A 230,686-nucleotide genomic window follows, 5' to 3' on the forward strand; every position below is an offset into this window, starting at 1 on the left:
AGATCTACAACGCCCTCCACGTCGAGGTCGCCGACCCGGCCGAGGACGGCGCCCGCAAGACGCTGACCCTGGAAGTCGCCCAGCACCTGGGCGACGGCGTGGTCCGCGCGATCTCGATGCAGCCCACCGACGGTCTGGTCCGCCAGGCCCCGGTGACCGACACGGGCATGGGCATCACCGTCCCCGTCGGTGACGTGACCAAGGGCAAGGTCTTCAACACCCTCGGTCAGATCCTGAACGACCCCGAGGCCGAGTCGCAGATCACCGAGCGCTGGCCGATCCACCGCAAGGCCCCGGCCTTCGACCAGCTCGAGTCGAAGACCGAGATGTTCGAGACCGGCCTGAAGGTCGTCGACCTCCTCACCCCGTACGTCAAGGGTGGAAAGATCGGTCTCTTCGGTGGTGCGGGCGTCGGCAAGACGGTCCTCATCCAGGAAATGATCATGCGTGTGGCGAAGCTGCACGACGGTGTGTCGGTGTTCGCCGGTGTCGGTGAGCGCACCCGTGAGGGCAACGACCTCATCGACGAGATGACCGACTCGGGCGTCCTGGACAAGACCGCGCTCGTCTTCGGCCAGATGGACGAGCCGCCGGGGACGCGTCTGCGCGTGGCCCTGTCCGCCCTGACCATGGCGGAGTACTTCCGCGATGTGCAGAAGCAGGACGTGCTGCTCTTCATCGACAACATCTTCCGCTTCACGCAGGCCGGCTCCGAGGTCTCCACGCTGCTCGGCCGCATGCCGTCCGCGGTGGGTTACCAGCCGACCCTGGCCGACGAGATGGGTGTGCTCCAGGAGCGCATCACCTCGACGCGTGGTCACTCGATCACCTCGATGCAGGCGATCTACGTCCCCGCGGACGACCTGACCGACCCGGCCCCGGCCACCACGTTCGCCCACCTCGACGCGACGACGGTTCTCTCCCGTCCGATCTCCGAGAAGGGCATCTACCCGGCCGTGGACCCGCTGGACTCGACGTCCCGCATCCTGGACCCGCGCTACATCTCCCAGGACCACTACAACGCGGCCAGCCGCGTCAAGGGGATCCTGCAGAAGTACAAGGACCTCCAGGACATCATCGCGATCCTCGGTATCGACGAGCTGGGCGAGGAGGACAAGCTCGTTGTCCACCGTGCCCGTCGCGTCGAGCGCTTCCTGTCGCAGAACACCCACGCCGCCAAGCAGTTCACCGGCCTGGACGGTTCGGACGTCCCGCTCGACGAGTCGATCGCCGCGTTCAACGCGATCTGCGACGGGGACTACGACCACTTCCCCGAGCAGGCGTTCTTCATGTGCGGTGGCCTGGACGACCTCAAGGCCAAGGCCAAGGAGCTCGGCGTCTCCTGAGCCTCCGGCTCACCGAGGGGGGTGGGTGTGTCCCGCCCCCCTCACCACGCCCCGTAGAATTGACCCAACACCCGGCCGGGCGGCCGGGTGGTGACCCGAGGAGCCACCCTTGGCTGCTGAGCTGCATGTCGAGCTGGTCGCCGCGGACCGAAGTGTCTGGTCCGGCGAGGCCACCCTGGTCGTCGCGCGTACCACGTCCGGCGACATCGGCGTCATGCCCGGTCACCAGCCGCTTCTCGGTGTGCTGGAATCGGGCCCGGTGACGATCCGCACGAGCGAGGGCGGCACCGTCGTCGCCGCCGTGCACGGTGGATTCATCTCGTTCGCGGACGACAAGCTGTCGCTGCTGGCCGAGATCGCCGAGCTGGCCGACGAGATCGATGTCGAGCGCGCCGAGCGGGCGCTGGAGCTCGCGAAGTCGGACGCGGACGCCGCCGCCCAGCGGCGCGCCGATGTCCGACTGCGCGCGGTGGCGGTGCGCTAGCACCCCCGCTGACAGGTGTTTTTACTCAGCCGCGGCCCGAGCTGGAGCGATCCAGCCGTGTCGCGGCTGAGGCGATGCAGGTGCAATACGGTTTCGGTGTTCGTTACTCGACGATGCGAGGAGGTCGGTGGAGATGGTCCTCGCATTGTGGGTGGGCTTGTCCGTCGTCGTCATGGTCCTGCTGGGACTGTTCGTCTTCGGTCTGCGCCGGCGGCTGATCCAGCGCTCCGGAGGGACGTTCGACTGCAGTCTGCGCTGGGATGTGTCCGAGGAACCGGACTCCCTCGGCAAAGGCTGGGTGTACGGGGTCGCCCGCTACAGCGGTGACCGCGTCGACTGGTTCCGGGTCTTCTCCTACGCTCCTCGCCCCCGCCGGGGCCTGGAGCGTTCTGCGATCGAGGTGATCGCCCGCCGCATGCCGGAGGGCGAGGAGGAGCTCGCGCTGCTGTCCGACTCCGTCGTGCTCGGCTGTCTCCACCGGGGGACGCGCCTGGAGCTGGCGATGAGCGAGGACGCCCTCACCGGCTTCCTGGCCTGGCTGGAGGCGGCACCGCCCGGCCAGAGGGTGAACGTGGCGTAGCGGAGCGCGTACGGGGCCGTACACAGCGGAAAACCGGGGAGACGGGGGGCGGACCCGTCTCCCCGGTGCTTTTTCCGGGGTGGTGTTGTGAGCTGCGCTACGGCGTGGGGATTACTTCAGGCCGTTGTTGATCGCGCTCACGAGTTCACCGTTGCTGGTGTCACCGGAGAACTCCCAGAAGAACGCGCCTCCCAGGTTCTGGTTCTTGGCCCAGGTCATCTTCGAGCCGATGGTGGCCGGGGTGTCGTAGCTCCACCAGTTGGTGCCGCAGTGGGCGTAGGCGGTGCCGGCGATGGTGCCGGTCGCCGGGCAGGAACTCTTGAGGACCTTGTAGTCCTCGATGCCCGCCTCGTACGTGCCCGAGGCCGCGCCGGTCGCCGTGCCGCCGGGGGCGGACTGGGTGACGCCGGTCCAGCCGCGGCCGTAGAAGCCGATGCCGAGAAGCAGCTTCTTGGCCGGGACGCCCTTCGCCTTCAGCTTGGCGATGGCGTCGGCGGAGGTGAAGCCCTGCTGGGGGATGCCGGCGTACGAGGTCAGCGGGGAGTGCGGGGCCGTCGGGCCCTTGGCCGCCCAGGCGCCGAAGAAGTCGTACGTCATCACGTTGTACCAGTCGAAGGACTGGGCGGCGCCCCCGTAGTCGGCGGCGTCGATCTTGCCGCCGCTGGAGCCGTCCGCGGTGATGGCGGCGGTGACCAGGTTGTTCGGGCCGAACTTGGCCCGCATCGCGTCGGCCATGGTCTTGATCGCGGCCGGGCCGCTGGTGTCACAGGTCAGACCGCAGGCGTTGGGGTACTCCCAGTCCAGGTCGATGCCGTCGAAGACATCGGCCCAGCGGGGGTCCTCGACCAGGTCGTAGCAGGACTGGGCGAAGGCGGCGGGGTTCTGCACGGCCTGGGGGAAGCCGCCGGACCAGGTCCAGCCGCCGAACGACCAGAGGACCTTGATGTGCGGGTACTTGGCCTTCAGCTTGCGCAGCTGGTTGAAGTTGCCGCGCAGCGGCTGGTCCCAGGTGTCCGCGACGCCGTCGACGGACTGGTCGGCGGTGTACGCCTTGTCGTAGTCGGCGTAGGCGTCGCCGATGGTGCACTTGCCGTTCTGCACGTTGCCGAAGGCGTAGTTGATGTGCGTGATCTTCGCGGCCGAGCCCGACGTCACCAGGTTCTTGACGTGGTAGTTGCGCCCGTAGACGCCCCAGTTGGTGAAGTAGCCCAGGTTGATCTTGTCGCCCCCGGGCTGTTCGCCGCCGCCACCGGTGGTGCGCACGGAGACGGAGCCGGAGACCGGGCCGGTCTGGTCGGCGGTGTCCCGGGCCTGCACGGCGTAGGAGTAGTCGGTGCCCGCGGTCAGACCGGTGTTGGTGTACGTCGTGCCGGTGACCGTGGCGACCTTCGCGCCGTCGCGCAGCACGTCGTAGTTCTTGACGCCCTTGTCGTCGGTGGCGGCGCTCCAGCTGAGCTTCACCGAGGTGTCGGTGACCTCGCTGGTGGTCGGGGTGGAGGGGGCCGAGGGCGGGTTGTCACCGGGGACGGAGCCGCCGTCACAGGAGGCGCCGTTCAGCTTGCAGCCCGTGGGGGAGCCGGAGCCGGTGCCGTTGAACCCGAAGCTGACGCTGGCGCCGGGTGCGACGGTCCCGTTCCAGGAGAGGTTCTTGGCGGTGTAGTGGTTGCCGCTCTTGGTGAGGTTGGCGTCCCAGGCGGAGCCCGCCGCGGTGCCCGAGGGGAAGTCCCACTCGATGGTCCAGGAGGAGAGCGCGGTGGTACCGGTGTTCTTCACCGTCCACTGGCCCTCGAAGCCGCTGCCCCAGTCCGACTTCTTGGTGTACGTGGCGGTGGCCGACGCGGCTGCCGAGGCGGGGGTGGCCAGCCCCACCATCGCGGCCAGCGGCACGACCAGCGCGGTCAGGCCCGCGACGATCTTCGATCTGCCGCTGACTGCGGGTATCCATCTGAATCTGGAACGGCGTTGGGGGGTTTCAGTGCTCAACGGTGCTCCTCGGGTGAGGTCCAACAAACGGGGGTGATTCGTGGACTGCAAACCCTGCGCCGCCCTGAGTACGGGTGCTCTCGTACTCACCGCAGTGTGTGTTCGGTGACAGTAGAAAGGTCTGGACCAACCGTCAAGAGGTCTGGACCAAAGATCGAGCCCCCGGGTCAGATCCCCAACTCCTGTGCCAACACCGCCGCCTGAACCCTGCTGCGCAGCTTCAACTTGCCCAGCAATCTGCTGACATGGGTCTTCACCGTGGCCTCGGCCATCGACAGGCGCACCGCGATGTCCGCGTTGGACAGCCCCTCGCCCAGGCACCCCAGCACCTCGCGCTCACGCCGGGTGAGCGCCTCCAGCCCCTCCAGCACCGTGGGATCCGCCGTGCTCCGCTCGCGTACGGCGCCGCCTTCCGCGCCCGCGAACTCGGCGATCAGCCGACGCGTCACCGCCGGGGCGATCAGCCCCTCACCGCGCGCCACCGTCCTTACCGCCTCCAGCAGTTCGCGGGCGTCGGTGTTCTTCAGCAGAAAACCGGAGGCGCCCGCGCGCAGCGCCCCGAAGACGTACTCGTCCAGATCGAACGTGGTCAGCACGAGGACGTCCGCCAGTTCCTGGGCCACCACCTGCCTCGTCGCCGACACCCCGTCCAGCCGTGGCATCTGCACATCCATCAGGACGAGATCCGGCCGGAGTTCACGTGCCAGGCGCACCGCCGCCTCGCCGTCCGCCGCCTCCCCGACGACCTCGATGTCCGGTGCGCTCGACAGGATCAGCACGAGCCCCGCACGCACCGCCGCCTGGTCCTCGGCCACCAGCACCCGGATCGTCATTCCCGCATCTCCCTTTCCCGTAGCGGCAGTTCGGCCCGCACCCGCCAGATCTTCGCGCCGTCGCCGCCCGGTTCGGCCCCCGCCCCGAACGTCCCGCCGAGCAGCGCCACCCGTTCCCGCATCCCCACAAGACCCGCTCCCGAGCCGGGCGCCGTGGGCCCGGTCCGGGTGCCGAACGCACTGGTCACCTCGACCGTCAGCAGCTCCCCGGCCCGGCCGAGCCGCACCACCACCGGGCCCGGCGCCGCGTGCTTGAGGGCGTTGGTCAGGGACTCCTGCACGATCCGGTACGCGGCCAGCTCGACCGGTGTAGGCAGCGCCTGGGCCCCCGGGGCCCGGGTGTCCTCCAGGGTGCAGACGAGCCCGCCGGACGCCCCACCGGCGTTCGTCTGCTCGACCAGGGTGTCCAGAGCCGCCAGCGTGGGTGCGGGGGCCGGGGCGTCGTCCTTGCCGCCCTCCCGCAGCAGCCCGATCAGCCGGCGCATCTCCGCGAGCCCCTCGACGCTGTTCTCCCGGATCACCTTCAGCGCGTTCCGCGAGGTCTCCGGGTCGTCGATGGACAGGGCCGCCGTGGAGTGGATCGCCACGGCGGACAGGTGGCCCGCCACCATGTCGTGCAGCTCCCGGGCCATCCGGGCCCGCTCGGCGATCACCGCCTGTGTCCGGTCCATCTCCGCGAGCCGCGCGGTCTGGGCGGCGGCCAGCCGGGCCGCGTCGGCTGCGGCGCGATGGCTGCGCACACTGACCCCGGTGAGGGCGGGGATGAAGGAGACCAGCCCGATGACCAGGCCGATGAGCAGCGCCTCGGGTTTGCGGAACCAGGCCAGGAAGCCCGTCGTCGACGCCACGGTGATCAGCAGCGTGGCCACCGGGAGGCGGCGGGCGGCGGCCGGGGTTCCGTACAGCACGGCCGCGTACATGACGTCCGTGAACATCAGGACGGTGGCGAGGCTGCCACGGGTGAACTGGTCCGCCACCAGCGCGAGCGTGCCGATGGTCAGCGCCGTGCGCGGGGCGTCGCGGCGCAGCAGCTCGGCCGTGGTCATGACGCTCAGCGGCAGGAGGGTGATCCAGGGCGCGGAGAAGGGGTGGCCGCCCTGGGTATGGAGGCCCAGCAGCCACAGGAGCAGCCCCCCGAGCAGCCCTGAGGCGGCGAGGGCCGCCGCGTCGCGGTCGGGGCGGATCGAGGTGAGCACGCCTCCATCCAACACGCACCGGTGCACCTGGACCTCCCTTCGCGGGCCGATCCGCGACTACATCGAAGGATGCAGTCCGGTTTCGTCACCGCCGACGACGTCACCGCGCCCGGCGGCCGGGAGGCTGGAGGGGAACGGGAGGAGAGAGTCGTGATCGCCCTACTGGTCGTGGCCTGCGAGGTCGCATTCTGGGTACTGCTGGCCGCCGGACTCGCCCTGCGGTACGTCGCGAGGAAGCCGAAGCTCGGCGCGGTCCTGCTGCTGTGCGAGCCGCTGCTGGAGGTGGTGCTGCTCGTGGTGACGGCCGTCGACCTGAAGAACGGCGCCGAGCCGGACTGGAAGCACGGCCTGGCCGCCGTCTACATCGGTTTCACGGTGGGCCTCGGCCACCACACCGTCAAGAAGGTGGACGCCTGGGTCGCCCACCGCTGGTTCGGCGGCCCGCCGCCGGTCAAGCCGCCGAAGTACGGCGCGGCCCGCGCGATCCACGAGTGGCGCACGGCCGCCCGCTGGATCCTCGCCGCGGTGGTCGCCCTGGCCCTGCTCCAGGCGGCGGTCTGGTACGTCGGCCCGGACGGGGCGATCAGCTCGCTGCGGTCCTGGCAGCAGAAGATGGGCATCGTGATCGGGATCAACCTGATCATCGCCGGAAGCTACACGGTCTTCCCGAAGCAGGCTCCCAAGGACGCGGTGACGGACCGCGAGCCCGCCGACCGGTTCTAGGGTCCCGGGCCTACCGCTCGCCGCCCGGCACCCACAGCACGTCCCCGACCTCCTTGTTCGCGCTCCGCGCCAGGATGAACAGGAGGTCGGAGAGCCGGTTGAGGTAGGTGGCGGTGAGGGCGTTCATCGTCTCCCCGTGCACCTCCAGGGCCGCCCAGGTGGACCGCTCGGCCCGCCGGACCACCGTGCACGCCTGGTGCAGCAGCGCCGCCCCCGGCGTACCGCCCGGCAGGATGAAGCTGCGGAGCTTCTCCAGCTCCTCCAGGAAGCGGTCGCAGTCCGCCTCCAGCTTGTCGATGTAGGACTGCTCGACCCGCAGCGGCGGGTACTTCGGGTCCTCGACCACCGGGGTGCTGAGGTCGGCGCCCACGTCGAACAGGTCGTTCTGGACGCGGACGAGGACCTTCACCACGTCCTCGGGCAGCTGCCCGAGCGCGATGGCGGTCCCGATCACCGCGTTGGCCTCGTTGGCGTCCGCGTACGCCGAGATCCGCAGATCGGTCTTGGCGGTGCGGCTCATGTCGCCGAGGGCCGTCGTGCCCTGGTCGCCGGTCCGGGTGTAGATGCGCGTCAGATTGACCATGGGGTCAGCGTAGTTAGGCTCCGGCCCGTCGGAAGACCCGTGTGCCCACCGTCACGGCCGCGGCGGCGAAACCCGCGGCGACCAGGACCCCGTAGAGCATGTGCGTCGTGGCGTACGAGCCCGTGTAGGCGTCCCGCACCGCGTCCACCAGATAGCGGAACGGCGTGAAGTGCGAGAGCACGTCCAGCCAGCCGGGGCCGAGCGTGATGGGCAGCATCAGACCGGAGAGCAGCATGGCCGGCATCGTCACCGCGTTGATCACCGGCCCGAACTCCTGCGGAGTGGCGACGCGCATCACCAGGGCGTACGAGAGCGAGGCCAGCGACAGCGCCAGCACCCCGGTGAACGCGAAACCGATGAGGACGCCCGCCAGTGGGGCGCGCAATCCCATGAGCAGCGCGGCGAGCACCAGCAGGACGGCCTGGAAGGTGAAGAGCAGGGCGTCGCGCAGCACCCGCCCCAGCAGCAGCGCGAGCCGGCTGACCGGGGTGACCCGCATCCGCTCGACCACGCCCGTCGACTTCTCGACGATGATCGCGAAACCGGCGAACGACGCTCCGAAGAGGCTGAGTTGGAGGAGCAGGCCCGGAACCAGGATCTGCCAGGAGTCGGCGGGGGAGCCGAGCGGCAGGTCCTGGAGCAGCGGACCGAAGAAGAGCAGATAGAGCAGCGGCATCAGCATCCCGAAGAAGATCTGGAAACGGGAGCGCAGGGTCTGCCGGGCGTACCGCCCGAAGATGACCGCGGTGTCGTGGACGAGCATCGTCGGGGGTCCTATACGGCTGCGGGGGCGGGGTCGGCGGGGGTGGCGGGGCGGCCGGTGGCGGCCAGGAACGCGTCCTGGAGGGAGGCGCCGGGGGAGTCGGCGTACCGGGTCTTCAGCTCGGCCGGAGTGCCCTCGGCGACCACCGTGCCGCCGTCGACGATGATCAGCCGGTCGGCGAGCGCGTCGGCCTCGTCGAGGTAGTGCGTGGTCAGGACGACGGTGGTGCCGTCCCTGTCGCGCAGGCCCCGCACCAGGTCCCACAGGTCGGCCCGGCTGCCGGGGTCCAGGCCCGTGGTCGGCTCGTCGAGGAAGAGCACGGCCGGGCGGTGGGTGAGGCCCATGGCGATGTCGAGCCGCCGCCGCTGGCCCCCGGAGAGGCTCCCCGCCTTCCGGTCGAGCAGTCCGTCGAGACCGAGCGCGGCGGCCAGCTCCTCGGCGCGCTCCGCCGCCTCCGCCCGGCTCAGCCGGTACAGCCTGCCCTGGGTGACCAGCTCCTCCCGGACGGTCAGGAACGGGTCGACGCCGCCGGACTGGGCGACGTACCCGCAGACGGCGCGGACGGCCGCCGGGTCGGCGAGCAGGTCGTGGCCGGCCACGGTGGCGGCCCCGCCCGTCGGGGTGAGCAACGTGGTGAGCATGCGCAGGGTGGTCGTCTTGCCCGCGCCGTTGGGGCCGAGGAGGGCGACGATCTCTCCCGCGCGGATGGTCAGGTCGACGCAGCGGACGGCTTCCACCGGGCCGTTCGGGGTCGTGAAGGTCCGGGCCAGCCCGGAGGTGCTGATGACGGTCATGGGGCCAGAAAAACAGAGCAAGGCCAAAATTGCAATGACACCAAAAATTCAGAGACTCCATGACGGTGTGGCGCGTCCTACGATGGAGGCATGGCTGAGGGACTCAGGGAACGCAAGAAGCGCCAGGCCAAGCAGCGCATCTCGGACATGGCGACCGGGCTGTTCCTCGAACACGGATTCGTGACGGTGACCGTCGCCGAGATCGCCGAACTGGCCGACGTCTCCGTCAACACCGTCTATAACTACTTCCCGGCCAAGGAGGACCTCTTCCTCGACCGGATGAAGCACGTCACCCAGCGCGTCGCCCGGTACGTCCGCGCCCGCGACCAGGGAGAGTCGGCCGCCGAAGCCGTCCTGCGCGAGATACGCGCCGCCGTCGTCGCCGTCTCCCCGGATTTCGGGCTCATGGACGGCTTCGCCGACTTCATGCGCGTCATCGAGGACGCCCCCACCCTCAAGGCCCGTCTCTGGTACCTCCAGCAGGAGGTGCTCCAGGCAGTCGTCGCCGCCCTCCGCGAGGACACCGGCGCGAGCGAGGACGACCCGCTGCCGCTCCTCGTCGGCGGCCAGATCGCCTGGATCGAAGGCGCCCTGGTCGGCTACGTCAGCCAGGAGATGATGAAGGGCCGCAAGGCCGTCGACGTCTCCCGCGACGCCCTCGGGGTCCTCGACGAGATCGAGGGGCTGCTCGGCGATCAGGTCCTCAACTACGCGCGGCGCGGAGCCGAATGACGCCTCCCGGTGTGATGTCCGTCATCTGAGACGTGACGCGCATCTCTTCACCGCCCCAGCGCGCCCGACGAGTACTAACCTCCGCCGGAGAGTATGTGAACCCCCGTGAACTCAAGCGCACGGGCGAACAGAAACCAAGGGGTGCGAACGTGGCCAGGAAGCTCGCCGTCATCGGTGCCGGACTGATGGGATCCGGGATCGCGCAGGTCTCCGCCCAGGCGGGCTGGGACGTCGTGCTGCGGGACGTCACCGACGCCGCGCTGACCCGGGGCCGCGACGGGATCAAGGCTTCGTACGACAAGTTCGTCGCCAAGGGCAAGGTGGAGGCGGCCGACGCCGAGGCCGCGCTCGCCCGCATCACCACGACCACCGACCTCGACGCCGTGGCCGACGCGGACATCGTCGTGGAGGCCGTCTTCGAGAAGCTCGAAGTCAAGCACGAGATCTTCCGTGCCCTCGACAAGGTCGTCGGCGAGCACACCGTCCTCGCCTCCAACACCTCCGCCATCCCGATCACCAAGATCGCGGCCGTGACCGAGCGTCCGGAGCGCGTCGTCGGCGTGCACTTCTTCTCGCCGGTCCCGATGATGCAGCTCTGCGAGCTGGTGCGCGGCTACAAGACCAGCGACGAAACCCTCGCCACCGCAAGGGAGTTCGCCGAGTCGGTCGGCAAGACCTGCATTGTCGTCAACCGCGACGTGGCGGGCTTCGTCACCACCCGGCTCATCTCGGCGCTCGTCGTCGAGGCCGCCAAGCTGTACGAGTCGGGCGTCGCGACCGCCGAGGACATCGACATCGCCTGCAAGCTCGGCTTCGGCCACGCCATGGGCCCGCTCGCCACCGCGGACCTGACCGGCGTCGACATCCTGCTGCACGCCACGAGCAACATCTACACCGAGTCGCAGGACGAGAAGTTCGCCGCCCCCGAGCTGATGCGCCGGATGGTCGACGCAGGTGACATCGGGCGCAAGAGCGGGCAGGGCTTCTACACCTACTGATCGGGATCCCGCACGGATCCCGATCGGATCAGCCCCCTCCGCCCGGCCGGCCCACCGCCGTCCGGGTCGGCGGAGCCGGGGATCCTCCCCGGCGGAGACCGGAAGCCGACGAACCGGAGTCACTCCACCGAGTGAATTCGGTATCGGTTCGCTTACAGACGGCAACTTCCCCGTCGCCGCGGCAGTCAGTGGTGGCAGAGGCACGGCCGGCGGCGGCGGCGGACCAGACGGACAGACAGACCGACGGACCTACTACGGAGCATGACCGGGGAGCGCATATGCACATCAGGGGCGACCACGCCGAGCTGGTCGTCGGGGGCCGCCTCGACGTCCGAAGCGCGGCGGACGCCCGTACGGTCCTGCACTCCGCCGTGGACGACGGAGTCGGCGACCTCGTGCTGGACCTGACCGAGCTGGACTCCTGGGACGCCACCGGGCTCGGCGTCATCATGGGGGCCCACCGCCGGGCCGGACGGGCCGGCCGCCGCCTCGTGCTGCGCGGCGTGCCGCCGCAGATGCAGCGCCTCCTGGTGGCCACCCGGCTGCACCGCATCCTGGCCATCGAGGGCGGCATCGCCGCGGAGTCGCTGCCGCGCGTCTGAGGGGCGCCCGGCGGACGGGCACGGGCATCAGGCGCGGAAGTCACGCAATCCTCACCGGAACGTGACGTCCTGGACGGCGTGGCACCCCGGCGCTTTATGCATACTGTGCCAAGGTCTAGGGTTCGGCCGTCCGCCGAATGACAACGAACCCATGGCGGACACCGGACCGGAAGCGACAGCGGGGCGCGTGTGAGGCCGGGAGGGGCAACCGCGCACGACGCGTCTGGGGGACTTTGCGATGGACCCGACACACCGGGCACCCGATGAGTACGGGCAGGGACACGACGGCTGCGGTGGCCGGCCCGGCCACCGCCGGCCGTCCCGCGACTCCGGCGGCGCCGACTTCGGCCCGCAGACACCCCAGCAGGTCCGCGTCGTCCAGGTGACCGCGGGCGACCTGCTGCTCACGGTCAACCCCGTCGACGGCAGCGAGGTCGAGGCGATTCCGCCCGGCTCCGGCCCCGACGCCCCGGTCCGCCGCACCGCCGCCGAACGCGCCGACCACGAACGCGCCGGCGCGCCCCCCGTGCCCGCCGGCCCGCCCGCCCCGCAGCTGCCGCTCCTGGAGCGCCAGGAGGAGCGCGAGCGCCTGGTCCGCCTGCTGGCGCGCGGCCGCAGCGTCCGCCTCACCGGCCAGCCCGGCTCCGGCCGCACCGCCCTGCTCGACGCCGTCGCCTCCGACTGCGCCGACCTGGCCCCCGACGGGGTCGTCCGCCTCAACGGCCGCGGCCGCACCGGCGCCGACCTGCTGCACGCCCTCTTCGACGCCGTCTACAAGGCCCCCGGCCACCGCCCCGACCGCGACGAACTGCTCGCGCTCGTCCGCTCGATCGGCGCCGTCGTCACCATCGACGACCTGGAGATCGGCGGAGCGGCCCTCGACGAAGTGCTCGCCGCCACCCCCGAGTGCGCCTTCCTGCTCGCCGCCACCACCGACACCACCCCCGGCGTCGACGCCCACCTGGAGGAGGTACTCCTCGCCGGCCTCGGCCGCGGCGCCTCGCTCACCCTGCTGGAGAAGGTCGTCGAGCGCCCCCTCACCGAGGAGGAGCGGAACTGGGCGGGCGACCTCTGGTTCGAGTCCGAGGGCCTGCCGCTCCGCTTCGTCCAGGCCGGATCCCTCCTCGTCCAGCGCGACCGGCTGCGCGCCGCCCCCGAGGAAGCCTTCGACGAGTACGACTACTTCGAGCCACGCGCGGACGACGCGCCCCCGCCCCCCGCCGCACCGTCCGCCGACGCCCTCGACGTCCCCCTGCCGAGCCTCGGCGAGGGCGCCGCCCCCGCCGAGCTGCTCGCCTCCCGGCTCAGCGAGGCGGCCCGCGCCACCCTGCGCTTCGCCGTCGCCCTCGGCGGCGAGGTGCCCCACCAGGCCCATCTGCCGGCCCTCGTGGGCGACACCCACGCGGACGCCGCGCTCGGCGAACTGGCGGGCTGCCATCTGCTCTCACCGGCCGGCCCGCGCTACCGCCTCGCCGCCGGCGTCCTCGCCCAACTCGTGGCCGCCGGGTACGAGGACGACGCCGCCACCCACGCCCGTACCGCCGCCCAGCACTACGCCTGGTGGACCTCGCACCCCTCGGTCACCCCGCAGCGGGCCGTCGCCGAGGCCGACGCGATCGTCGCCTCCCTGGCCCGGCTGGTCCCGGGCGACGAGGCGGGGGCGGCCAGCGCGGCCGTCCTGCTGGCCCGCAGCGCCTCCCCGGCCTTCGCCGCGGGTCTGGGCTGGGGAGCCTGGGAGCGGGCGCTCAGGATCGGCCAGGAGGCCGCCAGGATCGCCGGTGAGGTCGCCGAAGAGGCGTACTTCCACCACGAGTTGGGTGTCCTCGCGCTCTGCACCGGCAACCCGGACCGGGCCCGGACCGAGCTGGAGACCTCGATCGGGATGCGTGGCGCGCTCGCCGACAGGTCCGGGGCCGTGGCCGGACGCCGCGCCCTCGCCCTGGTCGCGGACCGCTCCGGCGACTTCGCCCCCCTCGGCGGGACCCCCTCGGGCGACGAGGCGACCGCCGTACGCCAGGACCTTCCGGGTACGCCGCCGGGCGGGATACCCGGGGCGCCGCTGTTCCTCCGCAACACCGCCGAGGAGGAGTCCACGGTCATCTCCCCGCTGCCGCCCGGCCCCGCCGCGCGCAAGGTCTCCGGCCGTGCCGTCCTGGGCGGCGCCCGGCGCAACCTGGCCGCCGCGGGCGCGGGCGCCCTGCTGATCGCGGTGCTCGGCACCGTCGTCACCCTCGGCGTCACCTCGGACGGCGACGAGCCGGACAGCCGCAACGTCACCACCGAGCAGACGGCCACCGAGGACCCGGCCGACGACGGCCTGCCCGCCGACGAGACGGACGACGGCTCGTCCCCGGCCGGGGCGTCCACCGGCGAGACGTCCGCGACCCCGAGCGCCTCGGACTCCGCGAGCCCCAGCACCTCCGGATCGCCCTCCCCGAGCGCCTCATCGTCGAGCGGTACGCCACCGACGGGCGAGCCGACGGACGGGGAGAGCAGCACGCCGGGAGAGCCGACGCCGACCGGGAAGCCGACCAAGCCGCCGACGACTCCGCCCACCACCCCGCCGACGACCCCGCCCACCGAGACGCCGACGACCCCGCCGACCGAGCCGCCCACCGACGGGCCGGAGCCGCCTCCGGCGGAGGGCTCCTCCTCGGCGAGCGGGCCGGTGGAATCCGCCTCCGCCCCCGTCGAGTCCGCGAGCGCACCGGAGTCCGGCCCGACGGCCTGAGCGGGCCGGACAGCAGAGAGCCGGGTGGTTCACGCGGAAGCGTGAACCACCCGGCTCTCGTCCGTACCGAATCCCCACCGACGTCAGAGGTGCCGGGCGGTCAGAACAGGCGCAGCTTGTCGTCCTCGATGCCGCGCATCGCGTCGTAGTCCAGGACCAGACAGCCGATGCCCCGGTCCGTCGCCAGCACCCGGGCCTGCGGCTTGATCTCCTGCGCGGCGAAGACGCCCCGCACCGGCGCCAGGTGCGGGTCGCGGTTCAGCAGCTCCAGATAGCGCGTCAGCTGCTCCACGCCGTCGATGTCACCGCGCCGCTTCAGCTCCACGGCCACCGTCTGCCCGTTCGCGTCCCGGCACAGGATGTCCACCGGGCCGATCGCGGTGGGGTACTCACGGCGGATCAGGGTGTGTCCCTCGCCGAGGATCTCGATCCGGTCCGCGAGCAGCTCCTGGAGGTGCGCCTCCACACCGTCCTTGATGAGCCCCGGGTCGACGCCCAGCTCGTACGAGGAGTCGTGGAGGACTTCCTCCATCGTGATGATCAGTTTTTCGCCCGCCTTGTTCACCACGGTCCAGACGCCTTCCTCACCGTCGGCGCCCTCCTTCAGGGTGCACGGCGGGGACATCCAGTTGAGCGGTTTGTACGCCCGGTCGTCGGCGTGGATGGAGACGCTCCCGTCCGCCTTCACCAGGATCAGTCGGGGGGCGGAGGGCAGGTGGGCTGTGAGCCGGCCCGCGTAGTCCACGGAGCAACGGGCGATGACGAGACGCATGGTGGGCAACGCTACTCGACGACAGTGGCCCGACGCGATTTCCCCACCCGTCACCTCCCGTCACTCGGTGCACGCCGCACGGGGGACGGCGCGGGCTTGCCCCTCTTTGCGCCCCTTCGTTGTTGGCCGGTTGTGTTCCCAATCTCCTGGTGCGGCCCCGACTGCGCGCTTACCGTGGAAGCAGGAGGTCGCCGCCCGTGCACGCTGCGTCGTCGCCCCCCTTCCCTGCCCGTAAGGCCCCGGCCACTCTCCGGGGTCGCGAGAGGAGAACCCATGTCGCTCGACGTCTCACCGGCGCTGTTGGAACAGGCCGAGCGAGGCGAGGTCGACGAAGCCGACTTCGTCGACTGCGTCCGGACCTCCCTGCCCTTCGCATGGGAGATGATCAGCTCGTTGGTGGCTCAGCTGAAGGTCGACGGCGGAGAGTTCGCCGACAACCAGACGCCGCCGCCGGACGAGCAGGCTCGTGGTCAGCTGCTGCGCGCGCTCGCGAGTGATGCGATACGCGGCGCGCTGCAGCGGCACTTCGGAGTGCGTCTCGCATTCCAGAACTGCCACCGCGTCGCGGTGTTCCCGCTGGACGCCTCGGTCGACGACCGACTGGCCAAGTTCACCTCGGTGAGGGGCCAGTTGCTCAACCAGTCGCCCGAACTACGGGACTGCTGAACGCTTCTGCTGCCGTCCCGGGCCGCGGGAGGTGCAACTGGCTCCGGGGCGGCAGCTCCCGTACCACCGCACCACAGGTCCCACGCGAGGTCCTTGTCCATGCGCAGGCACAGGTCAGGTGAGCAGCGGCAGCACATCGGCGCCCAGCCGCCGCACGTTCTCCTCGGTCGCGGCGAGATCGCCCGACCCCTCCACCAGCAGCGCGAACCGTGTGATCCCGGTCCGCTCGGCGGTGGCCGCGAGCCGGTCCGCGGCCAGCCGTGGCGTCCCCACCGGGTGCAGCCCGCACAGCAGTTCCGTGTACGCGACCGGGTCCCGCATCACGCGGTGCCTGCCGTCGACCGTGACATGGGCGTCGAGCCCCTGCCGCAGCCAGCCCGGCATCGTCTTCACCAGCATCTCCGTGGCGTCCCCGGCCTCGTCCGCGATCTGGGCCACCCCGGCGGACACATGTGCGGCCTCCTCCACCACCTCGCGCGGATGCCCGGCCTCCCGCGCGGCCGTACGCCACAGGGCGACCATCTCCGCCTTCTCCTCGTCCCCGCAGTGCATGCCCAGCAGCATCGGCAGCGCCCGCGCCGCCGCGAGCCGCACGGTCGTGGGGGAGGTGCACGCCACGACGACCTCGGGCCCGGCGCCCGGTCCCATGGCGTCCGGTCCCCCCTCCGCCGGTCCCTCCAGCAGCTCGTCCGCGCGCGGCACCACCGCCACCTCGCGGAAGCCGAACCGCTCGCCGCGCCCCGCGACACGCGGCTCCCGCAGCCAGTCGAGCACCAGGTCCAGCGCCTCGGGGAAGCCGTTCTCGTACGCGTCGAGACCGCCGCCGAACACCTCCAGGTCCACCCACGGACCGCCCCGGCCCACGCCGAGCGAGAAGCGCCCGCCGCTGGTCAGATGCAGCAGCGCGGCCTGCTCGGCGAGGGCGACCGGGTGGTGGTTGGGCAGCACGCTGACCGCCGTGCCGACCCGGATGCTGCGGGTGCGGCCCAGCAGCAGCGCGGCCAGCGTCGTCGCCGAGGGGCAGACCCCGTACGGCACGAAGTGGTGCTCGGCCAGCCAGACCGAGTCGAGCCCGCTCTCCTCCGCGGCCTCGGTGGACCGGACGGCCCGGTGCAGGGCCTCACCCGGCCCCTGTCCCGGGAACTGGGCTGCCAGAACGAACGTTCCGATGCGCATCGTCTCTTGCCTCCTTGCGGCCCGACGCGTTTCTCCCCCACCGGCAACAACGTCTGACACGTGCCAAAGGCACGGTCCGGACGGAAGTTGTTGCGATTTTCCGCTAACTCACCCCACTGCCGGACCGGGAGCGGCGGGCTGACCGACGGCTGCCCCGAACTCCAGGCTCTAGGCTTGGTCGGACCAGCCCGATCCGCTTCCGTGAGGTGTCCTGTGTCCCCGCGCCGCAACCGCCCCCGTGGCGGCGAGAGTCCCGACGAACGCCCCGGTACGGCGCCCGGCAGGTACGGCGGGGGAGGGGCCACCGAGAGCTGGCAGGGCGAGGAGTGGTCGGTGCGCCCGGTCAGCGGCGCCGGCGCCCAGGGCAAGCGGTACCGCTGCCCCGGCTGCGACCAGGAGATCCCCTCCGGGCTCCCGCATCTGGTGACCTGGCCGGAGTACGGCGGCATCGACGACCGCAGGCACTGGCACAAGGCCTGCTGGAACGCGAAGGACCGCCGCACCACGAAGGTGCAGCGGTCCCGGAACGCGCCGCGCTACTGAGGCCTGCCTCAGACGTCGCGCCGGTTCAGCAGCGCGACCGCCCCGCCCAGCGCCACGGCGACCAGGCCCAGCATCACCAGCAGCGGTTCCCAGGCGGACGGGCCGGAACCGGTCATCGTCGTGCCGTAGAGCGCGCTGAGCTGGTTGGGGATCGAGTACTCGATCAGGAAGCGCTGAAGGCCCCGCAGGGCATCGGCGAACATGAACAGCGCGAGGACCAGCGGCAGCAGCACCACGCCGATCATGATGGTGATCGCGCCCGCCGAGTGCCGCACGATCGCGCCGATCCCGAGCGACAGCAGGCCGAGGCCCGCGATGTAGAGCCCGACGCCGACCGTCGAGAGCGCCCAGGCGCTGGCCGAGGCGGCGACCGTACCGCTCAGGATCAGGGTCTGGAGCACCGCGACCACCGCGGCGGTCACCGTCGTGATGACGAAGGTCAGCGAGAAGAAGACGATCGCCTTCGCCGCGAGCACCCGGGCCCGGCTCGGGCACGCCGTCAGCGTCGTACGGATCATGCCGGTGCTGTACTCGGAGCCGATGGTCAGCACCCCGAGCGTGATCACGCAGATCGAACCCAGCAGCACTCCGAAGAAACCGAGGGCCAGAGCGGGCTCGCCCGCCAGGTTGGCGTCGTTCGCCGCGAGCAGCAGCGCGGTGCCCACCCCGAGCGTCAGCATCAGCGTGACCATCACGCCGAGCGTCCAGACCGTGGCGCGTACGGAACGGAGCTTGGTCCACTCCGAGGCGATCGCGTCGCCCAGGGTGGCGGGCCGGATCGGGATCGGCGACTCGTAGAAGCTCAGCAGGCCCGCCTCCGGCGCCTGCCGGCGGTCCTGCGGGGTGGCCGGGGACGTCATCTCAGGTCCTTGCTGGTCTGCTCTCCGGCCGGGGCGGCGGAAGAGGGCGCGGGGGCCGGGGACGGCACTGCGGCGGGGGCGGGTGCGGAGGCCGGGCGGTGGCCGGGCGGCGGCGGGGCGTACCAGCCCTCCTGCGGCACCTCCACCGGCGCGACGGGCACATCGGCGGGGCCGCCGACCGGATAGCCGTACGCGTCCAGGGGCGGCGGCTCCGCGAGGCCCGCCTTGGCGTCGTCCGTCGAGCGGTAGTCCACCAGGCCCTGCGTCAGCCGCATGTAGGCCTCCTCCAGCGACGCCTGGTGCGGGGACAGCTCCCAGAGCCGTACGTCGCAGCCGTGGGCCAGTTCGCTGATCCTCGGCAGCGGCAGCCCGGTGACCCGCAGGGCCCCGCCCGGCTCCGACATGACCCGGCCGCCCGCCTCGATGAGCGTGGCGGTCAGCTTCTGCCGGTCCTCGGGGCCGTCCTCGGGCACCCGCACCCGGGCGAAGTCGGCGGAGTTGGCGGAGATGAAGTCCGTGACGCTCATGTCGGAGAGCAGCCGGCCGCGCCCGATCACGATCAGATGGTCGGCGGTGAGGGCCATCTCGCTCATCAGGTGGGACGAGACGAAGACCGTGCGCCCCTCGGCGGCGAGCGACTTCATCAGATTGCGGACCCAGTGGATGCCCTCCGGGTCGAGACCGTTGACCGGCTCGTCGAACAGCAGGACCTGCGGATCCCCGAGCAGCGCCGCCGCGATCCCGAGCCGCTGCCCCATCCCGAGCGAGAAGCCGCTGGAGCGCCGCTTGGCGACGTCCTGGAGGCCGACGACGCCGAGGACCTCGTCGACCCGGGCCGCCGGGATACCGGCCAGCTGGGCCAGGGACAGCAGATGGTTGCGGGCGGTGCGGCCGCCGTGCACGCCCTTGGCGTCCAGCAGCGCGCCGACCTGGCGCGGCGCGTTCGGCAGGCTGCGGTAGGGGTGGCCGCCGATGGTGACGTGACCCGCGGTGGGGCGGTCCAGGCCGAGGATCATGCGCATCGTCGTGGACTTGCCCGACCCGTTGGGACCGAGGAATCCGGTGACGGCCCCCGGCCGCACCTGGAAGGAAAGGTCGTCCACGGCCGTCTTCGCGCCGTAGCGCTTGGTCAGGCCGACTGCCTCGATCATGCTCCAGCCCCATCGACTCACTCTGTCGGTCGGGGCTCGGGCCACCCGGCCGCACACCCCCGTAAGAGTTAGGAGGATAACCAGGCGCTGTCGGTTCCGGCCAAGTTGCGCACAGCGTGCGAGCGGTCCGTTACGCGTCCCGCTTCTTCAGGACCAGGAAGCCGCCGAGCACCGCCGCCAGCACCCAGAGCACCATGATCCCGAGCCCTCCCCAGGGACCGTACGGGGCGGGATCGGTGTTCATCGCGTCCGGGACGACCTGCATGATCTTCGAACCGGCCTGGTCGGGGAAGTACCGGGCGACGTCCTTGGCCCCCGGCACCGCCGCGAGGATCTGCGAGACCAGGAAGAAGAACGGCATCAGGATGCCGAGCGACAGCATGGAGCTGCGCAGCATCGCGGCCACCCCCATCGAGAAGATCGCGATCAGCCCCATGTAGAGCCCGCCGCCGACGACCGCGCGCAGCACGTTCTCCGCGCCGATGTCGGTGCCCCGGTCGCCGAGCATGGCCTGGCTCAGGAAGAACGAGACGAAGCTGGTGAGCAGCCCCACGACGAGGGCCAGCACCCCGGCCACGGCGATCTTGCTGAAGAGGAACGTCGCGCGCTGGGGCACCGCCGCCAGCGAGGTGCGGATCATGCCGGAGCTGTACTCCGTGCCGACCACGAGCACCCCGAACACCACCATCGCGAGCTGGCCGAGAATCGTCCCGGAGAAGCTGACGAACGTCGGGTCGAACGTGGCCTGCTCGGCCTCGGAGAGGTCGTCGAACGTGGCGTTCAGCAGGGCGCTCAGGGCCGCGCCCATCACCACCGTGACGGCGAACGCCGAGATGAGGGTCCAGGTGGTCGAGGAGACCGACCGGATCTTGGTCCATTCCGAGGTGAGAACCGCGGGTACCGATGCCATGGTCGTCACGCCCCCTTGCCGTCGGTGCCGCCGGGCTTGTTCCAGTGATCGCCCCAGCCGGCCCCCACCGCGGGAGGTTCGGCCGCCGGATCCCGGTCCGAATGGGCGTGATACTCCACCGAGCCGGCGGTCATCTGCATGAACGCCTCCTCCAGCGAGGCCCGCTGGGAGCTCAGCTCGTGCAGCACCACCTGGTGCCGGGCCGCCAGCTCGCCCAGCTCCTCGGTCGTGGCGCCGTCGATCTCCAGGACGCCGCCCGTCGTCTCGACGGCGGTGAAGCCCTCCTGGTGCAGCACGTCCCGCAGCCGTTCGTGCTGCGGTGAGCGCAGCCGCGTGTAGCTGCGGGAGTTCTCGTGGATGAAGTCCGCCATCGAGGTGTCGGCGAGCAGTCTGCCCTGGCCGATCACGATCAAGTGGTCGGCGGTCAGCGCCATTTCGCTCATCAGATGCGAGGAGACGAAGATCGTCCGGCCCTCCGACGCGAGCGCCTTCATCAGATTGCGGATCCAGTGGATGCCCTCCGGGTCCAGTCCGTTGACCGGCTCGTCGAACATCAGGATCTCGGGATCGCCCAGCAACGCGGAGGCGATTCCGAGCCGCTGGCCCATGCCGAGGGAGAACCCCTTGGACTTCTTCTTCGCGACCGCGCTCAGCCCGACCATGTCGAGCACCTCGTCGACCCGGCTGCTCGGGATGCGGTTGCTCTGCGCCAGGCACAGCAGGTTGTTGTACGCGCTGCGACCGCCGTGCATCGCCTTGGCGTCGAGGAGCGCCCCGATGTACTTCAGCGGTTCCTGGAGGTCGCGGTAGTGCTTGCCGTCGATGCGCACCGTACCGCTGGTGGGATTGTCGAGATCGAGCATCATCCGCATCGTGGTGGACTTGCCCGCCCCGTTGGGGCCGAGAAAGCCGGTCACGATGCCCGGTCTGACCTGAAACGACAGATGATCGACGGCGACCTTGCTGCCGAACCGTTTGGTGAGTCCCTCGAGCTCGATCATGCGCACACGCTAGAACGCCGGAGCGCCCGGCGCCACCACAAAGGCGGAACCGGGCGCACACGGGGGTACGGCGCTCCTGCGGGGATCAGCGGCTCTGCTGGGCCGGGACACCGCGCGTCGCGGGCTCGTCCTCCACCGGGGAGCCGGCCGCGGCCACGGCGGCGCCGGTCAGCGTCGCGAGCATCTCGCGGACGTTGGTCAGCTGCGCGTTGATCGAGTCGCGGCGGTTGGTGAGCGCCGCCAGCTCGCGCTCCGATTCGCTGCGGATCCGGTCGGCCTTGGCGTTGGCGTCGGCGACGATGTCCTCGGCCTGACGCTGGGCGGTCTCCACCGTCTGGCGGGCCCGGCGCTCGGCGTCCGTGCGGAGCTTCTCGGCCTCCAGGCGGAGTTGCTCGGCGCGGTGCTCGATCTCGGCGAGACGCTTCTCGGCCTTGGCCTGACGGGACGCGAGGTCGCGCTCCGACTGCTCGCGGCGCTTGGCGAGGTTGGTCTCGAAGTCGGCTGCGGCCTGGGCGGCCTTGGCGCGGGTCTCCTCGAAGAGGGCGTCGGCCTCCTCACGCTTCTGCTGGGCGTCCTTCTGGGCGTCGGAGCGGAGCGTGTTCGCCTCGCCCTGGGCCTTCTCGACGATGCGGACGCCTTCGTCCTCGGCCTTCGCCTTGCGCTCGGCGGCGAACGACTCCGCGTCGTTGCGCACCTGCTGGGCCGCCGACTCGGCGAGCTCGCGGTGCTGCTCGGCGGCCCGGCGGGCCTCCTCGCGCAGGTCCTTCGCCTCCTCCTCGGCGAGGCGGAGAATCTTCTCGACGCGGGCACCGAGCCCGGCGTACGACGGCTCGGCGTCGTTTACCTGGGCCTGGGCGTTCTGCGTTTCGAGGTGCAGTTCCTCGATGCGCTTTTCCAGAGAGGTGATTCGGGCCAGGGCACTGTCACGGTCCGCGATGAGCTTGGCGATGCGGTCGTCCACCTGACCGCGGTCGTAGCCACGGCGCACGTGCTCGAAGCCGAAGGGGGAGGAAGGGTCACTCATGGGGTTCCTGTCGAATGAGACCGGTGAGGTGATAGAGGGAATCCTAGGGGCCATTGCGGCGTGTCAGCGTGAAGATGCCGGTTTGATCTGGAGAATGACACCCCTTTTGAGTGGCTGACCCCCGGAGTGCTTGCCACTCGAAGGCTTGAATGTCCATGACGAAGCACGGCGCAGCGCGGGCCGGCGGTCACCGCTCGGACGACTTGCCCCCCGACCGTGTGCCCGCCGCCGCCGGAGCCTTGGCGCTTCCCGCGGAACCGCCGGCCGGTTTCCCGCCCCCGCCCGGAGTCTCGAAAGACTCCAACGCTTCCAGCACGTCCTGGACACGGGAGATCTCCGCATTGATGTCCTCGCGTCTGCGCACCAGGACATCCAGCTCGCGCCTGCCCTCGTCGACCGTCGCCTCCGCCTCGGCCTGGGCCTCGGCCCGCAGTTTCTCCGCCTCGCGGATCAGCTCGGCCTTCTTGGTCTCGGCCTCCTTCAGCAGCGACTCGGCCCGTTTCACCGCGGCGATACGGACCTTGCTCGCCTCCGAATTGGCCTCCGCCAACAGCTCCTTGGCCTTGGCCTCGGCCTCGTCGCGCTGCTCGGTCGCCGCCTTCATCAGGTTGTCGACGCGCTCCCCGGCGGTCTTCATCTGCTCGGACGTCTCCCGGCGGGCCCGCTCGTGCAGCTCCTCGATCTCACTCTCCAGCCGGGCCCGCAGCTCCTCGGCCCGTTCGCGGATCTGCGTCGCGTCACGCCGCGCGCCGACCAGCAGTTCGTCGGCGTCGGCACGGGCGCGCTCCACCAGGGTGTTGCCCTCGACGGTCGCTTCCGAGGTGATCCGCTGGGCCTCCTTGCGGGCCGCGCCGACCATCGTGTCGGACTGCGTCTCGGCCTCGGTGGCCGTACGCAGCGCCTCTTCCCGTGCCTTGTTGATGAGCTGGTCCGCCTGCTCGGCCGCGTCCGCCCGGCGCTTGGCCGCCGCCTCGCGCGCCTCGTCCAGCACCCGGTCCGCCTCCTGACGGGCCGACGAGCGCAGCTCCTCCGCCGCCGACTCCGCCTCGTCGCGCAGCCGTTCGGCCTCCTCGTGGGCGCGGGCCGCGTGCTCCTGCGCGGAGCCGAGCCGCTCGGCCGCCTCCGCGCGCAGCCGCTCGGACTCGGCGGTCGCCTCGGCCAGCATCCGGTCCGCCTTCTCGGTGGACTCGCTGCGGCGGCGGTTGGCCTCCGTGGTGGCCTCGACGACGAGCTGCTCGGAGGCCTGGGCGGCCTCGGTGCGGATGCGTTCGCTCTCGGTGGTCGCCTCGCCGATCAGCCGGTCCGACTGGGCCGCCGCCTCGGAACGGATCCGGTTGGCGTCCTGCCGGGCCTCGGCACGGGCGCGCGAGGCGTCCTGCTCCGCCGACGCCAGCGCGTCGGACGCCTCGGTGCGCATCCGCTGGCTGTACTCGGAGGCGTCCGCCCGCAACCGCTCCGACTCGGTGATCGCCTCGGAGACCGTCCGCTCGGCCAGCGCCTTCGCGGCCTCGGTCTCCTCGCGCGCCTCCTGCCGGAGCCGGCCCGACTCCTCGTTCGCCTCCCGGCGCAGCCGGATCGCGTCCTCCGAGGCCCGCTCCCGCTCCGCGTGCGCGTCGGCGCGGACCCGGTCCGCCTCCTCCTGCGCCTCGGTACGGGTGCGCTCCGCGGCGTGCTCCGCGGCCGAACGCAGGCCGGTGATCTCCTCCTCGGCCTGCTCGTGCAGGCCCGAGACGGAGTCCCGTACCTGCTGGGCGGTCTGCTCGGCCGCCGAGACCAGCTCGGTCGCCCGGGCGTCCGCCTCCTCGACCAGCCGGCGCGCCTCGGCCTCCGCCTCCTCGACCCGCTTGCGGGCGGAGGCGAGCAGCTCCTCGCTCTGCTCGCGGGCCCGCTCACGCTCCTGCTCCGCCTCCAACCGGGCGGCGCCGAGGGTCTCCTCGGCCTCCCGGCGGCGGCGCGTCGCCTCCTCCTGGGCGGCGGCCAGCGCCTCGGCGGCCTCGGCCCCGACCCGCTCGGCGGCGGCCGCGGCCTCCGCGCGCACCCGGTCGGCGCTCTCCTGCGCCTCGGACTTGAGCCGCTCCGCCTCGGCGGCCGCCTCGCTCCGCAGCCGTACGGCGACGTTCTCGCCCTCGGCCCGGGACTGGGCGGCGTCCGCGGCGGCCTCGTCGCGCAGCCGCTCGGCCTCGGTCTCGGCCTGCTCGGTCAGCGCCCGCAGCCGCTCGGCCGCCTCCGCGCGCAGCCGCTCCGACTCCTCGTTCGTCTCGCGGCGGATCCGCTCGGCGTCGGTGCGGGCCTCACTCAGCGCCTCCTCGGCGGCGGCGAGCCGGGACTCGGCCTCGGTGTGCAGTCGGGCCAGCTCGTCGGCGGCCTCGGCCTGCCGGGCGGCCACGCCGCGCTCGGTCTCCTCGCGCAGCTCGGCCGCTGCCGCCTCCGCGGCCGCCGTGACGGCCGCCGCCTGCTCCTCGGCCTCGGCCCGCAGCGCGTCGGCCTCGGTCCGGGTGCGCTCCAGCGTCTCCTCGGCCTGCTTGCGCAGGGTCGCGGCCCGCTCGGCGGCCTCGGCGCGGACGCGCTCGCTCTCGCCGTTCGCCTTGGCGCGCAACTCGTCGGCGTCGGAGCGGGCCTTGGTCAGCAGCTCCTCGGCGGTGCGGGCGCCCTCCTCCAGTTGCTGGACCGCCTCACGGCGGGCCTCGCCCCGGATCCGCTCGCCCTCGGCGACCGCCTCGGAGCGCAGCTGCTCGGCCTCGCCGCGCAGCCTGCGGGCCTCCTCCTGGAGCTCGACCGTCCTGGCCCGGTACTCCTTGGTGTCGTCCTTGGCCGCGCCCTTCAGCTCGTCGGCCTGCTCGGCCGCCTCGCCGCGCAGCCGGTCCGCCTCGGCCTCCGCCTCGCGGCGGATCCGCTCGGCCTCCTCGCGCGCCGCCTTCGTCGTCGACTGCGCGTCCTCGGATGCCTTGGTGAGCACCTCCTCGGCGCTGCGGGCCGCCTTGGCCAGCTGGGCGGCGGCGTCCTCGGCGGCGGCCGTGTTGGCCTTCTCGGCCGCTTCCGCGACCAGCCGCTCCGCCTCCGCACGGGCGTCGGCGAGGGCCTGCTCGGCCTCTTCCTTGAGGGTGTCGGCGCTCTTGGTGGCCTCGCCGACCAGCCGGGCGATCTCCGACTTGGCCGTACGGGTGCGCTGTTCGTTCTGCGACTCGGCCGCGGCCAGCTGCTTGCCGGCGGCCTCCTTCGCCTCGGCGAGGACCTTCTCGGCCTCCAGGCGGGATTCGCGCAGCCGGGTCTCCGCCTCCGCGAGACGCTGCTCGGCGGCGCGGTTCAGCTCGGCGGTCTGCTGGCGGGCCTGGTCGGTCTCCGCGGTCGTGCTGGAGCGCAGCTGCTCCGCGTGGCTGGTGGCCTCCTGCGCCTGGGCGGAGGCGGCCCCGAGCAGCCGCTCGGCGTCCTTGCGGGCGCGCAGCAGGATCGCTTCCGCTTCGGCCCGGGCGGCCTCGGCCTCGGAGCCGGCCCGCCGACGGGTCTCCTCCGCCAGCCGGGCCGCCTCGTCGCGGGCGGCGGCCAGCGCCTGTTCGGCCTCGGCGCGGGACTCCTCCAGCAGCCGGCGGGCCTGCGACTCGGTGCGGGCGCGGAGCTGTTCGGCCCAGGCGACGTTCTCGTTGACATGCGATTCGACGGTCTGGCGGCGCTCCGCCAGCTCCTGGTCGAGCCGCTGCCTGCGCTGGACGGCCTCGGTGTGCAACTCGGCCTGGAGGCGGGCCTGGTGCTCGGCGTGCTCCTGGAGGATCCGCTGCGTCTGGGCCCGCGCCTCGCGCAGCTCGCGCTCGGCGTCGCTGCGCATCTGCTCGGCCTGGGCCTGCGCGTTCCGCAGCATCTGCTCGGCCTGGTAGCCGATGTCCGCGCTGTCGTAGGCGGGACGGGCCGCGAGATTGCGCCGGGCCTCGTGCAGTTTGGCACGCAAGACCTCGACCTGGTAACCGAGGTCCTCGGCGTGCTGGACGGCCTTCTCCCGGTCGGTCTTCAGCCGGTCCATCTCGGCTTCGAACCGCGAGAGATGGTCGTCTTCAGCTCGGTGGCTCTCCTGGCGTTCGTAGCCCCGCACTGCGCGGTCCCATCCTTCCCCGAGCTCTCAACTTCTTCGAGCAGGGGAGACCCCAACCCTGGTCGCAACTCTGCACACGGGGGCTCGCCGACGAGCGGTCCCCCGGGGAATGGTGACAGACAAACGACGAGGACGCGGTACGGCCCCGACCCGGCCCCGGCCCGGAACCGCCCACTCTACCGGGCCGGGTATGCGGCGGTCAGTGGTCCGCCCGGCTCGTGACCAGTTCGGTGAGGACACCGTGGCAGTCCTTGGGGTGCAGGAACGTGATCCGGGACCCCATCGACCCCGTCCTGGGCTCGTCGTACAGCACCCGGACGCCCTTCTCGCGGATGTCCGCGGCGTCCCCGTCCACATCCTCCGTGCCGAAGGCGATGTGGTGCACGCCTTCCCCGTTCTTCGCCAGCCACTTGCCCACGGCGGAGTCCTCGCGGGTGGGCTCCAGCAGCTGGAGGTACGAGGCCCCGCCGTCCGAGGTCTCGTTGATCTTGAGCATGGCCTCGCGGACCCCCTGCTCCTCGTTGACCTCGGAGTGGAACACCTCGAACCCGTACGTGGCACGGTAGAACTCGACCGTCTTTTCCAGGTCGAAACAGGCGATCCCGATGTGATCGATTCGCGTCAGCATGGATTCAGCATGGATCGACCGGGGCGCTCCCGCCATGGTTACGCAACGTGCGCGCCGTCACACCGGTAGCCGGATGACGGGCGCGGAAGGGCTCAGTACATTCAGGTAAACCCTCGTTCACATCCGATCCCAAGGGGCCGTGCCCATGCCAGCAACGACCGGTACCACCACCTCAGTGATCGTCGCGGGCGCCCGGACGCCCATGGGCCGTCTCCTCGGCTCCCTGAAGAGCTTCTCCGCGGCCGACCTCGGCGGCGTCGCGATCAAGGCGGCCCTGGACCGGGCCGGCATCGGCGGTGACCAGGTCCAGTACGTGATCATGGGCCAGGTGCTCCAGGCGGGCGCGGGCCAGATCCCCGCCCGGCAGGCCGCGATCAAGGCCGGCATCCCCATGAACGTCCCCGCGCTCACCGTCAACAAGGTGTGCCTGTCCGGGCTCGACGCCATCGCGCTGGCCGACCAGCTCATCCGCGCCGGGGAGTTCGACGTGGTGGTCGCGGGCGGCCAGGAGTCCATGACCAACGCCCCGCACCTGCTCCCCAAGTCCCGTGAGGGCTACAAGTACGGCGCGATCGAGATGCTGGACTCGATGGCGTACGACGGTCTCACCGACGCCTACGAGAACATCCCCATGGGCGAGTCCACCGAGAAGCACAACGGCCGCCTCGGCCTGGACCGCGCCGCCCAGGACGAGATCGGCGCCCTGTCCCACCAGCGGGCCGCCGCCGCCCAGAAGAACGGCCTCTTCGAGGCGGAGATCACCCCGGTCGAGATCCCGCAGCGCAAGGGCGACCCGGTCCTCTTCTCCCAGGACGAGGGCATCCGCGCCGAGACGACGGTGGAGACCCTCGGCAAGCTGCGCCCCGCCTTCGCCAAGGACGGCACGATCACCGCGGGCACCTCCTCGCAGATCTCCGACGGCGCCGCCGCGGTCGTCGTGATGAGCAAGGCCAGGGCCGAGGAGCTGGGTCTCGACTGGATCGCCGAGATCGGCGCCCACGGAAACGTCGCGGGCCCGGACAACTCCCTCCAGTCGCAGCCCTCCAACGCGATCCGGCACGCCCTGAAGAAGGACGGCCTCACCGTCGACGACCTCGACCTGATCGAGATCAACGAGGCGTTCGCGGCCGTCGCCGTCCAGTCCATGAAGGACCTGGGCGTCACCTCGGACAAGGTCAACGTCAACGGCGGCGCCATCGCGCTCGGCCACCCCATCGGGATGTCCGGCGCGCGGGTCGTCCTGCACCTGGCCCTGGAGCTGAAGCGGCGCGGCGGCGGCACGGGCGCGGCGGCGCTGTGCGGCGGCGGCGGTCAGGGCGACGCGCTGATCATCCGCGTTCCGGGCAAGTAGTAGGCATACGGATCCGAGGCGAGGCGAACGGAGCGGTGAACGTGGACGTGGACGTCCCCACGCTGGTCGAGCAGGCGCGAGCAGGCAGGCCGCGTGCGGTGGCCCGGCTGATCTCGCTGGTGGAGGGGGCGTCCCCGCAGCTCCGTGAGGTGATGGCGGCACTGGCCCCGCTGGCGGGCCATGCCTACGTCGTCGGCCTGACGGGCTCGCCGGGCGTGGGCAAGTCCACCTCCACCTCCGCCCTGGTCTCCGCCTACCGCCGGGCGGGCAAGCGGGTCGGCGTGCTCGCCGTCGACCCGTCCTCGCCGTTCTCCGGCGGGGCGCTGCTGGGCGACCGGGTCCGGATGTCGGACCATGCCTCGGACCCCGGCGTCTACATCCGCTCCATGGCGACCCGGGGCCACCTCGGGGGCCTCGCCTGGGCCGCCCCGCAGGCGATCCGCGTCCTCGACGCGGCCGGTTGCGACGTGGTCCTCGTCGAGACGGTCGGCGTCGGCCAGTCCGAGGTGGAGATCGCCTCCCAGGCCGACACCTCCGTCGTGCTGCTCGCCCCCGGCATGGGCGACGGCATCCAGGCGGCGAAGGCCGGAATCCTGGAGATCGGCGATGTGTACGTGGTCAACAAGGCCGACCGCGACGGCGCCGACGCCACCGCCCGCGAGCTGAACCACATGCTGGGCCTGGGGGAGTCCCGGGGCCCCGGCGACTGGCGCCCCCCGATCGTGAAGACGGTCGCGGCCCGGGGCCAGGGCACGGACGAGGTCGTCGAGGCTCTGGAGAAGCACCGGGCCTGGATGGAGGAGCACGGCGTCCTGGCCGAACGCCGCACGGCTCGCGCCGCCCACGAGGTCGAGTCGATCGCGGTCACCGCGCTCCGCGAGAGGATCGCCGACCTCCGCGGCGACCGCCGGCTGCGCGCCCTGGCCGAGCGCATCGTGGCGGGGAGCCTGGACCCGTACGCGGCGGCGGACGAGCTGGTGGCGGGGCTGACGGAGGGCTCCTGAGCGCCTGAGCGTGCGGGGAAGGCCCCCTGAGCGGATGTGCGCCGCTCAGGGGGCCTTCTCGCGTACGGGGCCGGGTACGGGCGTCCGTCAGTCGTCGTCGTCGTCGCCGTCGCGGTCGTCGCCGTGGTCGTCCTGGTCGCCGTTCCGGTCGTCCGCGCGGTCGTTGTCGTCGTCGCGGTCCACGGTGGCCTTGCCGGTCCTGGCGTCCACACGCAGTTCGTGCTGCTTGCCGTCCTTGCCCGCGATGTCGACGTCCCAGCGCAGGACGTCGCTCCGGCTGCCACTGTCGTCGTCACCGTCGTCGTCCAGGTCGATCGACGTGACGGCGCCCGGCGCGGTCTTCAGGGCCGCTGCCGCCGCCTCGTTCAGGGTGACGGCCGAGGAGCGGGGCGCGTGGCGGTCGCGGTCGTCGTTGTCGTCGCCGCGGGTCTTGAGGACCTTGCCGTTGCCGGCGTCCACCGTGACGTCGTGCCACTTCTTGTCGGAGCCGCGGACGTCCAGCTCCCAGACGGCCCGGCCGTCGTGGTCGTCGTCGTCCTCGTCCAGCTCGGCCTCGGTGACCGTGCCCGGCACGCTCTTCAGCGCGGCGGCGACGGCCTCGTCGAGGGAGATCCGGGCGCCCTTCGCGGCGGCCGGGGCCCGGTCGTCCGACCGGTCGTCGGAAGCGTCGTCCGTACGGTCGTCCGTGGCGTCGGAGTCCGCGAGGCTCACCGTGCTCGCGCTCCTGGTGGACGTCCGGTCGCGGTCCCCGTCGCTGTCCGCGAAGGCGACGGTGGCGGCGGTGGTGCCGCCGATCAGAACGGCCGCGGTGATCGCTGCGATGGTGACGTTGCGCTTCATGAGGTTCCTCCCCGAGAGCTGCTGTGCTGTTCGACGGGTTCCACACTGCCGACCCGATGCTGAACGCAGCCTGAAGCCACCTGAAGCCTTCTTCAGGTGGAGTTTGCGAGGCTGTGCGCATGCGCCTGTTGATCGTGGAGGACGAGAAGCGTCTCGCGGTGTCCCTGGCCAGGGGACTCACCGCCGAGGGCTTCGCCGTGGATGTCGTGCACGACGGCCTGGAGGGGCTGCACCGGGCGAGCGAGGGCGGCTACGACCTGGTCATCCTCGACATCATGCTGCCCGGCATGAACGGCTACCGCGTCTGCTCGAACCTGCGCGCCGCCGGACACGAGGTGCCCATCCTCATGCTCACCGCCAAGGACGGCGAGTACGACGAGGCCGAGGGACTGGACACCGGAGCCGACGACTATCTGACCAAGCCCTTCAGCTACGTCGTCCTCGTCGCCCGGGTGCGGGCCCTGCTGCGCCGGCGCGGGTCCGGAACCGCCGCGCCCGTCCTGACCGTCGGCTCCCTGCGCGTCGACACCGCCGCCCGCCGGGTGATCCGCGGTGAGGACGAGATCACCCTCACCGCCAAGGAGTTCGCCGTACTGGAGCAACTCGCCCTGCGCGCCGGGCAGGTGGTGAGCAAGGCGGAGATCCTGGAGCACGTCTGGGACTTCGCCTACGACGGCGACCCGAACATCGTCGAGGTCTACATCTCCACCCTGCGCCGCAAGCTGGGCGCCGCCGCCATCCGTACCGTACGCGGTGCCGGCTACCGGCTGGAGGCGAAGTGAGGTCCGTCCGGGCCAGGGCCGCCCTCGGGGCCACCCTGGTCGTCGCCGTCGCCCTGATCGGGGCCGGTCTCGCCGTGCTCATGGTCCTGCGGGCCAACCTGATCGACCAGGCGGACCTCCAGGCCGAGGTGGCCGCCCGTGAGGTGGCCGGACAGCTCGCCACGGGCACCCCGTACGACGAGGTGGAGCTGGACGACGAGGAGGACCACCCGGTCCAGGTGATCGACGAGGAGGAGCGGGTCGTCCTCGTCTCCAAGGACCTGCGGGCCGTCACCGGCACCGGCACGACGGGCGTCACCCCCGCGCCCTCGGCCTCGGCGGGGGCCACCCCGTCGCCCGACGGCGACGACGACGGCGATGACGACGACGGGGGCGGCGACAGCCGCCGCCCGGACTCGGGCGAGGTCTCCTCCGACGACCCGGAGTTCTCCGACGGCACCGCGACCGTCGACCGCACCACCGCCGACTACCGCTTCGCCGCCGTCGAGGCGACCACCCGGGAGGGGGTCACCCTGACCGTGTACGCGGGCGCCCCGCTCGCCGCCGAGCAGGAGGCGGTCGACACCGTGCGCGGGGCCATGCTGACCGGGCTGCCGGTGCTGCTGGTCGTCGTCGCCGGGGTGACCTGGCTGGTGACCCGGCGCGCACTGCGGCCCGTCGAGGGCATCCGCCGCGAGATGGCCGCCATCACCGCCTCCGAGGACCTGGCCCGCCGGGTGCCCGAGCCCGATTCGCGGGACGAGATCGCGGCGCTGGCCCGGACGACGAACGAGACGCTCACCGTGCTGGAGGCGTCCGTGGAGCGGCAGCGGCGGTTCGTCGCGGACGCCTCGCACGAGCTGCGTTCCCCGATCGCCTCGCTCCGCACCCAGCTGGAGGTGGCCGAGGCCCACCCGGAGCTGCTGGACCTCCCGGGCGCGGTCGCCGACACCGTACGGCTCCAGGTGCTGGCGGCGGATCTGCTGCTGTTGGCCCGGCTGGACGCGGGGGAGAAGCCCGGCGGCGGGACGGTGGAGCTGGGCGCGCTGGTCCGCGAGGAGGTCTCGCAGCGGACCGGGGACCGGATCGCGGTGGCGGTGGAGGTCCCGGAGGGCGGCGCGTTCGAGGTGAACGGGTCGCGCGGGCAGCTGTCCCGGGTGATCGGCAATCTGCTGGACAACGCCCAGCGGCACGCCGAGGGGAGCGTCTCGGTGGCGGTGGCGCCCGACGGCCGCGGCGTGCGGGTCGAGGTCCGGGACGACGGGGCGGGCGTGCCCGAGGAGGAGCGGGAGCGGATCTTCGAACGGTTCGTCCGGCTCGACGACGCCCGCAGCCGGGACGACGGCGGTGCCGGCCTGGGCCTCGCCATCGCCCGGGACGTCGCCGCCCGCCACGGCGGAACGCTGACGGTGCACCGGGCGGACGAGGGCGGTGCGGCCTTCCGGCTGTGGCTGCCGCACCCGGCCTGAGGCGGCGGTTGCGGGGCCCTGGCGGGCCCTGCCCCGCCTCTCCGCTACAGCTTGCCGCGCTTGCCGCGCAGATGTTCCGCGATCGGGGTCAGCGCCGCGTGCAGATCGGTCAGCGCCTCGGGGGACAGCAGGTCCATGAAGTGCTGCCGCACCGAGGCGACATGGTGCGGAGCGACCTTCCGCATGGTCTCCGCGCCGTGCTCGGTGAGGACCGCGAAGAGTCCGCGCCGGTCCGATTCGCAGTGCGTACGCCGCACCAGACCGGCGGTCTCCATGCGGGTGATCTGGTGCGAGAGCCGGCTCTTGGACTGCAGGGTGGCGGCGGCGAGGTCGCTCATCCGCATCCGCAGGTCGTCCGACTCGGAGAGGTTGACCAGGATCTCGTAGTCGTTCATGGTCAGGCCGAACGGCTGGAGGTCCTTCTCCAGCTGGTGCATCAGCAGCCTGCTGACGTCCAGGTGGGTGCGCCAGGCGCACTGCTCCGCGTCGCTCAGCCAGCGGGTGGCCGTCTCGGTCTCCATATATGGATTCTACCTAAGAAGTTGAAAGCCGGACGAAATGAGGAGGGCTGGGGAGTGTGACAATCGGCGCAGACGTTCGATGTCACACTCCGCAGACTACCGCTCACAAGCCGAAGCGACGCTGGAGGTCCCCCAGCTGGCCGGGCATGCGCGGGGCGGAGCCGTGTTGAGCTCCGCCGGCCGGGACGCCCGGCTCGTTCGGCACGACGCCCGTCGCCTGCTCCGCCATCAGCGCCTCGGACGACTGGAGCAGCACCGTGCCCGCCCCGACGAACTCGAACTGGTGCTCCTCGCCCGACGTCCCCCCGATCCCCGTCAGTGACCGGATCCCGCCCATCACGCCCGTCATGTACCCGTGGTCGTAGTGGTGGCAGGGGGAGGGGCAGTCGGCCCACCCCACCAGCGCCTGCGGGTCCACCCGCAGCGGCGGCTCCATGAAGACCACCGGACCGTTGGACGCGGCCACGAACTTCCCCGTGCCGATCAGCGTCACGAACCCCGGCACGATCGACTGCTTCAGCGCGAGCGACGGCTCGTACGCCAGCAGGTTCCCGGACCGGATCGTCAGGTTCCCGTCGTCCAGGTCGAAGGAGTTCACATCGAAGGCCCGGTCGGCCAGCAGCAGCTTTCCGCTGCCCTCGGCCACCACCCAGTCGCTCGCGTGCAGCGGCGAATGGAAGCTGGAGCGCACCAGCCGCTCGAAGCGGCCGTGCCCGATCCCGTCGAAGTTGATCTGCCCGTAGTAGGCGATCATCTTGCCCTTCTGCAGGAACCACCGGCTCCCCTTGAGCTCCACGCAGAAGGTGTAGGAGTTGACGTTGTCGTCCGACGGCAGCGTCATCGGATCGAAGACCACGGGCGTACTCACAGCTTCTCCTCCGACGCCTGGACGTAGACCGCGCCGTTCCCGCTCAGCTCCAGCTGGAACGCCTCGCCGGAGCCCCGCCCTACCATGTCCCGCCAGCCGACCGCCGTGGACAGCTTGTTGCGGACCTCCCCGTGGTGGGCGACATATGCCTGCGGGTCCACATGGACGTCCCGGCCGGGGGTGATCGGCAGCTCGATCACCCCGCCGTGCGCCATCACCGCGACCGCGCCGTGCCCCTTGAGCGTGGTGGTGAACAGGCCCTGGCCGGAGACCTGGCCGCGCACCATGCCCACCACCCCGCCCTGCGAGCCCATGAACATCGTGCCCTGCTGGAGCGTCCCGTCGAAGGCGAGGAGCCGGTCGGCCTCCACGTACAGGGTGTCGCCGGACAGGTTGATCACCTGGATGTGGTGGCCGCCGTGGCCGAACATCACCGTGCCCGACCCCTCGACCGTCATCAGCGGCGTCGCCTCGCCCGCCACCCGGCGGCCGATCATCGACGCGAAGCCGTTCTGGCCGCCCTGGATGTTCGGGGTGAAGGAGACCTCGCCCCGGTACGCCAGCATCGCGCCGCGCTGGCTGAACAGCTTCTGGCCCGGGGCGAGCGTGGCCTCGACCATCTTGGAGTTGATCTCGCGGAACGGCATCAGACATCGCCCCCGACGGTGTTGCGCTCGCTGGGCTGGACGTAGACGAGTCCGTCGCCCTCGAAGCGGATCTGGAACGCCTCGCCTGAGCCCTCGCCCATCAGCGTCCGGAAGTTCACGCCCGACTGGAAGCTCTGCTGGAGCCGGCCCTGGTGGGCGATGTAGGCGCCCGGGTCGACCATCAGCGGATACTGCGGCGACACCCGCAGCAGCACCGCCGCCCCGTCCGACATGATCGCCGCCTGCCCGGTGCCCTCCACCGTCGTGGTGAACAGGCCGTTGCCGCTCGCCCCGCCGCGCAGCCCGGTGAACGTGGTGCCCGTGCGCAGCCCGGCATCGGTGGCCAGCAGGTTGCTCGCCTCCACATACAGGGTGTCGCCGTGCAGCGAGACCAGATTGATCTCACTCGCCCGGTCGGCGAAGTAGCAGGTGCCCTGCCCGGACACCTCCATCACCGTCATCTGCTCGCCGGTCAGCCGACGGGTCACCATGCCGCGCAGCCCCTCACCGCCGCCGGACATCTTCTTGAAGGTCATCCGGCCGTCGTACGCGACCATCGAGCCGTTCTTCGCCTTGACGGCGTCGCCGGTCAGATCGACGGCGAGCGTCTTGCTGCCTTGGAGTCGGAACATCGCCACGCCCCGAAGGTAGCCCGCCATCCCGCGCCCGTACCAGGTCCTACGGAACCGTTACGCCCCCGATGCTCCCCTGATGCGCACCCGGACCGGCCCTGATATGCGGTGATACGCGCGGCCGTGCCCCGCGGCGGCCCCCGGCTCGGGGGAGGTGCCGACGCGATGCCACAATGGGGGCGGCTTGTGCCCGCGTTCACAAGCCCGCATGCCCCCTCCCACCGAAGGTGCCCTCGTGGACATCAAGACCGCTTCCGCCCTGCACCGGCTGCGCCTCATCTCGCTTCCCGAGGCGCTCTCCTTCCCGGCGCTCCTCATTTTCGGCTCGCTGCTCATGCGCGTCTCGGACATCGACTTCCTGATGCCGCCCCTCGGCATGATCCACGGCGTCCTGTTCACGATCTACGTCGTGTTCCTGCTGGACGTCTGGGTCAAGGCCAAGTGGCCGCTCAAGCGTGTCGCGCTCTTCTTCCTCCTCGCCGTCATCCCCTTCGGCGGGCTCTACGGCGACAAGCTCCTCAAGAAGTACGAGGCCGACGGCGTCATCGCCGCCCGCGCCCGCCGCGAGGGCACGGTCAGCGCATGATCGTCGCGTTCTCGGTCTCACCGCTCGGCGTCGGCGAGGACGTCGGGGAGTACGTCGCCGACGCCGTACGGGTCGTGCGGGAATCCGGGCTCCCCAACCGCACCGACGCGATGTTCACCTCCATCGAGGGCGAGTGGGACGAGGTCATGGACGTCGTCAAGCGCGCCGTGGCCGCCGTCGAGGCCCGCGCGGGTCGCGTCTCCCTGGTGCTGAAGGCCGACATCCGGCACGGCGTCACCGACGGTCTGACCTCGAAGGTCGAGACCGTGGAGCGGTATCTCGGGGGCGCCTGACCCTCTGACACGCCGTCCGCGCGGCACGTCGCGCGTTCACCCGAAAAGCCCCCGGCGCCACACGGCCGGGGGCCTTTCGGGTCCCGGACCGAAAACCGCTCACTCGGACCTGCCAAGTCGACACACCGTTGGCCGTCCCCTTCTGTAGGGGTATCAACCCGTTCGACAGTGGGAGGCACGGTGCGGTCGGAGGGCTACGACTACGACACCTACAGCCGGCTCGCGGGTCCGCTCACGGAGCCGGAGCCGACGGGGTACCGGGTGCGGTACAAGAGCCTGCTCTCGACGGAGAAGCACCGAATAAGAGCCGTCCTGCTGATGACGCTCGCCCCGGTGCTCACCGGCATCCTCCTGCTCTACCTGGTCTGGCCCACGCACTGGACCGAGCGGGAGAACGGGGAGCGCTGGCTGGTCGTCGCCGACGCCGTGATGCTGGTGTCGATCGCCCTGATCGAGCTGTTCATGCTGGTCAACGTGGTCTCCATCGCGCACGCCACGCTCGTCGCGCGGGACCCGGTCCCGGTGACGCCCGAGCCCGGCACCCGGGTCGCCTTCCTGACCACGTACGTCCCCGGCAAGGAACCGCTCTCCATGGTCCGCGCCACCCTCAAGGGCGCCGTACGGATGGAGCACCCCGGCCCGCTGGACGTCTGGCTCCTCGACGAGGGCGACGACCCCGGGGCCCGGATGCTCTGCGCGGAGCTCGGCGTCCACCACTTCACCCGGCGCGGCGTCCCCGAGTGGAACCGCGACAAGGGCGTCCACAAGGCGAAGACCAAGCACGGCAACTACAACGCCTGGATCGCCCTGCACGGCGGCGACTACGACTTCTTCGCCTCCGTCGACACCGACCACGTGCCCATGCCCAACTTCCTGGAACGGATGATGGGCTACTTCCGCGACCCGGACGTCGCCTTCGTCGTCGGACCGCAGGTCTACGGGAACTACGACTCGGCCGTCACCAAGGCCGCCGAGTCGCAGCAGTTCCTCTTCCACGCCCTGATCCAGCGCGCGGGCAACCGCTACGGCGCCCCCATGTTCGTCGGCACCAACAACGTCGTGCGCATCGCCGCGCTGCGCCAGGTCGGCGGCCTGTACGACTCGATCACCGAGGACATGGCGACCGGCTTCGAGATCCACCGCCGCCGCAACCCGCGCACCGGGCACTACTGGCGTTCCGTCTACACCCCCGACGTGCTCGCCGTGGGTGAGGGGCCCGCCTCCTGGACGGACTTCTTCACCCAGCAGCTGCGCTGGTCGAGGGGGACGTACGAGACGCTGTTCAAGCAGTACGGCAAGGCGCTCTTCCGGGTGCCCCCCGGGCGCCTCTTCAGCTACACGCTGATGCTCGTCTACTACCCGATGACCGCCGTGAACTGGCTGCTCGGGGTTCTCAGTTGTGTGCTGTTCCTCTGGTTCGGCGCGTCCGGCACCCAGGTCGCCGCCTCCATCTGGCTGATGCTCTACAGCGACGCCGCCGCCCTCCAGATCGGGCTCTACCTCTGGAACCGCCGCCACAACGTCTCACCCCACGAGCCCGAGGGCTCCGGCGGCCTGGCGGGCATGGCCATGTCCGCGCTCTCCGCGCCGGTCTACCTGAAGTCGCTGGGCTCGGCCGTGCTGCGCACCGACGGCCGCTTCGTCGTCACGCCCAAGGGCGGCCAGGCATCCCCGGACCGGCTGCTCACCTTCCGTATCCACCTCTTCTGGGCGGCGGTCCTGCTGTCCTCGCTCGCCGCCTCGGTGTACCTCGACCACACCCATGCCGCGATGCGCACCTGGGCGGCGCTGGGCCTCGCGATATCCCTCTCCCCGGTCGTCGTGTGGGCCTGGACCGTCCGGCAGGACAAGCGCGCCGCGGCCGCACGCGCCCTCCCCGTCCCGGCGCCCCCGCCGGCCGAACCGGCGTACGTCACCACGCCGACGGCCCCCGCCCCGTCGGCGACCACCGCGGCGAGCGCCGGCACCACCGCCACCACCACCGCAGGAGGGAACTGAGCCATGGCCTACCGGCCCTCGAAGAAGACGAGGAAGACGCTCCTGGGCGGCGGCGCGGTGGTGCTGCTCGCCGGGCTGAACGCTCCCGCCGCGCTGTCCTTCGCCGAGGACAGGTACCACGCGTACAAGATCGACCAGCCGGCGTACAAGGCGGAGTACGGCTCCTGGGAGCAGGTGGACATCCCGAAGGAGTACCGCACCAACGCGATCCACGCGGCGCTCCTGCACACCGGCAAGGTGCTGATCGTCGCGGGCTCCGGCAACGACGAGCAGCACTTCGACGAGGGCACCTTCGACACCGTGCTGTGGGATCCGGCCGAGAACACCTTCCAGAAGATCCCCACCCCGGAGGACTTCTTCTGCGGCGGCCACGCCCAGCTCCCCGACGGCCGCCTCCTGATCGCGGGCGGCACCGCCCGCTACGAGGTGCTCGACGACAAGGTGAAGCGGGCCGCCGGCGGCATGCGGGTCAAGAACGAGAACCCGGACAAGCCGCTGAAACTGAAGAAGGGCACGGTCTTCCGCTCGCCGTCGGGTGTCGAGTACCGGGCCAGGTTCGACGTCACCGTGCCCAAGGCGAAGCGCGAGTTCGAGGTCGACTACTTCGAGAGCGGCCAGATGAAGCCGTGGAAGACCAAGGTGACCGCCGCCGAGCAGCGGGTCTTCGTCGAGGCGGTGAACGAAGGGCCGGACGCGGTGGCGACGGATGCCGCCCAGTACGAGATCGTCGGGCTCAAGGGCAAGGAGGCCGACAACGCGTACGGCCTCGCCGAGAAGATCACCATGGACAAGCAGGACTTCCAGGGGATCCGGGCCGCCTACGAGTTCGACCCGACGGCGGAGAAGTACATCAGGGTCGACCCCATGAAGGAGGCCCGCTGGTACCCGACGCTCGTCGGTCTTGAGGACGGCCGGGTGCTCTCCGTCTCCGGTCTCGACGACGTCGGCGCGATCCTGCCGGGCGACAACGAGATCTACGACCCGAAGACCAAGAAGTGGGGCAAGGGCCCCTTCCACTACTTCCCGACCTACCCGGCGCTGTTCCTCACCAAGGGCGGCAAGCTCTTCTACCCGGGTGCCAACGCCGGTTACGGCCCGGCGGACAAGGGGCGCGAGCCCGGGATCTGGGACCTGAAGAAGAACACCTTCACCAAGGTGCCCGGCCTCACCGACACCGACCAGCTGGAGACGGCGGCCTCGCTGATGCTGCCGCCCGTGCAGGACCAGAAGGTGATGGTGCTGGGCGGCGGCGGGGTCGGCGAGTCCAAGAAGTCCACGGCCCGCACGGCCGTCATCGACCTCAAACAGGACAACCCGGCCTTCGAGGCGGGCCCCGACCTGCCGCAGGGCACGCGCTATCTGAACAGCGTGATCATGCCCGACGACACCGTCTTCACCAGCGGCGGATCCGAGGACTACCGGGGCCGCGGGGACAGCAACATCCTGAAGGCGCAGTCCTACGACCCGAAGACCAACACCTTCAAGGAAGCCGCCGAGCCGACGGTGGGCCGCAACTACCACTCCGAGGCGCTGCTGCTGCCCGACGGCCGGGTGGCGACCTTCGGCTCCGACTCCCTCTACGGCGACAAGGACAACACCAAGCTCGGCAAGTTCGAGCAGCGCATGGAGGTCTACACCCCGCCCGCCCTGCACCGCGGCAAGGACAAGCGCCCGGTGATCGGCAACGGCCCCGAGAACGCCGAGCGCGGCACGACGGTCACCTACGAGAGCGCCGACGCGGACCGCGTCGCCACCGCCCGGCTGATGCGGCCGAGCGCCGTCACCCACACCACCGACGTGGAACAGCGCTCCATCGAGCTGGGCCTGAAGAAGGCCGGCGGCAAGCTGAGCGTCACGGTCCCGGACGACCCCACGCTCGTGCCGCCCGGCTGGTACATGCTCTTCGTCACCGACACCGACGGCGTTCCCTCCGAAGCGAAATGGGTCAAGATCGCCTGAGGAGGCACAGCGGGGGAGCGCCCGGTGCGCGTCAGTACGGTCAGGGAGGGCAGGGGGCCCGCCGGGAAGAGGGGAGCCGGTCTCCGCCCGCAGCCGAGAGCACCCCGCGGGCTCAGGAGGCGGCGCGGCGGGCGAGGCCGAGGGCGTACTCCGGCCACCACTCGCCGGCCGGCGGGCCGCCCCGGCAGGTGCCGTCGGAGTCGCCGGGCCGCTTGATCCACAGGTAGGCGTCGAGCCGGTCGTCGCCGGTGTCGGTGGTGGGGGGCGTGCCGAGCCCCCGGCCCGGCGGATTGCACCAGGCTTCCTCACGGCCCCCGGACAGGGGGCCGTTGCCGTTGCGACTGGTGTCGATCACGAAGTGCGAGCCGCCCACGGCGTCGGAGAGCTCTCCCGCGTACGTCTTCACGCCGGCGTTCGACTGGAAGTTGGAGACGTTCAGCGAGAAGCCGTCGGCCCGGTCGACGCCCGCCTGCCGCAGCGGTTGCGCCATCTTGGCCGGCTCGTCGATCCAGTCCGGGTTGCCCGCGTCCAGGTAGACCTTGGTGTTCGGGAGGGCCCCCAGCGTGTCCACCGCCTCGGAGAGGAGCTGGTAGCGCTCGGCGTGGTGCTCGGGCGGGGTGCAGCCGTCCGCGATGTGGGGGAGGGCGTCCGGCTCCAGGATCACGGTCGCGGGCGCGTCCCCGACGGCGTCGGCGAACTCCCCGATCCAGGAACGGTAGGCGTCCGCGTCCTTCGCGCCGCCCGCGGAGTACAGCCCGCAGTCGCGGTGCGGGATGTTGTACGCCACGAGCACGACGGTCTTCTTCGTGCGGGCGGCGGACCGCACGGCGGCCCGGATCCCCGGGGCGGGGTCGTCCCACGCGGGCCAGTCGGCCACCGGCCGCTCGGAGATCCGCCGCAGGATCTTCGCCTCCGCGTCGCGCCCCTCCTTCTCCCAGGCGCGCACCTGGCGGGCCGCGTCGCTGTTCGGGTCGACCCAGAACGGGGAGGCCGCGCTCGGGGCGGGTTCCCCCCGGACGAGTCCGTCCCCCTCCTCGGCGGCCCCGGTGACGCGCGGCTCCGGGGCCGCCGAGCACCCCGCGGTGAGGGCGGTGGCCAGGGCGAGGACGGATAGGACACGGACGGTACGGGGGAGAGCGCGCGGGACGGTGCTGCGGCCGGACATCCAGACCCCTCGGGCGGCGGTGGCTCACGGACTCGGGAAAACAGGGGCAATCGTGACATAGCGGTTACAGCGAGTGGTGGTACGACACCGTCCGTGACGCGTCTGTCCGTACGCCGACGGGCGCGCCGTCACTCCGAGGCGGCCAGCGCGATCCCCAGCGGCGTGCGCTCGTACAGCACTTGGTGCCCGTAACGCCGCGAGGTCAGCAGCCCCGCCCCGCGCAGCACGGAGAGATGGGCCGACACGGACGAGGCGGCCAGGCCCAGCCGGTGCGCCAGCGTGCTCGTCCCGGCCGGTTCGTCCAGCGCGCACAGCACATCGGCCCGGACCCGGCCCAGCAGCCGGGCGAGGGTCTCCGGCGTCCGCTCCCCGGCCTCGCTCCACAGCCCGCCGATCCCGCGCGCCGGGTAGATCAGCCCGGGCTGCCAGGGTTCCAGGTGGCCGCCCACCACCTCGGGCCAGACGAAGACGCTCGGCATCAGCACCAGCCCCTGGCCGCCCAGCACCTGTTCGTGGTCGCCCCGCGTCCCCTTCACGGTGAGCGTCGAACCGTTCCAGCTCAGCTGGGTGCTCACCTCGCCCAGCAGCCCTTCCAGGCCGCTGTCGGCCAGGCGGCGGGAGTGGTAGGCGATGTCGGCCTCCAGCAGAGCCCGCAACCGGGGCCAGTGCGGCTCGATCAGGGTCCGCCAGGCCTGCTCCAGCAGATCGGCCAGCTCGTGCACGGCCCGTGCCGGATCGGCCAGCAGGCGCCGGCCCGTCGCGGATTCCCGGGCGCGGGGCCGTTCCGCCAGCGCCAGCGCCATGTCCGCCCGCGCCACCTCCGGGTCGACCGCCCGGACGCCCGCGATCTCCTCGTCGAAGGTGGCGAACGGGCCGATCGGCGGCGGGCAGATGAAGTCCGGGTTGTGGCCGCCGTCCGGCATCAGCAGCCACAGCGGTTCGAGGTCGAGGGAGGCGGCCGCCGTACGGATCCGCCGGAGCCAGGGCAGGTGGTAGCCGTGCCGGTGACGACGGGCCAGGGTGCGCACGGCCTCCTGGGTCTCGAAGAGCGGCGACAGGGCGAACCGGCAGCGCAACAGGTCGCTCTCCCCGAAGTGCAGCTGGAACGGCACGGCTCCCCCTCCGCGGGTCTCAACATTCGCGCTCAGCCGAAAGTCTACGGAGGGCGGGGGTCCGGGCCCCAGTCTCGTCCCATGCCGACCGACAGCCCCGCCCCGGCGGACACACCCCGTACCCCGTCCGCCCCGGCGGCGCACGTCCCGGCTCCGTTCCCGGAGCGTGGCGCCCTCCCCGACCCGGGCCCCGCGCCCACGCTCCGGGACCCCGTCGCGCCGCGACCCGCCCCGGCCCCGGGCCCCGGTGGCGCGGCTCCCGCCATCCCGCGCGGCTACCGCGCGGTCTTCGCCGTGGCCGAGTTCCGGGCCGTCTTCGCCGCGCATCTGCTCTCGCTGCTCGGCGTCGTCGTCAGCGAGCTCGCGCTCACCGTCCTCGTCTACGACCTCACCGGCTCGCCGCTGCTCAGCGCGCTGACGTTCGCGCTGGGGCTCCTCCCGTACATCGTCGGCGGAACGCTCTTCGCCGGGGTCGCCGACCGCTACCCGGCCCGCCGCGTCCTGGTCGTCTGCGATCTGCTCTGCGCGGCCTGCGTCGCCGTGATGCTCGTGCCCGCCACCCCGGTCGCCGGGCTCCTCGCGCTGCGCTGCCTGGTCGCCGCGATCGCGCCCGTCTTCACCGGAACCCGGATGGCGGCCCTCACCGACATCCTCGGCGAGGGCGACCTCTATGTGCTGGGCCGCTCCCTCCTGCGGATCGTCTCGCAGAGCGCGATGCTCATCGGGTTCGGCGCCGGCGGGGTCCTGCTCACCGTGCTGTCCCCGCGCGGCGCGATCACCGTCACCGTGGTGACGTTCCTCTGCTCGGCCGCCATCCTGCGCTTCGGAACCCGCGACCGCCCCGCCCGCGCCACCACCGGCGGCGGCGCGGGCGGGACGCTCCTCAAGGAGTCGCTCTCGGGCGCCCGCCTGGTCCTGGGCGACCGCCGCATCCGCGCCCTGATGCTGCTGTTCTGGCTGCCCGCGATGTTCGTCGTGGCCCCCGAGGCGCTCGCCGCCCCCTACGCCGACGCGATCGGGGCATCGCCCGCCGCGCTCGGGCTGCTGCTCTGCGCGATGGCCGTCGGCCACATCGGGGCCGAACTGTTCGTGGGGTCCGCGCTCAGCCCCCGCAACCGCTCCCGGATCGTCCTGCCGGTCGCCGCCGCCGGCCTGCTGCCGCTGCTCGTGTACGCGGTCCGGCCGGGGCTGCCGCTCGCTCTGGCCGCCCTCGCGCTGGCCGGGGCGGGGGCCGCGTACGTCATCGGGCTCGACCAGTGGTTCGTCGACGCCGTGCCCCAGGAGCTGCGCGGCCGGGCCATGACGCTGCTCACCGCCGGGCTGATGACCGTCCAGGGCCTCGGGATGGCGCTGGCGGGGCTCGCGGCCGAGTTCCTCCCGGTCCACCAGGTGGTCGCCGGATCCGGAATCATCGGTACCATCTGCGCGCTCCTGCTCGTGGCCGAGGTCCGCCGGACGGACCCCGGGCGGAGGGCCGGTACCGAAGGACGAGACGGGGCTGACCGGCATGTGACCAGTCGGTAAGGTCGGTGCCGTGCCGAAGCCGCTCAGCCTTCCCTTCGATCCGATCGCCCGCGCCGACGAGCTCTGGCAGCAGCGCTGGGGACCCGTGCCGTCGATGGGGGCGATCACCTCGATCATGCGGGCCCAGCAGATCCTGCTCGCCGAGGTCGACGCCGTCGTCAAGCCGTACGGGCTGACCTTCGCCCGGTACGAGGCGCTGGTGCTGCTCACCTTCTCCAAGGCCGGGGAGCTGCCGATGTCCAAGATCGGCGAGCGGCTGATGGTGCACCCCACCTCGGTCACCAACACCGTGGACCGGCTGGTGAGGTCCGGTCTGGTCGACAAGCGGCCCAACCCCAACGACGGCCGCGGCACCCTCGCCTCCATCACGGACCAGGGCCGCGACGTCGTCGAGGCGGCCACCCGGGACCTGGTCGCGGTCGACTTCGGGCTCGGGGTCTACGACTCCGAGGAGTGCGCCGAGATCTTCGCCATGCTGCGCCCGCTGCGGGTGGCGGCCAAGGACTTCGAGGAGAAGTGAGCACGGGTCTTCCGTGAAGGGGAAGCCCTCCGGTCGGAGGGGCCGCGCGAAGATCGCCCCGACGCCCGGTTAGGCTCGATGCCATGAAACAGAACGTGCTCACCCGCTACCGGGTGATGGCCTACGTCACCGCCGTCTGGCTGCTCGTCTTCACCGTGGCGATCATCGCGAAGTACGGCTTCGAGACCGGCGACACCATGCTGATCTCCCAGATCCACGGCGTGCTGTTCATCGTCTACGTCGTCTTCGCCTTCGATCTCGGCTCCAAGGCGAAGTGGCCCTTCGGCAAGCTCCTGTGGGTGCTGGCCGCGGGCTGCATCCCCTTCGCCTCGTTCTTCGTCGAACCGAAGGTCAGCCGGGAGGCCCGCGCCCTGGTCACCGACCCGGCCCCGGCCCCCGCGAAGGTCTGACCCGGCACCCCCGGCGCCCCGCGAACCGCCCCGCGCGCAAAGCACCGGGCGGTTTGCCATCGACATTTACTAGGACGTCCTAGTAAATTCGAGGGTATGGACGCTGACGCGATCGAGGAAGGCCGCCTCCGCTGGCAGGCCCGTTACGACAAGGCCCGCAAGCGTGACGCGGACTTCACCACGCTCTCCGGTGACCCGGTCGAGCCCGCGTACGGGCCCCGCCCCGGTGACACGTACGAGGGATTCGAGCGGATCGGCTGGCCGGGGGAGTACCCCTTCACCCGCGGACTGCACCCCACCGGCTACCGGGGCCGTACGTGGACGATCCGCCAGTTCGCCGGCTTCGGCAACGCCCGGCAGACCAACGAGCGCTACAAGATGATCCTCGCGGCGGGCGGCGGCGGCCTCAGTGTCGCCTTCGACATGCCGACACTGATGGGCCGCGACTCCGACGACCCGCGCTCGCTCGGCGAGGTCGGACACTGCGGGGTCGCCATCGACTCCGCCGCCGACATGGAGGTCCTCTTCGGCGACATCCCCCTGGGCGACGTCACCACCTCCATGACGATCAGCGGCCCGGCCGTCCCCGTCTTCTGCATGTACCTGGTCGCCGCCGAGCGCCAGGGCGTCGACCCGGGCGTGCTCAACGGCACGCTCCAGACCGACATCTTCAAGGAGTACATCGCGCAGAAGGAGTGGCTCTTCCAGCCCGAGCCCCACCTGCGCCTCATCGGCGACCTGATGGAGCACTGCGCCGCCTCCATCCCCGCCTACAAGCCGCTCTCCGTCTCCGGCTACCACATCCGCGAGGCCGGAGCCACGGCCGCACAGGAGCTGGCCTACACGCTGGCCGACGGCTTCGGCTATGTGGAGCTGGGGCTCTCGCGCGGTCTCGACGTCGACACCTTCGCGCCCGGCCTCTCCTTCTTCTTCGACGCCCACCTGGACTTCTTCGAGGAGATCGCCAAGTTCCGCGCCGCCCGCCGCATCTGGGCCCGCTGGATGAAGGAGACGTACGGAGCCAGGACCGACAAGGCCCAGTGGCTGCGTTTCCACACCCAGACCGCCGGGGTCTCCCTCACCGCGCAGCAGCCGTACAACAACGTCGTCCGCACCGCCGTGGAGGCGCTCTCCGCCGTCCTCGGCGGCACGAACTCGCTCCACACCAACGCCCTCGACGAGACCCTCGCGCTCCCCTCCGAGCAGGCCGCCGAGATCGCCCTGCGCACCCAGCAGGTGCTGATGGAGGAGACCGGCGTCGCCAACGTGGCCGACCCGCTCGGCGGCTCCTGGTACGTGGAGCAGCTCACCGACCGGATCGAGGCCGAGGCCGAGAAGATCTTCGACCAGATCAGGGAGCGCGGCACCCGGGCCCACCCCGACGGGCAGCACCCCATCGGGCCGATGACCTCCGGCATCCTGCGCGGTATCGAGGACGGCTGGTTCACCGGCGAGATCGCCGAGTCCGCGTTCCAGTACCAGCGCGCCCTGGAGAAGGGCGACAAGCGGGTCGTCGGCGTCAACGTCCACCACGGCTCGGTCACCGGCGACCTGGAGATCCTCCGCGTCAGCCACGAGGTCGAGCGCGACCAGGTCAGCCAGCTCGCCGACCGCAAGGCCGCCCGCGACGACGCCAAGGTCACCGCCGCGCTGGACGCGATGCTCGCCGCCGCCCGTGACGGCTCGAACATGATCGCGCCGATGCTCGACGCCGTACGGGCCGAGGCCACGCTCGGCGAGATCTGCGGCGTGCTGCGCGACGAGTGGGGCGTCTACACGGAACCGCCGGGCTTCTGAGGCCCTGTTCAGGCCTCGTCCTGGGCGGCGGAGCATCTGCACCTCTCCGCACCGGGGCGCTACCGGGTCTGAGCGGGCCCTAGGCCGCCTGGGCGCCGGCCAGCCCCAGCAGCAGCAGCGAGGTGAAGCCGCTCGCCCACTCGGCGTCCACCGGCTCCGCGCTCACCAGGGCCCGGTGCACCACCGCTCCGGCGATCACGTCGAAGATCAGGTCCGCGTTGCGGGCCGCGGCCGAGGCGTCGTCCTCGTACCGCAGCTCGCCGCGGGCCTGGGCGCGCTCCCGGCCCAGCAGCACCAGCCGTTTCTGCCGGTCCACGATGGCCGTCCGGATCCGGTGGCGCAGCGAGTCGTCGCGGGTGGACTCGGCGACCACCGCCATCAGCGCCGTACGGGCCTCCGGCCGCTCCAGCAGCGCGGCGAACTGGAGCACGACGCACTGCACATCGGCGGCCAGGCTGCCCCGGTCGGGCAGCTCCAGCTCGTCGAAGAGGACCGCGACCGCGTCCACGACCAGCTCGTTCTTGCCCGCCCAGCGCCGGTAGAGGGTCGTCTTGGCGACCCCGGCCCGGGTGGCCACATCGCTCATCGTCAGCTTCGACCAGCCGAGATCGACCAGGGACGCCCGCGTCGCCTCCAGGATCGCGGTATCGGCGGCGGCGCTGCGCGGACGTCCTGTTCGGGTGGCTTTGGGGTCGGTGTCGCTCATGATGCGGCGACCATACCGGTCGGTAGGGAGAACGGTTGCGCCCCGGTGCCCGTGAGACAGATCACCGGGATCACCTGTTCCGGCGGGCCGATCGGCAGTTACGCTACGGGTCGTAGCGTAAGGAAGGCGGCCAGGTCGCCCCGGACGCCACGGAACACATGAGCGACAGCCACCGGGGCCTTCAGTCGGGCCCCAGGCGCCGGGTGGGGACCCGGAGCCGCCCGGACCGGCCCGGATGGGGATCCGGCAGGTCCACCAGGGTCTTTCAGGGGCCCGCGACCGTTCCGGTCCGTCCGCCCTCGCATGCCAGCGGGGGCCCCGGGCCGGGCCGGTTCTCGCGCCCGCTTTTCGCAGCGGCGCGCTGTCGGGGGAGGATGTGCGTATGCAGCCTAGGAACATGTCCATGAGCGGCGTTGTCGACCTCGCCGCGGTCAAGGCGGCCGGAGAGGCCAAGGCCAAGGCGGAGCAGGCCCGCGCGGAGGCCGCCCGCACCGGGGGCGCCGGCGCCGTGCCGCCCGCCGCCCTGGTGATCGACGTCGATGAAGCCGGTTTCGAGCGCGATGTCCTCCAGCGCTCCGCCGAGGTCCCCGTCGTCATCGACTTCTGGGCCGAATGGTGCGAGCCGTGCAAGCAGCTGGGGCCCCTGCTGGAGCGCCTGGCCGTCGAGTACAACGGCCGCTTCCTGCTGGCCAAGGTCGATGTCGACGCCAACCAGATGCTGATGCAGCAGTTCGGCATCCAGGGCATTCCGGCCGTTTTCGCCGTCGTCGCCGGCCAGGCCCTCCCGCTCTTCCAGGGCGCCGCCCCCGAGGCCCAGATCCGCGAGACGCTGGACCAGCTGATCCAGGTCGGTGAGGAGCGCTTCGGCCTCACCGGGATCGCCGTCGACCCGGACGCCGGGGGGCCGGGCGCGGCTCCGGCCGAGGTGCCGGCCGGTCCGTACGACGCGCTGCTGGAGGCCGCCGCGTCCGCGCTCGACGCCAATGACTTCCCCGGCGCGATCCAGGCGTACAAGAACGTCCTCGTGGACGACCCGGGCAACCCGGAGGCAAAGCTCGGCCTCGCCCAGGCGGAGCTGCTCGGCCGCGTCCAGAGCATGGACCCGCAGGCGGTCCGCAAGGAGGCGGCGGACAACCCGGGCGATGTGGACGCCCAGATCGCCGCCGCCGATCTCGACCTGGTCGGCGGTCATGTCGAGGACGCCTTCGGCCGGCTCGTCGAGGCGGTCCGCCGTACGGCCGGCGACGAGCGGAACACCGCGCGGCTGCGGCTGCTGGAGCTGTTCGAGGTGATCGGTCCGGAGGACCCCAGGGTCACCGCCGCACGCACCGCGCTGGCCCGCGTTCTGTTCTGACCCGGCCCCCGGTCCCCTCCGGACGCGCCCGATTGTGCCGATGTGACAAGGCGGCCGCACTGCCCACCGGGCGGAGCGGCCGTTTTGCCGTTCCGGCGCCGAAGAGAGGGCGCCGTAAGCCCTCGCTTTACCAAAACTTGACAAAGATGCGAGCTGTTACTCGCAGTAAGCCGGGTGGACTGTTCTGTCCTGTTTCCAGGATGTTTCCCGCCATTCCGTTGTCCCTTTCGTGCCACCCTGTGTCGCCGCTCGATGCCGCCCTGTCGTCCTGTGGTTATCGGCCCGTTACTAGCCAGTAACGATCCCCCTTGTGCCGGGGCCGTGAATGCACCACGATCGGCCACGCTCGGTCCAATACCTTCAGCCCGGTCTCCAGCCGGTGCCCGAGGGGCTGTTGGTCCCCACCGAGTGGGTCGGCGGCAGAGGCGCCGACCGTGGACAGGGGGGTTCCCGCTCACTGGCGGGGCCTGTCCGACCGGCCGCGCGGACAGCGCGGCCAGTGGTTGTCGCTCGGGGGTGAACGCCGGTGGATCGGATGCGGGACACGTCTCCGATACGGGCGCTCTCCTTCCCGAGGACGTAGCACTTCTCCCATCCCAGGACGGGCACGATGCCCGGCCGGAGATGTACGTCCGAGAAGAAGGAGCAAGTATGGGTTCCCAGGTTCGCGGTGGGACGAGATGGAAGCGGTTCGCTCTGGTCATGGTGCCGAGCGTCGCCGCGACGGCCGCGGTGGGCATAGGCCTGGCCCAGGGTGCGCTGGCGGCTTCGTTCAGCGTTTCCGGCCAGGAGTTCAAGGTCAAGGCCAAGGAGCTGGAGGGCTGGGACTTCGTCCAGTACGGCAGCGTGGCGTCGGGCAAGACGCTGGACGGCAAGGCGCAGCATGCGCCCGTCGCGGTGTCCGGCTTCAGCAAGGCCTACATCACCAACATGTGCCAGTCGGTGGTGACGCCGAACCTGCCGTTCGGGCTGGGTAACGTCACCCTCCAGCTGACGGCCGGCACCGGCGACGAGAAGGTCTACGCCAAGGACCTCTACCTGGATGTCTCGGAGCTGGGCGCGGACGCCACGTTCAAGAACATCGACATCGGCGTCGCGGCGGGCTCGCTGCCCAAGGACGACACCAAGCCCGGCATCCAGCCGGGAACGCAGGCCAACCCGAACGGCTTCTCCCAGCGCGCGGACAAGGCACTGCTGACGAATGTCGAGCAGAAGGCATGGGCGACGACGGCGGGTACGTTCAAGCTCCCCGACCTGTCGCTGAAGCTGGTCTCCGGCGTCAAGGAGTGCTACTAGCACTCGCCCGGGCGGTCGGGGCTTCAAGGCGTCCGGCCGCCCACCCTTTCTTCTTCTCCTTCAGCAGTACCGGTTCCAGGGAGCTGTTTTCCATGAGCCCCGAGTCCACAGGGCAGAACGAGCACCACATCCGCGTCTATCGGCGACGCTTCCGCGCCTGGCGGGGTGACCGGCCGTTCTGGGCCGGACTGTTCACCATGGTCGGTGGCGTTCCCATCGCCTACTTCCCGTACGCCAACATGCACCTCGGCAACGTGACGCTGGCCATGTCCACCACGGCCGGAGCCGGATCCCTGATCATCGGGGTCCTGCTGGTCACGCTGGGCCTGACGATGTGGTTCCACAGCATCGTGCGGGTGTTCGCCGGCGTCGCGGCGATTCTGCTCGCGCTGATCTCCATACCCGTCGCCAACATCGGCGGCTTCATCGTCGGATTCCTCTTCTCCCTCATCGGCGGAGCCCTGTCCATTTCCTGGGCGCCGGGAGACCAGAAGAGCGTCGAGGAGGCCCCGCGCCCGGACCAGCCGTACGAGGGGCGCCCCGAGGGGGAGCTCCAGGGCGCGGCTGCCGTACCGCAGCAGCAGGTCACCGCGTTCGACACGCAGGCGGAGGCCGAGGGCGGGAGGCATCGTGCGGGGTGACGACGGACAGCGGGCGGACGCCCGCCTCAACGACGGACTACCCGAGCGCAGGGGCCCCCGTCACGCGGCCCCCCGGAAGTCGCTGCTGACCAAGCTCCACCTCCCCAGCGGCAAGAAGGCGCTGGCGCTCGCGGCGATGCCGACGGCGGTCTTCGTGGGCATGGGGCTGACCCCCAAGCTCGCCCTGGCCGACGACCACGGCGACATCCCCTTCGCGCCGGGACCGTGCGTCACCCGGTCCGACGAGCCGAGCGAGAGCGAGTCGCCGAAGCCGACCCCGTCCCCCTCGGCCACCGAGGAGGACGACGCCTCCGGCGAGGACGACGCCGCGACGCCGAAGCCCTCGGCGAGCGGTTCCGCATCCGCCCCGGGCAAGGACCCGGCGGCCGACGACGCGAAGCCGGACGCCGACACGTCGGCGCAGTCCGCCGCCGAGAAGCCCGCCGCCGAGGAGCCCTCCGCGGCCCCGACGCCCACCAGGTCGAAGAACCCCCTCGACCCGCTCGGCCTCGGGGACGCACTCAAGGACCTCTTCGACGGCCCGGACGACGACGCCGCGGAGGAGCCGGCCGACCCGTCCCCGAGCCCCACCACCGAGGCCCCCAGGCCGTCCGACGAGCCGGAGGACACGGCGAAGGAGCAGCCGAAGGACCCGGTCGAGGACGCGGCCGACCAGGCGGAGGAGACGTCCGACGAGACGGCGGACGCCATCCGCGAGGCGGCCGAGAAGGCCGGCAAGGACGTCGAGGAGCTCGACGAGGACGCCAAGGGACTCGACCCCAAGAAGGACGAGGACATCCCCGACGGCGCCAAGCCCCGCTTCCCCTGCCCCGAGGCCGACCCGGAGGCGCTCGCCGCGGCCGAGCTGGAGCCCGGCATCCCGCTGCTCCCGGCCGACCCCTGGACGCTGGAGTCGACGCTGCTCACGCTCAACGGCCTCGACTACCACGGCATCGTCGAGGTGAAGAAGGCGGACGGCAGCATCAAGAAGGTGCTGAAGTTCACCGCCGGCTCCATCGACATCAAGGACCTGCACCAGCTGACCGTCGGCCCCGCGGGCACGACGGGCCATGTGAAGTCGCGGCCCGGATCCACGTCGACGATCCGCGACGGCGAGGTGACGATGTACACGGAGGAGCTGAAGGGCAATCTCTTCGGCCTCATCCCGATCACCTTCAGCCCACAGACCCCGCCGCCGCTGAACGTCCCCTTCGCCTTCTTCACCAAGGTGAAGGTCACCCAGGCCGGCCAGTTCGGCGGCACGCTCACCGTTCCCGGACTGAAGAACTACCTGGAGGGCGGCAAGGGCTAGCCGCCCCCGCCCGCCTCCCCGAGCCCGTCCGGAAGCCGCACAACGCCGTGGGCCGTACTCCCCACCAGGAGTACGGCCCACGGCGTTGTGTGCGGGGTGCGGGTCAGTCCCGCTCGCCGCCGCCCAGGTGGTGCACCCGGACCATGTTGGTGGTGCCGGGGATGCCGGGGGGCGAACCGGCCGTGATGATCATCGTGTCGCCGTTGTTGTAGCGGTTCAGCTTGAGCAGCTCCGCGTCGACCAGGTCGACCATCGCGTCGGTGTTGTCCGCGTGCGGGACGACGTGCGACTCGACGCCCCAGCTCAGGGCAAGCTGGTTGCGGGTGTTCTCGTCCGTGGTGAAGGCCAGGATCGGCTGGGCCGTGCGATAGCGGGAGAGGCGCCGGGCGGTGTCGCCGGACTGGGTGAAGGCGACCAGGGCCTTGCCGTCGAGGAAGTCCGCGATCTCGCAGGCCGCACGGGCCACCGAACCGCCCTGCGTACGCGGCTTCTTGCCCTGGACCAGCGGCTGGAGGCCCTTGGCGAGCAGCTCCTCCTCGGCGGCGCAGACGATCTTCGACATCGTCTTGACCGTCTCGATCGGATACGCGCCCACCGAGGACTCGGCGGACAGCATGACCGCGTCCGCGCCGTCCAGGATCGCGTTGGCGACGTCGGACGCCTCGGCGCGGGTCGGCCGCGAGTTGGTGATCATCGACTCCATCATCTGGGTCGCCACGATCACCGGCTTGGCGTTGCGGCGGCACAGCTCGATGAGGCGCTTCTGCACCATCGGGACCTTCTCCAGCGGGTACTCGACCGCCAGGTCGCCACGGGCCACCATCACACCGTCGAACGCCATGACGACGCCCTCCATGTGCTCGACCGCCTGCGGCTTCTCCACCTTGGCGATGACGGGGACCCGGCGGCCCTCCTCGTCCATCACCTTGTGCACGTCCTTGACGTCGTTCGCGTCCCGGACGAAGGAGAGGGCGACCAGGTCGCAGCCCATCCGCAGGGCGAAGCGCAGATCGTCGACGTCCTTCTCGGACAGGGCCGGGACGTTGACCGCCGCACCGGGCAGGTTGATGCCCTTGTGGTCGGAGATGACGCCGCCCTCGATGACGATGGTCTTCACCCGGGGGCCCTCGACCGCGACGACCTTCAGCTCGACGTTGCCGTCGTTGATCAGGATCGGGTCGCCCTTGACGACGTCGCCGGGCAGACCCTTGTAGGTCGTGCCGCAGATCGACTTGTCGCCGGGGACGTCCTCGGAGGTGATGGTGAACTCGTCCCCGCGGACCAGCTCGACCGGGCCCTCGGCGAACTTCGCCAGCCGGATCTTCGGGCCCTGGAGGTCGGCGAGCACGCCCACCGCGCGGCCGGTCTCGGCGGCCGCCTTGCGGACACGGTCGTAACGGCCCTGGTGTTCCTCGTGGGAGCCGTGGCTGAAGTTGAAACGGGCCACGCTCATGCCGGCCTCGATCAGAGCGACGAGCTGCTCGTGCGAGTCGACGGCGGGACCGAGGGTACAGACGATTTTGGAACGGCGCATGAGGCGGATCCTATCGGTTTGTTTCGTTGCGGAATATTCCGTCTGGTGGAAGATACAAAGGGGCGCGGGGGTGCTCAGTTGTCGCTGTGTGCCGGGCGAGTGGCGCCACCCCGGCTGACCAGCGCGAACGTCTGCTCGGCGATCTCCAGCTCCTCGTCCGTGGGCACCACGGCGACCGCCACCCGGGCGTACTCCGGCGAGATCAACCGCGGCTGGGACGACCGTACGGAGTTGAGCGAGGCGTCCACCGCCATGCCCAGCTCCTCCAGGCCCGCGATGGCAGCTTCCCGCACCGGAGCCGCGTTCTCCCCGATCCCCGCCGTGAACGCCACCGCGTCCACCCGCCCGAGCACCGCCGTGTAGGCGCCGATGTACTTCTTCAGCCGGTGGATGTAGATGTCGAAGGCCAGCGCCGCCCGCTCGTCGCCCTCGTCGATCCGGCGGCGGATCACCCGCATGTCGTTGTCGCCGCACAGGCCGACCAGCCCGCTCCTCTTGTTCAGCAGGACGTCGATCTCGTCGGCCGACATGCCCGCCACCCGCTTCAGGTGGAAGGTGACCGCCGGATCGATGTCCCCGGAGCGCGTACCCATCACGAGCCCTTCCAAAGGCGTCAGCCCCATCGAGGTCTCCACGCACCGCCCGCCCGCGACCGCCGAGGCCGACGCCCCGTTGCCCAGGTGCAGCACGATGACGTTCACCTCCTCGGGGGCCTTGCCCAGCAGCTCGGCCGTCTTCCGCGAGACGTACGCGTGCGAGGTGCCGTGGAAGCCGTAGCGGCGGATGCGGTGCGCGTCGGCGGTCTCCACGTCGATCGCGTACCGCGCGGCCGCCTCCGGCATCGTCGTGTGGAACGCCGTGTCGAACACCGCCACCTGCGGCAGGTCGGGCCGCAGCGCCTGCGCGGTGCGGATACCGGTGATGTTCGCCGGGTTGTGCAGCGGGGCGACCGGGACCAGCCGCTCGATCTCCTTCAGCACCTCGTCGGTGACCACCGTCGGCGCGCTGAACCGCAGCCCGCCGTGCACCACCCGGTGCCCGATCGCGGCGAGTTCGGGGGAGTCCAGGCCGAGTCCGTCCGCCGCCAGCTCCTCGGCCGCCGCCTTCAGCGCCTCTTCGTGGTCCGCGATCTTGCCCGTACGCTCCCGGGGCTCGGCGCCGCCGGTCAGCGGCGTGTGCACCAGACGCGAGGTCTCCTCGCCGATCCGCTCGACCAGGCCCGAGGCGAGCCGCGAGCGGTCGCGCGCGTCGAGGAGCTGGTACTTCACCGACGAGGAGCCGGAGTTGAGGACGAGGACGCGGTGCGGTTCCACAGGGGCTGCCGTGCTTTCGTGATCGGGGGAGGGGGTCGTCGTCATGCGGGGCGCTCCTCGCTCTGCGCCTGGATCGCCGTGATCGCCACCGTGTTGACGATGTCCTGGACGAGCGCGCCGCGCGAGAGGTCGTTGACGGGCTTGCGCAGCCCCTGGAGGACCGGGCCGACCGCCACCGCGCCCGCCGAGCGCTGCACGGCCTTGTACGTGTTGTTGCCGGTGTTCAGGTCCGGGAAGATCAGCACGGTCGCCTGGCCCGCCACGTCGGAGCCCGGGAGCTTCGTCGCCGCGACGGACGGCTCGACCGCCGCGTCGTACTGGATCGGCCCCTCCACCCGCAGGTCGGGCCGCTCCGCCCGCACCCGCTCGGTCGCCTCGCGCACCTTGTCCACGTCCGCGCCGGAGCCGGAGGTCCCGGTGGAGTACGACAGCATCGCCACGCGCGGCTCCACGCCGAAGCGGGCCGCCGTCACCGCCGACTGCACCGCGATGTCCGCGAGCTGCTCGGCGTTCGGGTCCGGGTTGACCGCGCAGTCCCCGTACACGAGGACCTTGTCGGCCAGGCACATGAAGAAGACGGAGGAGACGATCGACGCGTCCGGCTTGGTCTTGATGATCTCGAACGCCGGGCGGATCGTGGCCGCCGTGGAGTGCACCGAGCCGGACACCATCCCGTCGGCCAGCCCTTCCTGCACCATCAGCGTGCCGAAGTAGTTCACGTCCGCCACCACGTCGTACGCCAGCTCCACCGTCACCCCGCGGTGCGCGCGCAGAAGCGCGTACCGCTCGGCGAAGGTCTGCCGCAGCTCCGAGGTGTGCGGGTCGATCAGCTGGGTCTCCGCGAGGTCGATGCCGAGGTCGGCGGCCTTCTTGCGGATCAGGTCCACATCGCCGAGGAGCGTGAGGTCGCAGACGTCCCGGCGCAGCAGCACGTCGGCGGCGCGCAGCACCCGCTCCTCGGCGCCCTCCGGCAGCACCACGCGCTTGCGGTCGGAGCGGGCCTGCTCCAGCAGCTCGTGCTCGAACATCATCGGCGTGACCCGGCCGCTGCGGGCCACGGAGATCCGCTCCAGCAGCGCGGCGGTGTCGACGTGGCGCTCGAACAGACCGAGGGCGGTCTCCGCCTTGCGCGGGGTCGCCGCGTTCAATTTGCCTTCGAGGGTGAAGAGTTCGGCGGCGGTGGGGAAGGATCCGCCGGCCACCGAGACGACCGGGGTCCCCGGTGCGAGCCGGGCGGCCAGCGTGAGTATCTCCTCGCCGGGGCGCTCGTCCAGGGTCAGCAGTACGCCCGCGATGGGCGGGGTGCCCGCGCTGTGCGCGGCCAGCGAGCCCACCACCAGGTCCGCCCGGTCCCCGGGGGTGACCACCAGGCAGCCGGGCGTCAGCGCGTTCAGGAGGTTCGGCAGCATGGCCCCGCCGAAGACGAAGTCCAGCGCGTCGCGTGCCAGCCCGGAGTCGTCGCCGAGCAGCACCGTGCCGTCCAGCGCCGCGGTGATCTGGGCGACGGTGGGGGCCGAGAGCGCCGGGTCGTCCGGCAGTACGGAGACGGGGACGGGCAGCCGGGCCGCCAGCCGCTCCGCTATCGCCGCGCGGTCCTCGGCGGCGACCCGGTTCACCACCATGGCCAGCACGTCGCAGCCCAGACCGGCGTAGGCGCGGTAGGCGTTACGGGTCTCGGCGCGCACGGACTCCGCGCTCTGCCCCTTGCCGCCGACCACCGCGATCACGGAGGCCCCGAACTCGTTGGCCAACCGGGCGTTCAGCGCCAGCTCGTCGGGGAGCTGGGTGGCCGCGAAGTCGCTGCCCAGCACGAGGACCGCCTCGTACTCCCTGGCCACCTGGTGGAACCGGTCGACGAGCCGCGAGACCAGCTCGTCGGTGCCCTTCTCCGCCTGCACGGCGGAGGCCTCGTGGTAGTCCAGGCCGTAGACGGTGGCCGGGCTCTGGGAGAGCCGGTAGCGGGCCCGCAGCAGCTCGTAGAGCCGGTCGGGGCCGTCATGGACCAGGGGGCGGAAGACCCCGACCCGGTCCACCTGACGCGTCAGAAGCTCCATGACTCCCAGCTCGACGACCTGGCGGCCGTCCCCCCGGTCGATCCCGGTCACGTACACGCTCCGCGCCACGCGTGCTCTCCCGTCCATGTTCGGTGCCGCTACCCGCGGGGCGTCCGGACGGGCGGTGCTGCCCCCGTGCCCGCCCGGTGTTCCGCCGGGTGCGGCATTGGCCTGCATTGCCTCTTGACGATACCTGCGGGGGCCGCTATACCGCCCGCCGGAGGTCCCGGCCCTCCACGGCCGGAGGTTCCGTCCTCCGGATTCCTCCTACCCACGAAAGGACCGTCCGGCCCGGCCGAGAGCGCGGGGTCCGCGCCCGGCGTGGGACAATCGTCGCGGTTCAGGGCAGGGAGGCCGCCACCGTCGGCCTCCCGGAAAAGCGCGACTAGCGAGCAGGAGACATACCTCGATGCGCATCGGCATTCTCACCGCGGGCGGCGACTGCCCCGGCCTGAACGCAGTGATCCGGTCGGTCGTCCACCGGGCCGTCGTCGGCCACGGCGACGAGGTCATCGGCTTCGAGGACGGCTTCAAGGGGCTGCTCGACGGCCACGTCCGCCCCCTCGACCTCAACGCGGTCAGCGGCATCCTGGCCCGCGGCGGCACCATCCTCGGCTCGGCCCGCCTGGAGCGCGACCGGCTGCGCGAGGCCGCGGAGAACTGCGAGGAGCTGACCCGCCGTTACGGCATCGACGCGCTCATCCCGATCGGCGGCGAGGGCACGCTCACCGCGGCCCGCATGCTCGCCGACGCCGGAATGCCGGTCGTCGGCGTCCCGAAGACCATCGACAACGACATCTCCTCCACCGACCGCACGTTCGGGTTCGACACGGCGGTGGGCGTCGCGACCGAGGCCATAGACCGTCTGAAGACCACCGCCGAGTCCCACCAGCGGGTGATGGTCGTCGAGGTCATGGGCCGGCACGCCGGCTGGATCGCGCTGGAGTCCGGGATGGCCGGCGGCGCCCACGGCATCTGCCTGCCCGAGCGCCCCTTCCAGGTCGACGACCTGGTCAAGATGGTCGAGGAACGGTTCGCGCGCGGCAAGAAGTTCGCCGTCATCTGCGTCGCCGAGGGCGCCCACCCGGCCGAGGGCTCCATGCCGTACGCCAAGGGCGAGATCGACCAGTACGGCCACGAGCGTTTCCAGGGCATCGGCAACCGCCTCGCCATCGAGCTGGAGACCCGGCTCGGCAAGGAGGCCCGGCCGGTCATTCTCGGCCATGTCCAGCGCGGCGGCACGCCGACCGCGTACGACCGGGTGCTGGCCACCCGCTTCGGCTGGCACGCCGTGGAGGCCGTGCACCGCGGCGACTTCGGCCGGATGACCGCCCTGCGCGGCAACGACATCGCCATGGTCCCGCTCGCCGAGGCCGTCACCCAGCTGAAGCGGGTGCCCGCCGAGCGGATGTACGAGGCCGAGTCGGTCTTCTAGGACCTCCCGATCGCCTCGAACCGCGCGGGCCGCACGGGCGGCCCGCGCGGAGTCACACCCGGGCGGTCCGCCAGAACTGCTCCACCACCCGGGCCAGGAACGCCCGTCCCGCGTCGCCCGTCGACCCGGAGCGTTCCCGGCCGGTGCTGCTCCAGCTCAGCGTCGAGACCATCAGGGCCTGGTAGTCGGTGTGCAGTTGCTCCAGCACGTCCTGGATCAGCGCCCGGTCCAGCGGGACGACCTTCGCCACCGGCCGGACGTACGCCTGCCAGCGCGTGGTGACCGCGCTGCTCAGCAACTCCGCCAGCTCCTCGTCGCGACCCGTCGCCGTCAGGAACTGCGCCGCCGTCAGACCCAGCGCCCGGCACAGCGCCGCCGACTGCTTCTCGTTGCCCCGCCAGCGACCCGACTCCTCCATCCGCAGATACGAGGCCCCGGTCATCCCCAGCTGCCGGGCCAGCTCGTCCACGGTCAGGTCCCGGGTCATCCGGTGCTCGCGCAGGGTGGCCGCGGCGGCCAGCAACTCCCCGGGCGCGCACCACAGGACGCCGGCGAGGGCGGTCAGCTCGCGTTCCCCGGGGGTCGCGATGCCGCGCTCCCAGGCGACGACGGTCTCTGCGCTGATCCGGAGTCCGTACTGGGCGGCGAGCCCGTAGGCGACATGGCCGGGAGCCATCCCCAGTGCCTCGCGGAGACGGCGCGCGGCGGGGGCGTTGAAGGGCGGGGTGGGGTGCACGGGGCCCACCGTAGAAGTCCATGTCCGCCCTGGCTACGGTACGTTCCCCACAGAACACGCTTCGTAGGAACCTCCAGCCGCGAACCGGGCGGGCGGTATGGGAAACCCGCCCCACCAGCGCTTTCTTTTCCCGCCCCGAGAAGGTCCTCCCGGTCCCGAAAACCGACCGGCAAGCGCTTGTCGGCCCGGCGGACGCCGACCGGTCAGCGCCCCGCGGCCAGCCAGCTGTAGTGCAACTCCGGTCGGCCGACCTGCCCATAATGTGGACGCCTCGCGGCGCTGTTGACGGTCACCAGGTGCTCCAGATACCGCCGGGCCGTGATCCGGGAGATGCCGAGACGCTCCCCGGCGGCGGCCGCCGTCACCCCTTCCGGGGACTCCTTCAGCACCCGGGTGACCGCCTCCAGCGTCGGTCCGCTGAGTCCCTTGGGCAGAGTCGCCGGATGCGCGACCCGCAGCGCGCCCAGCGCCCGGTCCACCTCCTCCTGGCCGCTCGCCTCCCCGGCGACGCCCCGGAACTCCGCGTACCGCACCAGCCGGTCCCGCAGCGTGGGGTAGGTGAACGGCTTCAGCACGTACTGCACGACGCCGAGCGACACCCCCTCCCGCACCACCGCGAGATCCCGGGCCGAGGTCACCGCGATCACATCGGCGCCGTGGCCGGAGGCGCGCAGCGAGCGCAGCAGCCCGAGCCCGTGCCCGTCGGGCAGATAGAGGTCGAGCAGCAGCAGGTCCACCGGGGTCCGCTCCAGCGCGCGCACCGCCGCCGCCCGGGTGTGCGCCACCGCGGTCACGGTGAAGCCCTCCACCCGCTCCACGTACATCTGGTGGGCGTCGGCGGCCACCGGATCGTCCTCCACCACCAGGACTCTGATCATGCCGTGACCTCCGTCTCCCGGGCCCCCGCCGCCGGCCTCGCCGTACGGTCGGCGAGCGGCAGCCGTACGGTGAACCGCGCGCCGCCGTCCGGACCCGCGTCCAGCTCCACCGTGCCCCCGTTGCGGTGCGCCGCCTGCCGCACCAGGGCCAGGCCGAGCCCGCGCCCCGCCCCGTGCGTCGACCAGCCCCGCCGGAACACCTCGTCCGCCGCCTCCGGACCGATGCCCGCCCCCGTGTCCGCGACCCGCAGCAGCAGCTCCCGCTCGTCCGCGAGCGCCGTCACCGTGACCCGCGCCCGACCCGCCGGGCCCCCGGCCGCCCGGGGTGCGGGCACCGCGGCTGCGGACTCCTCCGCACCTTGGGGGCCCTCCGACGCGGCGTCCACCGCGTTGTCGATCAGATTGCCCAGGATCGTCACCAGATCCCGCTGGGCCAGGGAGGGGGGCAGCGCCCCGTCGTCGATCAGGCTGTCCTCCGCGAGCACCAGCTCCACGCCCCGCTCGTTCGCCTGGGCCGCCTTGCCGAGCAGCAGTGCGGCCAGCACCGGTTCCTCCACCGCCCCCACCACCCGGTCGGTCAGCACCTGGGCCAGCTCCAGTTCCGCCGTCGCGAAGTCCACGGCCTCCTCCACCCGGCCCAGCTCGATCAGCGACACCACGGTGTGCAGCCGGTTCGCCGCCTCGTGGGCCTGGGAACGCAGCGCCTGCGTGAACCCGCGCTCGGAGTCCAGCTCCCCGGTCAGCGCCTGCAGCTCGGTGTGGTCCCGCAGGGTCACCACCGTGCCCCGCCGCTCGCCGCCCACCACCGGACGGGTGTTGACCACGATCACCCGGTCCGCCGTCAGGTGCAGCTCGTCCACCCGCGCCTCCGACGCCAGCAGCGCCCCGGTCAGCGGCGCGGGCAGGGCCAGCTCGTCGACCGTGCGGCCGACCGCCTCCGTATCCGGCTCCAGGCCCAGCAGCTCCCGCCCGGCGTCGTTGATCAGCGCGATCCGCCGCCGCCCGTCCAGCATCAGCAGCCCCTCGCGCACCGCGTGCAGGGTGGCCTGGTGGTAGTCGTGCAGCCGGCTCAGCTCGGCCGCGTTCATCCCGTGCGTGTGCCGCCGCAGCCGGGCGTTGATCACGTACGTGCCGATCCCGCCGAGCGCCAGGGCCCCGCCCGCCGCCAGCGCGAGGGCGCCGAGCTGCTCCCGTACCTGCGAGGAGACCCGGTCCACGGTGATGCCCGCGCTGACCAGGCCCACGATCCTGCCCTCGTCGCGGACCGGGGTCACCACCCGTATCGAGGGGCCCAGCGTGCCGGTGTAGGTCTCGGTGAAGGTCTGCCCGCGCAGCGCCTTCGCGGTGTTCCCGAGGAAGGTGTCACCGATCTGGCTGGTGTCCGGATGCGTCCAGCGCACCCGCTCGGTGTCCATGATCGTGACGAAGGCGATCCCGGTGTCCTCGCGCACCCGCTCCGCGTACGGCTGGAGTACGGCGGACGGATCCGGGGTACGGATGGCCTCCCGTACGGAAGGGGAATCGGCCACGGCGAGGGCCGCCACCCGTACCTGCCGGGCGGCCGTCTCCTCGGCCTGCGCGCTGCCGGAGACGTACGCGAACACGGCGCACCCGGCCACCACGGCGGCGATGAGGACGACCTGCATCGCGAAGAGCTGGCCCGCCAGGCTGCGGGGGCGGGTACGGGGAAGGCGCATACCCCACAGTCTGCCTGGCCCGGCCGGACCTTCCCCGGATGGCCGGAAAGCGACCGTGAACGATATGAACGCAAGGGTGACCGGGGTCACAGGCCGGTGGATAGTCACCGAAGCCCCCAGGGACGGGGGCACGAGTTGTGACCGAGCCGAGGAGCCCCACCATGGCTGTGGCAGCCAAACAACGGGACCGCACCCACTACCTGTACATCGCCGTGATCGCCGCCGTGGCGCTCGGCATCCTGGTGGGCTTCGCGGCCCCCGGGGTGGCCGTCGAGCTGAAACCCATCGGCGCCGGATTCGTGAACCTGATCAAGATGATGATCTCGCCGATCATCTTCTGCACGATCGTCCTGGGCGTCGGCTCGGTCCGCAAGGCCGCCAAGGTCGGCGCGGTCGGCGGTCTGGCGCTGGGCTACTTCCTGGTCATGTCGACCGTGGCCCTCGCCATCGGCCTGCTGGTCGGCAACTTCCTGGAGCCCGGCTCCACCCTCCACATCACCGAGGCCGCCCGCGAGGCGGGCGCTGAGCAGGCCGGGGGCGCCGGCGAGTCCACCGCGGACTTCCTGCTGGGCATCATCCCGACCACGATCGTCTCCGCCTTCACCGAGGGCGAGGTCCTCCAGACCCTCCTCGTCGCGCTCCTCGCGGGCTTCGCGCTCCAGGCGATGGGCAGGACCGGTGAGCCGATCATCCGCGGCATCACCCACATCCAGCGACTCGTCTTCCGCATCCTCGCCATGATCATGTGGGCCGCCCCGGTCGGCGCGTTCGGCGCGATCGCCGCGGTGGTCGGCGAAACCGGCCTCGACGCCCTGAAGTCCCTGGCGATCATCATGATCGGCTTCTACGTCACCTGTGCGCTGTTCGTCTTCGTGGTGCTCGGCGCACTCCTGCGGCTGATCGCCGGGGTGAACCTGTTCGCGCTGCTGAAGTACCTGGGCCGCGAGTTCCTGCTGATCCTCTCCACCTCCTCCTCCGAGTCGGCGCTGCCGCGGCTGATCGCGAAGATGGAGCACATGGGCGTCAGCAAGCCCGTCGTCGGCATCACCGTGCCGACCGGATACTCCTTCAACCTCGACGGCACCGCGATCTACCTCACGATGTCCTCGCTCTTCATCGCCAACGCGATGGGCGACCCGCTGAGCGCGGGCGAGCAGATCTCGCTGCTGGTCTTCATGGTCATCGCCTCGAAGGGCGCGGCCGGTGTGACCGGCGCGGGCCTGGCGACCCTGGCCGGCGGCCTCCAGTCGCACCGCCCCGAACTCGTCGACGGCGTCGGCCTGATCGTCGGCATCGACCGCTTCATGAGCGAGGCCCGCGCCCTGACCAACTTCGCGGGCAACGCGGTCGCCACGGTGCTGGTCGGCCACTGGACCAAGGAGATCGACAAGGACCGGGTGGGCGAGGTGCTGGCCGGGCGGATCCCGTTCGACGAGAAGACCCTCGTCGACGACGGCCACGGACCGGCCCCCTCCGACGAGGTCCCCGAGCAGCGGGACGCCGCGCCCGCCGAGCAGCCCGCCAAGGTCTGACCCGCGCCACTCATCGGGCCCCGCGCCACCCACCGGGCCCGCCGCGGCAGCCCCCCGGCCGCTGCGGCCCCCGAGGACACCCGTATCCCCCGGTACGGGTGTCCTCGCGTCGGCCGCGGGTACCGGTGCCCTGTGCCGGTGGCCGGTACCCGTCCCTTGTGTCCGTGTTCTGTCACGACCGGTCCGGCCGGGACAACCCTGCCCGGCCGGCACCGGTCCTGAGAGGTGAAGGACCGCAGTCAGCCCCCGTGCGCCCCACGACCGAAGGACTTCCATGCGTATCGCCCCTTCCCGCAGCCGTATCCTGCGCGGCGGGACCGCCGCCGTGGCCGCCGCAGCGCTGGTGGCGCTGGGTGCCGTACCGGCGCTCGCCGCCGACCCGGAGCCCGACCTCGGTGTCGGAACGATCGCGCCGGTCAAGGGGCTCCAGCCCGAAAGCTCCTTCTCGACCCCGCTGACCTTCCTCAACAAGGGGGAGGCGGAGGTCCCCGAGGTCTGGGTGACGTACGCGGTGTCCCCGGGCCTGAAGGCGGACGAGACGTACAAGAACTGCACGTACTACACCGTCACCTCCCACGACGAGATGCCCGCGTCGAACGTCGCCTCCTGCAAGATCGGCCAGCCGCTGAAGCCGGGCGTCGTCTACGGCACGGCGAAACCCGTCTCGCTCAAGGCGCTCGACTCCGCGTTCCGCGACGACCTGCGGGTGACGGTCGGCGTCGACGAGCCCGGCCCGGGCGACGGCGGCTCCACCGAGCCGGTGCCCGGCACGGGCGACCCGCTCACCCTGGTGGAGAAGGGCCCGGCCTCCGACGCCGACCGGACGAACCACCCGGAGCCGTACGCCGGGGCCGACGTCACCGCCGCGAACACCGCGGACTTCGCCCTGACCGGCGACGAGCGGAAGGGGAAGGTCGGGGCGGAGGTCACCGCGACGGTGAAGTTCGCCAACAAGGGCCCCGCCCGCGTCCAGGGAGCCCGCGACCGGAGCGTGACCACCGTCGACATCCGCATCCCCGAGGGCACGTCCGTCGTCAAGCCGCACGGATTCTGCGACGCGGTCACCAGGACCCACTACCGCTGCGGGACCTCCCAGTCCTGGGTGGACGTGAACGGCGGCGAGAGCTACCCCTTCGTCCTACGCGTCGACAAGGCGGTCGGCCGCACCACCGGCGAGGTCTCCTTCACCGGCCAGGAGCGCCCCTTCGACCGGAACGCCGAGAACGACACCGCGCAGATCGTGATCGACACCGGCAAGGACGAGGACACCTCCGGCTCCTCCGGCGGTACGGGCGGCTCCTCGTCCACCGGCGGCTCCGGCACCGCCGGTTCCACGGGCACCACCGGCTCCACGGGCACTACCGGCACCACCGGCTCCTCCGGCGGCTCGGCCGGCACGGGCGGCTCGACGACCGGTGGCGCCACCCCGCAGACCGGCGGCAACCTCGCGGCGACCGGCTCGGACTCCACCGGCCCGCTCATCGGCATGGCGGCCGCGGCGGTGGCCGCGGGCGGCGGCATCCTGTGGGCCGTGCGCCGGCGGTCGGCGGCCCACGGCAGCTGACGACCGGACCGACACGACCGGCGGGCCTCACGGGATCCCCCCGGTCGGCCGTTGAGCTGCGCCCTTTCCCGAAAGTGCGTATCTGACAGTCAAGTGGGTTCTGGCCAGACCCTGTTCGCCCGCCCAGCATGGTCCCCATGACGCAAGCGCACACGACCACCGCCTCCGCCTCCGCCCCCGTCACCGTTCTCGGCCTCGGTGACATGGGCCGCTCCCTGGCCCGCGCCTTCGTGGCCGCGGGCCACCCCACCACCGTCTGGAACCGTTCGCCCGGGAAGGGCGAGGACGTCGTCGCCCTGGGCGCGGTACGGGCCGCCTCCGCCGAGGAGGCCGTACGGGCGAGCGGACTCGTCGTCGTCTGCCTCGTCGACTACGACGCCTCCGACGCGGTCCTGGAGCCGCTGGCCGGAGTGCTGGAGGGGCGGGTCCTGGTCAACCTGACCTCGGACACCCCGGCCCGTTCGCGGCAGGCCGCCGCCTGGGCCGCGAAGCACTCCCTGGCCTACCTCGCCGGGGCGATCATGGTGCCGGTCGACGTGGTCGGCTCGGCGGACGCCCTGGTCTTCCACTCCGGCGACCGCGCCGCGTTCGCCGCGCACGAGGACACCCTCAAGGCACTCGGCGAGCCCGCCACCTACCTCGGCGAGGACCACGGCCTGGCCGCCGCCTACGACATGGCGATGCTGGACTTCTTCTACGGTGCCATGGGCGGCCTCGTCCACGCCTTCGCGCTGGCCCGCGCCGAGGGCATCGACGGTGCGTCGCTCGCCCCGTACCTCCACACGATCGCGGGCATCCTGCCGCCGATCGCCGAGCTCACCGCGGCCGACGTCGACACCCGTACGTACGCGGGCGACGGCGGCAACCTCGCCATGATGGCGGCCGGCGTCGACCACATCCTGCACACCGCGAAGGGCCACCGCCTGGACGTCTCGCAGCTGGCCGGGCTCAAGTCCGTCACCGACCGGGCCATCGCCGAGGGCCACGGCACCTCCTCCTGGTCGAGCATCATCGAGGTGATCGCCGCCGACCGCTGAGCCGCCGGAAACCGGGGAGGGGCCGGTACCGCGTCGCGTGGACGCGGTACCGGCCCCGGCCGTTCACGGGCCCGTACGGCTACGCCGGGCGGAACCACACGGTCGCCAGCGGCGGCAGCGTCAGCGAGATGCTGGCCGGCCGGCCGTGCGCGGGCACCGCCTCCGCCTTCAGCGGCTCCTCGTTGCGCACATCGCCGCCGCCGTACCGGGCCGCATCGGTGTTGAGGACCTCCACCCATCCCTCCGCGCCGGTCTCCGGCACCCCCAGGCGGTAGTCGTTGCGGACCGCCGGGGAGAAGTGCGAGACCGCGAGCAGCGGCGAGCCGTCCGCGTCGTAGCGCAGGAACGCGAACACGTTGTCCTCGGCCGCCCCGCCGTCCACCCAGCTGAACCCATCCGGTGAGGTGTCCCGCTGCCAGAGCGCGGGCACCGCCCCGTACACCGCGTTCAGATCGCCCACCAGGGTCCGCACCCCGCGGTGGTCGCCGGACGCCTCGTAGGACGGGTCCAGCAGCCACCAGTCCGGGCCGTGGCCCTCCGACCACTCAGCGCCCTGGGCGAACTCCTGCCCCATGAAGAGGAGTTGCTTGCCGGGGTGGGCCCACATGAAGCCCAGATAGGCGCGGTGGTTGGCGCGCTGCTGCCACCAGTCGCCGGGCATCTTCGTGACCAGCGCCTGCTTGCCGTGCACCACCTCGTCGTGCGAGATCGGCAGCACGTAGTTCTCGCTGTACGCGTACACCATCGAGAACGTCATCTCGTTGTGGTGGTACTTGCGGTGGACCGGCTCCTTCGCCATGTACTGGAGCGAGTCGTGCATCCAGCCCATGTTCCACTTCAGCCCGAAGCCCAGGCCCCCGCTGTCGGTGGGGCGGGTGACGCCGTCCCAGGCGGTGGACTCCTCGGCGATGGTGACGACGCCCGGGTTGCGGCGGTAGACGGTCGCGTTCATCTCCTGGAGGAAGGCGACCGCGTCCAGGTTCTCCCGGCCGCCGAACTCGTTGGGCGACCACTGGCCGTCCTCGCGGGAGTAGTCGAGGTAGAGCATCGAGGCCACCGCGTCCACCCGCAGCCCGTCGATGTGGAACTCCTCGCACCAGTACGTGGCGTTGGCGACCAGGAAGTTCCGGACCTCGGTGCGGCCGTAGTCGAACTCCAGCGTCCCCCAGTCCGGGTGCGCCGCGCGCTGCGGGTCGGCGTGCTCGTACAGCGGACGCCCGTCGAATTCGGCCAACGCCCAGTCGTCGCGCGGGAAATGGGCCGGGACCCAGTCCATGATGACGCCGATGCCCGCCCGGTGCAGAGCGTCGACGAGGAAGCGGAAGTCGTCCGGGGTGCCCAGCCGCGAGGTCGGCGCGTAGAACCCCGTGACCTGATAGCCCCAGGAGCCGCCGAAGGGATGCTCGGAGACCGGCATCAGCTCGACGTGCGTGAACCCGAGGTCCTTGACGTACGCGGGCAGCTGTTCCGCGAGTTGACGGTAGGTCAGGCCGGGGCGCCAGGAGGCGAGATGCACCTCGTACACCGAGAACGGGGACTCGTGAACCGGCCGGTCGCCCCGGTGGGCCATCCAGTCCGCGTCCTGCCACTCGTGGTGCTGGGCGGTGACGATCGACGCCGTCGCGGGCGGGACCTCGGTGCGCCGGGCCATCGGGTCGGCCCGCACCGTGTGCGAACCGTCCGGTCGGCAGATGTCGAACTTGTACAGCGCGCCTTCGCCGACCCCCGGCAGGAACAGCTCCCACACCCCGGTCGAGCCGAGCGACCGCATCGGGAAGCCCGTGCCGCTCCAGTAGTTGAAGTCACCGGTGATCCGCACACCGCGCGCGTTCGGCGCCCACAGGGTGAACCGGGTCCCGGCCACCCCCTGGTGCTCCATCGGCTCCGCGCCGAGCGCCCGCCACAGCTCCTCGTGGCGGCCCTCGCCGATCAGATGCAGATCGAGCTCGCCGATCGCGGGCCAGAAGCGGTACGGGTCCTCGACCTCGATGGTGTTGTCGTCGTACGCCACTTCCAGCCGGTACGCGGGTACCTGCGGCACCGGCAGCACACCGGAGAAGAAGCCGTCCCCGTCGTCGTGCAGTTCGGCCCGCAGCCCCGTCGCCAGCACGGTGACGGCCCGGGCGAACGGCCGCAGCGCCCGGACGAGCACCCCGCCGGGGATCGGGTGGGCGCCGAGCACGTCGTGGGGCGCGTGGTGGTCGCCGGCCAGCAGGCGGCCCCGGTCCGCACCGTCCAGAGCCGGTGCGGGACGGGCCCCCTGGCCGTCACCGGCCTGCCGGGGGCGCGGCGGGCCGGCGTCCGCCCGCCCCGGGCGGGCGCGCTTGGCCGGCGCGGCCCTGGTGGCGGTGGCGCCGGGCGCCGGCGCGGGTGCGGCCGGCGCGTCGGGCGCGGTCTCGGCCGGGGCCGTGGCGGCGGGTTCGGCGGCGGTCTCGACAGCCGCCTCGGCCGGGACCTCGGCGGGGAGCTGGGTGGACTTGCGGGATGCCTTGCGGGACGGCTTGCGGGCGGTCACAGGGACTGCCTCCTCGGGGAGTGAAGGGGGAGAAGCACGGGTGGAGGGGAACACAGGGAGCGACGCGGGAGACGCGGGGCGGGGAGTCCAGGAGCGGCAAAGAGAGCCGGAAAGCGGGGACGCGGCCCGGGCTCAGGCCGCCGCCGACCGGGCCAGCCGCTGGATGGCGGCCATCGGGACCGGCAGCCAGTCGGGGCGGTGCCGGGCCTCGTACACCACTTCGTACACGGCCTTGTCGGTCTCGTGGGCGCGCAGCAGCTCCGGTTCGCCGCGCGGATCGCTGCCCGAGGCCTGCGCGTACCCCTCGCAGTAGGCGGCACGGCAGCGGGCCGCCCACTCCGGGTTCCACGGGCGGTGCGAGCGGGCCGCGTAGTCGAAGGACCGCAGCATGCCCGCGACATCCCGCACCGGGGGTGCGGGCATGCGGCGCTCGGGCAGCGGGCGGGCCGGTTCGCCCTCGAAGTCGATCAGCGACCAGAAGCCGTCGGCGGAGCGCAGCGTCTGCCCGAGGTGGAGATCGCCGTGCACCCGTTGCTGGGCCCAGCCGCTGCCCCGGACCCCGAGATCCGTCACCGCGTCGAACGCGGCGCGCAGCCCGGGGACGTACGGCACGAGCGCCGGGACCGCCTGGGCGGCCGCCTCCAGCCGCTGGGTCATCCGGGCGACGAGCTGCCGGGTCTGGGTGCCGCGCAGCGCCGGGGTCGGCAGTGCGGCGGCGAGCGCGGTGTGCACCTCGGCGGTGGCCCGGCCCAGCGCCCGTGCCTCGGGCAGGAAGTCGCGGCCCGCGGCGAGCGCGGCCAGCGCGAGCTGCCAGCCGTCGCGGGCCCCCTGCAGGAAGGGCTGGAGGACGCCGAGGGTGAGCGGTTCGGCGCCGGGGACCTCGAACCAGGCGACCGGGGCGGGCACCCGTTCGCACCCCTCGCCGGTGAGGGCGAGAGGCAGCTCCAGGTCCGGGTTGGTGCCCGGGAAGACCCGCCGGAAGATCTTGAGGATGAACGCGTCCCCGTAGACCAGCGAGGAGTTGGACTGCTCGGCGTCCAGCACCCGGGGCGCGAGGCCGGACGGGATCTCGGCGGTCCGCTCGAAGAGCAGCGAGCCGAGGCTGCCGGGGCGGCGGAACCGTTCCAGCAGTACATCGGCCAGCCGGGGGTCGTGCAGCGCGTCGTACACGGTCCGCCCGGCGAGCGGCCCCCGCTCCACGCGGCCGACCAGCGCTCCGGCGAGCAGTGGCGGCAGGGACGTCCGTACGCCCAGGAGCAGCTGGTAGCAGTCGTCGGCCGGCCGGACCGACCGGGAGGGCTGTTCGACCCGCAGCAGCAGATGCAGGAGCCCGGGGCCCGCCGTGCCGTCCAGCGGCACCATCTCGGTGGCCGAGACCAGCCGGAAGCCGGTGACCGGTCGGCCCTTGCCGGCGAACCAGCGCTGCCGGGGCAGCCATTCATGGAGCAGTGGAGCGAGGGACGGGAGCAGGGCCCCGTCCGTCGTACTGCCGGTAGTTGCGCTGTTCCTCGTGCTCTTCGCCAGGGCGACGTGAGTGGATGCAGCCTCCGACATGGCATCGCGTCCTTTCCCCGGGCACACAGGATGCGAAGAGTGTCCCGGATTGCGGCAACGGCTGTCCGGCTGTGCGGGACGTGTCGGGAGAGGAAGGTGCTTACGGACTCGAACGGCGGAACCGCGAAGGCCCGAGGCGTGGGTCCGAAGAGGCCCAGGGCCTTCGTTTCGCTCAGAGTGCCCCGTGCGGGGCGGTGGAAACCGCCCCGCACGCAACAGTCGCCTTCTCAGGCCGGCGGCGCGTCCTTGCGCAGCCGGAACCAGTAGAAGCCGTGTCCGGCAAGGGTCAGCAGGTAGGGCCACTGACCGATGGCCGGGAAGCGTACCCCGCCGATCAATTCCACCGGATGACGTCCGCTGAACGATCGGAGGTCCAGTTCCGTCGGCTGCGCGAACCGCGAGAAGTTGTGCACGCACAGGACGAGGTCGTCCTTGTACTCGCGGGTGAACGCCAGCACCGCCGGGTTGGAGGACGGGAGTTCGGTGTACTCGCCGAGACCGAAGGCCGGATTCTGCTTCCGGATCTCGATCATCCGGCGGGTCCAGTGCAGCAGCGAGGACGGCGAGGCCATCGAGGCCTCGACGTTGGTGACCTGGTAGCCGTAGACCGGGTCCATGATCGTGGGGAGGTAGAGCCGCCCCGGGTCGCTGGAGGAGAACCCGGCGTTGCGGTCGGGCGTCCACTGCATCGGGGTGCGCACCGCGTCCCGGTCGCCCAGCCAGATGTTGTCGCCCATCCCGATCTCGTCCCCGTAGTAGAGGATCGGGGAGCCCGGCAGCGACAGCAGCAGCGCGGTGAACAGCTCGATCTGGTTGCGGTCGTTGTCCAGCAGCGGGGCGAGCCGCCTGCGGATGCCGATGTTGGCGCGCATCCGCGGGTCCTTGGCGTACTCCGCGTACATGTAGTCGCGCTCTTCGTCCGTGACCATTTCGAGCGTGAGCTCGTCGTGGTTGCGCAGGAAGATGCCCCACTGGCAGTTCTTCGGGATCTCCGGGGTCTTGGCCAGGATTTCGGAGACCGGGTAGCGGCTCTCCCGGCGCACCGCCATGAAGATCCGCGGCATCACGGGGAAGTGGAACGCCATATGGCATTCGTCGCCGCCCGCCTCGTAGTCGCCGAAGTAGTCGACGACGTCCTCCGGCCACTGGTTGGCCTCGGCGAGGAGCACGGTGTCCGGGTAGTTGGCGTCGATCTCCTTGCGGACCCGCTTGAGGAAGTGGTGGGTCTCGGGGAGGTTCTCGCAGTTGGTGCCCTCGCGCTGGTAGAGGTAGGGCACCGCGTCGACCCGGAAGCCGTCGATGCCCAGGTCCAGCCAGAACCGCAGGGCCGCCAGGATCTCCTCCTGGACCGCCGGGTTCTCGTAGTTGAGGTCCGGCTGGTGCGAGAAGAAGCGGTGCCAGTAGTACTGCTTGCGCACCGGGTCGAAGGTCCAGTTCGACGTCTCGGTGTCGACGAAGATGATCCGGGCGTCCTGGAACTGCTTGTCGTCGTCCGCCCAGACGTAGTAGTCGCCGTACGGTCCGTCGGGGTCGGTGCGGGACTGCTGGAACCACTCGTGCTGATCGCTCGTGTGGTTCATGACGAAGTCGATGATGACGCGCATGCCGCGCTGGTGCGCGGCGTCCACGAACTCCACGAAGTCGGCGAGATCGCCGAACTCCGGGAGCACGGCGGTGTAGTCGGAGACGTCGTAGCCCCCGTCGCGCAGCGGCGACTTGAAGAACGGCGGCAGCCAGAGGCAGTCGACACCGAGCCACTGGAGATAGTCCAGCTTTGCGGTGATGCCCTTGAGGTCGCCGATTCCGTCGCCGTTGGAGTCCTGGAAGGACCGGACGAGCACCTCGTAGAAGACGGCTCGTTTGAACCAGTCGGGATCGCGATCCTTGGCGGGGGTGTCCTCGAACGTGTCGGGGACAGGCTCATTGACGATCATGGTGTGGGTGACCCTCCGGTCGGCGGGGACGGTCGCAGGACGGCGATGTGCGCGGGCGTGATGCCCGGCTCTAGGCGCACATAGAAGGCCCTGCCCCAGTGGTAGGTGTCGCCGGTGAGCTCGTCGCGCACCGGTACGCGCTCGTGCCAGGAGAGGCCGAGCCGCTCCATGTCCAACGAGACCGTGGCCTCCTGGGTGTGGTGCGGGTCGAGGTTCACGACCACCAGAACGGTGTTCGCTCCGGAGCGCTTGCTGTAGGCGATCAGCGCTTCGTTGTCGGTGTGGTGGAAGTGGACGTCGCGCAGCTGCCGCAGAGCGGGGTTACGCCGGCGGATCCGGTTCAGCGAGGTGATCAGAGGGGTGAGCGTGCGGCCCTCGCGCTCCGCCGACTCCCAGTCCCTCGGGCGCAGTTCGTACTTCTCCGAGTGCAGGTACTCCTCGCTCCCCGGCTTGACCGGGGTGTTCTCGCACAGCTCGAATCCCGCGTACACGCCCCAGGAAGGGGCCAGCGTCGCGGCCAGCACCGCCCGCGCCTCGAAGGCCGGGCGGCCGCCTTCCTGGAGGTAGCCGGGAAGGATGTCGGGGGTGTTCACGAAGAAGTTGGGCCGCATGTAGGAGGCGGCCTCACCGGCCAGCTCCGTGACGTACTCGGTCAGTTCGTGCTTGGTGTTGCGCCAGGTGAAGTACGTGTACGACTGCTGGAAGCCGACCGCGCCGAGGGTGTGCATCATCGCCGGGCGGGTGAACGCCTCCGCCAGGAAGATGACGTCGGGGTCGGTGCCGTTGATCTCCGCGATGACCTTCTCCCAGAAGACCACCGGCTTGGTGTGCGGGTTGTCGACCCGGAAGATACGCACCCCGTGGTCCATCCAGAAGCGCAGAATGCGTACGGTCTCCGCCACCAGGCCGCGCATGTCCTTGTCGAAGGCGATCGGGTAGATGTCCTGGTACTTCTTCGGCGGGTTCTCGGCGTACGCGATCGAACCGTCGGCGCGGTGGTGGAACCAGTCCGGGTGCTCCTTGACCCACGGGTGGTCCGGCGAGCACTGGAGCGCGAAGTCCAGGGCGATCTCCATCCGCAGATTGCGGGCGGTCGCCACGAAGTGGTCGAAGTCCTCCAGCGTGCCCAGCTCCGGGTGGACCGCGTCGTGCCCGCCGTCCGGCGAACCGATCGCCCAAGGCACGCCCGGGTCGTGCTCCCCGGGCGTCAGCGTGTTGTCCGGGCCCTTGCGGTGGGTCGTCCCGATCGGGTGGATCGGCGGCAGGTACACCACGTCGAACCCCATCGCGGCGACCGCGGGCAGCCGCTCGGCGGCCGTCCGGAAGGTCCCGCTGACCAGCCGGGTCGGCGCCTGCGGCGAGGTGTCCGCCGGGTCCACCGGCACTCGCTTCGCCCCCTCGGAGCGGGGGAACAGCTCGTACCAGGACCCGAACAGAGCCCGCTCGCGCTCCACCCGGACCGCCAGCGGCTTGGAGCGGGTGACCAGTTCGCGCAGCGGATAGCGGGCGAGCACCGCGTCGGCTGCCGGCGTCAGCGCGGCGGCCAGCCGGGCGGCCGCCGGGTGGGCGGTGTCGCGCAGCGCGTCCACCGCGGCCAGCACCGCCTCGCGGCCGTGCTTCTTCGGCACGCCCGCGGCGGCCCGCTCCAGGAGCGCCGCGCCCTCGGCCAGCACCAGGTCCGTGTCGATGCCCGCCGGGATCTTGATCGCGGCGTGGTGCCGCCAGGTGGTGACCGGATCGCTCCAGGCCTCCACCGTGTACGTCCAGCGGCCCTCGGCGTCCGGGGTGATGTCCGCACCCCACCGGTCCGTGCCCTGCGCCAGCTCGCGCATCGGGGTCCACGGGCCGGTGCGCCCGCTCGGATCGCGCAGCACGACATTGGCGGCCACCGCGTCATGGCCTTCACGGAAGACGGTGGCGGTGACCTGGAAGGTCTCACCGACGACGGCCTTCGCCGCCCGTCTGCCGCAGTCGACGAGAGGACGGACGTCCAGGACGGGAATACGACCGATCATGGAATCACCTGAGGGCTGGAGGAGCTCGGCGTGCACGGAGGACGGCACGGGCGCGGAGGACCGACCGCGTGTGCCGCGAAGACGGGAATCTGTCCTTTGTAGCTGCTCAGCTGTCTGCTGACGGGCTGTGGGCATGGCCGCTCCTGTCCGCGTTCACTCGAATGGCACTCGAATGGGTGGGTCGCGGGGGTTTCGTGCATGTTTCGGGATGCACGGGAGAACGTGTGCGGGCCGGGTCGTGTCGTGTACCGGGGAAGCCTTCCCCGCCTCGGAGGGTGGGAAATCCGGCGCCGTGTTAACTACTCGGTCGTAACGGGCCCCTCGGGCTCCGCCGCACGCGGCGCGTACGCCCCGCCGGGCGCAGGAGACCCGAAGCGCCCCCACGGGTTCCGGATACCCGTTCTGCGGCGCCACACGGCAGCCTTCCCTGTGACAGAGAGGTCCACAAGGCTGAGTACGGGAGGGAAATCGGCCAAACCCCCAGGTGGGAGGAGTGACGGGGGATCACGGGCGGGGGGCGTGGGGCGTCTGGGGGAGGCGCGCGGCGTGCGGGCCCCGGGCCGGGCGCGCCCTCCGCGCGCCGTGGCAGCCCGCCACGGACGGCCGCTACCGTCAGGGGTGACGGAAGGGACGCACACCGTGGTGCGTCCGCTCGGATGCGCAAGTCCCCTGTAAAGGTGGAGCAGTGAAGGCCATTCGTCGATTCACCGTGCGTCCTGTCCTCCCCGAACCCCTTCGACCCCTGCACGACCTCGCGCGCAATCTGCGCTGGTCGTGGCAGACCGAGACCCGCGAGCTCTTCCGGGCCGCCGACCCCGAGGGCTGGCGGCCCGCGGACGCCGACCCCGTACGCCTGCTCGGCTCGCTGTCCGCCGGGCGGCTGGCCGAACTGGCCGGGGACGCGGAGTACCTCGGCCGCCTCGCCGCGGCCTCCGCCGATCTGGCGGAATATCTGGACGGCCCGCGCTGGTATCAGGAACAGCGGGCCGCCGGAGCCGAACTCCCCTCCGCCATCGCCTACTTCTCACCCGAATTCGGTGTCACCGCCGCCCTGCCCCAGTACAGCGGCGGCCTCGGCATCCTGGCCGGCGACCACCTCAAGGCCGCCAGCGACCTCGGCGTCCCGCTCATCGGCGTCGGGCTGCTCTACCGGCACGGCTACTTCCGCCAGACCCTCTCGCGCGAGGGCTGGCAGCAGGAGCACTATCCCGTCCTCGACCCCAACGAACTCCCGCTCGACCTGGTCCGCGAGGACGACGGCACCCCCGCCCGGGTCGTCCTCGCGCTGCCCGGCGGACGCTCGCTGCACGCGTGCATCTGGCTGGCCCGGGTCGGCCGCGTGCCGCTGCTCCTCCTCGACTCCGACGTCGAGGAGAACGCCCCCGGCGAACGCGACGTCACCGACCGGCTCTACGGCGGCGGCAGCGACCACCGCCTCCTCCAGGAGATGCTGCTCGGCATCGGCGGCGTGCGCGCCGTGCGCACCTGGTGCCGGCTGACCGGCACCCCGGAGCCGGAGGTGTTCCACACCAACGAGGGCCACGCCGGCTTCCTCGGCCTGGAGCGCATCCGCGAACTCATCCCCACCGGACTCGACTTCGACGCCGCCCTCGAAGTGGTCCGCGCCGGGACCGTCTTCACCACCCACACCCCGGTGCCCGCCGGCATAGACCGTTTCGACCGGGGTCTCGTCGCCCGCCACTTCGGCGACGAGGGCGAACTGCCCGGCGTACCCGTCGAGAAGATCCTGCCGCTCGGGACCGAGACCTACCCCGGCGGCGAGCCGGAGCTGTTCAACATGGCGGTGATGGGCCTGCGGCTCGCCCAGCGCGCCAACGGCGTCTCCACCCTCCACGGGGCGGTCAGCCGGGAGATGTTCTCCGGGCTCTGGCCGGGCTTCGACCCCGCCGAGGTGCCGATCACCTCCGTCACCAACGGGGTCCACGCCCCGACCTGGGTCGCCCCCGAGGTGTTCCGGCTCGGGGCGGGCCAGGTCGGCGAGGGCCGCGCCCACCAGGTGCTGGCCGGCGACGCGGTGGCCGACGAGGCATCCGCGCGGACGGGCACGCCCCGCCGCTGGGACGCGGTGTCCGGCATCGGCGACCAGGAGATCTGGGACCTCCGCCGGGACCTGCGCGGACAGCTCGTCACCGAGGTCCGCCGCCGCCTCTACGCCTCCTGGCGCAGGCGCGGCGCGGGCACCGCCGAGCTGGGCTGGATCGACGGCGTCCTCGACCCGGACATCCTGACCATCGGCTTCGCCCGCCGCGTCCCCTCGTACAAGCGGCTGACCCTGATGCTGCGCGACCGCGACCGGCTGCGCGAGCTGCTGCTCCACCCGACGCACCCGATCCAGATCGTTGTCGCGGGCAAGGCCCATCCGGCCGACGACGGAGGGAAGCGGCTGGTGCAGGAGCTGGTGCGGTTCGCGGACGACCCGCGCGTGCGCCACCGCATCGTGTTCCTCCCGGACTACGGCATGGGCATGGCACAGAAGCTCTACCCGGGCTGCGACGTCTGGCTCAACAACCCGCTGCGCCCGCTGGAGGCCTGCGGCACGAGCGGGATGAAGGCGGCGCTCAACGGCTGCCTCAACCTGTCGGTGCGCGACGGCTGGTGGGACGAGTGGTTCGACCCCGACTTCGGCTGGGAGATCCCCACCGCCGACGGCTCCGCGGTCGACGAGGACCGCCGGGACGAGCTGGAGTCGAACGCCCTCTACGCCCTGATCGAGGACCGGGTCGCCCCGCGCTTCTACGACCGGGGCGCCGGGGGACTGCCCGACCGCTGGATCGAGATGGTCCGCTCCACCCTGGTCAACCTGGGCCCGAAGGTGCTCGCGGGGCGGATGGTGCGCGAGTACGTGGAGCGCCTGTACGCCCCCGCCGCCCAGGCCCGCCGGGCGCTGGAGCCCGCGGTGGCGCGGGATCTCGCCGGGTGGAAGGCCCGGGTCCGGGCGGCCTGGCGCGGGGTCTCCGTCGACCATGTGGAGACGGTCACCGGGGGCGCCGCGGGCGGCTCGGCGGAGCTGGGGGCCACCCTGGCGCTGCGGGTGCGGGTCACGCTCGGCGGCCTGGAGCCGGACGACGTGGAGGTCCAGGTGGTCGCGGGCCGGGTCGACTCCGGCGACGCCATCGCGGACGCCCAGACCTTCCCGCTGAAGCCGGCGGGCGGTCAGGACCTGGAGGACCGCTGGCTGTACGAAGGCCCGCTCACCCCGGACCGGACGGGACCGTACGGCTACACCGTGCGCGTCCTGCCGGCCCACCGGCTGCTGGCCACCAGCGCCGAACTGGGCCTGGTCGCCCTGCCGACCGAGGCGACGGGGGAGGGCGGGGGCGTGCTGATGCGCTGAGCGCGTGTCATCGCGGACCCGAGGGGCCCGGCATCCACGCGGTGCCGGGCCCCTGCGCGTGTGCCGGGGGTTCCTTCGTGCGGTGAACACAGAACCTTGACGTGTCCATGGAATGGATTTACGTTCCTGACTCATTGCGCGGTTCATCATATGGCCCACGGTTCACACCCATGAACTTCTTCGTCGGGTCGGGCCATGGAGCCGCCACCCCACCGGAAGGCACCCCCCATGCGTACCGGCACCATCCCCCGCGTCCTCGGCACGGCCGCCGCCCTGGCCGCGCTGCTCACCACGGCCCTCGCCGCACCCGCCGTGGCGGAGAGATCCACGACGTCCGGCCGCGCACCCGCCAAGGCCGCCGCCCCCGCGGACTTCACCCATCCCGGCGTGCTCGTCAGCCGTCCCCAGCTGGACTTCGTCCGGGGCCGGGTGCAGGCGGGCGCCCAGCCGTGGAAGGGCGCCTACGACCAGATGACGGAAAGCAAGTACGCCTCCCTGACCCGGACCGCCAAGCCGCGCGCGGTCGTCGAGTGCGGCTCGTACTCCAACCCCGACAACGGCTGCACGGACGAGCGCGAGGACGCCATCGCCGCGTACACGCTCTCGCTCGCCTGGTACATCACCCAGGACGGCCGGTACGCCCGGAAGGCGATCCAGATCATGGACGCCTGGTCGGCCGTGATCAGGGACCACACCAACAGCAACGCGCCGCTCCAGACCGGCTGGGCCGGCTCCACCTGGCCGCGCGCCGCCGAGATCATCAAGTACACCTACAGCAGCTGGCCCAACTCCGGCCGCTTCGGCACGATGCTGCGCGATGTCTACCTTCCCGAGGTCGCAGGCGGCTCCCACTCCAACGGGAACTGGGAGCTGTCCATGACCGAGGCGGCGATCGGGATCGCGGTCTTCCTGGAGGACCGCGCCGCCTACGACAAGGCCGTGGGGAAATTCCGCGGACGTGTCCCCGCGTACATCTATGTGACCGCCGACGGGTCGCTGCCTAAGGTCGCGCCGGGCAGCGGGCTCGACACCCGGGCCGAGGTCATCGCCTACTGGCAGGGGCAGTCCACCTTCATGGACGGGCTCTCCCAGGAGACCTGCCGGGACCTGACCCACACCGGCTACGGCCTCTCCGCCATCTCCCACATCGCCGAGACCAGCCGCATCCAGGGCCAGGACCTCTACCCGGAGACCGCCGACCGGCTGCGGCACGCGATGGGGCTGCACGCCAAGCACCAGCTGGGCGCCCCCGTGCCGTCCTCGCTCTGCGGCGGCTCCCTCAAGGACAGCCTGGGGCCGGTCACCGAGGTCGGCTTCAACGCGCTCGCCAACCGCCTCGGGCACGCCATGACCAACACGCGGACGCTGACCGAGCGGCAGCGGCCCGCCGGGTCGAACAACCTGTTCGTCGCCTGGGAGACCCTGACCCACGCGAACAACCCGGCCTGACCGCGCGGGCCACGCCATGACGAACGGCCCGGAAGAGGTCTCCCTCTTCCGGGCCGTTCGGCCGTTGCCGGTGGATCAGAAGGTGAGCTTGAAACTGTTGATCTTTCCGGTGTCCTGACGGGCGACGTCCTGGACCTTCAGCTTCCAGACCCCGTTGGCCACCTCGGACGAGGCGTTGACCGTGTAGGTCGCCACCACGTTGTCCGCGGAATCGCCGGAGGAGGAGTTCTTCAGCCGGTAGGCCGTGCCGTCCGGGGCCACCAGGTCGATGACCAGGTCACCGCGCCAGGTGTGCGAGATGTTCACGTCCACCTTGAGGGCGCTCGGCGCGTTGCCCGCGACACCGGAGACGGTGACCGCGCTGGTGACGGCCGCACCGGCGTCCGGGATGTTCACCGCGGTGGTGTTCTCGAACACCTTGCCGCCCGGGTCGGGGTCGCCGCCGCCGGGGCGGGCGCCCACGTTGATGCCGGCCCAGGCGTGGGCCACGGCCGCGTACTCGGGGCTGGTGGCCCCGTACAGCTCACTGGCGACCGCGAGCGTGCCGGTGCGGGCGGCGGCGTAGTTGGTCGTCGAGGTGAACTTGGTGGTGAGCGCCTTGAACCAGATCTGCAGCGCCTTGTCCCGGCCGATGCCGGTCACCGGGAGCCCGTCGGAGGTCGGCGAGTCGTAGTTGACGCCGTTGACGGTCTTGGCGCCGCTGCCCTCGGAGAGCAGGTAGAACCAGTGGTTCGCCGGCCCCGAGGAGTAGTGGACGTCGACGTTGCCGATGCCCGAGTACCAGTAGTCCTTGGACGAGCCGTCCTTCGAGGGCTTGTCCATGTAGCGCAGCGGGGTGCCGTTGCCGTTGATGTCGATCTTCTCGCCGACCAGGTAGTCGCCCGGGTCCTGGTCGGTGTTGGAGTAGAACTCCACACCGGCGGCGAAGATGTCGGAGGTGGCCTCGTTCAGGCCGCCGGACTCGCCGCTGTAGACGAGCTTGGCGGTGACCGAGGTCAGGCCGTGCGTCATCTCGTGGGCGGCCACGTCCAGGGAGGTCAGCGGCTTGACGTTGCCGCTGCCGTCGCCGTACGTCATGCAGAAGCAGCTGTCCTGCCAGAACGCGTTGACGTAGTTGTTGCCGTAGTGGACGCGGGAGTACGCGCCGACGCCGTCACCGCGGATGCCGGAGCGGCCGTGCACGTTCTTGTAGTAGTCCCACGTCTCGGCCGCGCCGTAGTGCGCGTCCGCGCCCGCCGTCTCGGCGTTCTGCGGAGTGCCGTCGCCCCAGATGTCGTCCGGTCCGGAGAACAGCGTGCCGGTGCCGGAGCTGCCCCGGTTCAGGTTGTACGTCTTGTGGTTGCCGCGCGTGGTGTCGGTCAGGGTGTACGAGGGCGCGGTGCCCAGGGTGACCTGGCCGTTGTACTGCGTGTTGCCCGTGCCGTTGTGGACGGCCTGCCACTCGTAGAGCTTCTCGCCCGAGGTGGCGTCGGTGAGCACGTGCAGCTCGTTCGGGGTGCCGTCGTGCTGGAGTCCGCCGACCACGGTCTCGTACGCGAGCTGCGGGGAACCGCCGCCCAGCCAGACCACCTTGCGCGGGGCCCTCTCCGCCTCCTCGGCCTTGGACCCCTCGGCCTTGGCCGCGCCGAGCGCCTGCTTCTCGGCGGCGGCCGGGGCCACGTCGGCGGTCAGGCCGACCGCCTTCAGCTGCGCGCTGGTCGCCTTCGACGCCTTGCTGACGCCCTCGGTCTTCCCGGCCGCGGACTCCTTGACCACGAGGTCGCCGCCGAGGACGGGGAGCCCGTCGAGGGTGCGCTCGTAGCGGGTGTGCGTGGTGCCGTCGCGGTCCTGGACCACGTCACGGACCACGAGCTTCTCGGTGGACCCGAGACCGAGCTCCTTGGCGGTGGCCGCCTTCGTGGCGTTCGCCTCGCTGAGCAGCTCCGCGCGCTGGGCGGGGGAGAGCTTGGCGGGCAGGGCGCCCGGGTCGGCCTTCGTGCCGGCGGTGATGCCGCCGAGCGGGGCCGAGGCGGGAGCGGAGGTGGCGGTCGCGGCGCCGGACGGGACGGCGACGGCGATGAGGGCTGCTGCGGCTATCAGAGCGCCGGTCGCGGTGGTGCGACGGCTGGGCGTGGATCTCACGCGGACTCCTTCTGCGAGGGGGGTACCGGGCGGCCTGGACGGGCCGTCCGGACGGTGCAGGCGGTGCGCAGAACGGGGTGAAGAGTGTCAGCAGACGACCGTGCCTGTCAGGAGCGCGTCAATAACTTGGCCGGTTTTCGTTCGTTGCTGGAAAGGTCATGTTCGTTAAGCGGACGTTTCGCCGATCATTGCCGCAGTGTTACCGGGCGTTCCGAAGTCCGGTATTCACAGGGTGGTCACAGGTTTCGCGCGCGAAGGCCACCGCGCCGCCGCGGGCGGGGAGAGGTGTGATGACCGCCAGATGAGACGGCGTCGGGTTCTGGCCAGATCCGCGCGCCGGAATGTGCCGGTCCGTCAGGGTGCGGGGAACCCTCCGGAATCGGGTGCGGGCTTCAGGCGGTCGCGTCCGGCGGGTACACCGTGTCCAGGAGATCGCGCACGAAGCGGTCCGGGTCGGCGAGTCCCGCCGCCGCGAGGGTGCCGGGCCCGTCCGTCAGGAGGTGCGGGACCGCCGCGTGCAGGGCGAGGGTGACGACAGCGGCCCGCTGCGGGGTCACGGGCAGCCCTGCGGCGCGCTGGGCCAGCTCGAAGCCCGCGAAGTCGCCGCTCGCCATCGGGTCGAGGATGCCGGAGAGCCAGGGCCGCCGGGTCGCCTCGGCCTGGAGCTCCAGCACCGCGAGGAGACGGGCGCGCCCCGGTCCCGCTGCGTTCTCCAGGAGTGAGCGGAAGAGGGTCACCAGCCCCTCGCGGTCCGCAGGGCCCGGGTGGGCGGCCGGCTGTCCGGTGAGCGCGAGGTACTGCTCCAGGCAGCGTTCCGCCACCGCGCGGAGGACGGCGTCCCGGGTCGGGAAGTAGTTCTTGGTGGTGCCGGACGGCACCTCGGCGGCCTGGTCCACGGCGCGGTGCGTCAGCCCGCGCCCGCCGTCCCGGGCCAGCACCTCGATCGCCGCGTCCCGCAGCCGGTCCCGCCGGTCCGGATTCACCCGCGCTCCCTCGTCTCCGCTCTCCGTCCTTGCTGATATTACCCCAGCCGTGGTACCACGGATGTGGTGGTTCCTCTGTGCGAGCCCTACGAGCTTCGGGAGTGCGGCATGGCAGGGACAGCGACCGTCGTCGGCGCGGGCATCGGCGGCCTGGCGGCCGCGATCGGGCTCCGCCGCGCGGGCTGGAGCGTGACGGTGCTGGAACGCCGCACGGAACTGGAGCGGTACGGAGCGGCCTTCGGCATCCACCCCACCGCACAGTCCGCGCTCGACCGCCTGGGTGTCGGCGACGCGCTGCGTGAGCACGCCGTCCCCTACCGCGACGCGCACATCCGCACCCCGGACGGCTCCTCCATCGCCCGCCTCCCGCTGGAACGCATCGAACGCAAGGCGGGCCGCCCCGAACTCCTCATCTCCCGCCCGTACTTGCTCGACGCCCTGCTCGCGGGCCTGGACGCCTTCGGTGACGTACCGGTCAAACTCGGCGAGCGGGTCACCGACGTGGACGCCCTGGCCGCCGGGCAGGACCTGGTGGTCGGCGCCGACGGCATCCGCAGCGCCGTCCGCACCGCCCGCTTCGGCGACCGCAGCGGCCCGCACGAGGTCGGCACCGTCGCCTGGATCGGCATCGCCGACATCGAGAGCCCGGTGCACGGCGAGACCTGGGGGAGCGGCCGCTTCTTCGGACTGACCCCGGTCGAACCGGGCCGCACCAACTGGTACGCCACCGCCCCCGAGGCCACCACGGCCGACGAACTGCGCGGCCTCTTCGCCGGCTGGCACGACCCGATCCCGCGCATCCTGGCCGCCACCGACCCGGCGACCTGGATCCGCTACGAGATGCGCCACCTGCACCCGGCGCTGCCGTCCTTCGTCTCCGCCGCCGCAGGCCCTGCCCCCGTGGCCCTGGTCGGCGACGCGGCCCACGCCATGACGCCCAACCTGGGCCAGGGAGCCTGCACCGCGATCCTCGACGCGGACGCCCTGGCCCGCGCGCTCGCCGCGGCGCCCCCGAGCCCGGCGGGCCTCGCCGGCGCCCTGCGCGCCTACGACCGCGAACGCCGCCGCAGCGCCCAGCGGACCGCCTTCGCCTCGCGGACCCTGCACCGCTTCATGAGCACGGAACGCACCCGGCTGCGGAACGCGGCGGTGCGGCTGCTGCCGGGGTGAGGACGGCGAATCCGGTCGCCCGGACACGGCCGCGCCCCTACGATCGGCGGACCGGGGTCACGTGGTCCCGCAGGGTGCGGTGCCGTGGCCGAGCGGTCCAAGGCGATCGCCGCGGGGGAGGTCCACCCTGCGGCGACTCGATGAGGCAGGGGCGGACCTGTCCCGTCTCGTCCGCGGGTTCGAATCCCGTCGGCATCGCACCCGCCCTACCGGGTGTCCGGTCCGGTCGGGCCGGTGCACGGCATACGAGTCGGAGGGGCGCCCTGCGGCTCCCCGGTCACGTTGTACGTCTTCCCGGGAGCTCCCTGCTCAGCCGGCGTGCCGTCACCGCGCTCGCGACGCCGAGGACCGCGCCGGCGGCCACGTCGCCGGGGTAGTGGACGCGGGAGCAGGCGATGGCGCTCGCCAGGCTCCAGAGCGGCAGCAGGGCCCCCGGCAGGACGGCGCCGGCTCCGATGGCGAAGGCGACGGCCGAGGCGGTGTGGCCGGACGGGAAGGAAGCGGAAGCGGGCATGGGAACCTGGCGTGCGACCGTGACCGGGGCTGCCTCCCGGTCGGGGCGACGCCGGTGGACCAGGCGTTTGGCGAGCAGGTTCGCGGAGGCGGAGGCCATGGCGACCGCGCCGAGCCCCGCACCTGCCGCCTGCCGGGGCCGTCCGGGGAAGACGGCGAGCCCGGCGGCGATGCCCAGCGAGAGCTTGGAGCGGTCGGCCGCCCGGGACAGCCGCCGCAGCGCCGTGTCCAGCGTGGGGGTGGGCGTGGCGGCCACTGCCGCGTACACGGCACCGTCGATGGCGCGCAGGTCGCGCAGCGCGGCGGCGACGGTCGCCCCCGCGGTCCCGGTCCGGCACGACCCGCCCGTCTCGTCGGCGGGAACGCCGGCGGCACCGGGCCCGTCCGCCGCCCTCATCGCGCACGCCCAAGGGCCAGCGCCGCGATCCAGCGCCAGTTCAGCGGTGACGCCGGGGCCACGGTGCCCGGCCGGGTGCGGGGGACCAGGACGCGCAGGGCCCGGCGCCGCACCGTGCAGAGGACCGGAGCCGGCAGCATCAGCGCCTCACCGTCCACCGCGACCGGAATCAGGTCTTCCGGGGCCGTCACCTCGACTCCGCGCACCGTGGCGAAGACGACGCCCTGCGCGTGCGCGCCTCGCACGGCGAGGTCGGCGGCCTGGGCCGCGCTCTCCACGCGCACGGCGATCACCCCGAGCTTGCCGCGGTCCAGGCGCGGTCGCAGACCCGCGGCGAGCGGATCGGGTCTGGCATAGGGATTGTTGGTCACGAGGACGGCCTGCTGTCCGGTGAGCAGCTTCTCCCCGGCGGCCGCGTCGAGGCGCCTGCCCTCCGTCCCGAGCAGGTCGGGCAGCAGCGCGAGCGCGGTCCCCGCCTTCGCGTCGCGGTACTCGGGCTGCTGCACGATATCCGCGTACGCCCCGAAGGACACGGTGTTGACGAAGGGCCGCCCGTTCACCAAGCCCAGGTCGACGCGGAGTTCCTCGCCGTCGGTCAGCGCGTCCAGGCAGCGGGCCGGGTCGGTGCGGTCGAGGCCGAGGTCCATGGCGAAGTGGTTGCGCGTGCCCGCCGGGATCACCAGGAAAGGCAGCCCGTGCTCGGCCGCGACCCCCGCGACCAGCGCCTGCGTACCGTCCCCGCCGGCCACTCCGAGCAGGTCGGCACCGTTCGCGGCAGCCTCGCGCGCCAGCTCCTCCACATCGGTCCCGCCGCCCTCGGTGTCGAGCAAGTGCACCCGCGCACCGAGCCGTTCGGCCTTCTCCACAAGGCCGAAGCGCCCGACCTTCCCGCCGCCGGAGCGCGGATTCATGATGAGGAAGGGCTGCCGCGGCCGACGTCCGGCGCTGCCGCGCACCACGTACGCCTTGCCGTGCGCGCGCATCGCCGCCCGGCCGCAGACCAGGGCCAGGCCGTACAGCACCAGGGCGAGCAGCGCCCAGACCCAGACGCCCCGCCAGATGTAGTAGGCGAGCACCGCGACCGGCGCGGCGACCGCGAGGAGTGCGCCCAGCAGGCGGGGCAGCCCGCGCAGGGAGAGCAGCCACCACAGGCCCACGGCGGACAGGGCCAGCCCTGCGATCCCGGCGACGAAGACCAGCACCCCGACGTCGACGAGCGCCAGGCACAGCACCGCGACCACGGCCGCGAGTGCCACCAGCGCGCACCGGGCCAGGAACCGGGGAGCTCCCCGAGAGGGCCGACGACCGCTCACCCGTACCACCTCCGGTCCGATTCTCACGTACGCCGCCCGGCCCGGCATCCGGGGCCGGGCCGGACTCGGCGGCGCCGCGCGCAGGCTCCCCGGAAGCGCGGGCCGCTACGAGCGCCGCCCGCTCCTCAGCTCAAGCTGTCCCTCCACGTCCGGTGCAGCCCCGCGAACCGCCCCGTACCGCCGATCAGTTCCGAGGGGGCGCCGTCCTCCACGATCCGGCCGTGCTCCATCACCAGCACCCGGTCCGCGATCTCCACCGTGGAGAGCCGGTGGGCGATCACCACCGCCGTGCGGCCGTGCAGCACCGTGTCCATGGCCCGTTGGACCGCGCGCTCGCCGGGGATGTCCAGGGAGCTGGTCGCCTCGTCCAGGATCAGCACCGACGGGTTCGCCAGCAGGGCGCGGGCGAAGGCCACCAACTGGCGCTGGCCCGCCGAGATCCGGCCGCCCCGCTTCCGTACGTCGGTGTCGTAACCGTCCGGCAGGGCCGCGATGAAGTCGTGCGCGCCGATCGCCTTCGCGGCGTGCTCGATCTCCTCGCGGGTGGCGTCCGGGCGGCCGATCGCGATGTTCTCCGCGACCGTGCCGGAGAACAGGAACGCCTCCTGCGTCACCATCACCACACCCCGGCGCAGCTCGGCGGTGGACAGGTCGCGCAGGTCCGTGCCGTCCAGCAGGACCCGGCCCTCGGTCGGGTCGTAGAAGCGGGCCAGCAGCTTGGCCAGCGTCGACTTGCCCGCGCCCGTGGAACCGACGACCGCCACGGTCCGTCCGGCCGGGATGCGCAGGTCGAAGGCGGGCAGCACCTCGCCCCCCGTACGGTAGGCGAACCGCACGCCGTCGAAGACGACCTCCCGGCCCGGGAGGCCGCCCGAGCGCGACGGCAGCTCGGTGGGGTGGTCGGTCTCGGGGACGTTCGGCGTCTGGGCCAGGAGGCCGGCGATCTTCGCCAGTGAAGCGGCCGCCGACTCGTAGGAGTTGAGGAACATCCCCAGCCGGTCGATCGGGTCGTACAGTCGGCGCATATACAGCACCGCCGCAGCCAGCACCCCGAGCGCCAGCGTGCCGTCCGCCACCCGGTAGGCGCCCCACAGGACCATGCCGGCCACCGCCGTGTTGGCGACCAGCCGGGAGCCGACGACATAGCGGGCCATCTCCAGCATGGCATCGCCGTTCGACCGCTCGTGGCGGGTGTTCAGCTCCGTGAAGGCGGCGTCGTTGCTCCGCTCCCGGCGGAACGCCTGGACCGGGCGGATGCCGTTCATCGTCTCCGCGAACTTCACGATCACCGCCGCGATCGCCGTGGAGCGGACGGTGAACGCGACGGACGCCCGCCGCCGGTACATGCGGACCATCAGATACAGCGGTACGAAGGAGAGCGTGGCGATCGCGCCGATCCCCAGGTCGAGCCAGAGCAGCACCACGGCGATCGACACGAACGAGAGGACCACGCCGATCAGTTCCTGGAGCCCCTCGCTCAGCAGCTCCCGCAGCGACTCGACGTCCGTGGTCGAGCGCGAGATCAGCCGCCCCGAGGTGTAGCGCTCGTGGAAGTCGATGCTCAGCGCCTGAGCGTGTCGGAAGATCCGGCCGCGCAGCTCCAGCAGCACGTCCTGGTTGATCCGCGCGGCGGCCCGGATGAAGCCGTACTGGAGGACGCCCGCCCCGGCCGAGCAGAGCGCGTAGCCGACGGCGACCGCGACCAGCGGGCCGTAGTCGTGGTCCCGGAACGCCGGAACCCCGCTGTCGATCGCGTACGCCACGAGCAGCGGGCCCGCCTGCATCGCCACCTGCTGCACCACCAGCAGGAGGGCCGCCATCGCGACCCGGCCGCGCATCGGGGCCAGCAGCGAGAACAGCAGCGCCAGGGTCGCCCCGGGCGGCGCGGGCAGGTCGTCCCGGTCGAACGGGTCGCCGGAGGGCCGGGGTTCGGGAGTGGTCGGACTCTTCTTCCGTTTCCGCAGGCCTTCGTCCTCGGCCGCGGGAAGCGAGGCGTCGTCGGTGGTCGTGGTCATCGGGCACTGCCCTCCTCGGCGGGAACCTGCTGGGCGGGGGCGGTCTTCGGCGCGGCGGCCGGGGGCGGTGCGGCGTCCTCAGGCACCCGCGCCGTGCGCTCCGGCGCGGCGTCGGCGCCACCGGCGCCCCTGGGCGCCGCTGCCGGGCCGTCCCCTGCCGGGCCGTCCGCCCCGCCGGACCCCGCGCCCGACATCAGCCAGGCGTACTCCGCGTTGTCGCGCAGCAGCTCCTGATGCGTGCCGACCGCGGCGATACGGCCCCCGGACAGCAGCGCCACCCGGTCCGCCAGCATCACGGTCGACGGGCGGTGCGCCACGACCACCGCCGTCGTCCGCGCCAGGACCTCCCGCAGCGCGGCCTCCACCAGCGTCTCCGTATGCACGTCCAGCGCGGAGAGCGGATCGTCCAGCACCAGGAAGCGCGGCTCACCGACCACCGCGCGCGCCAGCGCCAGGCGCTGACGCTGGCCGCCGGAGAGGCTCAGGCCCTGCTCGCCGACCTCCGTGTCCAGCCCCTGCGGCAGGTCGTGCACGAAGTCCGCCTGGGCCACCGACAGCGCCCGGCGCACCTGCTCCTCGTCCGCGTCCGCCGCGCCCATCGTCACGTTCTCGCCGACCGTCGCGGAGAACAGCGTCGGCTCCTCGAACGCCACCGACACCAGCTCCCGCAGCCGTGAGCGCTCCATCGTGGCGATGTCCTCGCCGTCCAGCGTGATCCGCCCGCCGGTCACCTCGTGCAGTCGGGGCACCAGCGCCGTCAGCGTCGTCTTGCCCGACCCCGTACCCCCGACGAGGGCCAGCGTCTCGCCGGGCCGGATGTGCAGATCGATGCCCGACAGGACGGGCGGGGAGTCCGGGTCCGCGTCCGGGTAGCGGAACGCGACGCCCTCGAACACCATCCCCGGCGCGGTGGCCGGCGTGCCCTCCCGTACGGCGACGGCGCCCCGCTCCTCCGCCACGTCCATCACCTCGAAGTACCGGTCGGTGGCGGTCGCCGACTCCTGGCTCATCGCCAGCAGGAAGCCGATCGACTCCACCGGCCAGCGCAGTGCGAGTGCCGTGGACAGGAACGCCACCAGCGTGCCCGCCGACAGCGTCCCGTCCGCCACCTGGATCGTGCCGAGCACCAGCGCCGCGCCGATCGCCAGCTCCGGGATGGCCGTGATCAGCGCCCAGATCCCGGCGAGCAGCCGGGCCTTGCCCAGCTCCGTGTCGCGCAACCGGTGCGCGAGCGCCTTGAACGCCCGCGCCTGGCTGCGATGCCGGCCGAAGCCCTTGACGATGCGGATGCCCAGCACGCTCTCCTCGACGACCGTCGTGAGGTCGCCGACCTGGTCCTGGGCCCGGCGCGCGACCACCGAGTACTTCGTCTCGAACAGCGAGCACAGGATGATCAGCGGCACCGCGGGCGCCAGCAGCACCAGACCGAGCGTCCAGTCCTGGGCGAACAGAAGGACGAACCCGACGAGGATCGTCGCCGTGTTGACGACCAGGAAGGTCAGCGGGAACGCCAGGAACATCCGCAGCAGCATCAGGTCCGTCGTCCCGCGCGACAGCAGCTGACCCGAGGCCCAGCGGTCGTGGAACGCGACCGGCAGCCGTTGCAGATGGCGGAAGAGGTCCGCCCGCATCGCCGCCTCGACCCCGGCCAGCGGCCGCGCCACCAGCCACCGCCGGAACCCGAACAGCAGCGCCTCCGCGATGCCGAGCAGCAGCAGGTACAGCGCCCCCAGCCACACCCCGCCCGGATCGCGGTCGGCGACCGGGCCGTCCACCATCCATTTCAGGACCAGTGGGATCACCAGCCCCAGACAGGACGCCAGGATCGCCACGAAGGCGGCCGTGAACAGGCGCACCCGCACGGGTCGGACATAGGGCCACAGGCGCAGGAGGGAGCGCACGGCGGACCGGTCCGTGCGCTCTGCAGGCATTTTGGGCATCAGGGCCGACCCTACGTTTCACCACTGACATCGGTCCTCCCAATTTCCGGCCGCCCGCCGCCCGCTCACCCCCCGCCCGCCCGGTCCGGTCGCACCCGGTCGTACTCCGCCGTCACCGCCGTCGGTTGTGACCGGGGCATCCTCGGCTGACCTGTCTCCTCCCGCTCCGCTACTCCACCACGCGCAGCAGCAGCACCGAACGGGCCGGCACCGTCATCTCCGTACCGCCGTCCAGGGCCGTGCCCGGAGCCTCGGCCTGTTCCTCCCGCGAGGTGTCCAGGACCAGTTCGTACGCGTCTCCCCACGGCGCCCCCGGCAGGGCGAAGGACGTCGGCTCCGCGCCCGCGTGCAGGACGGCCAGGAAGCTGTCGTCGGTCACCGGCTCCCCCCGGGCGTCCCGCCCCGGGATGTCCCGCCCGGAGAGGTAGAGCCCGATCGTGGCGGCGGGCGCGTACCAGTCGCCCTCCGTCATCTCCCGGCCGTCCCGGGCGAACCACGCCAGATCCCGCAGCCCGTCCGGGGCCTGCGCCCGGCCGGAGAAGAACGCGCGGCGCCGCAGCACCGGATGGGTCCGGCGCAGCGTCAGCACCCGGGCCGTCAACGCGGTCAGCTCCCGCCACTGCGGCTGGTCCAGCAGCGACCAGTCGACCCAGCCGGTCTCGTTGTCCTGGCAGTAGGCGTTGTTGTTGCCGCCCTGCGTCCGGCCCATCTCGTCTCCGGCCACCAGCATCGGCACCCCGGTGGACAGCAGCAGCGTGGTCAGCAGATTGCGGAGCTGACGGCGGCGCAGCGCGTTGATCTCCGGATCGTCGCTCTCGCCCTCCGCTCCGCAGTTCCACGCCCGGTTGTCGTTCGTCCCGTCCCGGTTGCCCTCCCCGTTGGCCTCGTTGTGCTTCTGCTCGTAGGAGACCAGGTCGCGCAGGGTGAATCCGTCGTGCGCCGTGACGAAGTTGACCGAGGCGTACGGACGGCGCCCGCCCCAGGCGTACAGGTCGCTGGAGCCGGTCAGCCGGTAGCCGAGATCCCGTACGTCGGGGAGCGCGCCGCGCCAGAAGTCCCGTACGGCGTCGCGGTAGCGGTCGTTCCACTCGGTCCACAGGGGCGGGAAGGCTCCCACCTGGTAGCCGCCGTTGCCGACGTCCCACGGCTCGGCGATCAGCTTGACCCGGCGCAGCACCGGATCCTGGGCGATGACCGCGAGGAACGGGGAGAGCATGTCGACGTCGTGCATCGACCGGGCCAGCGCCGCCGCCAGATCGAAGCGGAAGCCGTCGACGCCCATCTCGGTGACCCAGTAGCGCAGCGAGTCGGTGATGAGCCGCAGCACCTGGGGCTGGACGACGTGCAGGGTGTTGCCGCAGCCGGTGTAGTCGGCGTAGCGGCGCGGGTCGCCCTCCAGACGGTAGTAGCCGCGGTTGTCGATGCCGCGCAGCGACAGCATCGGCCCCAGCTCGCCCGCCTCCGCGGTGTGGTTGTAGACGACGTCGAGGATCACCTCGATCCCGGCGTCGTGCAGCGCGCGCACCATCCGCTTGAACTCACCGACCTGCTGGCCGGCCGTGCCGGATGCGGAGTAGTCGGCGTGCGGGGCGAAGTAGCCGATGGAGTTGTAGCCCCAGTGGTTGTGCAGCCCGCGCCGCAGCAGATGGTCCTCGTGGGCGAACTGGTGCACCGGGAGCAGTTCGACGGCGGTCACCCCGAGCCGGGTGAGGTGCTCGATCGCCGCCGGATGCGCGAGACCGGCGTACGTGCCGCGCAGCTCGGGCGGGATGTCCGGGTGCAGCCTGGTGAATCCGCGGACGTGCAGCTCGTAGATGACGGAGTCGGCCCACGGGGTCTTCGGGCGGCGGTCCTCCACCCAGTCGTCGTCATCGTGGACGACCACGCCCTTGGGGACGTACGGGGCCGAGTCCCGGTCGTCGCGCACGGTGTCGGCGACATGCTGGTCCGGCCAGTCCCGGACATGCCCGTACACCTCGGGCGGCAGGGCGAAGGTCCCGTCCACCGCACGGGCGTACGGGTCGAGCAGCAGCTTCGCCGCGTTCCAGCGGGCCCCCGTCCACGGGTCCCAGCGGCCGTGCACCCGGTAGCCGTAGCGCTGACCGGGGCGTACGCCGGGGACGAAGCCGTGCCAGATCTCATGGGTCAGCTCGGTCAGCGGGCAGCGCGTCTCGACGCCCCGCTCGTCGAACAGACACAGTTCGACCGCCTCGGCCCCGCCCGCCCACAGCGCGAAGTTCGTCCCCGCCACCCCGTCCGGGCCGACCCGGAAGCGGGCCCCCAGCGGCATCGGGGCCCCGGGCCACACGGTGGGGGCCGGGGCCGCGGCCCGTACGGCTTCGGCGTGCTCGGTGCGCTGCACCTCCACGATCTCCGCCCGGACGGCGGCCACCGTCCCCGGATCCCGCACCGCCTCCCGCTCGGGATCCTGTACTGCCTCCTGCTCGGCTGCGCTCGACACCGTGTAGCCTCCCGCGGCTCATAGGACGGGCACCTACGAGGGGGCGCGCGGCGTCCCGGCCGCGGCCCCCTTCAGGCAGTCCTCCCCTCTGTTCTGCCCACCGGGCGGCCCTCACTCACGTTTCCCCCGACCGGCCCTGGTCGTTGGGGGAGCGTGAACCACACAGCGAAGAGCGCACGCGCCGGCTCGGCCGCCGTGCTGACCTGGGCAGGACTGCTGACCGTGCTGGCCCTGCTGACCGGCTGCACCGACACCCGGGAGGCCCTGCTCAACGGCAAGGCGCGGTCCCCCGGCGACGTGATCAGCGTCTTCCCCGAGAACGGGGCCAAGGATGTCGACGAGGAGACCCGGATCGCGGTGAAGGTCCCCGACGGGCGGCTGGAGAGCGTGAAGGTCATGCGGATCGAGGACGCGCGACAGCAGACGGTCGCGGGGCGCATCGCAGAGGACGGACGCTCCTGGGCCCCGGAGCCCGAGGCGGCCCGGCTCGCCCTCGCCGCGAAGTACAGCATCGACGCGGTGGCCGTGGACGGACAGGGCCGCCGTTCCGCCCGGCACGCCACGTTCACCACGCTCGTGCCCGAGCACCGCTTCATCGGCTATTTCAAACCGGAGAACCGGTCCACCGTGGGCACCGGCATGATCGTTTCCTTCGCCTTCAACCGCCCGATCGCCGACCGGGCCGCGGTGGAGAAGGCCATCCGGGTGACGTCCGATCCGGTGGTGGAGGTCGCCGGCCACTGGTTCGGCAAGGACCGGCTCGACTTCCGCCCGAAGACCTACTGGAAGCCCGGCACCGAGGTCACCGTCGACATCGGGCTGCGGGACGTCGAGGGCGCCCCGGGCGTCTACGGCAGTCAGGACAAGACCGTCGTCTTCACCGTCGGCCGCTCCCAGATCTCCCGGGTCGACGCCGAGGCCAAGACCATGGAGGTACGCCGGGACGGTGAGCTCGTCGTGACGGTCCCGATCACCGCGGGTGCCCCGAAGACCACCACGTACAACGGGAAGATGGTGGTCACCGAGATGCACGAGGTGACCCGGATGAACGGGGCGACCGTCGGCTTCACGGACAAGGAGGGCAAGGGCGAGTACGACATCAAGGACGTGCCGCACGCGATCCGGCTCACCACCTCCGGCACCTTCCTGCACGGCAACTACTGGGCCGACGAGTCCGTCTTCGGCGAGGAGAACGTCAGCCACGGCTGCATCGGGCTGCGCGACGCCAAGGGCGGCGGCAGCTCCACCCCCGGCGGCTGGTTCTTCGACCGGACCCTCATCGGCGACGTGGTCGAGGTCGTCAACTCCAAGGACAGGAAGGTCGCCCCCGACAACGGCCTCAGCGGCTGGAACATGACCTGGAAGAAGTGGACGGCGGGCTCCGCCCTGCGCTGAACCCCCGGGGTCCCGGCTGCTCGCTCCGCACAGAGGGCCCGGCCCCGGCCACTTCTCTCCCCCCCGGAACCCCGCGCCACCTGCACACTCCCCGCGATCCCGTCGGACCGGTTGGGACGGAACGGTGACATTCCGGAGGGAGTTCACCGCGCCCGCGATGTGATTATCTTGCGGCGGGCGTGCAGGTGTAGCGCGCGGGGGTGCGGGCCATGGCGGGAGCCGGGCCGTGCGAGGGGAGACGACCACAGTGAACGGGCAGCCGATATCGGGGGCATCGGCCGGGGCGAGCGGGAAGCGGCGCGGCGGGCCGGGGCTTCTGGCCCTGGTTCTGGGGGCACTGCTGGTGCTGGTGACGGCGTGCGGAGGCGGCGGCAGCGCCGACGCGGGGGACGGGAAGGGACCGGCGGGCGGCACGAAGAAGGAGGACACGACCGCTTCGCGGGCGGTCGTGACCATCGCGCCCAAGGACGGGGCGGAGTCCGTGGCGACCAGCGGCGCCCTGAAGATCGGCGCCGAGCAGGGCAAGCTGACCACGGTGAAGGTCGCCGACCCCAAGGGCAACGAGGTCGAGGGCGAGATCTCCGCCGACGGTGCGAGCTGGACGCCCGAGCGCCATCTCGCCGCCTCCACCAAGTACACGGTGCACGCGGTCGCCAAGGACTCCGAGGGCCGTGAGTCGGCGAAGGACACCACCTTCACCACGCTCGTCCCGGCGAACACCTTCATCGGGCACTACACGCCCGAGGACGGCTCCACCGTCGGCGTCGGCATGCCGGTCTCCATCAACTTCACCCGTGGCATCACCGAACCGGCCGCGGTGGAGAAGGGCATCAAGGTGACGGCCGAACCGGCCGTCGAGATCGAGGGCCACTGGTTCGGCAACGACCGCCTCGACTTCCGCCCGGAGAAGTACTGGAAGCCGGGCACCAAGGTGACCGTCGAGCTCAACCTCGACGGCGTGGAGGGCAGGCCGGGCGTCTACGGCAAGCAGGCCAAGACGGTGACGTTCACCATCGGCCGCAGCCAGGTCTCCACCGTCGACGCGAGCAGCAAGCGGATGAAGGTGGTCCGCGACGGCAGGCAGATCAAGGACATCCCGATCTCCGCGGGCGCCCCGGCGACGACCACGTACAACGGCCAGATGGTCATCAGCGAGAAGCTCAAGGTGACCCGGATGAACGGCGACACCGTCGGCTTCGGCGGCGAGTACGACATCAAGGACGTCCCGCACGCCATGCGGCTGTCCACCTCGGGCACCTTCCTGCACGGCAACTACTGGGGCGCGTCCTCGATCTTCGGCAACACCAACACCAGCCACGGCTGTGTCGGCCTGCGCGACGTGCGCGGCGGCTACGACAACCAGACGCCGGCGGCGTGGTTCTACAACAAGTCGATGATCGGCGACGTGGTCATCGTGAAGAACTCCAAGGACAAGCAGATCCAGCCGGACAACGGCCTCAACGGCTGGAACATGGACTGGGAGGAGTGGAAGAAGTAACGCTCTCCCACTCCCGTGTGACCTGGCGGGCCCGGTGCTGTGACCAACGGCACCGGGCCCGCCGTCGTTAGCGCTGGTTAACCTCTAGCCATGACTGTGACCTTCGAAGTACGCGACGGCGTCGGCACCATCCAGCTCGACCGGCCGCCCATGAACGCCCTGGACGTCGCGATCCAGGACCGGCTGCGGGAGCTGGCCGAGGAGGCGACCCGGCGCGAGGACGTGCGCGCCGTGATCCTCTACGGCGGCGAGAAGGTGTTCGCGGCGGGCGCGGACATCAAGGAGATGCAGGCGATGGACCACACGGCGATGGTCCTCCGCTCCAAGGGCCTCCAGGACGCCTTCACGGCCGTCGCCCGCATCCCGAAGCCGGTCGTCGCCGCCGTCACCGGCTACGCGCTGGGCGGCGGCTGCGAGCTGGCTCTCTGCGCCGACTTCCGGATCGCCGCCGACAACGCCAAGCTCGGCCAGCCGGAGATCCTCCTCGGCCTGATCCCCGGCGCGGGCGGCACCCAGCGCCTGGCCCGCCTGATCGGCCCCTCCCGCGCCAAGGACCTCATCTTCACCGGCCGCATGGTCAAGGCGGAGGAGGCACTGGCTCTGGGCCTGGTCGACCGAGTGGTCCCGGCCGCCGAGGTCTACGACCAGGCCCACGCGTGGGCCGCCCGGCTGGCCAAGGGCCCCGCGCTGGCGCTGCGCGCGGCCAAGGAGTCGATCGACGCCGGGCTGGAGACGGACATCGACACGGGACTCACCATCGAGCGGAACTGGTTCGCCGGCCTGTTCGCCACCGAGGACCGCGAGCGGGGGATGCGCAGCTTCGTGGAGGAGGGGCCGGGGAAGGCCACGTTCCGCTGACCCGCAGTCAGATGACCGGTGATCCGTAGTCAGGTCGGGGCCCCCGGGTAGTCGGGTCGGGTGGGCCTCGCGTGAGGGGTTCACCAATCAGGGCGGATTAGCCGGGCCTTAAGGCAACCTTAAGGCCCGGCACCGTCATCGTCCGGGCCGTGCGCCTCGGGTGGAACGTCGTCGCAGCTCAGGCGGGCCGTGCGCGAGGTTGGATTGTCAGAGGCATATGCCAAAAGCCTTCCGTGAACCCCGTTGATCCGGGGTGCGGATTCCGAAGGAACGGCCCCGGAAGGCGATCCGGGCGGCCATGATGGTGGGCATGGCGGGCCTGGAGGGTGTGGATCAGCCGCGACCGCGCAGCAGCGCGACGGCGGCGCGCAGTTCGTCGATCATGGATGACGAACAGGCGTTCAAGGCGCTGGAGTTGTTCGGAAATCCGACGGAGGGGGAAGTGCGGCTGCCGTCCCGCCCGGAGTCGGCGGCGACGGCCCGTCGGCTCACCTCCTGCGTCGTGCTCCGCCAGTGGGCCCTCTCGCCGCAGACCGCGGAGTACGCGGTGCTCCTGGTCTCCGAACTCGTCGGCAACGCGGTGCGCCACACCGGGGCCCGGGTCTTCGGGTTACGCATGGTGCGCCGCCGGGGGTGGATCCGGGTCGAGGTGCGTGACCCCTCGCGTGGGCTGCCGTGTCTGATGCCGGTGCGCGAGATGGACGTCAGTGGCCGCGGGCTCTTCCTCGTCGACAAGCTCTCCGACCGCTGGGGCGTGGATCTGCTGCCGCGCGGCAAGACCACCTGGTTCGAGATGCGGATCTCCGACCGCTGATACGGCGGGAGTCTTCCGACGGAACGCAGAAGCCCCCGGTCGGCCGTGGTGCGGCGCTGCGGGGGCTTCTGACGGGGGCCGTGAAATGGGGGGTGTGTTCACGGCCGCTCAGGACGACCTGGCCCGGGTCAATGGGGGTCGTGGCTCCGACTATGGCAGACGGGCGACCCCGGCGCCAAAGCGACTTGTCGGAATATTTAAGGAACAAATGGGCAACGCTCGGTTGAATCGTAGGTGTGCTCGGTCACTCACCTGGGTTTCCATGCATTTTTATGGCAGGGCTTGAATGATTCATTGATCATCTGCTGAACTGCGCAATCGTCCCATTTCGGCCCGTCCGCCCCTACTGTGTCCCGGGAATCGGTCGTACCCGTGGAACGTGAGGTGGTCGGGCATGGACGGACGCAGGACTCCGATGGGCCGCCGCGACGTGCTGGGCGCGGGGGCCGGGGCGCTGGCCGCCGCCCTTGCCGCAGGCTGCGCGCGGAGCGACGGAAGCGGGAGAGTCGCCGGCCCCGGCCCCACCGGCACCGCCGCCCCGGCCACTGTCCCGGCCGCCGCCCCGCGCCGCTTCCCCGGGGCGCCCTTCCGCGTCGCCCACGGCCCCCGCGACCGGCCCCGCGTCGCCCTCACCTTCGACGGGCGGGGCGACCCGGACCTCGCCCGCACCGCACTCGCCCGGTGCGAGCGGGCGGGGGCGCGCGTCACGGTCCTCGCGGTGGGCACGTGGCTCGCCGAGCATCCCGGACTGGCCCGCCGGATCCTCGACGGGGGCCACGAGATCGGCAACCACACCGAGCACCACCTCGACCTCGCGGCCCTGGACGAGCGCACCGCGTACGAGGAGATCGCCGCCTGCGCCCGGCGGCTGCGCCGGCTCACCGGGTCCATCGGCGCCTGGTTCCGGCCCTCGCCCACCGCGTACACCTCTCCGCTCGTCCACCGCCTCGCCCGGCGGGCCGGTTACCCCCATGTCCTCGCCTGCGACGTGGAGTCGCGCGACCACGCCGCCACCCGCGTCGCCGCCGTCACCCGGAAGGTCACCGGGGAACTGCGCAACGGATCGGTGGTGGAGCTGAGCCTCGGCCGCCCGGTCACCGTCGAGGCGCTGCCGCTGCTCCTCGCCGAGATCGGCCGCCGCGGGCTGCACGCGGTGACGGCCACGGAGCTGCTGGACCGACCGGCCGCCGACGTCACCCGGACGGCCGGATAATCTGACCCCTGACATTCGGCAGCACGAAGGGGCGGAACAGTGGCGGACATCGAGTCGGCGCGCACGGTATTCGAGAGGTTCGACGCGAACGGCGACGGCCTCATCACGGCCAACGAGTACAAGAGCGCGATGGCCCAGCTGGGCGACCCCTTCGTCACCGAGACGGTGGCGCAGGCGATCATCAACGCCCACGACGGCAACGGCGACGGCCTGCTCACCTTCGACGAGTTCTGGGCCGCGCAGAACAAGGCCTGAGCCGGGCAGAGCTTCATCTGCTGCGGCGGCCGGTCCCGCGCCGTCGGGGCCGGCCGCCGCAGCGTACGTCCGGAGGCGCCCCTGATGCCCGCCGTGCGCGGCTTGCTGCGGCTTTGTCCACCGACGAGGATCGAGCCGTGATGCTCTCCGGACCCCCGGCCGACCCGGCCACGCCGACGATGCCGGCAAGCAGCGTGCCGAGCGCAGTGCCGCTTTTCGACGAGATATTCGGCGGAGCGGCTGGGACGACGCCGGCCCGCCGCTCGTGGACGGCCCCTCTCCTGCTCGGCGCGGCGGGCGTCCTCGCCCTCCTCGTCGCGCTGTTCGGGCCCGCCCTCATGGCCCGCGGCACCGGCGAACTCCGGATACCCGGCGCGGGGCTCACCACGGTGCTCCGCACCGTCCTGTTCGCCGCGCTCGCCCTCCATCTGGGGGAACTCCTCGCCCCGCAGCTCATCCGGCCCGTCCGGGGCCGGCCCCGGACCGCCGTACGGAGCTGGGCGGTGCTCGCCTCGCTCGCCGGGGCCGCCGCCGCGGCCGGGCAGATCGTCCGTCTCGCCGCCGTCAGCGACCTCGGGATCACCGAGACCTACGGCACCCGCGAGGGCGGCCTGCTCCTCCTCATCGCCAACGGCCTGGTCGTCGCCGCCCTCTGCGCCGCGAGCAGACGCCCGGCCCTCGCGCTCGCCCCGCTCGCCGTCGTCATCGGTGCGGAGGCACTGCGCGCCCACCCGGAGGCGTACAGCCCGGAGTTCGGCGCCGCCCTCACCGTCGTCCATCTGACGGCCGCCTCGCTGTGGACCGGCGGCCTGCTGCACGTCCTGCGCACCCTGTGGATCTGGCGCGGCTCACCCGTCGCCGCGCGTGCCCTGCTCGGCCGGTACGCGCGCCTGGCGGTCTGGCTGTACGCCGCCCTCGCCGCCACCGGTACCGCCTCGACCCTGCGCAGGCTGCCGCTGGACGTGGTGTTCACCTCCGCCTACGGACGCACCCTGCTGCTCAAGCTGGCGCTGATGGCCGTCGTCAGTGTGCTGGCCCTGGCGGCGCGGCGGCGCATGCTCCGGGACCCCGATCCGTCGGTCGCGCTCCGGCTGGCCCGCCGCGAACAGGTCGTGCTGGGGCTGGTCGTGGTGGTCTCGGCGGTCCTCACGGTGGTCCCCGACCCGCACTGGATCTCGCTCAGGCCTTAGGGGGCGTTCCGGTACGGCTCCCAGCTCCGCAACTCGTCGTCGCGCGGGGCCAGGACCACGGCCGGACCGTCCTGGCCGAAGAACCGCACCGGCCGCCGCCCGTCCCAGGCCGGCCACCCGGGGTCCCCGCCCGTCGCGAAGTCCACCCACGCCCGGTGCATCGCGTCCGCCAGCTCCTGCGGGGCGTCCGGGCCGGCCAGGGCCTGGGTGTCGGGGTGGGTGAGCGTGTCGAAGACGAAGCCCAGCTCCAGCGCGTGGCAGGCGCCGAGCCGCTGTACGGGGGTGGACCAGCCGAACTCGTACACGTACGTGGCACCGGGCGCGTCCGTCCGGGCGTCGGCCAGCCGGTTGAGCGGGACCCGCAGCAGCAGGTCCGTCGCGAGCGCGCCGAGGATCTCACCCGGCGTGGCCTCCGGACGGTTGGCGCGGTAGGTGCGGGCGGTGGCGTTCGGCACCCGGAACTTCAGCAGCGCCAGCCGCAGCTTCAGCCGGCTGATCTTCTCGGTGAGGCCGCCGGGCACGAACCAGAGCCGGTACTCCTCGGTGTTCGTCCCCAGCAGCAGGTCCACCTCTGCGGACGCGCCCGCCCCCAGCGCCGCCACCGGGTCCTGGGGCAGCAGATCCCCGTCGACGACCAGCTGGAAGGAGTGGCGGCCGGTCAGCGGGTTCCCGCCGCTGGTGACCTCGGTCTGGGCGGTCAGCAGCGCCTCCGGGTCCACGGCGGCGAGCGCGGCGGCCGTCGCGGGGACCCCGAGCCGCTTCGCGATGAGCTCGGTCGTCCCGCGCGCCGCGTCCGGGGGCAGCGCGGCGGGCGCCCCGCTCTGGAGCACCGCCCGCCGGAAGAGCCCCGCCGACCGGGGCGCGGCCAGCAGCCCGGCGATGGAGATCGCGCCCGCCGACTCCCCGGCCACCGTCACCCGGTCCGGGTCGCCGCCGAACGCCGCGATGTTGTCGCGCACCCACTCCAGGGCGGCCAGCTGGTCCAGCAGGCCCCGGTTGGCGGGCGCGTCCGGGAGGACGCCGAAGCCCTCGACGCCCAGGCGGTAGTTGACGGAGACGAGAACGACCCCGTCCCGGGCGAACGCGGACCCGTCGTACACCGGCACCGCCGAGGAGCCGTGCACCAGCGAGCCACCGTGGATCCACACGAGGACGGGCAGCCCGGCGGCCCCGGCCGGCTGCGGCGAGGGCGTCCACACATTGAGGTTCAGCCACTCGTCGCCCGGCACCGCCGGGTCCGGCAGCAGCCGGTCCAGCGGCGGGGCGTACGGCCGCTTCGGGGCGGTCGGACCGTACGCCACGGCCTCGCGCACCCCGGTCCACGGTTCCGGAGGTCCGGGGGCGCAGAACCTCCGCGCGCCCACCGGCGCAGCCGCGTACGGGATGCCGCGGAAGACCGCGACGCCCCGCTCCACCGCCCCGCGCACGGTGCCGTGCACGGTCGTCACCCGCGGGGAAGCCCCCGCCGCGATGTCGGTCATGGTGCCTGCCGCTCCCTCTCGCCGGGCGGGCCTCCGTGCCGTGGCCTTCGGCACGGATACATGCCTGCCCCGAAGCGGTGGCCCGCGACACCACCCGGGCGGCTGATCGGCCGGTGAACGTCCAGGTCGGCCGGCCCGTACCGGGGGCCCGGGGGATTCTCGGGCCCCGGTACGGGCTGATCCGGCCGCTCAGGCCGCGAAGTACTGGGACAGCGAGTCCCGTTCGTCCAGCTCCACCAGATCCGGACGGGTGTAGCGCTCGGCACGCGCGTGGTAGTCGAAGTCCCCCCGTACGAGCCCCCGGTAGTCCTGGACACAGCGCTCCAGGGCCGCCCGGGTCGGGCCGGTGATGCCCGCCGCCTCGATTTCCTGGACCAGCTCCTTTTCCGCCCGCTGAACCCGCTCGGCTATCCGGGCCAGTTGGATCCCGGCCTCGTCCACGGCTTCCTGGAGGGTGCATCCCCGGTCGCGCTGAATGAGACGTACGGCGTTGTGCTCGTAGCCGAGAGCGGCTTCCTTCTCGAAGGAGCAGATGTCATTGCAGAGCCCGGAATGATCGGTGACCGCGTTCCGCAGGGCGATATAGGCGGGCAGGCTCCGGGCGGATTCCGGGAGATCGATTTCCGCGGTGATCTCGTGCAGGCAGAGAAAGGGCTGCATGGCGACCGAATCCCGCCGGTGCTTGGCGAATTCGGACCGGCTCGGGACCTGTCCGGCGGCCCGCTCGACGGCCTCGGCGTAGTACGTCCACAGCCAGGCGGCGGTGTCCCGCCGGAACTGCCGGTTCCACTGCGGCGAACGCCCGGGGCGGGTCCGGTCCCGCAGCCCGGCGAGCGCCCGCTCCATGGGCCCGTTCGGCGCGGCTCCGTCGAGGACGTCCACCAGGCGGGTGATCGCCTTCTCGCACATCAGCGGATCACGTCCGGCGGGTCCGTCGTCGAACTCGTCGTCCACCAGGAAGGCCCAGAAGAGCCATTGGCAGAACAGGTCGAGATGGTCCTGTGAGGCCTTCGGGAAGATGAGGGATATCCACAGTTCCGGTCGGGTCCGGATCATCTTCTTCCGGGCCGGTACGGACAGGTCGAGCCCCTCGGATTCAGCCCATTCCCAGGCGGCCTCACGAGTTTTCGCCAAGCCGGGATGGCACCCAGCACTCTGGAACGGCATATGAAACGTCGGTAACGTGATCTGGCTCATTGCTGCCCCTCGTCTGATGAATTCGGGCGGGCGATGTGAACGCCACATTCCGGGTGACCGAGCAGGGGACGGGCCCGTCGGGAAGCGGCTGCCGGGAGCCTCGGCGGCCGGGCGCCGGAGCGGCGTGGCGAAGCGGGAGGGCTGGCCAACCGCTGTCCTCCTTCCTCCGCCGGGGGCCGCGGCGCCCGGGCAGGGCCGGTGAGCCGGCAGGCGAGCACGTCACCATGGGTAATGCCCAGTCAACCCCGTGTGGGGGCGCCGAGGGAAGCCATGTGTGACCGGAATTGTTTGGTCGTCAATAACTCTCTGATCGTTACTGAGGCGTTGGTGAACCCCGGGGGCGGCGGCCGGTTCAGGTACGCCGGAAGAACTCGACCTCGCCCACGGCGACCGGGCGCCCCTCGCCCCGGCCGGTGGCCTCCCGCAGCACCAGCTCGACGGAACGGACGTCGCTGATGCCCATCCGTACCGTCTGCTTGCCCGGCTTGTCGTTGAAGGTCACCGCCTTCTTGTGGACCTTGCCGTCCTCCGTGGTCACGAGCAGGTCCGCCCGGGTCGGCCGCGCGCCCCGCCGGAACTCCTGCGGCTCCTTCGACACCCCGGTGTGCACCACGATGCCGACCAGCCGGAACGGCGTCCCGAACGAGCAGGTCAGCGAGGCGCCGAGGGCGGGTGCGCCCCAGTACTCGTTCGTCAGACCGTCGATCGCCGCGCTCCCGGGATGACCGGGTGCCGCCGCGCTCGCGGTCACCCCGGTGGGGCTGATCTCCGCCGTGCCGCCGAGCTTGTCCCGGACGTCCTCGATGGCGTACCGCCCCAGCGGGAAGAACAGAAAGCCCGCGAGCGCCAGTGCGGCCACGGCCAGCACCAGCAGAGTCCGCCGCAGCGCCCGGCCCGAACCCCCGCGCACCCGGCGGCGGAAAGGCCACACCGTGCGCCACCACGGCAGGGCGGCGGGCTGCTCCCGGACCTGCAGGGGGGCGGCGCACCGCCGGCAGAACTTCCGCCCGGCCAGGTTCGGCGTACCGCAGGCGGGGCAGGGCGGCCCGTCCGGCGCCTCGTCCGCCGCCACCGGCCGCACGACGGGCCTCCGGGCCACGGGCCGCGCGGGCTGCACGGCCCCCACCGGCCCGTCCGCGTCGGACGCGGTCCCGGACGCGCCCGACGTCGCGGATGCCGGGGCTCCGGGCCGTACGGGAGGCACCGAGGGGACGCGTGCCGGAGGGGCGGGGGGCCGCGCCGGGGGCGGGGGAGGCGTCGCCGGTTCGGGGGTGGGCGCGGGGCCCACCGGGGGCGCGGGGGGAGCCGACCGGGGCGGCTTCGGCGGTTGTTCGGGGCGAGCGGGGGTCTCCGGGCGCGCGGTCGCGGGCGGCGCAGGCTCGGCCTCCGGCAACCGGCCTCCGGCTCCGGCCTCCGGCCCCGGAGCAGGCGCCGGCTCGGCCGTCCGCGCAGGCTCGGGCTCGGAGGCGGGCCGTCGCTCCGGCACCGGCGCCGGAGCCTCGGGTTTCGCCGTCGGCTCGTGGGCGGGCTCCGGGACCACCTCCGCCTCCGGCGTGCGTCCTCGTCGTACGGGCTCCGAGGACCAGCCCAGGTAGGTGCCGCAGTTGCCGCAGAAGTCGTCGCTCTCGCCGTTGGGCGTTCCGCACGCCGGGCACGAACGCATCACGTCAGCCTCCAGTCCGTTCAGGCGCATCGGGCGCGTCGGATGCTCGGGGCGGGCCCGGCAGGACCTCCACCCGGCAGGTCAGGTGGGCCGGGCACGCGGCGGAGGCGACCTCCAGGACGCGGTGGGCGTCCACCGCGTCGTCCGCGCGCACCGGCCGGACGCGGACGAGGAGTTCACCGGTCGGCGGCGGCGGGAGGGCGGCCCCCGGCTCGGCCGACCAGGTGGCGCCCCCGCCGTCCCGGACCTCCGCGTGCACCCCGCAGCAGAGCCGCAGCCGCTCGACGAGACCCCGCCGGGTGCCGCGCCACCGGTGCAGCTCGACGGCGCGTGCGACGACCGCCCGGCGCAGCTCCACCGGCCACGCCGGATCGGCCTCCACGCCCACCCAGGACGCCAGCCACGGCAGGAAGTCGGCCGGGGCGAGGGCCGGGTCGACGTACGCGGGAAGGTTGTCCAGCGTGGACAGGACCGGGGCCAGCACCGTGTCCAGGCCCGCCGTGAACCGCTGGGCCAGGTCGTCGTCCGCGTACAGGGCGGGCAGCAGCTCACCGATCGGGTAGCGGCTGGGCAGCCCGGGTATCGCCGCCCGCGTCATACGGCCTCACCGGCCCCGCTCGCGGTGACCACCACCTGGTGCTGGTGCGAGAAGACCAGGGCTCCCGGCGCCACGTCGATCCGGTCCACCGCCGCCCCGCGCCTGCCCGTGACCGGGTCCGCCGGGAACAGCCGGACGTCCTCCACCAGACCGGCCCCCTCCACGCTCTGGAGCACGGCGAAGACCTCCCCGTACTGCACGGGCCTGCCGAACGGCCACCCCTGGCCGTCCGCCCCGCCCCGCAACGGGTCGATGTGGCGGAACAGCGCCTCCAGCGCCTCGGCCCGCACCCGGTCCACGTCAGCGGGCGCGGCCACCAGCCGGGCGACCACCGTGACGCCCTGGTAGGCGGGCGGTTCGACGACCAACCGGGTTCCTACCAGACGCCGTTCGTCGAGCCGGTCCGTCACCGCCGCCAGCACCGCGTCCGAGGGGATCAACTGCTCGAACCGCACCTGCCCGTCCTCGTCGGCCACCGCGTCCGGCACCACCAGCACGCGTACCGCGCCCGCCTCGCCCGGCACGGCCGGCAGGCACCGCACCCGGCGCAGGGACGGCGCGGCCTCCCGGGCGATCAGCTCGTGGTCCTCGGCCGTGACCGCCCGCTCCTGCACCCGCAGGATGTTGGGCGCGCGCACCTTGGCGTTCTCGACGGTCTCCCCGTCGACGCCGCCGGTCGCCGCCTCGCGGTTGTCGACGCCCGCGACGTACGGCACCGAGCTGCGCAGCACCGAGATCGCGCCCCGGGCGACGTTCCCGGCCGACCCGCCGCCCGTGCGGTAGCGGGGGACACGGAGCCGGGCGCCCTTCTCGGGCACCGCCCCGTACGCACGCATCGTGCCGTCGGCCTCGCGTACCTCCGGCGGGAACGCGAACTCCCCGGCGACGGCGTCGACCCGGACGTGCCGGTCACCGGGGACGGACGCGCCGAAGTGCTCGACCGGGGTCCAGATCTCCCAGCCCTCGTCCGTCGACACCTGGACGACCGGCGGGTCCCCGTCCAGCAGCAGTGGCGCCCGGCCCACCGTGAACCGCTGCCCGGCGACGCCCTCCGACACCCCGAGGGGTACATCGAGAACGGTCTCCGCGTGTTCGGCCGCCGTCGTGCCACCGACCGTGAACACCTCGGCCTCCCGGATCGTCGGCGACTCCGAGTAGAACGGCTGGCCCGGCTCCGGGGCGGTCACCCGGCAGCGCAGCCACCCCGCCCGGGTCCCCGCCACGACGGACGCCGTGTGCCCGGCCGGGACGAACACCACCACCTCACCGGGCCGGTTGAGGCCGCCGGTGGAGTCGGTGCCGGTCGCACAGGCCACCCAGCGGGCCCCGTCCCACGCCTCCCACGCCAGCGGCGGCTGCCGCGGGTCGACGCCCACGCCCTCCACCCGGCTGTCGAGGCGGACGGCGACGATGCACCGGGGCACGGCCGTCGGCAGCCCGAACAGCAGGGCGTCGCCGGGCTCCGGCCGGGCCTGGAAGCACGGAATGTCCTTGCCCGCGCCCAGCGGCGCCGTCCGGTCCGTCTGGTCGCCCGACACCGGCGCGGTCACCAGCCGTTCCAGCGAACTCGGCACGATCGGCAGGTCCTCGGAGGTGGAGAACACCACCGGCTCCTCGGCCTCGCCGCGCGCGGTGGCCACCTCCGTACCGGCGGGCAGGTGCACGGTCTCCGGCTGCGGCGCGGAGAGCCAGAAGTCGATCTCGGCCCGCGCCACGGTCGGCGGGAACAGCGTCACACCGAGCAGATCGAGGAAGGCCGCGTAGTTCTTGTCGGGCACCCGGTTCAGCCGGTACAGCAACTGGTCGACCATGTACGCGAAGGTCTCGATCAGCGTGACGCCGGGGTCGGACACATTGTGGTCGGTCCACTCGGGGGAGCGCTGCTGGACGAACCGCTTGGCCTCGTCGACGAGTTGCTGGAAGCGCCGGTCGTCCAGGTTGGGGGAGGGCAGGGCCATCAGAGCCTCCCCGCTTCCTGAGCGGTCCTTGCCGCCGAGCCCTCGGACGACGGGATCGTGTAGAAGGGAAAGACCAGGTTGCGCAGGTCGTTGGTGGCCCGCACGGTGTAGTGCACGTCGATGTAGAGCGTGCCCTCCTCGACGGCGTCGAAGGCGACCACCACGTCCGTGACCTCGATGCGCGGCTCCCACCGCTCCAGCGAGGTGCGGACCTCCTGCGCGATCCGCCCGGCGGTCGCCCCGTCGCCGGGCGCGAAGACGTACTCGTGGATGCCGCAGCCGAACTCCGGGCGCATCGGCCGCTCGCCCGGCGCGGTGCCGAGGATCAGCCCGATCGCTTCCTCGATCTCCTTGTCCCGTCCGACCAGCGCGATGCCGCCCGTCGGCCCGGTCCGCAGCGGGAAGCCCCAGCCGCGTCCGATGAATCCTCCGCCGCTCACATCGGACCCCCGATCAGGACGTCGAACGCACCGCTGACGATGGGTGCGCCGCAGGTGGTCCTGTCGCCCATCCGGGCCGCGGGCAGTCCGCCGATCAGCACCGCACCGCCGATCGCTGCGGCCGGGTTGGGCATGATCACGTTGCCGGGACCGAGCGCCGCGTGCGGGGGGACGACGCACCCGTGCAGGCTCCCGGTGACGGCCGCGGGCCGGCCGCCGATGAGCACGGTGGCCACGGCCACCGCGCCCGGGGGCGGGGTGCCGATGAGACCGCCGTGGGCGGTGCTGTCGCCCGTGCGGGCTGCGGGAGGCATGGCCGGGTTTCTCCTTGCTGTGAGAGGGACTTCGGGGAAGGGGAGGGGAGGGGCAGGGGGTCAGTTGATCCTGATGAGCTTGGCCTTGAGGACCGCGAGCAGACCGCCTTCGACCGTGACCCCCGTCTTGCCGTTGACGGTCACCGAGCGGCCCGTGATGTTCACGTCGCCCGTGGCGCCCGCGTCGAGGGTGATGCCCGAAGCGGACAGCGTCACGGAACTCAACTCCCGGGTTCGGCCGCGCGCTTTGACGGTGAGCGTGATCTCGCCCTTCTTCTCGTCGAGGACCACGTCGAGCCGTTTGTCGCCGGTGGCGATCCGCACCCCGGCAGGACCGCGCGGGGCATCGAGGAGCTCCAGTCTGTTCCCCGAACGGGACACCAGGGAACGGCGGTTGACCTTCCCGCTGGTCGGGTCGACGAGCGGGACGTCGTGCGGGGATGGCTTGTCGACCCCGTTGTAGAGCCCGCCGAGTACGTACGGGCTGTCCAGCAGCCCCTGTTCGAACCCGACGAGCACCTCGTCGTTGACCTCGGGGCTGAACACCCCGCCGCCGCCCTGGCCGCCCCACTGCACGGTGCGCACCCAGTCGGTGACGTACGTGTCGTCGAGCCAGGGGAACTTCAGCCGCACCCAGCCGCGTTGCCCCCTTCCCTCCTCGCGGATGTCGGTGACCACCCCGATCGCCAGACCCGGCATGCGCGGGCCGCGCGAGGGAGCGTTCGCACCCGCGGTCAGCCCCGAGAGCGACCGGTCCGGAGAGGCGCTGACGATCACCGTCGTGCGGTAGCCGGTGTCCGGTTCGAGGACGTGGTGCGCGGCGGTGGCGGTGTAGCGGCCGGAGAACGCGGGCCCCACGTTGCCCAGCGCCACCGGCGCGCCCGCCCGGAGCTGCGGATTCCCGTACGCCACCGCCTCGACCTCGCCGAACCCGGCGCTGACGGACGCGGCGAGGGCCCCGGCCACGGCCCGGGTCTCCGCCTGGGTGCGGTACGGGGTGTCGGCGACCGTCGTCCGGGAGCCGCCGGAGCCGAAGACCCTCGCCGCCTGCGACGGGCTCATCCCCGGGGCGACGGTGTCGCTGCGCACGGACTGCTGCCGGGCCACGAGCCGGGTCTTGGTGTCGACGTTCCAGCCGCGCACCTCCACGCTGTCCGACCCGTCGGCCCCGGTGAGGACCGCGCGCAGGGCCAGCAGGTTGTTCCCGTACTCCAGGACCATCGGGTCGCGTGTGGCGGACGTCGAGGGCGAGGGGGCCGAGGAGGCGGGGTCCGGCTTGGTGAACTGCAACAGGCCCTTGTCGTCGACCCGTACGGTGGCCCCGCTCTCGGCCGCGAGGTGCTGGAGGAACTCCCAGTCCGAGACGTTCGGCTGGGTCAGCTGCTTGTACGTGACCGGCGCGGCCTCGATCCTCCCGCAGGCCAGCCCCGCCCCGGCGGCGACCTTGCGGACGATGTCCGCCGTCTTCATGTTCCGGTACGCCGTCACCTTCCGGCCGCGCTGGAGCCGGTGCGCCTTGGAGAACGCCCGTACGACGGTGAACGATCCGGTGGTGTCGGTGTCCAGCTCGACCGCGGTGACCTCTCCGGTGAACAGCCGCTCACGCCCCCGGTCCTTCACGGTCACCACCGAGATCTTCAGCGGGGTGCCCATGCCGATGCCGGTCTCGGTGAGGAAGGTGTGGTCGGGGTCCCGGTACATCAGGACGGCGGTGTCCGGCAGGCCCACGTTCTCGTCGACCACACAGCTCACCAGCTGGGTGGCCCAGGCCGCGGGCAGCTCGGCGGGCGCCTCGACGACCGGGTCGGCGGCGAACGAGCGGCCCGGCGCTTGCTTCCCGCTCATCGGCCCTCCTCCGCCGACCGGTCTTCCCGCCCGGGCACCAGCAGTTCCCGGCCGGGCGTCAACGTCATCGGGTCGTCGATGCCGTTGGCGTACGCGATGGTGCGCCACGCGGTGGCGTCGCCGTACTCCCGCCAGGCCAGCAGCGGAAGACTGTCCCCCGCCACGACCCGGTGCGTGCGCCGCGCCTCCTTCGAACCCGAGGTGGGGTTCTGGCCCGCCGGGTCGACGCTCGCCTCCTCGATCGAGAGGGAGCAGGTGGCGCGCAGCGGCTTCCCGTCGACGTCGAACAGGGTGTAGGAGACGGAGAGGTTGGAGAGCACCCCGTCGAACGAGGTCGTCTTCGACGTCCCCCAGTCGAACCGTACCCAGGGGCTGGCGGGCGTCTTGCGGGCCAGACTGCTGGGGGTGGGGACACAGGCGGTCATCAACTGCTCGACCGCCTTCTCCACGGAGTTGTCGTGGGTCGCGGTCGCGTCCAGGAACACCTCCAGCGACAGGGCCCGTGGCCCGCTGCCGACGAACTCGGGCAGCGCGGACTGCCCGGCCATCCGGGACGGGGTACGCCGCCACTCGGTGCTCTTGCTGAGCGACAGCTTCGCGGGGTTGAACTGCAACGTGAGGCGGGCGAGCGTGCCGCCGGGCTTGGCGCCGACGGCCGACGGCGGCTCCATGATGGTGAGTTGGGCACGTGCACGGCTCGCACGGAGAGCGGGTGACATCGCGTTCCTCCTTCCTGTGTCCTGGTCCTGCTCCTGGCGGATGCGCGTCTTCCGGTCAGGAGGGCTCCAGACCCTCGTGGGCGATCTCCAACGTCTCTGTCGCCGCCTGTGAGTTGGCCGGATCGAAGGACGGCCCCTGCCAGCGCACGGGCACGATGCCGTGGACCTGCCAGCTGATGATCCGGCTGAGGTCGGGGCGCAGCGCCACGATCTCGCCGTCCTTGGGCTCGACCCGCCGGATCGTCTCGTTCAGCCAGCGCGCGATCTTGAGGGTGTCGGTGGTCACCGGGCGGGTCAGCGTGATGTTCGTCCAGGTGATCCGCCCCGGCAGCTGCCAGGTGAACCCGTTGTTGCCGCCCTCGGCGTACGTCTCCATCTCCACCTCGGCGCCCAGGCCCGAGCAGGTGTGGAACGCGCCCAGGTCGCTGCCGCCGATCGCGAGCTTGAAGAACACGCTCGTCGCGAAGATGTTGTCGGTCATACGTCTCTCGTCTTCTCTGCGGTCTGTCGTACGGGGCGGGGGCCGGGGGGCCGGGGCCGTCAGCGGCGGCCGTCGTGCAGCCGCCCGCTGCGTTCCCGGCCCCGGCGCAGATCGGCGCGGATGAGCCGGCTCACCGGGTCGAGAAGCCGCCGGGCCAGCTCCTCGATCTCCGTTCCGCTCAGCCGGTTCGCCGGGGGCGCGTCGGAAGCGTCGGCGGGTCCGGTGGCCGCCCCCGCCGCCCCGGCCGCGGGCTTCGCCGGGGCCGCCTGCACGGGCACCCCGGTGATCCCGGCGTTCGCCGCCGCACGCTGGACCGCCTGGGCCCGGGTCTCCGGGCGGCCGGGTCCGGCGCTCTGCGCGGGCGGGCGGGACGGCACCCGTACGGAGCAAGGCGGCGGCCCGCCGGGAGCGGTACCGCCCACAGGGGCCGGCCCGGTGACCGGCGGACCGGCGCTGTCGGGCACGAGCGGCATCGCCTGCCGCTGTACGGGTACGGGGACGGCGTCCGCCGACGATGGCGCTGCGGGCGGACGGGGGCGGACGACGGGGGGCCGCGCGGGGCCCGGGTGCGGGGTCTGGCGGGCCGCCGGTCCGGAGGCCTGACGCGGCGGCGCGAGCGAAGGCATGAGCGAGGGGATCGCGGCCGGCCCGGAGCGCTGTACGAGCCGCTGGAGCACGCCACCGGCGGACAGCCCGCGCCCGGGGCCGGTCGTCGCGGAGCTCCGGACCGTGGTTCCCGGCACCGCGCCAAGGGGGCTCGGGCGCCGGGCGCCGGTGCCCGGTCCGCCACCGGCGCGTGCGTCGACAGGCCCCGGCCGCGCTGCGTCGCGCCGCCAGGTGGCTGCCACGACAGGGCGGGACGAGCCGCCGCCCGTCGTCGCGGGGGGCCCCGAGAACCCCTCGGCGGAACCGGTGCTGACGCTCAGCGGACGGTCCGGGAGCAGGGCGCGTGCCCGCTGGGCCCTGGGGGAGGACGTGGACGTGGGTGCCGTACCGGCGGAGCCGTGTGCCGTCGCCGTACGGTCCCGGGGGAGGGGCCGGATACGTACCGGGGGCGGGGGAGCGGCGGCGGCCGAGCGTTGGACGGGAGCGGGGCCGGGTCCGGACGAGGGCCCGGTCGGGCCGCTGGGAACGGCGGGGGCCGACCTCACGGGCATCGCTGCGGGCGCGGGCGCGGGCGGCGGTGCCGGGGCGGGGGCCGGAGCCGTGGGAGTCGCGGCCGGTCCGGGGCCCGGAGTCCGGTTGGCGTTCGGGCGTGTCACGGTGGACGGAAGGTCACCGAGCAGCGGAGCGCCGCCGCCGATCCGGGCGGTCGGCGGCAGCGAGGGGAGCGGCGCGCCGATCCCGCCGCGCACCCGGGCGGGAGCGTTCGGTCCCGGGGCCCTTGAGCGCTGCACCGAGGGGGAGGGCTCGGAGGGCCTCGACGACGGCTGACGCCGTGCCGCGGCCTCGGCCGGACCGGAGGACGAAGAGGTGGGCTTCGCGGGGGCCGTGGGTGTCGCGGCCGAAGGGCTCAGCGGGCTCTGCGGGTTCGGCGGCTTTGACGTCGGGCGCTGGAGCGCCGGCATGGCCGCTGCCGCCGGAGGCACGGCCCCGGGAGCGGACGGGACGACGCCCACCGGTCCACCGGCAACGGCCGGCCCGGCCCCGGCAGGCATGGCGCGCAGCGGCTTGCCCAGGGCCGGGCGGACCGCCTCGGGGGCGGGCCGGCCGGGGGCCGAGCCGAGGTCGGAGGGCGGGGGATCCTGGCGGTCCGGGGCGACCGGTCCCCTATGGTCCGGACCGCTCCGCTGCTCGGACGCGGCTCGCTGGACGGTGCCGGGTGCGGCTGTCGGAGGCGCGGCCGGAAACGGGGCGGTAGCGGGCGGGGCGGCGGGTGTGGCAGGCGCGAGCCCGGTGAGCTGCCGCAGAGGCATGGCCGGGCGCCGGGCCGCGGTCAGCGGCGGCGCGATCCGTTGCGGGCGCACGGCAGCGGGCTGCGACGGCGGGCGGGCGGCAGCCGCAGCGTTGTTCCCGGGCCCGAGCGTGGGCCGCCCGGGAGCGGGAAGGGCTCCCGAGCCGGATGAGCCGGGCGAGCCGCCCGAGCCCGACGAGCCCGACGAGCCCGACGGGGTCGAGGAGTTGGACGAGGTCGCCGATCCGGACCTGGCCGCGTCAGAGGGCCCGGATACCGCTCTGGACCGCGCCGCGTTCGAGCGCCCGGATACCGCCCCGGACCGGGCCGCGTGAGCGGGCCCCGTCGACCCCGCCGTACCCGACGCGCTCGCCGGGCCCGTCGAGGATGCCGAGCGCGACACGTACACCGTCCCCGGCGTATCCGCTGACGACGGCCGGTTCGCAGACCCGGAGGCACCCGACGACGACTGGTTCCCGGACCCCGGAGCATCCGGGGACGACGGGTCCCCGGGCCTCGGGGCACGCGACGACGATCCGGACGTCAACCCCGAAGCGCCCGACGACGACCGCGACGTAGCGCCCGAAGCGCCCGACGACGACCGGTTCACGGCCCCCGAAGCTCCCGACGACGACCGATGCTCGGGCCCCACCGCGCCCGACGACGACCGGCTCCCGCCGGAAGCCGCCGCCCGCTGGACCGGCGGCGACTCCAGCCTCGGCTTCCCCGGCCCCGTACCCGCGCTCGCCCCCGTACCCGTACCGCGCGCCGATGCCCTCCCCGCCGAGGCGGACGGCAGGTCCGGAGCGGGCCCGGAGGGCCCGCCGGGATCGTCGGCGGGCCGGACCGCGCGGAGCAGCAGCGGGCCCCCGGGAGAGGTCGAGGGGCGCGCGGAGCCGGGGCGGGCGACTCCGTGGATGAGGCCGACCGGGGCCGAGGGCAGGACGGCGTGGCCGAGTTCGCCGCCGAGGGACGGGTTCTGCCAGGAGGCCAGGCGCGAGCGGAACCGCAGGCCGTCGCTCACACCGATCGAGGACCGGGCGACGGTCACCGACGGCGGGGCCACCCGCCGCCATCCGCCGTCCCAGCCACCGTCATCGGCGCCACCGTCCCCGGCATCGCCGGACACGATGGGCCCGGCGGTCACTGCCGGCCCGGCTGACAGGTCGTCGCGCCCGCCCCCGCCCTCCCGCGACGGCGTCACGGACCGCCGACGGTCCGTCCGACGCAGCCAGTCCCCGACCCCCACACGATCACCCGCCTTCGTTGACGCGGGTGTTGATCCGCGCTATCTCCCGCACCCACTGCTGACGCTCGCCGTGGGTGAGGTCGAGAATGTCCTCACGCTGCCAATGGAAGTGGTAGGCGACGTACGCGATCTCCTCCCGCAGCCGGGGAAGCGCGTACGTCACGATTCCCCCAGGCGCCCACCCGAGAGGTCCACCTCGAACGACCCCTGGCACAGCGGGCAGGTCACCGCGGCATGCGTGTGGCCCTCGCTGTTGATCCGGCGGTAGAAGTCCTGGAGGAACGCCACGTCGGTCGCGTACATCCGCTCGACGATCCCGGTGTGGACGTCGGTGATCGGGCCGAGCCGGGTGATCACCTGGCTCAGCAGCACCACGGACAGGTACGCCGGGTTCTCCTTCACCCGCAGGTCGATCTGGGGCCGCAGCTCGTCCCGGGCCGTCGCGAGCCGCATGGTGCCCTGCCGGTGCACCTGGCCCTCGTCGTCGACGTACCCGCGCGGCAGCTCGAAGCCGAACTCCGTCCGCAGCGACTCCCCTTCGCGCCGGGGCGCGGGGGCGGGAGACGGGGCGGCAGGAGCCTCCTGGCGGGTGGCGGTCGCGGCGGCCAGGTTGTCGAGGGTCTCCTCCAGCCCGGCGCCCGGCGTAACGGTCCGGCGCCTCATTCGACCACGATCTCCTCGAAGGTGATGGTCACCGTCTCCGTCGCCGCGCTGGACTCCCCGGCCTTGAGTGAGGGGCCCTCCCACTTGGAGGCCCAGCCCTGCATCAGCTGGATGCGGCGGACGGTCTCACCGGTCGAGTCCTTGATCTCGATCGTGAGGTTCTGCCGGGCGGTGTCGACGGCCCCGTTGTTGAGGGTCTCCTTGATCCAGGTGGTGAACTCGCTGCTCTTGTCGAGCCCGCGGGTGATCGTCACCTCACCCGCCTGGCGGGCGCCCGGCTGCTTGCGGATGATCTGCTTGCCCTCGGCGGTCACCTGACGGACCTCGACGACTTCTTCCTCGACGGTCATGCCGCTGATCTCCTGGATGGACTCCACGAGATAGCCGCCGAGCTGAACGCCGAAGACGTGTGTGGAAAGAGCGTCGCCCTCTGCCATGACTGTGTGTCACCTGTTCCGGTTGCGGTCGTGCTGCGGGTGGGGGAAAGGGGCCGCGAGGGTCATTCGTCGACGAGGCTGGTGCTGTCCGAGAACTGCGAGAGCCGGAAGATCACGAACTCCGCGGGCTTCACCGGCGCCACCCCGATCTCGCAGACGACCTGACCGAGGTCGATCGACTCCTGCGGGTTGTTGCTCCGGTCGCACCGCACGTAGAACGCCTCCTCGGCGGTGCGGCCGAACAGTGCGCCGCGTCGCCACTCCTCGGTGAGGAACGCGGTGACGTTGCGCCGGATGCTCGACCAGAGGCGGTCGTCGTTCGGCTCGAACACCACCCACTGGGTGCCCAGCAGGATGGACTCCTCCAGGTAGTTGAAGAGGCGGCGGACGTTGAGATAGCGCCAGGCCGGGTCGGAGGAGAGGGTGCGGGCGCCCCAGATGCGGATGCCGCGGCCGGGGAAGGCGCGCACGCAGTTCACGCCGATCGGGTTGAGGAGGTCCTGCTCGCCCTTGGAGAGCCGGATCTCCAGGTCGACCGCTCCTCGGATGACCTCGTTGGCGGGGGCCTTGTGCACTCCGCGCTCGTTGTCACTGCGCGCCCAGACGCCGGCCACGTGACCGCTCGGCGGGACCAGGGAGTTGCGGCCGCTCGCCGGGTCGAAGACCTTGACCCACGGGTAGTAGAGGGCGGCGTAGCGGGAGTCGTAGCCGGCGTCCTCGTTGCGCCAGGTGCGGACGCGCTGGGCGTTCATGCCGGGCGGGGTGTCGAGGACGGCGACGCGGTCGCCCATCTGCTCGCAGTGCGAGATGACCGCGAGCTGCACGGTCTTGACCCCCTCGGCGTCGATGTCGCCGCGCTGGAAGGCGCTCATCAGGTCAGGGACGGCGACCATCGTGATCTCGTCGATCGCTTCGAGACCGGCGAACCCGGTGCGCGCGGAGGCGTCGCCCACGTACTCGGAGGCGTCGAGCCGGGCCACTCCGTTGCCGGGCGCGGCCGTCGGCGCGGGGGCGAGTGCCACGGTCTGCTTCTCGGGCCGGCTCTGCGCCGTGCCGGGCTGCTCGGTGACCTGGATCAGCTGGGAGTCGCGGGCCTGGGTGACCAGGTAGCCCTTGACGTTCTTGCGGGTGGAGACGTCGTACGTCTCCACGGCCTTGCCGCCCTGGCGCACCAGCAGCCGGAAGCGGTCCTCCGGCGGGTTCTCGCCCTCGGCGTCGGTGATCTCCACGGAGAGGCCGTCGCCCGTGCCGGGCTTGGCGGCGACCAGGAACCCGCCGAGCGCGACGGGCGCGGGGGCCTGGGCGACGGATCCCTGGCCGGCGGGTTCGGCACCCTGCGCGGGGCCGCCGATGCGCACGATGTAGGCCGCGCCGCCGCCGTTGGCGAAGAAGCCGTGGACGGCGTGGGCCAGATAGGTGTCGGGGGTGAAGGCGCCGAACGTCTGCACGTACTGGTCCCAGTTGGTCACCAGCGTCGGCTGGTGGAAGGGCCCCGTCCCCGCGAAGCCGACGAAGGCTGCGACCGCGGTGCCGACCCCTTCGATGGGCCGTGCTCCGGACTGCACCTCCTCCACGTAAACACCGGGGGTGAGGTACGACGGCATGCTCGCTCCTTCTGGACGGTCACTCGATCACCGCCCAGTCTCGACCGGCCGCGCGGGCGGGAATAGGTCCCGGAGTCCTGGACACGGGGCAAGGAGACTGCCCTTTCCGGGCTCTCGTACGCCGGGTAGCCCTGCCCTTGGCGGTCCGGTCGGAACCGCTCGCCCTTATTCCCGGTCGCCGACGCGAATCCGGGTCGCCCAGGCGCATTCGGCCGCCCACATGACGGGAACGAGAACACCGTGTTACGCCGGAGCCGAACGCGCCGCCCCGTTGCGGGGATTGGGGGAAAAGCCGGGCGGCGCGCCGGGGAGCCCATGTGTTTGGTATCTCTTTCTCCCCGGTAAACCATGGGCGGCCGAGGACCGTCCGGGGCGCCGGGGGAAACACTCCGAGGTGATGCGATTCGGCCAGAATGGGCCGAGAAGGCGAAGGGATTCGGCCGGGTGCGAAAGCGGGAAACGGGCACGAAGGCGCTCCGAACGGGCACCCGTTACCTACCGTCGCACCGTCAGAACCGGCCCTGAGCAGGCTCGTTCGTGTCCCTTGCCGCCTGAAGCGGATATTCTTCCTGTGCTGTCGACGCCGCGGGCGACCGAACCGGTAGAGGTCGTCGGCGTATCCGGGAGGGCGAATCCGCCACTGTCCGGCACGCCGGGTTTCCTCTCGGCCGGATTTCTGCTGTTGTCTCGTCGGAAGGCGGAGCGGAAGGCTCGGCGTCGCTGTTTCCGCCGTCCTTCCGCTCCGCCTTCCGGTGCCCTTCTATCGTTCCTTCTGTCGTTCTTCTACCGTGCGAGATCGCTCAGTACGCCGCTGACATTCAGAACCTGATGGCACCCGGAAGCCTGTTGTCCGGTAGCCGGAGTGCCGGGATTGGCGCAGGTGACGGAAGCGGTGACGGTGGCGTTCTCCGGAACCTGAATGGGGGTGACCCAGTGGTAGTCCTGGTTGCGGAAGGTCTCCAGCGCGATCGTCGTGATCTTGTTCTCGCCGAAGGAGATCGTCACGAGGCCCTCGTCGCCCTGGAAGTTCGCCACCACGACGTCCGTGACGCGGAACACCTTTCCGGCCGGGACCTTGTAGGCCCCTTCCTCCGTGGCCCCCGCCCGGGTCTTCACGTCGATGGTCCTGGAGGCCTGCTCGCCCCCGCCACCGCTTCCGCCGGTGCCACCGCCCCCGCCGGAGCCTCCCGGGCCGGAACCGGTCCCGCCGGGTCCCGTGCCGTCCGGACCGGTCCCCTCGCCCTGGCCGCCTGCCGGGTCCTCCGCACCGCCGGGCGGCGCCGACCCCTGCTGCTTGCCCCGCTCGGTCTCCTCCTGCGCGGCCTTCGCCCCGGCCTGCTTCGCCGTGCTCTGCACCGCGGGCCGCACCAGGGCGAACCATGCGAGCAGCAGCGCCAGCAGCGCCGCCAGCACGATCAGCAGCCACTTGGGCAGTACGGGCATCTGGGCGAACTCCCCGGGCAGCGGCTCGGCTCCCCCGGGCTGCCCGTCGTCGACCGGGGCCGTGGCCACGGCCCCGGGCTCGGTGTCCACCTCAGCGCCCTCGGTCACCAGGACCTCGAACGGCCAGGTCACGGGCTCGCCGAACCAGATCAGCTTCCGGGCGCGGACCTTCAGCCCGACCTCCGCCGACTCGCCCGGCTCCAGCCGCTTCTTGTCCGGGGTGAAGGCGAGAGCCAGGTCCTCCCCGTCCTGCCGGCCCGCGAGGACCACGTCGACCGGGGTGTTCCCCCTGTTCTGCGCGGCGGTACGGAACCGGGCGCCCAGCCAGCCCCGGCGGCGGCGCGGCTCCAGTTCCGTGCGCAGCTCGTGGAAGGGCTCCACGGTCACCGTCGACTCCGGGACCACCACCGACTCGGGGCGCTCGGCGGGCAGCACCCGTACGGCCAGGGGTGTTTCGCCCGCCCGGACCTCGTGGGAGCGGGGCGGGGCGAAGGTGAGGCCCACCGTCTCAAAGGTGCCCGGGTACAGCGACACACGCGCCGGCTCGACGGTGGTCCAGGCGGCACAGTCGCCGACCACTTCGAGGGTGTAGGCCTCGACGATGTCGCCGTCGTTGCGCACGGTCAGGGTGGTCGTCGCGGTACCGCCCGGCGACACCGTCACCGTGGGGCTTGCGAGTTCGGCAGATGTGGTCACTCTGCGACGGTAGGCAGCCGGCGCGGCTCGGCAGCAGAGACGCAAGGGCAGGAAGCGGGCAGGGGTGGTGCCCCGCGGGCCCACCGCCACGGTGTCCCCGCGCCCCCGCGCCGGGCCCGCTCGCCCTGCCCCGGCCGACGAGGACGATCGCGAGCACAGCAGGCATATCGGGCTGAAGTACCTGAGGAAGACGGGCACAGAACGATGACGATCACGGAAACGACGAACAGCACGGCGGCACGCGGGCAGTACCGCAGGCCCGACGCCGCCGACCGCCGCACGCCCGCCGCCGGGGGCAGGGTCTCCGTCGCGGTGTACGCGGAGGACCTGATCCTGCAGACCGGCATGGTCCACCAACTGCGGGTGCGCCCCGAGATAGAACTGCTGCCGGAGGCCGAGGCGGACCGGGCGCAGGTGTCCCTGGTCGTGGTGGACACGGTGGGCGAGCCCACCGTCCAGCTTCTCCACCGCCTCCAGCGCAACACCTCCACCCGGACCGGACTGGTCGTCGGGTACTTCGAGTCGGGCGCCCTCCAGACCATGATCGAGTGCGGGGTCGCCGCCGTCCTCCGCCGCGCCGAGGCCGATCAGGACCGGCTCGTCCACCTGGTGCGCGCGATGGCCAACGGCGAGGGCGTCCTGCCGGGAGATCTGCTCGGCAAGCTCCTCGACCACGTCAGCTCCCTCCAGCGCACGGTCCTCGACCCCCGGGGGCTCACCCTGTCCACGCTCACCGCGCGCGAGGCGGAGATGATCCGGCTGGTCTCGGAAGGCTGCGACACCGCGGAGATCGCGCAGAAGACCTCGTACTCGGAACGCACCGTCAAGAACGTGCTGCACGAGGTGGCGACCCGCCTCGAACTGCGCAACCGGGCCCACGCGGTGGGCTACGCGATGCGCCACGGCCTGATCTGAGGGCCGGGGGACCGCCGCAAAGGGCAGCGGTCCCTTCCCCCGGTCCGGGTACTCGCGGCCTGTTCTCCGCCCCCGCGCGAGCGCGAAGCTGGCCGGTGGAGAGTCATCGACAGACTGCGAGGTGGGCCGTGACCGGCACTGCTGGCCCGGCGGAGCATTCCCGGCTGGGCCGACTGACCGGCGCGGTGGTGCTGTTGGCGCCGCTGCTGCTGGTCAGCTCGGCCGCCGTCCCGGACGGGGTGGGCCAGGCCGTCGCCGCCGCGGCGGCCGCCGACCCGGGCCGGGCGGGGCGCATCGCCTTCGCCGGTACCGAACACCGCAGCCTCGGGCGGGCCAACGGCCAGGACACCACCGACCCGCTGTTCGGCGGCGGGCCCGCCCACTACGACCAGGACCCCTCCGCCCGCGGTGACGTCCTGGTCTTCACCAGCCTGCGGGACAGCGCCAGGCCCCAGGTGTACGTGCGCGGCGCGGACGGATCGGTGCGCCGGCTCACCGCCGACCGGGACGCGGCCCACCCCGAACTCTCCCCGGACGGACGGACCGTCGTCTTCGACTCGGCGGAGCCCGGACCCGGCGGAACCGTTCAGCGCGACCTGTGGGCGGTCGGCGTCGACGGCTCGAATCTGCGGCGGCTCACCGACACCGCCGACAACGAGGAGTCCCCGACCTGGTCCCCGGACGGCACGAGGATCGCGTACGCCGGCGACGGCGACACCGTGCTCGGCCGGCAGATATACGTACGGGACGTCGCCGGCGGCCCGCAGACCCGGATCAGCGACGCCGGGGCCGGTGACGCCACCGAGCCGTCCTGGAACCCGGGCACCGACCCCGCCGACCGGAACATCGTCGCCTACACCCTCACCACCGACCCGGACCCGGACGCCGACGACGGCACCGAGCTACGTGCCACCGAAGGTCTCGGCACCGACCGTCCGCTCCTGGCCGGCGGGCACGCCGAGTGGGGCACCCGGTCGGCCTCCTGGCTGCCCGACGGCAAGGACGTCGTCTTCCTCAGCCCGTACCACACCTGCGGCTGCGACGACTTCGACCATGTCTACCGGGCGACCGCCTTCGACGGCACGGAGCCGACGGACCAACTGGTCGACGAGAACCGCGAGGTGGGGCCGCCCACCTGGTTCCCCCCGGCCGGGACCGTGGTCGTCCCCCGCATCACCCCGGACCCCGAGGCCGTCAGGAAGCCGGACGAACTGCTGGCCGCCACACAGATCGTGACGCTCCAGGACGTACGCCAGGACGGCTCCGACCCCCGCGACCTGGGCCTCACGATCCTCAAGGAGGACCCGGAGGCGCGTACCGACCAGGACGCCGCCGTGGACCGCCTGTTCGACCCGCGCCCGGGCTTCGACCCCTGGACCGAGCGGCAGAGCTACACCCCCGACGGCCGCCGCATCGTCGTCACCCGGTTCGAGGACACCGACGCCGGGCGCGTCGAGCGGATCTGGATGGCCGACGCCGACGGGAGGAACGCGGCGGCGCTGCCGCTCGCCGGGCGCGGCCCGAACGACTGGGACACCGACCCCGCCTTCTCGCCCGACGGCACCAAGCTCGCCTTCACCCGTACCTCGCCCGGCGGCACCGGCGACGCGGCGGGCCCGAGCCGGATCCTCGTCGCCGATGTCGCCTCGGGCGCGATCCTCGACGAGATCCTGCCGCCCGAGGGCCAGCAGGCGGGCGGCGACGCCCAGCCGACCTGGTCCTCCGACGGTGTCAACCTCGCCTTCACCCGTAACCACGTCATCAACGGCAACGGCGGCAACAAGCACATCTGGGTCGTACCGGTGGCCGACCTCGGCCGCCAGCGGGACCTCAGCGCCACCATCTGCCCGGGCGACTGCGACGTCATCGACGACAGCCCCGCGTTCTCCCCGGACGGCCTGAAGGTGGCGTTCAACCGCAAGGACGGCGGCGGCCGGGTCAACCAGCAGGCCGGCGTCCTCATCAAGCCCCTGCGCGGCGGCGGCTGCCGTGTCGTGCTGCCCTCCGTCCAGAAGGACAACCCCGACGGCTGCGACCTGCCGATCCCCGACACCACCGCGACGGGCCCCCACCAGCCCCGCGACGTGGCCTGGACGCCCGGCGGCGACCGGCTCGTGTTCACCGCGCGCCGGGAGCTCGCCCCGAACTCCATGGAGCGGCTCTCCGTCCTCGACATCGCCTCCGGCGGCCTGACCCCCGTCGACAACCCGCACGCCGGACGGCAGAAGGAGCCCGCCCTCCAGCAATCCGTCGACCTGTCGCTGACCGCGCCGCCCAACCGGCCCCCCGTGGAAATCGGCTCCGACACCGAGGTGACCATCACCGTCGCCAACCGGGGCCCCGCCCCCTCGCCCGGCACCACCCTCACCGTCGACGCCCCGCCCGGCGTACGGCTGGAGGAACTGACCACCGACGCAGGGACCTGCGCCCCCGGCACCCCCCAGTGCGCCCTCGGCCTCGTCCCGCCCGGCGCCGACGTGGAGATCACCGCCCGGCTGACCGGCGTCACCACCGGCATCCAGCGCGTCGACTGGTCCGTCACGGGGGCCGTCATCGACCCCAACCCCACGGACAACGCCACCGGCACGATCGTCCCGGTCGAGGACGCCCCGCCGCCCACCACACCCCCGCCGACCACACCCCCGCCCTCACCGGCCCCCACGCCGACGACCCCGGCGCCCGCCCCGCCGCCCGCGACCACGCCGCCCCCGCCGCCGGCCCCCGTACCGCCGCCGCCCGCGCCCGAGGCCGGGCCCGCCGTCACCGTGCGGGCCCAGCCCAGCCCCGGCTACGTCGGCGGCAAGGTGGTCGTCACGTACACCGTGCGCAACGGCAGGAACGCCCTGGCCACCGGTCTCCGGCTGGACCTCGGACTGCCCCGGGGCATCCCCGCCGGAGCGCTCCCGGCAGGCTGCACCCGGGGTGCGTGCGCGCTCCCCGACCTCGCACCCCGCGCCTCCACCGTCATCAGCGTCGTCCTCTCGCCCGACAAGGCGCTCCGTACGACGGTCACCGCGTCGCTCACCACCACCGGCACCGACGCCAACCTCCGCGACAACGTCTCCCGGATCCCGCTGCGCATCCTGCAACCCCGGATCATCGCGGTGCCCGAGGTCGGCAAGCCCGGGTTCGTCACCTCCGTACGCGGCAAGGACTTCCCGCCCGGCGCGCCCGTCGCCCTCAGCTGGAAGCCCGGCATCACCGCCGCGGCCGCCCCGGCCCGGCCGCTGGGCGACGGCACGTTCATCGCCCAGCTCCTCATCCTGGCCAAGGACGAGACCGGGCCGCGCGACATCATCGCCAAGGGCCCCGGCTTCAGCCCGGTGAAGACGGACTTCCTCGTGGTGCTCGGCACCGTCACTCCACCCGACTCGGTGATCCGCCGATGATCCACGAAGTCGACGAAGGGCTGCGGCTGTTGCTCGCCGAGGCCGGACTGGAGGGCAGCGGCGTCGACCTGGTCTTCGACGCCCCGACGAAGGACTGGTCCGCCCGCCGCAACGCCCCGACCATCAGCGTCTTCCTGCACGGCATCCGCGAGGACGCGGGCCGTCGGCGCACCGGCGCAGCGCAGACGCACGACGAGGAGGGCGTCGTCACCGGGTGGCGGACCCCGCCGCGCTGGTTCGAGCTGACCTATCTGGTCACCGCCTGGACCAACCGCCCGCAGGACGAACACCGCCTGCTCTCCGAGGTGTTGCGCACCCTCGTTTGTACGGACACGTTGCCCGCCCGGCTGCACACCGGCAGCCTCGCCGAACTCGGCCTGACTGTCGAGATGGAGGCGGCGGGCCCGGGGGCCGGCGGCCCGTCCGCCTCCGACGTCTGGTCCGCGCTCGGCGGTGAGCTGAAGGCCGCCATCGACCTCCGCGTCCTCGCCCCGCTGGCCGGCGAACGCACCGCCGCCGGACCGCCGGTCACCGAGGGCCTCGTCATGAAGGCCGCGCCCCATGTGGACGGCGCAGGCGGCGACCCCGGCCGCCGGCTGCGCTACGACGGGGCGACCGACCCCGGCGGACAGGGTTTCGCCGCACCCCGGGAACGGCGGCTGCCGCCCGGACGACGCAGGCGGGGGAACGCCGCACGATGACTCCGTCCGTACGACAGGCAGAGCGGACACGTGAGGCGACCGACGTCGAGGCGCTCTGGGAGCGGCTCGGCCGCGTCGAACAGCGGGTCCGGGAAGCCGTCGCCGCCCGCCGGGCCGTCGACCCGGACCCCGACGACCCCTACCGGGGGCAGTACCTCACTCCCGAGGGCGCGGCCCGGATCCTGGAGACCCGCGACGCGTTCACGCCCGTACCGGCTTGCGGAGTCGGGGCGCCGTCCGGCGCGGAAGACGGCGGCCGGCTAGGGGAGCTGGCCGTACGCTTCGGCCTCGCCCCGCCGGACGTCGATCTCCTGCTGGTCGCCCTGGCCCCGGACATCGACACCCGGTTCGAGCGGTTGTACGGCTATCTCAACGACGACCTCACCCGCCGCCGGCCCACCGTCGGCCTGGCCCTGGAACTCTGCGGGCTCCCCGCCGCCGGCTCCGGCCGCTTCCGGTTCTCACCGTCCTCCCCACTCGTCGCGGGCGGCCTGATGGAGATCGCCGACACCGAACGGCCCCTGCTCTCCCGTCTGCTGTGCGTACCCGACCGGGTCGCCGCGTATCTCCTGGGCGACGACGAGACCGACGGCCGGCTACGCGGGACCGTCCGGGCGGACACCCGCCCGTCGGGGCCGGACGAGCAGCCCGAGGTCCCCCGGGTCGCGGCCGCCCTCGGCACCGGCAGCGGACTGGTCCACCTGCTCGACCGGGGCGGCGACCCGCACGGCCTCGCGGTAGACGCCCTGCGCGCCGCGGACCGCCGCCCGCTCGTCGTCGACATCGCCGCGCTCGCCGCCGCGCCCGAACCAGCGCCTCTCATCCGGGCGTTGGCAATGGAAGCCCGCCTCGGCCGGGCCGGGGTGGTCCTCGGCCCGCTCGAAACACTCGCCCCCGAACGCCCCGAGGGGGCCCGGCTGCTCGGGTCCCTGTGCGCGGCGCTCGGTTCCACGCCCCTGATCGCGTACGGGAAGAAGAACTGGGATCCGCTGTGGGCCCCGGAGAGCCCGGTGCCCGTCACCGTCCCGCCGCCGGGCCCGGACGGCATGGCGCGGCAGTGGCGGCGGGCGCTCGCCGACGCGGGCCGTTCGGTCGGCCTGTCCGCCGCGCACGCCACCGCCGACGAGACGCTCATCGAGGCGGCCGCCGCCTACCGGCTCGACTCCGGCCAGCTGCGGCGGGCCGCGACCGTCGCCTCCCGGCTGGCCGTACTCGGGCCCCGCCCGGTCACCCCAGAGGACCTGCGGGCGGCGGTCCGCGCCCAGAACGGCGCGGGCCTGGAGCGGCTCGCCCGCCGCATCGAGCCCGGCGTCGGCTGGGACGACCTGGTGCTGCCCCCGGCCACCCGTACCCAGCTCTCCGAACTCGCCCTGCGCGCCCGGCACCGCGAGACGGTCCTCGGGCAGTGGCGGATGCGGCCGGGCGGCGGCCGGGGGAGAGGCGTCATCGCCCTGTTCGCCGGGGAGTCCGGCACCGGAAAGACCATGTCCGCCGAGGTGGTCGCCGCCGAACTGGGCATGGAACTCTACGTCGTGGACCTGTCCGCGGTGGTCGACAAGTACATCGGGGAGACCGAGAAGAACCTGGAGCGCATCTTCGTCGAGGCGTCCGACGTCAACGGCATCCTGCTGTTCGACGAGGCCGACGCGATCTTCGGCAAGCGCTCCCAGGTGAACGACTCCCGCGACAAGCACGCCAACATGGAGTCGGCCTACCTCCTCCAGCGCATGGAGTCCTTCGACGGCATCGCCGTGCTCACCACCAACCTCCGGGCCAACCTCGACGAGGCGTTCACCCGCCGCCTCGACGTGGTCGCGGAGTTCCCGATGCCCGACGCCCGCCAGCGCCTTGCCCTGTGGGACCGCTGCCTGGGCCCGGCGATCCCGCGTGGCGCCACGCTCGACCTGGAGTTCTGCGCGGACCGTTTCGAGCTCGCGGGCGGTTCGATCCGGGCCTGTGCGGTGACCGCCGCCTACCTCGCTGCGGAGTCGGGGGCTCCGCTGACGATGGACCAACTCGTCACGGCGGTGCTCCAGGAGTACCGCAAGCTGGGGCGGCTGGTGCTGGAGAGCGAGTTCGGCCCGTGGCTGGCGAAGGAACGGGCACGCGCCGGGCGGTAGCTCGTACGGCACGGATACGGGGCCCGTGCCCGTACGCCGTCAGAACGCCACCGCGTCGCGGATCAGGGGGCAGGTCATGCAGTGCCCGCCGCCCCGGCCCCGCCCCAGCTCCGCGCCGACGATCGTGATGACCTCCACCCCGGCCCGCCGCAGCAGGGCGTTGGTCTGGGTGTTGCGGTCGTACGTGAAGACCACACCGGGCTCCAGGGCCACCGCGTTGTTGCCGCTGTCCCACTGCTGGCGCTCCGAGGCGTAGACGTCGCCGCCCGTCTCGATCACCCGCAGTCGGGGCAGGCCCAGGGCGCGGGCCACGACCTCGGTGAACGGAGTCGACCCCTCGTCGGTGATCTCGATGCCGGGCGCCCGGTCGGCGGGCCGCAGCGAGAACGTGTGGACGCCGTCCATGATGCGCGGGTACAGCGTGACGATGTCCCGGTCCGCGAAGGTGAACACCGTGTCCAGGTGCATCGCCGAGCGCAGCTTCGGCATTCCGGCGACGATGACGTGCTCGGCCGCCCCCTGCGCGAAGAGCGCCGCCGCGACCTGGGTGATCGCCTGGCGGGAGGTCCGTTCACTCATGCCCATGAGGACGACGCCGTTGCCGACCGGCATGATGTCGCCGCCCTCGAACGTGGCCCGGCCCCAGTCCTTCTCGGGGTCGCCCCACCAGATCGTGGAGCCCCGGAAGTCGGGGTGGAAGGTGTAGACCGCCTTCATCAGCAAGGTCTCGTCGTGCCGGGCCGGCCAGTAGAGGGGGTTGAGCGTCACTCCGCCGTAGAGCCAGCAGGTGGTGTCCCGGGTGTAGAGGGTGTTGGGCAGCGGCGGCATCAGGTACTCCCGCGCCCCCGTGCCCTCCCGGGCCAGCCCCACGTACGCCGAACGGAACTCCTCCGGCAGGTCGGCGATGGCCAGGCCACCGATGAGGTGGTCGGACAGCTGGCGCGGCGTCAGGGAGTCGAGGAAGGCCCGGGTGTCGTCGACCAGCCCGAGACCCACTTCGTTCGCGTCGATCTTCCGGTCGAGCAGCCAGGACCTGGCCTCCGGGAGCGCCATGGTGGCGGCCAGCAGCGCGTGCAGTTCGACGACCTCCACTCCCCGTTCGGTGAGCTGGGCGACGAAGTCGGCGTGGTCCCGCTGGGCGTTCTCCACCCACATCACGTCGTCGAAGAGCAGATCGTCGGAGTTGGTCGGGGTCAGCCGGCGGTGGGCCATGCCGGGGGCGCAGACCAGGACCTTGTGCAGCCGTCCCACTTCGGAGTGGACGCCGAGGGTGGAGGCGGGGTCGGTGCTGCTCACGATGGGCCTTTCACTCGATGACACGGGGGTTCTGTCCGTACGGGCCCGGCGCTCACAGCTCGATCCAGCCGACGGCCAGCGCCGCGACGCCCACGGCGGCACCGGCCACCGTCACCGCGCAGATGGCCGCCTCGCCGGGAGAGAAGAGCCTGCGCCCCTGTTCTCTGCGGGACTTGACGAAGAGGAAGGTCGCCGGGGCGTAGAGGATGAAGGAGACGAGGACGAACTTCGGCCCGGCCGCGTACAGCAGGAACGCGGTGTAGAGCGTCGCCACGACGGCGATGACCAGCTCGCGCCGCGTGGGGCGCCCCGCCGCGCCCCAGCGCTCCGGCCGGGCCGCGACCTTCACCGCGAAGCCGGCGGCCAGCAGGAACGGGATCAGGCTCAGCGCGCTGGTCAGATCGAGGGCGAAGGTGAACGCGTCGTCCGAGAAGAGCGTCACGACGAGCACGATCTGGCTCAGACACGTGGTCAGGAGCAGCGCGTTCTCGGGTACGTCCGCCGCGGTCGACCGCCCGAGGAAGCGAGGCATGTCCTTGTCCTTGGCAGCCACGAAGAGGACCTCGGCGGCCATCAGGGTCCAGGCCAGATAGGCGCCGAGCACGGAGACGACGAGGCCGACGCTGATGAAGACCTTCCCCCACGTCCCGACCGCCGATTCCAGTACCCCGGCCATCGACGGCTGCCGCAGCTCGGCGATCTCGGCCATCGGCAGCAACCCGTAACTGACGATCGTGACGGAGGCGAAGACGGCGAACACGCTGAGGAAGCCCAGGACGGTGGCCCGGCCGACGTCCTCACGGCGCTCGGCGTGCCGCGAGTACACGCTGGCGCCCTCGACGCCGAGGAAGACGAACACGGTCGCGAGCATCGTTCCGCGGACCTGGTCGAAGAGGGTGCCGGCCTCGTCGGTCCCGCTGAAGTTGTCGGCGAAGACGGACGGTTCGAGGTAGAAGAGCGCCAGCACGACGAAGAAGAGGATCGGCACGATCTTCGCGACGGTGACGATCCGGTTGATCGCCGCCGCCTCCTTCACGCCCCGCCGGATCAGCAGGAAGAATCCCCACAGCCCCAGCGACGAGAGGACCACCGCCGTCACCGTGTCGCCGTCGCCCAGCACGGGCGCCACCGCGCCGACCGTCGACATGATGAGCACCCAGTAGGTGACGTTGCCGACGCAGGCGCTGGCCCAGTAGCCGAAGGCGGAGAAGAAGCCGAGATACTCCCCGAACCCGGCCTTCGCGTACGCGTAGACACCGGCGTCCAGGTCCGGCCGCCGCACGGCGAGGGCCTGGAAGACGAAGGCGAGCATCAGCATGCCCGTCCCGGCGACCGCCCAGGCGATCAGGGCCCCCGCGACCCCGGTCTCCTGCGCGAACCGCCGCGGCAGCGAGAAGACTCCCGCCCCGACCATCGAGCCGACCACCATCGCGGTCAGGGTCGGGAGCGTCAGTGTGGCGGCCGGTCGGGGCGGGGCCTCGGGATGGCTCATGGTTTCCCTCGTCGATGCGGTCATCGGCCAACCAGGGAAAGCTAGCAACATATCGGGCGGTTTGTCCCCGAATGGGCGACTGGGGAATCTTCTGTCGCGAGGGGGCCGCCCGCTGGTCGCGCGAGCGGCCCCCGGCCGGTTCCGTGACGGGTGCCCCCGTTGACGCCCCGTTGGTGCCTAGTTGGTGTTGAGCGTCAGCCCGTAGTAGCGGAGGGCGTCGTCGAGCGGCTGGAAGTAGGAGGAGCCGCGCGCATTGACCCCGCCCGTGCACTGCTGGTCGGTCGGGCCGCCGGAGGTCATGCCCTGGGCCTGGTTGCCGGAGATGTACGCGCCGCCGCTGTCGCCGCCCTCGACGCAGACGCTGGAGGTGGCCAGGCCGCTGACGACCGTGTCGGGGCCGCCGTTGCGGTCGACGTAGGTGACGGTGTTGTTGTACGAGCCGATCGTGCCGCAGGTCCAGCCGGTGGTGGCGCCGGACTTGCAGACCGCGGCGCCGGACGAGGCGCGGGCGCCGCCGCGGACGGCGACCGGGTTGCTGTTCCCCCAGGTGCCGACGCTGGTGGTGATCGAGTGGCCGGAGTTGATGGTCAGGAGGCCCATGTCGACGCTGCGGGTGCCGAGCGCGTACCGGGTCCTGTAGCCCTGGCCGAAGGCCGCCCCGTCGTAGCGCAGGGTGTTCGTGACGCAGTGACCGGCGGTCACCAGATACTGCCTGCCGGAGCTGTCACGGGCGCCGTAGCCGACGGAACACCACTGGGTGGTGTTGTTGAACGTCATCTTGCTGCCGGGGTAGATCGCGGCCTTGGCCTCCAGTTTCTCCTGGCCGCGCATGATCCGGACGGCGGAGCCGTGCTCGGCGGCCTTGGCGAGGAACGCCTTGGCGGCGGCTCCCCGCTCGTTGTTGACCTTCACGGTCACCTGGTCGGCGGGCAGGTCCACGGACCAGGCGACCACGCCGGAAGGAGTCTTCCCGGCGGCGAGGCGGTCCAGCTCGGCCTTGATCCTGTCGAGTGCGGCCCGGCCTCTGGCGGGCACGCGGGCATCGAGGCCGGCCTTCTCGATCCGGGCCGCCTCGGCCTGGTCGTCGGCGTTGACGGTCAGCCGGCCCGAGGCGTCGAAGAACGCCCCGTCGCCGGATATGCCGCGCTTCTGCAGACCGGCGAGCTTGGCCTGCTGGGCGTCCTGCCGGTCCAGCCGGTCGACCGCGGCCTTCTCGCTCACACCGAGCGAAGCGGCCAACGCCCGGACCATCTCGGGCTGGTAGCGGGGCGTGGTCGCCGCGTCCTGTGCCTGGGCCATGCTCTGGGTACCCAGAACCGTGGCGGCCGAGAGCAGGACGCCCGCGGCGGCAAGGCTGTACTTACGAATGTTGCGCACGCTGATTCCTTCCGGATGACAGCCGGAGACCCGTATGGGGGGTGAAGCGCCGGGCCCCGGCCGACGGCGAGTTCAGAACCCGCCGCGAGCCGAACTATTGAGGCCCGGCGTTCGCCGCGATACCCGGATCGGCGCATTCACGGATACGCAGATAACGCGGGGAGAGCCTTGGAGGCCCGAAGCGCCTCAGAGCCGGCGCGGTTCCCACAGCCGCCAGACGGCGTCCTCGGCGAGGAGATGTCCGCCCAGGACGGTGGAGCGCGTCACGACGTGGCGCTGTTTGTGCCGGACGGGAATCAGGGGAGCGTCCTTCGCGATCGTGTCCTGGACCGCCCGGAACCGCTGCATGGCCCTGCTGCGATCGGTGAACCGCTGGGTGTCCCTGATGGCGTGGTCGACCTCGGCCGATGTGTAGCCGTTGCCGAGGTCATTGCCGGTCCACCAAGGGCTGGACGAACGTGTCCGCGTCGGGGAAGTCCGGTACCCACTGGTAGAGATGGACGTCGAACTCACCCTTCAAACTGCGCTTCTGGTACGTGGTGAAGTCGCGCTCCTCGACCAGCTCGACCCGGAACAGGCCGTCCCTCTCCCACTGCTCCTTCAGCGCGCGCGCCTCGACCGCGACGATGCCGTTCTGGTGGCCGAGTCTGATGCGTACCGGAGTGGTGATGCCGACGGACCGCAGGCGTTGGGCCGCGTACGCGGCATCCGCCTCCGGGTAGCGGTCGATGGTGCGTCGGTGGGTGGAACCTAGTGACAGAGCGTGCGCATTTCTATCCGTGGACGTGGACGTGGACGTGGACGTGGACGTGGATCACGGATACGGCGTTGTGCGCACGGACCGGCCCGCTCCGGTGCGCGTCGCGGCGGGGCCGCGGCGACGGGCCCGCCGCTCGTCCGCCATCGCCGGGTCCCGGCGGCGGATGCGGGGCGAGCGCGGCCGGGACTGCCCGGGGGTGCCGGGATACGTACGGGGCGCGGACGAGATACGTATAGGTGATCGGGTCATTCCGGATATTGCGGGCCGGACGCGCCTCGTACGTTGGGGTTACCGCGACACCGAGGAGATGGCGTCATGGCCGAGCTCTACTTCCAGGTCAATGTCCCCACCCGGAACGCCGTGCAGCCCGAGCGGTGCGGCCTGCACGTCTTCACCGGGTGCGCGGAGACCGAGTCGGATGCGCTGCGCATCGCGCGCGAGGCGTGCGACGCGGCGGTCGCCGCACAGCAGGCGGGCTTCGCCATCCCGCGCCGGCGCCCGGACGGCTGGGGAGCGCGCGGGGTGCGTTCCGGCTGGGAGTTCGACTGGGCGGCCGCGACCGTGGCCCTCTGGGAGCACGACCGGAGCTTCTGGGCCGCCCGGTCCTGTCCGCCCCCGGGCACCCCTCGGAGCCGGTGACCTCAGGGCCGGCGCCCTCGAAGCCGGTGCCCTCAGAGCCGGTGAGCGAGGTCGCGGCGGGAGAGCGCGCCGGTCTTGCGCATGGCACCGGCGATGTGCTGCTCCACGGTCCGCGGCGAGAGATGCAGGGTCGCGGCGATCTCCCGGTTGGTCAGCCCGGAGGACGCGAGCTGGGCGACCTCCGCCTCCCGGGGGGACAGCTGGTCGGAGTGCGACGGCCGTCCGGGCGGCCGGCCCTTCTTGGCCGGCTGCCGGGTACGCAGCAGGGCACGGACCCGCGTAGCGTCCCAGACGGCGCCGAGGTCGGTGAAGTGCTGTGCGCAGGACTCCAGTTCGGCGATGGCCGAAGCGGTTGCGGCGGGGTCGCAGGCGGTGGCGGCGGGGCTCGGGGGGCTCTTCGGGCCGGCCGAGGCCGCCAGGCCGGTCCGGACCTTACCCGCGCCGGCCGTTGCTGAAGCTCCGGTGCCGCCCGCCCCGCTCTCCGCGTCGCTCACGCAGCCCGCGCTCGCCTCCCCGCCCCCGGCCTCCGCCGCCCCGCCCACCGCGTCCGCCGCGAGTACGCAGCGGCCCGCGCACTCCGTGGTCAGTGCCTGGCTGTAGGGGCGCGGAAGCTCCGCATAGGCCGCTGCTGCCTTCCGGTACGCCTCCGCTGCTGCCAGCAGACCCTCCGGCCGCCCCTCGGCCAGCGCCTCGTTCTCGGCGAGTACGGCCCGGCTCCAGACCAGCGCGGCCCTGGCGGCGGGCGCGTCCGCCTCTCCGAGGCCCCGGGCGAAATCCCGGACCATGGCGTGCGCCGTGGCCGTGTCGCCCGCCCGCGCCAAGGCCTCCACAGCCCACGGCGTGAGCTCCGCGGCCCAGGGCCACACCCCCTTCTCGGCCACCACCGTCCACGCCGCCCGCGCCTGTTCCGCCGCGTCGGCCACCTCCTGGCGGGCCAGCGTCAGGCGGATCACCGCCCCGGCCGCCGTCGCGCCCAGGGGCACAGGCAGGTCCTCCGTACCGAACGTTCCGCGCTGGGAGAGCCACGCCCGGGCCTCTGCCCAGTCGCCCTGGGCGACGGCGAGCAGGCCGCGTACGACGTAGGCGTCGGAGGCGAGGAACGGCATGTCCGCCGTGTCGGCGACGAAGTCCTCGCACCGCTTGGCCAGACCCAGCCACTGGCCGGTCCACCACTCCTGGAGCAGCCGCGTCCCCGACGCGCTGTGCTCGGTGTACGGTGCGCCGCTCCGCGCGGACAGGTCGCGTCCGTCGGCCAACAGCTCCGCCCCGCGCTCGTAGAAGCCGAGCCAGACGGCGGAGTCCGCGGCGTTGCACAGACCGCGCGTCGCCTGCCGGGCGCAGGCGGGGTCCGTGCTCTGCACGGGCAGCCGCTCCACCAGGTCCCAGGCCTCGGGGTCGGCGCAACTCATCGCGAGACCGACGTGGTTGGCGAGAACGGCCGTACGCATGGCGTCGTCCCCCCTGTCGTCCGCGGCGGCCGCTGCCTTGATCAGCCACCCCCGGTGGACGTCGAGGGAAGCGCCCGGCCAGTAGGGGGTGACCAGGGCCGCCATGGCGCGGGCGGCCAACGCGGACCGCACCTCGCGCAGTTCGGCGGCGGCGACCTCCAGGACCCGCCAGCCCTCGGCGAACCGGCCCATCTGGTTGCACAGCATCAGCCCCAGGTCCAGCCGCAGCTCCCCGCGTACGGCCGGGGGAAGATCCGCGTCCTGCACGATCTGCGCGAGCACCTCCACGGTCTGGTCCGAGCGCAGCCCGGTCACCGCGTTACGGGCCAGCAGGGGCGCCAGCCGGGCCCGGGCCTGCGGGGGGATGCCGGGGGTGGCGAGCGTCTGCTCCAGGAGGGTGATCGCCTGCTGGTGGCGGCCGGACGCCGCCGCCGACGCGGCCGCCTTCTCCACCGCCCTGAGCCATCTGTGGCCCTCTCCGGCCGCCCGGTGGTGTGCGCCCACGGCGGCCCACGGCACGGGCTGCCTGCGGCTGAGCACGCCGGCCGCCCGACGGTGCAGTTCCTGCCGTACGGGACCGGGCACGGCGTCCCGTACGGCAGCGGCGGCCAGCGGGACGGCGAAGCCGTAACGGCCCTCGCCCAGCTCCGCCAGGGCCGCACGCTCCAGGGCCCGCAGCAGCGCGTCGTCCCCCGGCACGGCCCCGAGTCCCGACACCGCGATCAGCTCGTCCCGGGCGGCGGGCCCGTCCAGGACTGCGGCCGCCCATACCACCGGCCGCTGCTCCGGGGACACCGCGTACGTACGGCTGAGCACCAGCTCCGCCAGCCGGGCCGGCACCCCGGCCGCGGCCACCTCGGCAGCCGTGCCGGTGAAGGCCGGCCACTGCTCCCGCAGCATGGCCAGCAGATCGACGACCGCCCGGGGAACTCCACCGGTGCGCTCGCACAGCGCGCCCACGGCCTCGGCCGTACAGCTCTCGCCCAGCACCTCCGCGGCGGCCCGGCGGACGCGGTCCTCGTCCCAGGGCGCCAGGCGGTCCCCGAGCACCGTCAGCCTGAAGGGGTACGTCATGGCGGAGCCGCCCAACGGCATACCGGGGACGGGGAGTTCCTCGGGGCGGTAGGTCACCGCGGCCGCCGACCCGGGCCCCATCCCCTCCAGCACCCGGCGCAGCCGCCGCAGTTCGTCCTCGTCCGCCCGGTGGACGTCGTCCACCAGCAGCAGCGTCGGCTCCCGCCAGACCTCGCCCTCGTCCGGCCGCCCGCCCTCCGCTCCGCACCGCCACCACAGGCGGGCCACATCGGGTGTATCGGGCAGGTCGGCCAGTTCGCGCAGCAGGTGAGTCTTGCCCAGCCCGGCCGCGCCTTCGACGAACAACAGCACCGGCCCGGCGTCGGGGGCGGCGAAGGCGCGGGCGAGGGACCGTCGGGCAGAACCACACGTCGCGATCACGTCGCCACCCTCGCTCTCCGTCGTCCCGTGGCCGGGCGCACCACAGTGATGCCCAGGCCCATTCTCGGCGAACGGCAACGGACGTACCTCTTCACCGGCAGTCGCCCGCGGCAACGGTCCGCGCACGCTGGGGGATGCGGATGCCCGGGCGTACGGAAGGCCCTTCGGCGAAACGGCGTGCAGCGGAGCACGCCCGGCCGACTGCTGCCCGCAGGGCGCAGGGCCCTTCCGGCTGGGACCCCGAAGGACGACGCGCGCAGGTTCCTTCCGCAAGCCCGGTCACCGCGGCCCGAAGCTATGCCACGGCGGTACTCACGGATATCCGAGGAGGCGGATCCACGGATACGCAATCAATGTCACCAGAGGTACGGACGTGTCACCTGAGACGCAGCCGTCCCACAGGGCCCGCCGTCTCAGCACTCGATGATGTTCACCGCGAGCCCGCCCCGCGCCGTCTCCTTGTACTTCACGCTCATGTCGGCCCCGGTCTCCTTCATCGTCTTGATGACCTTGTCGAGGGAGACCTTGTGGCTGCCGTCGCCCCGCAGCGCCATCCGGGCCGCCGTGACCGCCTTCACCGCCGCCATGCCGTTGCGCTCGATGCAGGGGATCTGGACGAGGCCGCCGACCGGGTCGCAGGTCAGGCCCAGGTTGTGTTCCATGCCGATCTCGGCGGCGTTCTCCACCTGCTCGGGGGAGCCGCCGAGGACCTCGGCCAGGGCGCCGGCCGCCATCGAGCAGGCCGAGCCGACCTCGCCCTGGCAGCCGACCTCGGCGCCGGAGATCGAGGCGTTCTCCTTGAAGAGGAGGCCGATCGCGCCGGCCGCGAGGAGGAAGCGGACGACGCTGTCCTCCTTCTCCGCCTCGGTGCAGCCGTGGGAAGCGAAGTTCATGTAGTAGTGCAGGACGGCCGGGATGATGCCCGCCGCGCCGTTCGTGGGGGCGGTGACGACGCGGCCGCCCGCCGCGTTCTCCTCGTTGACCGCCATCGCGTAGAGGGTGATCCACTCCATCGCGCGGGCCTGCGGGTCGCCCTCGGCGCGCAGCTGGCGGGCCGAGTTCGCGGCGCGGCGGCGGACCTTGAGGCCGCCGGGGAGGATGCCCTCGCGCGACATGCCGCGCGAGACACAGGCCTGCATGACGCGCCAGACCTCCAGCAGACCGGAGCGGATCTCCGCCTCGGTGCGCCAGGCCAGCTCGTTCTCCAGCATCATCGAGGAGATGGACAGCCCGGTCTCGCGGGAGAGCCGCAGCAGTTCGTCGCCGGTGCGGAAGGGGTGTTTGAGGACCGTGTCGTCGGGGACGATCGGGTTCTCCCCGGCCACCGCGTCCTCGTCGACCACGAAGCCGCCGCCGACCGAGTAGTACGTCTTCTCCAGGACCGGGGCGCCCTCGGTGTCGTACGCGAAGACCGTCATGCCGTTGGCGTGGTACGGGAGCGCCTTGCGGCGGTGCAGGACCAGGTCGTCGTCGAAGGCGAACGGGATCTCGTGCATGCCCAGCAGGTTGATCCGGCCGGTGGAGCGGATCTCCTCCACGCGGGTGTCGGCGCTCTCCACGTCGACCGTCTGCGGCGACTCGCCCTCCAGGCCGAGCAGGACCGCCTTGGGCGTCCCGTGCCCGTGGCCGGTCGCGCCGAGGGAGCCGTACAGCTCGGCGCGTATCGAGGCGGTGTGCGCGAGCAGGCCCTCGTTCTTCAGGCGGCGCGCGAACATCCGGGCGGCGCGCATCGGGCCCACCGTGTGGGAGCTGGAGGGGCCGATACCGACCGAGAAGAGGTCGAAGACCGAGATGGCCACGGGAGGACTCCTTGGGGGGTGGGAAGACGCCGTTGTCTGCCTGGGTGGTGCGGGACAAGCGGGGCAAGCGGGATGAGAAGGACCGGCGGGGGCAAGGAACGGGGCACCGCGCTCACTTTTCTCCAGTGTGCGCGGTGCCCCGTCCGGATGCGCGGAACCGCAGGCCAGGTACTACTTCAGGCCGGGGTACAGCGGGAACTTCTCGGCCAGCGCGGCGACGCGGGCCTTGAGGTCGTCCGCGTCGTACGACGGCTTGAGGGCGGCCGCGATGATCTCCGCGACCTCCGTGAAGTCCTCGGCGCCGAAGCCGCGGGTGGCCAGCGCCGGGGTGCCGATCCGCAGGCCCGAGGTGACCATCGGGGGACGCGGGTCGTTCGGGATGGCGTTCCGGTTGACCGTGATGCCCAGCTCGTGGAGCCGGTCCTCGGCCTGCTGGCCGTCCAGCTCGGAGTTGCGCAGGTCGACGAGGACCAGGTGCACGTCGGTGCCGCCGGAGAGGACGGAGACGCCCACCTCGGTGACGTCCGGCTGGACCAGGCGCTCGGCCAGGATCCGGGCGCCGTCCAGAGTGCGCTGCTGGCGCTCCTTGAACTCCTCGCCCGCCGCGACCTTGAACGAGACCGCCTTCGCCGCGATCACGTGCTCCAGCGGACCGCCCTGCTGACCCGGGAAGACCGCCGAGTTGATCTTCTTGGCGAGCTCCTGGGTGGAGAGGATCACGCCACCGCGCGGACCGCCGAGGGTCTTGTGCGTGGTGGTGGTGACGACATGGGCGTGCGGCACCGGGTTGGGGTGCAGCCCGGCCGCCACCAGGCCCGCGAAGTGCGCCATGTCGACCATCAGGTACGCGCCGACCTCGTCCGCGATCCGGCGGAAGGCCGCGAAGTCCAGCTGGCGCGGGTAGGCGGACCAGCCGGCCACGATCAGCTTCGGCTGGGACTCCTTGGCGAGGCGCTCGACCTCCTCCATGTCCACGACACCGGTCTCGTCGACGTGGTACGGGACCACGTTGTAGAGCTTGCCGGAGAAGTTGATCTTCATGCCGTGGGTCAGGTGACCGCCGTGGGCCAGGTTCAGGCCCATGATCGTGTCGCCCGGCTTCAGCAGCGCGAACATCGCGGCGGCGTTCGCCTGCGCACCGGAGTGCGGCTGCACGTTCGCGGCCTCGGCGCCGAACAGGGCCTTGATCCGGTCGATCGCGATCTGCTCGACGACGTCGACGTGCTCACAACCGCCGTAGTAGCGGCGGCCGGGGTAGCCCTCGGCGTACTTGTTGGTGAGGACGGAGCCCTGTGCCTCCATGACGGCGACCGGAGCGAAGTTCTCCGAGGCGATCATTTCGAGGGTGGACTGCTGACGGTGGAGCTCGGCGTCGACGGCGGCGGCGACGTCCGGGTCCAGCTCGTGGAGGGAGGAGTTCAGAAGCGACATCAGGGGGTCCCTTAAGGTCTCAGTTGCCGGAGAACGCGGTGTACTCGTCGGCGGAGAGCAGATCGGCCGGCTCCTCCGCGACGCGCACCTTGAACAGCCAGCCGCCCTCGAAGGGAGCGGAGTTCACCAGCGAGGGGTCGTCCACGACGTCCTGGTTGGCCGCCGTCACCTCACCGGTCACCGGCGAGTACAGATCGCTGACGGACTTGGTCGACTCCAGCTCGCCGCAGGTCTCGCCCGCGGTCACCGTGTCACCGACCTCCGGGAGCTGGGCGTAGACGACGTCACCGAGCGCGTTGGCCGCGTACTCCGTGATGCCGATGGTGGCCACGCCGTCCTCGAGGGCCGACAGCCACTCGTGCTCCTTGCTGTACCGCAGCTGCTGGGGGTTGCTCATGACCTGAATTCTCCTGTACGCGGGGGAGTGCTGATGAACGGTGGTCTTGCGGTGTGAGACGGAGGTACGTCACTTCCGTGACGCCTGCGTGCCGGTGAGGAGGGCCCGGAATGCGCCGTTCCCTCCGGGATATCACTTCTGGCGCTTGTAGAACGGCAGCGCGACGACCTCGTACGGCTCGTGCGTGCCCCGGATGTCCACGCCCACGCCCGCGGTGCCCGGCGCGGCGAAGGCCGCGTCCACGTACGCCATGGCGATCGGCCTGCCCAGGGTGGGGGAGGGGGCGCCGGAGGTGACCTCGCCGATCACCTTGCCGTCCGCGACGACCGGGAATCCGGCGCGCGGGACCCGGCGGCCCTCGGCGATCAGGCCGACCAGCTTGCGCGGCGGAGCGGTCTCGGCGCGCTCGGCGGCGGCCTTCAACGCCTCGCGGCCGATGAAGTCGCCCTCCTTCTCGAACTTCACGACCCGGCCCAGACCCGCGTCGAACGGGGTCAGGGCGGTCGTCAGCTCGTGCCCGTACAGCGGCATGCCCGCCTCCAGGCGCAGCGTGTCCCGGCAGGAGAGCCCGCACGGGATCAGGCCGTGCGGCGCGCCGGCGTCGGTCAGCGCCTGCCACAGCTGCTCGGCGTGCTCGGGCGCGACGAACAGCTCGAAGCCGTCCTCGCCGGTGTAGCCGGTACGGGCGATGAGCGCGGGGACCCCGGCGACCGTGCCCGGCAGGCCCGCGTAGTACTTCAGCCCGTCCAGATCGGCGTCGGTGACGGCCTTCATGATCGCCGGGGACTCCGGGCCCTGGACGGCGAGCAGCGCGTAGGCGTCCCGGTCGTCGCGCACCGCGGCGTCGAAGCCGCCGACGCGCTCGGTCAGCGCGTCCAGCACGATCTGGGCGTTGCCCGCGTTGGCGACGACCATGTACTCGGTCTCGCCCAGGCGGTAGACGATCAGGTCGTCGACGATCCCGCCGTCGTCCTGGACGATCATCGTGTAGCGGGCCCGGCCGTTGCCGACGGTGGCGATGTTGCCCACCAGCGCGTAGCTCAGGAAGGCGGCGGCCTCGGGCCCGGTGACGGTGATCTCGCCCATGTGGGAGAGGTCGAAGAGGCCCGCCCGGGTGCGTACGGCGTTGTGCTCGTCGCGCTCGCTGGCGTACCGCAGGGGCATGTCCCAGCCCGCGAAGTCGGTCATGGTGGCGCCGAGCGAGCGGTGCAGTGCGTCGAGGGCGGTGAGACGGGGGGCAGTGCTCATGGATACGGCTCCAGGGCATGACGACGTCAGGACGGAAAATCCTCCCCATCTGTCATCGGAACCTGAGAGGTTCGCCGATAGCCCCTGACGGGGTATGCCCCCGGAGGGCGCCCCTGTTCAGGGGGCTCGGCTTGCACCTTGGGTGGAGCCGCAGGGCGACTCGCTTTTCAGATCTGCCTCATCCACGCGGTACGGGGCCTGAGAGATTCAAGGGAGGATCTTGCTCCTTCGGCGCCCGGCTCACACTGTGGCCGGAACTCTCCCGCGCGGATTCGAACGGCCGGTATGCAGTTGGCGGGGTCATCATCGCATGCATCGGGCGGGAGTGGGGGCCCGGTCTCCCCTCCGGTCCCCGGGGACGTGAAGCCCCGCGGATCGGGGCATGATCCGGGCGACGGGCCGGAGGTCGGTTGTGTCGCATTGCCTTTTCTTTACACTTCAGGAGCAGACGTGCGAGACCCGACAGCAGGGGGATGGGCGATGGCGTTGCAGCGGTCGGTACCGGCCGCGGGGGTCGCGCACGGCGCGGTGCCCGCTCGGCGCGGCGCTCCCGTGCGGGAGCTGCTGGAGACCCGTGCGCCGGTGGTACGTGACCTGCGCGGGCGCACCGGCTACGGCCCGTACAGCCTCGACCTCACCGCCGGTGACATCGTCGTGGTCTCGGGGCTCCCCGGCAGCGGCAAGTCCACCCTCATCAGGCGGGCCGTGCAGGGGCGTGCCGTCGACTCCCAGAACACCCGCGACAGCTGGGCCGCCGCCGTGCCCGGGTTAGTGCCCTACGCCCTCTACCGCCCCCTCGTCCGGGCCGCGCACTACCTCGGCCTGCGGAAGGCCCTGCGGTCCGGTGAATCCGTCGTCGTGCACGACTGCGGCACCCAGACCTGGGTACGCCGCTGGCTCGCCCGGCACGCGGCGGCCCGGGGCCGCACCTTCCATCTGATCCTGCTCGACGTGACGCCCGACGTGGCGCGGCAGGGGCAGCGCGAGCGCGGGCGCGGGGTCTCCGGCTACGCCTTCGCCCGCCACCGGCACGCGGTGGCCCGGCTGCTCCGGGACACCGAACAGGGGCTGCTGCCCGCCGGCTGCACCTCCGCGGTGCTGCTCGACCGCGAGGCCGCGGGGGCGCTCGGCCGGATCTCCTTCACGGACGCCGGAGCTTCCGCCGCCCGCTGAGGTTAGGGTGCTGGCCGGAGCAGAGGGCCGCCGCGGCGCGGCCCGGGCGGTTGAGAGAGGGCACAGAGCCAGTGGACATTCCGGCACCCGCACCGGCCCACCCCCAGCAGGGGTGGCCCGCCAACGAGCTCGAAGAGGTGCTGACGGCCTCGCTCGGCGTCCCGGACGCGGGCGGCCGCCTCGTCGAGGTGCTCGGCCGCAGCTCCCTCTGGGTGCCCCTGCCGAACGGCGGCACCCCCGCGAGCGCGGACCTCGACCTGCCGATGATGGAGATCGAGGGCGCGGCCTTCGTCCCCGTCTTCAGCTCGGAGGCCCAGTTCCTCAGCTGCGTCGGCAGCCATATGTCCTTCACCGTCGCGCCCGCCCGCGACTTCGCGCGGGGCCTGCCCCCGCAGGTCGGGATCGCCGTGAACCCGGGCGGCGTCGTCGGCATACCGCTGCCGCCGCCCGCCGTCGCCGAGCTCTGCCGGGCGGGCCGCACCGCCCTGGACGGGCCCGCCACCGGCGGCCGGGTCCGGCTGTTCGAGCCGGACTGGCAGCACGACCCGGTCGATTTCCTCACCGCCGTGTCCGAGGAGTTCGAGGCCACCGGAGTCGTGAGCACCGCCCGCCGGACGCTGGCCAGCATCGAGGGCGGCGACCCGGTCCTCTTCGTCGGCGTCGAGTTCGCCACCTGGGACGGCGCGGGGCAGAGCGCCCCCATGGACGCCATCGGCCGGGCCCTCGGCCGGGTCCAGGTGCCGTGGCCGGTCAACCTGGTCCTGCTCGATGTGGCCCAGGACCTCGTGGGCGACTGGATGCGGGAGAAGGTCCGCCCGTTCTACCGCCGCGAGGGCCACTGAGGGCCACCGGTTCACCGGCGCGAGGGCCGGTGAGGCCCTGAGGACCGGGCGCTGCGGGTCCGTGGCGTCAAGTCGGTGTCTGAAGGGGCGCATAAGCTGGTTTGATGGCGTGGTGGCTCCCGTGTGCCCGGGAGCGATGGCGTGAAGGCGACGGATCGACGAGGGGCGGAACCCAGGGTGAGTGCGTCAGGCACCGCGGCGGGCGGAAAGGTGGAGCGGCTGCTCCGCCAGGTGACCCCCGGGCGTTACGACGCCTACGAGGAACTGCTCTCCGCTGTCGCCGAGGGCCGGATCTGGATGCTGCTCTGGCACGGCACGGCCGGCTCGCCGGACGCCCAGTACGGAAACATGGAGATCGACGGCCTGGGGTACGCCCCCTGCGTCACCTCCGCCCAGGAGCTCTCCGCCAGTGGCTGGAACCGGGCCCACGAGCTGGTCACCGGACGTGAGATCGCCCGCGCCCTCTTCCCCGACCGCTGGGGCATCTGGCTCAACCCGCACGGCCCCGGGGGCGGCGTCGGCATCCCCTGGCTCGATCTGCGCCGTATCGCGACCGGTCTGGACCGGCTGCCCGCCGGACCGCTCCGGCTGAGCGAACCGGCCATCGAACTCCCGCAGTTCTACGCCCTGCTCACCCAGAACGCCCACCGCACCCCCGCGATCCGCTCCCTGCGCCGCGCCTGGGTGCACCCCGCGGTCGGCGTCCCGTATCTCGCGATCGGCCTCGACCTCTACGACACCGGCCGCGCCGCCGTCGAATCGGTGCGCGAGATGATGCGGCAGTCGGTCGGCGCTGTCCCCGAGGGGCTGCCGGTCTCCACCGTCGCGCTCTCCGACGAGTACGACCCGGTCGGCATGTGGCTGCGCGCCAACACCCGCCCGTTCTACGACCGCGAGGCCCACGCCCCGGCGGGCCCCCGGTCTGCCGCCGCCCCGGGCTACGGCTACCCGCCGCTCCCTCGCTGACTCGAAGGGCCCATCGAAGGCCCCCGCAGGCCTCGCCGACCCGAAGACCCCCGTCGCGGGGGAGAGCTCCGCCCTCGGTCACCCTCCGTCGAACACCCCTCGATGTCCGGCTTGTTAACTTCCCCCGGGAGGATGTCCCGGAACTGGACGGTTTGTTAACTGTCCGGGTCTCGACTAGGTCTCACCGCTATCCGGACTGTTCTCTTGCGGTGGGCACCGTCTGTAGTGTGCGGCCATCAAACCTCACCACATGGCGAACCAGGGGTGGACCCATGCGAATATTCAAGTCCCGGGCTGTCCGGGCGATCACGACAGCGGTCGCTGTCGGTCTGATCGCCACGGGCTGTTCCAGCGATCGGGACGGGGGTGACGCCAAGGGGGGCGACAAGGACACCTTCGTCTTCGCCGGAGCCGGTGACCCCGGTTCCCTCGACCCGGCCCTCGCGAGCGACGGCGAGACGTTCCGCGTCACCCGTCAGGCCTTCGAGGCGCTGCTGGAGCACGAGCCCGGCGGCAGCAAGCTCGTCGGCGGTCTCGCCGAGAAGTGGTCGAGCGACGAGGCCGGCAAGGTCTGGACGTTCAACCTCCGCCAGAACGTCAAGTTCCACGACGGCGAGGCGTTCAACGCCGCCGCGGTCTGCGCGAACTACGACCACTGGTTCAACTGGAAGGGCACGTACCAGTCCAGCGCGGTCTCCTACTACTGGCAGACCATCATGGGCGGGTTCGCGAAGAACGAGGACGCCGAGGCGCCCAAGCCCAACTACAAGTCCTGCACCGCCAAGGACGAGAACACGGCCGTCATCGAGGTGAACGAGCCCTCGGCGAACCTGCCGGGCGGATTCTCCCTCCAGGCGCTCGCGATCCACTCCCCGAAGGCCATCAAGGAGTACGAGAAGCAGGACGCGACCGCCAAGGGCGACGCGATCACGTACCCCAAGTACAGCCAGGAGGCCGGCACGGTCGCCGGTACCGGCCCGTACAAGATCGTCAAGTGGAACAAGGGGAACAAGGAAGTCTCCCTGGAGCGCTTCGACGACTACTGGGGCGCCAAGGCCAAGGTGAAGAACCTGGTCTTCCGCACCATCTCCACCGAGGAGACCCGCCGCCAGGCGCTCCAGGCGGGTGACATCGACGGCTACGACCTGGTCGCGCCGGCCGATGTGACGACGCTGGAGAAGGAGGGTTACGAGGTCCCGACCCGTGACGTCTTCAACATCTTCTACCTCGGCATGAGCCAGTCGGCGAACCCGGCGCTGAAGAAGCCCGAGGTCCGTCAGGCGATCACCCACGCCATCGACCGCGAGAACCTCGTCAACACCCAGCTGCCCGAGGGCGGCAAGGTCGCGACCCAGTTCATGCCCGACACGGTTGCCGGCTACTCGGACAAGGTGAAGACCTACCCGTTCGACACCGCCAAGGCGAAGGACCTCCTCAAGCAGGCCGGCGAGGAGAAGCTCAGCATCGACTTCTGCTACCCGACCGAGGTCACCCGCCCGTACATGCCTGCCCCGCAGGACATGTTCGAGCTGATGAAGGCCGACCTGGAGAAGGCCGGCATCACCATCAAGCCGAAGGCCATGAAGTGGGCCCCGGACTACCTGGACGCCACCGAGGCCGGCTCCTGTGCCCTGCACATGCTCGGCTGGACCGGTGACTTCAACGACGGCTACAACTTCATCGGCACCTGGTTCGCCGGACCGGACAAGCAGTGGGGCTTCAAGGACCAGAAGGTCTTCGACGCCGTGAACGCCGCTTCCGAGGTCACCGACCCGGCCGGCCGCACCGAGGCGTACAAGAAGGCCAACGAGGCCATCATGGAGTACGTCCCGGGCGTGCCGATCTCCTCGTCGCCGCCGGCCATCGCGTTCGCCAAGAACGTCAACCCGCCGAAGGTCTCCCCGCTGACGCAGGAGAACTTCGCCGAGGTCTCCTTCAAGTAATCGCACACCAGCGGGTCCGCCCGGCCACAGCAACCAGGTGGCCGGGCGGACCCGCATCGACGCACGTGAGAAAGGGGCATGCGGGGTGCTGCGACTCGTCGTAAGAAGACTTCTCCAGCTCATTCCCACCCTGCTCGGCCTGTCGGTCCTGCTGTTCCTCTGGCTGAACCGACTGCCCGGCGGACCCGCCTCAGCGATCCTGGGCGAGCGGGCCACCGAAGCCGAAGTGGCGAGAATCAACCGTGCACTCGGGCTCGACGAGCCGGTGCACGTCCAGTACTGGCGCTTCCTCAAGCGCATCTTCGAGCTCGACCTCGGAACCTCCACCCAGACCGGCCAGCCGGTGTGGGACGAGTTCGCCCTGCGCTTCCCGGCCACCGTGGAGCTCAGCGTCGCCGCGATCCTGATCGCCGTGGTAGTCGGCATTCCGATGGGCTACCTGGCGGCCAAGCACCGCGGCGGCTGGCTCGACGTCGCCTCGGTCTCCGGATCGCTGCTCGGCATCTGCATCCCGGTCTTCTTCCTGGCCATGCTGCTGCGCGGGATCTTCTCCGTGGAGCTGGGCTGGTTCCCGAGCCAGGGGCGCCTCACCACCGGTATCAACGCCACCGACGTCACCGGATTCGCGGTGCTGGACGGGTTGCTGACCGGTGAGCTCGACGCCAGCTGGGACGCGATCACGCACTTGATCCTGCCCGCCGTCGCCCTCGCCTCCATCCCGCTCGCCGTGATCGTCCGGATGACCCGGGCCAGCGTCCTGGAGGTGCTCGGCGAGGACTACATCCGTACCGCCGAGTCCAAGGGCCTCGACAAGCGCACCGTGCGCGGCCGGCACGTGCTGCGCAACGCGCTGCTCCCGGTGATCACCGCGGTCGGCCTGCTGACCGGCAGCCTGCTCTCCGGTGCGGTCCTCACCGAGTCCGTCTTCGACTTCGGCGGCATCGGCTCCTTCATCCGTACCGCGATCGACGGCCGCGACTACCCGGTCCTCGTCGGGTTCATTCTCTTCATCGCGATGGTGTACGTGCTGATCAACCTGCTGGTCGACCTCGCGTACAGCATCATCGACCCGAGAGTGCGGGTGCACTGACGTGACGATCCTGACCAACACAGCAGACAAGATCGACCGTCTTGCCGAGCTGACCCAGAGCAACGAGAGCGTCAGCGGCAGCAGCCTGTGGCGCGAGGCGTTCCGGCGCATGCGCTCCAGCAAGATGGCGATCATCGGCGCGGCCATCATCGCCGCGTTCATCCTGGTCGCCGTCGTCGGGCCGATGCTGGCCCCGCACGGGGCGACCGCGCAGAACTGGCGCAGCGAGGTCTTCCCCAACCAGGGCAAGTTCGTCGGCATGCGCGGCGAGAACTGGTTCGGCCTGGACCACCTGGGCCGCGACATGTTCTCCCGCTGGCTCGTCGGCGCCCGGCAGACGCTGCTCGTCGGTGTGGTCTCCATGCTCATCGGCCTGATCGTCGGCGCGCTCGTCGGTGTGCTCTCCGGAGCCGCCGCCACCCTCGGCGGCAAGGCCGGGCAGCGCGTCGACACCGTGATCATGCGCTTCACCGACATCATGCTGTCGCTGCCCTCGCTGCTGCTCGCGGTCTCCATCGCCGCCGTGCTCGGCCAGTCGCTGACCACCGTGATGATCGCCGTGGGTGTCGTCCAGATCCCCATCTTCGCCCGCCTGCTGCGCGGTTCGATGCTGGTGCAGGGCGGCTCGGACTACGTGCTCGCCGCGAAGGCGGTCGGCATCCGGCGCAAGCGGATCGTGCTCACGCAGATCCTGCCGAACTCGCTGAGCCCCGTGATCGTCCAGGCCACCCTGAGCCTGGCCACCGCGATCATCGAGGCCGCGGCCCTGTCCTACCTGGGGCTCGGCAACCCCGATCCGGCCGTTCCCGAGTGGGGCGTGATGCTCTCCCAGGCGCAGCGCTTCTTCGACAACGAGCCGATGATGGCCGCCTATCCGGCCATCGGGATCATCATCACCGCCCTCGGCTTCACCCTGCTCGGCGAGGCCATGCGCGAAGCCCTCGACCCGAAGTTGCGAGGCTGAAGTCCCATGTCACTGCTCTCCGTTGAGGAACTCAGCGTCACCTTCACCGCCCGCGGCCGCAAGGACGCCACGGCCGTGGACGGTGTCTCCTTCGCCGTCGACCAGGGCCAGGTCGTGGGCCTGGTCGGCGAGTCGGGCTGCGGCAAGTCCGTCACCTCGCTCGCCCTGATGGGGCTGCTGCCCCGCAAGGGCGTGCGGATCGGCGGCCGCGCCGAGTTCGACGGCCAGAACCTGCTGACCATGAACGAGCGCAGGCTCCGCGACATGCGCGGCAGCCAGCTCGCGATGATCTTCCAGGACCCGCTGTCCTCGCTGAACCCGGTCGTCCCGATCGGCATCCAGGTCACCGAGATCCTCCAGCGCCACCGCGGCCTGAAGGGCGAGAAGGCCCGCAAGGAAGCCGCCTCGCTGCTCGACCGGGTCGGCATCCCCGACCCGGCGCGGCGGCTCAAGGAGTACCCGCACCAGCTCTCCGGCGGTATGCGCCAGCGGGCGCTGATCGCCATGGCGGTCGCCTGCGCCCCCCGGCTGCTGATCGCCGACGAGCCGACGACCGCCCTGGACGTCACCATCCAGGCGCAGATCCTGGAGCTCCTGAAGGAACTGGTCGACCAGGAGGGCACCGCCCTGCTGATGATCACGCACGACCTCGGCGTCGTCGCCGGCCTCTGCGACGAGGTCAACGTCCTGTACGCCGGCCGGGCGGTGGAGTCGGCGGGCCGCCGCGAGCTGTTCGCCCACCCCACCCACCCGTACGCGCACGGGCTGCTCGGCTCCATCCCGCGTCTGGACGCACCGCGCGGCGAGCCGCTCAACCCGATCCGCGGCTCCATCAACGACAAGATCGCCTGGGCCGACGGCTGCGCGTTCGCACCCCGGTGCGACCACTACACGATGGAGTGCCTCACCGGCACCCCCGAACTGACCGAACCACGCACGGCCGGACACCAGGTGCGCTGCGTCAACCCGGTCCTGCCCAAGGCGGAGGTCCCGGCATGAGCCTTCTCGAACTGGACGACGTCAAAGTCCACTTCCCGGTCAAGAAGGGACTCTTCTTCGACCGGACGGTGGGCCACGTCTACGCGGTCGACGGCGTCTCGCTGTCCATCGAGGCCGGTCAGACGTACGGACTGGTCGGCGAGTCGGGCTGCGGCAAGACGACGCTCGGCCGGGCGGTCCTGCGGCTGAACGACATCACCGACGGCGGGGTCGTCTTCGACGGCACCGACCTGGCGAAGCTGCCCTCCGAGGAGATGCGGGCCTTCCGCCGCCGCCTCCAGATGGTCTTCCAGGACCCGCTGGGCAGCCTCAACCCCCGGCAGAACATCGAGTCGATCCTGTCCGAGGGCATGGCCGCCCACGGCATCGGCAAGGACCAGACGGAGCGCCGGGAGAAGATCAAGGACATCCTGGCCAAGGTGGGCCTGCCGTCCAACGCGCTCTCCCGCTACCCGCACGAGTTCTCCGGCGGCCAGCGCCAGCGCATCGGCATCGCCCGCGCGCTGGTCCTGGAGCCGGACGTGATCATCTGCGACGAGCCGGTCTCCGCGCTCGACGTCTCGGTCCAGGCGCAGGTCATCAACCTGCTGGAGGAGCTCCAGGAGTCCCTCGGCCTGACCTACCTGGTGATCGCGCACGACCTCGCGGTCGTCCGGCACATCTCGGACGTCATCGGGGTGATGTACCTCGGCGGGCTCGTCGAGGAGGCCCCGAGCGACGCGCTGTACGCGGGGCCCCGGCACCCGTACACCAAGGCGCTGATGTCGGCCGTCCCGGTGCCCGATCCCGAGGTCGAGGACCGCCGCGAGCGCATCCTCCTCCACGGCGACCTGCCCTCCCCGGCGAACCCGCCGGCCGGCTGCCGCTTCCACACCCGCTGCCCGTGGGTGCAGGAGACCAAGTGCGCCACGGAGCGCCCGCCGCTGCTGGACACCGGCGACGGGCACAAGGTGGCCTGCCACTTCACGGCCGAGATCGAGGCCGGCACGGTGCAGCAGACCCTGGCGACCGGCATCGAGGCGGTCACGGGGACGGAGACCCTCGCGGCCGAGGCCGTCGAGGTCTCGGAGGGCGAGACCGCGGCCGAGGCCCCGGCCGACGCCCCCGGGAAGGAGCCCGCGACCGTACCGGCCCAGGCCGACGCGGAGGCCGAGGACGCCGAGAAGGGGACGGCGGACGCCGCCAAGAAGGCGGAGGGCAGCCCCAAGGCCTAGGGGGCGTCCGGGACCGGCACAATTGCCCGGTGCTCACCGAACTGTTCACGCCCTCCGTCCAGCATGCGCTCGACCTCGTCGGGATCTTCGTCTTCGCGATCTCGGGCGCCCTGCTCGCCGTCCGCAAGAACTTCGATGTCTTCGGCATCGCGGTTCTCGCGGAGGTGACAGCGCTCGGCGGAGGGCTGTTCCGTGATGTCATGATCGGCGCGATCCCGCCCGCCGCCTTCACCGACCTCGGCTACTTCATCACCCCGCTGTTCGCCGCCGGCCTGGTCTTCTTCCTCCACCCGCACGTGGAGCGCATCCAGGTCGGCGTCAACGTCTTCGACGCGGCGGGGCTCGGCCTGTTCTGTGTGACCGGCACGGTCAAGGCGTACGAGTACGGCCTCGGGCTCACCGCGTCCGCCGCGCTCGGCCTGGCCACGGCGGTCGGCGGCGGTGTGCTGCGCGACGTCCTCGCCAACGAGGTCCCCTCGCTGCTGCGCTGGGACCGCGACCTGTACGCGGTGCCCGCGATCGTCGGCGCGACCATGGTGGTCCTGTGCATCCGCTTCGACACCCTGAACGCGCTGACCAGCGGGATGGCGGTGATCGCCGCGTTCGTCCTGCGGCTGCTGGCGCTGCGCTTCCACTGGCGGGCGCCCCGCGCCTACAACCGGTCCTCCGCGCGGGCCGAGGAGGGCTCGGCGGCGACCTAGCCCGGCGGTGCGCCCGCCATGATTCGGCAACGAAAAAGCTACCGCTCAGTAATGCAATGGATGTACCGTGCATGCCATGGCACAGGCAGCGACTGAGGCAGTGACCGGAGCGGCGCGGACCGCACCGGCGACCATCGGCGACAGCGAGTTCGACCGGGACACGGCGGTCACCCTGCGCGAGGAGGGCGTCTACGACGCCGAGCTCTCCGCGGGCTGGACGATCATCCACGCCGTCAACGGCGGCTATCTGCTGGCCCTGCTCGGCCGGGCGCTGGGCGAGGCCCTGCCGCACCCCGACCCGTTCTCCGTCTCGGCGCACTACCTCACCGCCTCCGTGCCCGGCCCCGCGGTGATCCGCACCCAGGCCGTCCGGACCGGCCGCACCCTCTCCACGGGTCAGGCCTCCCTCTTCCAGTACGCGGAGGACGGCAGCGAGGTCGAGCGCATCCGGGTCCTGGCCACCTACGGCGACCTGGACACGCTCCCCGACGACGTCCGCACCACGGCCCTGCCGCCCGCCATGCCCGGCCGGGACCACTGCCTCGGCGCGGCCGACGGCGACGCCCCGATCCCCGGCAGCTCCGCCATCACCGAGCGCCTCGACATCAAGCTCGACCCGGCCACCGTCGGCTGGGCGATCGGCGCCCCTTCCGGCAAGGGCGAGATGCGCGGCTGGTTCGGCCTGGCCGACGGCCGTGACCCGGACCCGCTGTCGCTGCTGCTCACCGTGGACGCCCTGCCGCCGACCTCGTTCGAGCTGGGCCTGACCGGCTGGACCCCCACCGTCGAGCTGACCACCCATATCCGCTGCCGCCCCGCGCCCGGCCCGCTGCGCGTCGCCATCACCACCCGGAACCTCGCGGGCGGCTTCCTGGAGGAGGACGCCGAGGTCTGGGACAGTGCCGACCGCCTCGTCGCCCAGTCCCGCCAGCTCGCCAAGGCCCCGCGCACCGCGTAGCCGCCCCGGGGGTGCCGCCCCACCTTCGGACCTGCCGAGCGCCTCGACGTTCCCGTACGCATCATCTGCCGGGGCGTCGGGGCGCTTTCGGCTGTCCGGTGTCCGCGAGGTCGGGTGCGGTGGTGGTCATGTACGTGTCCCTTCCGGTGTGCAGGGCGCCGGCCGGTCGGCCGGTGGGTCCGGGCGGCTCCTCGGTGGATGACGGTGCGGTGCGGTCGAGCGGAGCGCCGTGGCCGCGAGATGCCCGGCGTGCGGCAACGGAACGTTGCGGCCGGTGCGGGGGCCCCGATGAGCCTTCTGCCGGCCCAACTCTGTGGTCGATACGGGAGAGCTTTGGGCACCGGCAACTCATGTCAAGAAGCGTCGGGGGAGGGTGAAGTCGGCCCCTGCCCGTGGGGCCTTCCGGTGAACAGGGCGATCAGCCGGTCCTCCTGGGGCCGGACGTCGTGAGCCGGAAGCGGGTCAGGTGCGGGCGATGCCGTCCGGCGCCGCCTCGTCCAGCCAGTGCGCCCGGCCGATGGTGACCAGCCGCAGGCGTCGCCGGGCCACCCGGACGGCCTCAGCCTCGCCCTCCGGCCCGGCCTCCAGCAGGGTCGACGCGGTGATCACCATGTGGTCCACATAGAGGCCGCCGAGCATCAGCAGATCCTCCTCGCTCCAGCCCGCGGACCCCGGCTCCTGGCCGAGCGCGCACGCCACCTCCTCGGCGAACCGCCGCAGCTGCGCCGCGATCGCCGCGCGCACCGCGCCGACCCCGCCGTGCTGCTCACGCGCGATGAACCGGAAGTGGGCGGGCTGCGCGCCGACATGGCGCGCTATCACCGCCACACTGCGGTCCAGCCGCTCCTCGCTGTCGCCCGTCTCCGCGAGCACCGCGGCGATCAGCCCGTGCAGGCTGCCCAGCGTCTCCTCCACCAGGGCGACGCCGAGCGCGGCGGTGTCCTCGAAGTGCCGGTAGAAGGCCGTCGGCGTGACCCCGGCGGCCCGGGTCACCTCCCGCAGCCCCAGGCTGCTCAGACTCTGGTGCTCCAGGAGGGCGAGCGCCGCGTCCAGGAGGGCCCGGCGCGTCCTGAGCTTCTGGGTCTGGCGGATTCCGGCGGGAGTGTGACTCATGCCATTCAGTAAACAACCGTTCTCCGAGATGAGGGAAGAGTGCCGGGTTTAGACTTTGGAGTCAGTGAACACTCGTACTCCGAACGGCTTTCGTCGTCGCACAGAGAGGTTCCGCCGTGCTCGTCCTCGTCGCCGCGCTGCTCCTGCTGGGAATCCTCCTCGGGGCGGTCGCCCACATCCCGCTGCCGCTGACGCTGGCCGCGGCGGCCGTGATCGGCTGCTGGCTGCTGATCTTCGCCGTACGCGAGCGCGCATCGCGCCGTACCCGCTGACCCGCCGTACGTACCGACTCACCGCACCCGCACCCGCCGAGCCTGCCGTTTCCCGGACCGATCCGAAGGAGCTCGCACCATGACCCTCACCCTCATCGACCGCACCCGCCGCACGGACGCCGCCCCCGGCAAGGATGACGTCGACGCGGGTGCGGCGCCGGAGAAGACCGCCGACGCCGCTCCGCGCCGGGCCCTCGGCCGTGAGGCGGACGGTCTCGCCGTCGCCTCGTTCGTCCTCGGCCTCGTCGGGCTGCTGGTCTTCAACATCGTGCTCGGTCCCATGGCGATCGTGATGGCGCTGCTGGCCCTGACCCGCCACACCCGCCGCCGGGGACGCGCCTTCCTCGGCCTCGCCCTGGGCGCCGCCGACCTCGCCGTGCTGGCCGCCCTGGTCACCGCCAACGGCACCGTCGCCTGGAGCATCGGCGGCTGACGCACCCCCCGAAGCGGTCCCGCGAGCCGCTCTCCCCGTTCCGGATCGGGCTTGGGGCCGGGGCTCCGACCGGCCGGTGGACCGGTCCGCCGCACCCCGCGCGGGTGTGCTCTGGGTCCAGGCCGTGACGCGCCCGGCGTGCGCCCCGCCCCGGGCTCGTAGAATCGGCCCCACCATGGCTTACCTCGACCACGCCGCGACCACCCCGATGCTTCCCGAAGCGATCGGGGCGATGACCGCCCAGCTCTCCGTCACCGGCAACGCGTCCTCGCTGCACGCCGCCGGACGCCGGGCCCGCCGCACCGTCGAGGAGTCCAGAGAAGCCCTCGCCGACTCCCTCGGTGCCCGCCCCAGCGAGGTGGTGTTCACCTCCGGCGGCACGGAGGCGGACAACCTCGCCGTCAAGGGCCTCTACTGGTCCCGCCGCGACGCCGACCCCCGCCGCACCCGGGTCCTCGCCGGCCCCGTCGAACACCACGCCGTCCTCGACGCGGTCGACTGGCTCGCCGAACACGAGGGCGCGAACGTCGACTACCTCCCCGTCGACCGCCATGGCCGGGTCCACCCCGAGGACCTGCGCGAGGCGATCCTCCGGAACCCCGACGACATCGCGATGATCACCGTGATGTGGGCCAACAACGAGATCGGCACGATCATGCCGGTACGTGAACTGGCGGCGGTGGCAGCGGAGTTCGGGATCCCGATGCACGCCGACGCGGTCCAGGCCTTCGGTCAGCTGGAGGTCGACTTCGCCCGCTCCGGACTGGCCGCGATGACGGTCAGCGGGCACAAGATCGGCGGCCCGTTCGGCATCGGCGCGCTGCTGCTGGGCCGCGACCACACCCCCGTGCCCGTCCTGCACGGCGGCGGCCAGGAGCGACACGTACGCTCCGGCACCCTGGACGTGCCCGCCGTCGCCTCGTTCGCGATCGCCGGACGGCTGGCGGCCGAACGGCGCGAGGAGTTCGCCCGGCGCGTGGGCGCCCTGCGCGACGAGCTCGTGACCGCCGTGCGTCTGGCCGTGCCGGACGCCGTGCTCGGCGGCGACCCGGACCCGGCCGGACGCCTGCCCGCCAACGCCCACTTCAGCTTCCCCGGCTGCGAGGGCGACTCCCTGCTCCTGCTGCTGGACGCGCAGGGCATCGAATGCTCCACCGGCTCCGCCTGCACCGCCGGGATCGCCCAGCCCAGCCACGTACTCCTGGCCACCGGGACCGATCCGGACCTGGCCCGGGGCACCCTGCGCTTCTCGCTCGGCCACACCTCGACCGAGGACGACGTGAAGGCGCTCGCCGAGGCGATCGGCCCGGCGGTCGAGCGGGCGCGGACGGCCGGACTCAGCTGAGACGGGCGCGGACGGCCGGGGTCGGCTGAGACGGGTGCGGACGGCCGGGGTCGGCTGAGACGGGCGTGGAGGACGGCCGGGGGCAGCCGACGAGGCCCGCCGCCGGCTCCGCTACGCCTTCGCCGACGGCGAGGGCGTCGGGCTCGGCGGCGCCGCCGCGGCCCGCCGCACCAGCTCCATGTACCGCTCCCAGTCCCAGTGCGGGCCCGGATCGGTGTGGTCGGTGCCCGGCACCTCCACATGCCCGATGATGTGCTCCCGGTCGATGGGTATGCCGTGCCGCGCGCAGATCGACGCCGTGAGCCGCGCCGACGAGACGTACATCGCCTTCGTGAGGTCCTTGGGCCGGTCCACGAACCCCTCGTGCTCGATGCCGACGGCCCGCTCGTTGTAGGAGCGGTTGCCCGCCTGGTACGCCACGTCCAGCTCGCGGATCATCTGCACCACCCGCCCGTCCTGTCCCACGATGTAGTGCGTCGCGGCCTGGTGGGCGGGGTCCTGGAACACCTTCACCGCGCTGGCGAAGCTGCCCTGGGTGACATGGATGATCACCCGGTCGATGGGGAAGTCGTCGGGCCGGTCCGCGCGCCGCCAGTTCGCCTCCGACGCGGCCACCCAGGTCGCCCCCGCGTAGTCCAGCTCGCCCGGCTTCCGGGGCTTCTCGACGCCGGGGACCTGCCACCACAGGCGCTTCACCCGGTCGCGCGCGAGCACGGCGGCGGTGCCGGCGGCCGCCACCGCGCCCCCGCCGATCAGCAGTGCGCGGCGGCTGACGCCGTCCGCCGGCTTCTTCCGCGAAGGCTTTCCCGATGGCTTTCGCGCAGCCCGGGTGCTCCCGTTGTTCCCCATGTGATCGTCAACGCTTATCCGCGAGCGTTCGGTTCCCGGCGACCCGTACCCTGGAGGGGCTATGACTCAGACTTCCCAGCGCCCTCTGCGTGTCCTCGCCGCGATGTCGGGCGGCGTGGACTCCGCCGTCGCCGCCGCCCGCGCCGTCGAGGCGGGCCACGACGTGACCGGTGTCCACCTCGCCCTGTCCGCGAACCCCCAGTCCTTCCGGACCGGGGCGCGCGGCTGTTGCACCATCGAGGACTCGCGGGACGCCCGCCGCGCGGCCGACGTCATCGGTATCCCGTTCTACGTCTGGGACCTGGCGGAACGCTTCCGCGAGGACGTGGTGGAGGACTTCGTCGCGGAGTACGAGGCCGGGCGCACGCCCAACCCCTGTCTGCGCTGCAACGAGAAGATCAAGTTCGCCGCCCTGCTCGACAAGGCCCTCGCCCTCGGCTTCGACGCCGTCTGCACCGGCCACTACGCCACGGTCGTGCTCACCGAGGACGGCAGCCGCGAGCTGCACCGCGCATCCGACATGGCCAAGGACCAGAGCTATGTACTCGGCGTCCTGGACGAGAAGCAGCTCGCCCACGCCATGTTCCCGCTCGGCGACACCCTCACCACCAAGGACGAGATCCGCGCCGAGGCCGAGCGCCGGGGCCTGGCCGTCGCCAAGAAGCCCGACAGCCACGACATCTGCTTCATCGCCGACGGCGACACCCAGGGCTTCCTGGCGAACCGCCTCGGCGGCCCGGCCGAGGGCGACATCCTCGACGAGTCGGGTGCGAAGCTGGGCACCCATGAGGGCGCGTTCGGCTTCACCATCGGCCAGCGCAAGGGCCTGAAGATCGGCCACCCGGCCCCCGACGGCAAGCCGCGCTACGTCCTCGACATCTCCCCGGTGAACAACACCGTCACCGTCGGACCCGTCGAGGCCCTGGACGTCACCGCCCTGACCGCGATCAAGCCCCGCTGGTGCGGAACGCCCCCGTCCGGCCCGGGTACGTACACCGCCCAGCTCCGCGCCCACGGCGGCGAGACCGAGGTCACCGCCGAGCTCGTCGACGGCTCCGAGCTGAACGTCACCTTCACCGAGCCGGTCCGGGGCGTCGCCCCCGGGCAGGCGGTCGTCCTCTACGACGGCACGCGCGTGGTCGGCTCGGCCACCATCGCCACGACGGTCCGCCGCGAGCGGGTGGCGGCGGGCGGCTGAGACCGGCCGCCCTTCGGGCGACGACAACAGTCTGCGGCCAGGCCTAGGACGCCTGGCGGTACGCGTACACGCCCCTCGCGAAGAAATCCGTCAGCACCGGCGCGAGCACCTGGGGCGCCACCTCGCGCATCTGGCCGGTCAGCGTGCGGTGCCGGCCGCGCGGCAGGGCCTCGGCCAGCGTCCGGGTCGCCGCCCGTGCCGGGGCGCTGCTGAAGCCGCCGCAGATCACCAGGGTCCGGGCGGCGACGGCCGAGAACCGCTCGGCGGGGATCGCCCCGTCGCCCAGCAGCGCGTCGTCGTACGCCAGGGTGTGCGCCATCGCCTCCAGCTCCGGCCACACCGGGGCCCGCCGCATCCGGGCGGCCGTCTCCTCGGCGACGCCCGTCATGGACAGGAACAGCTCCACCGCCCCGCCCCGGTCCCCGGCCGCCAGCAGTCGCTGCAACCGGGCCGTGCAGCGGGCCTTGAACCGCAGGCCGGTCGTCCCCGGCGTGTAGGGCGGCTCGTACACGGCGAGCAGTTCCACCGGGAGCCCGGCGGCGGCCGCCTCCAGGGCCAGCGCACCGCCGGAGGACATCCCGAAGACCGACGTGCCCGCCCCGGCCGCACCGACCACGGCGGCCAGGTCCTCGACCTCCCGCGCCACGGTCCAGCGCCCGGTCTCACCGCTGGCGCCCCGGCCCCGCCGGTCGTAGCTGATCACCGTGAAACGCGGTGCGAGCAGAGCGGCCAGCGCCGCGTCGCTCGCAGCCACGCCCAGCGCCCCGCCGACCAGCACCAGCGGCGGCCCTTCGCCCTGGCGGCGGTAGGCGATCGGCGTGCCGTCGGCGGAGAGAATCCTGTCCATGGGAGAGGAGACCGGGGCGGGCCGGGAAACTCATCGCCCGCCCGGAAAAAACTTCCCGGGCGGGCGGATCGGGGTCAGTCCGCCACCGTCTCCGTGGCGTAGAAGCAGAAGTGGTCCTTGATCGCGGCGACTTCGGGCTTCGGGTCCGGGTAGGCCCAGACGAGATCGGCGGCCCCCGGCCGCGACCAGTAGGAGGCGTCGCCCTTGAACGGGCAGTGGGTGGAGGTCTCCGACGGGGTGAGCAGTTCGGCGCGGACGTCCTCGGGCGGCAGGTAGTAGCGGACCGGACAGCCGGTCTCGCGGAGCACGAGCGGGCGGCGGCTCTCGGCCAGCACCTGTCCGTCGTGCACGGCCCGCACGTGCTCGGTGCCCTGCTCGACGGTGATGCGGTGTCCTCGGGTGGCAGTCATGCCTCTTTCAGCGGCGTACGGGGGCGGCTTCTTCCCGGTACGCCGAACCTTCCCCGGAAGGGGGGAGCGCCGGAGGAGGGTCGTACGGTTGCCCCATGAACATCTGCGTCTTCCTCTCCGCCGCCGACCTCGACGACCGCTACACCGTGCCCGCCCGCGAGTTCGCCGAGCTGCTCGGCCGAGGCGGTCACACCCTCGTCTGGGGCGGATCGGACAAGGGGCTGATGAAGGTCGTCGCGGACGGTGTGCAGGCGGCGGGAGGCCGGCTCGTCGGGGTGTCGGTCGAATTCCTCGCCGCGAGCGCCCGTCCGAACGCCGACGAGATGGTCATCGCCCGCGACCTCGCCGAGCGCAAGGCGCTCCTCCTGGAGAAGGCCGACGCCGTGGTGATCATGGTCGGCGGTACGGGGACGCTCGACGAGGCCACCGAGATCCTGGAGCTGAAGAAGCACGGCAAGCACACCAAGCCCGTCGTCCTGCTGAACACGGCGGGCTTCTACGACGGGCTGCGCCAGCAGTTCCAGCGCATGGAGGACGAGGGCTTCCTGCCGCTGCCCCTGACCGACCTCGTCTTCTTCGCCAAGGACGGCGTCGGCGCGCTGGCCTACCTGGAGGAGGCCGCCGGACTCCAGTAGGCGGCCCGGATCCGGGAGCGGCGCTCGCCCACCCGGAGGAGACCGCCCACCTCCGGCAGGAAGCCCGGATCTAGGATCGCCCCATGGCTACCCACCTCATCACCGGCGCCGGTTCCGGCATCGGCGCGGCTGTCGCCCGCCGTCTCCAGGAGCGCGGCGACGACCTCGTCCTGCTCGCCCGCGACGCCGGCCGCGCCAAGGAGTTCGCCGAGCGCCACCCGGGCGCGCGCACGCTCGTCGGCGACCTCGGCAACCCCGACCGGCTGTCCTGGGCGTTCGGCCAGCAGTCCGTGCCCGAGCGGATCGACACCCTGCTGCACATCGCGGGCGTCGTCGAACTCGGCGAAGTCGGGGAGCTCACCCCCAAGGCCTGGCACTTCCAGCTCAACGCCAACCTGGTCGCCCCCGCCGAGATCACCCGCCTCCTCCTCCCGCAGCTCCGCGTCGCCCGGGGCCACGTCCTCTTCGTGAACTCCGGCGCCGGACTCAACGCCCACGCCGGGTGGAGCGCCTACGCCGCGAGCAAGCACGGCCTCAAGGCGCTCGCCGACTCGCTGCGCCACGAGGAACACGGCAACGGGGTGCGCGTCACCTCCGTCTATCCGGGCCGCACCGCCAGCCCCATGCAGGCCAAGGTGCACCAGCAGGAGGGCAAGGAGTACGACGCGGAGCGTTGGATCGACCCCGAGTCGGTGGCCACCACGATCCTCATGGCGATCGACCTGCCGCGCGACGCCGAGGTCAACGACCTCACGGTCCGCCCCGGTCGCTGACGCCCCGCGTACGCGCGGGGCGAGCCGGGGACCGTAGGCTTCCCGGGTGAGCGAGAAGAGCAAGTTCAGCGGGTGCCCGGCGACCGGCATCGGGTCGATGCCCGGGGAAGACGCGAGGGAGGCGGCGAAGACCGTCACCGGCTCCTTCGCCGACGGCCAGGGGATGCCGTATCTGGCCGAACTGCCGGCGCGCGGGCCGGGCGCCGACATGATCGGCCGGAGCGTCGGCCTGCTCGTCGAGATGTACGGGCACCTCCAGCCGAGCGGCTGGCGGATCGGCGACCGGCCCGGGCGCGACACCCGGCGGGCCCGCTCCTGGCTGGGGGAGGACCTGGACGCCCTGGAGGAGTTCACCCAGGGGTACGAGGGGTTGCTCAAGGTCCAGGCCGTCGGGCCCTGGACGCTCGCCGCCGCCCTCGAACTGCGCGGCGGCGAAGCCATGCTGGGCGACGCGGGCGCCTGCCGCGACCTGGCCGGATCCCTGGCCGAGGGGCTCCGCGCCCACCTCGCGGAGGTCCGCCGCCGGATGCCCGGGGCGAGCGTCGTCCTCCAGCTCGACGAACCCTCCCTGACCGCCGTCCTGCTGGGCCGGGTCCGCTCCGCCAGCGGCTACCGCACCTACCGCGCCGTCGACCGCCAGGTCGTCGAGAGCGCCCTGCGCGACGTCCTCGCGGCGGCCGGCGAGGACGGGGCGACGCTCGTCCACTCCTGCGCCCCCGAGGTGCCCGTCGCGCTGCTGCGCCGGGCCGGTGCCGACGGCATCTCGTTCGACTTCTCCTTGCTCACGGAGCGTGAGGAGGAGACGATCGGGGAAGCGGTCGAAGGCGGCACCCAGCTGTTCCTGGGCGTGGTGCCCTCCACCGACGCGGCAACGGGGGCATTGTCGGACCCGGGCGGTAGCGTCATGGGAGTCAGGACGCTGTGGAGCAGGCTGGGGCTGAATCCGGGGACGCTCGCCGAGTCCGTCACGATCACCCCGTCGTGCGGCCTCGCGGGCGCGTCGCCCGCCTACGCCCGTACCGCGCTCGCCCACAGCGCCCGGGCGGCGAGGTCGCTCGCGGACAACCCTGAGTGACGGGGACGACGGGTACACAGGAGGACGGGACGATGGCGGGCGAAGAGCGGGTGGAGCAGGACAGTTCGGTCCCGGCGGACGCGCGCGAGGAGCACGCGCTGCTGGCCGAGCAGATCGAGGAGCACCGCTTCCGGTATTACGTGAAGGACCAGCCGGTCGTCAGCGACGCCGAGTTCGACCGGCTGCTGCGCTCCTTGGAGGCACTGGAGGAGGAGCACCCGGCGCTGCGCACCCCCGACTCCCCGACCCAGAAGGTCGCCGGGCCCTACATCACGGAGTTCACCTCCGTCGAGCACCGCGAGCGGATGCTCTCCCTGGACAACGCCTTCGACGACGAGGAGCTGGCCGCCTGGGCCGACCGCGTCGCCAAGGAGACCGGCACCCCCGACCACCACTTCCTCTGCGAGCTGAAGGTCGACGGCCTCGCCGTCAACCTCACCTACGAGCACGGCCGCCTCACCCGGGCGGCCACCCGTGGCGACGGCCGCACCGGCGAGGACATCACCCCCAACGTCCGGACGATCGCCGAGATCCCGCACCGTCTGAAGGGCGAGGACATTCCGGCGCTCGTCGAGATCCGCGGCGAGGTCTTCTTCCCCATGGAAGGCTTCGAGGAGCTGAACGCCCGGCTGGTCGCCGCCGACGACAAGCCCTTCGCCAACCCGCGCAACGCGGCCGCCGGATCGCTGCGCCAGAAGGACCCCAAGGTCACCGCCACCCGCCCGCTGCACATGGTGGTGCACGGCATCGGCGCCCACGAGGGCCTGAGCATCGACCGCCTCTCCCAGGCCTACGACCTCCTGCACGCCTGGGGCCTGCCCACCGCCCAGCACAACAAGGTCGTCGACTCCCTCGCCGGCGTGCGGGAGTTCATCGCGTACTTCGGCGAGCACCGGCACTCCGTGGAGCACGAGATCGACGGCGTCGTCGTCAAGCTCGACGAGATCCCGCTCCAGGGCCGCCTGGGCTCCACCTCGCGCGCTCCCCGCTGGGCCATCGCCTGGAAGTACGCCCCGGAAGAGGTCAACACCAAGCTGGTCAACATCCGCGTCGGCGTCGGCCGCACCGGCCGCGTCACCCCGTACGCCCAGGTCGACCCCGTCGAAGTGGCGGGTTCCGAGGTCGAGTTCGCCACCCTGCACAACCAGAACGTGGTCAAGGCCAAGGGCGTCCTCATCGGGGACACCGTGGTCCTGCGGAAGGCGGGCGACGTCATCCCGGAGATCCTCGGCCCCGTCGTCGATCTGCGCGACGGCACCGAGAAGCCCTTCGAGATGCCGACCCACTGCCCCGAGTGCGGGACGGAGCTGCGCCCGATGAAGGAGGGCGACATCGACCTCCGCTGCCCCAACGCCCGCACCTGCCCCGCCCAGTTGCGCGAGCGTGTCTTCTACCTCGCCGGGCGCAAGAGCCTCGACATCGACCACTTCGGCTATGTGGCCGCCGCCGCTCTGACCCGCCCGCTGGAGCCCGCCGAGCCCGTCCTGAAGGACGAGAGCGATCTGTTCTCGCTCACCATCGAGCAACTGCTGCCGATTCGGGCGTACGTCCTGGACCAGGACAGCGGGCTGCCCAAGCGCGACCCGAAGACCGGCGAGGAGAAGATCGCGACGGTCTTCGCCAACCAGCAGGGCGAACCGAAGAAGAACGCGGTGGCCATGCTGGAGGGCATCGCCGCCGCCAAGGAGGCCCCCCTCGCCCGGATCCTCACCGGGCTCTCCATCCGCCATGTCGGCCCGGTCGCCGCCCAGGAGCTGGCCCGTCAGTTCCGCTCCGTCGACCGGATCGACGAGGCGACCGAGGAGGAGCTGGCCGCCGCCGACGGCGTCGGGCCGACCATCGCCGCCTCGGTCAAGCAGTGGTTCGCCGAGGACTGGCACCGCGAGATCCTGCGCAAGTGGCGCGAGGCCGGGGTGCGGATGGCCGACGAGGGCTCCGACGAGGACGAGGGCCCCCGTCCCCTCGAAGGACTCACCGTCGTCGTCACCGGCACCCTCGCGGGCCACACCCGCGACGGCGCCAAGGAAGCACTCCAGGCCCGCGGCGCCAAGGTCACCGGCTCGGTCTCCAAGAAGACCGCGTTCGTGGTCGTCGGCGACAACCCCGGCTCCAAGTACGACAAGGCGATGCAGCTCAAGGTCCCCGTGCTCGACGAGGACGGATTCGCGATCCTGCTCGAAGGCGGACCCGAACGCGCCAGGGAGGCCGCCCTGTCCGTCCCGGAAGCCGCGCCCGGGGCCGCCTCGGAGGAGAGCGGCTCATAAACGGGGAGTGACCGTCCGCCGGGGCGCCGTTCGCTTCCCGTTTCCCGGATCGAGACGCCTTCGAGACGATGCCCCGGCGTGGCGCGCTCCGTGCGGGGAAGGAAACGGGGCAGAGGGGTGAAGAAGGGCCGGTCGCTCCCCGAATGGCCCTGCCGTAACACCCGTTCGGGTCAATAGCAGATGGTGACGGGTGGTCGGTTCGCATTCGGGCAAGAGCTGTAGAGCGCTGCCCCTGGAAGCCTTTCGCGGCCTACTGTTGAGAGGCGCGCCCGCCGTGCACGGCCCTCGACCGGGCCGTGGTGCCACGGAAGCGGGCGCCACCGAGGGTCATCGGCACCGCCGGCTGTGAGAGGGACGGAATGAAACCGACCGAGAGCGCCGCCCCGGTGTCGCGGCTGCAAGGTTTCGTCGGCCTTACGCCCCCGGTGGGCGCCGCCGTCGTGGGGATCGCCGCGTTACTGCTGGCGGTCGGGTCCTACCGGACCGTCCAGCAGGGCCACGCGCTCTTCCCGGACGGCGTGGTGGGCTGGTCCCTCGCCGTGCTCACCGGGATCATCGTCGGCCATCTGGTGGCTCTCGGCCGCGACCGGTGGTGGGGCGGCACCGGCTCCGGCGCCGCCCTCACCCTCGCCGTGCTCCTGCTGTACGGCTGGCTGCCCGCCGTCCTGGTCAGCCTCGCCGTCGTCGTGCTCGTCGGGACCGCCCGCCGGCACCGCTGGTGGCAGGGGCTGCTGCACGGCGGGGTCGACATGCTCGGCATCGGCGCGGCGGCGCTGGTGCTGGCCGCGTTCGGCGTGGCCCCCACCGTCGAGGAGCCCTGGCGGCCACTCGACTGGGGCATCGCGGCCGTCCCGGAACTGCTCCTCACCGCGTCGACATACCTGCTCGTCACCCGGGTCCTCCTGTGGTACGCCCAGGCCCCGCACAACGGCGGGCTGCCCACCATCGCCCGGACGGCGATGCTGCGACAGGGACTCGTCGCCGTCGCGCTCCTCGGGCTCGCCCCGCTGATCTGCGCCGTCGCGATGTCCATGCCCATACTGCTGCCGCTCTTCGCGGTGCCGCTGATCGCCCTGGACTCCACCCTCTGGATCGCCCGCGCCCGCGCCGAGGAGCAGCTGCGCGACCCGCTGACCGGGCTGCCCAACCGCCAGTGGCTGCTGGAGCGGACCTGGTCGGCGCTGGAGGACGCGGAGTCCATCGGCACCCGCTCCGCACTGGTCCTCATCGACCTGGACCGCTTCCGCGCGGTCAACGACACCCTCGGCCACCTGGCCGGGGACCGGCTGCTGCTCCAGATAGCGGAGCGCCTGCGGCTCGCCCTGCCGCGCGGGGCGGAGGCGGCCCGGCTCGGCGGCGACGAGTTCGCCGTCCTGCTTCCGCACACCGACTCCACCACCAGCGCCCAGCAGGTCGCCCGCCGTCTCGTCGCCGAGCTGTCCTCGCCGCTCGACCTCGACGGGCTGACCCTCGTGCTGGAGGCCAGTGCCGGGGTCGCCGTCTACCCCGACCACGCCCTGGACGCCGAGGGGCTGCTGCGCCGGGCGGACGTCGCGATGTACCAGGCCAAGCGGGACCGCACGGGCGTGGAGGTCTACGAGTCCAAGCGGGACAGCAACACCCCCGACCGGCTCGGTCTCCTCGGCGATCTGCGCCGGGCGCTGGACGCCGGCGAGGTCGAGCTGCACTACCAGCCCAAGGTCCGCTTCGACGGACAGGTCGCGGGCCTGGAGGCGCTGGTGCGCTGGGTGCACCCGGAGCGCGGCCGGGTCCCCCCGGACGAGTTCATCGCCATCGCCGAGTCCTCCGGGCTGATGCCGCACCTCACGGAGTACGTCCTGGAGACGGCGCTCGCCCAGGTCGCCCGCTGGCGGGCCCAGGGCCTGTGCGTGCCCGTCGCGGTCAACGTCTCCCCGCGCGACGTCCACACCCCCGGCTTCGCCGGAGGCGTCGCGGCCCGCCTCGCCCGCCACGGCGTGCCCGCGGGAGCGCTCCAACTGGAGATCACCGAGCATGTGCTGCTGGAGGACCCGCAGCGCGCCGCCGACACCCTGGCCGGGCTCACCGCGCACGGCGTGAAGATGTCGCTGGACGACTTCGGCACCGGCTACTCATCGCTGGTCCACCTGCGCCGGCTCCCGGTCAGCGAGCTGAAGATCGACCGTTCCTTCGTGGCCCGGCTGGCCGTCGACCACGAGGACGCGGAGATCGTCCGCTGCACCATCGACCTGGCCCACTCGCTCGGCCTGGTGGTCGTCGCCGAGGGCGTCGAGGACGACACGACCTGGGAGCGGCTGCGGGATCTGCGGTGCGACGCGGTGCAGGGCTGGCTGGTGGCGGCCGCGATGCCGCCGCAGGAGACCACGGCCTGGCTGCGGGCGCGCGGCGAGCACGGCTGGCGCAGGCCCGCCGAGCTGAAGGCCCAGGCGGCCGCCGCCGCGGGGTCGGCCACCGCATCGGCGACCGGCTCGATGAACGGGTCGCTCAACGGCGCGGTGAACGGCGCGGTGAACAGCACCGCGGAGACCGACACCCCCTGAAGATCCCGGGGAGTGGAGCCCGCACGGGCGCAGCCCGCTCGGGCCGGGGCACCCGTCCCCCCGAGACCCCATAGGATTAGGGGGCCGGTGGCACATTTCCACCTGCCACAACCACACACCAACCCCTGAGGATCGCTGCATGCCTGGCATCACGCGCGAGGAGGTCGCCCACCTCGCCCGGCTGGCGCGTCTGGAGCTGAAGGGCGAAGAGCTCGATCACTTCGCCGGTCAGCTCGACGACATCATCGGCGCGGTCGCCCGCGTCTCCGAGGTCGCCGACCAAGACGTACCGCCGACCTCCCACCCGCTGCCGCTGACCAACGTCATGCGCGCGGACGAGGTCCGTCCGTCGCTCACCCCCGCGCAGGCGCTCTCCGGCGCCCCGGCCCAGGAGCAGCAGCGTTTCAAGGTGCCGCAGATCCTGGGGGAGGACTAACCGCCATGACGGACATCATCAAGCTCACCGCGGCCGAGATCGCCGCGAAGATCGCCTCCGGCGAGCTGACCGCCGTCGAGGTCACCGAGGCGCACCTCGCCCGGATCGACGCCGTCGACGAGAAGGTCCACGCCTTCCTGCACATCGACCGCGAAGGCGCGCTCGCCCAGGCCCGTGCCGTGGACGCCAAGCGCGAGGCGGGCGAGAAGCTCGGCCCGCTGGCCGGCGTCCCGCTCGCGCTGAAGGACATCTTCACCACCAAGGACATGCCGACTACCGTCGGTTCCAGGATCCTCGAAGGCTGGGTACCGCCGTACGACGCCACGCTCACGCAGAAGCTGCGCGACGCCGACGTCGTCATCCTCGGCAAGACCAACATGGACGAGTTCGCCATGGGGTCCTCCACCGAGAACAGCGCCTACGGCCCCACCGGCAACCCCTGGGACCTCACCCGGATCCCCGGCGGCTCCGGCGGCGGCTCCTCCGCCGCCCTCGCCTCCTACGAGGCCCCGCTCGCCATCGGCACGGACACCGGCGGCTCCATCCGCCAGCCCGCCGCCGTCACCGGCACCGTCGGCGTCAAGCCCACCTACGGCGGCGTCTCCCGCTACGGCATGGTCGCCTTCTCGTCCTCCCTCGACCAGGGCGGGCCCTGCGCCCGCACGGTCCTGGACGCGGCGCTGCTCCACGAGGCCATCGCCGGGCACGACCCGCTGGACTCCACGTCCATCGACGCCCCGGTCCCGCCGGTCGTCGAGGCCGCGCGCAACGGCTCCGTCCAGGGCATGCGCGTCGGCGTCGTCAAGCAGTTCCGCGGCGAGGGCTACCAGGCCGGTGTCCTCCAGCGCTTCGACGAGTCGGTCGAGCTGCTGAAGTCGCTGGGCGCCACGATCGTCGAGCTGGACTGCCCGTCCTTCGACCTGGCGCTCTCCGCGTACTACCTGATCGCCCCGTCCGAGTGCTCCTCCAACCTGGCCCGCTTCGACGCCATGCGCTACGGCCTGCGGGTCGGCGACGACGGCACGAAGTCGGCCGAGGAGGTCACCGCCCTCACCCGCGAGGCGGGCTTCGGCGACGAGGTCAAGCGCCGCATCATCCTGGGAACGTACGCGCTCAGCTCCGGCTACTACGACGCGTACTACGGCTCGGCCCAGAAGGTCCGCACCCTCATCACCCAGGACTTCGAGAAGGCATTCGAGCAGGTCGACGTGATCGTCTCCCCGACGACCCCGACCACCGCCTTCCCGATCGGCGAGCGCGCCGACGACCCGATGGCGATGTACCTCGCGGACCTGTGCACCATCCCCACCAACCTGGCCGGCAACTCCGCCATGTCGCTGCCCTGCGGCCTGGCCCCCGAGGACGGCCTGCCGGTCGGACTGCAGATCATCGCCCCCGCCATGAAGGACGACCGGCTGTACAAGGTCGGATCCGCCGTCGAGGCCGCTTTCGTGGAAAAGTGGGGGCACCCGCTGCTTGAGGAGGCTCCGTCGCTGTGAGTGCCATGGCAAAGAAGGCCAAGAACTTCCAGAAGTCCAAGACGGGCGCGTACATCGCGATCGGCAGTACCGCGTTCGGCGCGATCAGTGTCGTCAAGCAGGCGAAGCTCGCCCGCAACGACAACGACGTGCTGCGGCTCGTCGACGCGGCTGTCTCCGCGGCCGCCATCGTCACCGGACTCGCGATCCTCTATCGCGAACTGAAGCGTCTCGGCGACGACGACGTTCTGCTGGGCTGAGAGGGAAAAGTTTCACCGTGACTGTCACTGACCTGGTGTCGTACGAGGACGCGCTCGCGTCCTACGACCCCGTCATGGGCCTCGAAGTCCATGTCGAGCTCGGCACGAAGACGAAGATGTTCTGCGGCTGCTCCACGGAGCTGAAGCAGGGCGCCAACTCCCAGACCTGCCCGGTCTGCCTCGGACTGCCCGGCGCGCTGCCGGTCGTGAACGAGATCGGTGTGGAGTCGGCCATCAAGATCGGTCTCGCGCTCCACTGCGAGATCGCCGAGTGGTGCCGTTTCGCCCGGAAGAACTACTTCTATCCGGACATGCCGAAGAACTTCCAGACTTCGCAGTACGACGAGCCGATCGCCTTCAACGGCTATCTGGACGTCCAGCTGGAGGACGGCGAGATCTTCCGCGTGGAGATCGAGCGCGCCCACATGGAGGAGGACACCGGCAAGTCGACGCACGTCGGCGGCGCCACCGGCCGTATCCACGGCGCGTCCCACTCCCTGCTCGACTACAACCGGGCCGGTATCCCGCTCATCGAGATCGTCACCAAGCCGATCGAGGGAGCCGGGGCCCGCGCCCCCGAGGTCGCCAAGGCGTACGTCGCCGAGCTGCGCGAGCTGATCAGGGCCCTCGGGGTCTCCGAGGCCCGCATGGAGATGGGCCAGATGCGCTGCGACGTCAACCTGTCGCTGCGCCCCAACGGCACCACCACCTTCGGTACGCGCTCCGAGACGAAGAACGTCAACTCGCTGCGTTCCGTCGAGCGGGCCGCCCGCTTCGAGATCCAGCGGCACGCCGCCGTGCTGTCCTCGGGCGGCACCATCATGCAGGAGACCCGGCACTTCCACGAGGAGGACGGCTCCACCACGGCGGGCCGCATCAAGGACAACGCCGAGGACTACCGCTACTTCCCCGAGCCGGACCTGGTCCCCGTCGCGCCCGCGCGCGACTGGGTCGAGGAACTGCGCAAGGGCCTCCCCGAACTGCCCCGGCTGCGCCGGGCGCGGCTCAAGGAGGAGTGGGGCGTCTCCGAGCACGACATGCAGTCCATCCTCAACGCGGGCGCGGTCGACCTGATCGTCGCCACGATCGAGGCGGGCGCCCCCGCGGACCAGGCCCGCAAGTGGTGGATGGGCGAGCTGGCCCGTAACGCCAACGAGACCGGCCGCGGCCTGGACGAGCTCCCGATCACCCCGGAGCAGGTCGCCCGGGTGGCGGAGCTCGTCGCCCGGGGCGACCTCAACGACAAGCTGGCCCGCCAGGTCATCGAGGGCGTCCTCGCGGGCGAGGGCGACCCGGACACCGTCGTCGAGAAGCGCGGCCTGAAGGTCGTCTCGGACGAGGGCGCGCTGTCCACGGCCGTGGACGAGGCCATCGCGGGCAACGCGGCCATCGCGGACAAGATCCGCGGCGGCAAGGTCGCGGCGGCGGGCGCGCTCGTCGGCGCGGTCATGAAGGCCACCCGCGGCCAGGCGGACGCGGCGCGCGTGCGCGAGTTGATCCTGGAGAAGCTCGGCGTCGAGGGTTGATCACCCGATCGTCCCCGAAGGGGCGGTGCACCCGTACTCACGAACGGGTGCACCGCCCCTTCGGCCGTGATCCGTACGCCGTCGGTGAGCGCCCCTGTACCGCAGAACCTTGAAAGCCCCTGAGAGACCCCCCTGAACACCGTCACCGCCGAGATCGTCTCCTTCGCCCTGCTCCTGGGCGTCCTCGCCTTCGCCGTCCTGCGCCCCCGGGGCCTGCCGGAGGCGACCGTCGCCGTGCCCGCCGCCGTGCTCGTGGTGGCCGTGGGCGCGGTGTCCTGGCCCGAGGCGCGGGAGCAGGCCGGCGAGCTGCTGCCCGTCGTCGGCTTCCTCGCGGCGATCCTCGTGCTGGCCCAGCTCTGTGCGGACGAAGGGCTGTTCCGGGCCGCCGGCGACTGGGTCGCCCGCGCCTGTCACGGGCAGACCCGGCCCCTGCTCGGCGGGGTCTTCGTCGTCGCCTCGCTCATCACCGCCGTCCTCAGCCTGGACGCCACCGTCGTCCTGCTCACCCCGGTCGTCCTCGCCACCGCCGCCCGGGTCGGTGCGCGGCCCCGCCCGTACGTCTACGCCTGCGCGCACCTCGCCAACTCCGCCTCCCTCCTGCTCCCCGTCTCCAACCTCACCAACCTGCTGGCGTTCACCGCGAGCGGTCTCTCCTTCACCCGGTTCGCCGCGCTGATGGCGCTGCCGTGGCTCGCCGCCATCGCCGTCGAGTACGCCGTCTTCCGCCGGGCCTTCCGGGACGACCTGGCCGCCGGGGCGCACGCGCCGGATCCCGAGGCGGAGCGCACGCCGGTCCCCGTCTTCACGCTCGTCGTGCTGGCGCTGACCCTGGCCGGATTCGTCGTGACCTCCTTCGCGGGGGCAGAGCCGCTGTGGGCGGCGCTGGCGGGGGCCCTGGTGCTGGCTGTACGGGCGCTCGCCAAGCGGGAGACCACGCCGCTCGCCGTAGTCCGCTCGGCCAACCCGCTGTTCTGCCTCTTCGTCCTCGCGCTCGGCGTCGTCGTCAAGGCGGTCGTCGACCACGGCCTCGGCGACGGGATCGCCGCCCTGCTGCCGGACGGCGACACCCTGCCCGCCCTCCTCGGCGTCGCTGTGGTCGCGGCCCTGCTCGCCAACCTGATCAACAACCTGCCCGCGATCCTCGCCCTGCTGCCGATCGTCGCCGCCGCGGCGGGGCCCGGACCGCTGCTCGCCGCCCTGATCGGGGTGAACCTCGGGCCGAACCTCACGTACGTCGGATCGCTGGCCACGCTCCTGTGGCGGCGCATCCTGCATGGACACGGAGACGCCCCCGAGCTGGGCCACTTCACCCGGCTGGGGATCGCGACCGTACCGGCGACGCTGCTGGCCTCGACCCTCGCGCTCTGGGGGGCCCTGCACCTCATCGGGGTGTGAGGGAGCCGTCACTTCGGGTTGGACTTTCGGGCCGGACCTCTTGGACGTTCACCACCGGGCCGTGCACAGTCCTTCCCGACGCCACCCGGTCTGACTAGCTTCCCGGCTGTAACCACCGCAACCAGGAGGCTCTCTTGACCACGGACATGTCACGGCGGCGGCTCTTCGCGCTGGGCGGCGGCGCACTCGGCGCCGCTGCGGCCGGATCGTTCCTGCCGCCGTCGCTCCAGGCCGCCATCGCCGCGCAGCCCGCCCACGCGGGGTCCGGCGGCCTCGGGTCGATCAAGCATGTGGTGATCCTGATGCAGGAGAACCGTTCCTTCGACCACTACTTCGGCACCCTGCGGGGCGTACGCGGCTTCGGCGACCGCAACGCCGTCGAGCTGCCCACCGGCGGCACCGTGTTCGAGCAGCCCGGGGCGGCCGGCTCCACCGTGCTGCCCTTCCCGGTGCGCGGCGCGGCCGAGGAGCAGAAGAAGGACCTCCAGTACATCGGCGCCCTGGACCACTCCTGGAGCGGCGGTGCGAAGGCCTGGGGCGGCGGCTGGATGAACGGCTGGATCAGCGCGAAGACCGCGGCCACGATGGCGTACTACGACCGCCGTGACATCCCGCTCCACTACGAGCTGGCCGACACCTTCACCGTCTGCGACGCCTACCACTCCTCCATCCACACCTCCACCAGCCCCAACCGCAACCACCTCTGGAGCGGGAAGACCGGCTTCGAGGCGAACGGGAAACGGGCCGTCGGCAACGACGCGTACAACGAGGGCACCCACCCCGGCTACGACTGGTCCACCTACGCCGAGCGGCTGGAGAAGGCCGGGCGCAGCTGGCGGACGTACACCGAGTGGGAGAACTTCACCGACAACCAGATCGAGTTCTACGCCACCTTCAAGGCGATCGCCCGCAAGGCACTGGCCGAAACCGGCGGCCATACGTACATGGAAGCCTTCTACGCCAAGGTCCGCGGCGCGTCCGAGACCGAGCGCACCCGGCTGATCGGTCTGCTGGACGAGGGCGTCGCCACGCTCACGAAGCACGAGCGCAGCCTGTTCGAGCGGGGGCTGCGCCGGGTCCCCACCGGCACGCTCGCCGACGAGTTCGCCAAGGACGTGGCCGCCGGGACGCTGCCGGAGGTCTCCTATCTGGTCCCCTCGGCGATCGACTCCGAGCACCCGAGCACCTCCTCGCCGGTGCACAGCGCCACCATCGTCTACAAGATCCTGGACGCGCTCGGCAAGCACCCCGACGTCTGGCGGCACACAGCCGTGCTGATCAACTACGACGAGAACGACGGCTTCTTCGACCACGTCCCGCCGCCCGTCGCACCTCCCGAGGTGACCGAGGAGCGCTGGGAGGGCCGCCCGACCGGCCTCGGGATCCGGGTGCCGCTGCTGGTCGTCTCGCCGTGGACCGTCGGCGGTTACGTCTGCTCCGAGGTCTTCGACCACACCTCCGTCATCCGCTTCCTGGAGCGCTGGACCGGCGTGGAGGAGCCCAACATCGGCGACTGGCGGCGCCGCGTCACCGGCGACCTCACCTCGGCCTTCGACTTCACCCGGGCCCGCCGGCAGCCCGCCGTGCAGACGCCCGGGGGGATCCCGCCGTTCGAGGGCCGCTGGCAGCCGAAGCCGCCCGCCGTCCAGCACCTCCCCGAGCAGGAGCCCGGCGTACGCCCGGCGCGCCCGCTGCCCTACCGGCCGGATGCCCAGGCGCGGCGGGCCGACGGCGGGCTGCGGGTGGAGCTGGACAACAGCGGCCGGTCATCGGCGCACTTCGCGCTCTACCCGTACGCGGACGAGTTCCCGGCCCCGCAGCACAAGGACGTCCGGGGCCGCGCGCACTGGACGGTGCCGGTGGCGGGGGAGGCGTACCGCTTCACGGTCACCGGGCCGAACGGGTTCCGGCGCGAGTTCGCCGGACCGGCCGACGGGGGAGCGGAGGTCGCCAGCCGCATCGACCACCGCGACCGCGACATCCACCTCACCCTGCGCAACACCGGCCGCAGGACCCTGACCTTCCTGGTGCGGCCGCTCGGTTACGTCGACGAGGACGACGTACGGGAGTGGACTCGCCGTGTCACGGTCAAGCCGGGCCGCAGCCGGTCGCTGGTGCACTCGGCGGCCGACGCCCACGGCTGGTACGACCTCGACGTCACCGTCGACGGGGAGGACGGCTTCCGGCGGCGGCTCATGGGGCACATCGAGAACGGCCGGGCGAGCGTCTCCGGCTGAGGCGGCAGGGCCTGATCTGTCCCGTATAAGGGGCAGATCAGGCCCTGTGACCATGGCCACGAAACGGACAAACGATCACGATCTGCTGCCAGAGTTGGCGGTCTCAAGGTCATGAGACGTTTACGGGTAGATCACGTTATCTGCGGGTAAAGGTCCACGAACCCGCAGGGAGCTCGTCCGTTGGCTGCCATCGCCCGCTGGTGCATCAGGCACCGTCTCGTCGCCGTTCTCATCTGGCTCGCCGCCCTCGGCGGCACCGCCGCGGCGGCGGGCATCGCCGGTTCGGCGTACTCCAACGACTACGAGGTCCCCGGCACCGAATCCGGCCGGGCCACCGAGCTGCTCTCCCGCGGCTTCACCGACCTCGGCGGCGACACCGACACCGTCGTCTGGCACACCACCGACTCCACGGTCCAAGCCGCCGACGTCGAACAGACCATGACCCGCACGCTCCACGCGATCGAGGACCTGCCGGGCGTCGGCGCGGTCACCGGCCCCTACGGCGCCGCGGGCCCCGGCCAGATCAGCCAGGACGGCCACACCGCCTACGCCACGGTCACCTTCGACCGCCCCGCCGACGAGATCCCCGCCTCCCAGGCGCAGGCCCTCGTCGACACCGCGAAGGCCGCCGAGGCCGACGGACTCCAGGTCGAGCTGGGCGGCACCGCGGTCGCCCTCACCGAAGCGCCCGCCGTCCACTTCGCCGAGGGCATCGGCGTGATCGTCGCGGCCGTCGTGCTCTTCCTCGCCTTCGGCTCGCTGGCCGCCAGCCTGCTGCCCATCGCCACGGCCCTGGTCTCCGTGGGCACCGCCTACGCGGGCACCGTCCTGCTCGGCCACCTGATGACCGTGGCCGACTTCGCCCCGATGCTCGGCATGCTCATCGGGCTCGGCGTGGGCATCGACTACGCCCTGTTCATCGTCACCCGGCACCGCAGAGGACTCCGGCGCGGCATGTCCGTGCCCGAAGCGGCCCAGAACGCCGTCGCGACCACCGGCCGCGCCGTCGTCTTCGCCGGGGTCACCGTCTGCATCGCCCTGCTCGGCATGCTGATCCTGCGGCTCGACTTCCTCAACGGCGTCGCCATCGCCGCCTCGCTCACGGTCGTCCTCACCGTGCTGGCCTCCGTGACCCTGCTGCCCGCCCTGCTCTCCCTCATCGGGATGCGCGCGCTCAGCCGCCGCGAACGCCGGCAGCTCGCCGAACACGGACCGCGCCCCGAACTGCCCACCGGCTTCGCCGCCCGCTGGTCCGCCTTCGTCGAGCGCCACCCCAAGCTCCTCGGCGGGGTCGCGGCCGTCGTCATGCTCGTGCTCGCCCTGCCCGCCCTCGGCCTCCACCTGGGCACATCGGACCAGGGCAACAACCCGGCCACCGCCACCACCCGGCAGGCCTACGACCTTCTCGCCGACGGCTTCGGGCCCGGCGTCAACGGCCCCCTCACCATCGCCGCCCAGCTCGACGGCGCGGACGACCGGCTCGCCCTGGACTCGCTGCCCGAGAAGCTGCGCACCACCGAAGGCGTCGCGTCCGTCAGCCCGGTCACGTACAACAGCGGCGGCGACACCGCCTTCCTCACCGTCGTCCCCGCCTCCTCGCCCCAGTCGCAGGAGACCAGCGAACTGGTCGACCGGATCCGGGGCGACGTGCTGCCGCCGGTCCAGGACAACACCTCGCTGGAGGCCCATGTCGGCGGGGTGACGGCGAGCTACGACGACTTCGCCGAGATCATCGTCGGGAAGCTGCCGCTGTTCGTCGGGGTCGTCATCGGGCTCGGCTGCCTGCTCCTGCTCCTGGCCTTCCGGTCCATCGGCATCCCGATCAAGGCCGCCGTGATGAACGTGGCCGCCGTCGCCTCCTCCTTCGGCGTCGTCGTGGCCGTCTTCCAGTGGGGCTGGGGAAGCGAACTGCTGGGCCTCGGCAGCGCGGGGCCCGTCGAACCCTTCCTCCCCGTGATCATGGTCTCGGTCCTCTTCGGCCTCTCCATGGACTACCAGGTCTTCCTGGTGGGCCGGATGTACGAGGAGTGGCTGGAGACCGGCGACAACCGGCGTTCCGTACGGGTCGGCCTCGCCGAGACCGGCCGGGTGATCAACTCCGCCGCCGTGATCATGATCTCCGTCTTCCTCGCCTTCGTGCTCAGCGGCGACCGGGTCATCGCCATGTTCGGCATCGCGCTCGCCACCGCCGTCGCTCTGGACGCCTTCGTCCTGCGCACCCTGCTGGTGCCCGCCCTCATGCACATGCTCGGCGGGGCGAACTGGTGGCTGCCCGGCTGGCTGGAGAAGCGGCTGCCCCGGATCTCCATCGAGCCGCCCGACTGCGTACCGCTCCATGCGAAGATCCCGGGGGCGCGCGCCACCGAGGAGGGTGTCGCGCAGACGGAGGAGGAACACGATGTTCGCCATATCCCTGGGTGACGACAAGGCGGAACTGCGCCCGCTGGAGGTCTGGCAGGACGAGGAGTTCCTCGCCCACATGGACCGGGCCCGCGAGCTGGTCGACCCCTGGATCCCCTTCGCCTCCTTCGCCACGGACCGGGACTCGGCTCGCGCCCTGCTCCAGCGGTACGCGGAGAAGCAGGCGGCGGACACCGGGCGGCTGTACGGGATCTGGCTGGACGGCACCCTCGTCGGCGGCGTGCTCTTCCGGATCTTCGACACGGCGTCCGGCAACTGCGAGATCGGCGTCTGGCTGGAGCCCGCCGCCCAGGGCCGCGGCCTGATCACCCGCGCCGCAGAGCGTCTGATCGACTGGGCGGTGTACGAGCGCGGCATGCACCGCGTCGAGTGGGACGCCTCCGCCGCGAACACCAAGTCGATCGCGGTCGCGAAGCGGCTGGGCATGACCCGCGACGGGGTGATCCGGCAGAACTACCTCTACCGGGGCGTACGCCACGACTCCGAGATCTGGTCGGTCCTCGCCCCGGAGTGGAAGGCCCGTACGGGGCGCTGAGCCCCGGCGCACGCCCGGCGTTAAGGGGGCTCTCATCCGGGCCCCCTAGCGTGCGCGCATGAACACCACCCCCTCCAAGACGACCAACCCCGACGAGACGGCCGCCGCGGAGGACGCGGCGGCCAAGGACGTCCTGGCGAAGGACACCACCGGTACGCCGTCCGAGGCGGACGGCTCCACCGGGGCCCCCGACGGCCTCGCCGGGCAGCCCGAGGACGACGCGGACGACGCCGTCCAGGACGAGGAGCTGGAGCCCGACCCCTTCGAGACGGCCCGGCACGGCGTCGGCGCGGGCGCGGCGGCCGTCGTCTCCGCCGCCCTCGGCGTCGTCGCCCTGACCGGCGCGTGGACCGGCCGGGTCGCCGCCGAGCGCGAGACGCTCATCGGCCAGATCAAGACCTCCGGCGGCGGCAGCGCGGCCCAGCAGATCTCGGAGATCTACGGGGACGCCTGGCACACCACCGCCCTGGTCAACGGCGTCTTCGCCGTGCTGGCCCTGCTCGTCGGCGTCGTCGTCCTGGTCCGCCCCGCCTTCGGCGCCCCCGCCGACCGGCCGCAGCCCGCCTGGGTCCGCGCGGTCGCCCTGGCCGGTGTCGCCCTCGGCGTCCTCGGTGTGCTGATCTCCGCGGCCATGTACGTCGACCTCTTCGCCTCCCTGCCCAGCGCGGGCACCCCGGCCGGCGGCTGACCGGGCCGACCACCCGCGTAAGGCGGACGGGCCCACCTCCTAAGGCCCCCGCCCACCCCTCGGGCACGGGGCGAGCCCGCCTAAGGCCCCCACCGCCGCGAAGATGCGGAACTCGCCCGATGCCCCACCCCCACCTGGCCGACGACAGTGGACACACAGCGGACACGGGGCTCCGGCCGACCGGTCGGGCCCCTCCGGTCCGCTGCCACGACCAGGAATCAGGGGAACGCCGTGTACGAGTACGAGATCTACCGCTCCACCTCCGCCGAGCTGATCCGCCGGGCCGCCGCCGAGCGCGAGCTCGGCCGGGTCCGCCGTGCCCGCCGGGCCGCCCGCCGTACCGGACGCCAGGATCCGGAGGGGAAGGTGAGGCAGGGCGACCGCGGCCGCTTCGCCCCGGCCGCCTGACGGTGGACCGGCCCGGGACGACTCCCGTGCCGGACTCCGGTCCCGCCGCCGCACCTTCCCCACCGGGCGCGGCGGGCGGGGGCCGTACGGCGAGCGTGATCACCTCGCGCGAAAAGACTCCCGCCGTCTCGTACGCGTATGCGATGCTCAGCGGCGTGGAGACCAGGTCAGTCAGCCCCGTGTTCGTCGGGCGCGCCGAGGAGCTCGCCTCGCTCACCGGGGCGCTCGCGCGGGCCGCTTCCGGCGATCCGCAGGCGCTGCTGATCGGCGGCGAGGCGGGCGTCGGCAAGACCCGTCTGGTCGAGCAGTTCGTCTCGGCGGCCGAGCGGCGGGACGCCGTGGTCGCCGTCGGGTCCTGCGTCGAGATCGGGGCCGACGGGCTGCCGTTCGCCCCCTTCCCGACCGCCCTGCGGGCCCTGCGCCGGGCCCTGCCCGAGGAGATGGCCGCCGCCTGCGCCGGAAAGGAGGGCGAGCTGGCCCGCCTCCTGCCCGAACTGGGCGAGGCCCGCCGGGACGCCACCGACGAGCACAGCATCGCCCGCCTCTTCGAACTCACCGCACGCCTGCTGGAGCAGATCTCCGCCGACCGCCCGGTCGTCCTCGTCCTGGAGGACCTGCACTGGGCCGACGCCTCCACCCGGCATCTGCTCGCCTATCTCTTCCGCACCCTCAGCAGCGGCCGCCTGATGGTCGTCGGCACCTACCGTGCCGACGACATCCACCGCCGCCACCCCCTGCGCCCCCTCCTCGCCGAACTGGACCGGCTGCGCACCGTCGCCCGCGTCGAACTCGACCGGTTCAGCCACGACGAGGTCGGCCGCCAGCTCGCCGGCATCCTCGCCGAGATCCCCGAGGCCGCACTCGTCGACGAGATCTTCGAACGCTCCGACGGCAACGCCTTCTTCGTCGAGGAGCTGGCAGGCTCCCTGGCGTGCTGCGGCGACGGCTCCGGGCTCTCCGAATCGCTCCGCGACCTCCTCCTCGTCCGCGTGGAGGCACTCCCCGAACACGCTCAGCGGATCGCCAGGATCGTCGCCGAGGGCGGCTCCTTCGTCGAACACGAACTGCTGGCCGCCGTCGCCGGGCTCGGCGAGGACGAACTCGACGAGGCCCTGCGCGCGGCCGTCGGCGCCAACCTGCTGCAGCCCGCGCCCGACAACGACGGCTACCGCTTCCGGCACTCCCTGGTCCGCGAGGCCGTCAGCGACGACCTGCTGCCCGGCGAACGCACCCGCGTCAACCGCCGGTACGCCGAAGCCCTGGAGGCCGACCCCTCGCTCGTCCGCGACGACGAACGGGCCACCCGCCTCGCCAGCTACTGGTACTACGCCCACGACGCGGCCAAAGCCCTGCCCGCCGTACTCCGGGCCGCCGTCGAGGCCCGCCGGCGCTACGCCTACTCCGAGCAACTGCGGCTCCTGGAGCGGGCGATGGAGCTCTGGGACGACGTCCCCGGTGAAGTCCTCGCCACCCTGCGCCCCTTCGACTACGCCGAGGTCTACCCGGCCTCCGCCTGCGACCCGGAGAACACGCCGCTGCGCTACCTCGACGTGATGGCCGAGGCTACCGTCGCCGCCCACTTCGGCGGCGACCGCAAGCGCGCCCTGGCCATCTCCAAGAAGGCCATGCGGGTCCTGGCCGCCGAGGCCGACCCGCTGCGCGAGGCATGGTTCCTCGTGCAGCGCAGCCGCCTCGTGCAGGGGCTCGACAAGGGGGACGGCTGGGAGGAGCTGGCCGCCGCCCAGGAGCTGGTGCGCGGACTGCCGCCGTCGTCGGTGCAGGCCGATGTCCTGACGAACGTGGCCAGTTGGAAGGCGCTCCACCAGCCGGGACCGCAGGCGCTCGCGGACAGCGACCGCGCCGTGGAGTACGCCCGGCTCGTCGGCGACGAGTACATCGAGCTGCACGCCCGCCTCACCCGCGGCTGGCTCGTCGCGGACGCGGGCGGCGTCGAGGAGGGCCTCGCCGAGATGTACGCGGTCCGGGACCGCGCCGAACAGCTGCACCTGATGAACCTCCTCGGCCGGGTCAGCGTCAACCTGCCCTCCTCGCTGGAGGCGATGGGCCGTTCGCTGGAGGCCGTCGCCGCCGCCGACCACGGCATCGAGATCTGCCACAGCCACGGTCTGGCCGACTCCGGGGCCTGGGTGTACGCCAACCAGTCCCAGTCCCTGTTCTCCCTCGGGCACTGGGCCCAGAGCGAGAGTGCCGCCGCTTCCGCCGCCCGCCTGGCGCTGGGCCCCCGGGCCAAGGGCCTCGCCGCGCTGCGCCGTACCGAACTGGCCGTCGCCCGAGGGGAGTCGGCCGAGGCGGAGGAGCAGCTCGCCCTGGTCCGCAGGCACTTCGGGCACCGCGACCCGCAGCACCAGCACGTGATCGACCCCGGGCGGCACGGCATGGTGCTGGCCGCCTCCCAGGGCAGGCTCGCCGAGGCGCGGACCGCGTTCGAGGAGCTGGCCAGGGGCGGCTTCCCGCCCGGCACCCAGCGCTACGCCCTGCCGCTGCTCCAGGCCGCCGCCATGATCGAGGCGGACGCCCGCGGACTGCCCGCCGCCGAACCGGACCGTCCGGAGCTGCTCGCCCTGATCCGTCGGTGCGTGAAGGGCCTCCCGATGCTCGTTCCCGTATGGCAGGCCTACGGCGTCTTCATCGAGGCGGAGCTGGCCCGTGCGGAGGGCACGGACACCCCCGACCACTGGGCCCGCGCCGCCGAGGCCTTCGGCCCGCTGTACCGCCCCTACCAACTGGCCCAGATCCACCGCCGCTGGGCTGAGTCCCTGCTCATCGCCCCCGGCGAGCGGTCCACCGCCACCGCCCTGCTGCACCGCGCCCACACGGCCGCCGGAAGGCTCGGCGCGCGCCCGCTCGCCGAGGCGGTCGAACAGCTCGCCGCCCGAGCCCGCATCACCCTCGACGGCTCCGGCACGGAACCCGGCCCCGACGCCGGGATCCATCCGGCCGTCCTGGCCCCCGTATCCGCCGCCGACGGCACCGACCGGCCGCCGGCCGAGGAGGAGGACCCCGCCATCGCCGCAGTGGCGTCCTTCGGGCTGACCCCGCGCGAGCAGGACGTGCACCGGCTGGTCGCGGCCGGACACACCAACCGGCGGATCGCCGAGGAGCTGTTCATCTCCCCGAAGACCGCGAGCGTCCACGTCTCCAACATCCTGGCCAAGCTGGGCGTCTCCAGCCGAGGCGAGGCAGCCGCCCTCGCCCACCGCCTGAGGCTCTACCCGGTGGCGTAGGGCCTTTCGGGCCCCTTGACGCCGCCGGCTCCCCGGCGGCGGCCCGCTACTCCACCTCGACCTGGAGGACCCTGTCGTCCCCGGGCTTCTTCGTGCCGCGCCCGTCCGTGTTGCTGGTGACCAGCCACAGGCGGTCGCTCCCCGCGCCCACCACCGTGCGCAGGCGGCCGTGCTCCCCCTCCAGGAACGCCTGGGGGTCCGCGAGAGGCTCCCCGGCCTTCTCGCCGGAGAGCGGAATCCGCCACAGCCGCTCACCGCGCAGCCCGGCCATCCAGATCGATCCCTGCGCGTACGCGATCCCGCTGGGGGAGGCCTCCGAGGTCTTCCACTGCGCCACCGGGTCGATGAACCCGTCCTCGCCCTCCTCACCCTCGACCTCGGGCCAGCCGTAGTTCCCGCCGGGCTCGATCAGATTCAGCTCGTCCCAGGTGTTCTGCCCGAACTCGGCGGCCCACAGCCGCTTCTCCGCGTCCCAGGCGAGCCCCTGCACATTGCGGTGGCCGTACGAATACACCACCGAGTCCGCCTCCGGGTTGCCGTGCACGGGCTCGCCGTCGGGGGTCATCCGCAGGATCTTGCCCGCCAGCGACTCCTTGTCCTGGGACAGCCCGGTGTCCCCGGTCTCGCCCGTGCCCGCGTACAGCATCTTGTCCGGACCGAAGGCGATCCGGCCGCCGTTGTGGATGCTGCCCTTGGGGATACCGCGCAGCACGGTGTCCGGGGCGCCGAGCTGCTGTCCCGCCGGGCGCTTCTCGTCGTAACTCATCCGGACGATCCGGTTGTCGGACGTGGTCGTGAAGTAGGCGTACACCAGCTGGTCCGCGCCGAACGTGGACGAGACGGCGAGCCCGAGCAGTCCGCCCTCGCCGGCCGGGGACACCCCGGGCACCGAGCCCAGCAGCGTCTGCTTCCCGCTTCCGCCGTCGATCCGGTGGACCGTCCCCTCGTCCCGCGAGGACACCAGCAGATCACCGCCCGGCAACGCGGCCAGACCCCACGGCGACTTCAGGTTCTCCGTCAGCGTCGAGACGACCTTCGCCGAGCCCTTCTCGGGCGGCAGGTCCGCCGACCGGCTCGGCGAGGCCGGGGAAGCGGAGCCCGCGGCGGTCGGGGAACCGGCCGGCCGGCCGGACGCGCCACCGTCCCCGCCCCCGCCGCCGGAACAAGCGGCGGACAGCAGCAGAGCGGCCGACGCCGCCGCGGCCAGCACCCCCCTGCGCACGGCCGGGGACTGCACACGTCCGAACAGAGCACCACGCACGGAACCGATTCCTTTCGACGTTTGCCCGACTACCCGCCCCCACACCGCGTTTCCCCCACAGTGTTCCTCCATCCCGGGGCAGGAAGTTCCCGATCCGCCCATTCTCCCGCCGCACGGGCCGCGACGCTCAGTCCCAGGACTCGCGGGCGGCGGGCAGCGCGTCGATCTCCGCCAGGTCCCACTCGTCCAGGACCACCCGCCCCGCCCCGGCGTTCTCCACCGCCCACTGCTCCCGCTTCGCCCCCGGCACCGGCACCACGTGCGGGCCCTGGCGCAGCACCCACGCCAGCGCCACCTGCGCCACGGTCGCGCCCCGGCGCTCCGCGATCCGCCGCAGACCGGCCACCACCGGCTGGTTCGCCGCCATCACCTCGGCCGTGAACCGCGGATGCCTGGCCCGCAGATCCTCCGGCTCGAACCCCTGCCCCGGCTTCAGCGTCCCGGTCAGGTAGCCGCTGCCCAACGGCATCGCGGCCAGCAGCCCGACCCCGCGCGCCACGCACCACGGCAGCAGTTCCGTCAGCGCCTCCCGCGACCACACCGACAGCTCCGCCTCGACGGCGCTGACCGGAAAGACCTGCTGGATCCGCTCCAGCTGCCGGATCGTTCCCTCGAACGGGCCCTCGCCCGACCGGCGCGGTGCCCGCGCCCCCACGGCGCACAGCCCCAGCGAGCGCACCTTGCCCACGGTGACCAGCTCCGCCATCGCGCCCCAGGTCTCCTCCACCGGCACCTCGGGATCGGCCCGGTGCAGCTGGTACAGGTCGATCACATCGGTCTGGAGCCGCCGCAGCGAGGCGTCACAGGCCCGCCGGACATACCCCGGCCGGCCGTTCGCGACGATGTGCTGATCGCCCACCAGCAGCCCGCACTTGGTGGAGACGAACGCCTCCTCGCGCCGGCCCTTGAGCGCACGCCCCACCAGCAGCTCATTGGTGAACGGGCCGTACATGTCCGCGGTGTCGAGCAGCCGGACGCCCGCGTCCAGGGCCGCGTGCACCGTCCGCACCGAACGGTCGCCGAGCTGCTGCGACGCGCTGTAACCCCAGCTCATCGGCATACAGCCCAGCCCGACCGCACCCACGGCAAGCCCCGCCGCCCCGATAGTCCTGCACTCCAACTCCCCGAACCCTCCCTAGGACCTTCCGTCCCGTCGCCACGGGGCCGTACCGCACCCAAAAGTAACCTCTGGCGCCCCCGGGTCTTCGCGCAGCCGCCCTGGAGCGCTCGCCCATCCGTCGCATAGCCTCCCGACCATGACTGCGACGACTGCCGACGTATGGCTGCCCTTCCCGGCCGAGGAGATCGACGGGCTCCCCGAGAACCTCGACTACCTCTTCTGGGACGGCGGGACGGACTACCCCGGCAACCCGGCCGACTGCGCCTACTACGTCGTTCCTTACATGAAGGGCCCCGAGATCGCGCAGCGCCCGCTCGCCGCCATGAGCGGCGTCCAGGTGGTGCAGACGCTCTCCGCCGGCATCGACCACGTCGAGCCGGGGCTCGGCCTGCTGCCCGCCGGGGTTCGGCTCTGCAACGCCAAGGGGGTGCACGAGGCGTCCACCGCCGAGCTGACCCTCGCGCTGGTCCTGGCCTCCCTGCGCGGCTTCCCGGGGTTCGTCCACGGCCAGGACAAGGAGGAGTGGCGCTCCGGCTTCTACCCGGCGCTCGCCGACAAGTCCGTCCTCATCGTGGGGTACGGCTCCATCGGCTCGGCGATCGAGGACCGGCTCGCCCCCTTCGAGTGCGCGAGGGTGGCGCGCGTCGCGCGCTCCGCACGGACCTCCGCGCGCGGCCCCGTACACACGCTCGACGATCTGCCCGCCCTGCTGCCCGAGGCCGACGTGGTGATCCTCTCCACCCCGCTCAACCCGTCCACGCAGGGGCTGGTGGGCGCCGACTTCCTCGCCGCGATGCCCGACGGCGCCCTCCTCGTCAACGTCGCCCGCGGCGGAGTCGTCGACACCAAGGCCCTGTTGTCCGAACTGGAATCCGGACGGCTGCGGGCCGCTCTCGACGTGACCGACCCCGAACCCCTGCCCCAGGGCCATCCCCTCTGGCATGCTCCGAATGTCTTGATCACGCCTCATGTGGGCGGCAGCACCTCGGCGTTCGAACCCCGCGCCAAGCGGCTGCTGGCCGCACAGCTGACCCGGTTCGCCGCAGGAGAGCCGCTGCGGAACGTCGTCTCCACCACCGGCTGACCCCCCTCGGGCGGCAACGCTACGGGGTGGTCCGGATGCACGCAGTGCCGCTCACCTCGCATTTCGTCACGGAGCGTAGAGAAGCTATGGCCCTGAGTGACGGATCTGGTGTATCGTCCGACCCGGGGCGCCGCGCCGTGAAAGGGACGGCGCGGGGGGAGCATCGGAACGCGAGGGGGCGACGGGCGATGTGCTGGCCATGGAGAGACGAGCCGAAGCGGACGCGCGGACGGTCGCGGCCGTCCGCGTCGACGGCGCGCACCAGCCGGCGGTGGCCGGATCCATGCCCCGGAGCGGTCTCCCCGGAGCGGCGGCCGTCGCCGAGCGAGCGACGCCGAAAGGGTTCCGCGAGGAGCCAGGCGCCGGCCGGCACGTGCCCGGCGGACCCGGGGCGGGGTGCCCTCCGGTGAGCGCGCTGGGTGCCTTGCTCGCCCCGCGGTCCGAGTCCGGCTCCACCGGGATGCGGTCCCGGATCCTGCTCGGCCTCGTCTGCGCCGGGTATTCGGTGGGCGCCGCCTTCGGCTGGGGGTCACCGCAAGTCGCCGTCTTCATGGGGGACTTCGGACTCGCCGCAGCCGCACTGGTCGCCGCGGTCTCCTGCTTCCTCTACGCGCGGACGGGCGCGGGCCGGCTGCGGCCCGCCTGGCTGCTGTTCTCGCTCTCCTCCCTCATGGCCGCCTGCGGAAACGCCGTCTGGGGGTGGTACGAGGTGCTCCTCGGCGTCCCCGTGCCCACCCCCTCCCTCGCCGACGTCTTCTTCCTCTGCTTCGCGCCGCCCGCCATCGTCGGGCTGCTCGTGCTCGCCAAACGGCCCGTCACCCGGGCCGGCTGGGTCTGCCTCGCCCTGGACGCCTGGCTGATCGGCGGCTCCCTGCTGACGCTCGCCTGGAGCCTCGCCCTCGCGCATACCGCGCACATGGCGGGCGTCCAGGACGCCAGCGTCGCGCCCGCGGCCCTCTCGCTGGCCTATCCCCTGCTCGACATCGTGCTCGTCTCGATGGTGCTCGCCCTGCATTTCCGGCGGGCCGGGGTGAACCGCTCCGCGGTGAACACCGCCATCGCCGCGCTGGCGCTCACCGTGCTGAGCGACGCGGTCTTCACCTCGCCGCTGCTGCGCTCCACCTACCACTCGGGCCAGCTCCTCGACGCCGGCTGGTTCGCCGGATCGCTGCTCCTCGCCTACGCCCCCTGGGGCGCCCGGCGCGGAGCCCGCCGGCCCGCCCGCCCCGCCCCGCCGCGCGCCACCGCCAGCCGCCCGATCGCCGGCTCCCTCGCGGCCCTCACCCCGTATCTCGCCGCAGCCGTCTGCACCCTGGGCATCCTGTACAACGTGGTCGACGGCCGCCGGGTGGACAGGGTCGTCATCTTCACCGGCTGCACCGTGGTCCTGGCGCTGGTCGTCCGGCAGGGCATCATGCTCCTCGACAACATCTCCCTCACCCAGGAGCTGGCCCAGAAGGAGAACCACTTCCGCTCCCTGGTGCAGGGCTCCAGCGACGTCATCATGATCGCCGCGCCCAACGGCACCCTGCGCTACGTCAGCCCCGCCGCCGCCGGGGTCTACGGGCGCGAGGCGGAGGACCTGGTCGGCGCCGAGCTGTCCTCGATCATCCACCCCGAGGATCTGGGCCGGTTCGTCCACGAGGTGCGGCGCTTCCTCGCCGCGCCGCCCCAGGAGGAGCCCACCACCCGCATCGAATGCCGCTTCCGCTCGGGCACCGGCGACTGGCTCAACGTCGAGTCCACCGTCAACCGCCACCAGGGCGGCCTCCTCCTCAACAGCCGGGACGTCACCGAACGGGTCAGGCTCCAGGCCCAGTTGCAGCACAACGCCGAGCACGACCCGCTCACCGACCTGCCCAACCGGGCCCTGTTCACCGCTCGGGTCCGCCAGGCGCTCAGCGGCCGCCGGGCCGGCGACCCCGGCACCGCCGTCCTCTTCATCGATCTCGACGGCTTCAAACAGGTCAACGACACCATCGGCCACCAGGCGGGCGACGAACTGCTCATCCAGGCCGGCCGCCGCCTCCAGGACTCCGTCCGGGCCGGCGACACCGCCGCCCGGCTCGGCGGCGACGAGTTCGCCGCGCTCATCATGGGCGACGGCACCCGCGACCAGGGCGCCCGCGAGTACCAGGTCCACGAGATCGCCGACCGGCTGCGCCTCACCCTCTCCCAGCCCTACCGGATCGGCGCCAGCGAGGTCAGGGTGGCCGCGTCCATCGGGGTGGCCTTCGCCGAGCCCGCCATCAGCCCCACCGACCTCATGCGCAACGCCGACCTCGCGATGTACCGCGCCAAGGCCGGCGGCAAGGACCGGGTCGAGCTGTACGCCCCGCAGATGCAGGCCGACGTCGTACGCCGCTCCGAGCTGGCCACCCGGCTGCGGACCGCCCTGCGCGACGGTGAGTTCGCCCTGCTCCACCAGCCCGTCGTCCACCTCGCCAGCGGCTCCGTCGCCGCCGTCGCCGCCCAGGCCCGCTGGCGCTCGGCCCAGGGCATCCTGTTCACCCCCGCCGAGTTCCTGCGGGTCTCCGGCGACGACGACCGCACCGCCGAGCTCGGCCGCTGGCTCCTGGAGGAGGCCGTGGCCCAGGCCGCCGACCGGGCCAGGGCCGGGCACCCCGTCGCCGTCTCCGTCCGGCTCTCCGCCGCCCGGCTGCTGGACACGGCCCCGCCGCCCGGCTCCATCGAGGCGCTGCTGACCCGCCACGGGCTGCCCTCCGGCGCCCTGATGATCGAGGTCGCCGACAGCGACCCGCGCGTCTCCTTCGACGCCCTGGAGCAGCGCCTCGTGGCCCTGCGCCGGCTCGGCGTACGGATCGCGCTCGACGGCTTCGGCAGCGGCTTCGCGGCGATCAACGCGCTGCGCCGACTCCCCATCGACGTACTGAAGCTCGACCGGAACCTGGTGGAGGGGGTGGTCGAATCGGCCAGGCTGCACAAGATCACCAGCGGCCTCCTGCGGATCGCCTGCGACCTCGGCCTCCAGTCCGTCGCCGACGGCGTCGACGTCCCCGAGCAGGTCCTCGCCCTGCGGGCCATGGGGTGCACCCACGGCCAGGGGATGGCCTTCTCCGGCCCGCTCGACGAGTACCGGCTGCGACGCGCCCTGGTCCGCGGGGAGTTCCCCGTACCGGGCGTTCCCAGCCCCCGGCCGGTGATGGCGGGCGGCTCGATCCCGCTGCTCACCGGATCACATACTGAGACGCCTGTCCCACCCACTTGACACGTCATGCGTGCCGGAGAGAGGGTCAATGCCATGCGCACCCGAATTCTCGTACTTGGAAAGCGCGTCGGCTGAAGCAGAGTCACTCCACGACACTCTGCGGACCGCACCCGGCGCGCTCCCCTCGCTTGCCTCACGGCACGAGGGGTTTTTTGTTGCACTGACGCCTCTCAAAACGCTGCAAAACACCCGCGAAAACCCTCAGCTTCGAGAAGAGAATGCCGATGACCGAGCAGGCCACCGGGGCCCACCACCCGCAGCCGCGCGCCCGTACCGGCGGACAGCCGTCCGTCACCGTTGAGCACCTCACGGGCGCGCAGTCCCTCATCCGCTCTCTCGAGGAAGTCGGCGCCGACACGGTATTCGGTATCCCCGGCGGTGCGATCCTCCCCGCCTACGACCCGATGATGGACTCCACCCGGGTCCGCCACGTCCTGGTCCGCCACGAGCAGGGCGCCGGCCACGCGGCCACCGGATACGCGCAGGCCACCGGCAAGGTCGGCGTCTGCATGGCCACCTCGGGACCCGGCGCCACCAACCTGGTCACCCCGATCGCCGACGCGCACATGGACTCCGTGCCGCTCGTCGCGATCACCGGCCAGGTCGCCTCCAAGGCCATCGGCACCGACGCCTTCCAGGAAGCCGACATCTGCGGCATCACGATGCCGATCACCAAGCACAACTTCCTGGTCACCAAGGCCGAGGACATCCCGCACACCATCGCCGAGGCCTTCCACATCGCCTCCACCGGCCGCCCCGGACCGGTCCTCGTCGACATCGCCAAGGACGCCCTCCAGGCCAGGACCACCTTCAGCTGGCCGCCCACCCAGGACCTGCCCGGCTACCGCCCGGTGACCAAGCCGCACGCCAAGCAGATCCGCGAGGCCGCCAAGCTGATCACCCAGTCCAAGCGCCCCGTGCTCTACGTCGGCGGCGGCGTCCTGAAGGCCGGGGCCACCGCCGAGCTGAAGGTCCTCGCGGAGCTGACCGGAGCGCCCGTCACCACCACCCTGATGGCGCTCGGCGCCTTCCCCGACAGCCACCCGCTGCACGTGGGAATGCCGGGCATGCACGGTGCGGTCACCGCCGTCACCGCGCTGCAGAAGGCCGACCTGATCGTCGCCCTCGGAGCCCGCTTCGACGACCGCGTCACCGGCAAGCTGGACAGCTTCGCCCCGTACGCCAAGATCGTCCACGCCGACATCGACCCGGCCGAGATCGGCAAGAACCGCACCGCCGACGTGCCGATCGTCGGCGACGCCCGCGAGGTCCTGGCCGACCTGGTCCAGGCCGTCCAGGTGGAGCACACGGAGGGCAACACCGGCGACTACGCCGCCTGGTGGAAGGACCTCAACCGCTGGCGCGACACCTATCCGCTGGGCTACGACCTGCCCGAGGACGGCAGCCTCTCCCCGCAGCAGGTCATCCAGCGCATCGGCAAGCTCGCCCCCGAGGGCACGATCTTCGCGGCCGGGGTCGGACAGCACCAGATGTGGGCCTCCCACTTCATCGACTACGAGCAGCCCGCCACCTGGCTCAACAGCGGCGGCGCCGGAACGATGGGGTACGCGGTCCCCGCCGCGATGGGCGCCAAGGCCGGCATGCCCGACCGCACGGTCTGGGCCATCGACGGCGACGGCTGCTTCCAGATGACCAACCAGGAACTGACCACCTGCGCGCTCAACAACATCCCGATCAAGGTCGCCGTCATCAACAACGGCGCCCTCGGGATGGTCCGCCAGTGGCAGACCCTCTTCTACAACCAGCGCTACTCCAACACCGTGCTGCACTCCGGCGCGGACACGGAGGGCAACGCCGCCAAGGGCACCCGCGTCCCCGACTTCGTCAAGCTGTCCGAGGCCATGGGCTGTTACGCCATCCGCTGCGAGGACCCGGCCGACCTGGACAAGGTCATCGAAGAGGCCAACTCCATCAACGACCGCCCCGTCGTGATCGACTTCATCGTCCACGAGGACGCCATGGTCTGGCCGATGGTCGCCGCTGGCACCTCCAACGACGAGGTCCAGGCCGCGCGCGGCGTCCGCCCCGACTTCGGCGACAACGAAGACGACTGAGAGACAGAGAGAGAACGACTCCCATGTCCGAAAAGCACACGCTCTCCGTCCTGGTCGAGAACAAGCCCGGTGTCCTCGCCCGGATCACCGCCCTGTTCTCCCGACGCGGCTTCAACATCGACTCGCTCGCGGTCGGTACGACCGAGCACCCCGACATCTCCCGCATCACCATCGTCGTGAATGTCGAGGGCCTGCCCCTGGAGCAGGTGACCAAGCAGCTCAACAAGCTGGTCAACGTCCTGAAGATCGTCGAACTCGAGCCGTCCGCTGCGATCCAGCGGGAGCTCGTCCTGGTGAAGGTCCGCGCCGACAGCGAGACCCGCTCCCAGATCGTCGAGATCGTCCAGCTGTTCCGCGCCAAGACCGTCGACGTCTCCCCGGAGGCCGTCACGATCGAGGCGACCGGAGGGGCCGACAAGCTGGAGGCGATGCTCAAGATGCTGGAGCAGTACGGCATCAAGGAGCTCGTCCAGTCCGGCACCATCGCCATAGGGCGCGGCGCGCGCTCGATCACCGACCGGTCCCTGCGCGCCCTCGACCGCTCGGCCTGAGCGGACGGACCCGGGCGGAGCCACACGCTCCGCTCGCATGGCGAGACCCGACAACGCATACGACGCACCCCGCCGTACGGTGGGACGCAACACCTGCACACCAAGGAGAAGACCCAGTGGCCGAGCTGTTCTACGACGACGATGCCGACCTGTCCATCATCCAGGGCCGCAAGGTCGCGGTTCTCGGTTACGGCAGCCAGGGCCACGCCCACGCGCTGTCGCTCCGTGACTCCGGCGTCGACGTCCGCGTCGGTCTGCACGAGGGCTCGAAGTCCAAGGCCAAGGCCGAGGAGCAGGGTCTGCGCGTGGTGACCCCCGCCGAGGCGGCCGCCGAGGCCGACGTCATCATGATCCTCGTCCCGGACCCGATCCAGGCCCAGGTCTACGAGGAGTCCGTCAAGGACAACCTCAAGGCGGGCGACGCGCTGTTCTTCGGCCACGGCCTGAACATCCGCTTCGGCTTCATCAAGCCCCCGGCCGACGTCGACGTCTGCATGGTCGCCCCCAAGGGCCCCGGCCACCTGGTCCGCCGCCAGTACGAGGAGGGCCGCGGCGTCCCCTGCATCGTGGCCGTCGAGCAGGACTCCACGGGCAAGGGCCTGGAGCTCGCCCTGTCGTACGCCAAGGGCATCGGCGGCACCCGCGCCGGCGTCATCAAGACCACCTTCACCGAGGAGACCGAGACCGACCTGTTCGGTGAGCAGGCCGTCCTCTGCGGTGGCACCGCCGCCCTGGTCAAGGCCGGTTTCGAGACGCTGACCGAGGCCGGCTACCAGCCCGAGATCGCGTACTTCGAGTGCCTGCACGAGCTGAAGCTCATCGTCGACCTCATGTACGAGGGCGGCCTGGAGAAGATGCGCTGGTCCATCTCGGAGACCGCCGAGTGGGGCGACTACGTCACCGGCCCCCGGATCATCACCGACGCCACCAAGGCCGAGATGAAGAAGGTCCTCGCCGAGATCCAGGACGGCACCTTCGCCAAGAACTGGATGGCCGAGTACCACAACGGTCTGCCCAAGTACAACGAGTACAAGAAGGCCGACAGCGACCACCTGCTGGAGACCACGGGCCGCGAGCTGCGCAAGCTCATGAGCTGGGTGAACGACGAAGAGGCCTAGGCCTCGGGGGAGCGGGGCGGGTCCGTCACGGACCCGCCCCGCTCCGCAGTACCCCAGGGGTGTTCCGTACGCGTGTACACCACGACCACCCTCGTGCGGGTGATCCTGCCACGGGGGCGCGGTACACGGCCCGACGCATGACTACACTTCTCAACACATACACGCGTCAGGGCCCACAGTGTCGTGCGTCTACCACGCGGCTAGCCCCTCCACCGCCTGCGGCCGTCGGGACGGCCGTCCGCACTGGACTTGTGAGGACTCACGTGAGCTCGAAACCTGTCGTACTCATCGCTGAAGAGCTGTCGCCCGCCACGGTCGACGCCCTGGGTCCGGATTTCGAGATCCGGCACTGCAACGGCGCGGACCGCGCCGAGCTGCTCCCCGCGATCGCCGACGTCGACGCGATCCTGGTGCGCTCCGCCACCAAGGTCGACGCCGAGGCGCTCGCCGCCGCCAGGAAGCTCCGGGTCGTGGCCCGCGCGGGCGTCGGCCTGGACAACGTGGACGTCTCCGCCGCCACCAAGGCCGGCGTGATGGTCGTCAACGCTCCGACCTCCAACATCGTCACCGCCGCCGAGCTGGCCTGCGGTCTGCTGGTGGCCACCGCGCGCAACATCCCGCAGGCCAACACCGCGCTCAAGAACGGCGAGTGGAAGCGCTCCAAGTACACCGGGGTCGAGCTCAGCGAGAAGGTCCTCGGTGTCGTCGGCCTCGGCCGCATCGGCGTCCTGGTCGCCCAGCGCATGTCGGCCTTCGGTATGAAGATCGTCGCCTACGACCCCTACGTCCAGCCGGCCCGCGCCGCGCAGATGGGCGTCAAGCTCCTCAGCCTGGACGAGCTCCTGGAGGTCGCCGACTTCATCACCGTGCACCTGCCGAAGACCCCCGAGACCCTCGGTCTCATCGGTGACGAGGCGCTGCACAAGGTGAAGCCGTCGGTGCGCATCGTCAACGCCGCGCGCGGCGGGATCGTCGACGAGGAGGCGCTGCACTCCGCTCTCAAGGAGGGCCGCGTCGCCGGCGCCGGCCTCGATGTGTACGCCAAGGAGCCCTGCACGGACTCCCCGCTGTTCCAGTTCGACCAGGTCGTCTGCACCCCGCACCTCGGCGCCTCCACCGACGAGGCGCAGGAGAAGGCGGGCATCGCGGTCGCCAAGTCCGTGCGCCTCGCCCTCGCCGGTGAGCTGGTCCCGGACGCGGTCAACGTGCAGGGCGGCGTCATCGCCGAGGACGTACGCCCCGGTCTGCCGCTCGCCGAGAAGCTCGGCCGGATCTTCACCGCGCTCGCGGGCGAGGTCGCGGCCCGACTCGACGTCGAGGTGTACGGCGAGATCACCCAGCACGACGTCAAGGTGCTGGAGCTCTCCGCGCTCAAGGGCGTCTTCGAGGACGTCGTCGACGAGACCGTCTCCTACGTCAACGCCCCGCTGTTCGCGCAGGAGCGCGGTGTCGAGGTCCGCCTCACCACCAGCTCCGAGTCGCCCGACCACCGCAACGTGGTCACCGTGCGCGGCACGCTCGGCAGCGGCGAGGAGGTCGCGGTCTCCGGCACGCTGGCCGGCCCGAAGCACCTCCAGAAGATCGTGGCCATCGGCGAGCACGACGTGGACCTGGCGCTCGCCGACCACATGGTCGTCCTGCGCTACCAGGACCGTCCCGGTGTCGTCGGCGCGGTCGGCAAGATCCTCGGCGAGGCCGGGCTGAACATCGCGGGCATGCAGGTCTCGCGGGCCGCGGAGGGCGGCGAGGCGCTGGTCGTCCTCACCGTCGACGAGACGGTCCCGCAGCCGGTGCTGACCGAGATCGCCGAGGAGATCGGCGCGTCCTCGGCCCGCTCGGTGAACCTCACCGACTGACCCATCTGTACGACCCCGGCTGCCGGGCGCCCCTCTCTCGGGGTGCCCGGCAGCCGCTTTTTCCAACAGGCCGAGCGGGCCGATCCACCTCTATGGGCCCGGGGTTGGGCCCTGGGGCCCACGACGCGCGAGGCACCCCGACCCTAGGGTGACCGGTTGTCATGTCACTCATGGGCACCGGGGGTCGGATCACGTATGTCTGCTGTCGGTGGCATACCCGTAGCGGGAGGCCCGGCTCCGGCCGCCGCCCCCCGGCGTGACCTCCCGGGCCCGCTCGCCGTGGTCCGCGTGGCCCTCCTCGTCCTGCTCGGCGCGACGCTCCTCGGCGCGGTCGGCCTCTCCGGCTCCGCGATCGCCGCCGACGCCATGGGCGCCCAGGTGTTCGGCATCCTGCTGTACGCCTCCGCGCCCGGGGTGCTCTGTGCGCTGCTGGCCCGGCATCTGCGTACGGGCGGCAGGCGCGTGCTGTGGGGGATCGTCGCCGTTCAGATCTGGCTGATCATCGGCGGCCTCGGCAATCTGTCGGACGGGTCGCCGGACGGGTTCACCCAGCTGGTGCTGCCCGTCCTGATCCTGGTGCTGCTGCGCCGTCCGCAGAGCCGCGCCTGGTTCCTGCTGCCGCCCCGCGAGCGCGGGGAGCCGCCGAAGTTCTCGCTCCCGCACATGATCACCTGGCGCCGGGACCGCGGGCAGTCCGCGCTGGAGTACCTGGGCCTGGTTCTGATCGTCGTCGCGCTGATCGGGGCGCTGACGGTGGGCGGCCTCGGGGGCCGGATCACGGAGGGGCTCCAGTCGGCGATCTGCTCGCTGACGGGCAGCTCGTGCCCGGTGTCGCCCGGCGGCGGCGACACCGTCGCGGGAGACGACCCGGGCGGAACGGACGGCGGTACGTCGGGGAGCGCGGACGGCGGCGCGGACGGCGGGGGCGCGGACGGCGGCGCGGACGGCGGGGCCGACGGGGGTTCGACCATCACGGGGGGCACGACCACAGGTGGCACGACCGGTGGCGACGCGACGGGCGGAACGGAAGGCTCCGGCGGCACGGAGGGGACGGGCGGAACGCAGGGCTCCGGCGGCACGGAGGGCACCGGTGGCACCCAAGGCGCCGACTCCTCCAGTGGCGGCACCGGAGGCCCCGACGACGGGCGCCCCGGCACCGGCGAGGACACCTTCCCCGAGGACAGCGAGGAGCCCGAGGCCGCCCACGACGTACAGGCGTCCGACGACGGCGACGGCGAGGGCAGCGAGCAGGCCGAGGAGCAGGAGGACTGTGGCGGCTGGGGCTTCTTCGGCTGTGCCTGGGACCGGACGACCCAGGTCTTCAAGGGCATCGTGGTCGACGGGATCTGGGGTGACATCTCCGGGATCATCGACCTGTTCAAGCCCGAGACCTGGTCGGGTCTGGTCGACTACGGCAAGCAGCTCGGCGACCAGTGGGCCAACGACTCCTCGGGCGCGGGCGACAAGTGGGCCGACGGCGACTACCTGGGCGCCCTCTGGGACTGGGGCGGGGCCTCCGTCAACACGGTGATCACGGTCGGCGACGACATCTTCGTCGGCGACGAGGTCCGCGAACGCTGGAACAACGGCGAGAAGACCCGGGCCGTCACGGATGTGATCTGGAACGTCGGCTCGCTGTTCATCCCCGGCTACAACGCCGCGAAGGTGGTCGGCAAGGCCGGGAAGCTCGGCAAGGTCGGCAAGGTCGCCTCCGAGGTCGCGGAGGCGGCGGGCGATGCGAGCGCCGCCGCCCGCCGGGCCCGGAAGGCCGCGGACGCGGGCGATCTCGACGGCGTACGCAAGGCGGCGAAGGAGGCCGACGAGGCGGCGGACAGCGCCGAGGACGCGGCGCGCCGGACCGGCTGCGCGATCGCCGGCGGGCCGCCCGGGGTGCCGTACGGCGGCGGGTTCGGTGGTGTGCCGGGCGCCGGCACCGGGGTGCTGGCGGGCGGTTCGCCGGGCCGGGTCGTCCTCGCGGAGGGCGGCTGCGACGAAGCGGCCAAGAAGTCGGCCGAGGAGGCGCGGGCTGCGGAACGCCAGGCGCACCTGGAGCAGAAGCGGCTGGAGGAGCCGGAGCGGGCGCGCAAGGCGGAGGCGGACAAGAAGAAGTACCCGGAGCCGCAGCGCAACGACACCTCCGACCCGCGCAACTACAACCCGCCGTCCTGGGCCGACGATCTCAAGGACCGCACGCTCGGCGACGCCGACGCGGGCGACGGCTACTGGGCCAGCCGGGACCGCAACCCGGCGCCGAACTGGAAGAACGAGTCGTGGCTCCGCTACCAGGAGCAGGTGACCGGCACCAACCGCGGTCAGGAGTACGTCGTTCCGCATCCGCGGGAGGGCAAGCCTGCGGTGGAGTACGACGGTTGGGACTCCTCGCGGCAGACGTTCCTGGAGGCCAAGAACGGGTACGGCAGTTATCTGTCCAGGACCGACAGCGGCACCCTCACCCCGTCCGGCAAGGACAAGTTCGTCACCGAGGCCCGCGCCCAGGTCGAGGCGTCCGGCGGCCGGAGTGTGGAGTGGCACTTCTCCGACCCGGACGTGGCCAAGGCCGCCCGCAAGGCGTTCCGGGACGAGGGGCTGCCGATCAAGGTGGTGCACACCAAGCCCCACCCGGGCGACAGCACCAGGAAACCGGGAGCCTTCGACGAGTAGTCCTTACCCCGCCCGAAGACGTCGGGCCGAGTAGCCTGCAACGCGTGGTGCTCCCCGGCCGCCGACCGGCCGGAGAGCCGCGTGGAGCGGGCAGGACGACGGAGGAGAGACGAGCATGCGACGTGTAGTGCGGGGCTTCTGGGGTCCCCGGCCGGAGCCGGTCGAGGCGGTGGCCGACAGATGGCTGCGGACCCTCGACGGGCTCGCCGAGCTGGTCCCGCGGGCGGCCGACGTCTGGAGCCAGGTCCACGGGAACGGGCCCGCCACCGCCTTCACCGCCGACCGGGAGGCCCTCCTCGGGGCGCTCCGCACCGCCCAGAGCGCGACCGACTGGTCGGACCTCACCGGAACCGGGCTGCGGCTCGTCGGCACCGGCGCGCCCGGCTGGCAGGCCGAGGTCAGCGGACTGGCCGGGGGCGCGCCGGAGTTCCTGCTCCAGTCGCTCGCGATCGTCCTGCACGCCCCGGACGAGGACGTGGTCCCCGAGGAGGCGCTGCTCATCCTCATCGCCCGGGTGTGGGAGCCGGACTTCGGCGATGTGAGCGACGACGACGTGCTGGACGCGCTGGAGGACGACGCCGACTACTCCGTCGGCGACCCCGTCGTCGGCCGCACCGGCTATCTCTCCCCGGCCCGCGCCGCCCTCGTCCCCGACGACCTGGAGACCGTCCGCGAACCCCTGCCCGGCGGCGGGGAGTTGCTGAGCATCGCGGCCCCGGGCGACAGCGCGACCGTGGTGCGGGTGTACGAACGGCTCCGCGAGGCGGGCGCTCTGGCGCCGCTGCCCCGCCCGATGGACCGGGCGGTGCTGTGACCTCCCGGCCGGACGAGCCCTTCGACACGGACCGTGCGGCGGCCGAGGTGGCCGAGCTGCTCACCGCTCCCGTACCGACCGACGGCCCCGTCACTGCCGAGGGCGACCCGGTCACCGGCGAGTGGACGGTCACCGCCGGGGCGGGCTTCCGGATCGTGCCGCTCTGGGAGGGCGACCCGCTCACCGGGGTGTACGCCCCCGAGTGGAACGATGCCGAGGAGGCCGCCGCGGCCCATCTCGCCGAGCTGGCCCGGGCGTTGGACGCGCGCTGGGGGCCGCACCGCAGGGTGCGGCTGGACGGGCCGCTGCTGCGCCGGCAGGGCGGCCTGCCGGTGGAGCCGCTGTTCGAGGCGCTGTTCTCGCAGGATCTGTACGGCGACCTGGAGGTCTGGGGGCCCCTCGAACCCGGCGGCCGGTGGATCGCCCTGATCGTCGGCCACAGCGACGGGGACGCGCCGTTCGTGCTCGCCGCCCTGGTCGCCGACCGCCCGGTCCCCGAACCGGCGGACGGCTGCGGGCCGTTGTGAGGCCCGCCCGGCCTCGCCCGTGGAGGCACGGCAGAGTGGGGACATGGACGTACTCGATGTTGCCCGTGCCTTTGTCCTGGAGCGTCACCCCGACGCCCGCGCCGCGTTCCTCGGCGGCAGTGTCCTGACGAGCCGCCGCACCGCCCGGTCCGACCTGGACGTCGTGGTCCTGCTCGACGGCCCGCCCGCCCCGTACCGCGAGAGCCTGCGGTACGGGGGCTGGCCGGTGGAGCTGTTCGCGCACACCGAGGACTCCTGGCACAGCTTCGTGACCCCGGAGATCGCGCAGCGGAAGTCGCCCCTGTTGTGGATGTGCGCCGATGGGGCGCTGCTGCTCGACGCCGACGGGACAGGAGCGCGGATGGCGGAGCAGGCCAAACGTCTCGCGGCGGCAGGGCCGCCCCCGGTCACCGACACGGCGCTGGAAGACGCCCGGTACGCGCTGACGGACCTGCTCGACGACTTCGCCGTCCTCACGGATGCGGGGGAGCGGCTGTTCGTCGTGGCCGAACTCGTCCGGCGCAGCGGTGAGCTGGCGCTGCTGACCCACGGCACGTGGCTCGGCGGCGGCAAGTGGCTGGCACGGCGCCTCGAACCGGTCGCGCCGGACCTGGCGGCGCGCCTCGACGAGGCGGCGCAGGCCGCGCTGCGCGGCGCGCCGGAGGGCCTGACCTCGCTGGTCACGGAGGTCCTCGACGCGGCGGGCGGCCCGGTCTGGGAGGGGTACCGCCGCAGCGGACCGCACAGGACGGCCTGAACCCGTCGGGGGATGGGCCCGCCGGTGTCACAGCCGGGCCCGCTTCACCGCCATGTGCAGCAGCAGCCGGTCCTCCCCGTCGTTCAGGTCGAGGCCGGTGATCTGCTGGATCCGGGAGAGCCGGTAGTACAGCGTCTGCCGGTGGATCCCCAGGGCGGCGGCCGTCCGGCTCGCCTGGCCCGCGCAGTCCAGGAACACCTCGGCGGTGTGCGCCAGCTCCCGGTGCAGTGGGGTCAGCAGCGAGGCGACCGCCGGGTCCCCGGGGTCGTTCCCGGTGCCCGGGAGGGCGGTGAGCAGGCGGTACGGGCCGATCGCCGACCACCGGGCGACCGGGCCGAGACGGGGCTCGGCCCGGGCCGCGCGGGCCGCCGCCGTTGCCTCGCGCCACGAGACCGTCAGCTGGTCCAGGCCCCGGCGAGGTGTGGCGATCCCCCCGGTGACGGCCGGGTCCGCGCCCGCGCGCAACCGGTCCGCCGCGCTCAGGGCCGGGTCCAGGCGGTCCGGCGAGCGCAGCCGGACGAGCGCGGCCAGCGTCAGGGGCCCCGCGGCCCCCGGCGCGGGGACCGTCGCCAGCGCGGCCGCCGACGCCACGCCCCGTACCGACGGCGTGCCGTCGGCCCACGGGGTCACGCACACCACCGTGTGCAGCCCCTCCGCGTCCCGGCCCAGGGCCTCGGCCAGCGCGGCGACGGCGGTGTCGTGCTGCCGGCCGGGGCCCGCCGTGAGCACCGCGCCGAACTCCCGCGACAGGTCCGCGCCCGCCCGCGCCTCGTCGAAGAGCAGCGCCCCGATCCGGGCGGCCACCTCCATCGCGGCGGCCAGCTGCTCCTCGGCCGGGCCCGGGTCCGTGTCGAGCAGCCAGACGTAACCGAGGACGACACCCCGATGGCGTACCGGTAGGCAGATGCGGTCCCGGAACACCCCGGCCTCGGGCGCGGCGGGGATCCGTACGGGCCCGGTGGCCCGGGTGATGCCGAACCCCTCGAACCAGGCGCGGACGGCGGGGGTGGAGCGGCGGGTCAGGATCGAGCGGGTGCGGACCGGGTCCATCGCGCTGTCGTCGTCGCTGTCGTGGGCTCCGAAGGCGACCAGGCCGAAGTCCCGGTTCTCCAGGGTGGCCGGGGCGTCGAGGAGGGCCGAGATCTCGTCGACCAGTTCCTGGTAATCGCCTGTCACTCCGCCATTCTGCACCTCCTCGGGGCCTTCCTCATACAGATGTCTGAGATGGCGGCCACGGATGCGTGACAGGTGTCGATGGCACGGCCCGCACGGGGTACCTAGATTTCACAGTGGTTATCCGTGCCGTACCGGTTCGTTCACGTTCGTGCCGTTACGGCCCCTCGTCCGTACATTCGTGGAGGTGCCCCGTGCTGGGTCCCGTGATTCTCGCCGCATCGCGCAGCGACAAGATGCGCCGGTTCGTCTCGGCCGCGCCCGGCACCAAGCAGGTCGTCGACCGCTTCATCGCCGGCGAGACCGTCGACCAGGTCGTCCCGGTCGTCGAGGACGCCGCGGACAAGGGCCTGGAGGTCACGCTCGACGTCGTCGGCGAGGACATCACCACCCCCGCGCAGGCCGAGGCCGCCCGCGACGCCTACCTGGAGCTCATCGAGCGCCTGCGCGCCCTCGACCTGGGCACCCGCGCCGAGATGTCCGTGAAGCTGTCGATGTTCGGGCAGGCGCTGGAGAACGGCCACGAGCTGGCTCTCGCGAACGTCCGGCCGGTCGTCGAGGCGGCCGCCGCCATCGGCACCACGGTCACCCTGGACGCCGAGGACCACACCACCCTCGACTCGATGTTCGCCATCCACGAGGAGCTGCGGAAGGACTTCCCGCAGACCGGCTGCGTGATCCAGTCCTACCTCTTCCGCACCGAGGACGACGCCCGCCGCCTGGCCGAGGCCGGCAGCCGCGTACGCATCGTGAAGGGCGCCTACAAGGAGCCCGCCTCCGTCGCGTACCAGGACAAGGCCGAGATCGACAAGGCGTACGTCCGCATCACCCGGATCCTGATGGAGGGCGCGGGCTACCCGATGATCGGCTCGCACGATCCCCGTCTCATCGCCATCGCCCAGGAGCTCGGCCGCCAGGCCGGGCGCAAACTGGACGAGTACGAGTTCCAGATGCTGTACGGCATCCGCAGCGACGAGCACGTCCGGCTCGCGGCCGAGGGCCACCGGATGCGCGTCTACACGGCGTACGGCACCGACTGGTACGGATACTTCATGCGCCGCCTCGCGGAGAAGCCGGCCAACCTGCTGTTCTTCGGCCGCTCGATCCTCACCAAGGGCTGAGCAGCCCCCGGGCTGACCCACACCCCCGCCGACATCAAGGAGACAAGGCACTCATGGACGCCGTCACCCAGGTCCCCGCGCCGGTCAACGAGCCGGTCCACTCCTACGCGCCCGGCTCCCCGGAGCGCGCCCGCCTGGAGGTGAAGCTCAAGGAGCTTAGCCAGAACCCGATCGACCTGCCGATGACCATCGGCGGCGAGAAGCGGATGGGCGGCGGCGAGCGGGTCAACGTCGTACAGCCGCACAACCACAAGGCCGTCATCGGCACCTTCGCCGGGGCCACCGAGCAGGACGCCCAGGACGCCATCGACGCGGCCCTCGCCGCCGCTCCGGCCTGGCGCGCGATGTCCTTCGACGACCGCGCCGCGATCATCCTGCGCGCCGCCGAGCTGCTGTCGGGCCCCTGGCGCGAGACGCTGGCCGCCTCCACCATGCTCGGCCAGTCCAAGACCGCCCAGCAGGCCGAGATCGACACCCCCTGCGAGCTCATCGACTTCTGGCGCTTCAACGTGCACTACGCGCGCCAGATCCTCGCCGAGCAGCCCCCGGCCAACTCGCCGGGCGTGTGGAACCGCATGGACCACCGCCCGCTGGAGGGCTTCGTCTACGCGATCACGCCGTTCAACTTCACGGCCATCGCGGGCAACCTCCCCACCGCACCCGCCCTCATGGGCAACGTCGTGGTCTGGAAGCCGTCCCCGACCCAGACCCACGCCGCCGTGCTGCTGATGCAGCTCCTGGAGGAGGCCGGTCTGCCCAAGGGCGTCATCAACCTGGTCACCGGCGACGGCAAGGCCGTCTCCGAGGTGGCGTTGAACCACCGCGATCTGGCCGGCATCCACTTCACCGGCTCGACCCCCACCTTCCAGCACCTGTGGAAGACGGTCGGCAACAACATCGCCAACTACCGCACCTACCCGCGGCTCGTCGGCGAGACCGGCGGCAAGGACTTCGTCGTCGCCCACCCCAGCGCCGACCGGGCCATCCTGAAGACCGCGCTGACCCGCGGCTCCTTCGAGTTCCAGGGCCAGAAGTGCTCCGCGTCCTCCCGGGCGTACATCCCCGCCTCCATCTGGAACTCCGGTTTCCAGGAGGAGTTCGCGGCCGAGGTCGACTCCATCACGATGGGTGACGTCACCGACCTGAGCAACTTCATCGGGGCCGTCATCGACGACCGCTCGTTCGCCAAGAACAAGGCCGCGATCGACCGCGCCAAGTCCGACCCGACCTGCACGATCATCGCGGGCGGCACCTACGACGACTCGGTGGGCTACTTCGTCCGCCCGACCGTCATCGTCTGCACCGACCCCGAGAACGAGGTCTTCACGACCGAGTACTTCGGCCCGATCCTCGCGGTCCACGTCTACGAGGACGAGGACTACGACGCCATGCTGGAGCAGATGGAGTCGGTCTCCGACTACGCGCTGACCGGCTCGGTCATCGCGGGCGACCGCGCGGCCGCCGCGTACACGATGGACAAGCTCCGCTACGCCGCGGGCAACTTCTACATCAACGACAAGTCGACCGGCGCCGTCGTCGGCCAGCAGCCCTTCGGCGGCGGCCGTGCCTCCGGCACCAACGACAAGGCGGGCGCCCCGCAGAACCTCCAGCGCTGGACCCTGACCCGGGCCATCAAGGAGACGCTGGTCCCGCCGACCGACTACACCTACCCCCACCAGGGCTGACGCCCTTTCGGGGCGCCGCAGCACGACGCCCCGGACCCGGGGTCTTCCCCAGGACCCCGCTCAGAGCACCGCCCCCCGACCGGCCCCCCTGCCGGCCGGGGGGCGGTTTCCCTGTGCGGCGGTCACCCGGGGCCCGCTCGTGCGGGTCCCAACGGCCCCCGGGGCACGCGGTCTTGTGGTTTAGGTAATGGGCATGTCAAATTCCTTCTCGGTACGTCCCCACACGTCACCCGAGAAGGAGTTCCCCCATGAGACGCAACTCCCGCGCGCGCCTCGGCGTTTCCCTGCTGCTCGTCGCCGGCGCCCTCGGCCTCGGAGCCACCCCCTCCACCGCCGCCGGCACCCCCTCCGCCGCGTTCTCGGCGATCCCCGCCCCGTCCGCGTACGCCCTCGACGCCAAGGTCGAACGCGCGCTCGGCACCGCCACCGCCGGAACCTACCTCGACGCGAAGACCGGAAAGCTGGTCGTCACCGTCACCACCGACCGGGCCGAGGAGCGGGCCCGCGCCGCCGGGGCCACCGTCCGCCGGGTGGCCCGCAGCGCCGCCCAGCTCGATGCCGCCATGGAGGCCCTGGAGGCCGAGGCCAAGATCACCGGCACCTCCTGGGGCATCGACCCGCGCACCAACCGGGTCGCAGTCGAGGCCGACTCCTCCGTCTCCGCCCGGGACATGGCCCGCCTCGAAGCCGTCGCCGAACGGCTCGACGGCGCGGTGGCCATCAAGCGTGTCCCCGGTGAGTTCCGCCGCGAGGTGCTGGGCGGCGGCGCGATCTACGGCGGCGGCAGCCGCTGCTCGGCCGCCTTCAACGTCACCAAGGGCGGGGCCCGTTACTTCGTGACCGCCGGACACTGCACCAACATCTCCGCCAACTGGTCGGCCAGCTCGGGCGGTTCGGTCATCGGCGTCCGCGAGGGCACCAGCTTCCCGACCAACGACTACGGCATCGTCCGCTACACCGACGGGTCCTCGCCCGCCGGAACCGTCGACCTCTACAACGGCTCCACCCGCGACATCACCTCCGCCGCCAACGCCGTCGTCGGCCAGGCGATCCAGAAGAGCGGCTCCACGACCAAGGTGACCTCCGGCACGGTCACCGCCGTCAACGTCACCGTCAACTACGGCGACGGGCCCGTCTACAACATGGTCCGCACCACCGCCTGCTCGGCCGGCGGCGACAGCGGCGGCGCGCACTTCGCCGGGTCCGTCGCCCTCGGGATCCACTCCGGCAGCTCCGGCTGCTCGGGCACCGCGGGCTCGGCCATCCACCAGCCGGTCACCGAGGCGCTCTCCGCGTACGGCGTGACGGTGTACTGAGCCGCTGCCTCTTCCCTGTCGCAGCGAACCGATGCCCGCCCGGACCGCCGTGCCCCCGGTCCGGGCGGGTTATCCGTGTGCGGGCGGCCCCGCCCGCGCGCGAGGATGGGGCCCATGACCGAGCCCGCCGTGCGTATCGCCCCCACCTACGAACTGACCGCCGCCGAGCGCGCGGAGATCCGCGACCTGCTCGACACCGCCTTCGACGGCGACTTCGCCGACGAGGACTGGGAGCACACCCTCGGCGGCGTCCACGTCCTCATCCGGGACGAGGACGGCCTCCTGATCGCCCACGGCTCCGTCGTCCAGCGCCGCGTCCTGCACGCGGACCGCTCCTACCGCGCCGGTTACGTCGAAGGCGTCGCCGTCCGCGCCGACCGCCGCCGCGGCGGCCTCGGCCACCGCGTCATGGCCGCCCTGGAGCACGTCATCGACGCGGCCCACGACTTCGGTGCCCTCTCCGCCTCCGACGCGGGCGCGGCCCTGTACGCCGCGCGCGGCTGGCAGATCTGGCCGGGCCGGCTCACCGCCCTCGGCCCGGACGGCCCGCTCCCGCTCCCGGAGGAGGAGGGCGGCACCTATGTCCGCCCGGCAGCCGGACAGCCCCTGCCCGGCCCCGCCCACCCGTTGGCCTTCGACTGGCGGAACGGCGACCTCCTCTGAGCCGACGGAGTGCCTCCACGGCTGTGACCTGCGCCGATCCAAAAGGCCGTCTCAGATAGTAGGAAGTCCGACTAACTGTGGAGACAGGACGGCCCGACTGTCCTAACTTGGTAGAAGCCGAACGCATCGCTCCATCGAGCGACCGGCGGATGGCGGCGTACGCCCGAAGCAGGCAACCCCTGCCGCGTACGCTCCCCGCCCCTTCCGGCACCTCGAAATCCGATCCCGTTCCCCACCACCGCGCGGCGCCCAGCCGCCCGCGCCGGTGCCACGCGATCTCAGGAATCTCAAGGAGTCGATCCATCATGGCCGAGACCACTGTCCGCCGCGTCCGTCACACCTCCCGCCAGGCCGAGGCCGAGCGCCGCAACGCCGCCGCCGCCCTCCAGCGCGCCCTGGACCGCCGCGACAACGGCGGCGAGACCGGCCACTGAGCCGCTCCCGCAGCCGTACTCCGCCCGTCCCGCCGCACCACCCACCCCACCCCGAACACCCTTGCGTCCGTCCGTATGGTGGACGTCGGATGTCATGGGGTGGGACGCACCGTTAGGCTCCCGGCATGTCTCGCAGCATCGATCTCGCAGTGATCCCCGGTGACGGAATCGGCCAGGAAGTCGTGGCCCAGGGCCTCAAGGTCCTCAACGCTGTCCTCCCGCAGGATGTGAAGCTGGAGACCAAGGAGTACGACCTCGGCGCCCAGCGCTGGCACCGCACCGGCGACACCCTCCCGGACGCGGAGCTGGAAGCCCTCAGGAACCACGACGCCATCCTCCTCGGCGCGATCGGCGACCCGTCCGTGCCGTCGGGCGTCCTGGAGCGCGGGCTGCTGCTGAAGCTGCGTTTCGCGTTCGACCACTTCATCAACCTGCGCCCCTCCAAGCTCTTCCCGAACACCGCGACCCCGCTCGCCGGCCGCCCCGACATCGACTTCGTCGTCGTCCGCGAGGGCACCGAGGGCCCGTACACCGGCAACGGCGGCTCGCTGCGCACCGGCACCCCCGCCGAGGTCGCCACCGAGGTCAGCGTCAACACGGCGTACGGTGTCGAGCGTGTGGTCCGGGACGCCTTCGAGCGCGCGGCGGCCCGCCCGCGCAAGAAGCTGACGCTGGTCCACAAGAACAACGTCCTCGTCTACGCCGGCCACCTGTGGAAGAACACCTTCGACCGGGTCGCCGCCGAATACCCGCAGGTCAGCACCGACTACCTGCACGTCGACGCCGCGACGATCTTCTTCGTCACCCAGCCGGAGCGCTTCGACGTCATCGTCACCGACAACCTCTTCGGCGACATCCTCACCGACCTGGCCGCCGCCGTCACCGGCGGAATCGGCCTGGCCGCCTCCGGCAACATCAACCCGACGGGCGCGTTCCCGTCGATGTTCGAGCCGGTCCACGGCTCCGCCCCCGACATCGCCGGGCAGGGCAAGGCCGACCCGACCGCCACGATCCTCTCCGTCGCCCTCCTGCTGCGTCACCTCGGTTACGAGGCCGAGGCCACGCGCATCGAGGACGCCGTCTCCGCCGATCTCGCGGAGCGCGACGGGGCTGCCACGCGTACGACCGACGAGATCGGTGACGCGCTCGCGGTACGCGTAGCGAGCTGACCCGACGACTCCCCTTCGAAGCCGCCGGGTCGCATCAGCGCCCGGCGGCTTCACCTGTGCGGCCCCCGGGTGCCACCATCGACCCCTGGACCGCATTCCCACCATTTCGTGCACGGCCCCCCGCAAGTGATAATCGAACGCGGGGCCGTGGCTCGCGGTGAAGCTCGGACGTCCTAGGACCTGACCGGAAAGCGTCGGTCCGAGGCGGGCTGGGGCGCGGTCCATCACACACAAGACCGGTGAAGGACACGCACTCATGACGACGCCCACGATCGAGCTCAAGCCCTCCTCGAACCCGCTGTCCGACGCGGAGCGCGAGGCGATCCTGGCCAACCCCGGATTCGGCCGGCACTTCACCGATCACATGGTGACCATCCGCTGGACCGAGGGCCGCGGCTGGCACGACGCCCAGCTGGTCCCGTACGGGCCGCTGTCGCTGGACCCGGCCAACATGACCCTGCACTACGCGCAGGAGATCTTCGAGGGGCTCAAGGCATACCGCCAGCCCGACGGCACGGTCGCCTCCTTCCGCCCCGACGCCAACGCCCGCCGCTTCCAGCGCTCGGCCGCCCGGCTCGCCATGCCCGAGCTGCCCGTCGAGACGTTCATCGCGGCGTGCGACGCGCTGGTCCAGCAGGACAAGGCGTGGGTCCCGGCCCACGGCGGCGAGGAGTCCCTCTACCTGCGCCCGTTCATGATCGCCACCGAGGTCGGCCTGGGCGTGAAGCCGGCCAACGAGTACCTCTTCCTGGTCATCGCCTCGCCCGCCGGCGCCTACTTCCCCGGCGGCGTGAAGCCCGTCTCCATCTGGCTCTCCGAGAACCGCGTCCGCGCCGTCCCCGGCGGTATGGGCGACGCCAAGACCGGCGGCAACTACGCCGCCTCCCTCCTCGCCCAGGCCGAGGCCGCCGAGCACGGCTGCGCCCAGGTCGCCTACCTCGACGCGGTCGAGCACAAGTGGGTCGAGGAGCTCGGCGGCATGAACCTCTACTTCGTGTACGCCCAGGAGGACGGCTCGAAGAAGATCGTCACCCCGTCCCTCACCGGCTCGCTGCTCGCCGGCGTCACCCGCGACTCCCTCCTCAAGGTCGCCCGCGACCTCGGTTACGGCTCCGAGGAGGGGCGCATCTCCATCGACCAGTGGCGCGACGACACCGCGAAGGGCACCCTCGTCGAGGTCTTCGCCTGCGGCACCGCCGCCGTCATCACCCCCGTCGGCCTGGTGAAGTCCGAGCGCGGCGAGTGGACCCAGAGCGGCGGCGAGCCCGGCGAGGTCACCATGAAGCTGCGGGAGCGCCTTCTCGACATCCAGCGCGGTGTCGTCGAGGACACCCACGGCTGGATGCACCCGCTCGGCTAAGCGGTCTCCCGGCCCAGGAAGGCCGCACCGGCTCCGCGACCGGTGCGGCCTTTTCCGTACCCGGCGCATTGAACGCTGCTCGAACAGAGGAGACTGGCTTCTCGAAGAGATGGGGCAGGCAGCCTTTTGATCGAGGTGGTCGGACGGTTAGAGTGGCGCTCTAAACCTTTGTCCCAGGAGTCTCCATGCCCACCGCCCCCACCCCCTTCCGTATGCCTCCCGAGTGGGCCCCGCACGAGCGCACCTGGATGGCCTGGCCGGGGCCCAACCCCACCTTCGCCTCCGCCGCCGAGCTGGCCGAGGCCCGCCGCGCCTGGGCCGCCGTCGCCCGGGCCGTACGCCGTTTCGAGCCGGTCACGATGGTGGTCGGGCCGGGGCAGGAGGAGGGGGCGGCGGCGCTGCTCGGGCCCGACGTCGAACTGGTCGTGCGCCCGCTCGACGACGCGTGGATGCGGGACATCGGCCCCACCTTCGTCACCGACGGCCGCACGCTCGCCGCCGTCGACTGGACGTTCAACGGCTGGGGCGCCCAGGGCTGGGCCCGCTGGGAGAGCGACCAGCACATCGCCCGGGCCGTCGCCGAGCTCACCGGCGTACCCGTCCACAGCTCGCCGCTCGTCAACGAGGGCGGCGCGATCCATGTGGACGGCGAGGGCACCGTCCTGCTCACCGAGACCGTCCAGCTCGGCCAGGAGCGCAACCCCGGCTGGAGCCGCCGGCAGGTGGAGGCGGAGATCCACGCCCGCCTCGGCACCGAGAAGGCCATCTGGCTGCCCCGCGGGCTGACCGGCGACTACGGAACGTACGGCACGCTCGGCCATGTCGACATCGTCGCCGCCTTCGCCCGCCCGGGCACCGTCCTCGTCCACGTCCAGCCCGACCCGGCCCACCCCGACCACGAGGTCACCCGCGAACTGCCGGCCGTCCTGCGCGCCGCCACGGACGCCAGGGGCCGCGCCCTGGAGGTGGTCGAGGTGCCCGCGCCGACCGTGCTGCGTGACGAGGACGGCGAATGGGCCGACTACTCCTACATCAACCACTACCTCTGCAACGACGGCGTGGTCCTCTGCGCCTTCGACGACCCGCGCGACGAGGAGGCCGCCGCGATCTTCCGGGGCCTCTTCCCGGACCGTACGGTGACCCTCGTCGACGCACGTACGATCTTCGCCGGTGGTGGAGGCATCCACTGCATCACCCAGCAGCAGCCGAAGGTGCGAGCGAACCCATGACCCCCGCCCCCCGACGCACCCACCAGGCCGCCCCGCCCCGCGAGGACGTCCTCGCCGCCGCCATGGCCACCATCGCCGAGCGCGGGCTCGACGGGCTGACCATGGCCGGGCTCGGGCGGGACGTGGGGATGAGCAGTGGGCATCTGCTCTACTACTTCCGCACCAAGGACGAACTGCTGCTCCGGACCCTGGAGTGGAGCGAGAACCGCCTCGGGGCCGAGCGCCGTGCCCTGCTCGCCCGGCCCGGGAGCGCCCGCGAACGGCTGGAGGCGTACATCGGCCTCTACCTCCCCGCCGGGCACCGCGACCCCCACTGGACGCTCTGGCTGGAGGTCTGGGGCCGCTCGCAGAACGCCGACGACGACGCCCGCGCCCGGCAGGCCGCCATCGAGGGGGCCTGGCACCGCGACCTGGTGGCGCTGCTCGCCGAGGGGATCTCGCGCGCTGAGTTCCGGCCGGTGGACGCCGACCGGTTCGCCGCCCGGCTGCGGGCGCTCCTGGACGGTTTCAGCATCCACGTCACGGTCGGGATCCCGGGAACGGGCCGGGAGCTGGTGCTCGCCCAGACGGCGGAGTTCCTGGACGAGACGCTCGCGCCCGCACGGTCCGGGGGAGATGCGACCAGCGTCACGACCGCATCCTGAGACGACGGCGTCACGGGCGCGTCACTGTGCGAGACTTCTGCCGTGTCCTCGTTCGTCATGATTATTGGCAGCAGGCGCGCCGGTCCGCAGTGACCGTCCCGTACCACCCCGTACGGCACGGCCACCGTGCCCCAGACCCGCGCGCAGACCTCTCGCACCCGCGAGGGGTTTTTTCGTTTTCCGGCCCGCACCCGGATCGGAACGAGGCAAGCGGGATGATGGGGGCAAGTGGAACCCGATCGTCCGGATCCACTCATCCGACAGGAGCCAGATCAGCATGACCACCAAGGCCAACGCCACCGACGACAGTTTCCATGTCTTCGACACCACACTGCGCGACGGTGCTCAGCGTGAGGGCATCAACCTGACGGTCGCCGACAAGCTGACCATCGCCCGTCATCTGGACACCTTCGGTGTGGGGTACATCGAGGGCGGCTGGCCGGGGGCCAACCCCCGCGACACGGAGTTCTTCGCCCGCGCCCAGAAGGAGATCACCTTCGAGAACGCCCAACTCGTGGCGTTCGGCGCGACCCGCAGGGCCGGTGGCAGCGCCGCCGACGACCCGCAGGTCAAGGCGCTCCTGAACTCCGGCGCCCCGGTGATCACGCTGGTGGCCAAGTCCCACGACCGCCATGTGGAACTGGCCCTGCGCACCACCCTGGAGGAGAACCTGGAGATGGTCCGGGACACCGTTTCCCACCTGCGCGAACAGGGTCGCCGGGTCTTCGTGGACTGCGAGCACTTCTTCGACGGCTACCGGGCCGACGCCGAGTACGCCAAATCCGTGGTCCGTACCGCCCACGAGGCGGGGGCCGAGGTCGTCATCCTCTGCGACACCAACGGCGGCATGCTCCCCGCCCAGGTCCAGGCCGTCGTCTCCACCGTCATCGCCGACACCGGCGCCCGGCTCGGCATCCACGCCCAGGACGACACCGGCTGCGCCGTCGCCAACACCCTGGCCGCCGTCGACGCGGGCGCCACCCACGTCCAGTGCACGGCCAACGGCTACGGCGAACGGGTCGGCAACGCCAACCTCTTCCCCGTCGTCGCCGCCCTGGAACTCAAGTACGGCATGAAGGTGCTGCCCGAGGGCGCGCTCGCCGAGATGACCCGGATCTCGCACGCCATCGCCGAGGTCGTCAACCTCACCCCCTCCACCCACCAGCCGTACGTGGGCGTCTCGGCCTTCGCCCACAAGGCCGGGCTGCACGCATCCGCGATCAAGGTCGACCCCGACCTGTACCAGCACATCGCCCCCGAACTGGTCGGCAACACCATGCGGATGCTGGTCTCCGACATGGCGGGCCGTGCCTCCATCGAGCTGAAGGGCAAGGAGCTCGGCGTCGACCTCGGCGACGACCGCGCCCTGGTCGGCCGGGTCGTGGAGCGGGTCAAGGAACGCGAACTGAAGGGCTACACCTACGAGGCCGCCGACGCCTCCTTCGAACTGCTGCTGCGCGGCGAGGTCGAGGGCCGGGCCCGCCGCTACTTCCGCACCGAGTCCTGGCGGGCGATCGTCGAGGACCGCCCCGACGGCACCCACGCCAACGAGGCCACGGTCAAGCTCCGGGCCAAGGGCGAGCGCATCGTCGCCACCGCCGAGGGCAACGGCCCGGTCAACGCCCTGGACCGGGCGCTGCGGGTCGCCCTGGAGCGGATCTACCCGCAGCTCGCCAAGTTGGAGCTGATCGACTACAAGGTCCGCATCCTGGAGGGCCGCACCGGCACCGAGTCCACCACCCGCGTCCTCATCACCACGGGCGACGGCACCGGCGACTGGGCGACCGTGGGGGTCGCCGAGAACGTCATCGCCGCCTCCTGGCAGGCACTGGAGGACGCGTACACGTACGGGCTGCTGCGCGCGGGGGTCGAGCCCACGGAGTAGCCCGCCGCACCCCCTTCGTCGAAGAGCCGTCGCCCATCGCCGGGCGGCGGCTCTCGTGTGTTCCACGAGCATTCAAGGAGTGAACACACAACCCCGCCCGCCTGCACGGAAGATGAGACCCGTTCAATCTCGACGTGAAGTATTGACGGCCCTGTATCGGCGCGGTTAACTCACGCCGCAACGCCGGTACCGGTTCCGGAACCGGTACCGAAGCGCCTCTCCACCGCATGCCCGCGCCCTACCCCCGCCTGCCCTCTTCCGCCCCGCCTGGCCCCCTGGAGGACCGGATGCGCGTCACCATCGCCGATGTCGCCCGTGAGGCCGGCGTCAGCAAGACGACCGTGTCCCGGGTCATCAACACCAAGGGCGAGGTGGACCGGATCACGGCGGCCCGTGTTCGTGAAGTGATCGCACAGCTCGGCTACGTACCCAGCTCAGGAGCCGTCGGTCTCGCCCGCGGCTCCAGCCGGACGGTCGGCATGCTCGTGCCCTCGCTGACCTGGCCGTGGATGGGCGAACTGCTCCAGGGCGTCGTCGACACCGTCGAGGCCGCCGACTACGGGCTGCTGCTGTTCACCTGCAACCGCGGGGCCGAGTCCGTCCAGCGGTTCACCGGCCAGGTGTCCGCACGCGCCTTCGACGGTCTCGTCGTCGTGGAACCCGAGAACACCCTCGGCCACCTCACCGAACTGCACCGCGACGGCCTGCCGATCGTGCTCATCGACGACCGCGGCCACCACCCCGAGTTCCCCTCCGTCGTGACCACCAACCACGAGGGAGGCGCGTCCGCGGCCCGCCACCTGCACGCCGCCGGACGCACCCGGCCCCTGGTCCTGACCGGACCCCAGCACTTCGGCTGCGTACGGGACCGGCGAGACGGCTTCCGCTCCGTCCTGCCCACCGATCTGGTCGTCGAGGGAGACTTCACCGAACGCGGCGGCCGGCTCGCCGTCGAGGGGCTCCTGGCACGGGGCGTCACGTTCGACTCCGTCTTCGCGCACAACGACATCAGTGCCGCGGGCGTGCTCCGCGCCCTGCGGGCCGCCGGACGCCGGGTCCCGGACGACATCGCCGTCGTCGGCTTCGACGACATCCCGATGGCCGAGCACACCGAACCACCGCTGACCACCGTGCGCCAGCCCACCCGCCGCATGGGCGAGACGGCGGCCCGGATGCTGCTCTCCCACCTCGGCGGCACGCCCGTACCCGACGGACCGGTCGTGCTGCCCACCGAACTGGTCGTGCGCCACTCGGCGCCGTAACGGACCCGGCCGCCCGGCCGCGCCCCGCCTCGCACCTTCCGCCCGCCGGGGTCTCCCGACCCGGCAGCCCCTTCCTGGAGTCGCCATGTCCGTACGCCGTCGCACCACCCTCAGAGCGGTCGCCGCAGCCACCGTCGCGGTGGCGCTCGCCGCCGGTTGCTCGAACGCCAACTCGGGTGCCGACAAGGGCGGCGGGGCCGCCGGTGTACTGACCCTCGGCAAGCCGGACGGGCCGCAGACGAACAACAGCAACCCCTTCCTCACGACGTCGGCCGGAGCGGTCCTCGGCTACCGCCACATGATCTACGAGCCGCTCGCGATGACGAACATGATCAGGCCCACCGAGAAGGCCGACCCCTGGCTCGCCACCGAGTGGGCCTGGGAGGACAACTTCACCAAGGTCACCTTCACCCTCGACGGCCGGGCCAAGTGGGCCGACGGCAAGCCCCTGACCGCCGCCGACGTGGAGTTCACCTTCAACCTGCTCAAGAAGCACCCGGCGCTCAACGGGGACGGGATCCCCTTCGACGGGATCGCCGTCAAGGGCAAGCAGGTCGTGCTGACCTTCCAGGAGAGCCAGTTCGTCAACCAGAACAAGATCATCCAGACCTTCATCGTGCCCAAGCACATCTGGGAGAAGGTCGACAACCCGGAGACCTGGCCCAACCGCAACCCGGTCGGTTCCGGACCGTACAAGCTCAAGACGTTCACCCCGCAGACCACCACCCTGACCGCCACGCCGACCTACTGGAACGGCGACACCAAGGTCAAGGAGCTGCGCTACACCGCCTACAACGACAACAGCGCCGCCACCACCGCCCTGGCCACCGGGAAGATGGAGTGGTCCTTCGTCTTCATGCCGAACCACAAGCAGCTGTTCATCGACAAGGACCCCGAGCACCACCAGCTCTGGTTCCCCTCCGGCCTCGGCGTCCACGGACTGTGGTTCAACACCACGCGCAAGCCCTTCGACAACCCGGCCCTGCGCAGGGCGATGGCGATGGTCGTCGACCGCAAGGCCATCCACGTCCAGGCGCAGGCCACGCTCTACCCGGAGATCACCAACCCCACCGGCATCCCGCTCCCCGCCGGTGAGCCCTTCCTCGCCCCCGAGTACGAGAACGCCACCACCAAGCCCGATGTCGCGGGCGCCAAGAAGGTGCTCGCCGAGGCCGGGTTCAAGCTCAGCGGCGGCGTGCTCAAGGACCCGGGCGGCAAGCCGGTGACGCTCACCCTCACCGACCCGGCCGGATGGAACGACTACATCACCGGCCTCGCGATCATCAAGGACAACATCAAGGAGATCGGCATCGAGGCCAAGGTCAAGACCCAGACCGCCGAGGCCTGGGGCACCGACGTGGCCAACGGCAACTTCGACGCCACCCTGCACTGGACCAACAGCGGCGCCACCCCCTACGACATGTACCAGAACATCATGGACGGGGCGATCGTCCAGCCCATCGGCAAGAGCTCCCAGGCGGGCAACTTCGGCCGCTTCAAGAACCCCGAGGCGACGGCCGCGCTCAAGGAGTACGCCGGCGCCACCACCGACGCCGCCCGCACCAAGGCCCTCAACACCCTCCAGAAGATCTTCGTCGAGCAGGCCCCCATGATCCCGACGGCCGCCGCGCCCGTCGGAGCCGAGTTCTCCACGAAGAACTGGATCGGCTGGCCCTCCGAGGCCAACCCCTACGCCCCGCCGCAGCACACCCAGCGGACCGCGCTGGAGATCGTGCTCAACCTCAAGCCCTCCTCCAAGTAGGCACGGGGAAGACCGGACGGGAGACGGGAAACCGGCCATGACCAGCGATCAGCCCGAGCACGCACGGACCGGGTCCGAGACCATGCGGACCGGCTCCGATGCCGCGCCCACCGGCACCGATGTGGTGCTGGAAGCGCGCGGAGTCACCAAGCACTTTCCCCTGCGCCGCACCGCCCGCGACCTGTTCGCCCGCGAGCGCCGCAGCGTCCACGCCGTCGACGACGTCTCGCTCCGGCTGAGACGCGGCACCGTCACGGCTCTGGTGGGGGAGTCCGGCTCGGGCAAGTCCACCGTCGCCCGCCTGCTGGCCCAGCTGTATCCGCTCACCTCGGGCGAGATACGGCTGGGCGGCGAGCCGGTGGTGGCCGGTCGCGGCCGGTCCTTCCGCCGTTACGTACGCCGGGTCCAGCTGATCTTCCAGGACCCCTTCGCCTCGCTGAACCCGGTGCACACCGTGCGCTACCACCTGACCCGCGCCCTGAAGATCCACGGCCGGGCGGGCAGCGGGGACAAGGAGCTGGAGGAGAACCTGGCCGCCCTGCTGAACCGGGTCCAGCTGACCCCGCCGCAGCAGTTCCTGGACAAGTTCCCGCACGAGCTGTCGGGCGGGCAGCGCCAGCGCGTCGCCATCGCCCGGGCGCTCGGCGCCGACCCGCAGGTCCTCCTCGCCGACGAACCCGTCTCGATGCTCGACGTGTCGATCCGGCTCGGCGTCCTCAATCTCCTGCGCGACCTCAAGGAACGCCTCCACCTGGCGATCCTCTACATCACCCACGACATCGCCTCCGCCCGCTACTTCGCCGACACCACCCTCGTCATGTACGCGGGCCGGATCGTCGAGGGCGGCGACAGCGAACGCGTCACCCAGCACCCCGCCCACCCCTACACCCAGCTCCTGATCGCCTCCGCCCCGGACCCGGACCGGTCCGTCGCCGACGGCGGACCGGAGGAGACCGGCACCGGCGAACCGCCCTCCCTGATCACCCCGCCCGCCGGCTGCCGCTTCCATCCCCGCTGCCCGCAGGCGATGGAGCGCTGCCGCACCGAACTGCCGCCGCGCTTCGACCTGCCCGAGGGGCAGTGGGCGGCCTGCTGGCTGTACGAGGGCGGGGGAGCGGGGGCCCCCGCAGTCGCCGCCGCGACGGCCACAGGCCATCCGACCGGGGGCCACCCGGCCGCGAAGGAGGCCACCCGGTGAAGTACCTCCTCCAGCGCCTCGCCTTCTACGCCGTCACCGCGTGGGCCGCGATCACCATCAACTTCCTCATCCCCCGGCTCATGCCGGGCGACCCCATCCAGGCCCTGCTCAGCCGCTATCAGGGGCAGCTCGACACCAAGGCCATCGACTCGCTCAAGGCCCTCTTCGGCCTCGACGAGCAGCAGTCGATGTGGCAGCAGTACACCGACTACTGGGCCCACCTGCTCGACGGTGACCTCGGCCTCTCCTTCACCTTCTTCCCCACCCCGGTCAGCGAGGTCATCGGCCAGTCCCTGCCCTGGACGCTGGCCCTGGTCGGCACGACCACGCTCATCAGCTTCGTCCTCGGCACCGGCATCGGCGTCTACAGCGGCTGGAAGCGCGGCTCCTGGCTGGACGGGCTGCTGCCCGTCACCACCTTCATCTCCTCCATCCCGTACTTCTGGCTGGGCCTCGTCGCCATCGCCGTGTTCGCCGAGAAGTGGACGCTGTTCCCGAACTCCGGCGGCTACGACAACGCGCTGGTCCCGGCCTTCGACTGGCCGTTCATCTCCAGCGCCCTCTACCACGCGGTCCTGCCCGGCGTGACGATCGTCCTCAGCGCGGTCGCCGGCTGGATCCTCGGCATGCGGAACATGATGGTCACCGTCTCCTCCGAGGACTACGTGATGGTCGCCCAGGCCAAGGGGCTGTCCGAACGACGCGTGATGTTCGGCTACGCCGCCCGCAACGCGGTCCTCCCCAACATCTCCGGCTTCGCCCTCTCCCTCGGCTTCATCGTCGGCGGCACCCTGCTCGTCGAGATGGTCTTCACCTACCCGGGCATCGGCTTCCAGCTGCTCCAGGCGGTCGGCGCCAAGGACTACCCCCTGATGCAGGGCGTCTTCCTCATCATCACGCTCTCCGTCCTCGCCGCGAACCTGCTCGCCGACCTCGTCTACGCCGCCCTCGACCCCCGCACCCGGAAGGAGGCATAAGGGCCTTGTCCGGATCATGCCGGGCTCGCGGGGTCCGGCACGCGCATCTGCGGCGTTGTCGTCCATCCACGACTTCCCCGAGCCCTCGGCTCCGCTCGAGCAGGGGAGGCCCCATCGCGTCGCCTCAATCCTCCGCCCTGCAGCCGCACGTACCGGACCCCGCTCCCTGATCCGGCCTGATCCGAACGAAAGGCCCTGGTCTCATGTCCATCACCGCCACCGACGCCGCCGTCCTCGACGGCACGCCCCCGCCCACGGCCCCCACCCGCCGGGCCCGGCTCCGGTTCCTGCGCGGCGGGAAGACCCGCACCGGCCTGATCATCCTGGCGGTCTTCGTCCTGCTGGCCGTCGCCGGACCCTGGCTCGCCCCCTACGACCCCGACGCCATGAGTGACCAGCTGCTCCAACCACCCTCCGGCGACCACTGGTTCGGCACCACGCACACCGGGCAGGACGTCTTCTCGCAGATCCTCGTCGGCACCCGGGGCGTCCTCGTCGTCGGACTGCTGGCCGCCGCCATCGCCACCGCCCTGTCCGTCCTGATCGGGGTCAGCGCAGGGTTCCTCGGCGGGGCCGTCGACGAGATCCTCTCCGCGCTCTCCAACATCTTCCTGGTGCTGCCCGGACTCCCGCTGATCATCATCGTCGCGAGCTTCGTCCCCGACACCGGCGACCTCGTCATCGCCGTCGCCATCGCTCTGACCTCCTGGGCCTGGGGATCGAGGATCCTGCGCGCCCAGACCCTGTCGCTGCGCCGCCGCGACTACGTGGAGGCCGCCCGCGCCACCGGCGAGTCGACCCCGCGCATCATCCTCTTCGAGATCCTGCCGAACCTCACCGCCGTCATCGCCTCCGGCTTCGTCGGCACGGTCATCTTCGCCGTCCTCACCGAGATCACCCTCGCCTTCATCGGCGTCGCCGACATCTCCCACTGGAACTGGGGCACCGTCCTCTTCTGGGCCCAGTCCAACCAGGCGCTCGCCCAGGGAGCCTGGTGGTGGTTCGTCCCGGCCGGCCTGTGCATCGCCCTGCTGGGCACCGCGCTCGCCCTCATCAACTTCGGCATCGACGAGTTCGTCAACCCCCGCCTGCGCACCGCCACCGGATCCTCCCGGAAGGTGAAGATGCGCGTCGGCTTCACCCCCGTGGCCCGGAAGACCCCCGGTACGGGCCTCCCCGGGCAGAGCAGCAGCAAGGAGCCGCGCACATGAGCGCCGAGCCGGTCCTGACCATCAGCGGACTCAACGTCGACTACGGCACCGACGCGGGCGCCGTCCACGCCCTGCGCGACATCGACCTCACCCTCCACCGGGGCGAAGTCCTGGGCCTGGCAGGGGAGTCGGGCTCGGGCAAGTCGACGCTCGCCTACGCCGTGACCCGGCTGCTGTCCCCGCCCGGCGTCATCACCGGGGGAGAGGTCCACTACCACCGGCCCGGCGGCGACCGTGTCGACATCCTCTCCCTCGCTCCCCAGCAACTGCGCGCCTTCCGCTGGCAGGAGCTGTCCATCGTCTTCCAGGGGGCGATGAACTCCCTCAACCCCGTGCACACCGTCCACAGCCAGCTCACCGACGTCCTCGCCGCCCACCGCCCCGAGCTGAAGAAGCGCCGACGCACCGAGCGAGCGCGGGAGTTGCTGGAGCTCGTCGGTATCTCCGCCGACCGGCTCGCCGCCTACCCGCACCAGCTCTCCGGCGGTATGCGCCAGCGCGTGATGATCGCCATGGCGCTCGCCCTGGAACCCGAGATCGTCATCATGGACGAGCCGACCACCGCGCTCGACGTCGTCATGCAGCGGCAGATCCTGCGACGGCTCGTCCAGTTGAGGGAACAGCTGAACTTCTCGGTCGTGTTCATCACCCACGACATCTCCCTCCTGATCGAATTCTCGGACCGGATCGCGATCATGTACGGGGGCCGCATCGTGGAGCAGGCGGGTGCGGCGGAGATCTACCGCGACCCCCGCCACCCCTACAGTGACGGGCTGCTCCACTCCTTCCCCGCGCTCCACGGCCCGCGCCGCGAACTGACCGGCATCCCCGGCTCCCCGCCGCACCTCTCCGCGATGCCCACCGGCTGCGCCTTCCACCCGCGCTGCGCCAAGGCCTTCGCCCCGTGCGCCGGGCAGGTCCCGCCGCTCGCCGCGCCCGCCGACGGACCGGGCCGCGCGGTCGCCTGCCATCTGCACGCCTGACCAGGCCCCACCCCTCCTACGTACGGAGACCGATGAACCTCGCCACCACCCCGCAGCGGATCCTCTCTCCGGCCCCGGTACGCGGACTCCCGGCCGACTTCCGCTGGGGCGTCGCCACCTCCTCGTACCAGATCGAGGGGGCTGCCGCCGAGGACGGCCGCACCCCGTCCATCTGGGACACCTTCTGCCGGGTGCCCGGGGCGGTGGAGGGAGGCGAGCACGGCGACGTGGCCTGCGACCACTACCACCGGATGCCCGAGGACGTGGAGCTGATCGCGGGCCTCGGCGTCGACACGTACCGCTTCTCCCTCGCCTGGCCCCGCATCCAGCCGGGCGGCCGGGGCCCCGCCAACGCCAAGGGCCTCGACTTCTACAAGCGGCTGGTCGACGAGGTCCAGGAGCGCGGTGTCACCCCCTGGATCACCCTGTACCACTGGGACCTGCCGCAGGAGCTGGAGGACGCGGGCGGCTGGCCCGCGCGCGACACCGCCCTGCGCTTCGCGGAGTACGCCTCCCTCGCGTACGAGGCCCTCGGCGACCGGGTCGAACACTGGACCACGCTCAACGAGCCCTGGTGCTCTGCGATGCTCGGTTACGCCTACGGGCTGCATGCTCCCGGCCGCCGCGACCTGGGCGACGCCATGGCCGCCGTCCACCATCTGCTCCTGGGCCACGGCCTCGCCGCCCGCGCACTGCGCGAGGCGGCCGGGGGCGACCCGCTGGAGCTGGGCATCACCCTCAACCTCGGCACCGCCACCCCCGAGACCGACAGCGAGGCCGACCGTGAGGCGTGCCGCCGCGCCGACGGCCTGGGCACCCGGCTCTACCTCGACCCGCTCGTGCACGGCCGCTACCCCGAGGACATCGTCGAGGACCTGGCCGCCCAGCACATCGAACTCCCGGTCCGCGAAGGCGATCCGGCCGCCATCGCCACCCCGCTCGACGTGCTCGGCGTCAACTTCTACCGGGGCATGCAGTTCTCCGGCGTCACCGAGGACGGCTCACCGCTCGACGCCGAGGGCCTGCCGGTCACCCGGGCCGTGGAACGCGATCTGCCGCGCACCGCGATGGACTGGGAGATCACCCCGACCGAACTCACCGACCTGCTGGTGCGGTTGGAGCGCGACTACGGGCTGCCGACCGTCATCACGGAGAACGGCGCTGCCTTCGACGACACGGTCGCCGCCGACGGCTCCGTCCCCGACGCCGACCGCACGGCCTACCTCGCCGACCACATCGACGCCGTCGTCGCCGCCCGCGCCCAAGGGGCCGACGTCCGGGGCTACTTCGCCTGGTCGCTGATGGACAACTTCGAGTGGGCGTACGGCTACGCCAAACGGTTCGGCATCGTCCGCGTCGACTACGACACCCAGACCCGCACGCTCAAGGACAGCGCCAAGTGGTACCGCGACACGATCCGCCTCACCCGCGACCACACCGCGTAGCGCACCAACACCTCTGATCCCGACGACGTCCGGCACCTCGGACCCTGAAAGAGAGCGCTCCCACACATGTCCCGTACCCCGCACCTCCGCCCCCGCAAGGGCAGAAGCAGACCCGCGACGGCCGCCTTCGCCGCCGCGGCCGTCCTGGCCACCCTGCTCGCCGGGTCGGCCACCGGCCCCGCGGCCGCCGCAGACGAACCCGCCCCCGTCCTCATCGACCGCTTCGAGGGCGAGGTGCCGCTCGGCAACAACCCGCCGGCCGACGCGATCTTCACCTGGGGCGGCGACGCGGACGACCACCCGCGGCTCGAGCTGGCCGAACGCGCCGACGCTCCCGAGGGCGAGCAGGTCCTCGAAGGCTCCTACGACATCAGCGCGTACGGCGGCTTCAGCCACGAGTTCGCCGTGGACACCCCGCCGCAGAACTGGACCGCCCACAAGGGCATCCGCTTCTGGTGGTACGGCCGGAACACCGCACCCCTGCCGCCCGGTTCGGGCAAGCGCATCAACTTCGAGATCAAGGACGGCGGCGCCAACGGCGGCGCGTCCGAGCTGTGGACCACCTCCTTCACCGACGACTGGGAGGGCTGGCACCTCGTCGAGATCCCCTTCGCGGACTTCGTCTACCGGGCCGACTACCAGCCCGTCGGAGGCATCGACCAGATCCTCGGCCTGAACGAGATGTGGGGCTACGCCCTCACCCTTCCCGGCGGAGCACCCGGCGAATTCGCTCTGGACGCGGTTGAGTTGTACGGAAAGGCGGAGCCCGCGCTCACCGCGAGCGTCGTCACCGACACGGCCGTACGCCCGGTGAGGAACGGTGCGAGCGCGGAGCTGACGCTGTCCGTCGCCACCACCGGCTCCGTCCCCACCGAGGAGCCGGTAACCGTCGCGTACGCCACCAAGGGCGGTACGGCCGAGCCCGGGAAGGACTACACCCCGGTCACCGGCAGCCACACCTTTCCCGCCGGCACCGCCGCCGGCACCACCCACAAGGTGACCGTCCGCACGGCGAAGGCGTCCGAGCCCGCCGAGGCGAAGACGATCCCGCTGGAGCTGACCGTCACCGGCGCGAAGGCCCCCCGGGAGAACCCGCAGGTCGTCATCGACGCCCACGGACTCCCGTACCAGAACGCCGAGCTGCCGGTGAAGCAGCGCGTGGCGGACCTGCTGGGACGCCTCTCGCTCGCCGAGAAGGCCGGCCAGATGACGCAGGCCGAGCGCAACGCGCTCCGCGCCCCCGGTGACATCGCCGCCTACGACCTCGGCTCGCTGCTCTCGGGCGGCGGCTCGGTCCCCACCCCGAACACGGCGGCGGCCTGGGCCAAGATGGTCGACGCCTACCAACTGCGCGCCCAGGCCACCCGCTTCCAGATCCCGCTGATCTACGGCGTGGACGCGGTGCACGGCCACAACAACGTCGTCGGCGCGACGATCATGCCGCACAACATCGGCATCGGCGCGGGCCGCGACCCCAAGAGCGCCGAGAGGACCGGCGCGATCACCGCCAGGGAAGTCCGCTCCACCGGCGTCCCGTGGGACTTCGCCCCCTGCGTCTGCGTCACCCGCGACGAGCGCTGGGGCCGCAGCTACGAGGCGTTCGGCGAGGACCCGGCCCTCGTCGAGGCCATGGAGACGGTCATCCAGGGCATGCAGGGCAGCCCGTCCGGCAAGGACCTGCACCGCAACGACAAGGTGCTCGGCAGCGCGAAGCACTTCGTGGGCGACGGAGGCACCGCGTACGGCTCCTCCACCACCGGCTCGTACACGACCGACCAGGGCATCACCGAGGTCACCCGCGAGGAGCTGGAGGCGGTGCACCTGTCGCCGTTCGAGGAGTCGGTGAAGCGGGGCGTCGGCACGATCATGCCCTCGTACTCCTCCCTCGACATCCTGGGCGACGACCAGGGCCCGGTGAAGATGCACGCCAACGCCGAGATGATCAACGGTGTCCTCAAGGACCGCATGGGCTTCGAGGGCTTCGTCATCAGTGACTGGCAGGCCATCGACCAGATCCCCGGCGACTACCCGAGCGACGTCCGTACGTCCGTCAACGCCGGACTCGACATGATCATGGTCCCGACCGCGTACCAGGACTTCACCAAGACCCTGAAGGACGAGGTCGCCGCGGGCCGGATCAGCGAGGCCCGCGTCGACGACGCGGTCGCCCGCATCCTCACCCAGAAGTTCCGCCTCGGCCTCTTCGAGAAGCCGTACGCGGACACCACCCACCTCGACAAGGTCGGCTCGGCCGGACACCGTGCGGTGGCGCGGGAGGCGGTGGCGAAGTCGCAGGTGCTCCTGAAGAACGACGGGGCCGTCCTTCCGCTCAAGCCGGACCAGAAGGTGTACGTCGCCGGGTCCAACGCCGACGACCTCGGCAACCAGGCAGGCGGCTGGACGATCAGCTGGCAGGGCTCCTCCGGGAAGACCACCGCCGGCACGACGATCCTGGAGGGGATGAAGAAGGCGGCGAAGAGCCCGGAGTCCGTCACCTACTCCCGCGACGCCTCCGCCGCCACGGCCGGCTACGACGTCGGTGTGGTGGTCGTCGGCGAGACCCCGTACGCCGAGGGCATCGGGGACGTCGGCAACGGCCACGACCTGGAGCTGACGGCGGCCGACAAGGCAGCCGTGGACAAGGTCTGCGCGGCCATGAAGTGCGCCGTCCTCATCGTCTCCGGCCGCCCCCAGCTCATCGGCGACCAGCTCGGCAGGATCAACGCGCTGGTGGCCTCCTGGCTGCCGGGCTCCGAGGGCGACGGCGTCGCCGATGTCCTCTACGGCAGGCGCGCCTTCACCGGACAGCTGCCGGTGACCTGGCCGAAGTCGGATGCCCAGCTCCCGATCAACGTCGGGGACGCGGCCTACGACCCGCAGTTCCCCTACGGCTGGGGGCTGACCACCTTGAAGAGGCCCCCGGCCGGCGGTGAGCTGACCCTCACGGCTCTCGCCGTCGCCGCCCAGGTCGCCGAGAAGGCGAAGCTGGGGAAGACCCCGGCGGGCAGGGCGATCGTGGACCAGGCCCGGCTGCTGGTCCAGCAGAAGATCGGCGGGACGTTCGGCCAGGCGGTCGCGAAACCCTTCGCGGAGGCGGACCACCTGCTGCTCAAGGGCGACCTGACGGGCGCGGTGGCCAAGCTGCGCACGGCCTACCGAGCCGCGTAGCCCTGCGGTGCTCCGGGCGGGCGGCCGCGTTCGTCGCCCGCCTGGAGTAGCGTTAAGTATGAGGAAAAGGCTTTTCCCCGCGTTGCTGGCGGGCCTGCTGCTCTTCTTCGCAGCGGCGGCTCTCGCCCTGACCTCTCCCGCGTCGGCGGCCCCGGCCGCCACCATCCAGGACGCCGCCCAGGCCCTGCGCGACGACCCGGTGTACGTGGACCCGGGCGCCCGCGATCAGCTCTCCGTCGCTGACGAGAAGGCCCTGGAGAACAAGATCACGGAAGCCGACAAGCCGGTCTTCGTGGCCGTCCTCCCCGATACCTCGGCCTTCCCCGAGGAAGGCCTCCTCCAGACCCTGCGCAGCGACACCGGCATCACGGGCGTCTACGCGATCCGCCTCGGCGGCGGCTTCGACGCGGGCGCGGACCCGCAGGTCATGCCGGTCCGCGCCGTCGAGAACCTCACCGCAGCCGTGGAGAACCCCACCACCGCCGGCAGCGCCGACGCCCAGCTCAACGCCTTCGTCGACCGCGCCGTCGAGCAGGCCCGGGGCTCCGCCCCCGCCTCCTGGTCCGGCGGCTCAGGCGCGTCCGACGAGTCCGGGGCCCCGGTCGCCGGCCTGATCACGCTCGGCGCACTCGCGGCGGCGGGCGGCGCCGGTGTGTACGCGATCTCCCGCCGGAACAAGCGCCGCAAGGAGGAAGAGGAGCGCGCCGCCCTCGAAAAGCTCCGGGTCGTCGTCGACGAGGACATCACCGCGTACGGCGAAACCCTGGAACGCCTGGACTTCCACCCCGCCGAGAAGGGCGCGGACGACACCATGCGCGCCGACTACGAACGGGCCCTGGACTCCTACGAGTGCGCCAAGACCGCGATGGACCGGGCCACGCACCCCTCGGACGTCCGCAAGGTCACCCAGTCCCTGGAGGACGGCCGCTACTCCCTCGCGGTCCTGGAGGCCCGCCGCACGGGCGGGAAGATACCCGCCCGCCGCCCGCCGTGCTTCTTCGACCCCCGCCACGGCCCGTCGGTCGCCGACGTGGTCTGGACCCCGTCCGGCGGGGCGGCCCGGGAGGTCCCGGTCTGCGGCGCGGACGAGGTCCGGCTGAGCCGGGGCGAGGACCCCATGAGCCGTACGGTCGACGCCGGCGACGGCAACCGCCGCCCGTACTGGGAAGCGGGCCCGGCGTACGGCCCCTGGGCGGGCGGCTACTTCGGCGGCGGTCTGCTCCCCGGCCTCCTCGTCGGCACCATGCTCGGCTCGATGCTCGCCACCCCGGCGTACGCCTCCGAATACGGCGGCGGTGACTTCGGCGACGGTGGCGCGGGCGGCGACTGGGGCGGCGGCGACTTCTCCGGCTCCGACTTCGACTCCTCCGGCTTCGGCGGGGGCGGCTTCGGCGACGGCGGAGGCTTCGGGGGAGGGTTCGACGGTGGCGGCTTCTGAGGTCTGCGGCGGCCTCTGAGGCCCCCGACGCCGGGGTCTTCCTCAGCCGCCCCGGCGCCACGGCTTCCTCAGCGCCCCGGGTTCCGGTGGATCCCCTCAGCCGGGACCCGGGGTCCGGCGCTCACGCGGCCCGGGGAGCGGCGGACCGCGCCCCGGGCCGTACGCGATCAGCCTGCCGTCACGCGCAAGGTGCCCGACGCCGTGACGTCGTCGCCCGAGCCGTCCGCCGGCGCGGCGCTCAGCCGCCAGGTGTAGCCGCCCGCCGGGACCGGGTCGCCGGAGGCGGACGTACCGTCCCAGTCGACCCGTACCGTGGCGCGCGTGTCCTCGCCCGTCCAGGTGCGGACGGTCTCGCCGTTCGAGCGGCGCACCAGGGTCACCTTCCAGGACGCGGCGGGCTTGGACAGCCACCAGGCGGCCTTCCACGCGCCCGCCGCCGTGGCGGGCACGGCGGAGTGGGTGACGCCCAGCGGGGAGACGGCCTGCTGCGGGGCGGTCACGTGGACGGTGTCGTCGGTCCCGACCCAGGCGAGCTTGCCCGCCGCCGGGTCCAGGGTCCACGTGGTGCCGCGGCCGTCGTCGTCCGCGGGCGGCTTCACGCCCGTGACGGTGCCCAGGTCGGCGGTGGAGCCGTCGGGCCGCAGTGCGGTCAGGCGCAGGTCGCCGGAGGCCTCGCGCGCGGCCAGGAACCGGTCGCCGAGCAGGACCCGGGACACCGGGGCGGGGTAGTCGCGGTGGGTCGCCGTGTCGTACACGCCCGCCGCGTCCTGGGAAGCGCAGCTCCAGTACAGCAGGGTGCCGCTGCGCTGGAGCTCGCTCGGCACACAGTCGACGCCGAGGTCGTGGCTCGCGGTCGCCCGCCCGGAGCGCGGGTCGACCACGTTCACCGTGCCGGGCTTGCCGGGCGCCGACTTGTACAGCCGGTCCTCGGCCAGCGCCGCGCCCTGCGCCCGCTGGTCGCGGACGACGAGGTCGCGGGCGATGTCGACGACGTACTGCCGTCCGCCCGACTCGTACAGCACGAACTCCGGTGAGGCGTCGACGATGCGGCCACCCGTGCCGGGCAGAACCAGGCCCTCGGACGGCTGCTCCGGGTCGTCGCCGGTGACCAGCGCGTCCTTGCCGGTGGCCGGGTCGGTGACCAGCCGGGCCAGGCCCTCGTCCGTACCGTCGGCGAACCGGCCGGCCGCGAGACCGGGGAAATCGGCGAGCCGCGCCCCCTCCGCCGGGTCGAGGCCGGTCCCGACGGCCTTGCCGTGCAACGTGTCCTTCCCGGCCAGCGAGTTGACGTAGCGCAGCCGGCCTCCGGCGAGGCTCAGCGCCCCGATCTCGCCGTCCGCCGTCTTGACCCCGGGCACCTCCCGCATCACCAGGTCGAAGACGGTTCCGCTGCCGTCCTGGGTGAACACGTGGATGGCCCGCTTGCCGTCGGCGTCCTTCCCGAGTGCCAGCACATCCCCGTACCCCTCGGCCCGTAGCTGGGCGAACTCCACAGTGGGCAGGAGCGTGCGCTCGGTGTCCACGCCGGCGTGGGGGGTGAGCCGCAGCGGACCGCCGGTGCCCTCGTGCCAGACGATGCTGTCCTCCACCACGAACGCGGTGACCCCGCTGTCGGGCGACCGGGTGTCCAGCGGGACGACCTTGGGCGTGCCCGTGCCGCTGCGCGGGAGAATCCGGACGCCCTGCCCCCCGCTGCCGTTCCGCGAGAACCAGCTGACGTTCATCTGGGTGATGCGGAAGCTGCTCGCGTCACCGGTCACCGGCAACGGCTTCACCCGGCCGTCGTACGCGGTGAGGATGCCGTAGCCCGGCGAGCCGTCCGCCAGCCGGTAGCCGATGAGGACCTCGCTGCCCTGCGCGCCGAGCACCACGGGCTCGGCGCCGGTGGTGGCCCCGGGGGGCAGCCGTACGAGGGGATCCGCCGACGGATCCCCGCCCCGGGGCACCCGCATCTCGTACGTTCCGTCGCCTTTGTCGACGGTCGCCACCGTCCAGCCGCCCGCGAAGCGGAGGTTGAGGTACTGGGCGGGGACCGTGGAGGTGTGGGTGAAGGCCGGGTCCTCGATGCCGATCCGTACGATGTCCGTCCCGCCGTCGGCGCGCTGCTGGGTGTAGATCGCCCGGTTGTGCTCGTCGTGGCCCCCCACGAGCAGCTCCTCCGGGACGCCCGCCAGCTCGGTGACGACCCTGGTCCGGCTGTTGTACGAGTTCGTCCAGAGGTAGTCGTCGCCCTCGCGGTGCAGTACGCCGTACCTGCCGGTCGCCAGGATCTTCTCCGGCCCCTCGCCGAAGGCGTCCGGCGCGGGTATCAGGACTTCGGCCGCCTCCGCCGCCCCCGCGGCGTGTGCCGTGGTCGGCAGTGCCGTGGCGAGCCCTGCCGCCAGCACCACCGCAACGGCCGCCGCTCCCGCGGTCCGGCCGGTACGTCGGCTGCGGCTGTTCGTGTACAGGTGTCGGGACACCTGACCCCCCCTTGTCAGTTGACCGATGGTGCGCATCTGCGATGCGAACGTGATCAACCTTATTCATGTGTGGGGGAGTTGTGCGCTGAATATGTGCAACTGGTGACGCGAGGGCCCCTACCTCCAGCTCGTCCACCACGCGGCCACCCCGCCGAGGACGATCAGCACGCACATCACCGCGTTGCTCCGCCGGTAGTCCGCGAGGATCGCGGCGAACTCGCGGAGCGTCGCGTTGGGCCAGAAGTACGCGGCGGTCGGTGAGCCCACCACCTGTCCCCGGATCCGGACCCGGCGGGCGGTGAGCGCCGCGCGGAAGGCGTGGTAGTTGTTCGTGACGACGACGCACCGGTAGTCCGGCTTCGCCTGCTCCATGATCGCCTTGCTGAACCGCAGGTTCTCCTCGGTGTTCGTCGACCGGTCCTCCCGCTCGATGAGGTGCGCGGGAAACCCCTGGGCCACCAGGTGGTCGGCCATGGCGTGGGACTCCGGCAGATCCTCGTCGGGCCCCTGCCCGCCCGAGGTGATGAGGACGGGGGACCCGCCGCGCTTGGCGAGCCGCGCGTGGACCGCCTGCCCTCGCTTCAGCCGGCTCGCGAGCAGCGGCGGCACGGTGGAGCCGCCGACCAGGCCCGAGCCCAGTACCACCACGAAGTCGGCCTTGCGGCGCACGCGGAGCCGCCCGTAGAGGAACGCGTAACAGACGAAGCACAGGAACAGGAACGAGAAGTAGACCGCCAGCCCACCCGCCGCCGTCGCCGCCCCGATCAGCACCGGAGTCCGCAGGGCGGCGGCGGTGGCCAGCAGGGCGACGACGGCGAGAACGGCCAGGGCGGCCAGCAGGGAGAGCAGGTTGGACGGGCTCCGGCCTTCTTTGCGCACCATGCGTACGCCGTTGAGGAACAGGAAACACGTCAGCACGAGCACGGCCACCGCGCCCAGCACGAGCAGCGACCACAGCACGACCGGAGCCGCGGCGGAATCGGACGCGGCCAGCCGGTAGAGCGAGGCCGCCAGGGCACAGAGCACGGCGAGTCCCAGGACGACGGCGTTGCTGAACTTCCGGCGCTCGCGCAGCACGCTCACACAGAAGACGAGGAAGAGGAGCGCCGCGGGGGCGTAGACCACCATGAGCACAGAGTAGGCAGCGCCCCGGCCGCCGTTGACGGCGAGGTGGGACCGGGGCGGCCAGGGGCGGGAGCCGTCACGGAATCGGGGCGTGCCCTTTGCGGGGTCTCGGCCGTTGAACGGGGCATGAAGAAGCGAAGCGTACTCGCCGCCGTCACCCTCGCCACCGGAGCGGTCATCGCCGCCATCGCCCCGCACCCGGGAGGCGGGGACGCCGCGCACGCGGCCGAACCGGCCGTCTCCCTGGGCGCTCTGGACGATGTCGGCGACCTCGGCAAGCTGGTCGACGGCGCGGCCGGGGCGACCACCTCCACGGCGGGCACCGTCACCAGCACCGTGGAAGGCGCCAAGCTCAGCTGAACCGGCTGGGAACGGGGAGGGGGACGGCCGCAAGGCCGTCCCCCTCCCCGTTTCTCCGTTCCCGGCGTTCCGCGGGCGCGCCCGGCCGAGCGTGCGCCCCGGGGTCAGGCCAGGAAGTCGACCTGCGGGCAGGAGCCCTCTTCGGCGGCGGCCCGGTAGAGGGGCCAGGCCAGGGCGAGGTCCTGCCAGGGCAGCCCGACGGGGGCGTAGACGGTGATCTGGTCGCTCGTTTCGCGGCCCGCCCGCTCACCGCCGAGCACCTGCCCGAGAGACGCGTGGGCGGCGTCGGCGCTCAGCCCGGTGTTGCCGAGAGCCCCCATGGAGACGGCGAGCTCACGATCGTCGACCACGGTGCGGGCGCGTCGCAGTGCGTCGGCGGCGAGTTCGATCTTGCCGGGCTCATCCGCGCCGAGCGTGGTGACGTGCATTCCCGGGCGCAGATCGGCGGCAGTCAGCAGCGGGCTGCGTGACCAGGTCGCGAGGACGACGATGTCCGCGCGCGCGGCGGCGCTCCGTGGCTCGCCGACCGTCTCCACCGGAATGCCGAGGAGCCTTTCGTGCTCCTCGGCGAACGTGGCCGCCCGCACGGGGTCGGTGTCGCACACGGTCAGCCTGGAGACCGTGCGCAGGCGGACGAGACCCCGCAGCACCATCCGGGCCTGCGCGCCCGCACCTACGACGCTCACCGAGTCGGTGTGCTCGTCGGCGAGTACGTGGGTGGCCAGAGCCGCGGCGAGCCCGGTACGCCAAGCGGTGACCGAGGCCGAGTCCAGTACGGCCAGCAGCTCTCCGTCCGCCAGGTCGTGCAGGCAGACGAGGCCCCGCAGGGCGGGAACCGCATCGGGAAACTTCGCGTTGACCTTCACCGTGTAGGCCGGGATTCCGTCGATCGCCCCGGGCAGAAGCGCTGTCGCCGTACCCGGACCGGGCAGGTCCGTACGGATCCGCAACGGCCGGGTCTTGGGAGCGGGTGCGGTGAATCCCGCACGGAGCCCGGCCAGCACGGTGTCGGGGTCGAGCAGGTCGGTGATGCGGGAACGGGTCAGCAGCAGGGTCACCGGGCCACCTTCGCTCGTACGCCGTGGTCGGGCAACTCGTCGCCCACGGGGATCGGCCAGCCCGGCTCGCCCACCTCTGCAGCGGGCCGCGCGAGGCGTTCGACCGGCACCGGGCGCTGCTCGAAGCGCTGACGGGGCGGGGCGCCGACGGCCCCCGGCTGCCCGACCGATCCGGGCACGGACGGTCGGGTCGGGCAGAGTGGCTCCTCCCTACGGTGAACGGGCAAGGGAAGGAGTCAGGGCGTGCTGGAACGGCTGAACGACGCGATGGGGCACATCGAGGCCCACCTCGGTGAGCGCATCGAGGCGGCGGACCTCGCCCGGATCGCGATGACGTCGGAGTACCACTTCCGCCGGATGTTCTCCGCACTGGCGGGGCTCCCGCTGTCCGAGTACATCCGCCGTCGCCGCATGACGGTGGCCGGAGCGGAGGTGCTCGGTGACCGTGACCGTTCGCTGCTGGACGTGGCGATGCGGTACGGCTACGACACGGGGGAGGGCTTCGCCCGCGCGTTCCGGGCCGTGCACGGCATCGGACCGGGTGAGGCGCGGCGAACGGGCGCGGTTCTGCGGTCCCAGCAACGCCTGACCTTCCGACTCGTCGTCGAAGGGAGTAGCGCCATGCGCTACGGCTTGGTGGAGAAGAACGCGTTCCGGGTGGTCGGGAAGAAGGCCCGCGTCCCGCTCATTCACGAAGGACCGAATCCGGCCATCGCGGAGTTCATCCGGGGCATCGGCCGGGAGGAGCTGGAGCGCATCGCGACCCTCTCGGACCAGGAGCCGGCGGGCATCGTCGGGGTGAGCGACCAGCTCGACCCGAGCCGCGCGGAGGGCACCGAACTCGACTACTACCACGGGGTGGCGACCACCGCGGAGCCTCCGGTTGGCCTGGACGCCCTGGACGTACCGGCAGGCACCTGGGCGGTCTTCGAGAGCGAAGGCGAGTTCCCGCAGGCCCTCCAGTACCTCTGGCGGGATGTGTTCACCCAGTGGTTCCCGTCGAACCCGTACGCCTCCCGGCCCGGCCCGGAGATCCTGCGGGTGCGGCTGACGGAGGACGGGAAGCGGGCGGAGGCGGAGCTGTGGATCCCGGTGGAGCGGTCGGCCGAGAGCTGACCGCGCCGCGCGAAATATGCGGCACGACAGAGGTTTACGGCCATGGGGCATATGCGACGCCTTAATGGTCCAGACCTATTGTGCGGGCGTGCTCCGCTCGCTAGCTTTCTCCTGGCGGCGCGCGCTGTTCGGTTCGGCTCTGACCATTCACTGATGCACAGTCATGTGTGCTGACTGAAAAGGGAGTTACCGACATGCACAGACGTATTGCCGCACTCGCGGTGACGGTGGCGACGGCCGGCGCGATGCTCCTCGGCACCGCTTCGACCGCCTCCGCGACAGGCCCCGGCTTCTACCTCCGCAGCCACCACGGCAGCCTGGCGGAGTGCCAGGCGGTCGGGAACGCCGGCGCTGACAACGCCCTCTGGAGCCGCGTCTTCATCTGCAACCCGTTCGCGGGCAAGCCGGGTGTGTACGAGCTGTGGGTGCGCTACTGAGGTAGCGGGCGGACAGCGAACCGCCCCGGCCGCCGCCGCGGCCGGGGCGGTTCACTGCCGGGCGCTCAGAGGGGCGGTGCCGCTGCCGTGGACGAAGGCGCTCCAGGTGGCGGGCGCGGGCTGCTGCTCGTCGCGGCGCTGACCGACAAGTGGGACGTGGCCGAGCGGAACCCCGGCAAGATCGTGTGGTGCGAGTTCAGCATCGTATGAGTTGCTGTTTCGGCAAGGATGTTTGTCGTTTCGGCGGTACGGGCGCACTCTCGTCGTCGAGCGGTGGTGATGCCGCGTGACGAAGGAGGAGCGACATGAAGCAGCAGCGGTACGACGTGGTGATCGTGGGTGGCGGGGCCGCCGGCCTGAGCGGGGCGCTGGCCCTGGGGCGGGCCCGGCGCTCGGTGCTGGTGATCGACGCGGGGGAGCCCCGTAACGCCCCCGCCTCCCATGTGCACAACTACCTGGGCCGCGAGTCGACCCCGCCCGGCGAACTGCTGGCGATCGGCCGGGGCGAGGCGGCCGGGTACGGGGCGGAGATCGTCGAGGGCCGGGTGGCCTCGGCCGAGCGGCTGCCCGGGGACGGGGAGCGGGGCTTCCGGGTGGTGACGGAGGACGGCCGGAGCTTCGAGGCGCGGCGGCTGCTGGTGACGACGGGGCTCGTCGACGAGCTGCCGCCCGTGCCGGGGCTGGCCGAGCGGTGGGGGCGCGAGGTGCTGCACTGCCCCTACTGCCACGGCCACGAGGTGGCGGACCGCCCGATCGGCGTGCTCGCCACCGGCCCGCTCGCCGTGCACCAGGCGCTGATGTGGCGGCAGTGGAGCGACGACGTGACCCTCTTCCTCCACACGGGCCCGGAGCCCACGGAGGAGGAGTACGAGCAGCTGGCGGCCCGCGGCGTCGCGGTCGTGGACGGCGAGGTGGCGGGGCTGGAGGTCACGGACGACCGGTTCACCGGCGTGACGCTGGCGTCCGGACGGGTGGTCCCGCGCGAGGCGCTGGTGGTGCAGGCCCGGTTCACCGCCCGCTCGGCGGTCCTGGAGTCGCTGGGGCTGGAGCCCGCGGCGCAGGAGATGGGCGGGGTGGTGATCGGTTCGTACGTCCCGACCGACCCGACCGGCGCGACGGAGGTCCCCGGAGTCTGGGCGGCGGGCAACGTCACCCGCCTCACCGAGCAGGTGATCGGTGCCGCTGCGGCCGGGCTCATGGCGGCGGGCGCACTCAACGGCGACCTGATCACCGAGGACACCCGGCTGGCGGTGGCGGCCCGGCGGGCTTAGCGGCTCTTCGCCGTCGAGAACCGAACGGTCCGATGAGTTCACGGCGCGCGGCCGGTCCAAGTTCATGACACCCAGGTTCATGACGCCCGAGGTTCACCACCCGAGGTTCATGACACCCAAGGAAAGGACCCCCGCCATGTCGGAGCTTCTCGTCGATTTCATCACCTCCCTCGACGGCTGCGCATCGGGAGAGGGCTGGCCCGGGTACTGGGGCCTGGAAGGCCCGGAGTACCTTGCCTGGCTCGGTGAGCAGCCCCAGGCCACCTACCTCATGGGGGCGAAAACCTACCGCCTGATGTCCGGCTTCGCCGCCGGCGAGGTTCCGAGCGGCCAGGACGACTTCCGGCCCGAAGAGGAGGCGTCCGTCGACGAGCTCACGCGCGCGCCCAAGGTGGTGTTCTCCTCCTCGCTGGAGTCGCCGCTGACGTGGGCCAACGCCACGCTCGTCCGCGACGACGCCGTCGAGACGGTCCGGGCGATGAAGGAGAACGGCTCGGGGCTCCTCAGCACGATCGGCAGCCTCAGCCTGTGCCGGTCCCTGCTGCGGGCCGGGCTCGTCGACCGCTTCCGGGTCGTGATGTTCCCGGTGATCACCGGGGCCACGGGCGCGGAGCGCATCTACGACGGCTACCCGGACGTCGCCCTCGACATGATCGGGCACCGCACCTTCGACGGCCGCACGCAACTGGTCGAGTACAAGCCCCGCGTGCTGGAACACCCACCGCTCGGGTCGCCCGCGTGATGCCGGAACCTCCTCACGTGCCGAACGCGCCGCCGCCCGCCGCCCGCCGCCCGGCCCCGTCCGGCGTAACGCGAGAGGCGAATACGGGTCCCCGGGGTGACAGCAGGGGTCTGGCGGATGTGTGAGTTCCGGTTACGGGGATACGCGAAGGGTCCCCGGTGCCACGAGGGCGCCGGGCCTCGGCAACGTAAAGGGAGATGTCCGTGGGCATCATCGCGTGGATCCTCATCGGCCTGCTCGCGGGCGCCATCGCCAAGGCGCTGATGCCGGGCAAGGATCCGGGAGGCTGCCTGATCACGATGCTGATCGGGATCGTGGGCGGGCTGCTCGGCGGCTGGCTCGGCAAGGTGATCTTCGGGGTCGACTCGATCGACGGATTCTTCAGTCTGTCGACGTGGATCGCCGCAGTCGTCGGTTCGGTGATCGTGCTCGCTCTCTACCGCTTGGTCGCGGGGAACAGGGCCCGCTGAGCCGGGCGACCGCGGCGGACTTCTCGACGGGACGATTCGTCCGCATATGCCTACATTGGCAGAGGCGCGACAGGGTAGCCGTGGAGCAGAGCCGAGCCGAGGCTCCACTCCCGCGCACGACCGACAAGAGGACACGAGGACATGACGGACACGACCCGTAAGCCGACTACCTCCGACTCCGGTGCCCCGGTGGAGAGCGACGAGCATTCGCTCACCGTCGGCCCGGGCGGGCCGATCCTGCTCCAGGACTCCTACCTGATCGAGCAGATGGCTCAGTTCAACCGCGAACGCATCCCCGAACGGCAGCCGCACGCCAAGGGCAGCGGCGCCTTCGGCAAGTTCGAGGTGACCGCGGACGTCTCCGCGTACACGAAGGCCGCGCTCTTCCAGCCCGGTGCCACGACCGATCTGGTCGTCAGGTTCTCCACCGTCGCGGGCGAGCGGGGCAGCCCGGACACCTGGCGCGACCCGCGCGGCTTCGCGGTGAAGTTCTACACCAGCGAAGGCAACTACGACATGGTGGGCAACAACACCCCCGTGTTCTTCGTGAAGGACCCGATGAAGTTCCAGCACTTCATCCGGTCGCAGAAACGCCGGGCGGACAACAACCTCCGCGACCACGACATGCAGTGGGACTTCTGGACCCTCTCGCCGGAGTCGGCCCACCAGGTCACCTGGCTGATGGGGGACCGGGGCATCCCGCGCACCTGGCGTCACATGAACGGCTACACCTCGCACACGTACATGTGGATCAACGCCGACGGTGAGCGGTTCTGGGTGAAGTACCACTTCAAGACCGACCAGGGCATCGAGACGTTCACGCAGCACGAGGCCGACCAGATGGCGGCGGCGGACACGGACTACCACACGCGTGATCTGTTCGAGCACATCCGCGACGGCGACTTCCCGAGCTGGACCCTCAAGGTCCAGATCATGCCGTACGAGGACGCGAAGGACTACCGGTTCAACCCGTTCGACCTGACCAAGGTGTGGCCGCACGGCGACTACCCGCTGATCGAGGTCGGCCGGATGACGCTGGACCGCAACCCCACGGACAACCATGCCGAGATCGAGCAGGCGGCCTTCCAGCCGAACAACCTGGTCCCGGGCATCGGCCCGAGCCCGGACCGGATGCTCCTGGCACGGCTGTTCAGTTACGCGGACGCGCACCGCCACCGCATCGGCGGCAACTACCAGCAGCTGCCGGTCAACGCCCCCGTCGTCCCGGTGAACACGTACTCCAAGGACGGGGCCATGGCGTACCGGAAGACCACGGACCCGGTCTACGCCCCGAACTCCAAGGGCGGCCCGGAGGCCGACACGGCACGCTACGGCACCCCGCCGAGCTGGTACGCCGACGGGGACATCACCCGGGCGGCCTACGTCGACCACGCCGAGGACGACGACTGGGGCCAGGCGGGCA

190 protein-coding genes, 1 tRNA gene, 1 pseudogene and 1 riboswitch (2 of these 193 cut by a window edge) are annotated in these 230,686 nt (G+C 72.0%); of the genes and pseudogenes, 115 read left to right on the plus strand and 77 right to left on the minus strand.

Annotated features, from left to right (window positions below; translation table 11 throughout):
- From atpD to RNL97_RS23190, 3 genes are all read left to right on the plus strand, one after another.
- Window positions 1-1,346, plus strand: the 3' portion of a protein-coding gene (atpD, locus tag RNL97_RS23180) for a F0F1 ATP synthase subunit beta (RefSeq protein ID WP_313751143.1). 97 nt of this gene lie to the left of the window's left edge; only the last 1,346 of its 1,443 coding nucleotides appear in the window; its start codon lies off the left edge, out of view; the stop codon is at window positions 1,344-1,346.
- Window positions 1,347-1,455: 109 nt separating this feature from the next.
- Window positions 1,456-1,830 carry a F0F1 ATP synthase subunit epsilon gene (locus tag RNL97_RS23185; protein WP_030579816.1) on the plus strand — a complete coding sequence of 125 codons (375 nt, stop codon included), beginning with the start codon at window positions 1,456-1,458 and terminating at the stop codon, window positions 1,828-1,830.
- Between the two features lie 133 nt (window positions 1,831-1,963).
- Window positions 1,964-2,410 (plus strand): DUF2550 domain-containing protein, encoded by a 447-nt coding sequence (locus tag RNL97_RS23190; RefSeq protein WP_006127595.1) that lies wholly within the window; start codon window positions 1,964-1,966, stop codon window positions 2,408-2,410.
- Window positions 2,411-2,521: 111 nt separating this feature from the next.
- Here RNL97_RS23190 and RNL97_RS23195 read toward each other — a convergent pair whose 3' ends face one another.
- The 3 genes from RNL97_RS23195 to RNL97_RS23205 form a co-directional block, all read right to left on the minus strand.
- On the minus strand, window positions 2,522-4,393 hold the full coding sequence (locus RNL97_RS23195; RefSeq protein WP_313751144.1) for a glycoside hydrolase family 18 chitinase: 1,872 nt from the start codon (window positions 4,391-4,393) through the stop codon (window positions 2,522-2,524).
- 167 nt (window positions 4,394-4,560) lie between these two features.
- Entirely contained in the window at window positions 4,561-5,226 is a 666-nt protein-coding gene (locus RNL97_RS23200) for a response regulator (protein ID WP_030579822.1), read from the minus strand.
- Window positions 5,223-6,422, minus strand: coding sequence for a sensor histidine kinase (locus RNL97_RS23205; RefSeq protein WP_313751145.1), 1,200 nt, complete (start codon window positions 6,420-6,422; stop codon window positions 5,223-5,225). Before RNL97_RS23205 ends, RNL97_RS23200 begins: the two co-directional genes overlap by 4 nt.
- A 150-nt stretch (window positions 6,423-6,572) precedes the next feature.
- Here RNL97_RS23205 and RNL97_RS23210 point away from each other — a divergent pair, with 150 nt between their 5' ends.
- Complete coding sequence (locus RNL97_RS23210) at window positions 6,573-7,145, plus strand: hypothetical protein (RefSeq protein ID WP_313751146.1); 573 nt, start codon at window positions 6,573-6,575, stop codon at window positions 7,143-7,145.
- Between the two features lie 10 nt (window positions 7,146-7,155).
- Here RNL97_RS23210 and RNL97_RS23215 read toward each other — a convergent pair whose 3' ends face one another.
- From RNL97_RS23215 to RNL97_RS23225, 3 genes are read right to left on the minus strand one after another with little or no spacing between them, the layout of a single operon-like run.
- Window positions 7,156-7,728, minus strand: a complete 573-nt coding sequence (locus RNL97_RS23215; RefSeq protein ID WP_030579832.1) for a cob(I)yrinic acid a,c-diamide adenosyltransferase — start codon at window positions 7,726-7,728, stop codon at window positions 7,156-7,158.
- Between the two features lie 13 nt (window positions 7,729-7,741).
- Window positions 7,742-8,491, minus strand: coding sequence for an ABC transporter permease (locus tag RNL97_RS23220; RefSeq protein WP_313751147.1), 750 nt, complete (start codon window positions 8,489-8,491; stop codon window positions 7,742-7,744).
- An 11-nt stretch (window positions 8,492-8,502) separates the two neighbouring features.
- On the minus strand, window positions 8,503-9,285 hold the full coding sequence (locus tag RNL97_RS23225) for an ABC transporter ATP-binding protein (protein WP_030579838.1): 783 nt from the start codon (window positions 9,283-9,285) through the stop codon (window positions 8,503-8,505).
- Between the two features lie 90 nt (window positions 9,286-9,375).
- On the opposite strand from RNL97_RS23225, the gene RNL97_RS23230 reads away from it, so the two are divergent.
- The 4 genes from RNL97_RS23230 (at window position 9,376) to RNL97_RS23245 (ending at window position 14,348) form a co-directional block, all read left to right on the plus strand.
- The gene (locus RNL97_RS23230; protein ID WP_243315170.1) at window positions 9,376-10,017 is read left to right on the plus strand and encodes a TetR/AcrR family transcriptional regulator; all 642 of its coding nucleotides are present in this window, start codon (window positions 9,376-9,378) and stop codon (window positions 10,015-10,017) included.
- Between the two features lie 149 nt (window positions 10,018-10,166).
- Entirely contained in the window at window positions 10,167-11,015 is an 849-nt protein-coding gene (locus RNL97_RS23235; RefSeq protein ID WP_030579844.1) for a 3-hydroxyacyl-CoA dehydrogenase family protein, read from the plus strand.
- Window positions 11,016-11,293: 278 nt separating this feature from the next.
- A complete protein-coding gene (locus RNL97_RS23240) occupies window positions 11,294-11,617 on the plus strand; it encodes an STAS domain-containing protein (protein ID WP_003966237.1) in 324 nt (107 codons plus the stop codon).
- Window positions 11,618-11,855: 238 nt separating this feature from the next.
- Complete coding sequence (locus tag RNL97_RS23245) at window positions 11,856-14,348, plus strand: ATP-binding protein (RefSeq protein ID WP_313751148.1); 2,493 nt, start codon at window positions 11,856-11,858, stop codon at window positions 14,346-14,348.
- 100 nt (window positions 14,349-14,448) lie between these two features.
- Here RNL97_RS23245 and nucS read toward each other — a convergent pair whose 3' ends face one another.
- Window positions 14,449-15,120 (minus strand): endonuclease NucS, encoded by a 672-nt coding sequence (gene nucS / locus RNL97_RS23250; protein WP_030579851.1) that lies wholly within the window; start codon window positions 15,118-15,120, stop codon window positions 14,449-14,451.
- 273 nt (window positions 15,121-15,393) lie between these two features.
- On the opposite strand from nucS, the gene RNL97_RS23255 reads away from it, so the two are divergent.
- The gene (locus RNL97_RS23255; RefSeq protein WP_006127608.1) at window positions 15,394-15,786 is read left to right on the plus strand and encodes an SCO5389 family protein; all 393 of its coding nucleotides are present in this window, start codon (window positions 15,394-15,396) and stop codon (window positions 15,784-15,786) included.
- Between the two features lie 114 nt (window positions 15,787-15,900).
- On the opposite strand, the gene RNL97_RS23260 is transcribed toward RNL97_RS23255, so the two are convergent.
- Window positions 15,901-16,962, minus strand: a complete 1,062-nt coding sequence (locus tag RNL97_RS23260) for an LLM class flavin-dependent oxidoreductase (protein ID WP_030579854.1) — start codon at window positions 16,960-16,962, stop codon at window positions 15,901-15,903.
- 213 nt (window positions 16,963-17,175) lie between these two features.
- Between RNL97_RS23260 and RNL97_RS23265 the strand changes: the two genes are divergently transcribed.
- Window positions 17,176-17,505, plus strand: a complete 330-nt coding sequence (locus RNL97_RS23265; RefSeq protein WP_030579857.1) for a hypothetical protein — start codon at window positions 17,176-17,178, stop codon at window positions 17,503-17,505.
- 8 nt (window positions 17,506-17,513) lie between these two features.
- Here the strand turns inward: RNL97_RS23265 and RNL97_RS23270 are convergent, their stop codons facing one another.
- The 7 genes from RNL97_RS23270 to mce form a co-directional block, all read right to left on the minus strand.
- The gene (locus tag RNL97_RS23270; protein WP_030579860.1) at window positions 17,514-18,365 is read right to left on the minus strand and encodes an ABC transporter permease subunit; all 852 of its coding nucleotides are present in this window, start codon (window positions 18,363-18,365) and stop codon (window positions 17,514-17,516) included.
- Window positions 18,362-19,516: an ABC transporter ATP-binding protein gene (locus RNL97_RS23275; RefSeq protein WP_030579863.1), complete on the minus strand. Its 1,155-nt coding sequence runs from the start codon at window positions 19,514-19,516 to the stop codon at window positions 18,362-18,364. The genes RNL97_RS23270 and RNL97_RS23275 overlap by 4 nt, the downstream gene beginning before the upstream one ends.
- Before the next feature lie 130 nt (window positions 19,517-19,646).
- The gene (locus RNL97_RS23280; protein ID WP_030579866.1) at window positions 19,647-20,426 is read right to left on the minus strand and encodes an ABC transporter permease; all 780 of its coding nucleotides are present in this window, start codon (window positions 20,424-20,426) and stop codon (window positions 19,647-19,649) included.
- A 5-nt stretch (window positions 20,427-20,431) separates the two neighbouring features.
- On the minus strand, window positions 20,432-21,427 hold the full coding sequence (locus RNL97_RS23285; protein ID WP_243315176.1) for an ABC transporter ATP-binding protein: 996 nt from the start codon (window positions 21,425-21,427) through the stop codon (window positions 20,432-20,434).
- An 85-nt stretch (window positions 21,428-21,512) separates the two neighbouring features.
- Window positions 21,513-22,451, minus strand: a complete 939-nt coding sequence (locus tag RNL97_RS23290) for a coiled-coil domain-containing protein (RefSeq protein ID WP_243315177.1) — start codon at window positions 22,449-22,451, stop codon at window positions 21,513-21,515.
- Between the two features lie 187 nt (window positions 22,452-22,638).
- The gene (gene scy / locus RNL97_RS23295) at window positions 22,639-26,532 is read right to left on the minus strand and encodes a polarized growth protein Scy (protein ID WP_313751149.1); all 3,894 of its coding nucleotides are present in this window, start codon (window positions 26,530-26,532) and stop codon (window positions 22,639-22,641) included.
- A 199-nt stretch (window positions 26,533-26,731) separates the two neighbouring features.
- Window positions 26,732-27,160, minus strand: coding sequence for a methylmalonyl-CoA epimerase (gene mce, locus RNL97_RS23300; protein ID WP_030579876.1), 429 nt, complete (start codon window positions 27,158-27,160; stop codon window positions 26,732-26,734).
- 175 nt (window positions 27,161-27,335) lie between these two features.
- On the opposite strand from mce, the gene RNL97_RS23305 reads away from it, so the two are divergent.
- Together RNL97_RS23305 and meaB are read left to right on the plus strand one after the other, a co-directional pair.
- Complete coding sequence (locus RNL97_RS23305) at window positions 27,336-28,511, plus strand: acetyl-CoA C-acetyltransferase (RefSeq protein WP_118903233.1); 1,176 nt, start codon at window positions 27,336-27,338, stop codon at window positions 28,509-28,511.
- 35 nt (window positions 28,512-28,546) lie between these two features.
- Window positions 28,547-29,515: a methylmalonyl Co-A mutase-associated GTPase MeaB gene (gene meaB / locus RNL97_RS23310; RefSeq protein ID WP_030579881.1), complete on the plus strand. Its 969-nt coding sequence runs from the start codon at window positions 28,547-28,549 to the stop codon at window positions 29,513-29,515.
- A gap of 87 nt (window positions 29,516-29,602) precedes the next feature.
- Here the strand turns inward: meaB and RNL97_RS23315 are convergent, their stop codons facing one another.
- The gene (locus RNL97_RS23315) at window positions 29,603-30,355 is read right to left on the minus strand and encodes a PepSY domain-containing protein (RefSeq protein ID WP_313751150.1); all 753 of its coding nucleotides are present in this window, start codon (window positions 30,353-30,355) and stop codon (window positions 29,603-29,605) included.
- Window positions 30,356-30,474: 119 nt separating this feature from the next.
- Between RNL97_RS23315 and RNL97_RS23320 the strand changes: the two genes are divergently transcribed.
- Together RNL97_RS23320 and RNL97_RS23325 are read left to right on the plus strand one after the other, a co-directional pair.
- On the plus strand, window positions 30,475-31,137 hold the full coding sequence (locus RNL97_RS23320) for a response regulator transcription factor (RefSeq protein ID WP_030579887.1): 663 nt from the start codon (window positions 30,475-30,477) through the stop codon (window positions 31,135-31,137).
- Entirely contained in the window at window positions 31,134-32,585 is a 1,452-nt protein-coding gene (locus RNL97_RS23325) for a sensor histidine kinase (protein ID WP_243315183.1), read from the plus strand. Before RNL97_RS23320 ends, RNL97_RS23325 begins: the two co-directional genes overlap by 4 nt.
- Before the next feature lie 44 nt (window positions 32,586-32,629).
- Here the strand turns inward: RNL97_RS23325 and RNL97_RS23330 are convergent, their stop codons facing one another.
- The 4 genes from RNL97_RS23330 to RNL97_RS23345 all read right to left on the minus strand — a co-directional run bounded on the left by RNL97_RS23330 (window position 32,630) and on the right by RNL97_RS23345 (window position 35,253).
- Window positions 32,630-33,106 (minus strand): MarR family winged helix-turn-helix transcriptional regulator, encoded by a 477-nt coding sequence (locus tag RNL97_RS23330; RefSeq protein WP_030579892.1) that lies wholly within the window; start codon window positions 33,104-33,106, stop codon window positions 32,630-32,632.
- A gap of 103 nt (window positions 33,107-33,209) precedes the next feature.
- Window positions 33,210-33,974: an AIM24 family protein gene (locus RNL97_RS23335; RefSeq protein ID WP_030579895.1), complete on the minus strand. Its 765-nt coding sequence runs from the start codon at window positions 33,972-33,974 to the stop codon at window positions 33,210-33,212.
- Window positions 33,971-34,621: an AIM24 family protein gene (locus RNL97_RS23340; protein ID WP_243315184.1), complete on the minus strand. Its 651-nt coding sequence runs from the start codon at window positions 34,619-34,621 to the stop codon at window positions 33,971-33,973. Before RNL97_RS23340 ends, RNL97_RS23335 begins: the two co-directional genes overlap by 4 nt.
- Window positions 34,621-35,253 carry an AIM24 family protein gene (locus RNL97_RS23345; RefSeq protein ID WP_030579900.1) on the minus strand — a complete coding sequence of 211 codons (633 nt, stop codon included), beginning with the start codon at window positions 35,251-35,253 and terminating at the stop codon, window positions 34,621-34,623. Before RNL97_RS23345 ends, RNL97_RS23340 begins: the two co-directional genes overlap by 1 nt.
- 235 nt (window positions 35,254-35,488) lie before the next feature.
- Here RNL97_RS23345 and RNL97_RS23350 point away from each other — a divergent pair, with 235 nt between their 5' ends.
- The 4 genes from RNL97_RS23350 to glxA all read left to right on the plus strand — a co-directional run bounded on the left by RNL97_RS23350 (window position 35,489) and on the right by glxA (window position 40,089).
- The gene (locus RNL97_RS23350; RefSeq protein WP_030579910.1) at window positions 35,489-35,839 is read left to right on the plus strand and encodes a DUF3817 domain-containing protein; all 351 of its coding nucleotides are present in this window, start codon (window positions 35,489-35,491) and stop codon (window positions 35,837-35,839) included.
- Window positions 35,836-36,132 carry an MTH1187 family thiamine-binding protein gene (locus RNL97_RS23355; RefSeq protein WP_030579911.1) on the plus strand — a complete coding sequence of 99 codons (297 nt, stop codon included), beginning with the start codon at window positions 35,836-35,838 and terminating at the stop codon, window positions 36,130-36,132. The genes RNL97_RS23350 and RNL97_RS23355 overlap by 4 nt, the downstream gene beginning before the upstream one ends.
- 180 nt (window positions 36,133-36,312) lie before the next feature.
- Window positions 36,313-38,130 (plus strand): glycosyltransferase family 2 protein, encoded by a 1,818-nt coding sequence (locus RNL97_RS23360; RefSeq protein WP_050499996.1) that lies wholly within the window; start codon window positions 36,313-36,315, stop codon window positions 38,128-38,130.
- A 3-nt stretch (window positions 38,131-38,133) separates the two neighbouring features.
- Entirely contained in the window at window positions 38,134-40,089 is a 1,956-nt protein-coding gene (glxA, locus tag RNL97_RS23365; protein WP_030579915.1) for a radical copper oxidase GlxA, read from the plus strand.
- 112 nt (window positions 40,090-40,201) lie between these two features.
- Here glxA and RNL97_RS23370 read toward each other — a convergent pair whose 3' ends face one another.
- Window positions 40,202-41,254, minus strand: a complete 1,053-nt coding sequence (locus RNL97_RS23370; protein WP_313751151.1) for a glycoside hydrolase family 6 protein — start codon at window positions 41,252-41,254, stop codon at window positions 40,202-40,204.
- A 128-nt stretch (window positions 41,255-41,382) separates the two neighbouring features.
- A complete protein-coding gene (locus tag RNL97_RS23375) occupies window positions 41,383-42,366 on the minus strand; it encodes an ArsR/SmtB family transcription factor (RefSeq protein ID WP_313751152.1) in 984 nt (327 codons plus the stop codon).
- Window positions 42,367-42,447: 81 nt separating this feature from the next.
- Between RNL97_RS23375 and RNL97_RS23380 the strand changes: the two genes are divergently transcribed.
- The 4 genes from RNL97_RS23380 to RNL97_RS23395 all read left to right on the plus strand — a co-directional run bounded on the left by RNL97_RS23380 (window position 42,448) and on the right by RNL97_RS23395 (window position 46,617).
- Window positions 42,448-43,890, plus strand: a complete 1,443-nt coding sequence (locus RNL97_RS23380; protein WP_313751153.1) for an MFS transporter — start codon at window positions 42,448-42,450, stop codon at window positions 43,888-43,890.
- 10 nt (window positions 43,891-43,900) lie between these two features.
- A complete protein-coding gene (locus tag RNL97_RS23385) occupies window positions 43,901-44,410 on the plus strand; it encodes a MarR family winged helix-turn-helix transcriptional regulator (protein WP_030579923.1) in 510 nt (169 codons plus the stop codon).
- An 83-nt stretch (window positions 44,411-44,493) separates the two neighbouring features.
- A complete protein-coding gene (locus RNL97_RS23390) occupies window positions 44,494-44,820 on the plus strand; it encodes a DUF3817 domain-containing protein (protein WP_030579925.1) in 327 nt (108 codons plus the stop codon).
- Between the two features lie 96 nt (window positions 44,821-44,916).
- Window positions 44,917-46,617, plus strand: coding sequence for an acyl-CoA mutase large subunit family protein (locus tag RNL97_RS23395; RefSeq protein ID WP_030579926.1), 1,701 nt, complete (start codon window positions 44,917-44,919; stop codon window positions 46,615-46,617).
- A 79-nt stretch (window positions 46,618-46,696) separates the two neighbouring features.
- Here the strand turns inward: RNL97_RS23395 and RNL97_RS23400 are convergent, their stop codons facing one another.
- Window positions 46,697-47,323, minus strand: coding sequence for a TetR/AcrR family transcriptional regulator (locus tag RNL97_RS23400; protein ID WP_030579927.1), 627 nt, complete (start codon window positions 47,321-47,323; stop codon window positions 46,697-46,699).
- Between the two features lie 382 nt (window positions 47,324-47,705).
- On the opposite strand from RNL97_RS23400, the gene RNL97_RS23405 reads away from it, so the two are divergent.
- From RNL97_RS23405 to RNL97_RS23420, 4 genes are all read left to right on the plus strand, one after another.
- Window positions 47,706-48,677, plus strand: a complete 972-nt coding sequence (locus tag RNL97_RS23405; protein ID WP_030579928.1) for a tetratricopeptide repeat protein — start codon at window positions 47,706-47,708, stop codon at window positions 48,675-48,677.
- A gap of 651 nt (window positions 48,678-49,328) precedes the next feature.
- Complete coding sequence (locus RNL97_RS23410) at window positions 49,329-49,973, plus strand: DUF6230 family protein (RefSeq protein WP_078651985.1); 645 nt, start codon at window positions 49,329-49,331, stop codon at window positions 49,971-49,973.
- 92 nt (window positions 49,974-50,065) lie between these two features.
- Window positions 50,066-50,614, plus strand: coding sequence for a DUF6114 domain-containing protein (locus RNL97_RS23415; RefSeq protein ID WP_030579933.1), 549 nt, complete (start codon window positions 50,066-50,068; stop codon window positions 50,612-50,614).
- Window positions 50,604-51,926 carry a hypothetical protein gene (locus tag RNL97_RS23420; RefSeq protein WP_313751154.1) on the plus strand — a complete coding sequence of 441 codons (1,323 nt, stop codon included), beginning with the start codon at window positions 50,604-50,606 and terminating at the stop codon, window positions 51,924-51,926. Before RNL97_RS23415 ends, RNL97_RS23420 begins: the two co-directional genes overlap by 11 nt.
- Window positions 51,927-52,029: 103 nt before the next feature.
- Here the strand turns inward: RNL97_RS23420 and pyk are convergent, their stop codons facing one another.
- The 3 genes from pyk to pta all read right to left on the minus strand — a co-directional run bounded on the left by pyk (window position 52,030) and on the right by pta (window position 56,896).
- Window positions 52,030-53,460, minus strand: a complete 1,431-nt coding sequence (gene pyk / locus RNL97_RS23425) for a pyruvate kinase (protein ID WP_030579937.1) — start codon at window positions 53,458-53,460, stop codon at window positions 52,030-52,032.
- 74 nt (window positions 53,461-53,534) lie between these two features.
- Window positions 53,535-54,818: an acetate kinase gene (locus RNL97_RS23430; protein WP_050499997.1), complete on the minus strand. Its 1,284-nt coding sequence runs from the start codon at window positions 54,816-54,818 to the stop codon at window positions 53,535-53,537.
- Window positions 54,815-56,896, minus strand: coding sequence for a phosphate acetyltransferase (pta, locus tag RNL97_RS23435; protein WP_030579942.1), 2,082 nt, complete (start codon window positions 56,894-56,896; stop codon window positions 54,815-54,817). The genes RNL97_RS23430 and pta overlap by 4 nt, the downstream gene beginning before the upstream one ends.
- 340 nt (window positions 56,897-57,236) lie before the next feature.
- On the opposite strand from pta, the gene RNL97_RS23440 reads away from it, so the two are divergent.
- Complete coding sequence (locus RNL97_RS23440) at window positions 57,237-58,262, plus strand: ATP-dependent 6-phosphofructokinase (protein ID WP_030579945.1); 1,026 nt, start codon at window positions 57,237-57,239, stop codon at window positions 58,260-58,262.
- Between the two features lie 52 nt (window positions 58,263-58,314).
- Here RNL97_RS23440 and RNL97_RS23445 read toward each other — a convergent pair whose 3' ends face one another.
- The 3 genes from RNL97_RS23445 to RNL97_RS23455 form a co-directional block, all read right to left on the minus strand.
- Window positions 58,315-58,938, minus strand: coding sequence for a helix-turn-helix domain-containing protein (locus tag RNL97_RS23445; protein WP_030579948.1), 624 nt, complete (start codon window positions 58,936-58,938; stop codon window positions 58,315-58,317).
- 263 nt (window positions 58,939-59,201) lie between these two features.
- The gene (locus RNL97_RS23450) at window positions 59,202-59,876 is read right to left on the minus strand and encodes a response regulator (protein WP_030579951.1); all 675 of its coding nucleotides are present in this window, start codon (window positions 59,874-59,876) and stop codon (window positions 59,202-59,204) included.
- Window positions 59,873-61,573 carry a sensor histidine kinase gene (locus tag RNL97_RS23455; RefSeq protein ID WP_313751155.1) on the minus strand — a complete coding sequence of 567 codons (1,701 nt, stop codon included), beginning with the start codon at window positions 61,571-61,573 and terminating at the stop codon, window positions 59,873-59,875. Before RNL97_RS23455 ends, RNL97_RS23450 begins: the two co-directional genes overlap by 4 nt.
- A 161-nt stretch (window positions 61,574-61,734) precedes the next feature.
- Here RNL97_RS23455 and RNL97_RS23460 point away from each other — a divergent pair, with 161 nt between their 5' ends.
- The 3 genes from RNL97_RS23460 to RNL97_RS23470 all read left to right on the plus strand — a co-directional run bounded on the left by RNL97_RS23460 (window position 61,735) and on the right by RNL97_RS23470 (window position 65,706).
- Window positions 61,735-63,105, plus strand: coding sequence for a cation:dicarboxylate symporter family transporter (locus RNL97_RS23460; RefSeq protein ID WP_030579954.1), 1,371 nt, complete (start codon window positions 61,735-61,737; stop codon window positions 63,103-63,105).
- Window positions 63,106-63,379: 274 nt separating this feature from the next.
- Window positions 63,380-64,669 carry an LAETG motif-containing sortase-dependent surface protein gene (locus RNL97_RS23465; protein WP_313751156.1) on the plus strand — a complete coding sequence of 430 codons (1,290 nt, stop codon included), beginning with the start codon at window positions 63,380-63,382 and terminating at the stop codon, window positions 64,667-64,669.
- A 137-nt stretch (window positions 64,670-64,806) separates the two neighbouring features.
- Entirely contained in the window at window positions 64,807-65,706 is a 900-nt protein-coding gene (locus RNL97_RS23470; RefSeq protein ID WP_313751157.1) for an NAD(P)-dependent oxidoreductase, read from the plus strand.
- Between the two features lie 79 nt (window positions 65,707-65,785).
- Here RNL97_RS23470 and glgB read toward each other — a convergent pair whose 3' ends face one another.
- The 4 genes from glgB to RNL97_RS23490 all read right to left on the minus strand — a co-directional run bounded on the left by glgB (window position 65,786) and on the right by RNL97_RS23490 (window position 73,724).
- Window positions 65,786-68,221 (minus strand): 1,4-alpha-glucan branching enzyme, encoded by a 2,436-nt coding sequence (glgB, locus tag RNL97_RS23475; protein WP_313751158.1) that lies wholly within the window; start codon window positions 68,219-68,221, stop codon window positions 65,786-65,788.
- A gap of 132 nt (window positions 68,222-68,353) precedes the next feature.
- The gene (locus RNL97_RS23480; protein WP_243315208.1) at window positions 68,354-69,775 is read right to left on the minus strand and encodes a maltokinase N-terminal cap-like domain-containing protein; all 1,422 of its coding nucleotides are present in this window, start codon (window positions 69,773-69,775) and stop codon (window positions 68,354-68,356) included.
- A gap of 227 nt (window positions 69,776-70,002) precedes the next feature.
- On the minus strand, window positions 70,003-71,709 hold the full coding sequence (treS, locus tag RNL97_RS23485) for a maltose alpha-D-glucosyltransferase (RefSeq protein ID WP_030579965.1): 1,707 nt from the start codon (window positions 71,707-71,709) through the stop codon (window positions 70,003-70,005).
- Complete coding sequence (locus RNL97_RS23490; RefSeq protein WP_030579968.1) at window positions 71,706-73,724, minus strand: alpha-1,4-glucan--maltose-1-phosphate maltosyltransferase; 2,019 nt, start codon at window positions 73,722-73,724, stop codon at window positions 71,706-71,708. Before RNL97_RS23490 ends, treS begins: the two co-directional genes overlap by 4 nt.
- A 685-nt stretch (window positions 73,725-74,409) precedes the next feature.
- Here RNL97_RS23490 and glgP point away from each other — a divergent pair.
- Window positions 74,410-77,079, plus strand: coding sequence for an alpha-glucan family phosphorylase (gene glgP / locus RNL97_RS23495; protein ID WP_243315212.1), 2,670 nt, complete (start codon window positions 74,410-74,412; stop codon window positions 77,077-77,079).
- Between the two features lie 228 nt (window positions 77,080-77,307).
- Window positions 77,308-78,528: an alginate lyase family protein gene (locus RNL97_RS23500; RefSeq protein ID WP_030579975.1), complete on the plus strand. Its 1,221-nt coding sequence runs from the start codon at window positions 77,308-77,310 to the stop codon at window positions 78,526-78,528.
- A gap of 75 nt (window positions 78,529-78,603) precedes the next feature.
- Here RNL97_RS23500 and RNL97_RS23505 read toward each other — a convergent pair whose 3' ends face one another.
- Both RNL97_RS23505 and RNL97_RS23510 read right to left on the minus strand, forming a co-directional pair.
- On the minus strand, window positions 78,604-80,649 hold the full coding sequence (locus tag RNL97_RS23505) for a M4 family metallopeptidase (protein ID WP_030579978.1): 2,046 nt from the start codon (window positions 80,647-80,649) through the stop codon (window positions 78,604-78,606).
- A gap of 392 nt (window positions 80,650-81,041) precedes the next feature.
- Window positions 81,042-81,632, minus strand: a complete 591-nt coding sequence (locus tag RNL97_RS23510) for a TetR/AcrR family transcriptional regulator (protein WP_313751159.1) — start codon at window positions 81,630-81,632, stop codon at window positions 81,042-81,044.
- A gap of 108 nt (window positions 81,633-81,740) precedes the next feature.
- On the opposite strand from RNL97_RS23510, the gene RNL97_RS23515 reads away from it, so the two are divergent.
- Both RNL97_RS23515 and RNL97_RS23520 read left to right on the plus strand, forming a co-directional pair.
- A complete protein-coding gene (locus tag RNL97_RS23515; protein WP_030579982.1) occupies window positions 81,741-82,802 on the plus strand; it encodes an FAD-dependent oxidoreductase in 1,062 nt (353 codons plus the stop codon).
- Between the two features lie 78 nt (window positions 82,803-82,880).
- Window positions 82,881-83,000, plus strand: a tRNA-OTHER gene (locus tag RNL97_RS23520).
- Window positions 83,001-83,079: 79 nt separating this feature from the next.
- Here RNL97_RS23520 and RNL97_RS23525 read toward each other — a convergent pair.
- From RNL97_RS23525 to glgX, 5 genes are all read right to left on the minus strand, one after another.
- Entirely contained in the window at window positions 83,080-83,712 is a 633-nt protein-coding gene (locus RNL97_RS23525; RefSeq protein ID WP_313751160.1) for a phosphatase PAP2 family protein, read from the minus strand.
- Window positions 83,709-84,968 carry a diacylglycerol/lipid kinase family protein gene (locus tag RNL97_RS23530; RefSeq protein WP_313751161.1) on the minus strand — a complete coding sequence of 420 codons (1,260 nt, stop codon included), beginning with the start codon at window positions 84,966-84,968 and terminating at the stop codon, window positions 83,709-83,711. Before RNL97_RS23530 ends, RNL97_RS23525 begins: the two co-directional genes overlap by 4 nt.
- A gap of 182 nt (window positions 84,969-85,150) precedes the next feature.
- A complete protein-coding gene (locus tag RNL97_RS23535) occupies window positions 85,151-87,040 on the minus strand; it encodes an ABC transporter ATP-binding protein (protein WP_313751162.1) in 1,890 nt (629 codons plus the stop codon).
- Window positions 87,037-88,980 (minus strand): ABC transporter ATP-binding protein, encoded by a 1,944-nt coding sequence (locus RNL97_RS23540; protein ID WP_313751163.1) that lies wholly within the window; start codon window positions 88,978-88,980, stop codon window positions 87,037-87,039. Before RNL97_RS23540 ends, RNL97_RS23535 begins: the two co-directional genes overlap by 4 nt.
- A 169-nt stretch (window positions 88,981-89,149) precedes the next feature.
- Window positions 89,150-91,441, minus strand: a complete 2,292-nt coding sequence (gene glgX, locus RNL97_RS23545; RefSeq protein WP_030579999.1) for a glycogen debranching protein GlgX — start codon at window positions 91,439-91,441, stop codon at window positions 89,150-89,152.
- A gap of 153 nt (window positions 91,442-91,594) precedes the next feature.
- On the opposite strand from glgX, the gene RNL97_RS23550 reads away from it, so the two are divergent.
- The 7 genes from RNL97_RS23550 to RNL97_RS23580 all read left to right on the plus strand — a co-directional run bounded on the left by RNL97_RS23550 (window position 91,595) and on the right by RNL97_RS23580 (window position 98,664).
- Window positions 91,595-92,836 (plus strand): L,D-transpeptidase, encoded by a 1,242-nt coding sequence (locus RNL97_RS23550; protein WP_243315216.1) that lies wholly within the window; start codon window positions 91,595-91,597, stop codon window positions 92,834-92,836.
- A gap of 247 nt (window positions 92,837-93,083) precedes the next feature.
- Window positions 93,084-94,334, plus strand: a complete 1,251-nt coding sequence (locus tag RNL97_RS23555) for a L,D-transpeptidase (RefSeq protein ID WP_030580005.1) — start codon at window positions 93,084-93,086, stop codon at window positions 94,332-94,334.
- Between the two features lie 90 nt (window positions 94,335-94,424).
- The gene (locus RNL97_RS23560) at window positions 94,425-95,192 is read left to right on the plus strand and encodes an enoyl-CoA hydratase/isomerase family protein (RefSeq protein WP_030580008.1); all 768 of its coding nucleotides are present in this window, start codon (window positions 94,425-94,427) and stop codon (window positions 95,190-95,192) included.
- Between the two features lie 298 nt (window positions 95,193-95,490).
- A complete protein-coding gene (locus RNL97_RS23565; RefSeq protein ID WP_030580011.1) occupies window positions 95,491-96,006 on the plus strand; it encodes an ATP-binding protein in 516 nt (171 codons plus the stop codon).
- 394 nt (window positions 96,007-96,400) lie between these two features.
- A complete protein-coding gene (locus tag RNL97_RS23570; protein ID WP_030580014.1) occupies window positions 96,401-97,219 on the plus strand; it encodes a polysaccharide deacetylase family protein in 819 nt (272 codons plus the stop codon).
- A gap of 39 nt (window positions 97,220-97,258) precedes the next feature.
- Window positions 97,259-97,474, plus strand: coding sequence for an EF-hand domain-containing protein (locus RNL97_RS23575; protein WP_030580017.1), 216 nt, complete (start codon window positions 97,259-97,261; stop codon window positions 97,472-97,474).
- A gap of 140 nt (window positions 97,475-97,614) precedes the next feature.
- Entirely contained in the window at window positions 97,615-98,664 is a 1,050-nt protein-coding gene (locus RNL97_RS23580; protein ID WP_030580020.1) for a CopD family protein, read from the plus strand.
- On the opposite strand, the gene RNL97_RS23585 is transcribed toward RNL97_RS23580, so the two are convergent.
- The 11 genes from RNL97_RS23585 to RNL97_RS23635 all read right to left on the minus strand — a co-directional run bounded on the left by RNL97_RS23585 (window position 98,661) and on the right by RNL97_RS23635 (window position 109,833).
- Window positions 98,661-100,145: a carboxylesterase/lipase family protein gene (locus RNL97_RS23585; RefSeq protein WP_030580023.1), complete on the minus strand. Its 1,485-nt coding sequence runs from the start codon at window positions 100,143-100,145 to the stop codon at window positions 98,661-98,663. The genes RNL97_RS23580 and RNL97_RS23585 overlap by 4 nt on opposite strands.
- Window positions 100,146-100,334: 189 nt before the next feature.
- Window positions 100,335-101,279, minus strand: coding sequence for a terpene synthase family protein (locus RNL97_RS23590; protein ID WP_415923330.1), 945 nt, complete (start codon window positions 101,277-101,279; stop codon window positions 100,335-100,337).
- A gap of 415 nt (window positions 101,280-101,694) precedes the next feature.
- Window positions 101,695-102,423: a zinc ribbon domain-containing protein gene (locus RNL97_RS23595; RefSeq protein WP_279343956.1), complete on the minus strand. Its 729-nt coding sequence runs from the start codon at window positions 102,421-102,423 to the stop codon at window positions 101,695-101,697.
- 586 nt (window positions 102,424-103,009) lie between these two features.
- Window positions 103,010-103,603 (minus strand): phage tail protein, encoded by a 594-nt coding sequence (locus RNL97_RS23600; RefSeq protein WP_243315218.1) that lies wholly within the window; start codon window positions 103,601-103,603, stop codon window positions 103,010-103,012.
- Window positions 103,600-105,561: a putative baseplate assembly protein gene (locus tag RNL97_RS23605; protein ID WP_243315220.1), complete on the minus strand. Its 1,962-nt coding sequence runs from the start codon at window positions 105,559-105,561 to the stop codon at window positions 103,600-103,602. Before RNL97_RS23605 ends, RNL97_RS23600 begins: the two co-directional genes overlap by 4 nt.
- Window positions 105,561-106,001, minus strand: a complete 441-nt coding sequence (locus RNL97_RS23610; RefSeq protein WP_030580035.1) for a GPW/gp25 family protein — start codon at window positions 105,999-106,001, stop codon at window positions 105,561-105,563. Before RNL97_RS23610 ends, RNL97_RS23605 begins: the two co-directional genes overlap by 1 nt.
- A complete protein-coding gene (locus tag RNL97_RS23615; RefSeq protein ID WP_030580037.1) occupies window positions 105,998-106,315 on the minus strand; it encodes a PAAR domain-containing protein in 318 nt (105 codons plus the stop codon). Before RNL97_RS23615 ends, RNL97_RS23610 begins: the two co-directional genes overlap by 4 nt.
- Window positions 106,316-106,375: 60 nt before the next feature.
- Entirely contained in the window at window positions 106,376-108,160 is a 1,785-nt protein-coding gene (locus tag RNL97_RS23620) for a VgrG-related protein (protein WP_313751164.1), read from the minus strand.
- The gene (locus RNL97_RS23625; protein ID WP_030580041.1) at window positions 108,157-108,879 is read right to left on the minus strand and encodes a CIS tube protein; all 723 of its coding nucleotides are present in this window, start codon (window positions 108,877-108,879) and stop codon (window positions 108,157-108,159) included. Before RNL97_RS23625 ends, RNL97_RS23620 begins: the two co-directional genes overlap by 4 nt.
- Before the next feature lie 55 nt (window positions 108,880-108,934).
- The gene (locus RNL97_RS23630) at window positions 108,935-109,360 is read right to left on the minus strand and encodes a phage tail protein (RefSeq protein WP_030580043.1); all 426 of its coding nucleotides are present in this window, start codon (window positions 109,358-109,360) and stop codon (window positions 108,935-108,937) included.
- Window positions 109,361-109,419: 59 nt separating this feature from the next.
- Window positions 109,420-109,833 (minus strand): hypothetical protein, encoded by a 414-nt coding sequence (locus RNL97_RS23635; RefSeq protein WP_234313369.1) that lies wholly within the window; start codon window positions 109,831-109,833, stop codon window positions 109,420-109,422.
- Window positions 109,834-110,197: 364 nt separating this feature from the next.
- Here RNL97_RS23635 and RNL97_RS23640 point away from each other — a divergent pair, with 364 nt between their 5' ends.
- Both RNL97_RS23640 and RNL97_RS23645 read left to right on the plus strand, forming a co-directional pair.
- A complete protein-coding gene (locus tag RNL97_RS23640; RefSeq protein WP_313751165.1) occupies window positions 110,198-110,794 on the plus strand; it encodes a hypothetical protein in 597 nt (198 codons plus the stop codon).
- 462 nt (window positions 110,795-111,256) lie between these two features.
- On the plus strand, window positions 111,257-111,589 hold the full coding sequence (locus RNL97_RS23645; RefSeq protein ID WP_313751166.1) for a hypothetical protein: 333 nt from the start codon (window positions 111,257-111,259) through the stop codon (window positions 111,587-111,589).
- A gap of 918 nt (window positions 111,590-112,507) precedes the next feature.
- Here RNL97_RS23645 and RNL97_RS23650 read toward each other — a convergent pair.
- The 5 genes from RNL97_RS23650 to RNL97_RS23670 form a co-directional block, all read right to left on the minus strand.
- Window positions 112,508-112,666 carry a DUF6760 family protein gene (locus RNL97_RS23650; RefSeq protein ID WP_003966147.1) on the minus strand — a complete coding sequence of 53 codons (159 nt, stop codon included), beginning with the start codon at window positions 112,664-112,666 and terminating at the stop codon, window positions 112,508-112,510.
- Window positions 112,663-113,166 carry a hypothetical protein gene (locus RNL97_RS23655; RefSeq protein ID WP_243315228.1) on the minus strand — a complete coding sequence of 168 codons (504 nt, stop codon included), beginning with the start codon at window positions 113,164-113,166 and terminating at the stop codon, window positions 112,663-112,665. The genes RNL97_RS23650 and RNL97_RS23655 overlap by 4 nt, the downstream gene beginning before the upstream one ends.
- The gene (locus tag RNL97_RS23660; RefSeq protein ID WP_007457189.1) at window positions 113,163-113,603 is read right to left on the minus strand and encodes a phage tail protein; all 441 of its coding nucleotides are present in this window, start codon (window positions 113,601-113,603) and stop codon (window positions 113,163-113,165) included. The genes RNL97_RS23655 and RNL97_RS23660 overlap by 4 nt, the downstream gene beginning before the upstream one ends.
- Before the next feature lie 62 nt (window positions 113,604-113,665).
- On the minus strand, window positions 113,666-115,207 hold the full coding sequence (locus RNL97_RS23665; protein WP_313751167.1) for a phage tail sheath family protein: 1,542 nt from the start codon (window positions 115,205-115,207) through the stop codon (window positions 113,666-113,668).
- Between the two features lie 783 nt (window positions 115,208-115,990).
- Entirely contained in the window at window positions 115,991-117,313 is a 1,323-nt protein-coding gene (locus RNL97_RS23670) for a COG1470 family protein (RefSeq protein ID WP_030580056.1), read from the minus strand.
- A 237-nt stretch (window positions 117,314-117,550) separates the two neighbouring features.
- Here RNL97_RS23670 and RNL97_RS23675 point away from each other — a divergent pair, with 237 nt between their 5' ends.
- From RNL97_RS23675 to RNL97_RS23690, 4 genes are all read left to right on the plus strand, one after another.
- Window positions 117,551-118,261: a helix-turn-helix transcriptional regulator gene (locus tag RNL97_RS23675; protein ID WP_030580059.1), complete on the plus strand. Its 711-nt coding sequence runs from the start codon at window positions 117,551-117,553 to the stop codon at window positions 118,259-118,261.
- 128 nt (window positions 118,262-118,389) lie between these two features.
- Window positions 118,390-121,650, plus strand: a complete 3,261-nt coding sequence (locus RNL97_RS23680) for a hypothetical protein (protein WP_313751168.1) — start codon at window positions 118,390-118,392, stop codon at window positions 121,648-121,650.
- Window positions 121,647-122,351, plus strand: coding sequence for a Pvc16 family protein (locus RNL97_RS23685; protein ID WP_243315232.1), 705 nt, complete (start codon window positions 121,647-121,649; stop codon window positions 122,349-122,351). Before RNL97_RS23680 ends, RNL97_RS23685 begins: the two co-directional genes overlap by 4 nt.
- The gene (locus tag RNL97_RS23690; RefSeq protein WP_313751169.1) at window positions 122,348-124,471 is read left to right on the plus strand and encodes an ATP-binding protein; all 2,124 of its coding nucleotides are present in this window, start codon (window positions 122,348-122,350) and stop codon (window positions 124,469-124,471) included. Before RNL97_RS23685 ends, RNL97_RS23690 begins: the two co-directional genes overlap by 4 nt.
- A 39-nt stretch (window positions 124,472-124,510) precedes the next feature.
- On the opposite strand, the gene RNL97_RS23695 is transcribed toward RNL97_RS23690, so the two are convergent.
- The 5 genes from RNL97_RS23695 to RNL97_RS23715 all read right to left on the minus strand — a co-directional run bounded on the left by RNL97_RS23695 (window position 124,511) and on the right by RNL97_RS23715 (window position 129,396).
- Window positions 124,511-125,767: an arginine deiminase gene (locus RNL97_RS23695; RefSeq protein WP_313751170.1), complete on the minus strand. Its 1,257-nt coding sequence runs from the start codon at window positions 125,765-125,767 to the stop codon at window positions 124,511-124,513.
- A 52-nt stretch (window positions 125,768-125,819) separates the two neighbouring features.
- The gene (locus tag RNL97_RS23700; protein ID WP_313751171.1) at window positions 125,820-127,259 is read right to left on the minus strand and encodes a basic amino acid/polyamine antiporter; all 1,440 of its coding nucleotides are present in this window, start codon (window positions 127,257-127,259) and stop codon (window positions 125,820-125,822) included.
- A 177-nt stretch (window positions 127,260-127,436) separates the two neighbouring features.
- The gene (locus RNL97_RS23705; protein ID WP_030580078.1) at window positions 127,437-128,636 is read right to left on the minus strand and encodes a S1 family peptidase; all 1,200 of its coding nucleotides are present in this window, start codon (window positions 128,634-128,636) and stop codon (window positions 127,437-127,439) included.
- Window positions 128,637-128,822: 186 nt separating this feature from the next.
- Window positions 128,823-128,984, minus strand: coding sequence for a hypothetical protein (locus RNL97_RS23710; protein WP_313751172.1), 162 nt, complete (start codon window positions 128,982-128,984; stop codon window positions 128,823-128,825).
- Window positions 128,985-129,063: 79 nt separating this feature from the next.
- Window positions 129,064-129,396, minus strand: coding sequence for an ABC transporter substrate-binding protein (locus RNL97_RS23715; RefSeq protein WP_313751663.1), 333 nt, complete (start codon window positions 129,394-129,396; stop codon window positions 129,064-129,066).
- Window positions 129,397-129,711: 315 nt separating this feature from the next.
- Here RNL97_RS23715 and RNL97_RS23720 point away from each other — a divergent pair, with 315 nt between their 5' ends.
- Window positions 129,712-130,035, plus strand: a complete 324-nt coding sequence (locus RNL97_RS23720) for a hypothetical protein (RefSeq protein ID WP_030580084.1) — start codon at window positions 129,712-129,714, stop codon at window positions 130,033-130,035.
- Between the two features lie 32 nt (window positions 130,036-130,067).
- Here RNL97_RS23720 and RNL97_RS23725 read toward each other — a convergent pair whose 3' ends face one another.
- From RNL97_RS23725 to gcvT, 5 genes are all read right to left on the minus strand, one after another.
- Window positions 130,068-132,938 carry a LuxR C-terminal-related transcriptional regulator gene (locus RNL97_RS23725; protein WP_313751173.1) on the minus strand — a complete coding sequence of 957 codons (2,871 nt, stop codon included), beginning with the start codon at window positions 132,936-132,938 and terminating at the stop codon, window positions 130,068-130,070.
- A 413-nt stretch (window positions 132,939-133,351) separates the two neighbouring features.
- Complete coding sequence (locus RNL97_RS23730) at window positions 133,352-134,737, minus strand: L-serine ammonia-lyase (protein WP_030580090.1); 1,386 nt, start codon at window positions 134,735-134,737, stop codon at window positions 133,352-133,354.
- Window positions 134,738-134,908: 171 nt separating this feature from the next.
- On the minus strand, window positions 134,909-136,168 hold the full coding sequence (gene glyA / locus RNL97_RS23735; protein WP_030580093.1) for a serine hydroxymethyltransferase: 1,260 nt from the start codon (window positions 136,166-136,168) through the stop codon (window positions 134,909-134,911).
- A gap of 19 nt (window positions 136,169-136,187) precedes the next feature.
- Window positions 136,188-136,565 carry a glycine cleavage system protein GcvH gene (gene gcvH / locus RNL97_RS23740; RefSeq protein ID WP_010060008.1) on the minus strand — a complete coding sequence of 126 codons (378 nt, stop codon included), beginning with the start codon at window positions 136,563-136,565 and terminating at the stop codon, window positions 136,188-136,190.
- Window positions 136,566-136,697: 132 nt separating this feature from the next.
- On the minus strand, window positions 136,698-137,813 hold the full coding sequence (gene gcvT / locus RNL97_RS23745) for a glycine cleavage system aminomethyltransferase GcvT (protein ID WP_243315241.1): 1,116 nt from the start codon (window positions 137,811-137,813) through the stop codon (window positions 136,698-136,700).
- A gap of 177 nt (window positions 137,814-137,990) precedes the next feature.
- A riboswitch (glycine riboswitch) is annotated at window positions 137,991-138,088 on the minus strand.
- 205 nt (window positions 138,089-138,293) lie between these two features.
- Between gcvT and RNL97_RS23750 the strand changes: the two genes are divergently transcribed.
- The 10 genes from RNL97_RS23750 to RNL97_RS23795 all read left to right on the plus strand — a co-directional run bounded on the left by RNL97_RS23750 (window position 138,294) and on the right by RNL97_RS23795 (window position 148,663).
- A complete protein-coding gene (locus tag RNL97_RS23750; protein WP_030580101.1) occupies window positions 138,294-138,986 on the plus strand; it encodes an AAA family ATPase in 693 nt (230 codons plus the stop codon).
- A gap of 71 nt (window positions 138,987-139,057) precedes the next feature.
- Window positions 139,058-139,828 (plus strand): enhanced serine sensitivity protein SseB, encoded by a 771-nt coding sequence (locus RNL97_RS23755; protein WP_030580104.1) that lies wholly within the window; start codon window positions 139,058-139,060, stop codon window positions 139,826-139,828.
- 177 nt (window positions 139,829-140,005) lie between these two features.
- The gene (locus tag RNL97_RS23760) at window positions 140,006-140,794 is read left to right on the plus strand and encodes an enhanced serine sensitivity protein SseB C-terminal domain-containing protein (RefSeq protein ID WP_030580107.1); all 789 of its coding nucleotides are present in this window, start codon (window positions 140,006-140,008) and stop codon (window positions 140,792-140,794) included.
- Window positions 140,795-141,066: 272 nt separating this feature from the next.
- Window positions 141,067-142,737: an ABC transporter substrate-binding protein gene (locus RNL97_RS23765; protein ID WP_030580110.1), complete on the plus strand. Its 1,671-nt coding sequence runs from the start codon at window positions 141,067-141,069 to the stop codon at window positions 142,735-142,737.
- Between the two features lie 85 nt (window positions 142,738-142,822).
- Window positions 142,823-143,827 (plus strand): ABC transporter permease, encoded by a 1,005-nt coding sequence (locus RNL97_RS23770; RefSeq protein WP_030580113.1) that lies wholly within the window; start codon window positions 142,823-142,825, stop codon window positions 143,825-143,827.
- A 1-nt stretch (window position 143,828) separates the two neighbouring features.
- Complete coding sequence (locus RNL97_RS23775) at window positions 143,829-144,791, plus strand: ABC transporter permease (RefSeq protein WP_030580116.1); 963 nt, start codon at window positions 143,829-143,831, stop codon at window positions 144,789-144,791.
- Window positions 144,792-144,797: 6 nt separating this feature from the next.
- Window positions 144,798-145,790: an ABC transporter ATP-binding protein gene (locus RNL97_RS23780; RefSeq protein ID WP_030580119.1), complete on the plus strand. Its 993-nt coding sequence runs from the start codon at window positions 144,798-144,800 to the stop codon at window positions 145,788-145,790.
- Window positions 145,787-147,004 (plus strand): ABC transporter ATP-binding protein, encoded by a 1,218-nt coding sequence (locus RNL97_RS23785; RefSeq protein ID WP_313751175.1) that lies wholly within the window; start codon window positions 145,787-145,789, stop codon window positions 147,002-147,004. The genes RNL97_RS23780 and RNL97_RS23785 overlap by 4 nt, the downstream gene beginning before the upstream one ends.
- Window positions 147,005-147,033: 29 nt before the next feature.
- Window positions 147,034-147,705 carry a trimeric intracellular cation channel family protein gene (locus tag RNL97_RS23790; protein ID WP_010059993.1) on the plus strand — a complete coding sequence of 224 codons (672 nt, stop codon included), beginning with the start codon at window positions 147,034-147,036 and terminating at the stop codon, window positions 147,703-147,705.
- Window positions 147,706-147,781: 76 nt separating this feature from the next.
- Entirely contained in the window at window positions 147,782-148,663 is an 882-nt protein-coding gene (locus RNL97_RS23795) for a thioesterase family protein (RefSeq protein ID WP_030580126.1), read from the plus strand.
- Between the two features lie 462 nt (window positions 148,664-149,125).
- Here the strand turns inward: RNL97_RS23795 and RNL97_RS23800 are convergent, their stop codons facing one another.
- Window positions 149,126-149,776 carry a TetR family transcriptional regulator gene (locus tag RNL97_RS23800; RefSeq protein ID WP_030580129.1) on the minus strand — a complete coding sequence of 217 codons (651 nt, stop codon included), beginning with the start codon at window positions 149,774-149,776 and terminating at the stop codon, window positions 149,126-149,128.
- 116 nt (window positions 149,777-149,892) lie between these two features.
- Between RNL97_RS23800 and RNL97_RS23805 the strand changes: the two genes are divergently transcribed.
- The 3 genes from RNL97_RS23805 to RNL97_RS23815 all read left to right on the plus strand — a co-directional run bounded on the left by RNL97_RS23805 (window position 149,893) and on the right by RNL97_RS23815 (window position 151,826).
- On the plus strand, window positions 149,893-150,048 hold the full coding sequence (locus RNL97_RS23805) for a hypothetical protein (RefSeq protein WP_030580133.1): 156 nt from the start codon (window positions 149,893-149,895) through the stop codon (window positions 150,046-150,048).
- Between the two features lie 79 nt (window positions 150,049-150,127).
- Window positions 150,128-150,481 carry a hypothetical protein gene (locus RNL97_RS23810; RefSeq protein WP_313751176.1) on the plus strand — a complete coding sequence of 118 codons (354 nt, stop codon included), beginning with the start codon at window positions 150,128-150,130 and terminating at the stop codon, window positions 150,479-150,481.
- A gap of 175 nt (window positions 150,482-150,656) precedes the next feature.
- On the plus strand, window positions 150,657-151,826 hold the full coding sequence (locus RNL97_RS23815; protein WP_313751177.1) for a cysteine desulfurase family protein: 1,170 nt from the start codon (window positions 150,657-150,659) through the stop codon (window positions 151,824-151,826).
- 111 nt (window positions 151,827-151,937) lie between these two features.
- On the opposite strand, the gene RNL97_RS23820 is transcribed toward RNL97_RS23815, so the two are convergent.
- Window positions 151,938-152,675, minus strand: coding sequence for an N-acetylmuramoyl-L-alanine amidase (locus RNL97_RS23820; RefSeq protein ID WP_243315246.1), 738 nt, complete (start codon window positions 152,673-152,675; stop codon window positions 151,938-151,940).
- Window positions 152,676-152,736: 61 nt separating this feature from the next.
- Between RNL97_RS23820 and mnmA the strand changes: the two genes are divergently transcribed.
- Window positions 152,737-153,873 (plus strand): tRNA 2-thiouridine(34) synthase MnmA, encoded by a 1,137-nt coding sequence (gene mnmA / locus RNL97_RS23825; protein ID WP_030580144.1) that lies wholly within the window; start codon window positions 152,737-152,739, stop codon window positions 153,871-153,873.
- 43 nt (window positions 153,874-153,916) lie between these two features.
- Here the strand turns inward: mnmA and RNL97_RS23830 are convergent, their stop codons facing one another.
- Together RNL97_RS23830 and RNL97_RS23835 are read right to left on the minus strand one after the other, a co-directional pair.
- Window positions 153,917-154,720: an alpha/beta fold hydrolase gene (locus RNL97_RS23830; RefSeq protein WP_313751178.1), complete on the minus strand. Its 804-nt coding sequence runs from the start codon at window positions 154,718-154,720 to the stop codon at window positions 153,917-153,919.
- Between the two features lie 74 nt (window positions 154,721-154,794).
- Window positions 154,795-155,130, minus strand: coding sequence for a DUF427 domain-containing protein (locus RNL97_RS23835; RefSeq protein WP_243315250.1), 336 nt, complete (start codon window positions 155,128-155,130; stop codon window positions 154,795-154,797).
- A gap of 95 nt (window positions 155,131-155,225) precedes the next feature.
- Between RNL97_RS23835 and RNL97_RS23840 the strand changes: the two genes are divergently transcribed.
- The 16 genes from RNL97_RS23840 (at window position 155,226) to RNL97_RS23915 (ending at window position 177,046) form a co-directional block, all read left to right on the plus strand.
- Window positions 155,226-155,765: an LOG family protein gene (locus RNL97_RS23840; RefSeq protein ID WP_030580151.1), complete on the plus strand. Its 540-nt coding sequence runs from the start codon at window positions 155,226-155,228 to the stop codon at window positions 155,763-155,765.
- Between the two features lie 83 nt (window positions 155,766-155,848).
- The gene (locus tag RNL97_RS23845) at window positions 155,849-156,538 is read left to right on the plus strand and encodes an SDR family oxidoreductase (RefSeq protein ID WP_030580153.1); all 690 of its coding nucleotides are present in this window, start codon (window positions 155,849-155,851) and stop codon (window positions 156,536-156,538) included.
- Between the two features lie 46 nt (window positions 156,539-156,584).
- Window positions 156,585-157,613, plus strand: a complete 1,029-nt coding sequence (locus RNL97_RS23850) for a methionine synthase (protein ID WP_030580155.1) — start codon at window positions 156,585-156,587, stop codon at window positions 157,611-157,613.
- A gap of 32 nt (window positions 157,614-157,645) precedes the next feature.
- Window positions 157,646-159,877 (plus strand): NAD-dependent DNA ligase LigA, encoded by a 2,232-nt coding sequence (gene ligA / locus RNL97_RS23855; RefSeq protein WP_313751179.1) that lies wholly within the window; start codon window positions 157,646-157,648, stop codon window positions 159,875-159,877.
- Window positions 159,878-160,236: 359 nt separating this feature from the next.
- On the plus strand, window positions 160,237-162,417 hold the full coding sequence (locus tag RNL97_RS23860) for a putative bifunctional diguanylate cyclase/phosphodiesterase (protein ID WP_032765234.1): 2,181 nt from the start codon (window positions 160,237-160,239) through the stop codon (window positions 162,415-162,417).
- 139 nt (window positions 162,418-162,556) lie between these two features.
- Window positions 162,557-162,853: an Asp-tRNA(Asn)/Glu-tRNA(Gln) amidotransferase subunit GatC gene (gene gatC, locus RNL97_RS23865; protein ID WP_003966094.1), complete on the plus strand. Its 297-nt coding sequence runs from the start codon at window positions 162,557-162,559 to the stop codon at window positions 162,851-162,853.
- Between the two features lie 5 nt (window positions 162,854-162,858).
- Entirely contained in the window at window positions 162,859-164,352 is a 1,494-nt protein-coding gene (gene gatA, locus RNL97_RS23870) for an Asp-tRNA(Asn)/Glu-tRNA(Gln) amidotransferase subunit GatA (protein ID WP_030580161.1), read from the plus strand.
- A 5-nt stretch (window positions 164,353-164,357) separates the two neighbouring features.
- Window positions 164,358-164,591 (plus strand): hypothetical protein, encoded by a 234-nt coding sequence (locus RNL97_RS23875; protein WP_030580164.1) that lies wholly within the window; start codon window positions 164,358-164,360, stop codon window positions 164,589-164,591.
- A 17-nt stretch (window positions 164,592-164,608) separates the two neighbouring features.
- Window positions 164,609-166,117, plus strand: coding sequence for an Asp-tRNA(Asn)/Glu-tRNA(Gln) amidotransferase subunit GatB (gene gatB, locus RNL97_RS23880; protein ID WP_313751180.1), 1,509 nt, complete (start codon window positions 164,609-164,611; stop codon window positions 166,115-166,117).
- 153 nt (window positions 166,118-166,270) lie between these two features.
- Complete coding sequence (locus tag RNL97_RS23885) at window positions 166,271-167,512, plus strand: SLC13 family permease (protein WP_390332900.1); 1,242 nt, start codon at window positions 166,271-166,273, stop codon at window positions 167,510-167,512.
- 134 nt (window positions 167,513-167,646) lie between these two features.
- Window positions 167,647-169,749 carry a phosphocholine-specific phospholipase C gene (locus RNL97_RS23890; protein ID WP_313751181.1) on the plus strand — a complete coding sequence of 701 codons (2,103 nt, stop codon included), beginning with the start codon at window positions 167,647-167,649 and terminating at the stop codon, window positions 169,747-169,749.
- Window positions 169,750-169,929: 180 nt separating this feature from the next.
- On the plus strand, window positions 169,930-172,170 hold the full coding sequence (locus RNL97_RS23895) for an MMPL family transporter (RefSeq protein WP_243315253.1): 2,241 nt from the start codon (window positions 169,930-169,932) through the stop codon (window positions 172,168-172,170).
- Window positions 172,148-172,705: a GNAT family N-acetyltransferase gene (locus RNL97_RS23900; RefSeq protein WP_030580179.1), complete on the plus strand. Its 558-nt coding sequence runs from the start codon at window positions 172,148-172,150 to the stop codon at window positions 172,703-172,705. The genes RNL97_RS23895 and RNL97_RS23900 overlap by 23 nt, the downstream gene beginning before the upstream one ends.
- A gap of 58 nt (window positions 172,706-172,763) precedes the next feature.
- Window positions 172,764-173,393 (plus strand): hypothetical protein, encoded by a 630-nt coding sequence (locus RNL97_RS23905; RefSeq protein ID WP_243315255.1) that lies wholly within the window; start codon window positions 172,764-172,766, stop codon window positions 173,391-173,393.
- A 231-nt stretch (window positions 173,394-173,624) separates the two neighbouring features.
- Window positions 173,625-173,801, plus strand: a complete 177-nt coding sequence (locus tag RNL97_RS23910) for a hypothetical protein (protein ID WP_199814169.1) — start codon at window positions 173,625-173,627, stop codon at window positions 173,799-173,801.
- A gap of 2 nt (window positions 173,802-173,803) precedes the next feature.
- Window positions 173,804-177,046, plus strand: coding sequence for a helix-turn-helix transcriptional regulator (locus RNL97_RS23915; RefSeq protein ID WP_313751182.1), 3,243 nt, complete (start codon window positions 173,804-173,806; stop codon window positions 177,044-177,046).
- Between the two features lie 46 nt (window positions 177,047-177,092).
- Here RNL97_RS23915 and RNL97_RS23920 read toward each other — a convergent pair whose 3' ends face one another.
- Complete coding sequence (locus tag RNL97_RS23920) at window positions 177,093-178,307, minus strand: PQQ-dependent sugar dehydrogenase (RefSeq protein ID WP_243315258.1); 1,215 nt, start codon at window positions 178,305-178,307, stop codon at window positions 177,093-177,095.
- Window positions 178,308-178,434: 127 nt separating this feature from the next.
- Window positions 178,435-179,391: an aldo/keto reductase gene (locus RNL97_RS23925; RefSeq protein ID WP_030580191.1), complete on the minus strand. Its 957-nt coding sequence runs from the start codon at window positions 179,389-179,391 to the stop codon at window positions 178,435-178,437.
- A gap of 172 nt (window positions 179,392-179,563) precedes the next feature.
- Here RNL97_RS23925 and RNL97_RS23930 point away from each other — a divergent pair, with 172 nt between their 5' ends.
- The 10 genes from RNL97_RS23930 (at window position 179,564) to RNL97_RS23975 (ending at window position 194,099) form a co-directional block, all read left to right on the plus strand.
- Window positions 179,564-180,511 carry a 2-hydroxyacid dehydrogenase gene (locus tag RNL97_RS23930; protein ID WP_243315259.1) on the plus strand — a complete coding sequence of 316 codons (948 nt, stop codon included), beginning with the start codon at window positions 179,564-179,566 and terminating at the stop codon, window positions 180,509-180,511.
- Between the two features lie 406 nt (window positions 180,512-180,917).
- Window positions 180,918-183,740 carry a putative bifunctional diguanylate cyclase/phosphodiesterase gene (locus RNL97_RS23935; protein WP_030580199.1) on the plus strand — a complete coding sequence of 941 codons (2,823 nt, stop codon included), beginning with the start codon at window positions 180,918-180,920 and terminating at the stop codon, window positions 183,738-183,740.
- Between the two features lie 218 nt (window positions 183,741-183,958).
- Complete coding sequence (locus tag RNL97_RS23940) at window positions 183,959-185,815, plus strand: acetolactate synthase large subunit (RefSeq protein ID WP_030580203.1); 1,857 nt, start codon at window positions 183,959-183,961, stop codon at window positions 185,813-185,815.
- 23 nt (window positions 185,816-185,838) lie between these two features.
- Window positions 185,839-186,366, plus strand: coding sequence for an acetolactate synthase small subunit (gene ilvN, locus RNL97_RS23945; protein WP_006127785.1), 528 nt, complete (start codon window positions 185,839-185,841; stop codon window positions 186,364-186,366).
- Window positions 186,367-186,482: 116 nt separating this feature from the next.
- Window positions 186,483-187,484 carry a ketol-acid reductoisomerase gene (gene ilvC / locus RNL97_RS23950; protein ID WP_010056416.1) on the plus strand — a complete coding sequence of 334 codons (1,002 nt, stop codon included), beginning with the start codon at window positions 186,483-186,485 and terminating at the stop codon, window positions 187,482-187,484.
- A gap of 263 nt (window positions 187,485-187,747) precedes the next feature.
- Window positions 187,748-189,340, plus strand: coding sequence for a phosphoglycerate dehydrogenase (serA, locus tag RNL97_RS23955; RefSeq protein WP_030580208.1), 1,593 nt, complete (start codon window positions 187,748-187,750; stop codon window positions 189,338-189,340).
- Between the two features lie 195 nt (window positions 189,341-189,535).
- A complete protein-coding gene (locus tag RNL97_RS23960; RefSeq protein ID WP_313751183.1) occupies window positions 189,536-192,001 on the plus strand; it encodes a Tox-REase-5 domain-containing protein in 2,466 nt (821 codons plus the stop codon).
- A gap of 115 nt (window positions 192,002-192,116) precedes the next feature.
- Window positions 192,117-192,815 carry a hypothetical protein gene (locus RNL97_RS23965; RefSeq protein WP_313751184.1) on the plus strand — a complete coding sequence of 233 codons (699 nt, stop codon included), beginning with the start codon at window positions 192,117-192,119 and terminating at the stop codon, window positions 192,813-192,815.
- Window positions 192,812-193,342 carry a hypothetical protein gene (locus RNL97_RS23970; RefSeq protein WP_243315260.1) on the plus strand — a complete coding sequence of 177 codons (531 nt, stop codon included), beginning with the start codon at window positions 192,812-192,814 and terminating at the stop codon, window positions 193,340-193,342. Before RNL97_RS23965 ends, RNL97_RS23970 begins: the two co-directional genes overlap by 4 nt.
- A 43-nt stretch (window positions 193,343-193,385) precedes the next feature.
- A complete protein-coding gene (locus RNL97_RS23975) occupies window positions 193,386-194,099 on the plus strand; it encodes a nucleotidyltransferase domain-containing protein (protein ID WP_243315261.1) in 714 nt (237 codons plus the stop codon).
- Between the two features lie 27 nt (window positions 194,100-194,126).
- Here RNL97_RS23975 and RNL97_RS23980 read toward each other — a convergent pair whose 3' ends face one another.
- The gene (locus tag RNL97_RS23980) at window positions 194,127-195,275 is read right to left on the minus strand and encodes a PucR family transcriptional regulator (protein WP_030580223.1); all 1,149 of its coding nucleotides are present in this window, start codon (window positions 195,273-195,275) and stop codon (window positions 194,127-194,129) included.
- Between the two features lie 191 nt (window positions 195,276-195,466).
- Here RNL97_RS23980 and RNL97_RS23985 point away from each other — a divergent pair, with 191 nt between their 5' ends.
- The 19 genes from RNL97_RS23985 to RNL97_RS24075 all read left to right on the plus strand — a co-directional run bounded on the left by RNL97_RS23985 (window position 195,467) and on the right by RNL97_RS24075 (window position 220,222).
- Window positions 195,467-196,393: a proline dehydrogenase family protein gene (locus RNL97_RS23985; RefSeq protein WP_030580226.1), complete on the plus strand. Its 927-nt coding sequence runs from the start codon at window positions 195,467-195,469 to the stop codon at window positions 196,391-196,393.
- Window positions 196,394-196,446: 53 nt separating this feature from the next.
- A complete protein-coding gene (gene pruA, locus RNL97_RS23990; protein ID WP_030580230.1) occupies window positions 196,447-198,078 on the plus strand; it encodes an L-glutamate gamma-semialdehyde dehydrogenase in 1,632 nt (543 codons plus the stop codon).
- A gap of 248 nt (window positions 198,079-198,326) precedes the next feature.
- Window positions 198,327-199,394, plus strand: coding sequence for a S1 family peptidase (locus RNL97_RS23995; protein ID WP_030580233.1), 1,068 nt, complete (start codon window positions 198,327-198,329; stop codon window positions 199,392-199,394).
- Window positions 199,395-199,508: 114 nt separating this feature from the next.
- Complete coding sequence (locus tag RNL97_RS24000) at window positions 199,509-200,057, plus strand: GNAT family N-acetyltransferase (protein WP_030580236.1); 549 nt, start codon at window positions 199,509-199,511, stop codon at window positions 200,055-200,057.
- Window positions 200,058-200,362: 305 nt separating this feature from the next.
- Window positions 200,363-200,491: a hypothetical protein gene (locus RNL97_RS24005; protein ID WP_010056400.1), complete on the plus strand. Its 129-nt coding sequence runs from the start codon at window positions 200,363-200,365 to the stop codon at window positions 200,489-200,491.
- 125 nt (window positions 200,492-200,616) lie between these two features.
- Complete coding sequence (locus tag RNL97_RS24010; RefSeq protein ID WP_243315262.1) at window positions 200,617-201,660, plus strand: 3-isopropylmalate dehydrogenase; 1,044 nt, start codon at window positions 200,617-200,619, stop codon at window positions 201,658-201,660.
- A 256-nt stretch (window positions 201,661-201,916) separates the two neighbouring features.
- The gene (locus tag RNL97_RS24015; RefSeq protein ID WP_030580242.1) at window positions 201,917-203,020 is read left to right on the plus strand and encodes a branched-chain amino acid aminotransferase; all 1,104 of its coding nucleotides are present in this window, start codon (window positions 201,917-201,919) and stop codon (window positions 203,018-203,020) included.
- 185 nt (window positions 203,021-203,205) lie between these two features.
- On the plus strand, window positions 203,206-204,249 hold the full coding sequence (locus tag RNL97_RS24020; RefSeq protein ID WP_030580244.1) for an agmatine deiminase family protein: 1,044 nt from the start codon (window positions 203,206-203,208) through the stop codon (window positions 204,247-204,249).
- Window positions 204,246-204,893 carry a TetR/AcrR family transcriptional regulator gene (locus RNL97_RS24025; RefSeq protein WP_243315263.1) on the plus strand — a complete coding sequence of 216 codons (648 nt, stop codon included), beginning with the start codon at window positions 204,246-204,248 and terminating at the stop codon, window positions 204,891-204,893. The genes RNL97_RS24020 and RNL97_RS24025 overlap by 4 nt, the downstream gene beginning before the upstream one ends.
- Window positions 204,894-205,170: 277 nt before the next feature.
- Window positions 205,171-206,778 carry a citramalate synthase gene (cimA, locus tag RNL97_RS24030; protein WP_030580248.1) on the plus strand — a complete coding sequence of 536 codons (1,608 nt, stop codon included), beginning with the start codon at window positions 205,171-205,173 and terminating at the stop codon, window positions 206,776-206,778.
- Window positions 206,779-207,065: 287 nt separating this feature from the next.
- Window positions 207,066-208,040 carry a LacI family DNA-binding transcriptional regulator gene (locus RNL97_RS24035; protein WP_030580250.1) on the plus strand — a complete coding sequence of 325 codons (975 nt, stop codon included), beginning with the start codon at window positions 207,066-207,068 and terminating at the stop codon, window positions 208,038-208,040.
- An 85-nt stretch (window positions 208,041-208,125) separates the two neighbouring features.
- The gene (locus tag RNL97_RS24040) at window positions 208,126-209,802 is read left to right on the plus strand and encodes an ABC transporter substrate-binding protein (protein ID WP_030580252.1); all 1,677 of its coding nucleotides are present in this window, start codon (window positions 208,126-208,128) and stop codon (window positions 209,800-209,802) included.
- 37 nt (window positions 209,803-209,839) lie between these two features.
- Complete coding sequence (locus RNL97_RS24045; protein ID WP_030580254.1) at window positions 209,840-211,000, plus strand: ABC transporter ATP-binding protein; 1,161 nt, start codon at window positions 209,840-209,842, stop codon at window positions 210,998-211,000.
- Window positions 210,997-211,977, plus strand: coding sequence for an ABC transporter permease (locus tag RNL97_RS24050; RefSeq protein ID WP_030580256.1), 981 nt, complete (start codon window positions 210,997-210,999; stop codon window positions 211,975-211,977). Before RNL97_RS24045 ends, RNL97_RS24050 begins: the two co-directional genes overlap by 4 nt.
- Before the next feature lie 203 nt (window positions 211,978-212,180).
- Window positions 212,181-213,188 (plus strand): ABC transporter permease, encoded by a 1,008-nt coding sequence (locus tag RNL97_RS24055; protein WP_313751185.1) that lies wholly within the window; start codon window positions 212,181-212,183, stop codon window positions 213,186-213,188.
- The gene (locus RNL97_RS24060; RefSeq protein ID WP_030580262.1) at window positions 213,185-214,171 is read left to right on the plus strand and encodes an ABC transporter ATP-binding protein; all 987 of its coding nucleotides are present in this window, start codon (window positions 213,185-213,187) and stop codon (window positions 214,169-214,171) included. The genes RNL97_RS24055 and RNL97_RS24060 overlap by 4 nt, the downstream gene beginning before the upstream one ends.
- Before the next feature lie 32 nt (window positions 214,172-214,203).
- Complete coding sequence (locus tag RNL97_RS24065; protein ID WP_243315265.1) at window positions 214,204-215,616, plus strand: GH1 family beta-glucosidase; 1,413 nt, start codon at window positions 214,204-214,206, stop codon at window positions 215,614-215,616.
- A 66-nt stretch (window positions 215,617-215,682) separates the two neighbouring features.
- Entirely contained in the window at window positions 215,683-218,784 is a 3,102-nt protein-coding gene (locus RNL97_RS24070; RefSeq protein WP_313751186.1) for a glycoside hydrolase family 3 N-terminal domain-containing protein, read from the plus strand.
- Window positions 218,785-218,842: 58 nt separating this feature from the next.
- On the plus strand, window positions 218,843-220,222 hold the full coding sequence (locus tag RNL97_RS24075) for a hypothetical protein (protein WP_030580268.1): 1,380 nt from the start codon (window positions 218,843-218,845) through the stop codon (window positions 220,220-220,222).
- Window positions 220,223-220,389: 167 nt separating this feature from the next.
- On the opposite strand, the gene RNL97_RS24080 is transcribed toward RNL97_RS24075, so the two are convergent.
- Both RNL97_RS24080 and RNL97_RS24085 read right to left on the minus strand, forming a co-directional pair.
- Window positions 220,390-222,684, minus strand: a complete 2,295-nt coding sequence (locus tag RNL97_RS24080; RefSeq protein WP_030580271.1) for a FlgD immunoglobulin-like domain containing protein — start codon at window positions 222,682-222,684, stop codon at window positions 220,390-220,392.
- Window positions 222,685-222,801: 117 nt separating this feature from the next.
- Complete coding sequence (locus RNL97_RS24085) at window positions 222,802-223,812, minus strand: YdcF family protein (RefSeq protein ID WP_030580273.1); 1,011 nt, start codon at window positions 223,810-223,812, stop codon at window positions 222,802-222,804.
- Between the two features lie 123 nt (window positions 223,813-223,935).
- Here RNL97_RS24085 and RNL97_RS24090 point away from each other — a divergent pair, with 123 nt between their 5' ends.
- On the plus strand, window positions 223,936-224,169 hold the full coding sequence (locus tag RNL97_RS24090; protein WP_030580277.1) for a hypothetical protein: 234 nt from the start codon (window positions 223,936-223,938) through the stop codon (window positions 224,167-224,169).
- 104 nt (window positions 224,170-224,273) lie between these two features.
- Here the strand turns inward: RNL97_RS24090 and RNL97_RS24095 are convergent, their stop codons facing one another.
- Both RNL97_RS24095 and RNL97_RS24100 read right to left on the minus strand, forming a co-directional pair.
- Window positions 224,274-225,227, minus strand: a complete 954-nt coding sequence (locus RNL97_RS24095) for an ornithine cyclodeaminase family protein (protein WP_030580280.1) — start codon at window positions 225,225-225,227, stop codon at window positions 224,274-224,276.
- Window positions 225,224-225,406 carry a hypothetical protein gene (locus tag RNL97_RS24100; RefSeq protein ID WP_030580283.1) on the minus strand — a complete coding sequence of 61 codons (183 nt, stop codon included), beginning with the start codon at window positions 225,404-225,406 and terminating at the stop codon, window positions 225,224-225,226. Before RNL97_RS24100 ends, RNL97_RS24095 begins: the two co-directional genes overlap by 4 nt.
- A 64-nt stretch (window positions 225,407-225,470) precedes the next feature.
- On the opposite strand from RNL97_RS24100, the gene RNL97_RS24105 reads away from it, so the two are divergent.
- The 7 genes and pseudogenes from RNL97_RS24105 to RNL97_RS24135 form a co-directional block, all read left to right on the plus strand.
- On the plus strand, window positions 225,471-226,343 hold the full coding sequence (locus RNL97_RS24105) for an AraC family transcriptional regulator (RefSeq protein WP_030580286.1): 873 nt from the start codon (window positions 225,471-225,473) through the stop codon (window positions 226,341-226,343).
- A 194-nt stretch (window positions 226,344-226,537) separates the two neighbouring features.
- Window positions 226,538-226,780, plus strand: a complete 243-nt coding sequence (locus RNL97_RS24110; RefSeq protein ID WP_030580289.1) for a hypothetical protein — start codon at window positions 226,538-226,540, stop codon at window positions 226,778-226,780.
- 105 nt (window positions 226,781-226,885) lie between these two features.
- Window positions 226,886-226,990 (plus strand): annotated as a pseudogene (locus tag RNL97_RS24115) (ATP-binding protein); the annotation flags it as partial.
- Between the two features lie 95 nt (window positions 226,991-227,085).
- Window positions 227,086-228,051 (plus strand): NAD(P)/FAD-dependent oxidoreductase, encoded by a 966-nt coding sequence (locus RNL97_RS24120; RefSeq protein ID WP_030580292.1) that lies wholly within the window; start codon window positions 227,086-227,088, stop codon window positions 228,049-228,051.
- A 136-nt stretch (window positions 228,052-228,187) separates the two neighbouring features.
- Window positions 228,188-228,793: a dihydrofolate reductase family protein gene (locus tag RNL97_RS24125; RefSeq protein WP_243315269.1), complete on the plus strand. Its 606-nt coding sequence runs from the start codon at window positions 228,188-228,190 to the stop codon at window positions 228,791-228,793.
- A gap of 203 nt (window positions 228,794-228,996) precedes the next feature.
- The gene (locus RNL97_RS24130) at window positions 228,997-229,263 is read left to right on the plus strand and encodes a GlsB/YeaQ/YmgE family stress response membrane protein (RefSeq protein ID WP_030580298.1); all 267 of its coding nucleotides are present in this window, start codon (window positions 228,997-228,999) and stop codon (window positions 229,261-229,263) included.
- Window positions 229,264-229,404: 141 nt separating this feature from the next.
- Window positions 229,405-230,686 carry the 5' portion of a catalase gene (locus tag RNL97_RS24135; RefSeq protein ID WP_030580300.1) on the plus strand. 242 nt of this gene lie beyond the right edge of the window, so only the first 1,282 of its 1,524 coding nucleotides appear in the window; its start codon is at window positions 229,405-229,407; its stop codon lies beyond the right edge, outside the window.

It is taken from the genome of Streptomyces parvus (assembly GCF_032121415.1).
GTDB lineage: Bacteria > Actinomycetota > Actinomycetes > Streptomycetales > Streptomycetaceae > Streptomyces > Streptomyces globisporus_A.

Coding starts and splice junctions, on each gene's coding strand:
- RNL97_RS23490 (WP_030579968.1), bottom strand. CDS start 73,724: ATGATCGGTCGTATTCCCGTCCTGGACGTCCGTCCTCTCGTCGACTGC.
- RNL97_RS23320 (WP_030579887.1), top strand. CDS start 30,475: ATGCGCCTGTTGATCGTGGAGGACGAGAAGCGTCTCGCGGTGTCCCTG.
- RNL97_RS23275 (WP_030579863.1), bottom strand. CDS start 19,516: ATGATCGAGGCAGTCGGCCTGACCAAGCGCTACGGCGCGAAGACGGCC.
- RNL97_RS23355 (WP_030579911.1), top strand. CDS start 35,836: ATGATCGTCGCGTTCTCGGTCTCACCGCTCGGCGTCGGCGAGGACGTC.
- RNL97_RS24040 (WP_030580252.1), top strand. CDS start 208,126: ATGTCCGTACGCCGTCGCACCACCCTCAGAGCGGTCGCCGCAGCCACC.
- RNL97_RS24010 (WP_243315262.1), top strand. CDS start 200,617: ATGTCTCGCAGCATCGATCTCGCAGTGATCCCCGGTGACGGAATCGGC.
- RNL97_RS23860 (WP_032765234.1), top strand. CDS start 160,237: ATGAAACCGACCGAGAGCGCCGCCCCGGTGTCGCGGCTGCAAGGTTTC.
- RNL97_RS23560 (WP_030580008.1), top strand. CDS start 94,425: ATGACTGTGACCTTCGAAGTACGCGACGGCGTCGGCACCATCCAGCTC.
- RNL97_RS23460 (WP_030579954.1), top strand. CDS start 61,735: ATGGCTGTGGCAGCCAAACAACGGGACCGCACCCACTACCTGTACATC.
- RNL97_RS24020 (WP_030580244.1), top strand. CDS start 203,206: ATGCCCACCGCCCCCACCCCCTTCCGTATGCCTCCCGAGTGGGCCCCG.
- RNL97_RS23405 (WP_030579928.1), top strand. CDS start 47,706: ATGCAGCCTAGGAACATGTCCATGAGCGGCGTTGTCGACCTCGCCGCG.
- RNL97_RS24065 (WP_243315265.1), top strand. CDS start 214,204: ATGAACCTCGCCACCACCCCGCAGCGGATCCTCTCTCCGGCCCCGGTA.
- RNL97_RS23620 (WP_313751164.1), bottom strand. CDS start 108,160: ATGAGCGGGAAGCAAGCGCCGGGCCGCTCGTTCGCCGCCGACCCGGTC.
- RNL97_RS23470 (WP_313751157.1), top strand. CDS start 64,807: ATGACGCAAGCGCACACGACCACCGCCTCCGCCTCCGCCCCCGTCACC.
- RNL97_RS24125 (WP_243315269.1), top strand. CDS start 228,188: ATGTCGGAGCTTCTCGTCGATTTCATCACCTCCCTCGACGGCTGCGCA.
- RNL97_RS23700 (WP_313751171.1), bottom strand. CDS start 127,259: ATGAGCCATCCCGAGGCCCCGCCCCGACCGGCCGCCACACTGACGCTC.
- glxA (WP_030579915.1), top strand. CDS start 38,134: ATGGCCTACCGGCCCTCGAAGAAGACGAGGAAGACGCTCCTGGGCGGC.
- RNL97_RS23535 (WP_313751162.1), bottom strand. CDS start 87,040: ATGACCACGACCACCGACGACGCCTCGCTTCCCGCGGCCGAGGACGAA.
- RNL97_RS23930 (WP_243315259.1), top strand. CDS start 179,564: ATGACTGCGACGACTGCCGACGTATGGCTGCCCTTCCCGGCCGAGGAG.
- RNL97_RS23975 (WP_243315261.1), top strand. CDS start 193,386: ATGGACGTACTCGATGTTGCCCGTGCCTTTGTCCTGGAGCGTCACCCC.
- RNL97_RS23340 (WP_243315184.1), bottom strand. CDS start 34,621: ATGCCGTTCCGCGAGATCAACTCCAAGATGGTCGAGGCCACGCTCGCC.
- RNL97_RS23280 (WP_030579866.1), bottom strand. CDS start 20,426: ATGGCATCGGTACCCGCGGTTCTCACCTCGGAATGGACCAAGATCCGG.
- RNL97_RS23815 (WP_313751177.1), top strand. CDS start 150,657: ATGGCTTACCTCGACCACGCCGCGACCACCCCGATGCTTCCCGAAGCG.
- RNL97_RS23455 (WP_313751155.1), bottom strand. CDS start 61,573: ATGCGCCTTCCCCGTACCCGCCCCCGCAGCCTGGCGGGCCAGCTCTTC.
- RNL97_RS23480 (WP_243315208.1), bottom strand. CDS start 69,775: ATGTCGGAGGCTGCATCCACTCACGTCGCCCTGGCGAAGAGCACGAGG.
- RNL97_RS23500 (WP_030579975.1), top strand. CDS start 77,308: ATGCGTACCGGCACCATCCCCCGCGTCCTCGGCACGGCCGCCGCCCTG.
- gcvT (WP_243315241.1), bottom strand. CDS start 137,813: ATGAGCACTGCCCCCCGTCTCACCGCCCTCGACGCACTGCACCGCTCG.
- RNL97_RS23840 (WP_030580151.1), top strand. CDS start 155,226: ATGAACATCTGCGTCTTCCTCTCCGCCGCCGACCTCGACGACCGCTAC.
- RNL97_RS23655 (WP_243315228.1), bottom strand. CDS start 113,166: ATGAGGCGCCGGACCGTTACGCCGGGCGCCGGGCTGGAGGAGACCCTC.
- RNL97_RS23995 (WP_030580233.1), top strand. CDS start 198,327: ATGAGACGCAACTCCCGCGCGCGCCTCGGCGTTTCCCTGCTGCTCGTC.
- RNL97_RS23625 (WP_030580041.1), bottom strand. CDS start 108,879: ATGTCACCCGCTCTCCGTGCGAGCCGTGCACGTGCCCAACTCACCATC.
- RNL97_RS23605 (WP_243315220.1), bottom strand. CDS start 105,561: ATGGCCCTGCCCTCCCCCAACCTGGACGACCGGCGCTTCCAGCAACTC.
- RNL97_RS23285 (WP_243315176.1), bottom strand. CDS start 21,427: ATGATCGAGCTCGAGGGACTCACCAAACGGTTCGGCAGCAAGGTCGCC.
- RNL97_RS23395 (WP_030579926.1), top strand. CDS start 44,917: ATGGACGCTGACGCGATCGAGGAAGGCCGCCTCCGCTGGCAGGCCCGT.
- pyk (WP_030579937.1), bottom strand. CDS start 53,460: ATGCGCCGTTCCAAAATCGTCTGTACCCTCGGTCCCGCCGTCGACTCG.
- RNL97_RS24035 (WP_030580250.1), top strand. CDS start 207,066: ATGCGCGTCACCATCGCCGATGTCGCCCGTGAGGCCGGCGTCAGCAAG.
- RNL97_RS23415 (WP_030579933.1), top strand. CDS start 50,066: ATGAGCCCCGAGTCCACAGGGCAGAACGAGCACCACATCCGCGTCTAT.
- RNL97_RS23200 (WP_030579822.1), bottom strand. CDS start 5,226: ATGACGATCCGGGTGCTGGTGGCCGAGGACCAGGCGGCGGTGCGTGCG.
- RNL97_RS23410 (WP_078651985.1), top strand. CDS start 49,329: ATGGGTTCCCAGGTTCGCGGTGGGACGAGATGGAAGCGGTTCGCTCTG.
- RNL97_RS23190 (WP_006127595.1), top strand. CDS start 1,964: ATGGTCCTCGCATTGTGGGTGGGCTTGTCCGTCGTCGTCATGGTCCTG.
- ligA (WP_313751179.1), top strand. CDS start 157,646: ATGGCGGGCGAAGAGCGGGTGGAGCAGGACAGTTCGGTCCCGGCGGAC.
- RNL97_RS24075 (WP_030580268.1), top strand. CDS start 218,843: ATGAGGAAAAGGCTTTTCCCCGCGTTGCTGGCGGGCCTGCTGCTCTTC.
- gatC (WP_003966094.1), top strand. CDS start 162,557: ATGCCTGGCATCACGCGCGAGGAGGTCGCCCACCTCGCCCGGCTGGCG.
- RNL97_RS23465 (WP_313751156.1), top strand. CDS start 63,380: ATGCGTATCGCCCCTTCCCGCAGCCGTATCCTGCGCGGCGGGACCGCC.
- RNL97_RS24015 (WP_030580242.1), top strand. CDS start 201,917: ATGACGACGCCCACGATCGAGCTCAAGCCCTCCTCGAACCCGCTGTCC.
- RNL97_RS23615 (WP_030580037.1), bottom strand. CDS start 106,315: ATGCCTCCCGCAGCCCGCACGGGCGACAGCACCGCCCACGGCGGTCTC.
- RNL97_RS24070 (WP_313751186.1), top strand. CDS start 215,683: ATGTCCCGTACCCCGCACCTCCGCCCCCGCAAGGGCAGAAGCAGACCC.
- RNL97_RS23810 (WP_313751176.1), top strand. CDS start 150,128: ATGACCCTCACCCTCATCGACCGCACCCGCCGCACGGACGCCGCCCCC.
- RNL97_RS23685 (WP_243315232.1), top strand. CDS start 121,647: ATGATCCACGAAGTCGACGAAGGGCTGCGGCTGTTGCTCGCCGAGGCC.
- RNL97_RS23260 (WP_030579854.1), bottom strand. CDS start 16,962: ATGCGCATCGGAACGTTCGTTCTGGCAGCCCAGTTCCCGGGACAGGGG.
- RNL97_RS23345 (WP_030579900.1), bottom strand. CDS start 35,253: ATGTTCCGACTCCAAGGCAGCAAGACGCTCGCCGTCGATCTGACCGGC.
- RNL97_RS23600 (WP_243315218.1), bottom strand. CDS start 103,603: ATGACGCGGGCGGCGATACCCGGGCTGCCCAGCCGCTACCCGATCGGT.
- RNL97_RS24110 (WP_030580289.1), top strand. CDS start 226,538: ATGCACAGACGTATTGCCGCACTCGCGGTGACGGTGGCGACGGCCGGC.
- RNL97_RS23220 (WP_313751147.1), bottom strand. CDS start 8,491: ATGCTCGTCCACGACACCGCGGTCATCTTCGGGCGGTACGCCCGGCAG.
- RNL97_RS23940 (WP_030580203.1), top strand. CDS start 183,959: ATGCCGATGACCGAGCAGGCCACCGGGGCCCACCACCCGCAGCCGCGC.
- nucS (WP_030579851.1), bottom strand. CDS start 15,120: ATGCGTCTCGTCATCGCCCGTTGCTCCGTGGACTACGCGGGCCGGCTC.
- RNL97_RS23800 (WP_030580129.1), bottom strand. CDS start 149,776: ATGAGTCACACTCCCGCCGGAATCCGCCAGACCCAGAAGCTCAGGACG.
- RNL97_RS23875 (WP_030580164.1), top strand. CDS start 164,358: ATGGCAAAGAAGGCCAAGAACTTCCAGAAGTCCAAGACGGGCGCGTAC.
- RNL97_RS24025 (WP_243315263.1), top strand. CDS start 204,246: ATGACCCCCGCCCCCCGACGCACCCACCAGGCCGCCCCGCCCCGCGAG.
- RNL97_RS23230 (WP_243315170.1), top strand. CDS start 9,376: ATGGCTGAGGGACTCAGGGAACGCAAGAAGCGCCAGGCCAAGCAGCGC.
- RNL97_RS23830 (WP_313751178.1), bottom strand. CDS start 154,720: ATGGACAGGATTCTCTCCGCCGACGGCACGCCGATCGCCTACCGCCGC.
- treS (WP_030579965.1), bottom strand. CDS start 71,709: ATGATCGTCAATGAGCCTGTCCCCGACACGTTCGAGGACACCCCCGCC.
- RNL97_RS24120 (WP_030580292.1), top strand. CDS start 227,086: ATGAAGCAGCAGCGGTACGACGTGGTGATCGTGGGTGGCGGGGCCGCC.
- RNL97_RS23675 (WP_030580059.1), top strand. CDS start 117,551: ATGACGATCACGGAAACGACGAACAGCACGGCGGCACGCGGGCAGTAC.
- RNL97_RS23570 (WP_030580014.1), top strand. CDS start 96,401: ATGGACGGACGCAGGACTCCGATGGGCCGCCGCGACGTGCTGGGCGCG.
- RNL97_RS23225 (WP_030579838.1), bottom strand. CDS start 9,285: ATGACCGTCATCAGCACCTCCGGGCTGGCCCGGACCTTCACGACCCCG.
- RNL97_RS23835 (WP_243315250.1), bottom strand. CDS start 155,130: ATGACTGCCACCCGAGGACACCGCATCACCGTCGAGCAGGGCACCGAG.
- pruA (WP_030580230.1), top strand. CDS start 196,447: ATGGACGCCGTCACCCAGGTCCCCGCGCCGGTCAACGAGCCGGTCCAC.
- RNL97_RS23525 (WP_313751160.1), bottom strand. CDS start 83,712: ATGAGGGCGGCGGACGGGCCCGGTGCCGCCGGCGTTCCCGCCGACGAG.
- RNL97_RS24090 (WP_030580277.1), top strand. CDS start 223,936: ATGAAGAAGCGAAGCGTACTCGCCGCCGTCACCCTCGCCACCGGAGCG.
- RNL97_RS23900 (WP_030580179.1), top strand. CDS start 172,148: ATGTTCGCCATATCCCTGGGTGACGACAAGGCGGAACTGCGCCCGCTG.
- ilvN (WP_006127785.1), top strand. CDS start 185,839: ATGTCCGAAAAGCACACGCTCTCCGTCCTGGTCGAGAACAAGCCCGGT.
- RNL97_RS24000 (WP_030580236.1), top strand. CDS start 199,509: ATGACCGAGCCCGCCGTGCGTATCGCCCCCACCTACGAACTGACCGCC.
- RNL97_RS23315 (WP_313751150.1), bottom strand. CDS start 30,355: ATGAAGCGCAACGTCACCATCGCAGCGATCACCGCGGCCGTTCTGATC.
- RNL97_RS23270 (WP_030579860.1), bottom strand. CDS start 18,365: ATGACGTCCCCGGCCACCCCGCAGGACCGCCGGCAGGCGCCGGAGGCG.
- RNL97_RS23750 (WP_030580101.1), top strand. CDS start 138,294: ATGGCGTTGCAGCGGTCGGTACCGGCCGCGGGGGTCGCGCACGGCGCG.
- cimA (WP_030580248.1), top strand. CDS start 205,171: ATGACCACCAAGGCCAACGCCACCGACGACAGTTTCCATGTCTTCGAC.
- glyA (WP_030580093.1), bottom strand. CDS start 136,168: ATGTCGCTTCTGAACTCCTCCCTCCACGAGCTGGACCCGGACGTCGCC.
- RNL97_RS23400 (WP_030579927.1), bottom strand. CDS start 47,323: ATGAGCGACACCGACCCCAAAGCCACCCGAACAGGACGTCCGCGCAGC.
- RNL97_RS23690 (WP_313751169.1), top strand. CDS start 122,348: ATGACTCCGTCCGTACGACAGGCAGAGCGGACACGTGAGGCGACCGAC.
- RNL97_RS23580 (WP_030580020.1), top strand. CDS start 97,615: ATGCTCTCCGGACCCCCGGCCGACCCGGCCACGCCGACGATGCCGGCA.
- RNL97_RS23440 (WP_030579945.1), top strand. CDS start 57,237: ATGCGCATCGGCATTCTCACCGCGGGCGGCGACTGCCCCGGCCTGAAC.
- RNL97_RS23585 (WP_030580023.1), bottom strand. CDS start 100,145: ATGACCGACATCGCGGCGGGGGCTTCCCCGCGGGTGACGACCGTGCAC.
- RNL97_RS23245 (WP_313751148.1), top strand. CDS start 11,856: ATGGACCCGACACACCGGGCACCCGATGAGTACGGGCAGGGACACGAC.
- RNL97_RS23785 (WP_313751175.1), top strand. CDS start 145,787: ATGAGCCTTCTCGAACTGGACGACGTCAAAGTCCACTTCCCGGTCAAG.
- RNL97_RS23450 (WP_030579951.1), bottom strand. CDS start 59,876: ATGATCAGAGTCCTGGTGGTGGAGGACGATCCGGTGGCCGCCGACGCC.
- RNL97_RS23430 (WP_050499997.1), bottom strand. CDS start 54,818: ATGACGACGACCCCCTCCCCCGATCACGAAAGCACGGCAGCCCCTGTG.
- RNL97_RS23370 (WP_313751151.1), bottom strand. CDS start 41,254: ATGTCCGGCCGCAGCACCGTCCCGCGCGCTCTCCCCCGTACCGTCCGT.
- RNL97_RS23330 (WP_030579892.1), bottom strand. CDS start 33,106: ATGGAGACCGAGACGGCCACCCGCTGGCTGAGCGACGCGGAGCAGTGC.
- RNL97_RS24045 (WP_030580254.1), top strand. CDS start 209,840: ATGACCAGCGATCAGCCCGAGCACGCACGGACCGGGTCCGAGACCATG.
- RNL97_RS23515 (WP_030579982.1), top strand. CDS start 81,741: ATGGCAGGGACAGCGACCGTCGTCGGCGCGGGCATCGGCGGCCTGGCG.
- RNL97_RS23445 (WP_030579948.1), bottom strand. CDS start 58,938: ATGGCTCCCGGCCATGTCGCCTACGGGCTCGCCGCCCAGTACGGACTC.
- RNL97_RS23290 (WP_243315177.1), bottom strand. CDS start 22,451: ATGAGTGACCCTTCCTCCCCCTTCGGCTTCGAGCACGTGCGCCGTGGC.
- RNL97_RS23710 (WP_313751172.1), bottom strand. CDS start 128,984: ATGCAGCGGTTCCGGGCGGTCCAGGACACGATCGCGAAGGACGCTCCC.
- RNL97_RS23820 (WP_243315246.1), bottom strand. CDS start 152,675: ATGGGGAACAACGGGAGCACCCGGGCTGCGCGAAAGCCATCGGGAAAG.
- RNL97_RS24005 (WP_010056400.1), top strand. CDS start 200,363: ATGGCCGAGACCACTGTCCGCCGCGTCCGTCACACCTCCCGCCAGGCC.
- RNL97_RS23795 (WP_030580126.1), top strand. CDS start 147,782: ATGGCACAGGCAGCGACTGAGGCAGTGACCGGAGCGGCGCGGACCGCA.
- mce (WP_030579876.1), bottom strand. CDS start 27,160: ATGCTGACGCGAATCGATCACATCGGGATCGCCTGTTTCGACCTGGAA.
- RNL97_RS24060 (WP_030580262.1), top strand. CDS start 213,185: ATGAGCGCCGAGCCGGTCCTGACCATCAGCGGACTCAACGTCGACTAC.
- RNL97_RS23565 (WP_030580011.1), top strand. CDS start 95,491: ATGATGGTGGGCATGGCGGGCCTGGAGGGTGTGGATCAGCCGCGACCG.
- gcvH (WP_010060008.1), bottom strand. CDS start 136,565: ATGAGCAACCCCCAGCAGCTGCGGTACAGCAAGGAGCACGAGTGGCTG.
- RNL97_RS23635 (WP_234313369.1), bottom strand. CDS start 109,833: ATGCCGCTCGTGCCCGACAGCGCCGGTCCGCCGGTCACCGGGCCGGCC.
- RNL97_RS23380 (WP_313751153.1), top strand. CDS start 42,448: ATGCCGACCGACAGCCCCGCCCCGGCGGACACACCCCGTACCCCGTCC.
- RNL97_RS23660 (WP_007457189.1), bottom strand. CDS start 113,603: ATGGCAGAGGGCGACGCTCTTTCCACACACGTCTTCGGCGTTCAGCTC.
- RNL97_RS23390 (WP_030579925.1), top strand. CDS start 44,494: ATGAAACAGAACGTGCTCACCCGCTACCGGGTGATGGCCTACGTCACC.
- RNL97_RS23780 (WP_030580119.1), top strand. CDS start 144,798: ATGTCACTGCTCTCCGTTGAGGAACTCAGCGTCACCTTCACCGCCCGC.
- RNL97_RS24085 (WP_030580273.1), bottom strand. CDS start 223,812: ATGGTGGTCTACGCCCCCGCGGCGCTCCTCTTCCTCGTCTTCTGTGTG.
- RNL97_RS23215 (WP_030579832.1), bottom strand. CDS start 7,728: ATGGTCAATCTGACGCGCATCTACACCCGGACCGGCGACCAGGGCACG.
- RNL97_RS23665 (WP_313751167.1), bottom strand. CDS start 115,207: ATGCCGTCGTACCTCACCCCCGGTGTTTACGTGGAGGAGGTGCAGTCC.
- RNL97_RS23960 (WP_313751183.1), top strand. CDS start 189,536: ATGTCTGCTGTCGGTGGCATACCCGTAGCGGGAGGCCCGGCTCCGGCC.
- RNL97_RS23845 (WP_030580153.1), top strand. CDS start 155,849: ATGGCTACCCACCTCATCACCGGCGCCGGTTCCGGCATCGGCGCGGCT.
- RNL97_RS23965 (WP_313751184.1), top strand. CDS start 192,117: ATGCGACGTGTAGTGCGGGGCTTCTGGGGTCCCCGGCCGGAGCCGGTC.
- RNL97_RS23720 (WP_030580084.1), top strand. CDS start 129,712: ATGGCCGAGCTCTACTTCCAGGTCAATGTCCCCACCCGGAACGCCGTG.
- RNL97_RS23630 (WP_030580043.1), bottom strand. CDS start 109,360: ATGACCGACAACATCTTCGCGACGAGCGTGTTCTTCAAGCTCGCGATC.
- RNL97_RS23765 (WP_030580110.1), top strand. CDS start 141,067: ATGCGAATATTCAAGTCCCGGGCTGTCCGGGCGATCACGACAGCGGTC.
- RNL97_RS24055 (WP_313751185.1), top strand. CDS start 212,181: ATGTCCATCACCGCCACCGACGCCGCCGTCCTCGACGGCACGCCCCCG.
- gatA (WP_030580161.1), top strand. CDS start 162,859: ATGACGGACATCATCAAGCTCACCGCGGCCGAGATCGCCGCGAAGATC.
- mnmA (WP_030580144.1), top strand. CDS start 152,737: ATGACTCAGACTTCCCAGCGCCCTCTGCGTGTCCTCGCCGCGATGTCG.
- RNL97_RS23240 (WP_003966237.1), top strand. CDS start 11,294: ATGCACATCAGGGGCGACCACGCCGAGCTGGTCGTCGGGGGCCGCCTC.
- RNL97_RS23540 (WP_313751163.1), bottom strand. CDS start 88,980: ATGCCCAAAATGCCTGCAGAGCGCACGGACCGGTCCGCCGTGCGCTCC.
- RNL97_RS23255 (WP_006127608.1), top strand. CDS start 15,394: ATGTCGCTCGACGTCTCACCGGCGCTGTTGGAACAGGCCGAGCGAGGC.
- RNL97_RS23905 (WP_243315255.1), top strand. CDS start 172,764: ATGAACACCACCCCCTCCAAGACGACCAACCCCGACGAGACGGCCGCC.